Source organism: Pseudomonas sp. AC239, from assembly GCF_979258545.1.
On record NZ_OZ409864.1, the window covers coordinates 5,551,548 to 5,781,603 of the forward strand.

Annotated in this window: 199 protein-coding genes and 4 tRNA genes (1 of these 203 running past the window's edge); 113 read left to right on the top strand and 90 right to left on the bottom strand. The window is 60.4% G+C overall.

Annotated elements, in window-relative coordinates:
• Window positions 1-682, bottom strand: the 5' portion of a protein-coding gene (locus ACZ0AZ_RS25205; protein ID WP_041480625.1) for a class I SAM-dependent methyltransferase. It extends 77 nt beyond the left edge of the window; the window shows 682 of its 759 coding nt (coding positions 1-682); it begins with the start codon at window positions 680-682; the stop codon falls past the left edge of the window.
• 66 nt (window positions 683-748) lie between these two features.
• Between ACZ0AZ_RS25205 and gloB the strand changes: the two genes are divergently transcribed.
• The 9 genes from gloB (at window position 749) to ACZ0AZ_RS25250 (ending at window position 14,854) form a co-directional block, all read left to right on the top strand.
• Window positions 749-1,516, top strand: coding sequence for a hydroxyacylglutathione hydrolase (gene gloB, locus ACZ0AZ_RS25210; RefSeq protein WP_463538395.1), 768 nt, complete (start codon window positions 749-751; stop codon window positions 1,514-1,516).
• Between the two features lie 99 nt (window positions 1,517-1,615).
• The gene (locus ACZ0AZ_RS25215) at window positions 1,616-3,079 is read left to right on the top strand and encodes a transglycosylase SLT domain-containing protein (RefSeq protein ID WP_039763240.1); all 1,464 of its coding nucleotides are present in this window, start codon (window positions 1,616-1,618) and stop codon (window positions 3,077-3,079) included.
• A gap of 309 nt (window positions 3,080-3,388) precedes the next feature.
• Window positions 3,389-5,221, top strand: a complete 1,833-nt coding sequence (locus ACZ0AZ_RS25220; protein WP_130000051.1) for an extracellular solute-binding protein — start codon at window positions 3,389-3,391, stop codon at window positions 5,219-5,221.
• Entirely contained in the window at window positions 5,218-7,059 is a 1,842-nt protein-coding gene (locus ACZ0AZ_RS25225; protein WP_039763242.1) for an extracellular solute-binding protein, read from the top strand. Before ACZ0AZ_RS25220 ends, ACZ0AZ_RS25225 begins: the two co-directional genes overlap by 4 nt.
• A 4-nt stretch (window positions 7,060-7,063) precedes the next feature.
• Window positions 7,064-8,137, top strand: a complete 1,074-nt coding sequence (locus ACZ0AZ_RS25230; RefSeq protein ID WP_016774154.1) for a microcin C ABC transporter permease YejB — start codon at window positions 7,064-7,066, stop codon at window positions 8,135-8,137.
• Window position 8,138: 1 nt separating this feature from the next.
• The gene (locus tag ACZ0AZ_RS25235) at window positions 8,139-9,158 is read left to right on the top strand and encodes an ABC transporter permease (protein WP_016774153.1); all 1,020 of its coding nucleotides are present in this window, start codon (window positions 8,139-8,141) and stop codon (window positions 9,156-9,158) included.
• Window position 9,159: 1 nt separating this feature from the next.
• Entirely contained in the window at window positions 9,160-10,770 is a 1,611-nt protein-coding gene (locus ACZ0AZ_RS25240; RefSeq protein WP_130000052.1) for an ABC transporter ATP-binding protein, read from the top strand.
• Window positions 10,771-10,789: 19 nt separating this feature from the next.
• Complete coding sequence (gene fabI, locus ACZ0AZ_RS25245; protein ID WP_003202751.1) at window positions 10,790-11,584, top strand: enoyl-ACP reductase FabI; 795 nt, start codon at window positions 10,790-10,792, stop codon at window positions 11,582-11,584.
• 150 nt (window positions 11,585-11,734) lie between these two features.
• Window positions 11,735-14,854, top strand: a complete 3,120-nt coding sequence (locus ACZ0AZ_RS25250; RefSeq protein WP_463538396.1) for a hypothetical protein — start codon at window positions 11,735-11,737, stop codon at window positions 14,852-14,854.
• Between the two features lie 130 nt (window positions 14,855-14,984).
• Here ACZ0AZ_RS25250 and ACZ0AZ_RS25255 read toward each other — a convergent pair whose 3' ends face one another.
• From ACZ0AZ_RS25255 to ACZ0AZ_RS25270, 4 genes are read right to left on the bottom strand one after another with little or no spacing between them, the layout of a single operon-like run.
• On the bottom strand, window positions 14,985-15,947 hold the full coding sequence (locus ACZ0AZ_RS25255; RefSeq protein WP_130000054.1) for a sensor domain-containing diguanylate cyclase: 963 nt from the start codon (window positions 15,945-15,947) through the stop codon (window positions 14,985-14,987).
• A gap of 54 nt (window positions 15,948-16,001) precedes the next feature.
• A complete protein-coding gene (locus ACZ0AZ_RS25260) occupies window positions 16,002-16,580 on the bottom strand; it encodes a hypothetical protein (RefSeq protein ID WP_130000055.1) in 579 nt (192 codons plus the stop codon).
• Between the two features lies 1 nt (window position 16,581).
• Window positions 16,582-18,744, bottom strand: coding sequence for a xanthine dehydrogenase family protein molybdopterin-binding subunit (locus ACZ0AZ_RS25265; RefSeq protein WP_463538397.1), 2,163 nt, complete (start codon window positions 18,742-18,744; stop codon window positions 16,582-16,584).
• Window positions 18,745-18,766: 22 nt separating this feature from the next.
• Entirely contained in the window at window positions 18,767-19,222 is a 456-nt protein-coding gene (locus ACZ0AZ_RS25270) for a (2Fe-2S)-binding protein (RefSeq protein WP_463538398.1), read from the bottom strand.
• 250 nt (window positions 19,223-19,472) lie between these two features.
• Between ACZ0AZ_RS25270 and ACZ0AZ_RS25275 the strand changes: the two genes are divergently transcribed.
• On the top strand, window positions 19,473-20,303 hold the full coding sequence (locus ACZ0AZ_RS25275) for an alpha/beta fold hydrolase (RefSeq protein ID WP_039763251.1): 831 nt from the start codon (window positions 19,473-19,475) through the stop codon (window positions 20,301-20,303).
• Between the two features lie 1,147 nt (window positions 20,304-21,450).
• Here the strand turns inward: ACZ0AZ_RS25275 and ACZ0AZ_RS25280 are convergent.
• The gene (locus ACZ0AZ_RS25280; RefSeq protein ID WP_463538812.1) at window positions 21,451-21,843 is read right to left on the bottom strand and encodes a GFA family protein; all 393 of its coding nucleotides are present in this window, start codon (window positions 21,841-21,843) and stop codon (window positions 21,451-21,453) included.
• A gap of 166 nt (window positions 21,844-22,009) precedes the next feature.
• On the opposite strand from ACZ0AZ_RS25280, the gene ACZ0AZ_RS25285 reads away from it, so the two are divergent.
• Window positions 22,010-22,843: an AraC family transcriptional regulator gene (locus ACZ0AZ_RS25285; protein WP_463538399.1), complete on the top strand. Its 834-nt coding sequence runs from the start codon at window positions 22,010-22,012 to the stop codon at window positions 22,841-22,843.
• A 52-nt stretch (window positions 22,844-22,895) separates the two neighbouring features.
• Here the strand turns inward: ACZ0AZ_RS25285 and ACZ0AZ_RS25290 are convergent, their stop codons facing one another.
• The 5 genes from ACZ0AZ_RS25290 to ACZ0AZ_RS25310 form a co-directional block, all read right to left on the bottom strand.
• Window positions 22,896-23,483, bottom strand: coding sequence for a LysE family translocator (locus ACZ0AZ_RS25290; protein WP_130000059.1), 588 nt, complete (start codon window positions 23,481-23,483; stop codon window positions 22,896-22,898).
• Between the two features lie 563 nt (window positions 23,484-24,046).
• Window positions 24,047-26,284, bottom strand: a complete 2,238-nt coding sequence (locus tag ACZ0AZ_RS25295) for an ATP-binding protein (protein WP_463538400.1) — start codon at window positions 26,282-26,284, stop codon at window positions 24,047-24,049.
• Window positions 26,281-26,886, bottom strand: a complete 606-nt coding sequence (locus ACZ0AZ_RS25300) for a biliverdin-producing heme oxygenase (RefSeq protein ID WP_463570625.1) — start codon at window positions 26,884-26,886, stop codon at window positions 26,281-26,283. Before ACZ0AZ_RS25300 ends, ACZ0AZ_RS25295 begins: the two co-directional genes overlap by 4 nt.
• 184 nt (window positions 26,887-27,070) lie before the next feature.
• The gene (mqo, locus tag ACZ0AZ_RS25305; protein WP_463538813.1) at window positions 27,071-28,708 is read right to left on the bottom strand and encodes a malate dehydrogenase (quinone); all 1,638 of its coding nucleotides are present in this window, start codon (window positions 28,706-28,708) and stop codon (window positions 27,071-27,073) included.
• A gap of 49 nt (window positions 28,709-28,757) precedes the next feature.
• Window positions 28,758-29,033, bottom strand: a complete 276-nt coding sequence (locus ACZ0AZ_RS25310; protein ID WP_039763258.1) for a hypothetical protein — start codon at window positions 29,031-29,033, stop codon at window positions 28,758-28,760.
• 160 nt (window positions 29,034-29,193) lie between these two features.
• Here ACZ0AZ_RS25310 and ACZ0AZ_RS25315 point away from each other — a divergent pair, with 160 nt between their 5' ends.
• A complete protein-coding gene (locus tag ACZ0AZ_RS25315; RefSeq protein ID WP_463538401.1) occupies window positions 29,194-30,312 on the top strand; it encodes a carboxylate-amine ligase in 1,119 nt (372 codons plus the stop codon).
• Here ACZ0AZ_RS25315 and ACZ0AZ_RS25320 read toward each other — a convergent pair.
• Window positions 30,294-30,725 (bottom strand): VOC family protein, encoded by a 432-nt coding sequence (locus ACZ0AZ_RS25320; RefSeq protein WP_039763259.1) that lies wholly within the window; start codon window positions 30,723-30,725, stop codon window positions 30,294-30,296. The genes ACZ0AZ_RS25315 and ACZ0AZ_RS25320 overlap by 19 nt on opposite strands.
• A gap of 109 nt (window positions 30,726-30,834) precedes the next feature.
• Here ACZ0AZ_RS25320 and ACZ0AZ_RS25325 point away from each other — a divergent pair, with 109 nt between their 5' ends.
• From ACZ0AZ_RS25325 to ACZ0AZ_RS25335, 3 genes are all read left to right on the top strand, one after another.
• The gene (locus ACZ0AZ_RS25325; RefSeq protein WP_463538402.1) at window positions 30,835-31,917 is read left to right on the top strand and encodes a bifunctional transcriptional activator/DNA repair enzyme AdaA; all 1,083 of its coding nucleotides are present in this window, start codon (window positions 30,835-30,837) and stop codon (window positions 31,915-31,917) included.
• 58 nt (window positions 31,918-31,975) lie between these two features.
• Window positions 31,976-32,593 carry a DNA-3-methyladenine glycosylase family protein gene (locus ACZ0AZ_RS25330; RefSeq protein WP_463538403.1) on the top strand — a complete coding sequence of 206 codons (618 nt, stop codon included), beginning with the start codon at window positions 31,976-31,978 and terminating at the stop codon, window positions 32,591-32,593.
• A gap of 959 nt (window positions 32,594-33,552) precedes the next feature.
• On the top strand, window positions 33,553-34,035 hold the full coding sequence (locus tag ACZ0AZ_RS25335) for an REP-associated tyrosine transposase (protein WP_039763262.1): 483 nt from the start codon (window positions 33,553-33,555) through the stop codon (window positions 34,033-34,035).
• A gap of 678 nt (window positions 34,036-34,713) precedes the next feature.
• Here the strand turns inward: ACZ0AZ_RS25335 and ACZ0AZ_RS25340 are convergent.
• A complete protein-coding gene (locus ACZ0AZ_RS25340; protein WP_039763263.1) occupies window positions 34,714-36,330 on the bottom strand; it encodes a L,D-transpeptidase family protein in 1,617 nt (538 codons plus the stop codon).
• A 152-nt stretch (window positions 36,331-36,482) separates the two neighbouring features.
• On the opposite strand from ACZ0AZ_RS25340, the gene ACZ0AZ_RS25345 reads away from it, so the two are divergent.
• On the top strand, window positions 36,483-37,196 hold the full coding sequence (locus tag ACZ0AZ_RS25345; protein ID WP_039763264.1) for a murein L,D-transpeptidase catalytic domain family protein: 714 nt from the start codon (window positions 36,483-36,485) through the stop codon (window positions 37,194-37,196).
• On the opposite strand, the gene ACZ0AZ_RS25350 is transcribed toward ACZ0AZ_RS25345, so the two are convergent.
• Window positions 37,193-37,813: a cell wall hydrolase gene (locus ACZ0AZ_RS25350; RefSeq protein ID WP_129999525.1), complete on the bottom strand. Its 621-nt coding sequence runs from the start codon at window positions 37,811-37,813 to the stop codon at window positions 37,193-37,195. The genes ACZ0AZ_RS25345 and ACZ0AZ_RS25350 overlap by 4 nt on opposite strands.
• Before the next feature lie 198 nt (window positions 37,814-38,011).
• Between ACZ0AZ_RS25350 and ACZ0AZ_RS25355 the strand changes: the two genes are divergently transcribed.
• From ACZ0AZ_RS25355 to ACZ0AZ_RS25375, 5 genes are all read left to right on the top strand, one after another.
• Window positions 38,012-38,863 carry a CAP domain-containing protein gene (locus ACZ0AZ_RS25355; RefSeq protein WP_463538404.1) on the top strand — a complete coding sequence of 284 codons (852 nt, stop codon included), beginning with the start codon at window positions 38,012-38,014 and terminating at the stop codon, window positions 38,861-38,863.
• Between the two features lie 119 nt (window positions 38,864-38,982).
• Window positions 38,983-39,981 (top strand): GTP 3',8-cyclase MoaA, encoded by a 999-nt coding sequence (gene moaA / locus ACZ0AZ_RS25360; protein WP_463538405.1) that lies wholly within the window; start codon window positions 38,983-38,985, stop codon window positions 39,979-39,981.
• 25 nt (window positions 39,982-40,006) lie between these two features.
• Complete coding sequence (locus tag ACZ0AZ_RS25365; RefSeq protein ID WP_463538406.1) at window positions 40,007-40,906, top strand: bestrophin family protein; 900 nt, start codon at window positions 40,007-40,009, stop codon at window positions 40,904-40,906.
• Between the two features lie 607 nt (window positions 40,907-41,513).
• Window positions 41,514-42,878, top strand: a complete 1,365-nt coding sequence (locus ACZ0AZ_RS25370; RefSeq protein WP_463538407.1) for a glutamine synthetase family protein — start codon at window positions 41,514-41,516, stop codon at window positions 42,876-42,878.
• 148 nt (window positions 42,879-43,026) lie between these two features.
• A complete protein-coding gene (locus ACZ0AZ_RS25375) occupies window positions 43,027-44,310 on the top strand; it encodes an NAD(P)/FAD-dependent oxidoreductase (RefSeq protein ID WP_463538408.1) in 1,284 nt (427 codons plus the stop codon).
• 112 nt (window positions 44,311-44,422) lie between these two features.
• Here ACZ0AZ_RS25375 and ACZ0AZ_RS25380 read toward each other — a convergent pair whose 3' ends face one another.
• Complete coding sequence (locus tag ACZ0AZ_RS25380; protein WP_463538409.1) at window positions 44,423-45,208, bottom strand: DeoR/GlpR family DNA-binding transcription regulator; 786 nt, start codon at window positions 45,206-45,208, stop codon at window positions 44,423-44,425.
• A gap of 83 nt (window positions 45,209-45,291) precedes the next feature.
• Here ACZ0AZ_RS25380 and ACZ0AZ_RS25385 point away from each other — a divergent pair, with 83 nt between their 5' ends.
• On the top strand, window positions 45,292-45,456 hold the full coding sequence (locus ACZ0AZ_RS25385; protein ID WP_165368427.1) for a hypothetical protein: 165 nt from the start codon (window positions 45,292-45,294) through the stop codon (window positions 45,454-45,456).
• Between the two features lie 7 nt (window positions 45,457-45,463).
• Here the strand turns inward: ACZ0AZ_RS25385 and ACZ0AZ_RS25390 are convergent, their stop codons facing one another.
• Entirely contained in the window at window positions 45,464-46,381 is a 918-nt protein-coding gene (locus tag ACZ0AZ_RS25390; RefSeq protein ID WP_463538410.1) for a LysR family transcriptional regulator, read from the bottom strand.
• Between the two features lie 61 nt (window positions 46,382-46,442).
• On the opposite strand from ACZ0AZ_RS25390, the gene ACZ0AZ_RS25395 reads away from it, so the two are divergent.
• Window positions 46,443-47,219, top strand: a complete 777-nt coding sequence (locus ACZ0AZ_RS25395) for an NAD(P)H-dependent oxidoreductase (protein ID WP_463538411.1) — start codon at window positions 46,443-46,445, stop codon at window positions 47,217-47,219.
• A gap of 36 nt (window positions 47,220-47,255) precedes the next feature.
• Here ACZ0AZ_RS25395 and ACZ0AZ_RS25400 read toward each other — a convergent pair whose 3' ends face one another.
• The 3 genes from ACZ0AZ_RS25400 to ACZ0AZ_RS25410 form a co-directional block, all read right to left on the bottom strand.
• Entirely contained in the window at window positions 47,256-48,275 is a 1,020-nt protein-coding gene (locus ACZ0AZ_RS25400; protein WP_463570622.1) for an AbrB family transcriptional regulator, read from the bottom strand.
• A 145-nt stretch (window positions 48,276-48,420) separates the two neighbouring features.
• Window positions 48,421-48,843 carry an HD domain-containing protein gene (locus ACZ0AZ_RS25405; protein ID WP_039763277.1) on the bottom strand — a complete coding sequence of 141 codons (423 nt, stop codon included), beginning with the start codon at window positions 48,841-48,843 and terminating at the stop codon, window positions 48,421-48,423.
• A 16-nt stretch (window positions 48,844-48,859) separates the two neighbouring features.
• Window positions 48,860-49,249 carry a hypothetical protein gene (locus ACZ0AZ_RS25410; RefSeq protein ID WP_039763279.1) on the bottom strand — a complete coding sequence of 130 codons (390 nt, stop codon included), beginning with the start codon at window positions 49,247-49,249 and terminating at the stop codon, window positions 48,860-48,862.
• 165 nt (window positions 49,250-49,414) lie between these two features.
• On the opposite strand from ACZ0AZ_RS25410, the gene ACZ0AZ_RS25415 reads away from it, so the two are divergent.
• Complete coding sequence (locus ACZ0AZ_RS25415) at window positions 49,415-49,846, top strand: hypothetical protein (protein WP_463538412.1); 432 nt, start codon at window positions 49,415-49,417, stop codon at window positions 49,844-49,846.
• A 70-nt stretch (window positions 49,847-49,916) separates the two neighbouring features.
• On the opposite strand, the gene ACZ0AZ_RS25420 is transcribed toward ACZ0AZ_RS25415, so the two are convergent.
• The 5 genes from ACZ0AZ_RS25420 to ACZ0AZ_RS25440 form a co-directional block, all read right to left on the bottom strand.
• Window positions 49,917-50,201 (bottom strand): hypothetical protein, encoded by a 285-nt coding sequence (locus ACZ0AZ_RS25420; protein ID WP_039763281.1) that lies wholly within the window; start codon window positions 50,199-50,201, stop codon window positions 49,917-49,919.
• A gap of 675 nt (window positions 50,202-50,876) precedes the next feature.
• Window positions 50,877-51,425, bottom strand: coding sequence for a cupin domain-containing protein (locus ACZ0AZ_RS25425; RefSeq protein WP_011333561.1), 549 nt, complete (start codon window positions 51,423-51,425; stop codon window positions 50,877-50,879).
• Window positions 51,426-51,773: 348 nt separating this feature from the next.
• The gene (locus ACZ0AZ_RS25430; protein WP_463538413.1) at window positions 51,774-53,057 is read right to left on the bottom strand and encodes an NAD(P)/FAD-dependent oxidoreductase; all 1,284 of its coding nucleotides are present in this window, start codon (window positions 53,055-53,057) and stop codon (window positions 51,774-51,776) included.
• Window positions 53,058-53,106: 49 nt separating this feature from the next.
• A complete protein-coding gene (locus ACZ0AZ_RS25435) occupies window positions 53,107-54,597 on the bottom strand; it encodes an aldehyde dehydrogenase (RefSeq protein ID WP_463538414.1) in 1,491 nt (496 codons plus the stop codon).
• A 186-nt stretch (window positions 54,598-54,783) separates the two neighbouring features.
• Window positions 54,784-56,160: a glutamine synthetase family protein gene (locus ACZ0AZ_RS25440; RefSeq protein WP_007918694.1), complete on the bottom strand. Its 1,377-nt coding sequence runs from the start codon at window positions 56,158-56,160 to the stop codon at window positions 54,784-54,786.
• Between the two features lie 282 nt (window positions 56,161-56,442).
• Between ACZ0AZ_RS25440 and ACZ0AZ_RS25445 the strand changes: the two genes are divergently transcribed.
• From ACZ0AZ_RS25445 to ACZ0AZ_RS25465, 5 genes are all read left to right on the top strand, one after another.
• Window positions 56,443-57,204 (top strand): gamma-glutamyl-gamma-aminobutyrate hydrolase family protein, encoded by a 762-nt coding sequence (locus ACZ0AZ_RS25445; protein ID WP_463538415.1) that lies wholly within the window; start codon window positions 56,443-56,445, stop codon window positions 57,202-57,204.
• Between the two features lie 366 nt (window positions 57,205-57,570).
• On the top strand, window positions 57,571-58,713 hold the full coding sequence (gene potA, locus ACZ0AZ_RS25450) for a polyamine ABC transporter ATP-binding protein (protein WP_463538416.1): 1,143 nt from the start codon (window positions 57,571-57,573) through the stop codon (window positions 58,711-58,713).
• Complete coding sequence (locus ACZ0AZ_RS25455) at window positions 58,710-59,624, top strand: ABC transporter permease subunit (protein WP_039763290.1); 915 nt, start codon at window positions 58,710-58,712, stop codon at window positions 59,622-59,624. Before potA ends, ACZ0AZ_RS25455 begins: the two co-directional genes overlap by 4 nt.
• Window positions 59,621-60,493 carry an ABC transporter permease subunit gene (locus tag ACZ0AZ_RS25460; protein WP_129999541.1) on the top strand — a complete coding sequence of 291 codons (873 nt, stop codon included), beginning with the start codon at window positions 59,621-59,623 and terminating at the stop codon, window positions 60,491-60,493. Before ACZ0AZ_RS25455 ends, ACZ0AZ_RS25460 begins: the two co-directional genes overlap by 4 nt.
• 195 nt (window positions 60,494-60,688) lie before the next feature.
• Window positions 60,689-61,786, top strand: coding sequence for a polyamine ABC transporter substrate-binding protein (locus ACZ0AZ_RS25465; RefSeq protein WP_024013335.1), 1,098 nt, complete (start codon window positions 60,689-60,691; stop codon window positions 61,784-61,786).
• 254 nt (window positions 61,787-62,040) lie between these two features.
• Here ACZ0AZ_RS25465 and thpR read toward each other — a convergent pair whose 3' ends face one another.
• On the bottom strand, window positions 62,041-62,580 hold the full coding sequence (gene thpR, locus ACZ0AZ_RS25470; RefSeq protein ID WP_463538417.1) for an RNA 2',3'-cyclic phosphodiesterase: 540 nt from the start codon (window positions 62,578-62,580) through the stop codon (window positions 62,041-62,043).
• Between the two features lie 108 nt (window positions 62,581-62,688).
• Between thpR and ACZ0AZ_RS25475 the strand changes: the two genes are divergently transcribed.
• A complete protein-coding gene (locus ACZ0AZ_RS25475) occupies window positions 62,689-62,883 on the top strand; it encodes a hypothetical protein (protein ID WP_192553272.1) in 195 nt (64 codons plus the stop codon).
• A gap of 43 nt (window positions 62,884-62,926) precedes the next feature.
• On the opposite strand, the gene cysG is transcribed toward ACZ0AZ_RS25475, so the two are convergent.
• The 6 genes from cysG to ftsK form a co-directional block, all read right to left on the bottom strand.
• Complete coding sequence (gene cysG / locus ACZ0AZ_RS25480; RefSeq protein ID WP_039763295.1) at window positions 62,927-64,321, bottom strand: siroheme synthase CysG; 1,395 nt, start codon at window positions 64,319-64,321, stop codon at window positions 62,927-62,929.
• A complete protein-coding gene (gene serS, locus ACZ0AZ_RS25485) occupies window positions 64,322-65,602 on the bottom strand; it encodes a serine--tRNA ligase (protein ID WP_039763296.1) in 1,281 nt (426 codons plus the stop codon).
• 15 nt (window positions 65,603-65,617) lie between these two features.
• Window positions 65,618-65,992: a fluoride efflux transporter CrcB gene (gene crcB, locus ACZ0AZ_RS25490; RefSeq protein ID WP_016775261.1), complete on the bottom strand. Its 375-nt coding sequence runs from the start codon at window positions 65,990-65,992 to the stop codon at window positions 65,618-65,620.
• Window positions 65,992-67,314 carry a replication-associated recombination protein A gene (locus tag ACZ0AZ_RS25495; RefSeq protein ID WP_039763297.1) on the bottom strand — a complete coding sequence of 441 codons (1,323 nt, stop codon included), beginning with the start codon at window positions 67,312-67,314 and terminating at the stop codon, window positions 65,992-65,994. Before ACZ0AZ_RS25495 ends, crcB begins: the two co-directional genes overlap by 1 nt.
• Window positions 67,315-67,495: 181 nt before the next feature.
• Window positions 67,496-68,116, bottom strand: a complete 621-nt coding sequence (gene lolA / locus ACZ0AZ_RS25500) for an outer membrane lipoprotein periplasmic chaperone LolA (protein WP_042609224.1) — start codon at window positions 68,114-68,116, stop codon at window positions 67,496-67,498.
• Window positions 68,117-68,181: 65 nt separating this feature from the next.
• On the bottom strand, window positions 68,182-70,590 hold the full coding sequence (gene ftsK, locus ACZ0AZ_RS25505; protein WP_039763299.1) for a DNA translocase FtsK: 2,409 nt from the start codon (window positions 70,588-70,590) through the stop codon (window positions 68,182-68,184).
• Between the two features lie 522 nt (window positions 70,591-71,112).
• On the opposite strand from ftsK, the gene aat reads away from it, so the two are divergent.
• From aat to infA, 3 genes are all read left to right on the top strand, one after another.
• The gene (aat, locus tag ACZ0AZ_RS25510; protein WP_129999544.1) at window positions 71,113-71,793 is read left to right on the top strand and encodes a leucyl/phenylalanyl-tRNA--protein transferase; all 681 of its coding nucleotides are present in this window, start codon (window positions 71,113-71,115) and stop codon (window positions 71,791-71,793) included.
• A gap of 58 nt (window positions 71,794-71,851) precedes the next feature.
• On the top strand, window positions 71,852-72,559 hold the full coding sequence (locus tag ACZ0AZ_RS25515; RefSeq protein ID WP_129999545.1) for an arginyltransferase: 708 nt from the start codon (window positions 71,852-71,854) through the stop codon (window positions 72,557-72,559).
• A 112-nt stretch (window positions 72,560-72,671) separates the two neighbouring features.
• On the top strand, window positions 72,672-72,890 hold the full coding sequence (gene infA, locus ACZ0AZ_RS25520) for a translation initiation factor IF-1 (RefSeq protein ID WP_002553999.1): 219 nt from the start codon (window positions 72,672-72,674) through the stop codon (window positions 72,888-72,890).
• A gap of 518 nt (window positions 72,891-73,408) precedes the next feature.
• Here infA and clpA read toward each other — a convergent pair.
• Together clpA and clpS are read right to left on the bottom strand one after the other, a co-directional pair.
• A complete protein-coding gene (gene clpA, locus ACZ0AZ_RS25525) occupies window positions 73,409-75,679 on the bottom strand; it encodes an ATP-dependent Clp protease ATP-binding subunit ClpA (RefSeq protein WP_039763303.1) in 2,271 nt (756 codons plus the stop codon).
• 30 nt (window positions 75,680-75,709) lie between these two features.
• Window positions 75,710-76,093 carry an ATP-dependent Clp protease adapter ClpS gene (gene clpS, locus ACZ0AZ_RS25530; protein ID WP_011334948.1) on the bottom strand — a complete coding sequence of 128 codons (384 nt, stop codon included), beginning with the start codon at window positions 76,091-76,093 and terminating at the stop codon, window positions 75,710-75,712.
• A gap of 224 nt (window positions 76,094-76,317) precedes the next feature.
• Here clpS and cspD point away from each other — a divergent pair, with 224 nt between their 5' ends.
• Complete coding sequence (gene cspD, locus ACZ0AZ_RS25535) at window positions 76,318-76,605, top strand: cold shock domain-containing protein CspD (RefSeq protein ID WP_080769441.1); 288 nt, start codon at window positions 76,318-76,320, stop codon at window positions 76,603-76,605.
• Window positions 76,606-76,679: 74 nt separating this feature from the next.
• Here cspD and icd read toward each other — a convergent pair whose 3' ends face one another.
• On the bottom strand, window positions 76,680-77,936 hold the full coding sequence (gene icd, locus ACZ0AZ_RS25540; RefSeq protein WP_039763304.1) for an NADP-dependent isocitrate dehydrogenase: 1,257 nt from the start codon (window positions 77,934-77,936) through the stop codon (window positions 76,680-76,682).
• A 481-nt stretch (window positions 77,937-78,417) separates the two neighbouring features.
• On the opposite strand from icd, the gene ACZ0AZ_RS25545 reads away from it, so the two are divergent.
• From ACZ0AZ_RS25545 to ACZ0AZ_RS25660, 24 genes are all read left to right on the top strand, one after another.
• Window positions 78,418-80,643: an NADP-dependent isocitrate dehydrogenase gene (locus ACZ0AZ_RS25545; protein ID WP_071172899.1), complete on the top strand. Its 2,226-nt coding sequence runs from the start codon at window positions 78,418-78,420 to the stop codon at window positions 80,641-80,643.
• A gap of 203 nt (window positions 80,644-80,846) precedes the next feature.
• Window positions 80,847-81,293: an NUDIX hydrolase gene (locus tag ACZ0AZ_RS25550; RefSeq protein ID WP_039763306.1), complete on the top strand. Its 447-nt coding sequence runs from the start codon at window positions 80,847-80,849 to the stop codon at window positions 81,291-81,293.
• Between the two features lie 59 nt (window positions 81,294-81,352).
• Entirely contained in the window at window positions 81,353-82,477 is a 1,125-nt protein-coding gene (gene mnmA, locus ACZ0AZ_RS25555) for a tRNA 2-thiouridine(34) synthase MnmA (protein ID WP_071172900.1), read from the top strand.
• On the top strand, window positions 82,474-83,097 hold the full coding sequence (hflD, locus tag ACZ0AZ_RS25560) for a high frequency lysogenization protein HflD (protein ID WP_039763308.1): 624 nt from the start codon (window positions 82,474-82,476) through the stop codon (window positions 83,095-83,097). The genes mnmA and hflD overlap by 4 nt, the downstream gene beginning before the upstream one ends.
• Window positions 83,098-83,223: 126 nt before the next feature.
• The gene (purB, locus tag ACZ0AZ_RS25565) at window positions 83,224-84,594 is read left to right on the top strand and encodes an adenylosuccinate lyase (RefSeq protein ID WP_129999548.1); all 1,371 of its coding nucleotides are present in this window, start codon (window positions 83,224-83,226) and stop codon (window positions 84,592-84,594) included.
• Window positions 84,595-84,680: 86 nt separating this feature from the next.
• Window positions 84,681-85,850: a ribosomal protein uL16 3-hydroxylase gene (locus ACZ0AZ_RS25570; protein ID WP_129999549.1), complete on the top strand. Its 1,170-nt coding sequence runs from the start codon at window positions 84,681-84,683 to the stop codon at window positions 85,848-85,850.
• A complete protein-coding gene (locus tag ACZ0AZ_RS25575) occupies window positions 85,843-86,268 on the top strand; it encodes a GNAT family N-acetyltransferase (protein WP_016775275.1) in 426 nt (141 codons plus the stop codon). Before ACZ0AZ_RS25570 ends, ACZ0AZ_RS25575 begins: the two co-directional genes overlap by 8 nt.
• Before the next feature lie 288 nt (window positions 86,269-86,556).
• Window positions 86,557-87,318 (top strand): secretin N-terminal domain-containing protein, encoded by a 762-nt coding sequence (locus tag ACZ0AZ_RS25580; protein ID WP_024013416.1) that lies wholly within the window; start codon window positions 86,557-86,559, stop codon window positions 87,316-87,318.
• A 476-nt stretch (window positions 87,319-87,794) separates the two neighbouring features.
• On the top strand, window positions 87,795-89,120 hold the full coding sequence (gene aceA, locus ACZ0AZ_RS25585; protein ID WP_039763311.1) for an isocitrate lyase: 1,326 nt from the start codon (window positions 87,795-87,797) through the stop codon (window positions 89,118-89,120).
• Between the two features lie 645 nt (window positions 89,121-89,765).
• Window positions 89,766-90,179, top strand: coding sequence for an NADH-quinone oxidoreductase subunit A (locus tag ACZ0AZ_RS25590; RefSeq protein WP_003223812.1), 414 nt, complete (start codon window positions 89,766-89,768; stop codon window positions 90,177-90,179).
• A 10-nt stretch (window positions 90,180-90,189) separates the two neighbouring features.
• A complete protein-coding gene (locus ACZ0AZ_RS25595; RefSeq protein WP_016775278.1) occupies window positions 90,190-90,864 on the top strand; it encodes a NuoB/complex I 20 kDa subunit family protein in 675 nt (224 codons plus the stop codon).
• A 69-nt stretch (window positions 90,865-90,933) separates the two neighbouring features.
• A complete protein-coding gene (gene nuoC, locus ACZ0AZ_RS25600; protein ID WP_129999550.1) occupies window positions 90,934-92,718 on the top strand; it encodes an NADH-quinone oxidoreductase subunit C/D in 1,785 nt (594 codons plus the stop codon).
• A 2-nt stretch (window positions 92,719-92,720) separates the two neighbouring features.
• Entirely contained in the window at window positions 92,721-93,218 is a 498-nt protein-coding gene (gene nuoE / locus ACZ0AZ_RS25605) for an NADH-quinone oxidoreductase subunit NuoE (protein ID WP_076563525.1), read from the top strand.
• The gene (nuoF, locus tag ACZ0AZ_RS25610) at window positions 93,215-94,570 is read left to right on the top strand and encodes an NADH-quinone oxidoreductase subunit NuoF (RefSeq protein WP_039763312.1); all 1,356 of its coding nucleotides are present in this window, start codon (window positions 93,215-93,217) and stop codon (window positions 94,568-94,570) included. Before nuoE ends, nuoF begins: the two co-directional genes overlap by 4 nt.
• 136 nt (window positions 94,571-94,706) lie before the next feature.
• Window positions 94,707-97,421, top strand: coding sequence for an NADH-quinone oxidoreductase subunit NuoG (gene nuoG, locus ACZ0AZ_RS25615; protein WP_463538418.1), 2,715 nt, complete (start codon window positions 94,707-94,709; stop codon window positions 97,419-97,421).
• Entirely contained in the window at window positions 97,418-98,425 is a 1,008-nt protein-coding gene (gene nuoH / locus ACZ0AZ_RS25620; RefSeq protein ID WP_039763316.1) for an NADH-quinone oxidoreductase subunit NuoH, read from the top strand. Before nuoG ends, nuoH begins: the two co-directional genes overlap by 4 nt.
• 11 nt (window positions 98,426-98,436) lie before the next feature.
• Window positions 98,437-98,985 carry an NADH-quinone oxidoreductase subunit NuoI gene (gene nuoI, locus ACZ0AZ_RS25625; RefSeq protein WP_129999553.1) on the top strand — a complete coding sequence of 183 codons (549 nt, stop codon included), beginning with the start codon at window positions 98,437-98,439 and terminating at the stop codon, window positions 98,983-98,985.
• 9 nt (window positions 98,986-98,994) lie between these two features.
• Window positions 98,995-99,495 carry an NADH-quinone oxidoreductase subunit J gene (gene nuoJ / locus ACZ0AZ_RS25630; RefSeq protein WP_007951462.1) on the top strand — a complete coding sequence of 167 codons (501 nt, stop codon included), beginning with the start codon at window positions 98,995-98,997 and terminating at the stop codon, window positions 99,493-99,495.
• 3 nt (window positions 99,496-99,498) lie between these two features.
• Window positions 99,499-99,807 carry an NADH-quinone oxidoreductase subunit NuoK gene (nuoK, locus tag ACZ0AZ_RS25635; RefSeq protein ID WP_003180046.1) on the top strand — a complete coding sequence of 103 codons (309 nt, stop codon included), beginning with the start codon at window positions 99,499-99,501 and terminating at the stop codon, window positions 99,805-99,807.
• The gene (gene nuoL / locus ACZ0AZ_RS25640; protein ID WP_463538419.1) at window positions 99,804-101,657 is read left to right on the top strand and encodes an NADH-quinone oxidoreductase subunit L; all 1,854 of its coding nucleotides are present in this window, start codon (window positions 99,804-99,806) and stop codon (window positions 101,655-101,657) included. The genes nuoK and nuoL overlap by 4 nt, the downstream gene beginning before the upstream one ends.
• 39 nt (window positions 101,658-101,696) lie before the next feature.
• Window positions 101,697-103,229 (top strand): NADH-quinone oxidoreductase subunit M, encoded by a 1,533-nt coding sequence (gene nuoM / locus ACZ0AZ_RS25645; RefSeq protein ID WP_016775285.1) that lies wholly within the window; start codon window positions 101,697-101,699, stop codon window positions 103,227-103,229.
• 7 nt (window positions 103,230-103,236) lie between these two features.
• Window positions 103,237-104,700, top strand: a complete 1,464-nt coding sequence (nuoN, locus tag ACZ0AZ_RS25650) for an NADH-quinone oxidoreductase subunit NuoN (protein WP_463538420.1) — start codon at window positions 103,237-103,239, stop codon at window positions 104,698-104,700.
• Between the two features lie 441 nt (window positions 104,701-105,141).
• Entirely contained in the window at window positions 105,142-105,573 is a 432-nt protein-coding gene (locus tag ACZ0AZ_RS25655; protein ID WP_463538421.1) for a type II toxin-antitoxin system Phd/YefM family antitoxin, read from the top strand.
• Entirely contained in the window at window positions 105,570-105,947 is a 378-nt protein-coding gene (locus ACZ0AZ_RS25660; RefSeq protein WP_110645494.1) for a type II toxin-antitoxin system VapC family toxin, read from the top strand. Before ACZ0AZ_RS25655 ends, ACZ0AZ_RS25660 begins: the two co-directional genes overlap by 4 nt.
• A gap of 202 nt (window positions 105,948-106,149) precedes the next feature.
• On the opposite strand, the gene ACZ0AZ_RS25665 is transcribed toward ACZ0AZ_RS25660, so the two are convergent.
• From ACZ0AZ_RS25665 to ACZ0AZ_RS25690, 6 genes are read right to left on the bottom strand one after another with little or no spacing between them, the layout of a single operon-like run.
• Entirely contained in the window at window positions 106,150-107,892 is a 1,743-nt protein-coding gene (locus ACZ0AZ_RS25665; protein ID WP_129999555.1) for an ABC transporter substrate-binding protein, read from the bottom strand.
• Window positions 107,893-107,939: 47 nt separating this feature from the next.
• The gene (locus ACZ0AZ_RS25670; protein ID WP_038861868.1) at window positions 107,940-108,212 is read right to left on the bottom strand and encodes a DUF2160 domain-containing protein; all 273 of its coding nucleotides are present in this window, start codon (window positions 108,210-108,212) and stop codon (window positions 107,940-107,942) included.
• 10 nt (window positions 108,213-108,222) lie between these two features.
• Window positions 108,223-109,023, bottom strand: a complete 801-nt coding sequence (locus ACZ0AZ_RS25675) for a carbohydrate ABC transporter permease (RefSeq protein ID WP_003192012.1) — start codon at window positions 109,021-109,023, stop codon at window positions 108,223-108,225.
• Between the two features lie 9 nt (window positions 109,024-109,032).
• The gene (locus ACZ0AZ_RS25680; protein ID WP_007912484.1) at window positions 109,033-109,899 is read right to left on the bottom strand and encodes a carbohydrate ABC transporter permease; all 867 of its coding nucleotides are present in this window, start codon (window positions 109,897-109,899) and stop codon (window positions 109,033-109,035) included.
• Window positions 109,896-111,008: an ABC transporter ATP-binding protein gene (locus ACZ0AZ_RS25685; RefSeq protein WP_463538422.1), complete on the bottom strand. Its 1,113-nt coding sequence runs from the start codon at window positions 111,006-111,008 to the stop codon at window positions 109,896-109,898. Before ACZ0AZ_RS25685 ends, ACZ0AZ_RS25680 begins: the two co-directional genes overlap by 4 nt.
• Window positions 111,008-112,102, bottom strand: coding sequence for an ABC transporter ATP-binding protein (locus tag ACZ0AZ_RS25690; RefSeq protein WP_463538423.1), 1,095 nt, complete (start codon window positions 112,100-112,102; stop codon window positions 111,008-111,010). Before ACZ0AZ_RS25690 ends, ACZ0AZ_RS25685 begins: the two co-directional genes overlap by 1 nt.
• 386 nt (window positions 112,103-112,488) lie before the next feature.
• Here ACZ0AZ_RS25690 and ACZ0AZ_RS25695 point away from each other — a divergent pair, with 386 nt between their 5' ends.
• Entirely contained in the window at window positions 112,489-114,324 is a 1,836-nt protein-coding gene (locus ACZ0AZ_RS25695; protein ID WP_463538424.1) for a sigma-54-dependent Fis family transcriptional regulator, read from the top strand.
• A 122-nt stretch (window positions 114,325-114,446) separates the two neighbouring features.
• Here ACZ0AZ_RS25695 and cysS read toward each other — a convergent pair whose 3' ends face one another.
• Complete coding sequence (cysS, locus tag ACZ0AZ_RS25700) at window positions 114,447-115,829, bottom strand: cysteine--tRNA ligase (protein ID WP_129999559.1); 1,383 nt, start codon at window positions 115,827-115,829, stop codon at window positions 114,447-114,449.
• An 18-nt stretch (window positions 115,830-115,847) separates the two neighbouring features.
• The gene (locus ACZ0AZ_RS25705) at window positions 115,848-117,545 is read right to left on the bottom strand and encodes a glutamine--tRNA ligase/YqeY domain fusion protein (RefSeq protein ID WP_024013424.1); all 1,698 of its coding nucleotides are present in this window, start codon (window positions 117,543-117,545) and stop codon (window positions 115,848-115,850) included.
• A gap of 251 nt (window positions 117,546-117,796) precedes the next feature.
• Between ACZ0AZ_RS25705 and ACZ0AZ_RS25710 the strand changes: the two genes are divergently transcribed.
• Both ACZ0AZ_RS25710 and lpxH read left to right on the top strand, forming a co-directional pair.
• Window positions 117,797-118,303: a peptidylprolyl isomerase gene (locus ACZ0AZ_RS25710; protein WP_353187546.1), complete on the top strand. Its 507-nt coding sequence runs from the start codon at window positions 117,797-117,799 to the stop codon at window positions 118,301-118,303.
• Window positions 118,300-119,052, top strand: coding sequence for a UDP-2,3-diacylglucosamine diphosphatase (gene lpxH, locus ACZ0AZ_RS25715; protein ID WP_039763330.1), 753 nt, complete (start codon window positions 118,300-118,302; stop codon window positions 119,050-119,052). The genes ACZ0AZ_RS25710 and lpxH overlap by 4 nt, the downstream gene beginning before the upstream one ends.
• 119 nt (window positions 119,053-119,171) lie before the next feature.
• Here lpxH and ACZ0AZ_RS25720 read toward each other — a convergent pair whose 3' ends face one another.
• The 4 genes from ACZ0AZ_RS25720 to ACZ0AZ_RS25735 form a co-directional block, all read right to left on the bottom strand.
• Window positions 119,172-120,701 (bottom strand): DHA2 family efflux MFS transporter permease subunit, encoded by a 1,530-nt coding sequence (locus ACZ0AZ_RS25720; protein ID WP_039763332.1) that lies wholly within the window; start codon window positions 120,699-120,701, stop codon window positions 119,172-119,174.
• A 219-nt stretch (window positions 120,702-120,920) separates the two neighbouring features.
• A complete protein-coding gene (locus ACZ0AZ_RS25725; RefSeq protein WP_129999561.1) occupies window positions 120,921-122,123 on the bottom strand; it encodes an HlyD family secretion protein in 1,203 nt (400 codons plus the stop codon).
• Window positions 122,124-122,138: 15 nt separating this feature from the next.
• Window positions 122,139-123,608 (bottom strand): efflux transporter outer membrane subunit, encoded by a 1,470-nt coding sequence (locus tag ACZ0AZ_RS25730; protein WP_463538425.1) that lies wholly within the window; start codon window positions 123,606-123,608, stop codon window positions 122,139-122,141.
• Complete coding sequence (locus ACZ0AZ_RS25735; RefSeq protein WP_415762065.1) at window positions 123,598-124,080, bottom strand: MarR family winged helix-turn-helix transcriptional regulator; 483 nt, start codon at window positions 124,078-124,080, stop codon at window positions 123,598-123,600. The genes ACZ0AZ_RS25730 and ACZ0AZ_RS25735 overlap by 11 nt, the downstream gene beginning before the upstream one ends.
• Before the next feature lie 521 nt (window positions 124,081-124,601).
• Between ACZ0AZ_RS25735 and ACZ0AZ_RS25740 the strand changes: the two genes are divergently transcribed.
• The 8 genes from ACZ0AZ_RS25740 (at window position 124,602) to ACZ0AZ_RS25775 (ending at window position 137,634) form a co-directional block, all read left to right on the top strand.
• Window positions 124,602-125,570 (top strand): fimbrial protein, encoded by a 969-nt coding sequence (locus ACZ0AZ_RS25740; protein WP_463538426.1) that lies wholly within the window; start codon window positions 124,602-124,604, stop codon window positions 125,568-125,570.
• 55 nt (window positions 125,571-125,625) lie between these two features.
• Window positions 125,626-128,439 (top strand): ATP-binding protein, encoded by a 2,814-nt coding sequence (locus ACZ0AZ_RS25745; protein WP_463538427.1) that lies wholly within the window; start codon window positions 125,626-125,628, stop codon window positions 128,437-128,439.
• Entirely contained in the window at window positions 128,426-129,613 is a 1,188-nt protein-coding gene (gene pvrR / locus ACZ0AZ_RS25750; protein WP_415762063.1) for a response regulator cyclic di-GMP phosphodiesterase PvrR, read from the top strand. The genes ACZ0AZ_RS25745 and pvrR overlap by 14 nt, the downstream gene beginning before the upstream one ends.
• 87 nt (window positions 129,614-129,700) lie before the next feature.
• Window positions 129,701-132,862 (top strand): hybrid sensor histidine kinase/response regulator, encoded by a 3,162-nt coding sequence (locus tag ACZ0AZ_RS25755; RefSeq protein ID WP_463538428.1) that lies wholly within the window; start codon window positions 129,701-129,703, stop codon window positions 132,860-132,862.
• Window positions 132,863-132,884: 22 nt separating this feature from the next.
• Window positions 132,885-133,532: a response regulator gene (locus tag ACZ0AZ_RS25760; protein ID WP_463538429.1), complete on the top strand. Its 648-nt coding sequence runs from the start codon at window positions 132,885-132,887 to the stop codon at window positions 133,530-133,532.
• A 109-nt stretch (window positions 133,533-133,641) separates the two neighbouring features.
• Entirely contained in the window at window positions 133,642-134,229 is a 588-nt protein-coding gene (locus ACZ0AZ_RS25765) for a fimbrial protein (RefSeq protein ID WP_463538430.1), read from the top strand.
• A gap of 74 nt (window positions 134,230-134,303) precedes the next feature.
• Window positions 134,304-135,053 (top strand): fimbrial biogenesis chaperone, encoded by a 750-nt coding sequence (locus ACZ0AZ_RS25770; protein WP_463538431.1) that lies wholly within the window; start codon window positions 134,304-134,306, stop codon window positions 135,051-135,053.
• Window positions 135,054-135,138: 85 nt separating this feature from the next.
• Window positions 135,139-137,634 carry a fimbria/pilus outer membrane usher protein gene (locus ACZ0AZ_RS25775; protein WP_463538432.1) on the top strand — a complete coding sequence of 832 codons (2,496 nt, stop codon included), beginning with the start codon at window positions 135,139-135,141 and terminating at the stop codon, window positions 137,632-137,634.
• A gap of 166 nt (window positions 137,635-137,800) precedes the next feature.
• On the opposite strand, the gene ACZ0AZ_RS25780 is transcribed toward ACZ0AZ_RS25775, so the two are convergent.
• From ACZ0AZ_RS25780 to ACZ0AZ_RS25790, 3 genes are all read right to left on the bottom strand, one after another.
• Window positions 137,801-141,475, bottom strand: a complete 3,675-nt coding sequence (locus tag ACZ0AZ_RS25780; RefSeq protein ID WP_463538433.1) for a translocation/assembly module TamB domain-containing protein — start codon at window positions 141,473-141,475, stop codon at window positions 137,801-137,803.
• Entirely contained in the window at window positions 141,472-143,199 is a 1,728-nt protein-coding gene (locus ACZ0AZ_RS25785; RefSeq protein ID WP_039763344.1) for an autotransporter assembly complex protein TamA, read from the bottom strand. Before ACZ0AZ_RS25785 ends, ACZ0AZ_RS25780 begins: the two co-directional genes overlap by 4 nt.
• A gap of 66 nt (window positions 143,200-143,265) precedes the next feature.
• Window positions 143,266-143,916, bottom strand: a complete 651-nt coding sequence (locus tag ACZ0AZ_RS25790; protein WP_129999574.1) for a GNAT family N-acetyltransferase — start codon at window positions 143,914-143,916, stop codon at window positions 143,266-143,268.
• Between the two features lie 324 nt (window positions 143,917-144,240).
• On the opposite strand from ACZ0AZ_RS25790, the gene xthA reads away from it, so the two are divergent.
• Together xthA and ACZ0AZ_RS25800 are read left to right on the top strand one after the other, a co-directional pair.
• Window positions 144,241-145,053, top strand: a complete 813-nt coding sequence (xthA, locus tag ACZ0AZ_RS25795) for an exodeoxyribonuclease III (RefSeq protein ID WP_129999575.1) — start codon at window positions 144,241-144,243, stop codon at window positions 145,051-145,053.
• 189 nt (window positions 145,054-145,242) lie between these two features.
• Window positions 145,243-146,577 (top strand): substrate-binding domain-containing protein, encoded by a 1,335-nt coding sequence (locus tag ACZ0AZ_RS25800; RefSeq protein ID WP_129999576.1) that lies wholly within the window; start codon window positions 145,243-145,245, stop codon window positions 146,575-146,577.
• 121 nt (window positions 146,578-146,698) lie between these two features.
• Here ACZ0AZ_RS25800 and ACZ0AZ_RS25805 read toward each other — a convergent pair whose 3' ends face one another.
• The gene (locus ACZ0AZ_RS25805; RefSeq protein ID WP_129999577.1) at window positions 146,699-147,928 is read right to left on the bottom strand and encodes an acyl-CoA dehydrogenase; all 1,230 of its coding nucleotides are present in this window, start codon (window positions 147,926-147,928) and stop codon (window positions 146,699-146,701) included.
• A gap of 171 nt (window positions 147,929-148,099) precedes the next feature.
• On the opposite strand from ACZ0AZ_RS25805, the gene ACZ0AZ_RS25810 reads away from it, so the two are divergent.
• The 3 genes from ACZ0AZ_RS25810 (at window position 148,100) to ACZ0AZ_RS25820 (ending at window position 150,671) form a co-directional block, all read left to right on the top strand.
• Window positions 148,100-149,029, top strand: a complete 930-nt coding sequence (locus ACZ0AZ_RS25810) for a LysR family transcriptional regulator (RefSeq protein ID WP_133336840.1) — start codon at window positions 148,100-148,102, stop codon at window positions 149,027-149,029.
• A 197-nt stretch (window positions 149,030-149,226) separates the two neighbouring features.
• Window positions 149,227-149,625 carry a MerR family transcriptional regulator gene (locus ACZ0AZ_RS25815; protein ID WP_039763349.1) on the top strand — a complete coding sequence of 133 codons (399 nt, stop codon included), beginning with the start codon at window positions 149,227-149,229 and terminating at the stop codon, window positions 149,623-149,625.
• A gap of 146 nt (window positions 149,626-149,771) precedes the next feature.
• On the top strand, window positions 149,772-150,671 hold the full coding sequence (locus ACZ0AZ_RS25820) for a hydroxymethylglutaryl-CoA lyase (RefSeq protein WP_310406452.1): 900 nt from the start codon (window positions 149,772-149,774) through the stop codon (window positions 150,669-150,671).
• A 656-nt stretch (window positions 150,672-151,327) separates the two neighbouring features.
• Here the strand turns inward: ACZ0AZ_RS25820 and ACZ0AZ_RS25825 are convergent.
• The gene (locus ACZ0AZ_RS25825; protein WP_463538434.1) at window positions 151,328-153,025 is read right to left on the bottom strand and encodes an AMP-binding protein; all 1,698 of its coding nucleotides are present in this window, start codon (window positions 153,023-153,025) and stop codon (window positions 151,328-151,330) included.
• A gap of 300 nt (window positions 153,026-153,325) precedes the next feature.
• Here ACZ0AZ_RS25825 and ACZ0AZ_RS25830 point away from each other — a divergent pair, with 300 nt between their 5' ends.
• The 4 genes from ACZ0AZ_RS25830 (at window position 153,326) to ACZ0AZ_RS25845 (ending at window position 158,969) form a co-directional block, all read left to right on the top strand.
• Complete coding sequence (locus tag ACZ0AZ_RS25830; protein ID WP_463538435.1) at window positions 153,326-154,489, top strand: isovaleryl-CoA dehydrogenase; 1,164 nt, start codon at window positions 153,326-153,328, stop codon at window positions 154,487-154,489.
• A 100-nt stretch (window positions 154,490-154,589) separates the two neighbouring features.
• Window positions 154,590-156,194 carry a carboxyl transferase domain-containing protein gene (locus tag ACZ0AZ_RS25835; RefSeq protein ID WP_463538436.1) on the top strand — a complete coding sequence of 535 codons (1,605 nt, stop codon included), beginning with the start codon at window positions 154,590-154,592 and terminating at the stop codon, window positions 156,192-156,194.
• A 13-nt stretch (window positions 156,195-156,207) separates the two neighbouring features.
• Window positions 156,208-157,020 (top strand): gamma-carboxygeranoyl-CoA hydratase, encoded by an 813-nt coding sequence (locus ACZ0AZ_RS25840; protein ID WP_463538437.1) that lies wholly within the window; start codon window positions 156,208-156,210, stop codon window positions 157,018-157,020.
• Window positions 157,020-158,969 carry an acetyl/propionyl/methylcrotonyl-CoA carboxylase subunit alpha gene (locus ACZ0AZ_RS25845; RefSeq protein WP_463538438.1) on the top strand — a complete coding sequence of 650 codons (1,950 nt, stop codon included), beginning with the start codon at window positions 157,020-157,022 and terminating at the stop codon, window positions 158,967-158,969. Before ACZ0AZ_RS25840 ends, ACZ0AZ_RS25845 begins: the two co-directional genes overlap by 1 nt.
• A 42-nt stretch (window positions 158,970-159,011) precedes the next feature.
• On the opposite strand, the gene ACZ0AZ_RS25850 is transcribed toward ACZ0AZ_RS25845, so the two are convergent.
• Window positions 159,012-159,671 carry a LexA family protein gene (locus ACZ0AZ_RS25850; RefSeq protein ID WP_038861876.1) on the bottom strand — a complete coding sequence of 220 codons (660 nt, stop codon included), beginning with the start codon at window positions 159,669-159,671 and terminating at the stop codon, window positions 159,012-159,014.
• A gap of 130 nt (window positions 159,672-159,801) precedes the next feature.
• On the opposite strand from ACZ0AZ_RS25850, the gene ACZ0AZ_RS25855 reads away from it, so the two are divergent.
• Together ACZ0AZ_RS25855 and ACZ0AZ_RS25860 are read left to right on the top strand one after the other, a co-directional pair.
• The gene (locus tag ACZ0AZ_RS25855; RefSeq protein WP_039763498.1) at window positions 159,802-160,200 is read left to right on the top strand and encodes a DUF6124 family protein; all 399 of its coding nucleotides are present in this window, start codon (window positions 159,802-159,804) and stop codon (window positions 160,198-160,200) included.
• Window positions 160,201-160,618: 418 nt separating this feature from the next.
• A complete protein-coding gene (locus ACZ0AZ_RS25860; protein ID WP_463538439.1) occupies window positions 160,619-161,770 on the top strand; it encodes a M14 family metallopeptidase in 1,152 nt (383 codons plus the stop codon).
• 59 nt (window positions 161,771-161,829) lie between these two features.
• Here ACZ0AZ_RS25860 and ACZ0AZ_RS25865 read toward each other — a convergent pair whose 3' ends face one another.
• A complete protein-coding gene (locus ACZ0AZ_RS25865; protein ID WP_252878530.1) occupies window positions 161,830-162,375 on the bottom strand; it encodes a cytochrome b in 546 nt (181 codons plus the stop codon).
• A complete protein-coding gene (locus tag ACZ0AZ_RS25870; protein WP_310406458.1) occupies window positions 162,372-163,478 on the bottom strand; it encodes a catalase family peroxidase in 1,107 nt (368 codons plus the stop codon). Before ACZ0AZ_RS25870 ends, ACZ0AZ_RS25865 begins: the two co-directional genes overlap by 4 nt.
• 156 nt (window positions 163,479-163,634) lie before the next feature.
• On the opposite strand from ACZ0AZ_RS25870, the gene ACZ0AZ_RS25875 reads away from it, so the two are divergent.
• The 4 genes from ACZ0AZ_RS25875 to ACZ0AZ_RS25890 all read left to right on the top strand — a co-directional run bounded on the left by ACZ0AZ_RS25875 (window position 163,635) and on the right by ACZ0AZ_RS25890 (window position 167,774).
• Window positions 163,635-164,141 carry an RNA polymerase sigma factor gene (locus ACZ0AZ_RS25875; RefSeq protein ID WP_016775320.1) on the top strand — a complete coding sequence of 169 codons (507 nt, stop codon included), beginning with the start codon at window positions 163,635-163,637 and terminating at the stop codon, window positions 164,139-164,141.
• A complete protein-coding gene (locus ACZ0AZ_RS25880) occupies window positions 164,138-164,893 on the top strand; it encodes an anti-sigma factor family protein (RefSeq protein ID WP_039763359.1) in 756 nt (251 codons plus the stop codon). Before ACZ0AZ_RS25875 ends, ACZ0AZ_RS25880 begins: the two co-directional genes overlap by 4 nt.
• Window positions 164,894-165,103: 210 nt before the next feature.
• Window positions 165,104-166,234, top strand: coding sequence for a cell division protein ZapE (gene zapE / locus ACZ0AZ_RS25885; protein ID WP_463538440.1), 1,131 nt, complete (start codon window positions 165,104-165,106; stop codon window positions 166,232-166,234).
• A 226-nt stretch (window positions 166,235-166,460) separates the two neighbouring features.
• Window positions 166,461-167,774, top strand: coding sequence for a leucine-rich repeat-containing protein kinase family protein (locus ACZ0AZ_RS25890; RefSeq protein WP_463538441.1), 1,314 nt, complete (start codon window positions 166,461-166,463; stop codon window positions 167,772-167,774).
• 99 nt (window positions 167,775-167,873) lie between these two features.
• Here the strand turns inward: ACZ0AZ_RS25890 and ACZ0AZ_RS25895 are convergent, their stop codons facing one another.
• Entirely contained in the window at window positions 167,874-168,578 is a 705-nt protein-coding gene (locus ACZ0AZ_RS25895; RefSeq protein WP_039763362.1) for a YebC/PmpR family DNA-binding transcriptional regulator, read from the bottom strand.
• A gap of 221 nt (window positions 168,579-168,799) precedes the next feature.
• Between ACZ0AZ_RS25895 and ACZ0AZ_RS25900 the strand changes: the two genes are divergently transcribed.
• A complete protein-coding gene (locus tag ACZ0AZ_RS25900) occupies window positions 168,800-170,194 on the top strand; it encodes a type VI secretion system Vgr family protein (RefSeq protein ID WP_039763363.1) in 1,395 nt (464 codons plus the stop codon).
• A 104-nt stretch (window positions 170,195-170,298) separates the two neighbouring features.
• On the opposite strand, the gene ACZ0AZ_RS25905 is transcribed toward ACZ0AZ_RS25900, so the two are convergent.
• A complete protein-coding gene (locus ACZ0AZ_RS25905) occupies window positions 170,299-171,159 on the bottom strand; it encodes a LysR substrate-binding domain-containing protein (RefSeq protein WP_463538442.1) in 861 nt (286 codons plus the stop codon).
• Window positions 171,160-171,272: 113 nt separating this feature from the next.
• Here ACZ0AZ_RS25905 and ACZ0AZ_RS25910 point away from each other — a divergent pair, with 113 nt between their 5' ends.
• Both ACZ0AZ_RS25910 and phnX read left to right on the top strand, forming a co-directional pair.
• Window positions 171,273-172,382 carry a 2-aminoethylphosphonate--pyruvate transaminase gene (locus ACZ0AZ_RS25910; RefSeq protein ID WP_463538443.1) on the top strand — a complete coding sequence of 370 codons (1,110 nt, stop codon included), beginning with the start codon at window positions 171,273-171,275 and terminating at the stop codon, window positions 172,380-172,382.
• 150 nt (window positions 172,383-172,532) lie between these two features.
• Window positions 172,533-173,360: a phosphonoacetaldehyde hydrolase gene (gene phnX, locus ACZ0AZ_RS25915; RefSeq protein ID WP_415762038.1), complete on the top strand. Its 828-nt coding sequence runs from the start codon at window positions 172,533-172,535 to the stop codon at window positions 173,358-173,360.
• Between the two features lie 82 nt (window positions 173,361-173,442).
• On the opposite strand, the gene ACZ0AZ_RS25920 is transcribed toward phnX, so the two are convergent.
• Window positions 173,443-173,739, bottom strand: coding sequence for a hypothetical protein (locus ACZ0AZ_RS25920; protein WP_165368426.1), 297 nt, complete (start codon window positions 173,737-173,739; stop codon window positions 173,443-173,445).
• Here ACZ0AZ_RS25920 and ACZ0AZ_RS25925 point away from each other — a divergent pair.
• Both ACZ0AZ_RS25925 and ACZ0AZ_RS25930 read left to right on the top strand, forming a co-directional pair.
• On the top strand, window positions 173,733-174,065 hold the full coding sequence (locus ACZ0AZ_RS25925; RefSeq protein WP_463538444.1) for a hypothetical protein: 333 nt from the start codon (window positions 173,733-173,735) through the stop codon (window positions 174,063-174,065). The two genes, ACZ0AZ_RS25920 and ACZ0AZ_RS25925, sit on opposite strands and share 7 nt — an antisense overlap.
• A gap of 345 nt (window positions 174,066-174,410) precedes the next feature.
• On the top strand, window positions 174,411-174,959 hold the full coding sequence (locus ACZ0AZ_RS25930; RefSeq protein WP_129999594.1) for a cytochrome b: 549 nt from the start codon (window positions 174,411-174,413) through the stop codon (window positions 174,957-174,959).
• Between the two features lie 3 nt (window positions 174,960-174,962).
• On the opposite strand, the gene ACZ0AZ_RS25935 is transcribed toward ACZ0AZ_RS25930, so the two are convergent.
• Together ACZ0AZ_RS25935 and ACZ0AZ_RS25940 are read right to left on the bottom strand one after the other, a co-directional pair.
• Complete coding sequence (locus ACZ0AZ_RS25935) at window positions 174,963-175,889, bottom strand: 1-aminocyclopropane-1-carboxylate deaminase/D-cysteine desulfhydrase (protein ID WP_463570615.1); 927 nt, start codon at window positions 175,887-175,889, stop codon at window positions 174,963-174,965.
• 162 nt (window positions 175,890-176,051) lie between these two features.
• On the bottom strand, window positions 176,052-178,091 hold the full coding sequence (locus ACZ0AZ_RS25940; protein ID WP_129999596.1) for an oxidoreductase: 2,040 nt from the start codon (window positions 178,089-178,091) through the stop codon (window positions 176,052-176,054).
• A 207-nt stretch (window positions 178,092-178,298) separates the two neighbouring features.
• Here ACZ0AZ_RS25940 and ACZ0AZ_RS25945 point away from each other — a divergent pair, with 207 nt between their 5' ends.
• Window positions 178,299-179,429, top strand: coding sequence for a carbon-nitrogen hydrolase family protein (locus ACZ0AZ_RS25945; protein ID WP_129999597.1), 1,131 nt, complete (start codon window positions 178,299-178,301; stop codon window positions 179,427-179,429).
• A gap of 3 nt (window positions 179,430-179,432) precedes the next feature.
• Window positions 179,433-180,473 carry an AraC family transcriptional regulator gene (locus ACZ0AZ_RS25950; protein ID WP_039763370.1) on the top strand — a complete coding sequence of 347 codons (1,041 nt, stop codon included), beginning with the start codon at window positions 179,433-179,435 and terminating at the stop codon, window positions 180,471-180,473.
• Window positions 180,474-180,862: 389 nt separating this feature from the next.
• Here the strand turns inward: ACZ0AZ_RS25950 and ACZ0AZ_RS25955 are convergent, their stop codons facing one another.
• From ACZ0AZ_RS25955 to ACZ0AZ_RS26005, 11 genes are all read right to left on the bottom strand, one after another.
• Complete coding sequence (locus ACZ0AZ_RS25955; RefSeq protein ID WP_039763372.1) at window positions 180,863-181,723, bottom strand: DUF2242 domain-containing protein; 861 nt, start codon at window positions 181,721-181,723, stop codon at window positions 180,863-180,865.
• Between the two features lie 752 nt (window positions 181,724-182,475).
• Window positions 182,476-184,347 (bottom strand): SurA N-terminal domain-containing protein, encoded by a 1,872-nt coding sequence (locus tag ACZ0AZ_RS25960; protein WP_039763373.1) that lies wholly within the window; start codon window positions 184,345-184,347, stop codon window positions 182,476-182,478.
• A 227-nt stretch (window positions 184,348-184,574) separates the two neighbouring features.
• Complete coding sequence (locus ACZ0AZ_RS25965) at window positions 184,575-184,847, bottom strand: HU family DNA-binding protein (RefSeq protein WP_003183171.1); 273 nt, start codon at window positions 184,845-184,847, stop codon at window positions 184,575-184,577.
• A gap of 149 nt (window positions 184,848-184,996) precedes the next feature.
• Window positions 184,997-187,393, bottom strand: coding sequence for an endopeptidase La (gene lon, locus ACZ0AZ_RS25970; RefSeq protein WP_039763374.1), 2,397 nt, complete (start codon window positions 187,391-187,393; stop codon window positions 184,997-184,999).
• Window positions 187,394-187,556: 163 nt separating this feature from the next.
• A complete protein-coding gene (clpX, locus tag ACZ0AZ_RS25975) occupies window positions 187,557-188,840 on the bottom strand; it encodes an ATP-dependent Clp protease ATP-binding subunit ClpX (RefSeq protein WP_016775335.1) in 1,284 nt (427 codons plus the stop codon).
• 112 nt (window positions 188,841-188,952) lie between these two features.
• Complete coding sequence (clpP, locus tag ACZ0AZ_RS25980; protein ID WP_016775336.1) at window positions 188,953-189,588, bottom strand: ATP-dependent Clp endopeptidase proteolytic subunit ClpP; 636 nt, start codon at window positions 189,586-189,588, stop codon at window positions 188,953-188,955.
• Window positions 189,589-189,680: 92 nt separating this feature from the next.
• Window positions 189,681-190,991 (bottom strand): trigger factor, encoded by a 1,311-nt coding sequence (tig, locus tag ACZ0AZ_RS25985; protein ID WP_016775337.1) that lies wholly within the window; start codon window positions 190,989-190,991, stop codon window positions 189,681-189,683.
• 400 nt (window positions 190,992-191,391) lie between these two features.
• Window positions 191,392-191,467, bottom strand: a tRNA-His gene (locus tag ACZ0AZ_RS25990).
• Window positions 191,468-191,544: 77 nt separating this feature from the next.
• Window positions 191,545-191,629, bottom strand: a tRNA-Leu gene (locus ACZ0AZ_RS25995).
• Between the two features lie 57 nt (window positions 191,630-191,686).
• Window positions 191,687-191,762, bottom strand: a tRNA-His gene (locus tag ACZ0AZ_RS26000).
• A gap of 32 nt (window positions 191,763-191,794) precedes the next feature.
• Window positions 191,795-191,871 (bottom strand) — tRNA-Arg (locus tag ACZ0AZ_RS26005).
• Between the two features lie 275 nt (window positions 191,872-192,146).
• Here ACZ0AZ_RS26005 and folD point away from each other — a divergent pair.
• Both folD and pbpG read left to right on the top strand, forming a co-directional pair.
• Window positions 192,147-193,001, top strand: coding sequence for a bifunctional methylenetetrahydrofolate dehydrogenase/methenyltetrahydrofolate cyclohydrolase FolD (gene folD, locus ACZ0AZ_RS26010; RefSeq protein ID WP_039763375.1), 855 nt, complete (start codon window positions 192,147-192,149; stop codon window positions 192,999-193,001).
• 230 nt (window positions 193,002-193,231) lie between these two features.
• Window positions 193,232-194,170: a D-alanyl-D-alanine endopeptidase gene (pbpG, locus tag ACZ0AZ_RS26015; protein WP_463538445.1), complete on the top strand. Its 939-nt coding sequence runs from the start codon at window positions 193,232-193,234 to the stop codon at window positions 194,168-194,170.
• Window positions 194,171-194,224: 54 nt separating this feature from the next.
• On the opposite strand, the gene ACZ0AZ_RS26020 is transcribed toward pbpG, so the two are convergent.
• The 3 genes from ACZ0AZ_RS26020 to ACZ0AZ_RS26030 form a co-directional block, all read right to left on the bottom strand.
• Window positions 194,225-194,431, bottom strand: coding sequence for a hypothetical protein (locus ACZ0AZ_RS26020; protein WP_039763377.1), 207 nt, complete (start codon window positions 194,429-194,431; stop codon window positions 194,225-194,227).
• 12 nt (window positions 194,432-194,443) lie between these two features.
• A complete protein-coding gene (locus ACZ0AZ_RS26025; RefSeq protein ID WP_039763378.1) occupies window positions 194,444-194,650 on the bottom strand; it encodes a DUF6021 family protein in 207 nt (68 codons plus the stop codon).
• 90 nt (window positions 194,651-194,740) lie between these two features.
• Entirely contained in the window at window positions 194,741-195,412 is a 672-nt protein-coding gene (locus ACZ0AZ_RS26030) for a peptidase C39 family protein (RefSeq protein ID WP_039763381.1), read from the bottom strand.
• A 234-nt stretch (window positions 195,413-195,646) separates the two neighbouring features.
• On the opposite strand from ACZ0AZ_RS26030, the gene ACZ0AZ_RS26035 reads away from it, so the two are divergent.
• On the top strand, window positions 195,647-195,814 hold the full coding sequence (locus tag ACZ0AZ_RS26035) for a hypothetical protein (RefSeq protein WP_310406486.1): 168 nt from the start codon (window positions 195,647-195,649) through the stop codon (window positions 195,812-195,814).
• Between the two features lie 247 nt (window positions 195,815-196,061).
• Here the strand turns inward: ACZ0AZ_RS26035 and ACZ0AZ_RS26040 are convergent, their stop codons facing one another.
• Both ACZ0AZ_RS26040 and ACZ0AZ_RS26045 read right to left on the bottom strand, forming a co-directional pair.
• Window positions 196,062-196,811: a TerC family protein gene (locus ACZ0AZ_RS26040; RefSeq protein ID WP_463538446.1), complete on the bottom strand. Its 750-nt coding sequence runs from the start codon at window positions 196,809-196,811 to the stop codon at window positions 196,062-196,064.
• Window positions 196,812-196,840: 29 nt separating this feature from the next.
• Window positions 196,841-197,083 (bottom strand): hypothetical protein, encoded by a 243-nt coding sequence (locus ACZ0AZ_RS26045; protein ID WP_065615992.1) that lies wholly within the window; start codon window positions 197,081-197,083, stop codon window positions 196,841-196,843.
• A gap of 133 nt (window positions 197,084-197,216) precedes the next feature.
• Here ACZ0AZ_RS26045 and nhaR point away from each other — a divergent pair, with 133 nt between their 5' ends.
• Window positions 197,217-198,116: a transcriptional activator NhaR gene (gene nhaR, locus ACZ0AZ_RS26050; RefSeq protein WP_039763383.1), complete on the top strand. Its 900-nt coding sequence runs from the start codon at window positions 197,217-197,219 to the stop codon at window positions 198,114-198,116.
• Here the strand turns inward: nhaR and ACZ0AZ_RS26055 are convergent.
• Window positions 198,111-199,268 carry an MFS transporter gene (locus ACZ0AZ_RS26055; RefSeq protein ID WP_024013467.1) on the bottom strand — a complete coding sequence of 386 codons (1,158 nt, stop codon included), beginning with the start codon at window positions 199,266-199,268 and terminating at the stop codon, window positions 198,111-198,113. The two genes, nhaR and ACZ0AZ_RS26055, sit on opposite strands and share 6 nt — an antisense overlap.
• Before the next feature lie 307 nt (window positions 199,269-199,575).
• On the opposite strand from ACZ0AZ_RS26055, the gene sstT reads away from it, so the two are divergent.
• A complete protein-coding gene (sstT, locus tag ACZ0AZ_RS26060; RefSeq protein WP_463538447.1) occupies window positions 199,576-200,808 on the top strand; it encodes a serine/threonine transporter SstT in 1,233 nt (410 codons plus the stop codon).
• A 158-nt stretch (window positions 200,809-200,966) separates the two neighbouring features.
• Here sstT and ACZ0AZ_RS26065 read toward each other — a convergent pair whose 3' ends face one another.
• Window positions 200,967-201,476 carry a DUF1993 domain-containing protein gene (locus ACZ0AZ_RS26065; protein ID WP_016775348.1) on the bottom strand — a complete coding sequence of 170 codons (510 nt, stop codon included), beginning with the start codon at window positions 201,474-201,476 and terminating at the stop codon, window positions 200,967-200,969.
• A gap of 125 nt (window positions 201,477-201,601) precedes the next feature.
• On the opposite strand from ACZ0AZ_RS26065, the gene ACZ0AZ_RS26070 reads away from it, so the two are divergent.
• Complete coding sequence (locus tag ACZ0AZ_RS26070) at window positions 201,602-202,246, top strand: YceH family protein (RefSeq protein ID WP_463538448.1); 645 nt, start codon at window positions 201,602-201,604, stop codon at window positions 202,244-202,246.
• A 132-nt stretch (window positions 202,247-202,378) separates the two neighbouring features.
• On the opposite strand, the gene ACZ0AZ_RS26075 is transcribed toward ACZ0AZ_RS26070, so the two are convergent.
• Together ACZ0AZ_RS26075 and ACZ0AZ_RS26080 are read right to left on the bottom strand one after the other, a co-directional pair.
• Complete coding sequence (locus ACZ0AZ_RS26075) at window positions 202,379-202,897, bottom strand: cupin domain-containing protein (protein ID WP_463538449.1); 519 nt, start codon at window positions 202,895-202,897, stop codon at window positions 202,379-202,381.
• Between the two features lie 187 nt (window positions 202,898-203,084).
• The gene (locus ACZ0AZ_RS26080; RefSeq protein WP_129999603.1) at window positions 203,085-203,903 is read right to left on the bottom strand and encodes a shikimate 5-dehydrogenase; all 819 of its coding nucleotides are present in this window, start codon (window positions 203,901-203,903) and stop codon (window positions 203,085-203,087) included.
• Window positions 203,904-204,146: 243 nt separating this feature from the next.
• On the opposite strand from ACZ0AZ_RS26080, the gene ACZ0AZ_RS26085 reads away from it, so the two are divergent.
• From ACZ0AZ_RS26085 to ACZ0AZ_RS26095, 3 genes are all read left to right on the top strand, one after another.
• Window positions 204,147-204,527, top strand: coding sequence for a hypothetical protein (locus ACZ0AZ_RS26085; RefSeq protein WP_024013471.1), 381 nt, complete (start codon window positions 204,147-204,149; stop codon window positions 204,525-204,527).
• A gap of 230 nt (window positions 204,528-204,757) precedes the next feature.
• Window positions 204,758-204,952, top strand: coding sequence for a hypothetical protein (locus tag ACZ0AZ_RS26090; protein WP_016770691.1), 195 nt, complete (start codon window positions 204,758-204,760; stop codon window positions 204,950-204,952).
• Window positions 204,953-205,056: 104 nt separating this feature from the next.
• Window positions 205,057-205,239 carry a hypothetical protein gene (locus ACZ0AZ_RS26095; protein WP_016770690.1) on the top strand — a complete coding sequence of 61 codons (183 nt, stop codon included), beginning with the start codon at window positions 205,057-205,059 and terminating at the stop codon, window positions 205,237-205,239.
• Here the strand turns inward: ACZ0AZ_RS26095 and ACZ0AZ_RS26100 are convergent.
• Entirely contained in the window at window positions 205,236-206,297 is a 1,062-nt protein-coding gene (locus ACZ0AZ_RS26100; protein ID WP_039763392.1) for an AI-2E family transporter, read from the bottom strand. The two genes, ACZ0AZ_RS26095 and ACZ0AZ_RS26100, sit on opposite strands and share 4 nt — an antisense overlap.
• Window positions 206,298-206,453: 156 nt before the next feature.
• Between ACZ0AZ_RS26100 and trhP the strand changes: the two genes are divergently transcribed.
• Window positions 206,454-207,782, top strand: a complete 1,329-nt coding sequence (trhP, locus tag ACZ0AZ_RS26105; protein ID WP_463570613.1) for a prephenate-dependent tRNA uridine(34) hydroxylase TrhP — start codon at window positions 206,454-206,456, stop codon at window positions 207,780-207,782.
• Window positions 207,783-207,967: 185 nt separating this feature from the next.
• Here the strand turns inward: trhP and ACZ0AZ_RS26110 are convergent, their stop codons facing one another.
• The gene (locus tag ACZ0AZ_RS26110) at window positions 207,968-208,849 is read right to left on the bottom strand and encodes a LysR family transcriptional regulator (protein ID WP_463538450.1); all 882 of its coding nucleotides are present in this window, start codon (window positions 208,847-208,849) and stop codon (window positions 207,968-207,970) included.
• A 101-nt stretch (window positions 208,850-208,950) separates the two neighbouring features.
• On the opposite strand from ACZ0AZ_RS26110, the gene ACZ0AZ_RS26115 reads away from it, so the two are divergent.
• On the top strand, window positions 208,951-209,853 hold the full coding sequence (locus ACZ0AZ_RS26115) for a DMT family transporter (protein WP_463538451.1): 903 nt from the start codon (window positions 208,951-208,953) through the stop codon (window positions 209,851-209,853).
• Window positions 209,854-209,984: 131 nt separating this feature from the next.
• On the opposite strand, the gene ACZ0AZ_RS26120 is transcribed toward ACZ0AZ_RS26115, so the two are convergent.
• Window positions 209,985-210,215 carry a hypothetical protein gene (locus ACZ0AZ_RS26120; RefSeq protein ID WP_129999607.1) on the bottom strand — a complete coding sequence of 77 codons (231 nt, stop codon included), beginning with the start codon at window positions 210,213-210,215 and terminating at the stop codon, window positions 209,985-209,987.
• Between the two features lie 91 nt (window positions 210,216-210,306).
• Entirely contained in the window at window positions 210,307-211,020 is a 714-nt protein-coding gene (locus tag ACZ0AZ_RS26125; RefSeq protein ID WP_129999608.1) for a FadR/GntR family transcriptional regulator, read from the bottom strand.
• Between the two features lie 356 nt (window positions 211,021-211,376).
• Here ACZ0AZ_RS26125 and ACZ0AZ_RS26130 point away from each other — a divergent pair, with 356 nt between their 5' ends.
• Together ACZ0AZ_RS26130 and gudD are read left to right on the top strand one after the other, a co-directional pair.
• On the top strand, window positions 211,377-212,723 hold the full coding sequence (locus tag ACZ0AZ_RS26130; protein WP_039763397.1) for an MFS transporter: 1,347 nt from the start codon (window positions 211,377-211,379) through the stop codon (window positions 212,721-212,723).
• Window positions 212,724-212,748: 25 nt separating this feature from the next.
• Window positions 212,749-214,092 carry a glucarate dehydratase gene (gene gudD / locus ACZ0AZ_RS26135; protein ID WP_024013479.1) on the top strand — a complete coding sequence of 448 codons (1,344 nt, stop codon included), beginning with the start codon at window positions 212,749-212,751 and terminating at the stop codon, window positions 214,090-214,092.
• A gap of 127 nt (window positions 214,093-214,219) precedes the next feature.
• On the opposite strand, the gene ACZ0AZ_RS26140 is transcribed toward gudD, so the two are convergent.
• Window positions 214,220-215,092, bottom strand: a complete 873-nt coding sequence (locus tag ACZ0AZ_RS26140; RefSeq protein ID WP_129999609.1) for a LysR family transcriptional regulator — start codon at window positions 215,090-215,092, stop codon at window positions 214,220-214,222.
• 159 nt (window positions 215,093-215,251) lie between these two features.
• On the opposite strand from ACZ0AZ_RS26140, the gene ampC reads away from it, so the two are divergent.
• Window positions 215,252-216,418 carry a class C beta-lactamase gene (gene ampC / locus ACZ0AZ_RS26145; protein WP_129999610.1) on the top strand — a complete coding sequence of 389 codons (1,167 nt, stop codon included), beginning with the start codon at window positions 215,252-215,254 and terminating at the stop codon, window positions 216,416-216,418.
• 276 nt (window positions 216,419-216,694) lie between these two features.
• Here the strand turns inward: ampC and ACZ0AZ_RS26150 are convergent, their stop codons facing one another.
• The 3 genes from ACZ0AZ_RS26150 to ACZ0AZ_RS26160 form a co-directional block, all read right to left on the bottom strand.
• The gene (locus ACZ0AZ_RS26150; protein WP_129999611.1) at window positions 216,695-217,258 is read right to left on the bottom strand and encodes a DUF4174 domain-containing protein; all 564 of its coding nucleotides are present in this window, start codon (window positions 217,256-217,258) and stop codon (window positions 216,695-216,697) included.
• Between the two features lie 186 nt (window positions 217,259-217,444).
• On the bottom strand, window positions 217,445-218,230 hold the full coding sequence (locus ACZ0AZ_RS26155; protein ID WP_039763409.1) for a sulfite exporter TauE/SafE family protein: 786 nt from the start codon (window positions 218,228-218,230) through the stop codon (window positions 217,445-217,447).
• A 225-nt stretch (window positions 218,231-218,455) separates the two neighbouring features.
• On the bottom strand, window positions 218,456-219,205 hold the full coding sequence (locus ACZ0AZ_RS26160; RefSeq protein ID WP_129999612.1) for a hypothetical protein: 750 nt from the start codon (window positions 219,203-219,205) through the stop codon (window positions 218,456-218,458).
• Window positions 219,206-219,543: 338 nt separating this feature from the next.
• Between ACZ0AZ_RS26160 and ACZ0AZ_RS26165 the strand changes: the two genes are divergently transcribed.
• The 3 genes from ACZ0AZ_RS26165 to ACZ0AZ_RS26175 all read left to right on the top strand — a co-directional run bounded on the left by ACZ0AZ_RS26165 (window position 219,544) and on the right by ACZ0AZ_RS26175 (window position 222,275).
• Window positions 219,544-220,692: an aldose epimerase family protein gene (locus tag ACZ0AZ_RS26165; protein ID WP_039763410.1), complete on the top strand. Its 1,149-nt coding sequence runs from the start codon at window positions 219,544-219,546 to the stop codon at window positions 220,690-220,692.
• Window positions 220,693-220,958: 266 nt separating this feature from the next.
• Window positions 220,959-221,780, top strand: a complete 822-nt coding sequence (locus ACZ0AZ_RS26170) for an aldo/keto reductase (protein ID WP_039763411.1) — start codon at window positions 220,959-220,961, stop codon at window positions 221,778-221,780.
• 24 nt (window positions 221,781-221,804) lie between these two features.
• Window positions 221,805-222,275 carry a DUF1810 domain-containing protein gene (locus ACZ0AZ_RS26175; protein ID WP_129999613.1) on the top strand — a complete coding sequence of 157 codons (471 nt, stop codon included), beginning with the start codon at window positions 221,805-221,807 and terminating at the stop codon, window positions 222,273-222,275.
• Here ACZ0AZ_RS26175 and ACZ0AZ_RS26180 read toward each other — a convergent pair.
• Window positions 222,240-224,600, bottom strand: coding sequence for a DNA polymerase II (locus ACZ0AZ_RS26180; protein WP_463538453.1), 2,361 nt, complete (start codon window positions 224,598-224,600; stop codon window positions 222,240-222,242). The two genes, ACZ0AZ_RS26175 and ACZ0AZ_RS26180, sit on opposite strands and share 36 nt — an antisense overlap.
• A gap of 301 nt (window positions 224,601-224,901) precedes the next feature.
• Here ACZ0AZ_RS26180 and ACZ0AZ_RS26185 point away from each other — a divergent pair, with 301 nt between their 5' ends.
• Window positions 224,902-225,342, top strand: coding sequence for a CBS domain-containing protein (locus tag ACZ0AZ_RS26185; RefSeq protein ID WP_039763416.1), 441 nt, complete (start codon window positions 224,902-224,904; stop codon window positions 225,340-225,342).
• Window positions 225,343-225,471: 129 nt separating this feature from the next.
• On the opposite strand, the gene ACZ0AZ_RS26190 is transcribed toward ACZ0AZ_RS26185, so the two are convergent.
• Window positions 225,472-226,101, bottom strand: a complete 630-nt coding sequence (locus ACZ0AZ_RS26190; protein WP_129999615.1) for a glutathione S-transferase N-terminal domain-containing protein — start codon at window positions 226,099-226,101, stop codon at window positions 225,472-225,474.
• Window positions 226,102-226,392: 291 nt separating this feature from the next.
• On the opposite strand from ACZ0AZ_RS26190, the gene ACZ0AZ_RS26195 reads away from it, so the two are divergent.
• The 4 genes from ACZ0AZ_RS26195 (at window position 226,393) to ACZ0AZ_RS26210 (ending at window position 228,787) form a co-directional block, all read left to right on the top strand.
• Window positions 226,393-226,914, top strand: a complete 522-nt coding sequence (locus ACZ0AZ_RS26195) for a DUF3455 domain-containing protein (protein ID WP_463538454.1) — start codon at window positions 226,393-226,395, stop codon at window positions 226,912-226,914.
• A gap of 161 nt (window positions 226,915-227,075) precedes the next feature.
• The gene (locus tag ACZ0AZ_RS26200; RefSeq protein WP_039763419.1) at window positions 227,076-227,603 is read left to right on the top strand and encodes a sigma-70 family RNA polymerase sigma factor; all 528 of its coding nucleotides are present in this window, start codon (window positions 227,076-227,078) and stop codon (window positions 227,601-227,603) included.
• Window positions 227,600-228,292, top strand: a complete 693-nt coding sequence (locus ACZ0AZ_RS26205; RefSeq protein WP_463538455.1) for an anti-sigma factor — start codon at window positions 227,600-227,602, stop codon at window positions 228,290-228,292. The genes ACZ0AZ_RS26200 and ACZ0AZ_RS26205 overlap by 4 nt, the downstream gene beginning before the upstream one ends.
• Window positions 228,293-228,424: 132 nt before the next feature.
• Complete coding sequence (locus ACZ0AZ_RS26210; protein ID WP_129999617.1) at window positions 228,425-228,787, top strand: hypothetical protein; 363 nt, start codon at window positions 228,425-228,427, stop codon at window positions 228,785-228,787.
• Between the two features lie 71 nt (window positions 228,788-228,858).
• On the opposite strand, the gene ACZ0AZ_RS26215 is transcribed toward ACZ0AZ_RS26210, so the two are convergent.
• Complete coding sequence (locus ACZ0AZ_RS26215; protein WP_310406518.1) at window positions 228,859-229,941, bottom strand: DUF1615 domain-containing protein; 1,083 nt, start codon at window positions 229,939-229,941, stop codon at window positions 228,859-228,861.
• Window positions 229,942-230,056 lie beyond the last annotated feature (115 nt).

A 230,056-nucleotide genomic window follows, 5' to 3' on the forward strand; every position in this document is an offset into this window, starting at 1 on the left:
GGCGCAACGGCCGCAGCCCCACCACGATCTTGCGCGCCACCAGCAGATAGAAGCCACCGCCGGACAGCTGCCAGTCACCGGCCTTGCGTTCCCAGCCGGCCAGACGGTTCTGCCACTTGGGCGACGCGAGCGGCGGACGATAGCACCCGAAGCGGCGTTTCTCCAGCGCGAAGCCGAGCAGATTGAGCCAGTCGGCGACCCGCGACGGCGAGATGCAGCGCGCCTTGCGCAGGGCATCATTGGCGAAGAAATGCCGCAGGCCCCAGGTGCTCCAGGGATTGATGCCGATGATCAGCAGATGCCCGCCGGGGCGCACGCTGCTCGCCGCTTCACGCAGCAAACCGTGGGGCGACAGGCAGAAATCCAGGCCATGCTGCATCACCACCACGTCGGCGGCATGCTCGCTCAACGGCCAGGCCTGCTCTTCGCAGACGATCTCGACCCCGGGCAACGGCGCGCCAAGACGCACGTTTCGCTGCACTTGCGGCGCCGCCGGCGGGGTTTCGGCGGACGGGCCGTAATGCACCAGATAACCGCCGAAGAACCGGCCGAGCTCGTCGTCGAGCATGCGCCGCTCTTCATCCAGCAGAAATTGCCCGAGCGGCCCCGACAGCCATTCGCGGGCGGCGCTGATCAATGCCAGCCAGTCGGGATCGGCCTGAGCGAACGCTTTATCGGTCATGTCATTCTCCAACGCGCCAGGAACTACTAAGATGCGCCAATGTTTTCCGCTTGGCGAATTCCGACGATGATACAGATCAGTGCCCTGCCCGCGTTCACCGACAACTACATCTGGTTGTTACAGGATCATCAGACCCAGCGCTGCGTGGTGGTCGATCCGGGCGATGCCGCCCCGGTGCAGGCGTGGCTCGAGGCTCATCCGGGCTGGGTGCTCAGCGATATTCTGATCACCCACCATCACCATGACCACGTCGGCGGTGTCGAGCGCCTGAAAGCGGCGACCGGCGCCAAGGTCTACGGCCCGGCCAGCGAAAGCATCCCGGCGCGCGACGTAGCGCTGAAAGACAACGACAGGGTCAGCGTGCTCGGCTGGGACTTCGCAGTCTACGCGGTGCCCGGTCACACTTTGGGACATATTGCTTATTACCACCATGGCCTGCTGTTCTGCGGCGATACCCTGTTCGCCGCCGGTTGCGGCCGGCTGTTCGAAGGCACGCCCGAGCAGATGTACCACTCGCTCAGCCGGCTCGCGGCTCTGCCGGAAGATACCCTGGTCTACTGCACCCATGAATACACCTTGAGCAATCTGAAGTTTGCCGCCGCCGTCGAGCCTGGCAATCGGCATGTTGCCGCCCGTCTGGAAAAGGTCACTCAGCAACGGCAGAACGGCGTGATGACCCTGCCGTCGACGCTGGCTCTGGAAAAGCTCACCAATCCGTTTTTACGCACTTCTGAAACATTGGTTACACAAAAAGTGGACGAACGGGAAGGCGCTCAAAACCGGGCGCCGAGTGAGGTTTTTGCGGCTCTGCGGGCATGGAAAGACACGTTCTGACGACCGCGTCGGCAGGGGCAAAAATTCTCAATGGTTGACCGCAGGGGGTGCGCTTTCTAGAATCGCCCGACATTTTTGCCCGGAACTTACTTCCAGCCAATGTCGTCATCCATACGTAAGTCCGTCAATTCAGATGCTTTGACCCGCCTGGCGCAAGCCATCGCGGTGGCTGTGTCCGCCACGCTGGCGGGTTGCTCCAGCCACGCTCCGCAGACTGAAGCGACGCACACGCCGAACATTGCTGCGCGAGCCAAGCAGAAGCCGATCTGGCTGACCGAGAAGCCCACTCCCGTGGCGCCCCAGGACATCTGGGAACGCATGCGCCAGGGCTTCCAGTTGCAGGAAGGCCTTGGCGTCAATCCGCGCATCGAGCAACAACGCCTGTGGTTCGCCAGTAATCCCTCTTTTCTCGAGAATGCCGGCGAACGCGGCAGCCTCTACATTCATTACATCGTCGAACGCCTCGAAGAACGCAACATGCCGCTCGAACTGGCCCTGCTGCCAGTGATCGAGAGCGCCTACAACCCGATGGCGTATTCCCGCGCCGATGCGGTGGGCCTGTGGCAATTCATTCCGTCCACCGGGCGTTACTTCAATCTGCGCCAGACCCGCTTCTACGACGGTCGTCGCGACATCACCGCCTCGACCACGGCAGCGATGGATTACCTGACTCGCCTGCACGACATGTTCAACGGCGACTGGCTGCTGGCTCTGGCGGCCTACAACGCCGGTGAAGGTACGGTCAGCCGGGCGATCGAGCGCAACGAAAAGCTCGGCCTGCCTACCGACTACTGGAACCTGCCGCTGCCGGCGGAAACCCAGGCCTATGTGCCGAAACTGCTGGCACTGTCGCAAGTGGTGCTGGCGCCGGAAGCCTACGGCGTCAACCTCAACCCGATCGCCAACGAACCGTACTTTCAGGTCGTCGAAATCAACCAGCGCATGGACCTGTCCAAGGTCGCTGCGGTGGCCAATATCGATGAAGACGAACTGTTCCAGCTCAACCCGGCCTTCAAACAGCGCACCACCATCGACGGCCCGCAGCACTTGCTGGTGCCGACGTCCAAGGCGCAACTGCTGACCGCCAGTCTGCAGACCATGCGCCCGGACGAACTGATCAGCCCGCGCTCGCTGAAACCGGTGTTCGAAGGCGCCGATCCGTCGGAAGTGGCGCAGCTCAAACGTGCTTATCGGGTCAAGCGTGGCGACAATCTCGGCTCCATCGCCAAGGCCAACAAGGTCGAAGTCAAGGATCTGCAGCGCTGGAACAAGCTGACCGGCAAGAACCTCAAGGTCGGCCAGACCCTGGTCATGCAGGACAACACCAAGCGCGCACCGGCGCGCAAGTCCGGCCGGGTCAACACCGTGGTCGCGGCGAATACCAAGAGCAAAGGCAAGGACGAAAGCAAGCAGCAGACCCAGTACAAGGTCAAGCGTGGCGACACCCTGTACGTGGTGGCCAAGCGGTTCAACGTTGAGATGCAGCATCTCAAGCGTTGGAACCCCGGTGCGGGCAAGGCACTCAAGCCTGGGCAAATGCTCACGGTTTATCAGCCGCACTGACACAAGAGCCCCTGAATTCAGGGGCTTTTTATTGCCGATTGCTTTGTGCCAGGCGGGAACACTGTGGCGAGGGGATTTATCCCCGCTGGGGCGCGCAGCGGCCCCGTTTTTTCTGCATCTTGAAGAAGGGGGACTGCTGCGCAGTCCAGCGGGGATAAATCCCCTCGCCACAGATAACCCCCCACCACAGAAACAAATTGGCGCAACATCGTGTACCGATTAACCCGGCATTAACCCGCATCTTTTTCCTGTCCAGACAAGCTGTTACTGTACGGCCCACAAAGCCCAAGCCGCTGGATCGGATCTGACTTGAAGCGTGCCCTCTCCCTGCTCCTGATCAGCCTGGCCTTGAGCTCACCCGCAAGCGCGACGATTACCGAAAGTCATGGTTATGCGCAGTTCGGCACGCTCAAGTACCCGGCCAGATTTACCCACTTCGACTGGGTCAACCCGCAAGCGCCCAAGGGCGGCACGTTGCGGGTGATGGCGTTCGGCACCTTCGATACGGTCAATCCGTACACCTTCAAGGGCACCAGCCCGGTCACCACAGCCAATTTTCTTCAGTACGGCATCAACGAGTTGAACGAGCCGCTGATGGTCGGCACCGGGCAATATTCGCCGTCCGGCGACGAGCCGGCGTCGAGTTACGGTTTGATCGCGCAATCGGTGGAGTACAGCGAAGATCGCAGCTGGGTCGTCTTCAATTTGCGCCCCGAAGCGCGCTTTCACGACGGCGCGCCTATCACCGCCTACGACGTGGCGTTCTCCTATCGAACGCTGCTCAAGGACGGTCATCCGCTGTATCGCACGGCCCTGCAGGAAGTGCTGCGGGTCGACATCCTCAACAAACAGCGCATCCGTTTCGTGCTCAAACGCTCGGGCAACCCGCTGTTGATCCTGCGCCTGGGCGAGCTGCCGGTACTGCCGCAGCATTACTGGAAAGACCGTGACTTCAAGGCCACCACCTTCGAGCCGCCGCTGGGCAGCGGGCCGTACCGCATCACGTCAGTCACGCCGGGGCGGCAGCTGATTTTCGAACGGGTCAAGGATTACTGGGGCAAGGACCTGCCGGTCAATCGCGGCAAGTACAATTTCGATCGCATGGAAGTCGAGTTCTATCGCGACAGCGATGTGGCCTTCGAAGCGTTCAAGGCCGGTGAGTTCGACATCTACATCGAGCATCAGGCGAAGAACTGGGTCAATGGTTACAACTTCCCCGCCGTACGGCGTGGCGATGTCATCAAGGCGCAGATCCCGCATCAGATCCCGACCCAGACTCAGGGCCTGTTCATGAACACCCGCCGCGCGACGTTCTCGGACGTAAAGACTCGCGAGGCGCTGGGCCTGATGTTCGACTTCGAATGGACCAACCGCGCGTTGTTCAGTGATGCGTATCAACGCACCACCAGTTACTACCCCAACAGCGAATTCACCGCCTCGGGCCTGCCGGTCGGGCATGAATGGCTGATGCTCAAGCCGTACAAGGATCAGCTCCCGGCCAGGCTGTTCACCGAGCCGTTCACCCTGCCGAAAACCGACGGCCGTGGCATTCCGCGCGAGACCATGCGCAAGGCCCTCGCCCTGCTTGCCGAAGCCGGCTGGAAACTCCACGGCCAGCGCTTGCAGAACGCTGATGGCCAACCGCTGCGCTTCGAACTGCTGCTGGTCAATCCGAGCCTGGAGCGTCTTTATCAGCCGTACATCGAGAACCTCAACAGCATCGGCATCGACGCGCGCCTGCGCACCGTCGATCGTGCGCAATACAAGCAGCGCCTCGATCAATTCGATTTCGACATGATCTCGATGACCCTTGGCCAGACCTTAAGCCCGGGCCTTGAGCAGTGGCAGTATTTCCACTCCAGCCAGGTGAACGTCAAGGGCAGCAAGAATTACGCGGGCATCGCCAATCCCGTGGTCGATCACCTGCTCGAACAGTTGCTCGCCGCGCGCACCCGCGACGAGCAGGTCGCCGCCGGCAAGGCACTCGACCGCGTGCTGCTCTGGCAGCACTACAGCATTCCCAACTGGTACCTCAATTATCACCGTCTGGCCTACCGCAACCGGTTGGCCTTTGTCACCACGCCGCCCTACACCCTGGGCCTGAGCGCATGGTGGCTGAAGTCTTCGGAGAAAGATCGATGAATGCTGTTCGCACCCTGCTCGTGCAGGCCGGCGGCTTGCTGTTCGCCGGGCTGGCCTGGGCCGCCCCGCAACACGCCGTGACCCTGTACAACGAGCCGCCGAAATACCCGGCCGACTTCAAGCATTTCGACTACGTGAATCCCGATGCGCCCAAGGGCGGCGTGTTTCGTCAGGCCGGGTTCGGTGGCTTCGACAGCCTCAACCCGTTCATCAACAAAGGCGTGCCGGCCGATGACATCGGCCAGATCTACGACACCCTGACCAAACACAGCCTCGACGAGCCGTTTACCGAATACGGCCTGATCGCCAGCAAAATCGAAAAAGCCGACGACAACAGTTGGGTGCGTTTCTACCTGCGCCCCGAGGCCCGCTTTCACGACGGCCACCCGGTGCGCGCCGAAGACGTGGTGTTCAGCTTCGAGACGTTGACCAAGGAAGGCTCGCCGATGTTTCGCGGCTACTACAACGACGTCGCCGAAGCCATCGCCGAAGACCCGTTGAAAGTCTTGTTCAAGTTCAAGCACAGCAACAACCGCGAGCTGCCGCTGATCCTCGGCCAGTTGCCGGTCCTGCCAAAACACTGGTGGGCCAGCCGCGACTTCAACAAGGGCAATCTGGAAATCCCATTGGGCAGCGGCCCGTACAAGGTCACCGAAGTCAAGGCCGGCCGTTCGGTACGTTACGAACGGGTCAAGGATTACTGGGGCAAGGACTTGCCGGTCAACCGTGGCTTCTACAACTTCGACACGATGACCACCGACTATTACCGCGACAACACCGTCGCCCTCGAAGCGCTGAAGGCCGGGCAGTTCGATTATTGGCTGGAAATGACCGCGAAGAACTGGGCCAGCGCCTATAACGTTCCGGCGGTCACCGAGGGCCGTTTGATCAAGGAACTGATCCCCAACAGCAACCCGACCGGCATGCAGGGCTTCGTCTTCAACCTGCGCCGCCCGGTGTTCCAGGATGTGCGCGTGCGTCAGGCGCTGGGGCTGCTGTTCGATTTCGAATGGACCAACAAGCAGTTGTTCAACGGCGCTTACGTGCGCACTCGCAGCTACTTCGAGAACTCGGAAATGGCCGCCACCGGCCTGCCCGACGCCGAGCAACGGAAGATCCTCGAACCGTTCCGCAGCAAACTGCCGGCCCAGGTGTTCAGCGAAGCCTTCGAAAATCCGCAGACCGACGCCAGCGGCATGATCCGCAACCAGCAGCGCGAGGCGTATCAACTGCTGCAAGAGGCCGGCTGGAAGATTGTCGATGACAAAATGGTCGACGCCACCGGCAAACCGGTGGTGATCGAATTCCTCCTCGCCCAGACCGAATTCGAACGCGTGCTGCTGCCATTCAAGCGCAACCTCAGCGACCTCGGCATTGATCTGGTGATCCGCCGCGTTGACGTCTCGCAGTACATCAACCGCGTGCGTTCGCGGGACTTCGACATGATGGTCGGCAGCTTCCCGCAGTCCAACTCGCCGGGCAACGAGCAGCGCGAATACTGGATGAGCGCCGCCGCCGACAAACCGAGCAGCCGCAACAGCATGGGTCTGAAGGATCCGACCGTCGACCAACTGGTGGAAAGCCTGATCAACGCCGACTCGCGCAAAAGCCTGGTGGCCCACGCTCGGGCCTTGGACCGGGTGCTGCAATGGGGCTACTACGTGGTGCCGAACTGGCACATCAAGAGCTGGCGCGTGGCCTACTGGAACCACATCGGCCACCCGATAACCTCGCCCAAGTACGACATCGGCATCAACACCTGGTGGGTCAAGCCTGACGCCAAGCCTGCCGTAGAAGTCGAAACCCAACTGCAAGCCGACCCTGCGGGCACGGAGTAATCAGATGCTGGCGTATATCTTTCGGCGACTGCTGCTGATCATCCCGACCCTGTTCGGCATCCTGCTGATCAACTTCGTGATCATCCAGGCCGCGCCCGGCGGGCCGGTCGAGCAGATGATCGCCAAGCTCGAAGGCTTCGAAGGCGCCACCAGCCGGATTGCCGGCGGCGGTGCCGAGGTCGCGGTGGCCGGCTCGTCCTATCGTGGCGCGCAGGGGCTGGACCCGGCGCTGATCAAGGAAATCGAGCACATGTACGGGTTCGACAAATCGGCCCCGGAACGCCTGTGGATCATGGTCAAGAACTACGCGCAGCTGGATTTCGGCGACAGTTTCTTCCGTGACGCCAAGGTCATCGACCTGATCAAGGAAAAGATGCCGGTGTCGATTTCGCTGGGGCTGTGGAGCACGCTGATCATGTACCTGGTGTCGATCCCGCTGGGGATCGCCAAGGCCACGCGGCACGGCAGCCACTTCGACGTCTGGACCAGTTCGGCGATCATCGTCGGCTATGCGATCCCGGCGTTTCTGTTTGCGATCCTGCTGATCGTGGTATTTGCCGGCGGCAGTTATCTGGACTGGTTCCCCCTGCGCGGGCTGACTTCGAACAACTTCGATGAGCTGAGCCTGGGCGGCAAGATCCTCGATTACTTCTGGCATCTGGCATTACCAGTGACGGCGCTGGTGATCGGCAACTTTGCGACCATGACTCTGTTGACGAAAAACAGCTTCCTCGACGAGATCAACAAACAGTACGTGGTCACCGCCAAGGCCAAAGGCCTGACCCGCCATCGCGTGCTCTACGGCCACGTGTTCCGCAACGCCATGCTGCTGGTGATCGCCGGCTTCCCATCGGCATTCATCGGTATTTTCTTCACCGGCTCGTTGCTGGTGGAAGTGATCTTCTCCCTCGACGGCCTCGGCCTGATGAGTTTCGAAGCGGCGATCAACCGCGATTACCCGGTGGTGTTCGGCACGCTGTTCATCTTCACCCTGCTCGGGCTGGTGGTGAAACTGATCGGCGACCTGACGTACACCTTTGTCGATCCGCGCATCGACTTTGCAAGCCGGGAGCATTGAGATGAACCTGTCCCCTCTCAACCGCCGACGCTTCGAACTGTTCAAGGCCAACAAGCGTGGCTGGTGGTCGCTGTGGCTGTTTCTTATCCTGTTCGGCCTCAGTCTGGGCGCCGAGCTGATTGCCAACGACAAGCCGCTGGTCGTGCATTACGACAACAATTGGTATTTCCCGGCGATCAAGCGCTACCCGGAAACCGCCTTCGGCGGCGAATTCCCGCTGGAAGCCAACTACAAGAGTCCGTACATCCGTGAGCTGCTCAAGGCTAAGGACGCGTGGATTCTGTGGGCGCCGATCCCCTACAGCTATCAGAGCATCAACTACGACCTGAAAGTCCCGGCCCCGGCGCCACCCTCGGCGGACAACCTGTTGGGCACCGACGACCAAGGCCGCGACGTGTTAGCGCGGGTGATCTACGGTTTCCGCATTTCCGTGCTGTTTGCGCTGACCTTGACCGTACTGAGCTCGATCATCGGCGTGATTGCCGGGGCGCTACAGGGTTTCTACGGCGGCTGGGTCGATCTGGCCGGGCAGCGTTTTCTCGAGATCTGGTCGGGGCTGCCGGTGCTGTATCTGTTGATCATCCTCGCCAGTTTCGTCCAGCCGAATTTCTGGTGGCTGCTGGGCATCATGCTGCTTTTCTCGTGGATGAGCCTGGTCGACGTGGTGCGCGCCGAGTTCCTGCGTGGCCGCAACCTCGAATACGTGCGCGCGGCCCGCGCGCTGGGCATGCAGAACGGCGCGATCATGTTCCGTCACATCCTGCCCAACGCCATGGTCTCGACCATGACCTTCATGCCGTTCATCCTCACCGGCGCCATCGGCACCCTGACTGCACTGGACTTCCTCGGTTTCGGCTTGCCGGCCGGCAGTCCGTCTCTGGGCGAACTGGTTGCCCAGGGCAAATCCAACCTGCAGGCGCCGTGGCTGGGCATGAGCGCGTTTGCCGTACTGGCGCTGATGTTGAGCCTGCTGGTGTTTATCGGCGAGTCCGCTCGCGATGCCTTCGACCCGAGGAAGTGAAATGAATCAGGACAATCTGATCGAAGTGCGCGACCTCGCCGTCGAATTCGGTTTCGGCGAGCGCGTACACCGTGTGGTCGAAGGCGTGAGCTTCGACATCAAGCGCGGCGAGACCCTGGCGCTGGTCGGCGAATCGGGCTCGGGCAAATCGGTCACGGCGCATTCGATCCTGCGCCTGCTGCCCTACCCCATGGCGCGGCATCCGGCCGGCAGCATCAAGTACGCCGGGCAGAACCTGCTGGATTTGAGCGAGAAGACCATCCGTCACATCCGTGGCAACCGCATTGCCATGATCTTTCAGGAGCCGATGACCTCGTTGAATCCGCTGCACTCGATCGAAAAGCAGATCAATGAAGTGCTCGGCATCCACAAGGGTCTGAGCGGCAAAGTCGCGACCAAACGCACGCTGGAGTTGCTGGAAATGGTCGGCATTCCCGAGCCGCACAAGCGCCTCAAGGCCCTGCCCCATGAATTGTCCGGCGGCCAGCGGCAACGGGTGATGATCGCCATGGCCCTGGCCAACGAGCCGGAACTGCTGATCGCCGACGAACCGACCACGGCGCTGGACGTGACCGTTCAGCTGAAAATCCTCGATTTGCTCAAGGAACTTCAGGCTCGATTGGGCATGTCGCTGCTACTGATCAGTCACGATTTGAACCTGGTGCGAAGAATTGCGCATCGCGTATGTGTCATGCAGCGCGGTTGCATCGTCGAACAGGCATCGTGCGCAGAGCTGTTCCGTTCGCCGCAGCATCCGTACACTCGGGAATTGCTCGGCGCGGAGCCCAGCGGCGGCCCCGCGAGCAATGAAATCGGCGCGCCGCTGCTCGAAGTCGAGGACCTGAAAGTCTGGTTCCCGATCAAGAAAGGCCTGCTCAAGCGCACGGTGGATTACGTCAAGGCAGTGGACGGCATCAATTTCAGCCTGCCTCAGGGCCAGACCCTGGGGATCGTCGGCGAAAGTGGCTCCGGCAAATCCACCCTCGGTCTGGCGATTTTGCGTCTGATCGGCAGCAAAGGCGCGATCCGCTTTGAAGGCAAGCAGCTAGACTGCCTGACGCAGAGTGAGGTTCGCCCGCTGCGGCGGGAAATGCAGGTGGTGTTTCAGGACCCGTTTGGCAGCCTGAGCCCGCGCATGTGCGTCAACGACATCGTCGGCGAAGGCCTGCGGATACACAAGATGGGCACCGCAGCCGAACAGGAAGCGGCGATCATCGCGGCATTGAAGGAGGTAGGTCTGGATCCGGAAACCCGGCACCGCTACCCCCACGAATTTTCCGGTGGGCAACGGCAGCGAATCGCCATTGCCCGGGCCCTGGTGCTGAAACCGGCGCTGATCCTGCTGGACGAGCCGACTTCGGCGCTCGACCGCACGGTGCAGCGGCAAGTGGTGGAGCTGTTGCGTTCACTGCAAGCCAAGTACAACCTGACGTATTTGTTCATCAGCCATGACCTGGCTGTCGTCAAAGCGCTGAGCCACCAGCTGATGGTGGTCAAGCATGGCCAAGTGGTCGAACAGGGAGACGCGCAAAGTATTTTTGCCGCCCCCCAACATCCGTATACACAGCAGTTGCTGGAAGCCGCTTTTCTGGCACCAGCCACTGCGCAATAACCTGAAAGAGGAGCAACACATGGGTTTTCTCGCCGGTAAGCGCGTACTGATCGTCGGTGTCGCCAGCAAGCTGTCCATCGCATCCGGCATCGCTGCCGCCATGCATCGCGAGGGCGCTGAGCTTGCCTTCACTTATCAGAACGACAAACTCAAGGGTCGCGTTGAAGAGTTCGCACAAGGCTGGGGTTCGAGCCCTGAGCTGTGCTTCCCGTGCGACGTGGCCAGCGATGAAGAAATCGCCAAGGTCTTCGAAGAGTTGAGCAAAAAGTGGGACGGCCTGGACTGCATCGTCCACTCCGTCGGCTTCGCCCCGGGCGACCAACTGGACGGCGACTTCACCGAAGCCACCACCCGTGAAGGTTTCCGCATCGCTCACGACATCAGCGCCTACAGCTTCGTGGCCCTGGCCAAAGCCGGTCGCGAAATGATGAAAGGCCGCAACGGCAGCCTGCTGACCCTGTCGTACCTGGGCGCCGAGCGCACCATGCCGAACTACAACGTGATGGGCATGGCCAAGGCTTCGCTGGAAGCTGGCGTGCGTTACCTGGCCGGCTCCCTGGGCCCGGACGGCACCCGCGTCAACTGCGTATCGGCCGGTCCGATCCGTACTCTGGCCGCGTCGGGCATCAAGAACTTCCGCAAGATGCTGGCCGCCAACGAAGCGCAGACTCCGCTGCGCCGCAACGTCACCATCGAAGAAGTCGGCAACGCCGGCGCCTTCCTGTGCTCCGACCTGGCGTCGGGCATCAGCGGTGAAATCATGTACGTCGACGGCGGCTTCAATACCACCGCGATGGGCAACATCGAAGAGTGATCTTCCTGTAGCCGATAAAAAACCCGCCGGTTCTGGCGGGTTTTTTTATGCCTGCGGAAAAGCTCGCCCAACTACATATGTACCGCCACCCACCCTGCCCTGCCTTTGATACTCGGCGCTCGATGCTTATCAGCCGCCAGGGAGGCGCAGATGGACGACACACCGGTACATGAACAGACATTGATCCAGAACCTCATCGCGGAATTGACTACCGTACCGGTGGTCAGCGCCGCGGGACCGGCGCGTACGCTGGAGGTGCCCCGTCCGTGCCTGCTGCGCGAATGGATGGAGCTTTACTGGACTGCCCTCGAACGCCCCGAATTCCTCGACTGGGCCAGCCGCTTCCATATCGATCTGGATACCTTGCAGATCAAGGGCGATACCCTGCAAGCGCAGATTCCCTCGAACGGCTCCAGCGACGTACGCACCTTTCGGCTGGAAGATGATTCCGGCTGGTGGCAGATGGCGCCGATGCTGCTGTCGATTTCCCAGCGCATCGACCCCGCCGGGTCAGGCCTGCCCTATATCGGCGGCAAGTCCGCCAACCCGCTGTATCGCTTTCCACGGCAAGTGGTGCTGGCGTTCTACGGTTATCCGGAACCGCAAAACCAGATTCAGGCCCGAGTCCTCGTCGCCGAGTTGAAGAAAACCGGTCTGGCCGCCATTGATGAAAACGGCCAGACCACTTCAGCGCTGGTCAAGGAGCGCAACGCGCAACTGGAGGATTTACAGGCCATCGCCGAGCGAATCGACGAGGTGCTGCTGGCGAGCGATCCGTTCGAGCAGCGAGGCTTTCTCGACACGCCGGTAACACTCACTTCGGCTTCTGTTTCCGCTCCCGTCAGAGGGCCTCGCCTCAAACTGGGCGAACTCCTGCGTCGCTACGAGTTTGCTTTGCCAGAGGACGCCGAAGCAGCCAAAGCGCTGGCGCAACGCCTGCGACAACAGCGCTGGCCGCAATTGCCCTACGTCAGCGACTACGTGCAGACTGGCGCGCCCATCCGCCGCTATCGCGAAGACTTCGCTGATCTGGAAGACGCTCGGCACATCGTCAAGCGCCTGGAAGCACTGAGCTGGAACAAGCCACCGACGGCCAGGATCGATTACGAGGAGTTCAGTGACCCGCATCCGGAGTCTGCGCTGGCAGAATGGATCGCAGACGGCCAGAGTGACTTGCAACTACTCAGTTCCAACGCCGATTTTCAGAGCATTCTGCGGCAGCGCGGCTTACCCGCAGACAGTCAACTGCTGGTGACTGAATCCGGTCATGTCGGCACTTCCAGTGCGCAAGGCTGGATCACGTTAACGGCACAGGTAGAAGGCCACGCGGACCTGAAGCTCTATCGCGACAAACTCAAAGTCAAGGCACGCAAAGCTGGCGGCGCCTTGCGCTCCAACGGGCGAGTCACGCTCGCGCAGATGCTGCGATTCTACGAGTTGCCGCTGCCGAGGACTATTCAACAGGCCCTGTCGCTTGCCCACTGGAACAAGATCAATCTGCACATGCGCCCCGGGCACATGAACCACTGGTACCTGCTAGGCCAGCCCGGCACCCGGACCGAGCGATTCAGCGCTGCGCAACGCCAGATCGTCATCGACACCACCCAATCGTTTTTGCCCAAGGACTCGGTACCGTTGATCGACTATCTGAGCGAAGGCGTCGATACCGACTTGCCGCTTGCAACGCTCAAGGCCAAGGCCGACTACCTGATCAGCTGTATCCTGATCACGCCACGCGCGCGCACATTGGGCAATCAACTGCTTGCAAAGCTCGCGCCGCCGGGCCAGAACAAGCGTCTGGTGGCGACCAACCGCGACCGCCTGTTGCTCGCTGCGTTGATTCTCAGTCTGGAGCCGAGCGCCGGCGAGGACCTGAACCGCATCATCGGCCAGCGTCTGGAGGACAGCGATTTCTGGGGCGAGCGTTACGATGAAGTACGACGTTTCATTGATCGGCAACCCGGCCTGGCACCGATCAAAAACAAGACCCTGGCGACCCATCTTCTGCTGTCGGCCATGGCGCCGGAATTCCTCACACGCGATATTCCGGCATTCATCGCTTACATGAGTTGCCTGCGCTGGGTCAGGTTGAAACAGGTCGTGCTTTACATTGAAAGTCGTTTCCCTGGTGTGGCCCGCCTGATGACGTTCGGACAACTCAGTGCCCTGACGAAAGGCCCGGCGCCTGCGGATTTTTACAAGTTTCTGCGCGGTGAAGCCTGCGCCTCGGTGATCGTTGACTGGGCGGTCGCCAGAGGATTGATCCAGCGTAATGCCGAATGCCCGGTCACGGTGTACGACGCCGCGACGCTGAAGCGCGCCGATCGGGTTTTTCGCAGTCACAATCGGTTGATGCGCGGCTTATACCATCGGGCCTTTCTGGCGTCTTTCCCCACGCCTGCAACAATCGCACAGTCGGATCTGCGCAACGTGTTTGCTGATAATCCGTATCTGGAGGCCAAGGTACTGTCTCGCTCGGAATCACACGGACAAGCTTCTGCGCCGCTTTACTCGCTGAGCCAATTGCACGTGGCCGGCAAGCTCTCAGACGATATGAAGGCCTGGCAATCAAGCAGTGAACAGTTGTCGCTGACCACCATGAACGCGTCCTTTGCCCGATTGAACAACGTCGCGAGCCTGTTCAAAACCGCACTTGAGGCCCGCGTCGTGCAAATGAAAGAGGCCCATATTGCCCTGATCAAGGAGGCGATTTGCCGTCTGCCGCTGGCACAAAGGCTCGATATCGAAGAACACCGGCTGGAATTGCTTGCCCTGCGCTCTGCGTCGCCCAGCGCGAGCACATCAACTGCCGACGCTGCCCCGTTTGCCATCCTCGCGCTGTTGCACGGAACCCCGACCCGAGTATTCGAAATTTTCACCCGCAGAAATGAAGTGGTTTTGCGCCGTGATGTCGACATCGCTGTACTTAAGCCATCGGCCGCGAAAGAACCGGCGAAAGCGCTGCCCTTCGACGCCGAAGCCTACCGGCATGGCACCGAGCCTCGCGCGAACGCTACCTGTAAAGCGTTTATCACTCGCCTCGAAATTCAAGGAGCACCGTTGGAGGAACAAACGCGCACCGCCGTGCCTGACAGCTTTTCCTCCAACAAAGTCAACGCCATCGCCAGCACCGCCGTCCGGCATCTGTTCGACGCCCATGAAGCCCAAGCGCTGCGGGAAGCCCTGATGGCGCCCGCTCTTAGCGAGGTTGAAGCCTGTCATGAGAAATGGCTGGCGTTTTACCAGAAGCTGAGCCCGCCCAAGCGCTGAACCTCCGGGTGCACCATCGAATTCTGTAGGAGTGAGCCTGCTCGCGATAGCGTTCTGTCTGTGACTACGACACTGCCTGAACCACCGCTATCGCGAGCAGGCTCACTCCTACAAAGGATTCGCGCCAGGACTAGCAGCCTTTCAACGCCTGTTTGTGCGCATACATCGCGCCATCCGCATCGGCCAGCAGGCGGTCGACGGTTTCGTGTCGCGTGGGGTCGTATTCGATCTGGCCGACGCTGAAACGAATCGCATAACCGCGATGCAACGTGGCGTTGCGCTCTTCAAGAATTTCCTTGAGCCGCGCCATGATCCGTGTGGTTTCGACGTGGCTGGAGCCGGTCAGCAACGCGACGAACTCATCGCCGCCCAAGCGCCCGACCACGTCGCTCTCGCGAAAGGCAATGCGCAACACATCGGCGAAGGTTTTCAGCGCACTGTCGCCCTCGGCATGCCCGTACAGATCGTTGATCTGCTTGAAATCGTTGAGGTCGAAAAACAGCAGTGTCGCCGGGCGATTCAGGCGCGCGCAAGCATCCAGTGCATGCTGGGCCAGTTGCTTGAAACCACGGCGATTGGACAACAGTGTCAGCTCGTCCATGCTAGCCATTTGCACCGCCATCAGCTCCTGCTCGGCCATCTCGGCGAGGTCGCGCAGCAGTGCGCGCTCTTCGTCGTCGAGATGGCGAGGCTTGGTATCGATCAGGCACAAGGTGCCCATTTTGTTGCCGTCGGGCACGGTCAGCGGATAACCGGCGTAAAAGCGGATATTCGGTGCGCCGGTGACCAGCGGATTGTCATGGAAGCGCACATCCTCCAGCGCATCGGGGACCAGCATCAGCTCGTTTTGCAAAATTGCATGGCCGCAGAAAGAGACGTCGCGCGACGTCTCGCTGACATCCAGCCCCACACAGGATTTGAACCACTGGCGATCCTTGTCGACCAGCGTGACCAGGGCAATCGGCACGTTGAACAAGCGCTTGGCCAGGCGCGTCAGGCGATCGAAGCGCTCTTCGGGGGCCGAGTCGAGGTTGAGGCCATGCAACGCGTCAATACGTGCAGCTTCGTTGGCAGGTTTTCCGGGCACCAGCATGCGCACACTCCGTAGACAGTCATGCGTTCAGCGTAGCGCTAAATCGCCGAGGCTTCACATTTGCGCCACCGGGCACGGCCCGCCGGCATCGGCCCACAGCTTGAATTGCGCGACGAAAATGTCGTGCGGGACCGGTACCGGCGCGCGCCCTGCCCCGGGATTCCAGCCCCACAGCACCAGTTTGTCTTCGCTGACGTGTTTTAACAGGGCGGCGAAGTCGCGATCGCCGTTGCTTGCGCGATCCTTGATCATTGCGCAGAGCTTGTCCGAGGGCAGGCCGATCCAGGCCATTTTGTGCGCGGCTGGCGGCAGGCTCCAATGCGGCGCACCCGGTGGCGCATGAGGGCCGTAACTGGCCGGCGGATTGCTTTCGGCGTGGCAGGTCGCGCAGGGCAGACCGGCGGCGCCCTTGCCGTCCATGCCGCGCACCACATTCATGGCGTGAGGGATGCCGGCGTCGAACTGCAACGGCGAATCGCCGGGAATGTGGCAGTTCTGGCAGCGCGGGCTCTGGAACACTTTCTGCACCGTGCCAAAGGCTTGCAACGCCTGCTGATCCTCGGCAAACAGGTCCGAGGCATAGCCTCCGAGACCGAGCAACACGACGGTGCCCAACACCAGATGTCGTTTCATCTCACACCCCCGACAGTTGCAGTGGCAGTTCGCGCAGGCGTTGCCCGGTCAGGGCAAACACCGCGTTGGCCACGGCCGGCGCGGTCGGCGGTACGCCGGGCTCACCGATGCCGCCGGGTTTTTCGCTGCTGGGGACGATATGCACTTCCACCACCGGCATTTCGTTGAGCCGCAGCACCTGGTAATCGTGATAGTTGGACTGCACGACGCCGCCGTCCTTGACGGTGAGTTTGCTGTGCAAGGCCATGCCGAGGCCGAAGGTGATGCACGACTCCATCTGCGCGGCGATGCTCTGCGGGTTCACCGCAATGCCGCAGTCGACGGCGCAGACCACTCGATGCACGCGAATCGCCAGATTGTCCTGCGACACCTCGGCAACCTGCGCCACGTAGCTGCCGAACGACTCGTGTACCGCCACGCCGAGGGCATGCCCGTCCGGCAACGGCGCGCCCCAGTTGGCCTTCTCCACTGCGAGATTGAGCACGCCGAGATGGCGCGGGTGCGCCTTGAGCAGCGTGCGTCGGTATTCCACCGGATCCTTGCCCGCCGCCGTCGCCAGTTCATCGATCAGCGATTCCATGACGAACCCGGTATGGGTATGGCCCACCGAACGCAGCCACAGCACGTTGATGCCGGTCTGCGGCGAATGCAGGTCGACCTGATGATGAGGCAGATCCTTGATATACGGACTGTCGGCGACGCCCTCGACCGACGTCGCATCGATGCCGTTCTTGACCATCGCCGCCTCGAGCATCGTCCCGGTCATGATCGACTGCCCGACCAGCACATGCTGCCAACTCATCGGCAAGCCATCGGCGCCCAGCCCGACCTGCGCCTTGTGCAGGTACATCGAGCGGTAATAGCCGCCGCGAATGTCATCCTCGCGCGCCCAGACGGTTTTCACGGGCAGGCCCGCCGCTTTCGCTACCTGCACGGCTTCGGCGACGAAGTCCGAGGTCGGATTGGCGCGGCGACCGAAGCCACCACCGAGGAACTCGGTGTGAATTTCAACCTGCTCGGGTTTGAGCCCGGTGATCTTGCTGGCGACCATTTGGTCCAGCGTCTGAAATTGCGTGCCGGTCCAGATTTCACATTTGCCGGCGCTGATTTTCACCGTGCAGTTGAGCGGTTCCATCGGCGCGTGGGCCAGATACGGCACGCTGTATTCGACCTCGATTTTCTTCGTGGCCTTGGCGAAATTGGCTTTGGCGTCTCCAGCCTGCGTGGCCGAGGTGCCCGGAGTCGCTGCCAGTTTGCGGAAACTCTCCAGCAGTTTTTCACTGCTCATGTCGGCCAGTGGCCCAAGATCCCAATCGACTTTCAGCGCATCGCGCCCCAGCTTCGCCGCCCAGAAATGCTCAGCCACCACCGCCACGCCGCTGGGCACCTGCAGCACTTTGTGCACGCCGGGGATTGCCAGCGCTGCGGCGCCTTCGAAGGATTTCACCGTGGCACCGAACACTGGGGCGCGGGCGACCATCGCGGTCATCAGGCCTTCGAACTGCACGTCCATGCCGAACTTGGCGCGGCCGGTGATCTTTTCCGGGGTGTCGAGGCGCTTGGTCGGTTTGCCGATGACTTTCCAGTCCTTGGCTTCCTTGAAGGTAATGGTTTTCGGATCCGGCACCGGCAGTTGCCCGGCGGCATCGGCCAGTTCGCCGTAGGTCGCGCGTTGGTCCCCGGCGATGACCACGCCGGACTCAGTGCGAATCGTCGACGGCGCGACGTCGAAGCGTTTCGCTGCGGCCTCGACCAGCATCTGCCGGGCTGTCGCCCCGGCCAGTCGGTAGCGGTCGAATTCCATCCAGGTCGAGGTCGAGCCTCCGGTGATCTGCATGCCGCCGAACGCCGGCAAACCATATTCCGCCGCTGAGGCTGGGGAGTGCTCGACGCGGATTTTCGACCAGTCGGCGTCCAGTTCCTCGGCAATCAGCATGGTCAGGCCGGTCCAGATGCCCTGACCCATTTCCGAATGGCCGAGCAGCACGGTGACGCTGTTGTCCGCCGCGATGCGCAGGAACGCATTGGGTGCGAACGTCTTGTTTTCATTCTCTGCCGCGCGGGCGAAGCGATTGGCCCCGGGCGTCACAAACGCCACCATCAGGCCGCCACCCAACACGGCGCCGCCCTTGAGAAACCCCCGACGCGATACCGGACTGTTCATCGTTCATCTCCCAGAGAATGACTCAGCCGATTTCGGCGGCGCGTTTGACCGCTGCGCGAATGCGCGGATAGGTGCCGCAGCGGCAGATATTGCCGGAGAGCGCCTGATCGATATCGCTGTCAGTGGGCTTGGGAATTTTCGCCAGCAACGCGGCGGCGGACATGATCTGCCCGGACTGGCAGTAACCGCACTGCACCACATCGAGTTCGGCCCAGGCTTGCTGCACCGGGTGCGAGCCATCGCTGGACAAGCCTTCGATGGTAAGGATTTTCTGCCCGTGGGCGACGGCAGTGGCCGGGGTGATACACGAACGTAATGGCGCGCCGTCAATGTGCACGGTGCAGGCGCCGCACTGGGCCATGCCGCAACCGAACTTGGTCCCGGTCAGGTGCGCGACATCGCGCAGAACCCAGAGCAGCGGCATGTCGGCGGGGACATCGAGCTCCTGATCCTTGCCATTGATATTCAGGGTCAGCATCGGGTGATTTCCTCAGACTCACGGTGTGGCGAAGGGGCGTCGCTTGGTCGCAAAAACCTACGGATGCCCGCGCTTATCCCTTTCAGCAAAGCCTAATTTGCGCAGCAAGCGAGACGTTGTGACCAGCGGTCATGCAGACCGCAGCTTTGCTCCTACAGTTGATAACGGCTCGCAGTGAGTCGTCGTACCTCTGCACTTTCGGTACGCGACACATCGCGTTTGACCTTCCTTTGAGTCAGGAGCATTACCCATGGGCTTTGTCACCACTCGAGACGGCGTCGACATCTTCTACAAGGACTGGGGCCCGCGCGACGCGCCGGTAATCCACTTCCACCACGGCTGGCCGCTCAGTTCGGATGACTGGGATGCGCAGATGCTGTTCTTTCTCGCGCAGGGCTTTCGGGTGATTGCTCATGATCGACGCGGGCATGGCCGCTCCAGCCAGGTCTGGGACGGCCATGACATGGATCACTACGCCGACGATGTGCTGGCCGTGGTCAATCATCTGGGTACGAGCAACGTTGTGCATGTCGGCCACTCCACCGGCGGCGGCGAAGTGATCCACTACATTGCCCGACATGGTCAGGACAAGGTCAGCAAAGCGGTATTGATCAGCGCCGTACCACCGCTGATGGTGCAGACCGAAAGCAACCCGGGCGGTTTGCCGAAATCGGTGTTCGATGGCTTTCAAGCGCAGTTGGCGGCGAATCGCGCACAGTTCTATCGCGATGTGCCGAGCGGCCCCTTCTACGGTTACAACCGCCCCGGCGCCGAGCCCTCCGAGGGAATCATCGCCAATTGGTGGCGCCAAGGCATGATCGGCGGCGCCAAGGCGCATTACGACGGCATCGTCGCGTTCTCGCAGACCGACTTCACCGAAGACCTGAAAAAAGTCACCGTGCCGGTTCTGGTCATGCACGGCGAGGACGACCAGATCGTGCCGTACGCCAACTCCGGGCCGTTGTCAGCGAAACTGCTGCCCAACGGCACGCTGAAGTCGTATCCGGGCTTTCCGCATGGCATGCCAACGACGCAGGCAGAGACGATCAATGCGGATTTGCTGGCGTTTATTCGCGGGTAATCACCTCAATCAGGATTACCGCGATATTGGCAAATACTGATCCCCTGTAGGAGCGGGCTTGCCCGCGAAGGCGTCTCTCCAGTCTAGTTAGCTGCGAATGACACTCCGCTTTCGCGAGCAAGCTCGCTCCCACAGCTGGTATCGGGTTTATCCGACACAGACTGGTCGGCGGGAAGGCCGCCATCGCTGGCAAGCCAGCTCCCACAGGGATCAGGGTAGATCCGCTATTCATTCGTATCTTTGAGATAGCTATCGCGAGCAAGCTCGCTCCCACAGTTGGTAATGGGTTTATCCGACACAGACTGGTCGGCGGGAAGGCCGCCATCGCTGGCAAGCCAGCTCCCACAGGGATCAGGGTAGATCCGCTATTCATTCGCATCTTTGAGATAGCTATCGCGAGCAAGCTCGCTCCCACAGTTGGTAATGGGTTTATCCGACACAGACTGGTCGGCGGGAAGGCCGCCATCGCTGGCAAGCCAGCTCCCACAGAGATCAGGGTAGGCCCGTTATTCACTCATATCTTTGAGATAGCTATCGCGAGCAGGCTCGCTCCCACAGTTGGTAATGGGTTTTATCCGACACAGACTGGTCGGCGGGAAGGCCGCCATCGCTGGCAAGCCACACACAGGGATGAGGGTAGATCCGCTGCTCATTCGTATCCTTAAGATAGCTATCGCGAGCAAGCTCACTCCTACAGAAAAGCAAAGCAGCGCAGCTGCCCGCGGCAAAGCCGCCCCACTCAACAATGAGCGCAAGCTCGAGTGCTCTTGATCTTGATCCACCGGCGACGTCGGAAGGCTGAGTGGAGGGATTGATCCGGGCGTGGGAGCGCAGCGACCGTCTGGCGCAGCCAGACACAGCGGAAGGAGGTACAGCGAAGCAAACCGTAGCCGCTGCGCCCGGATCGATCCCGCAGCGAAGGAACCCGAGCCTGCGAGGGCCGAACGTAGGAGCAAGCGTTTTTTTGCTTACTTTTTTTAGGCGTTTGTAAAAAAAGTGAGTCGCCGTAAGGGCGAAACCCTAAGCAGCCTTTACCGCAGCAACAGATATGTACTCGGTCAACCAGAACAAATCATCGCTCGACAAAAAACCTTCGCGAGCAGGCTCACTCCTACATAAATCGCAGGCGTGCTGAAGAATCAATCCCCTATCCCTCTGCCCGCCCTTTGCCTTCACGATCCCCCCGGTAGTGCCTGGCCAGCGGAAAATCCGGCAGCCAGGATTCGCGACGCACAGTCCAGCTCTCATAGGTGGGTTTCAACTGATCCGGCGCATCCAGCGCGCCGAGGTTCACCTCGACCTCATCACCACTGCGGTTGAACACCGACGAGCCACAGCGCGGGCAGAAATGTCGACCTTGATACTCGTGGGTTTCACCGCTAATGGTCACAGCGCCCTCAGGAAATATCGCCGAGGCATGAAACAGCGCACCGTGGACCTTGCGACAGTCCAGGCAATGGCACAGTCCAACCCGGTAAGGCTCGCCAGAAACTTGAAAGCGCACATCGCCGCACAGGCATCCGCCGGCAAATATATTCATGGTTCGGCTCCATCGCTCCCGTGGCATCAAGCCCCAGAGCCTATAACAGTCGGGGCTGCAATGCAGGCCATGTTTCAGATGAAAAAGCTTGATGTCGCCGCGCTGCAACAGGCATTCGCCGGCCAGAGCTAATACACTCAGACGCTGACCTGCCGGGACGATCACGATGAAACACGCCGCTGCGAAAAACCCCGAGAAAGCCCCGCGCTTCTGGCGCGACGACGCCCTGCCCTTCATCGAAGCGCGGGCCATCGCGGATGGGCGTGAGGTTTGTTATGCGCGGCATTCCCATGCGCACTTTTCCATCGGCGCGATTACCGCCGGGCACAGTACTTATGTGCATGAACAGGCGCAGTACGAGGTGGCGGCCGGCACCGTGGTGCTGATGAATCCCGGCGATGTGCACGCGTGCAATCCGATCGATGATCAGCCGTGGTCATATGTGATGTTGTATGTCGAAACGCCGTGGCTGACCGATTTGCAGCATGAGTTGGGGTTTGCCGCTGAGCTGGAGTTTCGGCGTTTTTCCGACACGCATCTGGCCGATGCCGAGTTGTTCGGCAAGTTGATGGGGTTATATGAAGTGTTGGTTGACGATCAGTTGGAGGCGTTGGCGAAACAGAGCGCGGCTGTGGAGTTTTTCAGTGATTTGCAGCTGCGTCTGAATCCAGCTGATCAGCCGATACGTGAGCCTAACTTCAAGCTGGAACGTGCCGCTGATTTCATCCGGGAACATTGCACCGAAGTGCTCAGCCTCGAGGCGATTTGCGCAGCGGCGCAGCTGTCGCCGTCGTACCTGATTCGAGCGTTCAAGCAGCGTTACGGAATGACGCCCCATGCCTTTGTGGTCAACCAGCGCATCCAGTTCGCCCGCGAGCGCTTGCGCAGCGGGCGGTTGATTGCCGATGTGGCGCTAGAGGCTGGATTCGCCGACCAGGCGCATTTCCAGCGGGCGTTCAAACAGCATCTGGCGGCGACGCCGGGGCAGTATCGCGGCTGAGTTTTATCTGCCGTACATGCAAACCCCTGCACTCGTCAGCGCCTACAGAAAATCAGGTGATCAGGAGATAAAGCGCACTTACCGCCAGCAACAACGCCATCACCCGGTTGAACCAGCGCATCCCCGCCGCGTTGCTCAGATAGCCGCGCAAAAACGTCCCGGCATACGCCCAGCAGCCCACCGACAGATAGCAGATCACCAGATACACCGCCGCAAACTGCCAGACCAACCGTGCCTCGCCATCAGCGACAAACGCGCCCATGCCGGCCACGCACGCCAGCCAGGCCTTGGGGTTGAGCCATTGCATCACCGCGCCATAGAGCATCGACGGTGCGCGGCCGGACTCGCGGGTGTTCAATTGGCCGTCATCGCTGGCCAGTTTCCAGGCCATGAACAACAGAAACGCCACCCCGGCCCATTGCACCACCCGCGTCATGAACGGCCACAGTTGCAGCACCTCATGCAGGCCCAGGCCCATCAGCACCAGCAACAGCACAAACCCCAACGTCGCCCCGGCGACATGCCGCTGGCTGGCGCGGAACCCGTACTGCGCGCCGGAACTCAAGGCGACAATATTGACCGGCCCGGGGGTGATGGAAGCGGCCAGGGCAAATGCCGCCATGGAAAGAATCAGACTCATTGCACACCTGCTTCGAATGAGGAACGAGGTGGCTACGGTAGCGAGCGCCGGGGGTGCGGTATTGAAGAAAATGCCCCTGAGGATGCGAATCCTCTGGCGAAAGCGGTGTGTCAATCAACCCAATGTTGGCTGGGCTGACGCCTTCGCGAGCAAGCCCGCTCCCACCGGGTTGTGTGTGAAATGCAATCTCGGGCCTACCGCAAAACCTGTGGGAGCGAGCTTGCTCGCGAAAGCGGTGTGTCAATCAACCCTATGTTGGCTGGGCTGACGCCTTCGCGAGCAAGCCCCCTCCCACCGGGTTGTGTGTGAAATGCAATCTCGGGCCTACCGCAAAACCTGTGGGAGCGAGCTTGCTCGCGAAAGCGGTGTGTCAATCAACCCTATGTTGGCTGGGATGACGCCTTCGCGAGCAAGCCCGCTCCCACCGGGTTGTGTGTGAAATGCAATCTCGGGCCTACCGCAAAACCTGTGGGAGCGAGCTTGCTCGCGAAAGCGGTGTGTCAATCAACCCTATGTTGGCTGGGATGACGCCTTCGCGAGCAAGCCCGCTCCTACAGGGGCATTCAGGCCAGGCGCGGTACGGTGAAGCGGAATTCGCTGCCCTGCCCCGGCTCGCTCTCGGCGACGATCTGGCCGCCATGGGCTTCGACGATGCCTTGGGTGATGTACAAACCCAGGCCCGTGCCGGTCGGGTTGCCTTCTTTGACCGTCCAGTAACGATCAAACACATGCGGCAAGTGCTCTTTGGGAATGCCTTCGCCGCTGTCGCGCACGATGAAGACAATCTCATCGCCCACCGATTTGGCGTGTACGCCGACGGTGCCCATGCGTGGGGTGAACTTGATGGCGTTGCCGACCAGGTTCGACAGCACCTGAAACAGCCGCTCGGGGTCGGCATGGATGCGCAAATCAGGATCGGCCTGGAAGGAAATGCTGATGTCCTTGTCATGGGCCAGCGGCGACAGCAGCGACTGCGCCTCTTCGAAGATCAGCCCGACGTCCAGCGGTTGCGGTGTGATGGAATAGCGCCCGGCGTCGATTTTCGAAGTATCGAGCAGGTCCTCCAGCAGCGTATTCATCCGCGCCGTGGCCTGCTGCATGGTGTCGATCGCCGTAGAGATGCGCCGCGAAGTGTGCGCCCCCTCCGAGCTGAAGGCTTTCTGCATCATGCCGCAGAGCATCGAAATCACCGTCATCGGGTTACGCAGATCGTGGGAAACCACCGCCACCAGTTCATCCCGCGCTCGCACGGCCTCTTGCTCGCGACGGACCTGGCGGGCCAGATCATATTCCAGTGCCGAACGGCGCAGATCGTTGGCGGCGAACAGATCGCCGTGGCTCCATTTGGTGGAGATCCCGGCCATCTCGACTTTCCAGATCTCGAACGAGGTACGCGGCCGCAGGCGCAGGCCGGCGTCGGAGTTTTCCAAGTCCAGTGGTTTGCGCGGGTCACCGCTCCAGTTGATGTTTTCCTTCACTTCCGGGCGGAACCACAGCACGCCGTTGTCCACCGGTTTGGGCAGGCTCAAGGCGAGCACACCGCTGGCCACCGCCTGATACTGCGCCGCCGGCGGATAAACGCTGGACAGATGATGGCTGGCAAACACCGGCTCGCCGCGCGCCTGCAGCCATTTGTGCAGCGCGCGAATTTCTTCCGGCTCAGGGCAGTTGCCGTAACGGTGCAATTGCTTGTCTTCGATGATTGCGATGCCACCGGCATTGACCAACGCCATCAACGTCGCCGGCTGCTGGGCGAGGCCGTCGAACACGTTCTGCGGCGAATCGACCATCGCCTGATTGAGCCGCGCCAGCGCCTCGACCTTCTCTTCACGCTGACGGGTCAGTTCAAGGGTTTCCATCGCACTGATCTGCAACGAGAGGACTTGGCCGATGGTCTGGCAGGCCATGCGCAATTCATGCGGCACGTGCAGCGGTTGACGGTTGCCGCAGCTGATCAGGCCCCAGAGCTTGTCGCCCTTGAGCAGGGAAATGCTCATCGACGACAGCACGCCCATGTTTTTCATGTACTGGCAGTGAATCGGCGAGACGCTGCGCAACGTGGCGAAACTCAGGTCCAGCGGTGTCTGCGTGTCCGGGCGCAACTTCGGCACCAGTGGCACCGGCTGATAATCGGCGTTGGGGATGATCCGCAGCCAATTGGTGCGATACAGCTCGCGCGCCTGCTCGGGAATGTCCGAGGCCGGGAAGAACAGGCCATTGAACACTTCCATCGACGGATCGGAGGCTTCAGCGATGACCTGACCGTGGCCCTCCTCCTCGAAGCGATAGATCAGCACCCGGTCGTAACCGGTCATCGCCTGGATTTCCTTGACGCTGATGTCGTACAGGGCCTGCAGCGTGGTTGCCGCCTGCAGGCGCTGGAGCATGCGGCCCAGATGAGTCTTGACCCCGGCGACGTTGCGCGGCTGGAAATTCTGTACGTGGATCTCAAGCTCAAGAATCAGCACGCCCTGATGGCGATGCAGCAACCCTTCGAACGCGGTGCCGTTGAGCTCGAAACGCAGTGGCGCCGCTTCGGAGAATGTCGTCTGCTGCAGGGCTTCGAGCACTTGCGCGGCGTGCTCGGCGCCGATCAGGCTGTGCAGTGGCTGGCCGATCAGCGATTCGGGCGCACGGGCCAGCAGAGTTTCGACGTTGGCACTGACCTGAATGATCTGCAGCGCAGGCTCGGTCAGGGTCAGCAGCAAACCATGGGGCTGGATCGCGCCGGGAAAGCGGATCGGCTCGTCGGCACAGTTGGCCAGCAGTTCTTCAAAGGCTTGTTGGTCTTGCGGGTTCATGCCAGTACCTCCTGGCGCTCGAGCCACTGCTCGAAACAGCTGAATGTGGTTTGTGCTGCGCTGACCACGGCCGCGCGTTCGCTGGCCGCCATGGGCCGGTTGCTCAGGTATTCGATGAACTCGCGCCAGCGCCGCCCCGTAGCAGCGCCGTAGACATCGAGAAACGCAGCGCCGTTGTCGGCGTCCAGATTCAGCCGCGCGGCGATTTCCCGTCGCAGGATCTGCCCGCCGAGAGTCGCGCCTTCAAGCACGTACAGAACGCCAAGGCTGGCAGCGCTGGAGTCGATAACCGGCAGATCCTCACACAGTAGCAAATCATCAGCGGTTGCGCCCAGCGCGCGCAGGTCGGCGCGCAGGGTTTGAGCCTTCAGACGCGGCGTCAGGTTGAAATCGTCCGGGACCGCACCACTGGCGAGCAACGCCTGTTCCAGCGGTTGATAGAAACCGTAATAGGCCTGCATCAAGCGCTCGAAAGCGGGGGTATCGAGGGTATCGGAGAAAAAAGGAAGGCGTTTTTCCAGTGCGATGTGCAGTTCGGCTGTGCCGGCCCGCAGATCCTGCAGCACCGGTGGCACATAAACCTCACGGGCCTTTGCTTGCATGTAGATCGCTCTTGGTGGGACCCGGCAGGGGCCATTCTGGGTGGGCTCGACGTGGGGAGGAATTTATCACGACAGACAGCGTTTCTGCCTGCCAGGGCGATTATTTCTGCCGAACCGCGACCCTATGACACGTTCAGAGTGGCGCCGGATCAAAAAAGTTCGACCCGCGCCACATCTGCCAATCTCAGGGCTTGAGATCGGGATCGCTATCCAGATTCTTCTGCTGCACAGCGTCGATATTGCCCGGCGGGTTTTGCGCCGGGGCCTGATCGATGCCCGGTGGTGGCGTAAGTTGCAGCACTTCGCTGGTGTAGCGCCACTCCTCCATGACCTTGTCCGGGTGCTCGTTCAGGCGCGTGCCATAACTGGGCACGATCTGGCGCAGCTTGTCATGCCACGGCGCCGAGGCCAGTTTGTCCTTGAACACCTTGCCCATCAGATCAAGCATGATCGGCGCGGCGGTCGAGGCCCCCGGCGACGCGCCGAGCAGCCCGGCAATGCTGCCGTCCTTGGAAGCGACCACTTCGGTACCGAGCTTGAGCACCCCGCCCTGCTGTTCATCCTTCTTGATGATCTGCACGCGCTGGCCGGCCTGCCACAGTCGCCACTCCTCTTTCTTCGCATGGGGGAAGTAGGTGCGCAGCGCCTCGAAACGGTCGTCATCGGACTGCATCAACTGGCCGGCGAGGTATTGCACCAGATCGAACTCGCGCACGCCGACCCGAACCATCGGCCAGAGATTGTGCAGGGTCGTACTGGCCGGCAGATCAAAATACGAACCCTCTTTCAAGAACTTGGTGGAGAACGTGGCGAACGGCCCAAACAGAATCACCCGTTTGCCATCGAGCACCCGCGTATCGAGGTGCGGCACCGACATCGGTGGCGCGCCGGTCGAAGCGATCCCATAGGCCTTGGCCATGTGCTGTTGCGCGACTTCGGGATTATCCGTGACCAGGAACGAACCACCCACCGGGAACCCGGCGTAGTCTTTCGCTTCCTCGATCCCGGACTTCTGCAGCAGCGGCAACGCCGCCCCACCCGCTCCGATAAACAGGAATTTCGCGTCGGTGGCGGCCGTGGTGCCGTCCTTGAGGTTCTTGTACTCAACGTGCCACGAGCCATCGTCGTTGCGCGTGATGTCGCGCACTTCCGTGGACAGCTTGAGGTTGAAGTTGTCGCGGCTTTGCAGATGGCTGACGAACTGCCGGGTGATCTCGCCGAAATTGACGTCGGTGCCGATCGGCGTCCAGGTGGCGGCGATCTTCTGCGTCGGATCGCGCCCCTCCATCATCAACGGCACCCATTGCTTGATCTGCTCCGGGTCTTCGGAATACTGCATCGGCCGGAACAAGGGGCTGGCCTGCAACGCCTCGTAGCGTTTCTTGAGGAAACGGATGTTGTCATCGCCCCAGACGAAACTCATGTGCGGCGTGGAGTTGATAAACGAACGCGGATTCTTCAGCACGCCGGTTTTCACCTGCCAGGCGAGGAACTGGCGGGTGATCTGGAACGCCTCGTTGATCTCGACAGCCTTGGTGATGTCGACCTTGCCGTCCTTCTCCGGCGTGTAGTTGAGTTCGGCGAGCGCCGAGTGGCCGGTGCCGGCGTTGTTCCAGCCGTTGGAGCTTTCCTCGGCGACTTTGTCCAGACGCTCGACCATTTCCATCGACCAGCCCGGCTCCAGTTCACTGAGCCAGACCGCCAGCGTCGAGCTCATGATGCCGCCGCCGACCAGCATCACGTCGACCCGTTTGGTTTGTTCGGCGTACGCCTGGCCAATGCCGACCGAGAGGGTCAAGGCGACCAGTGCGCATTTGCGCATCGGATGGTTCATAAAGGCCTCCTTCGGCTCTGTCGGCGCTAGTGCGAGTTTAGTCGGCGCTGTCGTTCTGCACGGACGGATCACCATTGGCCGGCACGCTGCTGTCGGGAACGGGTTTCGATGGGTTGTTTTCTTCGGCACCGGGATAACCCGGCAGACCGCGAGTATCGTCAGGTGTCATGACATCTTCGTTGTCGCGGCTCACATCCCAGTCGGTGGTGGCGTTCGGGTCTTCATCGCGCCCGGCGGTGCCGATGACGAAGCCGTCGTCGTTGGGATTGAGGGTTTCGTTGAGCGCTTTGTCGTTGCTGGACGGGTTGTTCATGTCTGCCTCCAGAGCACATTGGTAGGACCTTTTTTGAAAACCACGGGCCTTCCAAGTGCAATGGAAAAGACCAACGGTGCATTTCGCGGCGCTGGTCGCCTGGCGTGAACCACCGCTGCCGCGCGCGGTTCCCATGAGAAACAGTCGCTCGAGCAGCGCCATGACCAGCCCGCGATTTGGCATCGAAGAAGAATTTTTCCTGACCGACCTGCAGACCCTGCGCATGGTCGGCAGCCCTTCGCAGCCGGCCATCGAGGCATGTCGTGCGGCGCTGGGCGCGTGGTTTGCCACGGAGATGTTTCAGGGGCAGATAGAGGTGGCTTCGCCGGTGTTCAGCGACTTTGAGCATGCCGGCGATTTCTTGCGTGGCAGCCGTCAGGCCTTGCGCGCAGCGCTTGCGCCGTTTGGTCTGGGCGTGCTCAGCGCCGGCAGCCATCCGCTGGCTGACTGGCGAGAACAGATGCCGACCGAAGAAGAACATTTCCAGGGCTTATTCGAACGCTACGGTCATGTCGCGCGGCGCAGCGTACTGTCAGGTCTGCACGTGCACGTCGAGGTCGCGCAGCCGCTGGACCGCATCGCGGTGATGAATGAAGTACTGCCGTGGACGCCGCTGCTGTTGGCACTGAGTTGTTCTTCGCCCCTCTGGAATGGCGTCGCCAGTGGTTTCATGAGTTATCGGCAGACGGCGTGTGACGAGTGGCCGCGCATGGGCATCCCGCCGCTGTTTGCCGATCAGCGCCATTACGATGAGCACGTGGCATTTCTCACGCGCATCGGTGCGATCACGCAGCCCGCCGAGTGCTGGTGGGGCGTGCGTCCGGCGGCGCGTTTTTCGACGCTCGAACTGCGTATGACAGACGCTTGCCCCAGGGTCGACGACGCGCTGACCCTGGCAGCGTTTTTCCGTGTACTGGTGGCCCACGCCAGCGCGCAGCGGCGACCCGGATTGCTGTACGACCAGACCGCGCGTTCGATGCTGGAAGAAAATCGTTGGCGGGCCAAACGCTTGGGCACTCATGCGCGCTTTCTGGTCGAAGGCATCGACGGCGACTGTTCGATCGCGCAGTGGCTGGAGCTGGCCGAGCAGCGCTTTGCCGATACTGCGCAGGCCTTGGGCGCGGCGCAGTTGTTCGATCAGGCTCGCGCGATCATCGCCAGCGGCACCAGCGCCGATCGGCAACTGGCGCTGTTCGAGCAAGCATCTGAACAACCGCAAAACAACCGCTCGGCGCTGGCGCAAGTGAGCGAACTGTTGCTTCAGGAAACGTCTGGCTGAGCAATCTCGGACGCGCCCTTGAGTTCGACCTGATTGCCGTCCGGGTCGAAACAGTACAACGACAGGCCGTAGCCCTCGGCGCCGAAACGTCTGGCGGCTTTTTCCACGGTCAGCCCGAATGATTGCAGATGAGCGCTGAGCGCGGCTTCGTCGAACGGCTCGATGCGCAGGCAGAAGTGATCGACGTTGCGCTTGTGCGTCTGCGCTGCGCCGCCGCCCTTGCGCCCGAGCTCGCCCGCCAGGTCGACCAGATCGATCATCGACGTGCCGGCCCGCAAATGCACCAGCCCTAACGGCTGGTTGTGCCTGACGACTTCGGCGCCGAACACTTTGCCGTAGAAATCGATGCTGCGTTGAAGGTCAGCAACGCGCAGGACGATATGGTCGATGTGCTGAATGGAAAACGGATGCACGGGCTGGCTTCCTTGAAAGCGGCGATCCGCTCATTGTGCGGCACAAGCGAAAAAATTCACTGTCGATTTTTCGGTGGAGCCATCGACAAAGCGGATTTACTCTCAGCCCATGAACATACCAGCCGCTGTCCTGCCGCCCCACGCCGAAATGGTTCGCGCCATGCTCGAGCGCGACACTGCCTATGAAGGCGTGTTCTTCACGGCCGTTAAAACCACCGGGATCTTTTGCCGCCCCAGTTGCACGGCGCGCAAGCCGAAACCGGAAAACGTCGAATTCTTCGCCCACGCCGACGAATGCCTGTGCGCCGGTTATCGCGCCTGCCTGCGCTGCAAACCGCTGGACGCGGCCGCCATCGCCCCGGATTGGGTGCAGCGCCTGCTCAACGTAGTGGACGCCGATCCGGAACGGCGCTGGAGCGATGCGCAATTGCTTGCTGAAGGCATCGAACCGCTGAAGCTGCGGCGCTGGTTCAAACAGCATTTCGGCATGACCTTCCACGCCTGGCTGCGCACCCGTCGCCTCGGCATGGCCTTGGGCGGAATCAGGCAAGGCACGTCGATCGATCACGCCGCGTTCGATTCCGGCTATGAATCGCTGAGCGGTTTTCGCGACGCGTTTCAGAAATCTTTCCACATCACCCCTGGCCGCGCCGCCAACAGTGAGCCGTTGCTGTTTACCCGCCTGACCACGCCGCTGGGGCCGATGATCGCCATGGCCGAACGTCGCGGACTGGTGCTGCTGGAGTTTCTCGATCGCCCGGCGCTGACCCGCGAGGTCGAAGCCCTGCAGAACCGTTATGGCTACGCCGTCGCGCCGGGGCACAACGCGCATTTGCAGCAGATCGAAGTGGAGCTGGCGGATTACTTCGCCGGCAAACTCACACAATTCAGCGTGGCACTGCATCTGCCCGGCAGCGCGTTCGCCCGCGAGGTCTGGGCGGCGCTGCTGCAAATCCCCTATGGCCACACCAGCACGTACGGCGCTATCGCCGCCGGGCTGGGCAAACCCGGCGCCAGCCGTGCAGTGGGCCTGGCCAATGGGCACAATCGTCTTTCGATCGTGGTGCCGTGCCACCGGGTGATTGGCGCGGACGGCTCGCTGACCGGCTATGGGGGCGGACAACCGCGCAAGGCGTTTCTGCTCAGGCTGGAGAACGCCGCACTGCAAATGACTCAACAATTGGCTTTTTGAAGCATGCAATCCATCAGGCAAAAAGGGATCTGGATGAGTACGACCGGTTCACGGCAGCATGGCTGACGGGTATGACGTGGCCAGCGCTTTTCTGGCCGCTACAGACGCTGACTGGCAACGCCATATCCGCGCGGTTGGCCCGTGTCTGCATCAGCCACATCCGGCGCGCGATCCCTATGAGTCGCTGGTCCGCGCGATTGCCTATCAGCAACTGCACGCCAAGGCTGGCGATGCGATTCTCGGGCGTTTGGTGGGTTTGTTTCCCGGGCAGACGTTTCCGCGTCCGGAGCAGATTTTGGCTGCTGATGTCGAGCGCCTGCGTGCTTGCGGGTTTTCAGCGAGCAAGATCGCCACGATTCAGGGGATTGCCCAGGCGACGCTGGATGGCGTGGTGCCGGATTACCCGACTGCGCGGGCGATGGACGATGAAACGCTGATCGAACGCCTCACCAGTCTGCGCGGCGTCGGTCGCTGGACAGTGGAAATGCTGCTGATCTACAGCCTCGAACGCATGGACATCCTCCCCGCCGATGACTTTGGCGTGCGCGAGGGTTATCGACGTTTGAAAGGCCTGGAAATCCAGCCGACACGAAAACAGATGATAGAGATCGGCCGAGCCTGGAGCCCGTATCGCACGGTGGCGGCGTGGTATTTGTGGCGGGTGGGCAGGGGCTAGGCATCAAACGGCGTCAACTCAACCATCTGCACTGAATTTGCTGCCCTATTCGTGAGCAAGCCCACTCCTACATTCAACTGGCACAGGCGCAAAATCGTCCAACACCATCAATCCCCCTGTGGGAGCGGGCTTGCTCGCGAAAGCGTCAGGTCGGGCAACATCATTGCTGACCGTGCCGCCGCCTTCGTGAGCAAGCCCACTCCCACATTCAACTGGCGGCAGACGCAAAATCTTCCAACACCATCAATCCCCCTGTGGGAGCGGGCTTGCTCGCGAAAGCGTCAGGTCAGGCAGCATCACTGCTGACCGTACCGCCGCCTTCGTGAGCAAGCCCACTCCCACATTCAATTGGCGACAGGCGCAAAATCTTCCAACACCATCAATCCCCTGTGGGAGCGGGCTTGCTCGCGAAAGCGTCAGGTCAGGCAACATCACTGCTGACCGTACCGCCGCCTTCGTGAGCAAGCCCACTCCCACATTCAATTGGCGACAGGCGCAAAATCTTCCAACACCATCAATCCCCTGTGGGAGCGGGCTTGCTCGCGAAAGCGTCAGGTCAGGCAGCATCACTGCTGACCGTACCGCCGCCTTCGTGAGCAAGCCCACTCCCACATTCAACTGGCGACAGGCGCAAAATCTTCCAACACCATCAATCCCCCTGTGGGAGCGGGCTTGCTCGCGAAAGCGTCAGGTCAGGCAGCATCACTGCTGACCGTACCGCCGCCTTCGTGAGCAAGCCCACTCCCACATTCAATTGGCGACAGGCGCAAAATCTTCCAACACCATCAATCCCCTGTGGGAGCGGGCTTGCTCGCGAAAGCGTCGGGTCAGACAACATCGCTGCTTAATCCCCTCAGCAGGAGTCTGATACGCAGACACATCCTGCCAACAATCATCACATCCGGCTCTTCCAGCTCGGCTAGCCTTTCACTCCAATCAATCATGAACAAGGCAAAGGAATGCCCGAACGATATTCGTCTCACCGTCTCAGAATCGGCCGCTTTTGCGAACAGAACCGCATTTACCTGCTCACGGCCAACACCTTGCATCGCGAGCCGGTTTTCAAGAATCACGATCTCGGCAGATTAGTAGCTAACCAGTTCCAGCGAGCGCAAACAGAAGGTTTGGCCGATACGTTGGCCTGGGTGGTCATGCCGGATCATTTCCACTGGTTGGTCCAGTTGCAAAATGGAGCACTGGGACAACTGATGTGCCAGACGAAGTCCCTGAGCACCAGAGCCATCAATGTGGCGAGCGGTCGAACAGGTAGCCTGTGGCAACAGGGTTTTCATGATCGTGCGCTACGGCAAGAAGAGAGTCTGGTGCAAATGGCCAGATATGTAGTGGCCAACCCGCTACGCGCGGGTCTGGTGCAAAAGCTTGATGATTACTCACTCTGGGATGCAATTTGGGTCAGCCGAACCCTACCGCCGCCTTCGTGAGCAAGCCCACTCCCACATTCAACTGGCGCCAGACGCAAAATCTTCCCACACCATCAATCCCCTGTGGGAGCGGGCTTGCTCGCGAAAGTGTCAGGTCAGGCAGCATCGCTGCTGTCCGTACCGCCGCCTTCGTGAGCAAGCCCACTCCCACATTCAACTGGCGGCAGACGCAAAATCTTCCAACACCATCAATCCCCCTGTGGGAGCGGGCTTGCTCGCGAAAGCGTCAGGTCAGGCAGCATCGCTGCTGTCCGTACCGCCGCCTTCGTGAGCAAGCCCACTCCCACATTCAACTGGCGGCAGACGCAAAATCTTCCAACACCATCAATCCCCCTGTGGGAGCGGGCTTGCTCGCGAAAGCGTCAGGTCAGGCAGCATCACTGCTGACCGTACCGCCGCCTTAGTGAGCAAGCCCACTCCCACATTCAACTGGCGACAGGCGCAAAATCTTCCAACACCATCAATCCCCCTGTGGGAGCGGGCTTGCTCGCGAAAGCGTCAGGTCAGGCAGCATCACTGCTGACCGTACCGCCGCCTTCGTGAGCAAGCCCACTCCCACATTCAACTGGCGGCAGACGCAAAATCTTCCAACACCATCAATCCCCCTGTGGGAGCGGGCTTGCTCGCGAAGGCGTCAGGTCGGGCAACATCATTGCTGATGTATCGCTCCATACAACGTCAATGCGCCCGGTCCAGCCCCACCAGCAATGCGCTGTCGCGACTGTAGATGTCTGGCGCGTAGCGTACATGGCCGGTGCTGTCGACTTGCGCCGTCCAGTAGGTCATCAGGATCGGCACCGGCGCCGACAAGCGAAATTCATGAGTCGTACCGCTTGCCAGCAACGTATCGGTGCGGGTCTTTTCCGCGGGGGACAGCAGCAGGTCGCGCAGTTGCAGCGGATGCTCGACGCGCACGCAACCGGAGCTGAACGCTCGCGGCCCCTTGTCGAACAGCGCTTTGCTCGGCGTGTCGTGCAGGTACACCGAGAACGGGTTGGGGAATCGAATGACCATCTGCCCCAGCGGATTGCGTGGACCGGCGTCCTGGCGCAAGAGGATATTGCCCGGGTTGTCCCAGTCGATGTCTGCGGCCGCCAGAGGCTGGCCGTTGGCGTCGAGCACTTGCAGGTTCTGGCGGCTGAGGAAGGTCTGGTCCTTGCGGATTTCCGGCAGCTTGTCTTCTTTCCAGATGGTCGGCGGCACGGTCCAGGTCGGGTTCAGTGTCAGGCGGGTGACGCGGGATTTGAGCAGTGGGGTCTGGCGCTCGGCGCGGCCGACCTGGGTGCGGGTCTGCCACACCGGTTGACCGCCCTGATACAGCGTCAGCTCAGCGGCCGCGACATTCACCACCAGCCCGCTGGGCTCCATGTCCTGGGCCATCCAGCGGAAACGTTCGAGATTGACGCGCAACTGATCGCGGCGGGTCAGCGGGCTGATGTTCAATTCGGCAATGGTGCCCGGCCCGACCACACCGTCAGCCTGTAACGAATGAGTGGCCTGAAAATGCTTCACTGCCTCCACCAACACGCCATCGTAGGCATTTTCCGGCGGCACCAGCGCGTGTGCCAGGTAGCCTTCGTTGTAGAGTCGTCGGGCCAGTTCCGGCACGCGCGGGTCTTCCATCGCCGGACGCAGCAACGGGCCACTGCCCACCGGCTGCCATTGCGGCAAGGCTTGCAAGCGTTGCGCGGCATACAGCTGGCGCAGACTTTGATACTGCGGCAGATGCGGACGCGCCAGATCGAACGCCGCAGGAATGTCGTTCATGCCCGGCACGGCAATGCTGAGCAATTGCGCCTGACGGTCGGTCTGCGGACCGTCGACATGCCACAGCGGTTCGAAATGCGATTGCAACAGACGACCGTAATGCAGATCCTGCAAGGCCTGCAGATAGTTGCGGCTGATGTCGATGTCGGCGCACAGCTCACCATCCTGCGGCGGCGTTGTTGCGACGGCGTAGCGATTGGGATTCAGGCCATCGTCGGCCAACAGCTGCAATTGCGCACGCAACGCCGGCAAGCGTGCCGGCTCCCCTGCCCATACCGGCATCCAGTCCTGCTGTTCATAGAACGCCTGCAATTGGCTCAAGGCCGGGGCGTTGAGGCGCGCGGCAATCGCTGGGCACGACTGCGCGAGACTGATCAACACCGCTTGCAACGGGCTGCGCGGTTCCACCGGCAATTGCGTCGCCGGTGTCGGCAGGGTTTCGAGCGGGGGCAGCGGCTCATCGGCGCAAGCGACAAACGGCGCAGCGAGCAAACAAATGCTCAAGTAGCATGCGTACTTTTTGAACAACTGCTTTACTCCAATCCATGGCCGTCCAGATGACGGCCAACCTTACATCAGGTGCGCTGAACAGTCAGGCTCGAACCGCGAGCCTGCGGGTATTGACTGGGAGTCAGGAGCCAAAGTGCCGTTTATGTAGCAAGTTGAGGACACTTTATAAAATGTTGACGTTTTTGCGCCGACTTCTGTTGAGCACCGCGACCCTTGTCGCCGTGACCAGTCCAGTATTTGCCGCCGGCAAGCCATCGCCGGTTCTCTACAACAGCCTCGCCCACGCAGCGCCGGAACTCAATCCCCAGGCGCTCAAAGGTGCATTGAACGCCATGCAATGCGCGGTCAACAACGGCGCGAAACCCTCGCGGCATCTGGCGATCATCGATTATTCGCAACCGTCCACCGAGCGCCGCCTGTGGATTTTCGACCTGAATAAAAAGAAGCTGGTGCTGCGCGATCTGGTCGCCCACGGCTCCAACTCCGGTGAGAATTTCGCCACGCAGTTTTCCAATCGCGAAGGCAGTTATCAGTCAAGTCTCGGCCTGTTCCGCACTCAGGAAAGCTACGAAGGTACTCACGGCTATTCGCTGCGCATGGACGGTCTGGAACCGGGTTTCAATGATCTGGCCCGTGATCGCGCGATCGTGATTCATGCCGCCAGTTACGTGAACCCGCTGTGGAGCAAGCGTCAGGGCCGTATCGGCCGCAGTCAGGGTTGCCCCGCCGTGCGGCCGCAGATTGCCAAACAGGTGATCGATCGCCTGAAGAACGGCCAGTTCATGTTTTCCTGGTACCCGGATCAGCGCTGGCTGCAAAAGTCACCGTACCTGAACTGCCAGCCGCAGCAGGTGGCGAGCATTCTCAACACCCACGCCAGTTAACGCGCATCGCCGCCGGCGGGTTTGTAGAACAGGAACCTGCCGGTCTGCGCGGTGTTGCGATAGGCCTTGGCCCAGCTCGGGTGCACGCCGCGATCGTGAAAATACAGGGCGCCGCGCGTGCGATCCTTGAGTTGACGGTTCAACGCCTTGCCAGCGATTTCCTTGGCCAGCGCGTATTCGGCATCCTCCTTGACCTGATCGGGCTTGCCGTCGCACCACCAGGAAAACTGGCAGTTGCCGGTTTCCGAGCCTTGCTTGACCACCGCACACACCGTGTCGGGAAAGCCATCGTGGCCGAGGCGATTCATCACCACGCTGGCGACGGCTTCCATTTCCGGGGTGTCCTTGCCCTTGGCTTCCCAATAGATACTGCGCGCCAGACAGGTCAGCGGATCGTCCAGCGGCGCGGCGCCTGCCGGGTCCACCGCTTGCGCTTCGGTGGGAGTGATGGCTTCGGATTTCGGCGCCGGCGCAGCGCTGACTTTATCCGCCGCTTTCTCCTCGAGTACCTCGGCTTTCTGTTCAGCTTTGGCCTCGATCGGAGCCTGCGCGCCGGCCCATGCCGCGCCGGTCAAAACGATACACAACAAACCGCCCGCCAAGCCTTTCGATCCCATGTCGGTTCTTCCGTCAGTGCCCGCGAAGGGCAGAGTGTTACGTCGGGGAGACGCCCGGTTTGCGGGGTCTTCGCAGAGTGTAGCGAGCAAATGCGCGGGCGTACCAGCAGTGAAAAAAATCCGCTGAAAAGAAAAAGGCATTCACTCATCGCACGCCTTTCGCGCATCATGGGCGCATTCAGCTCAAGGGAGATTTCCATGCGCTTCATGCCGTCCGTTTTGCGTTGTGCCGCATTGTCGCTGGGTGTGGTGTTCGCCACCTCGGCGCTGGCCGGCGATGAACTGCAATTGATCGAGTCGATCAACAGCTATCGCAGCCAGCCGCAGCGTTGCGGCACACAGGCGTCGAACGAGTTGCCACCGCTGTCGGCCGATCCACGGCTGCGACTGCCTGCCAGCGGCGCGGTCGATCTGCAGCAGGCCATGACCAGCGCCCACTACCCGATGGTCAACGTGCAGGCGATTACCCTCAACGGCCCGCGCGATGCGGCGTCAGCAATGAAGGCGATTCAGGAAAGCTTCTGTCAGGTGGTGCTCGACCCGCAGTTTGTCGATATCGGCGTCAACCGCGTTGACCGCGACTGGCGCATCGTCCTCGCGCGGCCGTTGCTGACGGCGAAACTCGGCGATGCGCAAAGCGAAGGGCAAAAGCTGCTGGCGCAACTCAATACCGCCCGCAGTCAGGCCCGTCAGTGCGGCGGCCAGTCCTTCGCGGCGGCAGCCCCGCTGGCGTGGAACGCCACGCTGGGCACTGTCGCTCTGGATCACAGCCGCGACATGGCCAACAACAATTATCTCGACCACAAGGACCGCGATGGCCGCACGCCCGGCGACCGTGCCGAGCTGTCCGGCTACAGCGGGCAGCTGGTCGGTGAAAACATCGCTGCCGGGCAAGACACCGTCGGCAAGGTCGTTGACGGCTGGCTCGCCAGCCCCGGGCATTGCGCCAATCTGATGAACCCGCAATACCAGGAACTGGGCGCCGCCTATGCGACCGATCCGAAAAGCAACGCCGGTATTTACTGGACGGCAATGTTTGGCGCACCGTAAGGCATCATCGACGCCGTCAATCACTCGGTCAGCCAGAGTGATTGGACGGCATGGCGAGCGCAGCCTACCCTGCGCGATCTGCGCCCGCTGACGGCGTTCCACATCCACGAGGCGAGCCCATGACACAGCGTGAATTGATCGATGGTCACAACCGCCGCGTGGATTATCTGCGCCTGTCGGTTACCGACCGCTGCGATTTCCGCTGCGTGTATTGCATGGCCGAGGACATGCAGTTCCTGCCGCGCCAGCAGATCCTTACCCTCGAAGAGCTGTTCCAAGTGGCGCAAAGCTTCGTCGCCCTCGGCACGCGCAAGATCCGCCTCACGGGTGGCGAGCCGCTGATCCGCCCCGGTGTCGTGCAACTCTGCGAGCAGATAGCCGCCCTGCCCGGCCTGCGCGAACTGTGCCTGACCACCAACGGCTCGCAATTGGGCCGGCTGGCCAAGCCGCTGTTCGACGCCGGGGTCAAGCGCCTCAACATCAGCCTCGACAGCCTCGATCCGCAGCGCTTCAAAGAGCTGACCCGCACCGGCGATCTGGCGCAGGTCATCGAGGGCATCGATGCCGCTCGCGCCGCCGGGTTCACCCGCACCAAACTCAATTGCGTGGTGATGCAAGGGCGCAACGACCACGAGATCAACGATCTGGTCAGTTTCGCCATCGAGCGTGATCTGGATATTTCCTTCATCGAAGAGATGCCGCTGGGCGCGATTGCTGAACACAGCCGCGCCGAGTCCTTCTACTCCAGCGCGCAAGTACGCGAGCGCATCGCCGAACGTTTTACCCTGATCGACTCGACCGAATCGACGCAAGGGCCGTCGCGCTACTGGCGCGTGGCCGAAGCACCGAACGTTCGCCTGGGCTTCATTTCGCCGCACAGCCACAACTTCTGCGGCACCTGCAATCGCGTGCGCCTGACCGTCGAAGGTCGCCTGCTGCTGTGTCTGGGCAACGAGCACTCGATGGATCTCAAAGCCGTGTTACGCGCCCATCCGGGCCACCCGGAACGTCTGGAGAACGCGATCATCGAGGCGATGAAACTCAAACCGTATCGACACAACTTCGAAGTCAACGACGACGTGCAAGTGGTGCGTTTCATGAACATGACCGGCGGCTGACCAGCCCCCAGACGCGGACCGCGAGATGATCGTCAGACCGAAACCCAATCAGTTCGCCGTGCTGTTCACCCTCAAAGGCTCGATCGCCAAACGCATCGCTCTGCGCACCTTGATGGTCACGCTGCTGGCTGCAGTGATCGTGTTGATCGAAATCCTCGAGCCGAGTTACTTTGCCAAGGTCAACGCCACACCGTTCACCCTGCTCGGCCTGTCGCTGTCGATCTTCATGAGCTTTCGCAACAATGCCTGTTATGACCGCTGGTACGAGGCGCGCAAGGCCTGGGGCGAGGTACTGTTGCGGGTGCGTTCGGTGATGCGCGAAACCCAGGGTATTGCTGAAATCAGCCTGCGGGCGCCGCTGTTGCGCAATCTCTGCGGTTTCGCCCACGCGTTGAACGCACGGCTACGTGGCGAAAACGAAGCGCGCGCCAGCGCCGACTGGCTAAGCCCGCCCATCGACACGGGGGCTCCGGACCACTGCGGACAGATTCTGCATCAAGTCGGGCGCCAGTGTTCGGAACTGGAAGCGAGCGGTGTGATCTCGGCGTGGCGCTATCAATTGCTGGCCAGTCACCTGACCAGCCTGACCCAGGCGCAGGCCGTCTGCGACCGCATCAAGACCACGCCGCTGCCCTTCCCGTACACCTTGCTGTTGCACCGCACGATTTACCTGTTCTGCATTCTGCTGCCGTTCGCCATGGCCGAATCCCTCGGCTGGCTGACACCGCTGTTCACGGCAATTGTCAGCTACACGTTTTTCGGCCTCGACGCGATTGCCGATGAACTCGAAGACCCGTTCGGCCGCGATGAAAACGATCTGCCGACCGATGCACTCGTGCGCACCCTGGAGCGCGACGTGCTGTACGAACTGGGCGTCTCGCCATTGCCGCCCGCAGCGGAACCGGACGATTACGTACTGCGCTGAATGGCGCAGCGGCGGGCCCGCCGTGTTCACTCTGAACCCAGGCGCGGCCATTCGCGAGCAGGCTCGCTCCCACAGTTGAAATGCATTCCGATGTGGGAGCGAGCCTGCTCGCGGAAACAGTTGAAATGCATTCTCCTGTGGGAGCGAGCCTGCTCGCGAAAAAGGCAACTCGGGCAATCAGCCCAAACGCCGGAAAGCGCCACCGACTAATCTTCCGTTTACACGCGCGCAAATTCCCCCTTACTATCCGGGCACACCGGTCGCCGGGTTCGCCCTGCTGCCGACGCTTTCCGCCAACGGAAACACGCGTTATGAGTACGTCACCACAACAACCGCAAAGGTTGCACGTCTCTGCCGTACGCGCCCACTGCAACAGGGGCTGCGTATGAACCGCATCGTCAATCTGCCCATGGCCCTGCGCCGTTCCAAGCTGCGTCACTCCGCACGCCCGCCGGATATCGCCGTTCCTGCCTGATCGCGAGCTTGATACCCGCGACAGTCAATTTTCCTTTTCCCTGATATCCCTGCCGGGACACTTACGCCTTTTTGTCGCGTCGTGTCCGGCCGAATCTGCGCGCCTGTGCGGCGCCATCGTGAGTGATTTGCCATGAAATTCGCAGCCATCGAAGACGCCCGCCTGTTCCTCGAACAGAACCCTGATATCGATATGATCGAGTTGTTCATCCTCGACGCCAACGGCGTGCCGCGCGGCAAGCTGTTGCACCGTGAAGAACTGCTCGCCGTGTACGAAAGCGGCCGACCACTGCCGAGCACCATCCTTGGCCTGACTTTACAGGGCGAAGACGTGGAAAACTCCGGGCTGGTGTGGGACGTCGGCGACATCGACTGCCGCGCCTATCCGCTGCAAGGCAGTCTGGTGCGCCTGCCGTGGCGACAGATTCCGACCGCTGCGGTGCAGGTCAGCATGCACCCGAGCGAGGGCATGCCAGCGAGCATCGCTGACCCTCGGCACCTGCTGATCAAGGTGATCGACGGGCTCAAGGCCGAAGGTTATCACCCGATCATGGCCTGCGAGCTGGAGTTCTATCTGCTCGATGCCAAACGCGATCACAACGGCCGCCCGCAACCGGCGCTGGACGCCGACGGCGGACGACCGCGACACACGCAAGTCTACGGTTTACGCGAGCTGGAACAGATCGAGCCGTTCCTCGCCGACCTATACAGCGCGTGCAAACTGCACGGCATTCCGGCGCGCACGGCGATCTCCGAATACGCACCGGGGCAAGTGGAAATCACCCTTGAACACGGCGATGCGCTGGAGGCGATGGATCAGGCGGTGCGCTACAAACGTCTGGTCAAAGGCGTGGCGCACAAGCACGGTATGCAGGCGACGTTCATGGCCAAGCCGTTCGATGATCTGGCCGGCACCGGCATGCACATGCACGTCAGCCTCGCCGACGCCGAGGGGCGTAACTTGTTCGCTTCTGAAGACCCGGCCGGCACGCCGCTGTTGCGCACGGCGATCGGCGGCATGCTCGCCTCTCTGCTGGATTCGCTGCTGCTGTTCTGCCCCAACGCCAACTCCTACCGGCGTTTCCAGGCCAACAGCTACGCACCACTGGCGCCGACCTGGGGCGTCGACAACCGCACGGTCAGCCTGCGCGTACCCGGCGGCCCGGCGCCGACACGACACATCGAACACCGCATCTGCGGCGCCGACGCCAACCCGTATCTGGCAGCGGCAGCGATCCTCGCCGGGATTCATCGCGGAATCCGCGAAGAGCTGAATCCGGGTGCGCCGGTCGAGGGCAATGGTTATGCCCAGGCGAAAGAATTGCTGCCGACCGATTGGCTGACGTCGTTGCAGGCGCTGGAAAATTCCCAGTGGGCACGAGAGGCTTTAGGGCAGGAATTCCTTGGCGTGTATCTGGCGGTAAAGCGTGCCGAGTATCGGCAGTTCATGGCGCAAGTGGGTGAGCAGGATTGGCGGTGGTATCTGACCGAGGCTTAACGATCCGACACCGAACCTGTGGGAGCGAGCCTGCTCGCGAAGGCGTCATCACATTCAACATTTTGGGTGACTGACACACCGCTTTCGCGAGCAGGCTCGCTCCCACAGGGAATGCACTTCGAACCTGGAATTTTTTGTGGACCCTGACATGACCATTCGCTGCAATTCCTACTACACCGCCACCCTCAACCACGACACCGACTACCCGACCCTGCAAGGCCGGCACAAGGTCGATGTGGTGATCATCGGCGGCGGTTTCACTGGCGTCGCCACTGCCGTCGAGCTGGCGGAAAAAGGCCTGAAAGTCGCCATCGTCGAAAGCCACAAGATCGGCTGGGGCGCCACCGGGCGCAATGGCGGGCAGGTCACCGGCAGCCTCTCCGGCGACGGTGCGATGCGCAAACAGATGCGCGCGAAACTGGGCGATGACGTGGACGATTTCATCTGGCACCTGCGCTGGCGCGGACATGAAATCATCCGCCAGCGCGTCGAAAAATATGCGATCCAGTGCGACCTCAAACACGGCCATTTGCACGCGGCATACAAGCCGAGCCACATGGTCGATCTGCGCAAGGATTACGACGAAGCCGTGCGTCGCGGATTAGGCGATGAAGTGAGCCTGCTCGACCGCAGCCAGGTTCGCGACCTGCTGCAAAGCGAGCTCTACCACGGCGCCATCAAGAACACCCGCAACATGCACCTGCACCCGCTCAACCTGTGCATCGGCGAAGCACGCGCAGCCGAAAGCCTGGACACGCTGATCTTCGAAAACAGCGAAGTGCTGGAGATCATTCACGGCGACAACCCCGGCGTGCGCACCGCCCACGGCCAGATCGACGCCAGTCAGGTGATGCTCGCCGGCGATGTCTATCACAAGCTCGAACCGGGTCAGCTCAAGGGCAAGATATTCCCGGCCATGGGCGGCATCGTCACCACCGCGCCGCTGGGCGATCTGGCGAAACAGATCAACCCCGAAGACCTCGCCGTGTACGACTGCCGCTTCGTCCTCGATTACTACCGGCTCACCGCCGACGGCCGTTTGCTGTTCGGCGGCGGCGCCAACTACAGCGGCAAGGATTCGCGCGACATCGCTGCGGAGCTGCGCCCGTGTATCGAGCGCACGTTCCCGGCGCTCAAAGGCGTGCCGATCGATTACCAGTGGAGTTGCGCGATGGGCATCGTCATCAATCGCATTCCCCAACTGGGCAAGCTCTCGGACAACGTCTGGTACTGCCAGGGCTACTCGGGACACGGTATCGCCACCACCCACATAATGGGCGAAATCATGAGCCGGGCGATCACTGGGCATATGGAACAGTTCGACACCTTCGCCGCGTGCCAGCACATTCGCGTGCCAATGGGCGACCTGCTCGGCAACCCGTTGCTGGCGGCGGGGATGTGGTATTACCAGATGCTTGAGCGGTTGCGCTGACTGGACCGGCCCTTTCGCGAGCAGGCTCGCTCCCACATTGGATTTGTGAACGACACAACATCCTGTGGGAGCGAGCCTGCTCGCGAAGAGGCCCTCAATCCCAACACAAAATTCAATCCGGCAACTGCTCCACCACAATCCCCAGCCGCTGATAATCCTCGATATTCCCCGACCCCGGATGCCGCTCGGTAATCAACCTGTGCAGGCGCGTACACGGCGCCACCACAAACGGCTCTACCGCGCCCAGCTTGTCCGCCGTAGTCACTGCAATCACCTGCGTCGCACTGTCGAGCATCGCCTGTTTGATCGGCACTTCATCGAAATGCAGCGAGGTGATGCCGACCTCGGGATGAATCGCGCACACCCCGGTAATCGCCAAGTCCGCCTTGATCCCCGCCAGCAGCCGCAACGCTTCCTGACCGCTCGCCGACATCGAATGCGGATTCAATTGGCCACCCGCCAGAATCACTTTCACGCCTTTGTACTCGGACAAGGCAATCGCGGTCAGCGGTGACGCGGTCACGGCGGTAATGCGGATGTCGGCGGGTAATGCGCGCGCCACCTGCAACGTGGTCGAGCCGGAATCGAACAGCACAATCTGCCCGTCCTCGATGTGCTGCGCCGCCAATTGCGCCAAGCGCACCTTGATCTCGTCGGTCTCATCCAGGCGGGTGAAGTAATCCTTGCCGGAGTCCTTCGGTCGCGGCAGCGCGCCGCCATGCACCCGCTGCACCAGGCCGGCGCTGTCCAGTTCGGCAAGGTCGCGGCGGATAGTGTCCTCGGATACCGCGAAATGCTGGCTAAGCTCGGAGGCCATGACCTTGCCGTCACGTTCGAGAAGCAAAAGGATTTTCTGCCGGCGCAGGGACGGCAATTCGGCGATGGAGTGGTCGTGCATGGTTATGCCTGTTTGTGCTTGTAGTTGCAGGTTTCGCCGACACTAGCGAAAGTCTCGGGCAAATACAAACGCAGCGGCTATCAATGCTTTCGATCATTGGAATCAACACGGCGAATTTTTTCTTTGCGCTGCGCCTGTTCACAATGGCCCCACTCTCAAAAGCTCAGGAAGAACCGCCCATGAATCTCAATTTCGCCTTCGCCTGCATGATCGTCGTGTCGTTCGCGATTGCCTTGGGCCACGCCTGAACATGCATCAAACCGAGGCCAGCAATTGCTCGCGTAGCCATTTGTGCGCCGGATCCCGGTGCACCCGCTCGGCCCAGAACATCGCCATTTCATAGCCTGGCACCTGCAGCGGTGCATCGACCACGTGCAGCGCCGGATTGCCGCGCACCAGGCGTGACGGCAGCATCGCCACCAGATCGGTGCTCGCCAGCACCGACATCGCCATAAGAAAGTGCGGCACTGACAACACCACTTTCCGCGCCAATCCGACTTCTGCCAGCGCCTTGTCAGTCGCGCCAAAAAAGCCTCCGCCCTCCCGCGACACCAGCACATGTTCCAGCGCGCAGAACTGCTCGCGGCTGGGCGCTTGGGTCAATCGCGGGTGGCCGACGCGCCCGGCCAGCACATAACGCTCAGTGAACAATGGTCGTCGATGTAACTCCGGCGGCGCGTCTTCGCTGATGTGCAAAGCCAGATCGAACACGCCCTGCTCGGCTTGCTTGACCATTTGCGCCGGCGTCAGGTCGACGATCGCCAGCCGCGTGCCCGGTGCCAGTTCGCGCAAATGGCTGAGCGCTGGCAGCACGACGGTGGATTCGCCGTAATCGGTCGCGGCGATTTTCCAACGTTGCGTTGCCTGCGCCGGGTCGAACACATCCGCTGGCGCCACCGCCCTTTCCAACGCCTCCAGCGCTTCACGCAACGGCTCGCGCAGTGCATCGGCGCGAGCGGTCGGGCGCATGCCTCGCGGGCCGGGCAGCAACAGCGGATCGTTGAAGATTTCGCGCAGTCTGGCCAAGTGCACGCTCACCGACGGCTGCGACAGATGCAGGCGCTGCGCCGCGCGGGTGACGTTGTGCTCGGCGAGTAACACATCGAGGGTCAGCAACAGGTTGATATCCAGGCGTCTCAAATTATTCACGGCTATACCAGACATATCGGACATTCATTTCCAATATACCGGGCCAGCGCCGATCCTGCAGTCATCCACTCAAGGAGCACGCGACATGAACGTATTGCTGGTTTACGCCCACCCCGAATCGACCTCGCTGAACGGCTCGCTGCGCGACTTCACCGTCCAGCGCCTGCAAGGCGCCGGCCACACCGTGCAGGTCTCTGACCTCTACGCGATGTACTGGAAAGCCGTGCTCGACGCCGACGACGCACCGCAGCGCGACCCATCGCAACCCTTCCACGCCTCCCTCGACTCGAAACGCGCCTACGCCGAGGGCACCCAAGCCGCCGACATCGCCCGCGAGCAAGAGAAACTGCTCTGGGCCGACGCGCTGATCCTGCAATTCCCGATGTGGTGGTTCAGCATGCCGGCGATCCTCAAAGGCTGGTTCGACCGCGTCTACGCCTACGGCTTTGCCTATGGCGTCGGCGAACACTCCGACAGCCGCTGGGGCGAGCGCTACGGCGAAGGCAAGATGAAGGGCAAACGGGCGATGCTGGTGGTGACAACCGGCGGCTGGGAATCGCACTACAGCCCACGCGGCATCAACGGGCCGATGGACGATTTGCTGTTTCCGATTCAGCACGGGATTCTGTATTACCCAGGCTTTGATGTAGTGCCGCCGTTTGTGGTGTATCGCACCAGTCGGATGGATGAGGCACGGTATGCCGAGACCACCGCTGAACTGGGGTTGCGCCTGGATGAGCTGTGGAGTGCCCGGCCGATCGGGTTTCGGCAGCAGAATGGTGGGGAGTACGAGATTCCGGCGTTGACGTTGAAGGATGAGATTGCTCCGGGCCTGGAGGGCTTTTCGGCGCACTTACGCTGAGCCAGCCCACTTGTCTGGCGAGGGAGCCGCGCACGGTCAAGCCCCCTCGCGCACCCGCCTGACCTGCACCAACAACGCCGGGGCAAAATGCAGCAGCACCATCCGGCTCAAATGATGCGTCAGGATAAACACCACATTCAGCCCGCCACCAAACGCAACAATCGCAATCGTCTCGATCGCGCCCGGCATGTACGCCAGCCACAGCGACAGCGGATCACTGCCCAGCCAGCGCGCAGCCCCTTCAGCAAACACGGCCGCGACGACGATCATCAGCCCGACGGAAACCAAAGCGGTGCGCCCATGTCGCGCCAGCTCTGCGATGCCGAGGCCCTGAAACCGCGCACCGATGCGCACGCCGAGAATCAGTGCGGCGAGGTTCAAACTCCACTCCGGCAGGTGAAAGCCATGCAGCCATCCGGCCTTCACGAACACCGCAGTTATGATGATCGCGGTCAGCATGAACGGCGCAGGGACGCCGATCAGCAGCAGCAAACGCCCGAGCAACACGCTCAGCGCGATGGCAGCGAGTGCGGTCAGCGCCATGCCTGTGGTCAACGGATCGCTGACGACTTCAGCCACAGGTGCTTGCCCGGGAATCAGCAAACTCACCAACACGGTGATCAACAGCAGCCGCATCAGGTGCACGATGATAACTTTGCTCGAAGCCTTTTCCGATTCAAGCAAATCGAACACTGCGGCCAGTGCGCCGGGATACACCGCCAGCAGTGCGTCGGTGCGATTCCAGCCGGCGCCGCGTGTCAGCCACCAGCCGGCGAGTGCGATTTGTATGGCCAGGCAGATCAGCAACACGCCAAGGCTGGGCAACATTGTCGAGGCTGTTTCGCTGTCCCATGCTTCGAACATAAGGCCAGTGGCGATGCCCAGCGTGACCTGGATGTAGCCCAATCCATAGGGAGTTGCCGGGGCGATGCCGGTTTTGCCGGCAAACAATGCAGTAACCGCAATCGAACCCAGCAGCAAGCCGTGAGGCACGCCTTCAAACTGCAATAACGCGCCGAAAGCGGCGGCAATCAACAAGCACACAACGGATTTCATAGTTCGCCTTCCTGGCTATTTTGTGAGACACCACCATTCCCCTGTGGGAGCGAGCCTGCTCGCGAAAGCGTCCTGCCAGTCACAGATGAATAACTGATCTATCGCCTTCGCGAGCAGGCTCGCTCCCACAAGAATCTAATACGTCTTACATACGCAAGCGTGCAATCGCCCGCCGGTATTTTTCGATACGCTCCAGATCTTCCCAACTCGGCGAGGCAATCCGCGAGATATCGCTGTTCTCTTCCAGATCCGCCAGCTTCACCACTCGCCCGATCGGGTTTTGCGCGGCGCGGTCGACAAAATCCTCGTAGGACTCGCCCGGCGCTTTGGTCACCGCCGCAATCGCCGCCAGCACCTCTTCGCTAAAACCTTCGCCACGCAAATCATCCAGACTCACCCCGCAATCCTCGACCACATCGTGCAGCACGGCGACGATGCGCTCCTCCAGCGTGTGCATGCGCAACATGACTTTCAGCGGATGCAAAATGTACGGCGCCCCGCCCTTGTCCACCTGCCCGCTGTGGGCTGTGGCGGCAATGGCGATGGCGCGTTCGAGGGTTTGGGCCATGGGAGTCTCCGTGGTGTCAAAGGCCATAGCGGCCGCCAACGTGAATGTTGCGTTTGAGCCAGTTGCCGATCGCTCGCAGACGCCCTACAGGTTTCGCCGGATGAGCATGGTGCTGAAGAATCATCGACACCAGCGTCGCCTGATCCGCCTGCGGATTTGCATCGATCAACTCGGCGACCCACGCGCAATCGGCCTTGCGCAAGTGCGCGCGCCAGTCACCACACCAACCGTCCAGCTCATCCCGAGCCAAGAACCGCGCGCCGCCATGCTCCATATGCCCGCCGCCCATGGACTGCTCAAAGCAGAACGGCGTATCCGGTTTGCTCGGATCGATATGAAAAAGATAGATGTCGTGAAACGGATGCTGTGAAGCGGGGGCTATGTTGCGGCGGCCGATTTCAATCATGGCGACGGTCCAATCCCTGGGCGCTGAATTTTTCTGATTGTTGCGCAGTGTACGCGAAGATCGCGCAGCGCAAAGCCGATTGAACCTTGCCCGCCCTCGCCGCCTCGAAACCAGACAAGCGCCAAATCACCGATCAGACGCGGCGCCATTGGAGAGGAATTGCCGATGAAAACCCGACTGCTGCTCCTGATCTCCACGTTCGCCATCATCCCCACCTGCGTCATGGCTGAAGGCTGCGACGTGCAGACCCGCTCCTCCAGCGCCTCGGTGCCGGCGGTGGAAACCCACAGCTGCTACGAATACGAAGGCATGCCCGTGGATTCCATCAACTGGTCATGCAGCAACGAAACCAAGGACACCCTCAACGCCACCAAGAAGAAAGTCGAACGCTGCGACGACCACTACCAGGCCACCTGCACCGCCCGCCTCACCCAGGAATCCCTGGCCAACCCGCACTCGACCAGCAAAGACAAAAGCGCCAAACCGCTGAACATGCCTGACAATGCCAAAGTCACGACGTATTACTACGACGGCGAGCATCTGGCACAGGCGAAGATTGATTGTGAAAACAGCGGCGGGAACTGGAAGGCTAAATAGCCTCGTTTATCGAGCATTGCCTGATAGAGAGCCCGGCTTGTTGCCGGGCTTGCTGCATGTGCAAACAGCCTCAGCCTTCACCAGCACCGCTGCTGGTGCCGCTGTCGTTCGATTGCTTCGAACCACTGGGCTTGGAACCTGAAGGTGTAGAGCCGTCATTATTGGTGGTGTTGCCCTGTGTGCCTTTGGGCACGGTGGCGCCATTGGAATGAATGTCTTCCGGCGCACTCGGGTTGGTCTGACTGTTGCCGTCGTTCGCGGTGGGTGCAGGGGTGTCGCTGGCGGCCGTTGCGTATAGCGTGGTGGCGGATACCAAGGTGGCTAGCGTCAATGCTGCGAGGTTGACTGGGCGCATGTTGGCGGCTCCTTTGCGGGGGTAAGGTATGCATTGGAATCAGGTGTGCGGCGAAAATGCGGAGGGGCTGACGAACGGCAAAAATAAACTGACCCGACACCTCGGAAGAGACATCGGTTCATCGAAAAAACAATTTCTGATACGCAGAAAAAAGCCCGGTTTGAAAGACCGGGCTCTCCAATACGACGTACCCATCAACCACCGCCGCTGCCCCCACTGCTGCTACCAGACGGTTGACCCGCGGGGGTGGGTTTGGAAGCAGAAGGCACCGGCCCATTATCGGTTTTGCCACCATCACCCCCTTGGGGCAGCGAATCGGCATCCGGGTCGGCATTGGTGGCTGGAGACGCCGGTTCACGAGTCTGGCTGGCGCCGTCGCTCGCCTTTGGGGTCGACGTGTCGCCAGCCGCTAGCGCATACGGCGCGCTGCCGAAAAGTAACGCCGCTAGGGTAATCACCGCAATTTTATGGTTCAGCATGGTGGCTCTTCCGTTGCGTGTGGAGTTACAGCATTGGAAGCAGGTGCGCGGCGAACGTGCGATGCGTCGGACGAGTGGTTATCAGCCGCAGACATCGCGAAATTCCAAGATCTGAATACTTCGCAGGAAAACATCTGTGCGGCCTGCGGTCTGCTAAAAAATCCACCTCATTCAAACCAGGCGAAACGCGTGCCCTTCAAAAATTCGCCGGCGTATTCGCACTGATGATCTCAGCCTCATCCGCGCCAATATTCCGGAATTTATGCGGCAGCGTCGTCGGAAAGTAATAACCATCCCCCGCACTCAACACACTCACCTGCCCGTCCACGGTTAGTTCTACCGTGCCACGCGTGACCAAGCCGCACTCTTCGCCTTCGGCATGCACGATCGGCTCTTCGCCGGAGCTGGCGCCAGGGGCGTATTGCTCGCGCAGCAGGCGCATCTGGCGGCTGGGGACGGAGGCGCCGATGAGCAGCAGGCGCAGGCCGTGGCGGCCGAGGTCGGGTTGTTCGTTGGCGCGGAATACGTATTGATGTTCACGCGGGGGCTGGTCGAAGGTGAAGAAGTCGGCCAGGGACATCGGTATGCCTTCGAGCAGCTTTTTCAGCGAACTGACGGAGGGGCTGACGCGGTTCTGTTCGATCAGCGAGATGGTTGCGTTGGTCACGCCGCTACGCCGGGCGAGCTCGCGCTGGGAGAGTTTGTAGCTTTCGCGTACTAGTTTGAGTCGAGAACCCGTATCCATGACAGCCTTATGTGAGAACGACTAAGGGCGATGGGGGTGGGTGGCGGGTGACGCGCAGGTCGCGCGGATCACGCAGCTCCCGTGTCCCGGAACCGTGAAAGGCGGCTATTAAATCACGTTTGCCGGTGTTGCTCAGCAGGTTCGATGGATGGTGAGACGAAACTCCCTCTTACCTTGGCAATACAGCCAATGTGGGAGCGAGCCTGCTCGCGAAAGCGTAGTGTCTGGCGAATCGATGTCGCCTGATATGGCCTCTTCGCGAGCAGGCTCGCTCCCACAGTGGACATCAGTGCTTTTGCATAAGGGAAAAACCGGCGGGGTCTTTCGGACCGCCGCCGGTGAGGTAAATCAGACGCCGAAACGGTCGCGCAGTGAGTAGTAGACCGCGCCCAAAGCGGTGAGTGGCGCCGAGAACGTGCGGCCGCCGAGCATCGGCATGTGCGGCAGCGAGGCGAAGGCGTTGAAGCGTTCGGCGTCGCCACGGATCATTTCCGAGATCAGTTTGCCGGCCAGGTGCGAGCAGGTGACGCCGTGGCCGCTGTAGCCCTGCATGTAGTAGGCGTTCTTTTCGATGCGGCCGAATTGTGGCATGCGCGACATGGTCAGCAGAAAGTTGCCGGTCCAGCGGTAATCGATTTTCACGTCCTTGAGCTGCGGGAAGGTCTTGAGGATCTTCGGCCGGATCAGTTGCTCGATATCGTCCGGCTCCCGCGCGCCGTAGACCACGCCGCCGCCGTAAAGCAGGCGGTTGTCGGCAGTGAGGCGGTAGTAATCCAGCAAATAGTTGCAGTCCTCGACGCAGTAATTATTCGGGATCAGGCTGCGTGCCTGCTGTTCGGTCAGCGGTTCGGTGACGACGATCTGCGAGCCACACGGCATGCTTTTCGCGGTGACACGGTTGTCGAGACCTTGTGGCAGATAAGCGTTGCCAGCGATCAACAGGTATTTGGCACGGACCAGACCTTTAGCGGTGCGCACGGTGATCGGCTCGCCGTAGGTGATGTCCACCGCCGCCGATTGCTCGTAGATCTTGCCGCCCAAGCGCACGATGGCAGCGGCCTCCCCTAGCGCCAGATTCAACGGATGAACGTGGCCGCCCTGCATGTCCAGCAAGCCGCCAACGTAGGCGTCGGAACCCACTTCGCGACGAATGTCCGCTGCATCGAGCATTTTCAGATTGCGGTTGCCGTAGCGTTCCCAGTTGCGCTTCTGCTCGGCCAGACCATTGAGTTGTTTCTTGTTCATCGCTGCGAAGATGCCGCCCGGGCGGTAGTCGCATTTGATGTCGTAATCCTTGATGCGCGAACGAATGATATCGGCGCCTTCGAAGATCATGCTGCCGAGGATTTCTGCAGTCTTGTCGCCGTAGCGCTCTTCGATGACATCAACGTCGCGGCTATAAGAATTGACCAGTTGACCGCCATTGCGACCGCTGGCGCCGTAGCCGACTTTCGCCGCTTCCAGTACGGTGACTTTGTAGCCGGCTTCGCTGAGGAAGAGCGCCGAGGATAGACCGGTGTAGCCTGCGCCGATGATGCAGACGTCGCAGTCCAGTGCTTCTTCGAGAACCGGGAAGTCGATGACTTCGTTGCGCGTGGCCGCGTAGTAGCTGTTTACGTGTTGCTGTTTCATAGGTTTCTCCGAGGGCCGCCAACCAGGGGCGGCCGCCGCTGTAAAAGAATCAGAGCTTGATCCAGGTCGCTTTCAGTTCGGTGTACTTGTCGAACGCGTGCAGCGATTTGTCGCGGCCGTTGCCCGATTGCTTGAAGCCACCGAATGGCGCAGTCATGTCGCCGCCATCGTACTGGTTGACCCAGACACTGCCGGCGCGCAGGCCGCGGGCGAAGGTGTGCGCCTTGCTGAGGTTGCTGGTCCACACCCCGGCGGCGAGGCCGAAGATGCTGTCGTTGGCGATCTGCAGGGCTTCTTCGGCAGTGTCGAAGGTGATCAGCGACAGCACCGGGCCGAAGATTTCTTCCCTGGCAATGGTCATCGCGTTGGTCACGCCGTCGAAAATCGCTGGCTGCACGTACAGGCCGCCGGTTTCTTCGAGGGTGCGTTGGCCGCCGGCAATCAACTCGGCGCCCTGCTCGCGGCCGATGCTGATATAGCGCAGCACGTTGTCCAGTTGACGCTGGTCGACCACGGCGCCGACAGTGGTCGCCGGATCCAGTGCGTGCCCCGGTTTCCACGCTTGCAGCGCTTCCACCAGCAGCGGGATGAACTGCTCGCGAATCGAACGCTCGACCAGCAGACGCGAGCCGGCAGTGCAGACTTCGCCCTGATTGAACGCGATGGCACTGGCCGCTGCCTGAGCTGCGGCGCGCAAGTCCGGTGCATCGGCGAACACCACGTTCGGACTCTTGCCGCCGGCCTCGAGCCAGACGCGCTTCATGTTGCTCTGCCCGGCATAGATCATCAGCTGCTTGGCGATCGCCGTGGAGCCGGTGAACGCCAGCACATCGACGTCCATGTGCAACGCCAGTGCCTTGCCGACGGTGTGGCCGTAGCCCGGCAGCACGTTGAACACGCCTTTCGGAATCCCCGCCTCCAGCGCCAGTTGCGCGATGCGGATGGCGGTCAGCGGTGATTTTTCCGAAGGCTTGAGGATGAACGAGTTACCCGCCGCCAGCGCTGGAGCGAACTTCCAGCTGGCCATGATCAGCGGGAAATTCCACGGCACGATGGCGGCGACCACACCGGACGGCTCGCGGGTGACGAGACCAAGTTGGTCGTGCGGGGTGGCAGCGACTTCGTCGTAGATCTTGTCGATGGCCTCGGCGCTCCAGCGGATCGCGTTGGCGGCCGCCGGGATATCGATGCTCATCGAGTCGCTGATCGGCTTGCCCATGTCGAGGGTCTCGAGCAGGGCCAGTTCTTCCTGGTGTTGCAGGATCAGATCGGCGAAGCGGATCAGCACGCGCTTACGCTCGGCGGGGGCTTTTTGCGCCCAGATACCAGAGTTGAAGGACTGGCGCGCGGCTTCGACGGCGAGGTTGGCGTCGGCTTCATCGGTGCTGGCGACGGCGGCAAGAAAGCGGCCATCGACCGGGCTCAGGCATTCGAAGGTGTCGCCGCTGATGGCCGGGCGGTACTCACCGTTGATGAAAGCGCGGGATTCGATGGACAGAGACTGGAAGCGTTGTTCCCAGTCGTTGCGGGTTGTGGTCATTGTTTTGAGCTCGACAAGGGCAGATTGGGCGACGGCGGGCGATCACCCACGCATCAAAAATTGATAACCCGATCCCTGTGGGAGCGAGCCTGCTCGCGAAAGCGTCGTGTCAGGCAACAATATTCTGAATGACATACCGCATTCGCGAGCAGGCTCGCTCCCACATTGGATCGGTGGTGTCTGTGATCACACCGTATGCAGATACCAGTTGTACTCAAGATCAGAAATCGAGTTCTCGAACTCGGCCAGCTCGCTTTCCTTGCACGCGACAAACACGTCGATGTACATCGGGTCGATGTAGCGCGCCATGACTTCGCTGTCGTCGAGCTCGCGCAGGGCGTCGCGCAGGTTGTTTGGCAGGCTCTGCTCGTTCTGCTCGTAGCTGTTGCCTTCGACCGGGGCGCCGGGCTCGATCTGGTTGGTCAGGCCGTGGTGAATGCCGGCCAGCACCGAAGCCATCAACAGGTACGGGTTGGCATCGGCACCGGCAACGCGGTGTTCGATGCGCACGGCGTCCGCTGAACCGGTCGGCACGCGCACGGCCACGGTGCGGTTGTCGATACCCCAGCTTGGCGAGTTCGGCACATAGAACTGCGCGCCGAAGCGGCGATACGAGTTGACGTTCGGGCAGAGGAACGCCATTTGCGCCGGCAGGGTCTCGAGCACACCGCCGATCGCGTGACGCAGTGCGGCGTTCTGCTCGGGATCCTCGCTGGCAAAGATGTTGTTGCCTTCTTTGTCCAGAATCGAAATGTGCACGTGCAAACCATTGCCGGCCTGGCCCGGATAAGGCTTGGCCATGAAAGTCGTGTCCATCTCGTGGTCGTAGGCGATGTTCTTCACCAGACGCTTGAGCAGCACCGCGTAATCGCAGGCCTTGATCGGGTCGGAGACGTGATGCAGGTTGACTTCGAACTGCGCCGGGGCGCTTTCCTTGACGATCGCATCAGCGGGGATGCCCTGCTCTTTCGCGCCTTCGAGGATGTCTTGCAGGCAGTCGACGTATTCGTCGAGATCGTCGATCAGGTAGACCTGAGTCGACACCGGACGCTTGCCGGATACCGGTGAACGCGGCGACTGCGGACGGCCATTCACGTTGTCCTGGTCGATCAGGTAGAACTCGAGTTCGAACGCCGCGCAGATGGTCAGGCCGAGGTCGTCAAATTTGCGCACAACGTTGGCCAGCACTTCACGCGGGTCGGCGAAGAATGGCTGACCTTCGATTTCGTGCATGGTCATCAGCAGTTGTGCGGTCGGGCGTTTTTGCCACGGCTCGATGCTCAGGGTGCCGGGGATCGGGTAGCAGATGCGGTCGGCATCGCCAATATCGAGGCCCAGACCGGTGCTTTCCACCGTCGAGCCGTTGATGTCCAGCGCGAACAGCGACGCCGGCAGGTTGATGCCTTTTTCGTACACCTTATGAAGACTGGTGCGTTCGATGCGCTTACCGCGCACCACACCGTTCATATCCGCAATCAGAAGGTCGACGTACAAAACCTCAGGATATTTCTTGAGGAATGCGTTGGCTTCGTTGAGTTGAACGGTACGCAGAGGGACCGACATGATGCACCTATTTAGCTGTTAATTATTATGTTCACCACCGTGTTGCGCAGCCAGTCAATCCGAAAGACAAAGTGAAGTCAATAGCGAACACCCTGCCCTGCAGCCTTTATTTTTCGGGCCTTTATTAACACTCTCGTGCCATATCCGTCGCTAAAGCCCGGTAAACCCGAGCGATTTGATGAACGGCGTTTAGAATTTTTTACATGGCAGTTGTTAATTAAAATCAACGAGGCTAAGCTCCGGAAAAGCTCGTTCAAGTGACAGACTTCGAGGTGAATAAAAATGGCATTCAAGCCATTGATCGGCGTTACTGCGTGCGTCAAACAGATTGGCCTGCACCCCTATCACATCAGCGGCGACAAGTACGTACGTGCTGTCAGCGTTGGCGCCCAAGGGTTGCCAGTGGTCATTCCTTCCCTCGGCAATCTGACTGAAATCGATGACCTGCTCGGTCAGCTTGACGGTCTGTTGCTGACCGGCTCGCCGTCTAACGTGGAGCCCTTCCACTATCAAGGCCCGGCCAGTGCGCCCGGCACGGATCATGATCCAGCCCGCGACGCCACCACCCTTCCTTTATTGCGTGCAGCCATCGCTGCCGGCGTTCCGGTGCTAGGCATCTGCCGTGGCTTCCAGGAAATGAACGTGGCCTTCGGCGGCAGCCTGCATCAAAAGGTGCACGAGCTGCCCGGCATGCTCGATCACCGCGAGGCCGACAGCCCGGATGTGGCCGTGCAATACGCGCCGGCCCATGCGGTCAGCGTGATCGCTGGCGGCGTGTTCGAAGCGCTGGAGCTGCCCGACGAATTTCAGGTCAATTCAATTCACAGTCAGGGCATCGACCGCCTCGCTCCCGGCCTGCGCGCTGAAGCCGTGGCGCCGGATGGCCTGATCGAGGCGATCTCGGTCGAGCACAGCCCGACCTTCGCCCTCGGCGTGCAATGGCACCCGGAATGGCAGGTGCTGGACAACCCGAACTACCTGAAGATTTTCCAGGCGTTCGGCGAGGCGTGCCGGCAACGGGCGGCGAAGCGCAGTCAGCGCTGACGCAATCGCGAAATAAATAACGATTTACTGCCCCCACGGCTGGCGGGTGTGCGTTTGCACATCCGTCAGCCGTGAACCGCAACACCCGTGATAACAACAAGTACGACCCAGGCAGCCAGGACGGCGGCGCCGAACAAGCCGGATGGCAGGAGCAAGACCGTCGGATCAATGCAAAATCCTGTGGGAGTGAGCTTGCTCGCGAAAGCGGTGTGTCAGGCAACAACGACGTCGACTGACACGACGTTTTCGCGAGCAAGCTCGCTCCCACAGGGGGATGTGATCCGACTGGGAATGCACCTGCAGGCTTGCAATCCACTTAAGCCCGGCCACGTTGGCCAGGCACACGAAACCTGTTGGGAGTTTCACATGGCAAACGCCTCCAGCACTTACCGCAAGGCACTCGAAGGTCATCAGCAACCGAAAAAGGTGCTGGTGAAAGTCGATCGTGTCACCAAGAAGTTCGACGAAACCGTGGCCGTGGACGATGTGTCCCTGGAGATCTATCAGGGCGAGATTTTCGCGCTGCTGGGCGGTTCCGGGTCGGGCAAATCGACTCTGCTGCGCATGCTCGCCGGTTTCGAGCGGCCGACCGAGGGGCGGATTCTGCTCGATGGCGTGGACATCACCGACATGCCGCCCTATGAGCGGCCGATCAACATGATGTTCCAGTCCTACGCGTTGTTCCCGCACATGACCGTGGCGCAGAACATTGCCTTTGGCCTCAAACAGGACCGTTTGCCCGCCAGCGAAATCGATGCCCGCGTCGAAGAAATGCTGCGTCTGGTGCACATGACCCAATACGCCAAGCGCCGCCCGCACCAGTTGTCCGGCGGCCAGCGACAGCGCGTCGCCCTCGCCCGCTCGCTGGCCAAACGACCGAAACTGTTGCTGCTCGACGAGCCGATGGGTGCGCTGGATAAAAAGCTGCGTTCGCAGATGCAGCTGGAGTTGGTGGAGATCATCGAGCGCGTCGGCGTGACCTGCGTGATGGTGACCCACGATCAGGAAGAAGCCATGACCATGGCCCAGCGCATCGCGATCATGCACCTGGGCTGGATCGCGCAGATCGGCAGCCCGGTGGACATTTATGAGGCGCCGGTCAGCCGCATGGTCTGCGAATTCATCGGCAACGTGAACGCCTTTGACGGCACCGTGGTGGAAGACCTGGAAGGCCACGCGATCATTCACAGCCCGGGCTTGCAGCAGAAGATCTATGTCGGTCACGGCGTCAGCACGTCGGTGCAGGACAAGTCGATCACCTACGCCATCCGCCCGGAAAAAATGCTCGTCAGCACCACCCAACCGGAATTCCGCTACAACTGGTCCGAGGGCAAGGTGCACGACATCGCCTACCTCGGCGGCCACTCGGTGTTCTACGTCGAGCTGCCCGGCGGCAAGATCGTCCAGTCGTTCATGGCCAACGCCGAACGCCGTGGCGCGCGGCCGACCTGGGACGACAAGGTCTACGTCTGGTGGGAAGACGACAGCGGCGTGGTGCTGCGCTCATGAGAACTTTCAATCAGCAATTCTTGCGCCTGGTGCCCAGCGGACGAAAACTGGTGATCGGCATTCCGTTCATCTGGCTGTTCCTGTTCTTCATGCTGCCGTTCTTTCTGGTGATGAAGATCAGCTTCTCGGAAGCCGCGCTGTCGATCCCGCCGTACTCGGAGATCTACACCTTCGCCGAACAGAAATTCCAGCTGCTGCTGAACATCGGCAACTACACGCTGCTCGGTGAAGACGAGCTGTATCTGTCCGCATACCTTGGCTCGCTGAAGGTCGCGGCACTGAGCACGCTGATGTGCCTGGTGATCGGTTTCCCCATGGCCTACGCGATCACCAAGACCGGCAAGGAAACCCAAAACGTCCTGCTGCTGTTGATCATGATGCCAACCTGGACGGCGATTCTGATCCGCGTGTATGCGTGGATGGGCATCCTCAGCAACAACGGTTTGCTCAACGCGTTCCTGATGTGGACCGGGCTCACCGATCATCCGATCGAGATCCTCAACACCAACACTGCCGTCTATATCGGTGTGGTTTACGCGTATCTGCCGTTCATGGTGCTGCCGCTCTACGCCAACCTGGTCAAGCATGACAACAGCCTGCTGGAAGCCGCGCAGGATCTGGGCTCAAGCAACTTCAACAACTTCTGGAAGATCACCGTGCCACTGGCCAAGAACGGCATCATTGCCGGCTGCATGCTGGTGTTCATTCCGGTGGTCGGCGAGTTCGTGATTCCGGAACTGCTGGGAGGCCCGGAGACGCTGATGATCGGCCGCGTGCTGTGGCAAGAGTTCTTCAATAACCGCGACTGGCCGGTAGCGTCCGCGCTGGCAGTGGTCATGCTGTTGATCCTGATTGTGCCGATTCTGCTGTTCAACCGCAGCCAGGCCAAAGAGATGGAGGCACGGGGATGAAACGCTTCAACTTTTCCAGATTCATGCTGATCTTTGGCTTGATGTTCATTTATCTGCCGATGCTGATCCTGGTGATCTACTCGTTCAACGCCTCCAAACTGGTGACGGTGTGGGGCGGCTGGTCGATCAAGTGGTATGTCGGCCTGCTCGACAACACGCAACTGATGGGCTCGGTGGTGCGCTCGCTGGAAATCGCCTGCTACACCGCGATTGCTGCAGTGGCGCTGGGTACGCTGGCGGCGTTCGTGCTGACGCGGGTGACGCGCTTCAAGGGCCGCACGCTGTTTGGTGGTCTGGTGACCGCGCCGTTGGTGATGCCGGAAGTGATCACCGGTCTGTCGCTGTTGCTGCTGTTTGTGGCGATGGCGCAACTGATCGGCTGGCCGCAGGAGCGCGGCATCGTCACCATCTGGATCGCCCACACCACCTTTTGTGCCGCTTATGTCGCGGTGGTAGTCTCCGCGCGCCTGCGGGAGCTGGATCTGTCGATTGAAGAAGCGGCAATGGATCTGGGCGCGAAGCCGTTCAAGGTGTTTTTCCTGATCACCATTCCGATGATCGCGCCGTCGCTGGCGGCGGGCGGGATGATGTCGTTCGCCTTGTCGCTGGATGATCTGGTGCTGGCGAGCTTCGTTTCCGGCCCGGGCTCCACCACCCTGCCGATGGAAGTATTCTCGGCGGTGCGCCTGGGTGTGAAACCCGAGATCAACGCCGTGGCCAGTCTGATTCTGCTGGCAGTGTCGCTGGTGACTTTCCTGGTCTGGTATTTCGGCCGCAAGGCGGAAGCCAACCGCAAGCGGGCGATTCAGGAAGCGATGGATCAGACCGCGAATGAAGCGTGGCAACAGCCAGCAGCGGCGACTGCCTGAGCAACACCGATGAACAACTGTGGCGAGGGGATTTATCCCCGTTGGGCTGCGAAGCGGTCCCTGCAGTTCTACCTGAAGACTCCGTATTCAGGTTTTGCGACTGCTTCGTAGCCGAGCGGGGATAAATCCCCTCGCCACAAGGTTCAAGTGCACCGAGCTTTTGTTTTGTTGAATAAAAAGAAGGGAGTTGTACCGATGAAAATGTTTGGCAGGACTCTGCTGACACTGTCCTTAATGGGCGCAATGGTCATGGGCGCCCAGGCCAACGACAAGGTGCTGCGTGTTTACAACTGGTCCGATTACATCGCGCCAGACACCGTGAAAAAATTCGAAGACGAAACCGGCATTCGCGTGACCTACGACGTCTTCGACAGTAACGAAACCCTGGAAGCGCGCCTGCTCGCCGGCAAATCCGGTTACGACATTGTCGTGCCGTCGAACAGTTTTCTGGCCAAACAGATCAAGGCCGGCGTCTATCAGCCGCTGGACAAATCGAAGCTGCCGAACTGGAAGAATCTCAACCCGGTACTGCTGAAAAACGCCTCTGCCAGTGATCCTGACAACGCTCACGCGTTCCCGTACATGTGGGGCTCGATCGGCATCGGTTTCAATCCGGCGAAGGTCAAGGAAGTACTCGGCGCCAACGCCCCGACCAACTCCTGGGACCTGCTGTTCAAACCGGAGAATGCGGAAAAACTCAAAGCCTGTGGCATCAGTTTCCTCGATTCGCCGACCGAGATGCTCCCGGCCGCCCTGCACTACCTGGGCTATCCGGTGAACGACAAGGACAAGGCGCACATTGCCGAGGCCGAAGCGCTGTTCATGAAAATCCGCCCGTACGTGGCGTATTTCCATTCCTCGAAGTACATCTCCGATCTGGCCAACGGCAACATCTGCGTGGCGGTCGGTTACTCCGGCGACGTCCTGCAGGCCAAGGCGCGTGCGGTGGAATCGGGCAACAACGTGGTGATCGACTACAGCATTCCCAAGGAAGGCGCCGGCAGTTTCTACGACATGGTCGCCATCCCCCGTGATGCGGCGAACGTCGACAACGCCTACCTGTTCATGGACTTCCTGATGCGCCCGGACATCATCGCCGAAGTCACCAACAGCATCGGCTACAGCAACGCCAACGCAGCGGCCACGCCATTGGTGGACGAAGCGATTCGTAACGAACCGGGCTCGTATCCGTCGCAAGCGGTGATGGCAACCTTGTATGCGGTGCCGGATCAGCCGATTGCCACCCAGCGCATCATGACCCGTGGCTGGACCCGGGTGAAACTCGGTAAATAAAAACACCGATGATCAAAAATGTGGGAGCGAGCCCGCTCGCGAAAGCGGTAGGACAGGCGACGAAAATATTGGATGCGCCGACGCCTTCGCGAGCAGGCTCGCTCCGACAGTGGATCGGTGTGAGCCGGCCAGATTTTGAAAATTTCCGTTCACGCAGCGCCTTACCACCGCTGCATCCTGGTCTGAACGGCCTCACCCGGCTCCCTCGGCTCGGGTGAATTTGCAGGCGCCTACGGGCGCCTTTTTTTGTCGGCTCAGATCAGCGGCCAGTCCTGCACAACCCGATAGCGGCCCTTGTGCGATTCGAACAGGCCGAAGCGTTCAGCGCGCAGAAAGAACTCCGGCGGCGTACTCGCTTCTGGCTCCGGCGCGCGGTATTCACGGGCGAGGGTCAGGTGCGGGCGAAACTCATGGGTGGGCTCGTCAAAACCGAACGGCAACATTGCCTGCTCCAGCGCGTAGACCAGGCGCAACAACGCCGGCGGTGCCTGCTCAGGCGCCAGCGACAACACACCGGTGCGATGCCAGACCTGCAACCGATCCAGCGCAAGCTGCAACGCTTCGCCCGGAATACGCACACTGCCTGCGGCTTCACAAACGCCGTGGATCTGCGCCAGCGGCACCGCCCCAAGAAACAGCAAAGTCAGATGAAAGTTATCCGCCGGTACCGGTTTACCGCTGCGCAGGCCCAGTTCCGAACGCCACTGGGCGATGGCTTTGCGCTGCGCCGGCGGGCAATCCAAAGCAAAAAACAGCCGTTTCGACGGCTCATCCTTGCGCAACCCATCAATCATTGCCCTGCCCCCCTTTTTCGTCATGATCGAGCCGATTCAACACAGCCTGTTCTGACGACTCGTGACAGGAAGCTATAGTTCAAGGATTGCCAACAACCGGAGGCTGCCATGCGCGAGATCCTCAGCAAAGAACCCTGGTGGGCCCGGCCACCAAATCCTGGACAGGACGAAAGCGAACTGGAATGGGGCTGGCTGGTGCATTACAACGAAGGCGAACCCCGCTTCGAATTCGTCCGCGAACGGCCAACCGACGAACAGATCCGCAACCGCAAGGGCTGTCGCATCACGCCGTCTGCCGAGTGACGCACACCCGAGGTCGCCTGCCCGCAAAGCAGGCGACCGGGTTTCAGACCTGTGCCTGAGCGCCTTCGAACCACGCCAGTTTTTCGCGCAACTGCACCACCTCGCCGACGATCACCAGTGTTGGCGCATGTACTTCATGCTCCGCCACCAGTCGCGGCAAGTCGGCCAGGGTGCCGGTAAAGACCCGCTGGTTGACCGTGGTGCCCTGCTGAATCAGTGCCGCCGGGGTATCCGCCGCACGACCATGCTTGATCAACTGCTCGCAGATGATCGGCAGACCGACCAGGCCCATGTAGAACACCAGCGTCTGCGCCGGGGCGACAAGGTCGGCCCATGGCAGATCGGTAGAACCGTCCTTCAAGTGGCCAGTGACAAACCGCACGGATTGCGCGTGGTCACGATGGGTCAGCGGAATCCCGGCATACGCCGCGCAACCGCTGGCCGCCGTGATGCCCGGCACGACCTGAAACGGAATGCCGTGGGCTGCCAGTTCCTCGATCTCTTCGCCACCGCGGCCGAAGATGAACGGATCGCCGCCCTTCAACCGCACCACGCGCTTGCCGGCCTTGGCCAGATCGACCAGTTGCTGGTTGATCTGATCCTGCGGCACGGCGTGTTCGGAGCGACGCTTGCCGACATACACCCGCTCAGCGTCGCGACGGCACAATTCGAGAATCGCCGGCGCTACCAAGCGGTCATAGAGCACCACATCGGCTTGCTGCATCAGCCGCAGCGCGCGGAAGGTCAACAGATCCGGATCACCCGGACCGGCACCGACCAGATAAACCTCGCCCGTGGTGACCATGGGCTCGCCATCGACCTTGGCCTGCAACAGGCGCTCGGCTTCCGCGCCTTGCCCGGCCAGTTGGCGATCAGCGATCGGGCCCTGGAAAACGTCTTCCCAGAAGCCGCGACGCTGCTGCACATCCGGAAACAGGTTTTTTACCTGATGGCGGAAGCGCGCCGCGAGCCCGGCGAGCTGACCGTAAGTCGAAGGAATCCAGGTTTCAATCTTGGCGCGAATCAAGCGCGCCAATACCGGCGCATCGCCGCCGCTGGAGACTGCAATGATCAACGGCGAGCGGTCGACGATTGCCGGGAAGATCACGCTGCACAAGGCCGGCGCATCCACCACATTGACCGGCACGCAACGCCGGTGGGCATCGGTGGAGACTTGCGCGTTTAGCGTTTCGTCGTCGGTCGCGGCAATGATCAGCCCGCAACCGTCCAGATCCGTTTCGGCGTAACCACGCAGCAGGCATTCGCCGCCGCTGGCAGCGACCAGTTCAGCCAGTTGCGTTTCAATCTCAGGTGCGACCACCCGCAGCAGCGCACCGGCATCGGCCAGCAGGCGGGATTTGCGCAAGGCAATTTCCCCCCCACCGACAACCAACACACGACTGCCGCGCAGGTTGTGAAACAGCGGCAGATATTTCATTTAGCCGATGACCTCAAGGCCACCCATGTACGGCTTGAGCACGTCCGGCACGCGGATCGAACCGTCGGCCTGCTGGTAGTTTTCCAGCACTGCCACCAGAGTACGACCGACCGCCAGGCCGGAACCGTTCAAGGTGTGCACCAGCTCGGGCTTGCCGGTTTCCGGGTTGCGGAAACGCGCCTGCATGCGACGGGCCTGGAAGTCGCCGCAGTTGGAGCACGAGGAAATTTCGCGGTACTTGTCCTGGCTCGGAATCCACACTTCTAGGTCGTAGGTCTTGACCGCGCTGAAGCCCATGTCACCGGTGCACAGTGCCAGGGTGCGGTAAGGCAGACCGAGCAGTTGCAGGACTTTTTCGGCGTTGGCGGTCAGGCCTTCCAGCGCTTGCATCGATTGCGACGGCTCGACGATCTGGACCATTTCGACTTTGTCGAACTGGTGCTGACGAATCATGCCGCGCGTATCCCGGCCCGACGCACCGGCTTCGCTGCGGAAGCACGGGGTGTGGGCGACGAACTTGATCGGCAGCAGTTTCGAATCGACGATTTCGCCGGCAACAATGTTGGTCAGTGACACTTCGGCCGTCGGGATCAGGTACAGATCGGCTTCACCTTCGCGGGCGATCTTGAACAGGTCTTCCTCGAATTTCGGCAGCTGGCCAGTGCCTTGCAGCGCCGGGGCCTGGACCAGGTAAGGCGTGTAAGCCTCTTCGTAGCCATGCTCGTTGACGTGCAGGTTGATCATGAACTGCGCCAGCGCGCGGTGCAGGCGGGCGATCGGACCCCGCAGCAAGGCGAAACGTGCACCGGACAGCTTGGCGGCAGTTTCGAAATCCAGCCAGCCGAACTTCTCGCCGAGGGCGACGTGGTCTTTTACTTCGAAATCGAACTGGGTCGGCGTGCCCCAACGACGCACTTCGACGTTGTCGTCTTCGTCCTTGCCGACCGGAACCGACTCATGCGGCAGGTTGGGAATACCAAGCAGGATCGAATCCAGTTCGGTCTGGATCGCGTCCAGCTCGACCTTGCCAGCGCTCAGTTCGCCCGCCATGCGCTCGACATCTGCCATCAACGGCGCGATGTCTTCGCCACGCTGCTTGGCCTGGCCGATGGATTTGGAACGCGCATTACGCTCAGCCTGCAGTGCTTCGGTGCGGGTCTGGACGGTCTTGCGCTGTTCTTCCAGCGCTTCGATGCGCGCGGTGTCCAGGGCAAAGCCACGGGAAGCCAGGCGGTCCGCTACGTCCTGAAGGTTGCTACGTAACAGTTTGGAATCGAGCATGTCGGTTTCTCGTTATCAAAGTTTGGTCAGGGACAGGCCGGCCCACGTGGCGAGCAGCCCGCCGAATACGCTGAGTGCCGCATAGCCCAGGGCCAGCAACACCTGCCCGCTTTCCAGCAGGCGCACCGTATCCAGTGAAAAAGATGAAAAAGTCGTCAGCCCCCCGAGGAAGCCGACCATCAACCCGGCACGCACCTCGATCGGCACCTCCGGGCGTATCAAAAACAGGCCGTACAACACGCCGATCAACAGGCAGCCCACAATATTAACGGCCAGCGTCGCGGTATAGAAGTGCCGCGGCCAATTGGCGCTGACCCAATTACCCGTGGCGAAGCGCAACAATGTGCCGGCAACACCGCCGACCGACACTGCAAGGATCAATGGAACCACTATTTTCTCCGCTGCCGAGGGCTCAGACGATCGAGTTGCGCGAGGTGATTGAGCTTCTCGCCGATCTTCAACTCCAGGCCACGGGGCACTGGCTGATAGAACGCAATCGGCTCGAGTTCTTCCGGGAAATAGTCTTCCCCGGCGGCATAGGCGTCGGGCTCGTCATGGGCGTAGCGGTACTCGTCGCCATAACCCAATTGTTTCATCAGCTTGGTTGGCGCATTGCGCAGGTGCAGCGGCACTTCCAGCGAACCGTTTTCGGCAGCGGCACGCAGTGCGGTTTTGAAGCCCATGTACACCGCGTTGCTTTTCGGTGCACAGGCCAGATAAGTAATGGCTTGAGCGACAGCCAGTTCGCCTTCGGGGCTACCGAGCCGCTCCTGCACTTCCCACGCGGCCAGGCACAGGCTCAGCGCGCGCGGATCGGCGTTGCCGATGTCTTCGCTGGCCATGCGCACCACGCGCCGCGCCAGATACAGAGGATCACAGCCGCCGTCGATCATCCGCGCAAACCAGTACAGCGCGCCGTCGGGGTTGGAGCCGCGCACCGATTTGTGCAGCGCCGAGATCTGGTCGTAGAACGCCTCGCCGCCCTTGTCGAAACGTCGCCGGGTATCGCCGAGCAGGCTTTGCAGCAGCTCGGTGCCGATTTCGCTGTTGTCTTCAGCCAGATCGGAGGCGTTCTCCAGCAGATTGAGCAGACGCCGGCCATCGCCATCAGCGGCGGACAGCAGCATCTGGAAACCCTCATCGCTCAGGGTCAGGTTACGCTTGCCCAGGCCGCGCTCTTCGGTGAGTGCGCGGTGCACCAGTTTACGCAGCGCCGCTTCGTCGAGGCTTTTCAACACGTACACACGGGCACGTGACAACAAGGCGTTGTTGAGTTCGAAAGATGGGTTTTCGGTGGTGGCGCCGATGAAGATCAGCGTGCCGTCTTCAACGTATGGCAGAAAGGCGTCCTGCTGCGACTTGTTGAAGCGGTGTACTTCGTCGACAAACAGGATCGTGCGTTTGCCGTACTGGCCGGCCTGCTGCTTGGCAATCTCGACGGCCTGGCGGATTTCCTTGACGCCGGCGAGCACCGCCGAGACCGTTTCGAAGTGCGCATCGGAGACTTCCGCGAGCAAGCGCGCCAGAGTGGTCTTGCCCACGCCCGGCGGCCCCCAGAAGATCATCGAATGCAGCGCGCCCTGCTCCAGCGCCTCGCGCAGAGGCTTGCCGCGAGCGAGCACGTGCTCCTGACCGACGTACTCATCCAGATTGGCCGCACGCAGACGCGCGGCCAAGGGTTGGGCAATCGGTGCACTGCGAAACAGATCCATCACGTAGCGTTGAAACCTCTGATTTTCTGAAATCTGCTGAAGAACCTGTGGTGAGGGGATTTATCCCCGTTGGGCTGCGAAGCGGCCCCAAAAGCGACGACTGCTCGGCAGCCGGACGGGGATAAATCCCCTCGCCACAATAGCCCCTCAATAGCAGGCCCTCACCACAAAGGGCCGGTGTTTATTCCTGGATGACGTCGGCACCCTTTGGAATGTCGAACTTGAATTTCGACGCCGGCACCGCTTCGTTGGCCTTGACCCCGGTAAACAGGATATTCGTACGCTGGCCGACGCTGTCAATCAGTTGCATGTCATTGAGCAGGCCGTTGCGGAACGACAGGCGAAGGTTGTCGAACAAGGTGTCCTTGGTTTTTGGCTTGAGGGTGAAGTCGATCACACCGCCCGCCTCTTTCGCACTGATGTCGAAGCTCTGACTGATCTTCGAGACATCGCCGGACAGCAGCAGCGCAGGGGTCTGGGTCAGACGCTCGTCGAGCTTCTTGATGGTGGCCTGCTCCAGGTCCGGGTCCCACAGGGTGACTTTCTTGCCATCAGAGACCATGGTCTGCTCGGCTGGCGCGTTGGTGTGCCAGTAGAACAGGCCCGGACGCTGCAGAGTCATGTTGCCGGTGGTTTCCTGCAATTGGGTGCCGCCGCCGTCGAGGGTCAACTGCGAGAAGTTGGCCGACAGGGTTTTCGATGTTTCGAGCAATTGGGTCAGACGCGCCACGTCCTTTTCATCGGCGTGGGCCGTGAGTGTGGTCAGCGCCAGTACTGGCAACAGCATGCGGATAAGGCGCATGAGAGTCCTCTTGAATACTCGTGGGAGAGTGGCGGAACGTCATTGTCCCGCCTCTTGCTTGTGAATCAGTCGCGTACCGGGCCCGGGGCCAGGACTTCACGCGAACCGTTGGTGTTCATTGAGGTGACGACGCCCGCCATCTCCATCGCCTCGATCATCCGCGCAGCGCGGTTGTAACCGATCTTCAGCTTGCGCTGAACAGCGGAAATCGACGCGCGACGGCTTTCGAGGACGAACTGCACCGCTTCGTCATACAGCGCGTCGGCTTCCGGATCATCACCGTCGCCACCACCACTGCTGCCTTCAAAGCCGCTGCCCGCCTCTTCGACACCGTTGAGGATGTCGTCGTTGTATTCCGGCGCGCCGCGCAGTTTCCACGCCTCGACCACGCGGTGAACCTCATCGTCGGAAACGAACGCGCCGTGCACGCGGATCGGCAGACTGGTGCCCGGAGGCATGTAGAGCATGTCACCGTGACCCAGCAGTTGCTCGGCGCCACCCTGATCGATGATCGTCCGCGAGTCGATCTTGCTCGACACCTGGAACGCCATCCGAGTCGGGATGTTGGCCTTGATCAGACCGGTGATCACGTCCACCGAAGGGCGCTGGGTCGCGAGGATCAAGTGAATCCCCGCCGCACGCGCCTTCTGGGCGATACGGGCGATCAGTTCTTCAACCTTCTTGCCGACGATCATCATCATGTCGGCGAATTCATCGACCACCACGACGATGGTCGGCAGTTTCTGCAGCAATGGCGCTTCGTCGTGAATGCTTTCGCGCTTGTACAGCGGATCGCTCAACGGCTCGCCGGCCTCCTGGGCTTCCTTGACCTTGGCGTTGAAGCCGGACAGGTTACGCACGCCCATCTTGGCCATCAGCTTGTAGCGACGCTCCATCTCGGCAACGCTCCAGCGCAAGGCGTTGGCCGCGTCCTTCATGTCGGTCACAACCGGGCAGAGCAGGTGCGGGATACCCTCGTAGATCGACAGTTCGAGCATTTTCGGGTCGATCATGATCAGCTTGGCGTCGTCCGGGCCGGACTTGAACAGGATCGACAGGATCATCGCGTTCACGCCCACCGATTTACCCGAACCGGTAGTACCGGCCACCAGCAAGTGCGGCATCTTCGCCAAGTCGGTGATGACCGGCTTGCCGCCGATATCGTGACCGAGCGCCAGGGTGACCGGCGATTTGAAGTTGTCGTACTCAGGCGTCGACAGCACCTCGGAGAAGCGCACGATCTGACGGTCTTCGTTGGGGATTTCGATACCGACAGTGGTCTTGCCGGGAATCACCTCGACCACCCGCACACTGGTCACTGCCAGCGATCGCGCCAAGTCCTTGGCCAGGTTGGCGATACGGCTGACCTTCACGCCGGCCGCCGGCTGAATTTCGTAACGGGTAATCACCGGACCCGGATGAATCGAATCCACCGTGACTTCGACGCCGAACTCCTTGAGCTTGATTTCCAGCAAGTGGCCGACCGCTGCCAGGGATTCAGGCGAATAGTTGAGCTGTTTCTTTTCCGCAGGATCAAGAATCGAAATCGGCGGCAAGGTGCCTTCCACCGCGCTGTCGACGAACAACGGCGCCTGCTTCTCTTTCTGCACGCGTTTGCTCGGCTCCGGCGCCTTGGCCGGTGCCGGCGCGATGACCGGCGGCACCTGTTTCTCGCGGTCGGACATGTGCTTGCTCAGCGCTTGCTCGCGCTCGATCAGGCGTTCCTTGACCTTGGCCTGCTCGCGTTTGTCGGTGACAGTCGGTGCGACCACATCGTGGACGCGGTCATCGACTTCACGCAGTTGCGCGACCAGTTGCTTGCGCTCGGTGCGCGCCGACCACCAGCGGTTGAGCGCGCCCTGGAACAGTTCGAACAGATCGAGGGTGATCTTGCCGGTGACGTCCATCACCTTGAACCACGACAAGTCGGTAAATACGGTGAGGCCGAACAGGAACAGCGCGATGAACAGCAGCGTGCTGCCCTGGATGTTCAGCGCATTCTTTGCCAGATCGCCAAGGCTTTCGCCCAGGGCACCGCCAGCGCCGGCCGGCAGGCCGGTCGCGGCATGGAAATGAATGTGCGCGAGCGCAGCACCGGAAAGCACCAAAAACACCAGACCGATCAGACGCCAGGAGAACAGCCAGCCGCTCCACTGCCACGGTTCATGGCGTTGACGGAAAATCTGGTACGCCTTGACCGCCAGCAGCAACGGAAAGATATAGGCGAAGTAACCGAGCACCATGAACAGGATATCGGCGCTGTACGAGCCGGCCGGACCGCCAAAATTCTGCACATCATCGATCTTGCTGTTATGGCTCCAGCCGGGGTCGTCCTTGCCGTAGGTCAGCAAAGCCATCATCAGGAACAGGCACAAGGCGCCAATGGCGATCAATGCACCTTCCTTGAGCCGGTAGTGCAGTTGCTGGCGCCAGAGCGGAACGACTGTTTTGGGTGCTTCGGTGGTCTTCTTCAAAACGCTTCTTTTCCTGCGCCCGAGGCGCGTCCATCTATTGAATGACGATAAAAAACTGCCCAATCCAGGCAGGTAAAAAAGGTGAAAAGCTCAACTGAGACTACTTTTAACACTGTGCCACTGGTTTTATAAACACAGCCATAAACACTGTGCACAGCGAAAAGCCCGTCACAACCCGGCATTGTACGGGTTTGTGCGCCCGATGCCATGCTTGAGAGCAGAGCCTTGAGCATAGCCAAACGGATGCGAATTGCGTTGCAATTGGAGCATGCATTGTCTTTTGTGACAAAGGCTTATGACGTGTATTTGATGAACGTAGCGAGGCCGGCCGAATTCGCTGGACGGAATGCGTACAGGCATCGATACGGTGACGCTTACGACCACGGACGACACATCGAGTTGCAGCTCAATGCTCACTCCATCAAACATCGGTGCAGGACATTGACGGCGTTTCGCGGCAAACTCTTCCACGGGGTCTTTACGCTCCCCTGACCGCCCTCCCCTTCTGCAAGCCCGGATGCCATGCTGACTTGGTTACAACGTAATTCCCTGACCTTTCCGCCCCTGGAAAAAGCCATGCGCGAGCCGAACGGATTGCTCGCTGCCGGCGGCGATCTGTCCGCCGACCGTCTGATTCAGGCCTATCGCCATGGCTGCTTTCCCTGGTTCTCCGAAGGCCAACCCATTCTCTGGTGGTCGCCAGACCCTCGCACCGTGCTTTTCCCCGACGAACTGCACGTCTCGCGCAGTCTTGCCAAATTGCTGCGCAAGCAACGCTATCAAGTGACCTTCGATCAGGATTTCGACGCCGTCATCCGCGCCTGCGCTGCACCGCGTGATTACGCCGACGGCACCTGGATCACCGAGGCCATGCAGGATGCTTACGTAGAACTGCATCGACGCGGCTTCGCTCATTCGGTTGAGGTCTGGGACGATGGACAACTGGTGGGCGGCCTGTACGGCCTGGCGATGGGCCAATTGTTTTTCGGCGAGTCGATGTTCAGCCGCGCCGACAACGCTTCCAAATACGGCTTCGCCACGCTGGTGCAGCATTTGAAAGCAGCCGGTTTTGTGTTGATCGATTGCCAGATGCCGACGGATCACCTGCACAGCCTCGGTGCGCGGTCAATTCCGCGCGGCGACTTCGCCGACTATCTGCAGCGCCATCTCGATCAACCGAATTCGGCGACCTGGGTTTGCTGAGCGACTTTTGCGCAGGTGGCTTACACTTAATCCACCAGCTTATCCCGAGGGTTGATTCATGACCGAGTTGGCGCGATTGAAGTTCTATGCCACTCAGCCCCACTCTTGCAGTTATCTGCCCGAGGAGCAGGCCACGACGCTGTTTCTCGACCCGAGTCAGCCCATGGATGTGCACGTCTACGCAGATCTGTCGGAAATGGGCTTTCGTCGCAGCGGCGATCACCTGTACCGGCCGCATTGCCAGAATTGCAATGCGTGCGTGCCTGCGCGCATTCCTTCCGCTCAGTTCATCCCCAACCGTCAGCAGAAGCGTATCTTCAAGCGCAACGCCGATCTGCAGGTGCAGCCGGTCAAGCCGCAATTCAGCGAAGAATATTTCGACCTGTACCAGCGCTACATCGAACAGCGGCACGCCGACGGCGACATGTACCCGCCGAGCCGTGACCAGTTCTCGACGTTCCTGGTGCGTGACCTGCCCTTCTCGCGCTTCTACGAGTTTCGACTCGACGGACGGTTGCTCGCGGTAGCGGTCACCGATCTGCTGCCCAACGGCCTGTCTGCGGTGTATACGTTCTACGAACCGAACGAAGAACGCCGCAGCCTCGGTCGTTACGCGATCCTCTGGCAAATCGCCGAGAGCCAGCGTCTGGGCCTTGAGGCGGTGTATCTGGGGTACTGGATCAAGAACTGCAAAAAGATGAACTACAAGACGCAATATCGACCCATCGAATTGCTGATCAATCAGCGCTGGGTCGTCCTGAACTGAACCTGCGGCCTAAACCCCTTGGCGTAAACACCATTTTTCGGGCACAATGCACGCCGCTTTTGCCTGGCGCAGTTGCACCGGGCCATTCATTGGATACCGAGGGCTTTACTGCATGTCGAAAGAAGACAGCTTCGAAATGGAAGGCACTGTCGTCGACACCCTGCCCAACACCATGTTTCGTGTGGAGTTGGAAAATGGGCACGTCGTAACCGCGCATATTTCCGGCAAGATGCGCAAGAACTACATTCGTATTCTTACCGGTGACAAAGTGCGCGTCGAGCTGACGCCCTATGATTTGAGCAAAGGGCGGATCACTTACCGCGCTCGTTAATCAAGTCAATACAGAACGCCCGGGTTATGCCGGGCGTTTTTGTGTCTGGGTTTAGAGGTTTGGGGCTGGCGGTTTCGCGCTTACAGCATGCAAATCAAAAGATCGCAGCCTTCGGCAGCTCCTACACAATGAGCATTCGCCCTGAGGTCGAGTGTCAGCTCGCCTGCTTTTGATCTTGATCCACGGGCGACTTCGGGAGGCTGAGCGGAGGGACTGATCCGGGCGTGGGAGCGCAGCGACCGTCTGGCGCAGCCAGACACAGCGGAAGGAGGTGCAGCGAAGCAAACCGTAGCCGCTGCGCCCGGATCAGTCCCGGAGCGAAGGAACCCGAGCCTGCGAGGGCCGAACGCAGGAGCAAGCGTTTTTTGCTTACTTTTTTTAGGCGTTTGTAAAAAAAGTGAGTCGCCGTAAGGGCGAAACCCTAAGCAGCCGTTACCGCAGCAACGGATATACACCTAAAACCACTAAACAACGAGCAACAAAAAGGCGCCCGAAGGCGCCCTCTTGATCCACAGCCGTCAGGCCATCTCTGCCGTAGTTTCGAAGTCAAACGTCAACTCCCCGTCCTTGATGTCGATGTGCACCACACCGCCATGCTCGGCCAGTTCGCCAAACAGAATCTCCTCCGCCAACGGACGCTTGATCTTGTCCTGGATCAGACGCGCCATCGGACGTGCGCCCATCGCCGAATCGTAACCCCCGGCCGCCAGCCAGCTGCGCGCCGCATCGGTAACTTCGAGCAACACGCGCTTGTCTTCCAGCTGCGCCTGAAGCTCGGTGAGGAACTTGTCCACCACGCTTTTGATGACCTCATGGCTGAGGCGACCAAACTGGATAATGGTGTCCAGGCGGTTGCGGAATTCCGGCGTGAAACTCTTCTTGATCACTTCCATCGCATCAGACGAGTGATCCTGATGGGTGAAACCGATCGAAGCCCGCGCGGCCGTTTCGGCACCGGCGTTGGTGGTCATGATCACGATCACGTTGCGGAAGTCCGCCTTGCGCCCGTTGTTATCGGTCAGCGTACCGTGGTCCATGACCTGCAGCAGCAGGTTGAAGACTTCCGGATGCGCCTTCTCGATCTCATCGAGCAGCAATACGCAATGCGGCTGCTTGGTGATCGCTTCGGTCAACAGACCGCCCTGGTCGAAACCGACATAACCCGGAGGCGCACCGATCAGACGCGATACGGTATGACGCTCCATGTACTCGGACATGTCGAAACGCACCAGTTCAATACCCAGCGCTTTGGCCAACTGACGCGCAGCCTCGGTTTTACCGACACCGGTAGGCCCTGCGAACAGGAACGAACCGACCGGCTTGTCCGGCGACTTGAGCCCGGCACGGGAAAGCTTGATCGCGGTCGACAGCGAATCGATTGCCGCGTCCTGACCAAATACCGTCAGCTTCAGGTCACGCTCCAGATTACGCAGCAGCTCCTTGTCGGAACTGGTGACGTGCTTTGGCGGAATCCGCGCGATTTTCGCGACGATGTCTTCGACCTGTGGCACATCGATACGCTTGACGCGCATCTCCACCGGCTGCAGACGCTGGTAGGCGCCCGCCTCGTCGATCACGTCGATAGCCTTGTCCGGCATGTGCCGGTCATTGATATAGCGCGACGCCAGTTCGGCGGCGGCACGCAATGACTCATCGCTGTACTCGATGCTGTGATGCTGCTCGAAGCGCCCTTTGAGGCCACGCAAGATACCGATGGTGTCTTCCACCGACGGCTCTACGACATCGACCTTCTGGAAACGACGGGCCAAGGCGCGGTCCTTCTCGAAGATGCCGCGGAATTCCTGGAACGTGGTCGAACCGATGCAGCGAATGTCGCCAGACGACAGCAGCGGCTTGAGCAGGTTGGACGCGTCCATCACGCCACCCGACGCAGCGCCCGCACCGATGATGGTGTGGATCTCGTCGATGAACAGGATCGCCTGCGGACGTTTTTTCAGTTCATTGAGCAGTGCCTTGAAGCGCTTCTCGAAATCACCGCGATACTTGGTGCCCGCGAGCAGAGCGCCAAGATCGAGCGAATAAACAACCGCATTGGCCAGCAGATCCGGCACCTGATTGTCGACGATGCGCTTGGCCAGGCCTTCGGCAATCGCGGTTTTACCCACGCCTGCTTCACCGACCAGCAGCGGATTGTTCTTACGCCGGCGCGCGAGAATCTGCGCGACACGCTCGACTTCCGATTCACGGCCGACCAGCGGATCGATGCGACCCTGGCGCGCAAGTTCGTTGAGGTTGCTGGCATAAGCATCCAGAGGATTGCCTGAAGAAGAAGACTCACCGCCCTCGTCGTCCTGCATATCTTGTTCACCTTCAGAGTGATCGCCATGCCCCGGCACTTTCGAAATGCCGTGGGCGATGTAGTTGACGACATCAATGCGCGCCACGCTCTGCTGTTTCAGCAGGAACACGGCCTGACTCTCTTGCTCACTGAAGATAGCGACCAGCACGTTGGCGCCGGTCACTTCGCGCTTGCCCGAGCTCTGTACGTGGAAAACAGCACGCTGCAGGACACGCTGGAAGCCCAGGGTTGGCTGGGTTTCGCGATCCTCGTCATGCACGGGGATCAATGGCGTGGTGGAGTCGATGAACTCCTGCAGATCATGCTTGAGTTTGTCGAGGTTTGCGCCGCAGGCACGCAAAACGGTGGCGGCAGCCTCATTATCCAATAGGGCCAGCAGGAGATGTTCGACGGTCATGAATTCATGACGCTTCGAACGAGCCTCCTTGAAGGCTAGATTGAGGGTGACTTCGAGCTCGCGGTTTAACATAGCTTCACCTCATACCCAAGTGGTCGGCGATTAACCGTCCTTCTCGATTTCACAGAGTAGCGGATGCTGGCTTTCCCTGGCGTACTGGTTGACCTGCATGGCCTTTGTCTCGGCGATGTCGCGGGTAAACACTCCACATACTGCCCGGCCTTCTGTATGGACGGCCAGCATGACCTTGGTCGCCAGCTCGCGATTCAGGTTAAAAAACACCTCGAGCACTTCGACGACGAAATCCATCGGTGTGTAGTCATCGTTGAACAAAACCACCTTGTACATCGGCGGCGCCTGTAACGCGGGCTTTGCTTCCTGAACAGCAACGCCTGCCGAATCGTCGTCGTGCTCCTGTGGAAGATCCTTTTGGAGAAGCGGGCGATCCTGATTGAATGTTAGTCGAATCTGGCTGATTGCATGCATGGAAAAAAAGGTTCGTCAGTTGTGCGAATACAGTGGTGGGGGCGGTTGCACACGTTTTCAACTACGACTGCCCGGTCACCTTGACTATCGGGAAAACGGTGTTACAACCAATAGAGCCCACAGTGGGTAAAAAAGATCCGCGGAGTCAATTCTTTTATCGAATTCGATTGCGGATGTCGTGGATGATACTCCAGCGATGGAGTCTGTTGCAGAGGGATTTGAGCATGGCTGTCGGCAAGGTGAAATGGTTCAACAATGCCAAGGGGTACGGCTTCATCATTGAGGATGGCAAGTCGGAAGACCTGTTTGCGCATTACACGGCGATCAAGATGGATGGATATAAGACCCTTAAGGCCGGGCAAGCCGTGAAATTTGACATCATCCAAGGGCCAAAGGGCCTGCATGCAATCGAAATTCACAACGTCGTCATTGCAGCGCCCGACCCGGCTGTCGGCGGTGCAGTCGGCGCCGCTGCTGCGGCCGCCGCTGCCACGGCCAAAGCGATGAGCTGACTGATTTCCACCTGAACATCAGCCACAAAAAAACCGCCTGAAAATTCAGGCGGTTTTTTTTGGTTGTCCGCGTTTTACATATGCGAAATCAACGCATCGCCGAACCCCGAAGAAGACACCAGCTTGGCACCATCCATCAAACGCTCGAAATCATAAGTAACAGTCTTCGCGCTGATCGCACCGTTGGTGCCCTTGATGATCAGGTCCGCCGCTTCGGTCCAGCCCATATGACGCAACATCATCTCAGCCGAGAGAATCAGCGAGCCCGGGTTGACCTGGTCCTTGCCGGCATATTTCGGCGCGGTACCGTGGGTCGCTTCGAACATCGCCACGGTATCGGAGAGGTTGGCGCCCGGCGCAATACCGATACCACCGACTTCTGCCGCCAGGGCATCGGACAGATAGTCACCGTTGAGGTTGAGCGTAGCGATCACATCGTATTCGGCCGGGCGCAGCAGGATCTGCTGGAGCATGGCGTCGGCGATGGCGTCCTTGACCACAACGTTCTTGCCGGTTTTCGGGTTCTTGAACTGCATCCACGGACCGCCGTCGAGCAGGGTCGCGCCGAATTCTTCGGCCGCCACCTCATAGGCCCATTCCTTGAAGGCACCCTCGGTAAACTTCATGATGTTGCCTTTGTGCACGATGGTCAGCGAGTCGCGATCATTGTCGACCACGTATTGCAGGGCTTTACGCGCAAGGCGCTTGGTCCCTTCGCGCGATACCGGCTTGACGCCGATGCCGCAGTTTTCGTCGAAACGGATCTTGGTGACGCCCATTTCTTCTTTAAGGAATTTGATGACCTTGGTGGCTTCCGGCGAACCAGCCTTCCACTCGATACCGGCGTAAATGTCTTCGGAGTTCTCGCGAAAGATGGTCATATCGACGTCGCCGGGTTTTTTCACCGGGCTCGGCACGCCTTCGAACCAGCGCACCGGACGCAGGCAGACGTACAGGTCGAGTTGTTGACGCAAGGCGACATTCAGTGAGCGGATGCCGCCACCAACCGGAGTGGTCAGCGGGCCTTTGATGGAGACCACGTAATCCTTGACCGCGTCGAGGGTTTCCTGCGGCAGCCAGGTGTCCTGGTCATAAACCTGAGTGGCTTTTTCGCCGGCGTAGACTTCCATCCAGGAAATCTTGCGCTTGCCGCCGTAGGCCTTTTCAACAGCAGCATCGACAACCTTGATCATCACCGGACTGATGTCGACACCAATACCGTCACCTTCGATGAAGGGGATGATCGGGTTATCAGGAACATTGAGAGAATGGTCTGCATTGACAGTGATTTTGTCACCGACGGCTGGAACCTGAATCTTCTTGTAACCCATGCTGAACTCCATTGTTTGGATTGAACACCTGGCTTGCTTCGAGCGTAACCCAGTTGTATCAACACGCAAACCCTATGTTCCGCCGCCGCGTACATCTCGTTTCGTACAAGCCTGAAAGCAAAGGGAAAAGCGCCAAACTCCAGCATTCGTAACGAGTCTTTGCCCGATGCCGCCCTGCGACCTTTAGACCAATGGACGAGAATCGTTGCATATGAACCATCGGCAGATTGCCAGCTACCTATGTATAATGCCGCCCGCTGACCACAGGGTCACGACGGCTGGCCTCTCTAGCACGAGACTTTCCGCCTGATTGGTCGGGTTGTTACCGCAGCCTGACTGCTTGACGCTCTACTGATGCACCCAACATCACCGCGAAGAATCTCGACATTCGGTTCATGGATGACTTTGAACGAACGCGCTTACCCGGCGCCCCTCGAGTTTCTGCGCACGCTTTAGCAAAGAAGAGAGAGTTAATCCGAATATGCCCACCCGCTCGAAGATCATCTATACCTTCACCGACGAAGCTCCTGCCCTCGCCACCTATTCCCTGCTGCCGATCATCGAGGCTTACACCGCCTCGGCCGATATCGCCGTGGAAACCCGCGATATCTCTCTTGCAGCGCGCATCCTGGCAAGCTTCCCCGAGCAACTGGGCGACAAAGCCGTAGCCGACCACCTCGCCGAACTGGGCGACCTGGCCGTTACGCCTGAAGCCAACATCATCAAGCTGCCGAACATCAGTGCTTCGGTACCGCAACTGCAAGCCGCGATCAAAGAGCTGCAGGCGCAGGGCTACAACCTGCCGGACTACCCGGAAACCGTGACCAGCGACGCCGACAAAGACGCCAAGGCGCGTTACGACAAGGTCAAGGGCAGCGCCGTGAACCCGGTTCTGCGTGAAGGCAACTCCGACCGCCGCGCTCCGCTGTCGGTGAAGAACTACGCACGCAAGCACCCGCACAAAATGGGCGCCTGGGCCAAAGACTCCAAGTCCCACGTTGCGCACATGAGCACCGGCGATTTCTACGGCAGCGAAAAAGCTGTCCTGATCGACGCCGCTGACGCTGTGAAGATCGAACTGATCGCCAAAGACGGTGCTGCCACCGTTCTGAAAGAAAAAACCACCGTTCAGGCTGGCGAGATCCTCGACTGCGCCGTGATGAGCAAAAACGCCCTGCGTGCGTTCATCGCTGCCGAAATCGAAAGTGCCAAGGCCCAGGGCGTGCTGCTCTCGGTGCACTTGAAAGCGACCATGATGAAGGTCTCCGACCCGATCATGTTCGGCCAGATCGTTGCCGAGTTCTATAAAGACGCACTGACCAAGCACGCTGACGTGCTGAACCAGATCGGCTTCAACCTGAACAACGGCATCGGCGACCTGTACGCACGCATCAAGGCCCTGCCGGCCGAGCAGCAAGCGCAGATCGAAGCCGATATCGCCGCGGTCTACGCCGTTCGTCCGTCGCTGGCGATGGTCAACTCCGACAAGGGCATCACCAACCTGCACGTGCCGAGTGACGTCATCGTTGACGCCTCGATGCCAGCGATGATCCGTGACTCCGGCAAGATGTGGGGCACCGACGGCCAGCTGCACGACACCAAGGCGGTGATCCCGGATCGCTGCTACGCGACCATCTACCAGGCCGTGATCGAAGATTGCAAAGCCAACGGCGCTTTCGACCCGACCACCATGGGCAGCGTGCCGAACGTCGGTCTGATGGCGAAGAAAGCCGAAGAGTACGGTTCCCACGACAAGACTTTCCAGATCAAGGCAGACGGCGTTGTTCGCGTCACCGACAGCAAAGGCAAGCTGCTGATGGAGCAGGCTGTCGAAGCCGGCGATATCTTCCGCATGTGCCAGACCAAAGACGCGCCGATCCAGGACTGGGTCAAACTGGCCGTCAACCGTGCTCGCGCGAGCAGCACGCCGGCGATCTTCTGGCTCGACCCGATGCGCGCCCACGATGGCGTAGTGATCGAGAAGGTTCAGGCGTACCTGAAGGATCACGACACCAGCGGTCTGGACATCCAGATCATGGCGCCGGTCGATGCGATGAAGTACACCCTGCAGCGCACCCGCGAAGGCAAGGACACCATTTCGGTGACCGGCAACGTACTGCGCGACTACCTGACCGACCTGTTCCCGATCATGGAACTGGGCACCAGCGCCAAGATGCTGTCGATCGTGCCGCTGATGAACGGCGGTGGTCTGTTCGAAACCGGCGCTGGCGGTTCGGCGCCAAAGCACGTGCAGCAACTGGTTGAAGAGAACTTCCTGCGCTGGGATTCGCTGGGTGAATTCCTCGCCCTCGCCGCTTCCCTTGAGCATCTGGGCGTGAACTACAACAACCCGAAAGCGCTGGTGCTGTCGAAAACCCTGGACCAGGCCACCGGCCAGTTCCTCGACAACAACAAGTCGCCATCGCGTAAAGTCGGCAACATCGACAACCGCGGCAGCCACTTCTACCTGGCGATGTACTGGGCTCAGGCCCTGGCGGCCCAGACTGAAGACGCGGCACTGCAAGCGCAGTTCGCGACGCTGGCGAAAACCCTGACCGAGAACGAAGCAACCATCGTTGCCGAACTCAACGCCGTTCAGGGCAAGCCAGTCGACATCGGTGGTTACTACCACGCCGACGCCGAGCTGATCAGCAAGGCCATGCGCCCAAGCGCAACCTTCAACGCGGCGATCGCTGCGCTGGTTTAAGGTTGTAATGCGGTAAACAGACCCCGGCCTTGTGCCGGGGTTTGTGTTTCCGGGTTTTGTGATCACCACAAAACTTTGTGGGAGCTGGCTTGCCAGCGATGGCAGTTTATCATCCAGCATGGATGGTGACTGAACCACCGCTATCGCTGGCAAGCCAGCTCCCACAGGGATTGGGGTTTAACCAACAGATTGAGGAAGGTTTTATGGAATGGCTCCCCCACATCACCGTCGCCACCATCGTCGAGGACAACGGCCGTTTTCTGATGGTTGAAGAGCACAAGGGCGGGCGCAATGTGCTCAACCAGCCCGCCGGGCATCTCGATCCGGATGAAACCCTGATCGACGCGGCGATTCGCGAAACCCTCGAAGAAACCGGTTGGGACGTCGAACCCACCGGCGTGATCGGCATTTATCTGTATACCGCGCCGAGCAACGGCGTGACTTACCAGCGCATATGCTTCAGCGCCAAAGCCGTGCAGCATCACCCGGATTACCAACTCGACGACGGCATCGTCGGCGCCAAGTGGCTGACCCGCGACGAATTAGTCGCCCAGCGCGACAACTGGCGCAGCGAGCTGATCATCCGTTGCATCGACGATTATCTGGCCGGTCATCACTTCAGCCTCGAACTGATCCGCCCTTCTCTTTAGCCTTGCGGCCGCGAGCCTGATAGAATCGCGCCCTTTTCCAAGACACTCATTGAATCCCTATGCGTGATCCAGCCCCTTCTGACACATCCAAGAAGCGCGTCATTGTCGGCATGTCCGGCGGCGTGGACTCTTCCGTTTCCGCCCTTCTGCTGATCGAGCAGGGCTATGAAGTGGAAGGCCTGTTCATGAAGAACTGGGAAGAAGACGACGGAACGGAATACTGCACCGCCATGGACGACCTGGCGGATGCTCAGGCTGTCTGCGACAAGATTGGCATCAAGCTGCACACCGCCAACTTCGCGGCCGAGTACTGGGACAATGTGTTCGAGCACTTCCTCGCCGAATACAAGGCCGGACGCACACCAAACCCGGACATCCTGTGTAACCGCGAGATCAAGTTCAAAGCGTTCCTCGACTACGCGATGATGCTCGGCGCTGACCTGATCGCCACCGGCCACTACGTGCGCCGCCGCGACATCGATGGCCGCACAGAACTGCTCAAGGGCCTCGATCCGAACAAGGATCAGAGCTACTTCCTGCACGCCGTCGGCGGCGAACAGATCGCCAAGACCCTGTTCCCGGTCGGCGAGCTGGAAAAGCCTGAAGTCCGCGCGATTGCCGAGAAGTACGAACTGGCCACCGCCAAGAAGAAGGATTCCACCGGGATCTGCTTCATCGGCGAGCGCCGCTTCAGCGATTTCCTCAAGCAATACCTCCCGGCACAACCGGGTGAGATCAAGACCACCGAAGGCGAAGTCATCGGCCGTCACCACGGCTTGATGTACCACACCATCGGCCAGCGCCAGGGCCTCGGCATCGGCGGTTTGAAAGATGCCGGCGATGAGCCGTGGTACGTGCTGCGCAAGGATCTGCAGACCAACGAGCTGATCGTCGGCCAAGGCAACAACCATCCGTGGCTGTTCTCCAGCGCCCTGCTCGCGTCGGAAATCTACTGGGTCAACCCGATCGACCTGAGCCAGCCGCTGCGCCTGACGGCAAAAGTGCGTTACCGCCAGAGCGATCAGGCCTGCACCCTGGAAAAAACCGCCAGCGGTTATCGCGCCGTGTTCGACGAACCGCAACGCGCGGTGACGCCGGGCCAGTCGGTCGTTTTCTATGACGGCGAAATCTGCCTCGGCGGCGGCGTGATCGAAGTAGCCGAGCCGTGGAGCGGCCAGGCATGAGCCCGACTCAGGAACAACTGACAGCGCTGGGCGGTGTGTTTCTCGCCGCCGTGCTGGTCGATCGCATCGCCAAGACTGGCCAGACCAACGAGGCCGGCCTGAGTTGCATGCTCGGCAGCCTGCTGGTCCGCGACCCAAAAGATACGCTGGATGTATACGGCGGCGACGACATCAATCTGCGCGAGGGTTACCGCGCATTGATCGGCGCGCTGGAGCGCGATCCGAGCACCTTGCAGCGCGAGCCGTTGCGCTACGCGCTGTCGATGCTCGGTCTGGAGCGGCAACTGGCCAAGCGTGACGACATGCTCGAGACGATTGCCAAGCGCCTGCCGCAGATTCAGTCGCAGGTGGAGCATTTTGGCCCTGCCCACGAGAACGTCGTCGCCGCTTGCGGTGCGTTGTACCAGGACACGTTAAGCACCCTGCGCCAGCGCATTCAGGTGCACGGCGACATGCGCAACCTGCAGCAGCCGAGCAATGCCTCGAAAATCCGCGCCCTGCTCCTCGCGGGTATCCGCTCGGCGCGCCTGTGGCGTCAGCTCGGCGGCCACCGCTGGCAGTTGGTGATCAGCCGCCGCAAGCTGCTCAAAGAGCTTTATCCATTGATGCGCAGCGAGTAAACGCCGCGTCATGAAGGCTTTGTAGTCTGTAACGCGTAATACGCCGGTCAGTTGGCGACGGACCGGCGGATTTTTTCATGTATGATACGCGCCCCATTTCGTTGCCCGACTGTCCGAGAACACCCCATGCAGCTCTCTTCGCTCACTGCGGTTTCCCCTGTTGACGGCCGCTACGCCGGCAAAACCCAGGCCCTGCGCCCGATTTTCAGCGAGTACGGCCTGATCCGTGCCCGCGTTCTGGTTGAAGTGCGCTGGCTCCAGCGCCTGGCCGCCCACGCTGGCATCCCTGAAGTACCGGCCTTCTCCGCCGAGGCCAACGCCGTTCTCAACGAACTGGCGGAAAACTTCTCGCTGGAGCACGCCGAGCGCGTCAAAGAGATCGAGCGCACCACCAACCACGACGTCAAAGCGATCGAATACCTGCTCAAAGAGCAGGCGGCCAAGCTGCCGGAGCTGGCCAAGGTCAGCGAATTCATCCACTTTGCCTGCACCAGCGAAGACATCAACAACCTGTCCCACGCCTTGATGCTGCGTGAAGGCCGTGACGACGTGATGCTGCCGCTGATGCGCCAGACCGCCAACGCCATCCGCGAACTGGCCATCCGTTTCGCCGACGTGCCAATGCTGTCGCGCACCCACGGTCAGCCAGCTTCGCCAACCACTTTGGGTAAAGAGCTGGCGAACGTGGTTTACCGTCTCGAGCGCCAGATCGCTCAGGTCGCTGCCGTACCGCTGCTCGGCAAGATCAACGGCGCCGTCGGCAACTACAACGCGCACCTGTCGGCCTACCCGCAGATCGACTGGGAAGCCAATGCCCGCGCCTTCATCGAAGACGAGCTGGGCCTGGACTTCAACCCGTACACCACGCAGATCGAACCGCACGACTACATCGCCGAGCTGTTCGACGCCATTGCACGCTTCAACACCATCCTGATCGACTTCGACCGCGACATCTGGGGCTATATCTCCCTGGGTTATTTCAAGCAGCGCACGATCGCTGGCGAAATCGGTTCGTCGACCATGCCGCACAAGGTCAACCCGATCGACTTCGAAAACTCCGAAGGCAACTTGGGTATCGCCAACGCATTGTTCCAGCACCTGGCGAGCAAACTGCCGATTTCCCGCTGGCAGCGCGACCTCACCGACTCCACCGTACTGCGCAACCTCGGGGTCGGCTTCGCCCACAGCGTGATCGCCTACGAAGCCAGCCTCAAAGGCATCAGCAAACTCGAACTCAACGAGCAGAAGATTGCCGCTGACCTCGACGCTTGCTGGGAAGTCCTGGCCGAGCCGATCCAGACCGTGATGCGTCGCTACAACATCGAAAACCCGTACGAAAAGCTGAAAGAACTGACCCGTGGCAAGGGCATCAGCCCTGAAGCACTGCAGACTTTCATCGATGGCCTGGACATGCCAGCGCAAGCCAAAGCCGAGCTCAAGCAACTGACGCCGGCCAACTACATCGGCAACGCTGTGGCACAAGCCAAACGCATCTGATCGACCGTTTGCCCCGTTTGAGACGCCCGGCCGCGCCGGGCGTTTTTATTCCCGTCTGAAAAGTGCTTTTTTTCAATAGGTTACATATGAATTCCGATATTCCTCTTCAACTTCTGGGCGGCCTCACTGCACGCGAGTTCCTGCGTGACTACTGGCAGAAAAAACCGCTGCTGATCCGTCAGGCAATTCCTGACTTCGAAAGCCCGATCGATGCCGACGAACTGGCCGGCCTGGCCCTGGAAGAAGAAGTCGAATCGCGCCTGGTCATCGAACACGGCGAGCGTCCGTGGGAACTGCGTCGCGGCCCGTTCGCCGAAGACGAGTTCAGCAAACTGCCAGAGAAAGAGTGGACCCTGCTGGTGCAGGCGGTTGATCAGTTCGTGCCGGAAGTCAGCGAACTGCTGGAAAACTTCCGCTTCCTGCCGAGCTGGCGCGTCGACGACGTGATGATCAGCTTCGCCGCCCCGGGTGGCAGCGTCGGTCCGCACTTCGACAACTACGACGTGTTCCTGCTGCAGGGCCACGGCAAGCGCAACTGGAAAATCGGCCAGATGTGCGATTCCGAGAGCCCGCTGCTGCAACATGCCGACCTGCGCATCCTCGCTGAATTCCACGAGACCGAAGAGTGGGTACTGGAACCGGGCGACATGCTCTACCTGCCGCCGCGTCTGGCCCACTGCGGTGTCGCGGTCGACAACTGCATGACCTACTCGGTCGGTTTCCGCGCGCCAAGCGCCGCTGAAGTGCTGACCCACTTCACCGACTTCCTCAGCCAGTTCCTGACCGACGAAGAGCGCTATACCGATGCCGACGCCAAGCCGGCGGCTGATCCGCATCAGATCCAGCACGATGCGCTGGACCGCCTGAAAAGCCTGCTCGCCGAGCACATGAGCGACGAGCGCCTGCTGCTGACCTGGTTCGGCCAATACATGACCGAGCCGCGCTACCCGGAACTGGTGGTCGGCCCGGAAGACGTCGAAGAAGAAGACTTCCTCGCCGCCCTGCAGGACGGCGCCGTACTGATTCGCAACCCGAGCGCGCGCCTGGCCTGGTCGGAAGTCGACGACGATCTGCTGCTGTTCGCCAGCGGCCAGAGCCGTTACCTGCCGGGGAAGCTGCGCGAACTGCTGAAGCTGATCTGCGCCGCTGACGCCCTGCACGCCGACAACCTCGGTGAGTGGCTGAGCGACGAAGACGGTCGCAGCCTGCTTTGCGAACTGGTCAAGCAAGGTAGCCTGGGGTTCGCCGATGAATAAAATTCGCGTTCGTGTCGCAGACTGGCAGAAGGATATCGCCGAGATCCGGCGCATTCGTGAAACGGTGTTCATCGCCGAACAATCGGTGCCACCCGAGCTTGAGTGGGACGCCGATGACGCGACAGCCGTGCATTTCCTGGCGTTCGAAGGCGACTTCCCGATCGGCACGGCCCGACTGCTGCCCGACGGCCACATCGGCCGGGTTTCGGTGCTCAAAGACTGGCGTGGCATGAAGGTCGGTGATGCGCTGATGCAAGCGGTGATTGCCGAAGCTGAAGCGCGCGGTTTGAAGCAACAGAAGCTCAGCGCTCAGGTGCAAGCCACGGCGTTCTACGAGCGCCTGGGTTTCAGTCTGGTCAGCGAGGAGTTTCTCGAGGCCGGGATTCCGCATGTCGACATGGTTCGGCATTCGGCCTGATTCCGAGACCTCCAGATCCCTGTGGCGAGGGGATTTATCCCCGCTGGGGTGCGAAGCAGCCCCAAATCCAGCAAACTCGGTGAGTCAGTTAAATCGAGCGCGCTGGGTCGGCGACTGCTGCGCAGCCGAGCGGGGATAAATCCCCTCACCACAAAAGGCCGCAAGAACACCACAAAACGCCCCGACATCAACCGATGCCGGGGCGTTTTGCTGTCTACGATTCAACTTGCCCCACCCCGGGCCGACAAACTGGCAATATCAAGCCTTTCGAACGCGGAGATAACGGACATGTCCCTACGCACCCTGCTCACCACCCTGCTGCTCGGCTGCAGTTTTTCGGTGCTGGCAGCCACAGAAATCGTTCCCCTCAAATACCACACCAGCGCTGACATGCTGCCGGTCGCGCAGGACTTCATCGGCCAGGACGGCCAGGTCAGCGCTTACGGCAACCAACTGATCGTCAAAGCCGAGCCGGGCAAGATACAGGAACTGAAAGATCTGCTGGCGCAACTCGATACCGCTCCGAAGCGCTTGCTGATCACCGTCGACACCAACGAAAACAATGGCCGTGGCGACGAAGGCTATTCAGTCAACGGCGCTCAGCCGAACCAGACCCGGATCATCAGCCGCAGCACCACCAGCCGCAACGGTGGCGTTCAGCAAGTGCAGACCAGCGAAGGCACTCCTGCGCTGATTCAGGTTGGCCAGAGCGTGCCGATCACCAACACCCAAAGCGACTCCTACGGTGGCTACAGCAGCGAGACCCAATACCGCAACGTCACCCAGGGTTTCTACGTCACCGCCAGCGTCACCGGCGAGACCGTCCACCTGGCAATCAGTACCAACCGTGACCGCATGAGCCAGGAACGTCCCGATGTAGTGAACGTGCAAAGCACCGACACAACCGTCACCGGGCGCCTCGGTGAGTGGATCACTCTGGCGGGCGTTAATAGCCAGACTCAGGCCGACAAACAGGGCCTGACCCGCAGCTACTCGACTCAAGGCCGCGATGACATGACCTTGCGGGTGAAAGTCGATACGCTGGACTAAAGCACCTAAAACTGACTGATTAGTCGTATTGGACGAAAGATGTAGTGCTTGAAAAAAAGCACTACAAAACGTTTGACGCGAAAAAAAAGCGAAGGCATGATGGCCTCGCTCCCGCTAATCAGAGGCCCTGGCAAGGGCCTTCGAAGCGCCGTTCGCACCTACCCCGCGAACCGCTTCGTGTCTGTACCGCCCACAAGGCGTGTTTGACGAGGTTGCCGACTGGAACGAAGTTGTCCCGAGGGACGGAAGCGTATTTAGGTAACCCGGCTTCACGCTGTTGTCCGTATAAAGGCCCACGACGCCCGCATGCGCCCCGCAGTCCGCCACTACCTGCTCACTTTCCCCTCGAGCCCATCGTTCATCCCGTCGCCTACCCCGCCGAATCCGACTTGACCACCTAAGCTTCTGGTCAGCGAGCGCAGGAATTTTCCACCGCAGAACAACTTTTCATAAAAGACGCGACGAGGTTTATCTCCATGGCACTGACACGCGAACAGCAAATTGCAGCCCTCGAAAAAGACTGGGCCGAGAACCCGCGCTGGAAAGGCGTGACTCGCACTTACTCCGCTGCCGACGTGGTCCGCCTGCGTGGCTCGGTTCAGCCTGAGCACACCTTCGCGAAGATGGGCGCCGAGAAGCTGTGGAACCTGGTCACCCAGGGTGCCAAGCCGTCCTTCCGTCCAGAGAAAGATTTCGTCAACTGCATGGGCGCCCTGACTGGCGGCCAGGCTGTTCAGCAGGTCAAGGCCGGTATCCAGGCGATCTACCTGTCCGGCTGGCAGGTGGCTGCGGACAACAACTCCGCAGAATCCATGTACCCGGACCAGTCGCTGTACCCGGTGGACTCCGTACCAACCGTGGTCAAGCGCATCAACAACTCGTTCCGTCGTGCCGACCAGATCCAGTGGAAAGCTGGCAAGAACCCGGGCGACGATGGCTACATCGACTACTTCGCACCAATCGTGGCCGACGCTGAAGCCGGTTTCGGCGGTGTACTCAACGCCTACGAGCTGATGAAAAGCATGATCGAAGCAGGCGCCGCTGGCGTTCACTTCGAAGACCAACTGGCTTCGGTGAAGAAATGCGGTCACATGGGCGGCAAGGTTCTGGTGCCGACCCAGGAAGCTGTACAGAAGCTGACCGCTGCCCGTCTGGCCGCTGACGTGGCCGGTACGCCAACCATCATTCTGGCCCGCACCGACGCCAACGCGGCTGACCTGCTGACTTCCGACTGCGACCCGTACGATCAGCCGTTCGTGACCGGCGAGCGAACTCAAGAAGGTTTCTACAAGGTACGCGCCGGCCTGGATCAAGCGATCGCACGTGGCCTGGCTTACGCGCCGTACGCCGACCTGATCTGGTGCGAAACCGCCAAGCCGGATCTGGAAGAAGCCCGTCGCTTCGCTGAAGCGATCAAAAAGGAATACCCGGACCAGCTGCTGTCGTACAACTGCTCGCCTTCCTTCAACTGGAAGAAGAACCTGGACGACGCGACCATCGCCAAGTTCCAGCGCGAACTGTCCGCCATGGGCTACAAGCACCAGTTCATCACCCTGGCCGGCATTCACAACATGTGGCACAGCATGTTCAACCTGGCGCACGACTACGCCCGCAACGACATGACTGCCTACGTGAAGCTGCAGGAGCAGGAATTCGCTGACGCCGCCAAGGGTTACACCTTCGTTGCGCACCAGCAGGAAGTGGGCACTGGCTACTTCGACGACATGACCACCGTGATCCAGGGCGGCACGTCCTCGGTGACCGCGCTGACCGGTTCGACCGAAGAAGAACAGTTCCACTAATTCGGCCTCACCTGAGCAAACGGCCTTTGCGGGTCGGATAAAAAGCTAACCGCAGAGCCGCAACACTGACGCCCCGACTGGATCGGGGCGTTTTTTTGCCTGTTGGAATCTCAAAGACACTACAAATCCCCTGTGGGAGCGAGCCTGCTCGCGAAGGCGATAAGTCAGCTTGCACATCTGGAGGCTGATCCTTCGCTCTCGCGAGCAGGCTCGCTCCCACAGGGCTACCGTCAGCCGCGAGACGAAACATTGATCTGAAGCGCTACAAGCGTCAGAAATTTCCGCTAAAACGGTAGGCTTCGCTACTTGCAGTAACGCGCAAGTAAGACAACTTCCCGGCCACTCACTCGTAAACAGTTACAAAACCACTCCAAACGATATCAATTATCATTTAGCAGCAACTATGTTCGTTACAAACCCTACAAAACATAATTGATGGAAACCCGGCTAATGCCCGCAACGCATGGGCCGCAGGGCTGCGGACAAGCGCTATGTCCTTAATCCGGTAAATAATTTCGCCTTTGGAATTTTACTTGCCGGGTGTTTAGCCATAAAATCAGCCCGATTGATTGCTGCGACATATCGTCACTGCCTTATTTCTTTATCAAGCTCAGAGACCTTTGCTCTCTGTTAAGGATTACCAGCATGCCCGAAGCGACAGGACTCATGGCCCACAACTGGGGCTTTGCCATTTTCCTTCTGGGTGTCGTGGGCCTGTGTGCCTTCATGCTTGGCGTCTCCAGCCTCCTCGGGTCAAAAGCCTGGGGTCGCAGCAAAAACGAACCGTTCGAGTCGGGCATGCTACCTACCGGTGGCGCCCGCTTGCGGCTCTCAGCCAAATTCTATCTGGTCGCGATGCTCTTCGTGATCTTCGATATCGAAGCCCTCTTTCTCTTTGCATGGTCTGTGTCCGTCCGCGAAAGCGGCTGGACCGGATTCGTCGAAGCTCTCGTTTTCATAGCAATTCTGTTGGCAGGTCTTGTCTACCTGTTCCGAGTGGGCGCCCTTGACTGGGCTCCGGAAGCTCGTCGCAAGCGGCAGGCGAAGCTGAAACAATGAGGCTTTGGCAATGCAATACAATCTCACCAGGATCGACCCCGATGCTCCTAACGAGCAGTATCCGATTGGCCAGCGGGAAACCGTTGCCGATCCGTTAGAAGATCAAGTCCACAAAAACATTTTCATGGGCAAGCTGGAAGACGTGCTGAGTGGCGCGGTCAACTGGGGACGTAAGAACTCCCTGTGGCCGTACAACTTCGGCCTGTCGTGCTGCTACGTGGAAATGACCACCGCCTTCACGGCGCCCCACGACATCGCGCGCTTTGGCGCCGAAGTGATCCGGGCCTCGCCGCGTCAGGCCGACTTCATGGTTATCGCCGGTACCTGCTTCATCAAGATGGCGCCGATCATCCAGCGTCTCTACGAGCAAATGCTCGAACCGAAATGGGTTATTTCCATGGGTTCGTGCGCCAACTCCGGCGGCATGTACGACATCTACTCCGTGGTTCAAGGCGTAGACAAGTTCCTGCCCGTGGACGTCTACGTACCTGGCTGCCCGCCCCGTCCGGAAGCATTTCTGCAAGGCTTGATGCTGTTGCAGGAATCGATTGGACAGGAGCGTCGTCCGCTTTCCTGGGTCGTTGGTGATCAAGGCGTCTATCGCGCCGACATGCCATCGCAGAAGGAACAGCGCCGCGAACAGCGAATCGCAGTCACCAATCTGCGCAGCCCTGACGAAGTCTGATCCAGTTCTGTTCCAAGTAACGAGAAGCTGGCTTCATTCTTTACGTTGACCGAAAGCGAAAAAATAACCATGACTACAGGCAGTGCTCTGTACATCCCGCCTTACAAGGCAGACGACCAGGATGTGGTCGTCGAACTGAACAACCGTTTTGGCGCCGAAGCGTTCACCGCGCAGGCAACCCGCACCGGCATGCCGGTGCTGTGGGTGGCCCGCGCCAGACTGGTTGAAGTCCTGACTTTCCTGCGCAACCTGCCCAAGCCGTACGTCATGCTCTATGACCTGCACGGCGTGGACGAGCGTCTGCGCACCAAGCGTCAAGGGCTGCCGACCGGCGCCGATTTCACCGTGTTCTATCACCTCATGTCGCTGGAGCGTAATAGTGACGTGATGATCAAGGTCGCCTTGTCCGAAGGCGACCTCAGCATGCCGTCCGTCACCAGCATCTGGCCGAACGCCAACTGGTACGAGCGCGAAGTCTGGGACATGTTCGGCATCGACTTCAAAGGCCACCCGCACCTGTCGCGCATCATGATGCCGCCGACGTGGGAAGGTCACCCGCTGCGCAAGGACTTCCCGGCGCGCGCCACCGAATTCGATCCGTTCAGCCTCAACCTCGCCAAGCAGCAGCTGGAAGAGGAAGCCGCGCGTTTCCGTCCGGAAGACTGGGGCATGAAGCGTTCCGGTGCCAACGAGGACTACATGTTCCTCAACCTCGGCCCGAACCACCCTTCGGCGCACGGTGCGTTCCGCATCATTCTGCAGCTGGACGGCGAAGAGATCGTCGACTGCGTCCCGGACATCGGCTACCACCACCGTGGCGCCGAGAAAATGGGCGAGCGTCAGTCCTGGCACAGCTACATCCCGTACACCGACCGCATCGACTACCTCGGCGGCGTGATGAACAACCTGCCGTACGTGCTCTCGGTCGAGAAGCTTGCCGGCATCAAGGTGCCGCAGAAGGTCGACGTCATCCGTATCATGATGGCCGAGTTCTTCCGGATCACCAGTCACCTGCTGTTCCTGGGTACTTACATCCAGGACGTCGGCGCCATGACCCCGGTGTTCTTCACTTTCACCGACCGCCAGAAGGCGTACACGGTGATCGAGGCGATTACCGGTTTCCGTCTGCACCCGGCCTGGTATCGCATCGGCGGCGTCGCCCACGACCTGCCGCGCGGCTGGGAAAAACTGGTCAAGGACTTCGTCGAGTGGATGCCCAAGCGTCTGGACGAATACACCAAGGCTGCCCTGCAGAACAGCATCCTCAAGGGTCGTACCATCGGCGTTGCCGCCTACAACACCAAAGAAGCCCTGGAGTGGGGCGTCACCGGTGCCGGCCTGCGTTCGACCGGTTGCGATTTCGACCTGCGCAAGGCGCGTCCGTACTCGGGTTACGAGAACTTCGAATTCGAAGTGCCGCTGGCCGTCAACGGCGATGCCTACGACCGCTGCATGGTTCGCGTCGAAGAGATGCGCCAAAGCATCAAGATCATCGATCAATGCATGCGCAACATGCCGGAAGGCCCGTACAAGGCGGATCATCCGCTGACCACGCCGCCGCCTAAAGAGCGCACGCTGCAGCACATCGAAACCCTGATCACGCACTTCCTGCAGGTTTCGTGGGGCCCGGTCATGCCGGCCAACGAATCCTTCCAGATGATCGAAGCGACCAAGGGCATCAACAGTTACTACCTGACGAGCGACGGCGGCACCATGAGCTACCGTACCCGGATCCGTACTCCGAGCTTCCCGCATCTGCAGCAGATCCCTTCGGTGATCAAAGGCAGCATGGTCGCGGACTTGATTGCGTACCTGGGTAGTATCGACTTCGTTATGGCCGACGTGGACCGCTAAGCATGAACAGCACGCTTATCCAGACAGACCGTTTCACCTTGAGTGAAACCGAGCGCTCGGCCATCGAGCACGAGCTGCATCACTACGAAGACCCGCGCGCGGCGTCGATCGAAGCCCTGAAGATCGTCCAGAAAGAACGCGGCTGGGTGCCGGATGGCGCCCTCTACGCGATCGGCGAGATCCTCGGCATCCCGGCCAGCGACGTTGAAGGCGTGGCGACGTTTTACAGCCAGATTTTCCGTCAGCCGGTCGGCCGCCACATCATTCGCGTCTGCGACAGCATGGTCTGCTACATCGGTGGCCACGAGTCGGTGGTCAGCGAAATCCAGAACAATCTGGGCATCGGCCTGGGTCAGACCACCGCCGACGGTCGTTTCACCCTGCTGCCTGTCTGCTGCCTCGGCAACTGCGACAAGGCACCGGCGCTGATGATCGACGACGACACCTTTGGCAACGTGCAGCCTGCTGGCGTGGCCAAACTGCTCGAGGGCTACGTATGACCCTGACATCTTTTGGTCCAGCCAACCGCATCCAGCGTTCGGCCGAGACACACCCGCTGACCTGGCGTCTGCGCGATGACGGCGAAGCCGTGTGGCTCGACGAGTATCAGGCCAAGAACGGCTACGCCGCTGCGCGTAAAGCCTTCGCCGACATGGATCAGGACGCCATCGTCCAGACCGTGAAAGACGCCGGCCTCAAGGGTCGCGGCGGTGCAGGCTTCCCCACTGGCGTGAAGTGGGGCCTGATGCCCAAGGACGAATCCATCAACATCCGCTACCTGCTGTGCAACGCGGATGAAATGGAGCCGAACACCTGGAAAGACCGCATGCTGATGGAGCAACTGCCCCATCTGCTGATCGAAGGCATGCTCATCAGTGCCCGCGCGCTGAAAACCTACCGTGGCTACATCTTCCTGCGCGGCGAATACACCACCGCCGCCAAGCACCTCAACCGTGCAGTGGAAGAAGCCAAGGCGGCCGGCCTGCTGGGCAAGAACATTCTGGGCAGCGGTTTCGATTTCGAGCTGTTCGTCCACACCGGCGCCGGGCGTTACATCTGCGGTGAAGAAACCGCACTGATCAACTCCCTCGAAGGCCGCCGCGCCAACCCGCGCTCCAAGCCGCCCTTCCCTGCCGCCGTCGGCGTGTGGGGCAAGCCGACCTGCGTGAACAACGTCGAAACCCTGTGCAACGTACCGGCGATCATTGCCGACGGCGTTGACTGGTACAAATCGTTGGCCCGCGAAGGTTCCGAAGACATGGGCACCAAGCTCATGGGCTTCTCCGGCAAGGTCAAGAACCCGGGCCTGTGGGAACTGCCATTCGGCATCACAGGTCGCGAACTGTTCGAAGACTATGCCGGCGGCATGCGCGACGGCTTCAAGCTCAAGGCCTGGCAGCCAGGCGGTGCCGGTACCGGTTTCCTCCTGCCCGAGCACCTCGACGCACAAATGTATGCCGGCGGCATCGCCAAAGTGGGCACCCGTATGGGTACCGGTCTGGCGATGGCGGTGGACGACAGCGTCAACATGGTCTCGCTGCTGCGCAACATGGAACAGTTCTTCGCTCGCGAATCCTGCGGTTTCTGCACCCCGTGCCGCGATGGTCTGCCATGGAGCGTCAAGCTCCTGATGGCCATCGAACAGGGCAAGGGCCAGCCAGGCGACATCGAGACCCTGCTGGGTCTGGTCGGTTTCCTCGGCCCGGGCAAGACCTTCTGTGCTCACGCACCGGGAGCCGTGGAGCCATTGGGCAGCGCAATCAAATACTTCCGTCCAGAGTTCGAAGCCGGTATCGCGCCTGTCAGCGCCGCCGTCCCGCCTCTGGCAAGGCCGATCGTAGTCGGCGCGTAAACGCTTCAAAAGGCGAAGGGTCCGTGCCCTTCGCCTTTCGTCCGATGACGCCCTTCGGGGCTGTTTGGATTCGGACGCATAACAAGATTCCATTAGCCACGCCCGCTGACACCGGGCCAACGAAGACCTTTGAACCATGGCCACTATCCACGTAGACGGCAAAGCGCTCGAAGTCGACGGGGCAGACAACCTGTTACAGGCATGTCTGTCGCTGGGCCTCGACATTCCATATTTCTGCTGGCACCCCGCGCTTGGTAGCGTTGGGGCCTGCCGCCAGTGCGCGGTCAAGCAGTACACCGACGAGAACGACACCCGTGGTCGCATCGTCATGTCCTGCATGACCCCGGCCACCGACAACACCTGGATCTCCATCGACGATGAAGAATCCAAGGCGTTCCGCGCCAGCGTTGTCGAATGGCTGATGACCAACCACCCGCACGACTGCCCGGTGTGCGAGGAAGGCGGTCACTGCCACCTGCAAGACATGACGGTGATGACCGGCCACAACGAGCGCCGTTATCGCTTCAGCAAACGCACCCACCAGAACCAGCAACTTGGGCCGTTCATTTCCCACGAAATGAACCGCTGCATCGCTTGCTACCGCTGCGTGCGTTTCTATAAGGACTACGCCGGCGGCACCGACCTCGGTGTGTTCGGCGCCCACGACAACGTGTACTTCGGTCGCGTTGAGGACGGCACCCTCGAAAGCGAATTCTCCGGCAACCTCACCGAGGTCTGCCCGACCGGTGTGTTCACCGACAAGACTCACTCCGAGCGCTACAACCGCAAGTGGGACATGCAGTTCGCGCCGAGCATCTGCCATGGCTGCTCGAGCGGTTGCAACATCTCCCCGGGCGAGCGTTACGGTGAGCTGCGTCGCATCGAAAACCGTTTCAACGGTTCGGTGAACCAGTACTTCCTCTGCGACCGTGGCCGCTTCGGTTATGGCTACGTCAACCGCACCGACCGCCCACGTCAGCCGCTGCTGGCCGATGGCACCAAGCTCAGCCTCGACGCTGCGCTGGACAAAGCCGCCGACCTGCTGCGCGGACGCAACATCGTCGGCATCGGTTCGCCGCGCGCCAGTCTTGAAAGCAACTATGCGTTGCGCGAACTGGTCGGCGCCGAGCACTTCTATTCGGGTATCGAAGCCTCCGAACTGGAGCGCATCCGTCTGGTCCTGCAAGTGTTGAACGACAGCCCGCTGCCAGTGCCGAACATGCGCGACATCGAAGATCACGACGCGATCTTCGTCCTCGGCGAAGACCTGACGCAGACCGCCGCGCGTATGGCGCTGGCCCTGCGTCAGTCGGTCAAGGGCAAGGCTGAAGACATGGCCGAAGCCATGCGCGTTCAGCCTTGGCTCGACGCGGCGGTGAAGAACATCGGTCAGCACGCGCTGAACCCACTGTTTATCGCCAGCCTCGCCGAAACCAAGCTCGACGACGTTGCCGAAGAGTGCGTACACGCCGCTCCAGATGACCTGGCACGCATCGGTTTCGCCGTGGCTCATGCGCTGGATGCCAGCGCTCCGGCCGTCGAAGGTCTGGACGCCGAAGCCCTGGAACTGGCGCAGCGCATCGCCGATGCCCTGCTCGCCGCCAAGCGTCCGCTGATCATCGCCGGTACTTCGCTGGGCTCCAAAGCCTTGATCGAAGCTGCCGCGAACATCGCCAAGGCCCTGAAGCTGCGCGAGAAGAACGGTTCGATCAGCCTGATCGTGCCGGAAGCCAACAGCCTCGGCCTGGCCATGCTCGGTGGCGAATCGGTCGACGCCGCGCTGCAAGCGGTCATCGATGGCCAGGCCGACGCAATCGTCGTGCTGGAAAACGATCTGTACACCCGCACTGCCAAAACCAAAGTCGATGCCGCACTGAACGCCGCGAAAGTGGTGATCGTTGCCGACCATCAGAAAACCGCCACCACTGATCGCGCGCACCTGGTGCTGCCAGCGGCGAGCTTCGCCGAGGGCGACGGTACGCTGGTCAGCCAGGAAGGCCGCGCCCAGCGCTTCTTCCAGGTTTTCGATCCGCAATACCTCGACGCGAGCATTCTGGTGCACGAAGGCTGGCGCTGGCTGCACGCCCTGCGCGCGACGCTGCTGAACCAGGCGATCGACTGGACGCAACTCGACCACGTCACCGCTGCCGTGGCTTCGAGCACCGCGCAACTGGCACGTATCGTCGATGCTGCACCGTCGGCTGCTTTCCGCATCAAGGGTCTGAAACTGGCCCGTGAGCCGCTGCGTTATTCCGGGCGCACCGCAATGCGCGCCGATATCAGCGTTCACGAACCACGCACCCCGCAAGACCAGGACACCGCCTTCGCCTTCTCCATGGAAGGTTACTCGGGCTCTGCCGAACCGCGTCAGCAGGTACCATTCGCATGGTCGCCGGGCTGGAACTCGCCACAAGCGTGGAACAAGTTCCAGGACGAAGTCGGTGGTCATCTGCGCGCTGGCGATCCGGGCACCCGCCTGATCGAAAGCACTGGCGATTCGCTGAACTGGTTCGCTGCTGCGCCGCGTGCCTTCAACCCGGCGCCGGGTACCTGGCAAGCCGTGCCGTTCTTCCACCTGTTCGGCAGCGAAGAAAACTCTTCGAAAGCCGCCCCGGTACAAGAACGCATTCCGGCACCTTACGTCGCGCTGGCGAAATCCGAAGCGGATCGCCTCGGCGTCAACGACGGTGCCCTGCTGAGCCTGAACGTCGCCGGTCAGACATTGCGTCTGCCGCTGCGCATCAATGAAGAACTGGGCGCCGGTCTGGTGGCATTGCCTGCGGGCATCGCCGGCATTCCACCGGCATTCGCCGGCGTGTCCGTCGACGGTCTGCAGGAGGCAGCGCAATGACCTGGTTCACCCCTGAAGTGATCGATGTGATCCTGACGGTCATCAAAGCCATCGTGATTCTGCTGGCCGTAGTGGTCGCGGGCGCCTTGCTGAGCTTTGTCGAACGTCGCCTGCTGGGCTGGTGGCAGGACCGTTACGGTCCGAACCGCGTTGGCCCGTTCGGCATGTTCCAGATCGCCGCCGACATGCTGAAGATGTTCTTCAAGGAAGACTGGACCCCGCCGTTTGCCGACAAGGTGATCTTCACCCTGGCGCCGGTGGTGGCCATGTCCGCCCTGCTGATTGCCTTTGCGATCATCCCGATCACCCCGACCTGGGGCGTGGCGGATCTGAACATCGGTCTGCTGTTCTTCTTCGCCATGGCCGGTCTGTCGGTGTACGCGGTGCTGTTCGCCGGCTGGTCGAGCAACAACAAGTTCGCCCTGCTCGGCAGCTTGCGTGCCTCGGCGCAGACCGTGTCCTACGAAGTGTTCATGGGCCTGGCCCTGATGGGCATCGTGGTCCAGGTCGGCTCGTTCAACATGCGCGACATTGTCGAATACCAGGCACAGAACCTGTGGTTCATCATTCCGCAGTTCTTCGGCTTCTGTACCTTCTTCATCGCTGGCGTCGCCGTGACTCACCGTCACCCGTTCGACCAGCCGGAAGCGGAACAGGAACTGGCCGACGGTTACCACATTGAATACGCCGGTATGAAATGGGGCATGTTCTTCGTCGGTGAATACATCGGCATCATCCTGATCTCGGCGCTGCTGGTCACCCTGTTCTTCGGTGGCTGGCACGGTCCGTTCGGCATCCTGCCGCAACTGTCCTTCGTCTGGTTCGCACTGAAGACCGCGTTCTTCATCATGCTGTTCATCCTGCTGCGCGCTTCCATCCCGCGTCCGCGTTATGACCAGGTGATGGATTTCAGCTGGAAATTCTGCCTGCCACTGACCCTGATCAATTTGTTGGTAACCGCTGCGGTTGTGTTGTTGAACACGCCTGCGGTTGCGGTTCAGTGAGGATTTGACCCATGTTCAAATATATTGGCGACATCGTTAAGGGTACCGGTACCCAGTTGCGCAGCCTGATCATGGTCTTCGGCCATGGCTTTCGCAAGCGCGACACCCTGCAATACCCAGAGGAGCAGGTCTACCTGCCGCCGCGTTACCGTGGCCGCATCGTCCTGACCCGCGACCCCGATGGCGAAGAACGCTGCGTAGCCTGCAACCTGTGCGCCGTGGCCTGCCCGGTGGGTTGCATCTCGCTGCAGAAAGCTGAAACCGAAGACGGTCGCTGGTACCCGGACTTCTTCCGGATCAACTTCTCGCGCTGCATTTTCTGCGGTCTCTGCGAGGAAGCCTGCCCGACCACCGCGATCCAGCTGACCCCGGATTTCGAGATGGCCGAGTTCAAACGTCAGGATCTGGTGTACGAGAAAGAAGATCTTTTGATCTCCGGCCCCGGCAAAAACCCTGATTACAACTTCTATCGTGTTGCAGGTATGGCAATCGCTGGCAAGCCGAAAGGCGCTGCGCAGAACGAAGCCGAACCGATCAACGTGAAGAGCTTGCTGCCTTAAGGAAGAACGATGGAATTCGCTTTCTATTTCGCATCGGGTATTGCTGTGGTGTCCACGCTGCGTGTGGTCACCAACACCAACCCTGTGCACGCCCTGCTCTACCTGATCATCTCGTTGATCGCCGTGGCCATGACCTTCTTCGCCCTCGGCGCACCGTTTGCCGGTGTGCTGGAAGTGATCGCCTACGCCGGCGCCATCATGGTGCTGTTTGTGTTCGTGGTGATGATGCTCAACCTCGGTCCCGCCTCGGTGCAGCAGGAACGCACCTGGCTCAAGCCCGGCATCTGGGCGGGGCCGGTGATTCTTGCCGCGCTGCTGCTGGCCGAACTGCTGTATGTGCTGTTCGCTCACCAGAGCGGCCAGGCCATCGGCCACACCACCGTAGACGCGAAAGCCGTGGGCATCAGCCTGTTCGGCCCGTACCTGCTGGTGGTCGAACTCGCCTCGATGCTGCTGCTTGCTGCAGCCGTCACGGCGTTCCATTTGGGCCGTAACGAGGCGAAGGAGTAAGACATGCCTGCTATCCCTCTCGAACATGGACTGGCCGTCGCCGGCATCCTCTTCTGCCTTGGTCTGGTCGGCCTGATGGTCCGCCGCAACATTTTGTTCGTGTTGATGAGTCTGGAAGTGATGATGAACGCCTCTGCCCTGGCCTTCATCGTCGCGGGCGCCCGCTGGGCGCAGCCGGATGGACAGATCATGTTCATCCTGGTGATCAGCCTTGCCGCAGCCGAGGCCAGTATTGGCCTGGCGATCCTGCTGCAACTGTATCGCCGCTTCCACACGCTCGATATCGACGCTGCCAGTGAGATGCGCGGATGAACCTACTCTTTCTGACTTTCGTATTCCCTCTGATCGGGTTCCTGTTGCTGTCGTTCTCGCGCGGCCGCTTCTCGGAAAACCTCTCGGCGCTGATCGGTGTCGGTTCGATCGGCCTGTCGGCCATCGTCGCCGCTTACGTGATCTGGCAATTCAACGTCGCACCGCCGGAGGGTGGCGTGTACACCCAGGTGCTGTGGCGCTGGATGTCGGTGGAAGGGTTCCAGCCGAATTTCGCGCTGTACCTGGATGGCCTGTCGGTGACCATGCTCGGTGTGGTCGTCGGCGTCGGCTTCCTGATCCACCTGTTCGCGTCCTGGTACATGCGTGGCGAAGACGGTTACTCGCGCTTCTTCTCGTACACCAACCTGTTCATCGCCAGCATGCTGTTCCTGATCCTCGGCGATAACCTGCTGTTCATCTACTTCGGCTGGGAAGGCGTGGGCCTGTGCTCGTACCTGTTGATCGGTTTCTACTACAGCAACCGCAACAACGGTAACGCAGCGCTGAAAGCCTTTATCGTCACCCGCATCGGCGACGTGTTCATGGCCATCGGCCTGTTCATCCTGTTCCAGCAACTGGGCACGCTGAACGTCCAGGGACTGCTGGTGCGTGCGCCGGAGCACTTCAAGGTCGGTGACTTCTGGATCGTTCTGGCCACCCTGATGCTGCTCGGTGGTGCTGTCGGTAAATCGGCCCAGCTGCCGCTGCAAACCTGGCTCGCGGATGCGATGGCCGGCCCTACCCCGGTTTCGGCACTGATCCACGCCGCAACCATGGTGACCGCCGGTGTCTACCTGATCGCCCGTACCCATGGTCTGTTTGCCTTGGCGCCGGACATCCTGCATCTCGTCGGCATCGTCGGTGGCGTGACCCTGGTACTGGCCGGTTTCGCCGCGCTGGTGCAGACCGACATCAAACGTATCCTCGCCTACTCGACCATGAGCCAGATCGGTTACATGTTCCTGGCGCTGGGCGTTGGCGCCTGGGAAGGCGCAATCTTCCACCTGATGACCCACGCCTTCTTCAAGGCTCTGTTGTTCCTTGCTTCCGGTGCGGTGATCGTTGCCTGCCACCACGAGCAGAACATCTTCAAGATGGGCGGTCTGTGGAAGAAACTGCCACTGGCCTACGCCAGCTTCATCGTCGGTGGTGCTGCGCTGGCCGCTCTGCCACTGGTCACCGCAGGCTTCTACTCCAAGGACGAAATCCTCTGGGAAGCGTTCGCCAGCGGCAACCAGGGTCTGCTTTACGCAGGTCTGGTCGGTGCGTTCATGACTTCGCTGTACACCTTCCGCCTGATCTTCATCGCGTTCCACGGTGAAGCCAAGACCGAAGCCCACGCCGGCCACGGCATTGCCCATTGGCTGCCACTGTCGGTGTTGATCGTGCTGTCGACTTTCGTCGGCGCGATGATCGTGCCGCCGCTGCATGGCGTACTGCCAGAAAGCGTCGGGCATGCCGGTGGTGAAGCCAAGCACAGTCTGGAAATCGCCTCGGGCGCCATCGCCCTGGCCGGTATCCTGCTGGCGGCCCTGCTGTTCCTCGGCAAGCGTCGCTTCGTCACGGCGATCGCCAACAGCGGCATCGGCCGTTTCCTTTCGGCCTGGTGGTTCGCTGCCTGGGGCTTCGACTGGATCTACGACAAACTGTTCGTCAAGCCGTACCTTGCGATCAGCCATGTACTGCGCAAAGACCCGCTCGACCAGACCATCGGTCTGATCCCGCGTATGGCCAAGGGTGGTCACACTGCCCTGAGCCGCACCGAGACCGGTCAACTGCGTTGGTACGCCGCCTCGATGGCTGCTGGTGCCGTGCTGGTGATCGGCGCCATCGTGCTGGTAGCGGTCTGATATGAACCTTGCGAATTTGCGAAAGGAAACGAGCCCGTCATGATTCTGCCTTGGCTAATCCTGATCCCCTTCATCGGCGGCCTGCTGTGCTGGATGGGTGAGCGCTTCGGCGCTACCCTCCCGCGCTGGATTGCGCTGTTGACCATGACCCTGGAACTCGCACTCGGCCTCTGGCTGTGGGCCCACGGTGACTATTCATTCGCACCGGCGCCGGGCGCCGATCCGACCTGGGCGCTTGAGTTCAAGCATGTCTGGATCCAGCGTTTCGGCATCAACGTGCACCTGGCCCTCGACGGCCTGTCGCTGTTGATGATCCTGCTGACCGGCCTGCTGGGTATCCTCTCGGTACTTTGCTCGTGGAAAGAGATTCAACGTCACGTTGGCTTCTTCCATCTCAACCTGATGTGGATCCTGGGCGGTGTGGTCGGCGTGTTCCTCGCCCTCGACCTGTTCATGTTCTTCTTCTTCTGGGAAATGATGCTGGTGCCGATGTACTTCCTCATCGCGCTCTGGGGTCACAGTTCTTCGGACGGCAAGAAAACCCGGATCTACGCAGCGACCAAATTCTTCATCTTCACTCAGGCGTCCGGCCTGATCATGCTGGTGGCGATCCTCGGCCTGGTGCTGGTCAACTTCAACAACACCGGCGTAATCACCTTCAACTACGCCGACCTGTTGAAAACCAAGATGTCGATGACCACCGAGTACATTCTGATGCTCGGCTTCTTCATCGCCTTCGCGGTCAAGCTGCCAGTGGTTCCGTTCCACTCCTGGCTGCCTGATGCTCACGCCCAGGCACCGACTGCCGGTTCCGTCGACCTCGCCGGTATCCTGCTGAAAACTGCGGCCTACGGTCTGCTGCGTTTCGCCCTGCCGCTGTTCCCGAACGCTTCGGCCGAGTTTGCGCCGATCGCCATGACCCTCGGTCTGATCGGGATTTTCTACGGCGCGTTCCTGGCGTTCGCCCAAACCGACATCAAGCGTCTGATTGCCTTCTCTTCCGTTTCCCACATGGGCTTCGTGTTGATCGGCATCTACTCCGGCAGCCAACTGGCGCTGCAAGGCGCAGTGATCCAGATGCTCGCGCACGGTCTGTCGGCAGCGGCACTGTTTATCCTCAGCGGTCAGTTGTACGAGCGTCTGCACACTCGTGACATGCGTGAGATGGGCGGTCTGTGGTCGCGTATCGCGTATCTGCCGGCGATCAGCCTGTTCTTCGCTGCGGCGTCGCTGGGCTTGCCGGGTACCGGCAACTTTGTCGGCGAATTCCTGATCCTGATCGGCTCGTTCGCCAGCGCTCCATGGGTCACGGCGATTGCTACTTCCGGTCTGGTGTTCGGTTCGGTCTACTCGCTGATCATGATCCACCGTGCCTACTTCGGCCCGTCGAAATCCGACGCGGTGCTGCACGGCATGGACGCGCGCGAACTGATCATGGTGCTCGGTCTGGCGGTGTTGCTGATTTACCTCGGCGTCTACCCGCAACCGTTCCTCGACACCTCTGCCGCCACCATGCATGGCGTGCAGCAGTGGCTCGGCACCGCCTTCTCTCAACTCGCTTCGGCCCGGTAAGAGCGCTATGGAATTCACGATTCAACACTTTATTGCGCTTGCGCCACTGTTGATCACCAGCCTCACCATTATCGTGGTGATGCTGGCAATCGCCTGGCGCCGCAACCACTCGCAGACCTTCCTGATTTCGGTGGCGGGTCTGAACCTGGCCCTGCTGTCGATCCTGCCGGCTCTGAAAGTCGCGCCTCTGGCCGTGACCCCATTGCTGCAGATCGATGCCTTCGCCTGCCTGTACATGGCGATGATTCTGGTTGCCACCCTCGCCTGCGTCACCCTCGCCCACGCTTATCTGGGTGATGGCGGTTCGGGCTACCCGGGCAATCGCGAAGAACTGTACCTGCTGATCCTGATGGCCGCCGCCGGTGGTCTGGTCCTGGTCAGCGCGCAGCACCTGGCCGGGTTGTTCATCGGTCTGGAATTGCTCTCGGTACCGGTCTACGGTCTGGTGGCTTACGCCTTCTTCAACAAGCGTTCGCTGGAAGCCGGCATCAAGTACATGGTGCTGTCGGCCGCCGGTTCCGCGTTCCTGCTGTTCGGTATGGCGCTGCTCTACACCGACGCCGGTTCGCTGAGCTTCGTTGGCATCGGTCAGGCCTTGGCCGCGACCGGCCTGCCAAGCCCGCTGGCGCAACTGGGCCTGGGCATGATGCTGATCGGTCTGGCGTTCAAGCTGTCGCTGGTACCGTTCCACCTGTGGACGCCGGACGTCTACGAAGGTGCTCCGGCTCCGGTGGCAGCGTTCCTCGCCACCGCTTCGAAGGTTGCAGTGTTTGCGGTGATGGTGCGTCTGTTCCAGCTCTCCCCCGCCGCCAGCAGCGGTGTGCTGAGCGACGTACTGAGCGTGATCGCGGTCGCCTCGATCCTGTTCGGTAACCTGCTGGCCCTGACCCAGAGCAACCTCAAGCGTCTGCTCGGTTACTCGTCCATTGCGCACTTCGGCTATCTGCTGATCGCGCTGGTGGCGAGCAAGGGTCTGGCGGTGGAAGCCATCGGCGTCTATCTGGTGACTTATGTGATCACCAGCCTCGGCGCGTTCGGCGTGATCACCCTGATGTCGTCGCCGTACAACGGCCGCGACGCCGACGCGCTGTACGAGTACCGCGGCCTGTTCTGGCGCCGTCCGTACCTGACCGCCGTGCTGACCGTGATGATGCTGTCCCTGGCCGGCATCCCACTGACCGCCGGCTTCATCGGCAAGTTCTACATCATCGCCAGCGGCGTCGAAACGCGTCAGTGGTGGCTGGTCGGCGCACTGGTACTGGGCAGCGCCATCGGCGTTTTCTACTACCTGCGCGTGATGGTCACCCTGTACTTGATCGAGCCAAACCTGCGTCGCCACGACGCCCAATTGCACTGGGAACAGAAGGCAGGCGGCGTGATGCTGCTGGCCATCGCCCTGGTCGCATTCTTCCTGGGCGTGTACCCGCAGCCATTGCTGGTGCTGGTACAGCAGGCGGGTCTGGCGGGCTGATTGCTCGGCTGATCTGGCTGGAAATGAAAACGGCACCTTCGGGTGCCGTTTTTTGTTTGTAGCGAAAGTCAATATCGCCGGCGTTTGTGCAAGCGTCATCGCGGGCAAGCCCGCTCCCACAGGTGTGTGTGTCGCTCATAGCATCCGGGTGCATCGCACACCCTGCAGGAGTGAGCCTGCTCGCGATGGCGTCCTACAAGTCGATGGATATGCTAACCGACCCACCGCTTTCGCGAGCAGGCTCGCTCCTGCAGTCTCGTGTACTGCCTGGGTTCTGGATACAGCATGAAAGCGTTTTGTACGATATTTTACCGGCCCACTCGCATCCTCATACAAACTCCGAAAGCTCTCTCCTTAACCTCCGTTTCGTCCTACAGCCAACCCCGGAGAACAGTTCTAAGGTAGGTGCCCTGGCAGGTGGATATTGAATCGAGGCGGGTAATGAAACGAGATATCTTTTGTGAGTTGATGGAGGGTGTCGATGCTTTGGCTGCCCAGCGACAATGCAATGTTGCGCAACTGCCCTATCAGCGCAGGTCGACGGATAGGACGCTTGGCTGCACGGAGCATTGGCGCGACTTTGCAGCGCTGAAATATTCTGGCTATATTTATCCAGAATACAGAGGTGAGCTGATGATCATCGTTCCGCTGGCTGAGGCCAAAAACAGTTTATCGAAACTCGTCGATGATGCCGCTGCTGGCCAAGTCATCACGATTGCCAAGCATGGCCGGGCGATGGCTCGTCTTGTTCCGATAGGGAGATCCAGCGCACAGCGCATTGGCGCGATGAAGGGCAAACTCGTACTGCCCCAGGATTTCGACTCACCTCTTTCCGACGAAATATTGGATGCATTTGAAGGCACGCAGGCATGAGGCTTCTGCTTGACACGCATATTCTGCTCTGGACGCTAAGTGATGATGCCAGACTGACCACCAAAGCCAGAAAAATCATTGAAAATGCAGCCGATATCTACGTCAGCGCGGCAACATTCTGGGAAATGGCGATCAAGGTCGGACTTGGAAAGCTGAATGTCGACCTGGAAGAAATCCGTCAATATTGCATTGATAGCGGGTTTATCGAATTGCCAGTGAGCGCAGAACACGCGATTGCGGTGAAAGATCTTGAACACCATCACCGGGATCCGTTTGACCGCATTATTGTGGCCACAGCAATGACCGAGCCGATGAAGCTGCTCACGGCTGATCCTTTGGTGGCTCAGTACACCGATCTGGCCGTTCTGGTCTGACCCGGCGGTGGCAAGTCAGTCGACATCATTGTGTTTCACACATCGCTTTCGCGAGCAGGCTCGCTCCCACAATGGATAGGTCTGCTCAAAACATCCGATGACACCTTAGCTCCTGTGAGAGCGAGCCTGCTCGCGAAAGCGGCAGATCAGGCAGCAAAAAAACGGCACCTTCCGGTGCCGTTCGCTTCTTACATTTCCAACATCACTTGCGCGCATCCGCCCACGATTTCAGCAGTTCGCTGTAGCTCACGGTCTCGCCCTTCGGCTTCTCGTTGGCCAGTTTCGGCTTCGGTGCGCCCGGTTGATCGAACCAGTATTGCGCATCGCGCTCCGGGTTCATTTTCGGTGCGCACACGGCCTGGGCCTTGGAGCGTTCGAGGCGGGTCATGATCGCGTCCTGATCCTTGGCCAAACCATCCAGCGCCTGTTGCGGAGTCTTCTCGCCGCTGGCCGCTTCGGCGATGTGGCTCCACCACAGTTGCGCCAGACGCGGATAGTCCGGCACGTTGGTCCCGGTCGGGGTCCATTGCACGCGGGCCGGGCTGCGGTAGAACTCGACCAGACCGCCGAGCTTCGGCGCCATATCGGTCATTGCCTGCGAGTTGATGTCCGACTCGCGAATTGGCGTCAGGCCGACGATGGTTTTCTTCAGCGATACGGTTTTCGAAGTAACGAACTGTGCGTACAGCCATGCCGCCAGTTTCTGCTTCTCAGGCGTGGACTTCATGAACGTCCACGAACCCACGTCCTGATAGCCGAGCTTCATGCCCTCCTCCCAATATGGCCCGCGCGGCGATGGTGCCATGCGCCATTTCGGCGTGCCGTCGGCGTTGACCACTGGCAGGCCCGGTTTGGTCATGTCGGCGGTGAACGCGGTGTACCAGAAAATTTGCTGGGCGATGTTGCCCTGCGACGGTACCGGGCCGGACTCGGAGAAGGTCATGCCGGCCGCTTCCGGTGGCGCGTATTTTTTTAGCCAGTCGACGTATTTGGTGGTGGCAAACACCGCCGCCGGGCCATTTGTGTCGCCGCCACGGGTCACGCTGGAGCCGACCGGGTGGCAGTCCTCGACGCGAATGCCCCACTCGTCGACCGGCAAACCGTTGGGAATGCCCTTGTCGCCGCCACCGGCCATGGAGAACCAGGCATCGGTGAAGCGCCAGCCCAGCGACGGGTCCTTCTTGCCATAGTCCATGTGGCCGTAGACGCGTTTGCCGTCGATTTCCTTGACGTCTTCGCTGAAGAATTTGGCGATGTCTTCATAGGCCGACCAGTTCACCGGCACGCCCAGCTCGTAACCGTACTTTTCCTTGAACTTGGCTTTCAGATCGGCGCGTTCGAACCAATCGGCACGGAACCAGTACAGGTTGGCGAATTGCTGGTCGGGCAGCTGATAGATCTTGCCGTCCGGCGCGGTGGTGAAGGAGATGCCGATGAAGTCCTTGATGTCGAGGGTCGGCGAAGTGAAGTTCTTGCCTTCGTTGGCCATCAGGTCGGTGATCGATTCGGTCTTGCCGTAGCGGAAGTGCGTGCCGATCAGGTCGGAGTCGTTGACCCAGCCGTCATAGATATTCTTGTCCGACTGCATCACCGTCTGCATTTTCTCGACCACGTCGCCTTCCTGCAGCAAGTCGTGGGTGAGTTTGATCCCGGTGATTTCGCTGAAGGCCTTGGCCAGCACCTTCGACTCGTATTCGTGGGTGGTCAGGGTCTCGGAAACGACCTTGATGTCCATGCCGCGAAAGGGCTCGGCGGCCTTGATGAACCATTTCAGTTCTTCCAGCTGCTGTTCGGCCGTCAGGGTCGAGGGCTTGAACTCGCTGCCAATCCATTTTTTTGCAGCATCTTCGTAGGCGTCGGCCCAGGCAGATGCGCTCAAACCGCTGAGTGCCAGCATGGCTGCCAATGAAATGCTATGTCGCAGCTTATTGTTTTTATCGAACATAGAGACCTCCTGTTTAAGTTGTGGAGCCGCGTTGCCGAACGATTCGACTAGCCCCAACGCATCACAGCCAACAGCCACACCAGGGACAACGCGGACGCCACCCAGATGCTCCAGTCGGTGACGCCGATTACCAGCAAATGCAGGTAGGCGCTGCCGAGAAGACCGATAAACAAGCGATCGCCACGGGTGGTGGCAATCGGTAGAAACCCGCGCCGCAGAATGCTCGGCGAGCGCAATTCCCAGGTGGTCATGCCCACCAGAATCAGACCGATGCCGATGAAGAACGCGGCGGTCGGTGTCGTCCAGCTCATCCATTCCATCATCTGCTCCTCAGACCCGGCCGAGGGCAAAGCCCTTGGCCACGTGGTTGCGCACAAACCAGATCACCAGCATGCCCGGCAGAATGGTCAACACCCCCGCCGCTGCCAGCACGCCCCAATCGATCCCCGACGCCGACACGGTGCGGGTCATCACCGCCGCAATCGGCTTGGCGTTGACCGAGGTCAGCGTGCGCGCCAGCAGCAGTTCGACCCAGGAAAACATGAAGCAGAAAAACGCCGTGACACCGATGCCGGAACCGATCAACGGAATGAAAATCTTCACGAAGAACTTGGGGAAACTGTAGCCGTCGATGTAGGCGGTTTCGTCGATCTCCTTGGGCACGCCGGACATGAAACCTTCGAGAATCCACACCGCCAGCGGTACGTTGAACAAGCAATGCGCCAGGGCCACGGCGATGTGCGTGTCGAACAGGCCGATCGATGAATACAACTGAAAGAACGGCAGCAAGAACACCGCCGGCGGCGCCATGCGATTGGTCAGCAGCCAGAAGAACAGGTGCTTGTCGCCGAGGAAACGATAGCGTGAAAACGCGTAAGCCGCTGGCAGCGCCACACTCAGGGAAATCACCGTGTTTAGGCTGACGTAATACAGCGAGTTGAGATAGCCGGTGTACCAGCTCGGATCAGTGAAGATCACCTTGTAGTTCGCCAGCGTGAAGTCCTGTGGGAAAAGCGTCAGGCCGCCGAGGATTTCGGTGTTGCTCTTGAACGACATGTTCAGCAGCCAGTAGATCGGCACCAGCAGGAACAGGATGTAGACCAGCAACGGAATCAGCTTTCTTTTGCTCATGGCCGGGCCTCAACGGTTGGCATCGGAGTGCGTCATGGCGGTATAGAACAGCCAGGACACCAACAGGATGATCAGGAAGTACACCAGCGAAAACGCCGCTGCCGGACCGAGGTCGAATTGCCCTACAGCCATCTGCGTCAACGTCTGACTCAAGAAGGTCGTGGCATTGCCCGGCCCGCCGCCGGTGAGCACGAACGGCTCGGTGTAGATCATGAAACTGTCCATGAAACGCAGCATCACCGCGATCAGCAGCACGCTTTTCAGCTTGGGCAATTGAATGTGGCGGAACACCGCCCACGCCGAGGCGCGATCAATGCGCGCGGCCTGGTAATACACGTCGGGAATCGCCCGCAGGCCGGAGAAACACAACAGCGCGACCAGAGAAGTCCAATGCCAGACGTCCATCACCAGCACCGTCACCCAGGCGTCCATGGTGTTGGCCGCGTAGTTGTAGCTGATGCCCATCGCGTTGAGGCTGGAACCGAGCAGGCCGATGTCGGCGCGGCCGAAAATCTGCCAGATGGTGCCGACCACGTTCCACGGAATCAGCAGCGGAATCGCCAGAATGATCAGCACCACCGAGGACCAGCGGCCCTTGGTCGGCATGGTCAGCGCGACGGCGATGCCCAGCGGTATTTCAATCAGCAGCACGCAAGCCGAATAGATGAACTGGCGCAGCAGCGAGTCGTGCAGACGCGGATCGAGCAGCACTTGCTTGTACCAGTCGGCACCGACGAAGTAGCGGCTGGACTGGTCGAAGATGTCCTGCACCGAATAGTTGACCACGGTCATCATCGGGATCACCGCACTGAACGCCACCAGCAGAAACACCGGCAACACCAGCCACCAGGCCTTGTTGTTCTGCACTTTGTTCATGGCTGCGCCTCCTCGTCGCTGACTTCCAGGAGAAATTCATCGGCATAGACCATCAGCCACTGCGCCGGAAAACTGATGTATGCCGTGCCCTGGGACACCGGTTTGTCTTCGGCCAGACGCACCTTCAACGGCGCGCCGTCGAGGTTGAGGGTCATGATCTTGTAGGTGCCGAGGTCTTCGACGTGTACGACTTTGGCCTGCATCGCGTCGTCAAACGGCTCGTCCCACACATGAATGAACTCCGGGCGGATGCCGACCTTGAGATTTTTCCACTGGCCGTGCTCGATATGGCGCTGCAAGGCGTCGGACAACGGCAAGTGTGTCGAAGCGAAACCGACGCCACCGGGCTGCGGCTGCACCTCGATCAGATTCATCCCCGGGCTGCCGATGAAATAGCCGACAAAGGTGTGGCTCGGCCGCTCGAACAATTCCCGTGGTGTGCCGAACTGGACGATCTGGCCGCCGTACATCACGGCGATCTTGTCAGCGAACGTTGAGGCTTCGAGCTGATCGTGGGTGACGTAGACCATGGTGATGTTGAACTGCTCGTGGATCTGCTTGAGCTTGCGCCGAAGCTTCCACTTCAGGTGCGGGTCGATCACCGTCAGCGGCTCGTCGAAGAGGATTGCGGATACGTCGTCGCGCACTAGCCCCCGGCCCATCGAAACTTTCTGCTTTTCGTCGGCGGTGAGGTTGCGCGCCTTCTTGCTCAGCAGGTTTTGCAGGTCGAGCACTTCGGCGATTTCCTGCACCTTGCTGTGCACTTTCGCCTCGGCCATGCCCTGATTGCGCAGCGGGAAAGCGAGGTTGTCGAACACGGTCATGGTGTCGTAGACCACCGGAAACTGGAAAACCTGGGCGATGTTGCGCTTCTCCGGCGTGAGGTCGTTGACCGCTTTGCCGTCGAACAACACATGGCCCTGGGACGGGCTGAGCAGGCCGGAAATGATGTTGAGCAAGGTCGATTTGCCGCACCCGGACGGGCCGAGCAAGGCATAGGCACCGCCCTGCTCCCAGACGTGATCCATCTCACGGATCGCATAATCCTCCGCGCCGCTCGGGGTTTTGCTGTAGCTGTGGGCGAGGTGTTGCAAACGGATTTCGGCCATCAGGCAACCCTCGCGACACGCCGACCCGGTGCTTGCACCAGACGGCCCTGCGCATCGAAAACGAACAGTTTGTGGGTCGGGATATAAATGCGGATCGGCGCATCGACGTCGTATTCGTGAACCCCGGGCAAGTGCAGCACCAACAGAAAGTGCTCGTTGCGCACGTGCAGGAAGGTTTCCGAACCGCTGATCTCGGCAACCTCGACGGTCACCGCCAATTCGAGATCGTCATCGTTGCTCGGCACCAGCGAGATATGGCTCGGCCGGACGCCAAATCGGAACTCGCCCTCGCCCACCGGGCGCAGGTCGACGTTCAATGGAAAGTGGACGAAATTGGCGAAGCTGACTTCGTTGCCGGCAATGCGTCCCGGCATCAGGTTGATCGGCGGTTCAGAGAACAATTCAGCGGCGAGCACCGATTGCGGCTGATGATAGACCTCGGTCGACGGCCCGCTCTGGATCACCCGGCCTTCGTGCAGGATGGTGGTGGTGCCGCCGAGGGCCAGCGCTTCGTTGGGTTCGGTGGTGGCGTAGATGGCGATGGTGTGGCGGGCCTTGAACAGCTCGCGCATTTCCTGACGCAGCTCTTCACGCAGCTTGTAGTCGAGGTTGACCAGCGGCTCGTCGAACAGTATCAGTTCAGCATCCTTGACCAGTGCGCGGGCCATGGCCGTGCGTTGCTGCTGCCCACCGGAGAGCTCCAGCGGATAGCGCCGCAAGAACTTCTCGATGCGCAGCATGCGTGCGGTTTCCTGCACCTTGCTGTGAATGATCTCTTTCGAGATGCCGGCCTGACGCAGTGGCGAGGCGATGTTCTCGAACACGGTCATGGTCGGGTAATTGATGAACTGCTGATAGACCATCGACACGTTGCGCAGCCGCACCGGGCGCTGGGTAACGTCGACGCCGTTCATCAGCACGCGGCCGCTGTCGGGCTTGTCGAGGCCGGCCATCAGGCGCATTAGGCTGGTCTTGCCGGACAGCGTGCGCCCGAGCAGAACGTTGAAGGATCCGGGTTCGAATTTCAGGCACGCATCGTCGATCCAGATCTGGCCCTCGACGGTACGGCTGACGTGCTCCAGGGTGAGTGACATGGCTCGGCCTTTGTTATTTTTGGAGTCAAGCGACCGGAGCAACAGAGCGACATTCGTGCCAGAAATGGCAAGTGGTTGATTTGTCTTGAGAAGCAGTGTTTACGGGGGCAAGCGGCGTTCACAGCTGAACACTTTTGAACAGTCGGGGTGATTGACAATGAACAATAGTGAACAACACTCTATGAACGCTTTTTGCCAGAGCTCATCAACGCCGAAGATCCAATGTGGGAGCGGGCTTGCTCGCGAATGCGCAGTATCAGTCACCGAATCAGTTGAATGACACACCGCATTCGCGAGCAAGCCCGCTCCCACAGTTGATCTGGGTTGTGTTCAGGATTTGGGTTCATAACAACAATAAAAATCGCTGCATCAGAGGCTGACCTGCCATGGCCGCACCTGCTTCGCCGCTGTCCCACGATGCGATCGTCCAGACCTCCTGGCAACGTTGCCGCGCGTTCGGCCTCGACCACCAGAGCACGCCTGCCTTCGATCAATTGCCCGCCGCCGGCATCGCGCGATTGCTCGACAGCCACCATTCACTGGTGCAGACCACGCATCAGGAAGTCCTGCCCTACTACGAAAACATCCTCAGCAATTCCAACTGCCTGATCATGCTCGCCGACAATCAGGGCCAGGTGCTGACCTCGTGGGGCACGCAGCGCTTTATCGAGCCGAACCTGGCCCGGGGCTTTCAGGCCGGGGCGAGCTGGATGGAGCGCAGCAGCGGCACCAATGCGATCGGCACCGCACTGGCCTGTGAGCAGGCGGTGCACATCGAACACGACGAACACTTTCTCAAGGCCAACCGCTTCATGACCGGCTCCGCCGCGCCGATCTTCGACGCCGAGCGCAAGGTCATCGCCGTGCTCGATGTCTCCAGCGACAGCTATCTGCCACCCTCGCACACCCTCGGCATGGTCAAGATGATGAGCCAGACCGTGGAAAACCGGCTGATCCTCAACCTGTTCCATGGCCAGCACTTTCAACTGACATTCAACACCGGGTTGAACAACCTCGACAGCCAGTGGGCCGGGTTGCTGATCTTCGATGAAAGCGGTCAAGTGCTGTCGGCCAATCGCCGTGCCGACAATTTGCTCGGTGTGCGTCTGTCGCGGGTGAGTGTCGAAAGCCTGTTCAAGGTGTCGCTGCTGGAGTTGATCAACCAGCCCGAGGGTCTGCCGTTTGCTTTGCAGACCTCCGGGCGCAACCGCTTTCAGTGTTTGTTGAAGCGGCCGAAACAGGCACCGGTGCAGGCGCGGGTGTTTGTCGCCGAGGACCAGCCTGCGCCAGCCAGCGCGATCAGCCTCAATACGCTGCATTTCGGCGACAGTCGCGTGGAAAAAGCCGTGCGCCAGGCCGAGCGTTTGCTGGAAAAAGACATTCCGCTGCTGATCCACGGTGAAACTGGAGTCGGCAAAGAAGTCTTCGTCAAAGCCTTGCACCAGGCCAGCTCTCGACAAAAACAGGCATTCATCGCAGTGAACTGCGCGGCGATCCCCGCTGAACTGGTCGAGTCGGAGTTGTTCGGTTACGAGAAAGGCGCGTTCACTGGGGCCAACCAGAAAGGCAGCATCGGCCTGATCCGCAAGGCCGACAAAGGCACGCTGTTTCTCGATGAGATCGGCGATATGCCTTTGCCGACTCAGGCGCGCTTGTTGCGGGTGTTGCAGGAGCGCTGCGTACAACCGGTGGGCAGCAGCGAGTTGTTCCCGGTTGATCTGCGCATTATTTCGGCGACCAACCGTTCGTTGCGCGAGCAAGTGCAATTGGGCCGGTTTAGGGAGGATTTGTATTACCGCATCGGCGGTCTGACCCTGGAGCTGCCGCCGTTACGTGAACGCAGCGACAAGCAGGCGCTGTTCAAACGGTTGTGGGAGCAACATCGCGAGCCGACGCAATGGGCGGGACTGAGCCCTGAGGTGCTGGAGCTGTTTGCAAAGCACCCGTGGCCGGGGAATTTGCGGCAGGTCAGCAGCGTGATGCAGGTGGCGTTGGCCATGGCCGAGGAGCAACCGGTGCGGCCAGAGCATTTGCCGGATGATTTTTTTGTCGATCTGGAGATGGAGCCAGTGGAAACGGCGGCGCCGTTGGGACTGGATTTGAATGATGTTGAAGCGCTGAATCGCGAGTTGAAGGCGGCCGGGGGGAATATTTCGCACCTGGCGCGGCGGTTGGGGGTGAGCCGGAATACGCTTTACAAGAGGTTGCGGCAGGCTGAATGACAAGTTGTCTGGACGGGCCTCTTCGCGAGCAAGCCCGCTCCCACAGGGCATTTGTATCGTGCATTGAAAATCGATCGTTCCCACGCTCTGCGTGGGAACGATCATCGTAGGGGCTTTGGGCCTCAGTCAGTCAGACGCCAGGTAGTCCCACCCTTGCCATCTTCCAGCACCACACCCATCGCTGTGAGCTGATCACGAATCCGGTCCGACTCGGCCCAGTCCTTCGCAGCCCGTGCCGCCAGACGCGCCGCAATCAGCGCATCGACTTCAGCCGCATCGACCCGCCCTTCAGCGCCGGCCTGCAGGAAGTCATCCGCCTCCAACTGCAACACACCCAGCACACTCGCCAGTTCTTTCAGGCGCGCCGCCAGACCGGCCGCTGCAGCAAGATCGCTCTCGCGCAGGCGGTTGATCTCACGCACCATCTCGAACAGCACGGCGCAGGCTTCAGGGGTGCCGAAGTCGTCGTTCATCACCGTGGTGAAACGCTCGACGAACGCTTCGCCACCGGCCGGCGCCACGCTCGGCAGGCCTTTCAACGCGTGGTAGAAACGCTCCAGTGCGCCCTTGGCGTCCTTGAGGTTGTCTTCCGAATAGTTGATCGCGCTGCGGTAGTGGCTCGATACCAGCAGGTAACGCACGACTTCCGGGTGGTACTTGTCGAGCACGTCGCGGATGGTGAAGAAGTTGTTCAAGGATTTGGACATCTTCTCGCCATTGATGCGAATCATCCCGCAATGCATCCACGCGTTGGCGTAGGTCTTGCCGGTGGCCGCTTCGCTCTGGGCGATTTCGTTTTCGTGGTGCGGGAACTCCAGGTCGCTGCCGCCGCCATGAATGTCGAAAGTCTCGCCGAGGCAGCAGGTCGACATCACCGAGCATTCGATGTGCCAGCCCGGACGCCCGGCGCCCCATGGCGATTCCCAGCTCGGCTCGCCTGGCTTGGCGGCTTTCCACAGGACGAAGTCAAGCGGATCTTCTTTCGACTCGTCAACTTCGATACGTGCGCCGATGCGCAGGTCTTCGATCTTCTTGCGCGACAGCTTGCCGTAGCCCATGAATTTGGCGACGCGGTAGTACACGTCGCCATTGCCCGGCGCGTAGGCGTAACCCTTGTCGATCAGGGTCTGGATCATCGCATGCATGCCGGCGATGTGATCGGTGGCGCGCGGTTCCATGTCCGGCTTCTGGATGTTCAGGCGCGCTTCGTCTTCGTGCATCGCGGCGATCATGCGCTCGGTCAGCGCTTCGAACGACTCACCGTTCTCGCGGGCGCGATTGATGATCTTGTCGTCGATGTCGGTGATGTTGCGCACGTAGGTCAGGTCATAACCGCTGAAGCGCAACCAGCGCGTCACGAGGTCGAACGCGACCATGCTGCGGCCGTGGCCGAGGTGGCAGTAGTCGTACACGGTCATCCCGCAGACGTACATGCGCACCTTGTTGCCATCCAGCGGCTTGAAGACTTCTTTGCTCTTGGTGAGCGTGTTGTAGATCGTTAGCACGTTAGTTCCTTGACTCACTCACTGGCCCCACGAATCACGCAGGGTCACGGTACGGTTGAATACCGGCTGACCGGGTTTCGAGTCCTTCAGGTCCGCGACGAAGTAGCCTTCGCGTTCGAACTGGAAACGGTCTTCCGGCTGTGCGTTGCCGAGCGATGGCTCGGCGCGACAGCCGGTCAGCACTTGCAGCGAGTCAGGGTTGATGTTGTCGAGGAAACTGGCGCTGTCTTCGGCCTTCTCCGGGTTCGGCGAACGGAACAGGCGATCGTACAGACGCACTTCGCACTCGACGCTGGCGGCGGCCGGCACCCAGTGGATCACGCCTTTGACCTTGCGCCCTTCCGGGTTCTTGCCGAGGGTGTCCGGGTCGTACGAGCAACGCAGTTCGACGATATTGCCGTCGGCGTCCTTGATCGCTTCGTCGGCACGGATCACGTAGCTGCCGCGCAGACGCACTTCACCGGCCGGTTCCAGGCGCTTGTAGCCCTTCGGCGGCTCTTCCATGAAGTCTTCACGGTCGATGTAGATTTCCCGGGCAAACGGCAGCGCGCGCACGCCCATGTCTTCTTTCGGGTGGCGTGGCAGTTCGAGGTTTTCGACCTGGCCTTCCGGGTAGTTGGTGATGACCACTTTCAGCGGACGCAGCACGCACATGGCGCGTGGGGCGCTGTGGTCGAGGTCGTCACGGATGCTGAATTCAAGCATGCCGAAGTCGACCACGCCGTCGGAACGGTTGGTGCCGATCATTTCGCAGAAGTTGCGGATCGATTTCGGTGTGTAGCCACGGCGGCGGAAGCCCGACAGCGTGGACATGCGCGGATCGTCCCAGCCGTTGACGTGCTTCTCGTCAACCAATTGCTTGAGCTTGCGCTTGCTGGTGATCGTGTAGTTCAGGTTCAGGCGGCTGAACTCGTATTGGCGCGGGTTCGCCGGCACCGGCAGGTTCTCCAGGAACCACTCGTACAGCGGACGATGGCTTTCGAACTCGAGGGTGCAGATCGAATGGGTGATGCCTTCGATGGCATCCGACTGACCGTGGGTGAAGTCGTAGTTCGGGTAGATGCACCACTTGTCGCCGGTCTGGTGGTGATGAGCGTGGCGGATGCGATACATGATCGGGTCGCGCAGGTTCATGTTCGGCGAGGCCATGTCGATCTTCGCCCGCAGCACGCGGGCGCCGTCGGGGAATTCACCGGCCTTCATGCGCGCGAACAGGTCGAGGTTTTCCTCAACCGAACGGTCACGGAACGGGCTGTTCTTGCCCGGCTCGGTGAGGCTGCCACGATATTCCTTGGCCTGCTCCGGGGTCAGGTCGTCGACGTAGGCCTTGCCGGCCTTGATCAGCTCGACCGCCCAGTCGTGCAACTGGTCGAAATACTGCGAGGCGTAGCGCACTTCACCGGACCATTCGAAGCCCAGCCATTTGACGTCGCTTTCGATGGCGTCGATGTATTCCTGATCTTCCTTGGCCGGGTTGGTGTCGTCGAAACGCAGGTGCGTGACGCCGCCGAACTCCTGGGCCAGGCCGAAGTTGACGCAGATCGACTTGGCGTGGCCGATGTGCAGGTAGCCGTTGGGCTCCGGCGGGAAGCGAGTCACGATCTGGGTGTGCTTGCCCGAGTCCAGGTCTGCCTGGATGATCGGCCGCAGGAAGTTGACCGGCACGGCAGGGCCGGACTTGGCATTCGAGGTAGGGTCGACAGTGGGCTTGCTCATAGGATCCTTGACGTACAGGTGCGCGGCCGCAAAGAGGGGCCAGACAAAACAAAGCCGCTATCATAGCCGATGCTGTCAAGGGCCTGACAGAGCACCCCCGATAAAGGCATGCATTTAATCGCAGGGATTTGAAAAACCGCCTCGAAATTCGCGCCTGTCACGCTAAACTGCGCACCTTGGCCGAAGCAGGCTGAACCGGTTGTGGTGCTCAATGTCCCAGAACCACGAATTCCCTATGAAGAGTAATGACCATGACTCAAGTCAAACTGACCACCAACCATGGCGACATCGTCATCGAACTGAACGCTGAAAAGGCGCCGATCACCGTTGCCAACTTCATCGAGTACGTCAACGCCGGTCACTACACCAACACCGTATTCCACCGTGTCATCGGCAACTTCATGATCCAGGGCGGCGGTTTCGAGCCTGGCATGAAAGAAAAGAAAGACAAGCGTCCAAGCATCCAGAACGAAGCGGACAACGGTCTTTCCAACGAAAAGTACACCGTCGCCATGGCCCGCACCATGGAGCCGCATTCGGCTTCGGCACAGTTCTTCATCAACGTCGCCGACAACACCTTCCTCAACCACAGCGGCAAGACCACTCAGGGCTGGGGCTACGCGGTATTCGGTAAAGTGACCGCCGGCACCGACGTTGTCGACAAGATCAAAGGCGTGTCGACCACTTCCAAGGCCGGCCACCAGGACGTACCAGCAGACGACGTGATCATCGAGAAAGCCGAGATCATCGCAGCGTGATATTGCTGATTTCAGACTTGCATCTGGAAGAGGAGCGCCCGGACATTACCCGGGCGTTTCTGGATTTGCTCGCCGGACGCGCCCGCTCGGCGAGTGCGTTGTACATCCTCGGCGACTTCTTCGAGGCATGGATTGGCGACGACGCCATGACGCCCTTTCAGCGTTCCATCTGCCAGGCCCTGCGCGATTTGAGCGACAGCGGCACGGCCATCTTTCTGATGCACGGCAATCGCGATTTCATGCTCGGCAAGGCCTTCTGCAAACAGGCCGGATGCACCTTGCTGAAGGATCCGAGTGTCGTGCAGTTCTACGGCGAGCCGGTGCTGCTGATGCACGGCGACAGCCTGTGCACCCGCGACGTTGGCTACATGAAGCTGCGCCGCTATCTGCGCAACCCGGTCACCCTGTTCATCCTCCGTCACCTGCCGCTGAGCAGCCGCCACAAACTGGCGCGCAAGCTTCGCAGCGAAAGCCGTGCACAGACGCGGATGAAGGCCAATGACATCGTTGATGTCACCCCGGAAGAGATACCACGGGTGATGCAGGAATTCGCCGTGAAAACCCTCATCCACGGCCACACTCATCGCCCGGCGATTCACAAGTTGCAGCTTGGTGAGCAGGCGGCGAAGCGGATTGTGCTCGGGGATTGGGATCGCCAGGGTTGGGCGTTGCAGGTCGATGAGAGCGGGTATGCCTTGGCGCCGTTCGACTTCGCCCCGCCACCCGCCCTGCCCGCCCCGAGCGCCTAAGGATCACTGCTATCCCTGTGGGAGCGGGCTTGCCCGCGATGAGGCCATCAATTCAACATCTCTGTTGACTGAAAATCCGCCATCGCGGGCAAGCCCGCTCCCACAGGTTATGTGTTGCCTCAATGTCCGGACGCGGCTGGCCCGGCCTTCGCGGCAAACGGCGGCTTAGCCAGCCACACAATCAGAATCAACCCCATGAACCCCCAGCCCAGCAACGTGAAGTAATCCACGGTGGAGAGCATGTACGCCTGGCTGGTCAGAATCTGATCCATCTGCGCATATGCCGACTGACTCGCCCCACCCAACTGATTCAAGGTCTCGCGGGTGGCAGGCTCAAACGTGCTGATGCTCTCGCTCATATACGCATGATGCTGATCGGCCCGGCGAATCCAGATCCACGTGGTCAGCGAAGCCGCAAAGCTGCCGCCCAAGGTCCGCAGGAAGGTCGCCAGACCGGCCCCGTCGGCGATCTGGCTCGGCGGCAGATCCGACATCAGGATGCTCAACGTCGGCATGAAAAACAGCGCCACGCCGATGCCCATGAACAACTGCACCAGCGCGATGTGCTGGAAGTCGACTTCGTTGGTGAACTCGGCACGCATGAAGCAGCTCAGGCCGATCGCCAGAAACGCAATGCCGGCGAGCAGTCGCAGATCGAACTTGTGCGCATACTTGCCGACAAATGGCGACAGCAGCACCGGCAGAATCCCGATCGGCGCCACGGCAAGTCCCGCCCAGGTCGCGGTGTAGCCCATTTGCGTCTGCAACCACTGCGGCAGGATCAGGTTGATGCCGAAGAAGCCTGCGTACCCCAAGACCAGCACCAGCGTGCCGATGCGGAAGTTGCGATAGGCGAACAGGCGCAGGTTGACCACCGGATGGCGGTCAGTCATTTCCCAGATCACGAATACCGCCAGCGCCACCACGGAAATCGCCGCGCCGACAATGATGAAGTTCGACTCGAACCAGTCCAGGTCATTGCCCTTGTCGAGGATCACCTGCAATGCGCCGACGCCAATGATCAGCGTGATCAGGCCGACGTAATCCATCGGCTGGCGACTGGTGACCACCGGCCGTTTCGCCAGTTGCGAACGGACCACCATCACCGCAAAAATGCCGATCGGCACGTTGATAAAGAAGATCCACGGCCAGCTGTAACTGTCGGTGATCCAGCCGCCGAGAATCGGCCCGGCGATGGGCGCGACCACCGTGACCATCGCCAGCAGCGCCAGGGCCATCCCGCGTTTCGCCGGGGGATAGACCGCGATCAGCAGGGTCTGCGTCATCGGGTACAGCGGTCCGGCCACCAGGCCTTGCAGCACACGAAAGCCGATCAGCTCAGGCATCGACGTCGAGATACCGCAGAGAAACGACGCCAGCACAAACAGCATCGTTGCCCACAGAAACAGTTTCACCTCGCCGAAGCGGCGGCTCAGCCAACCGGTCAGCGGCAACGCAATCGCGTTGCTCACGGCGAACGAAGTGATCACCCAGGTGCCCTGCTCCGAACTCACCCCGAGGTTGCCGGAAATCGTCGGCAACGCCACGTTGGCGATGGTCGTGTCGAGCACTTGCATGAACGTCGCCAGCGACAGGCCGATGGTGCTGAGCAACAGGCTGGGCGGCGTGAAAGAAGCGTTATTGCTCATTGTGAATCCTATGAAACCTGATGGTCGCTGCGGCCTGATGAACACAGCCGGCCCTGTGGTAGCAGGCCCTTGTGGCGAGGGGATTTATCCCCGCTGGGCCGCGAAGCGGCCCCTCTTTTGGCTCAGGAAAAACGGGCCTGCTGCGCAGTCCAGCGGGGATAAATCCCCTCGCCACAGATAACCCCTCACCACAGAGCCTGCTTCTGATCCGGTGTGCTCTCAGCGCTGTGCGGTCTTGCCTGCTGCTGCGCTGTTGTCGTGAATCAACTGGGCAATCATCGCGTCCGCTTCGGCCAGTTGGCGGTCATACACATTGGTGCTGAACGAGGCCTTTTGCGGCGGTTGCTGGGCCAGCACCGGGCCGCTCTGGTCGTGCAGATTGACCTCGACATTGGTCGACAGACCGACACGCAGCGGGTGCCTGGCCAGTTCTTCGGCATTGATGTGGATGCGCACCGGGACGCGCTGAACGATCTTGATCCAGTTACCGGTGGCGTTCTGCGCCGGCAGCAGAGCAAACGCGCTACCGGTACCGGCGCCGAGGCTGTCGACGGTGCCGCTGTATTTCACGTCGCTGCCATAAATATCGGCCTCGATATCCACTGGCTGACCGATGCGCATGTCACGCAGTTGGGTTTCCTTGAAGTTGGCGTCGATCCACAGTTGATCCAGCGGAATCACCGCCATCAACGCGGTGCCCGGCTGCACACGCTGGCCGAGTTGCACGGTGCGCTTGGCGACGTAACCGGTGACCGGCGCGATCAAGGTGCTGCGCGCATTGGTCAGGTAGGCCTGACGCAGATCGGCAGCCGCCGACATCACGTCCGGATGCGACGAGACCACAGTGTCGTCGACCAGTGCGCTGGTGGTTTTCAGTTGCTGTTTAGCGTTGGCCAGAGCGTTCTGCGCCGAGGTCAGGTCGTCGCGGGCGTGGGACAGTTCTTCCTGGGAAATCGCCCCGCCCTGCGCCAGATTCTTGCGTCGGTTGTAGTTGTCTTGCGCCTTCTGCACTTCGGCCTGTTGCGCATTGACCTGGGCTTTCATGCCGTCGACGTTGCTATACAACCCGCGCACCTGACGTACGGTGCGCGCCAGTTTGGCCTTGGCACTTTGCAGGCCGACTTCGGCGTCGTTGGGGTCGAAATTGACCAGCACCTGACCTTCCTGGACCAGATCACCATCGTCGGCGCCGATGCTGACCACGGTGCCGGTGACCAGCGGGGTGATCTCTACGACGTTGCCGTTGACGTAAGCATCGTCGGTGCTTTCGTTAAAGCGCCCGATAAATTCGTGATAGGCCCACACGCCGGCTATGGCGAGCAGGACGACCACGGCGAGGGCCAACAGCATCACCTTGCGTTTGCGCGGGTTGCCGGTGTCCGGGGTGTTGTCTTGAGCTTGGGTGTTTTCGGCAGTGGCCATGACAAATACCTTGAATTATGGGAGCGACGAGGCGGGGCTGGCGTTGGCTGCGTTCAGGTTTTCACCCTGAAAGCCGCCGCCCAGCGCTTGCATCAGTTGAATCGACAGGTCGATCTGCTCGGCATTGAGGGTCGCCAGCTGACGCTGGGCCTGGAGCAATTGCTGCTCGATGCTGAGCACGTCCAGGTAGTTGCCGATGCCGGAACCGTAACGCTGGACGACGGTGTTGTAAGAATCCTGAGCAATGTCGGTGGCGTGTTGCTGCGCACCGATCTGCCGGCCGATATCGCGCAGCTGATTGATGGTGTCGCCGACATCGCCGAGGGCTTTGACCAGACTCTTGTTGTACTGCGCCACCGCCAGATCGTAATCGGCGTCGCGGGCATCGAGGTTGGCGCGCAGGCGGCCGCCATCGAAGATCGGCACGGAAATGGTCGGGGCAATGTTGAAGAAGCGACTGGCCGAGCCGAACATCGCATCACCCAACAACGACTCGGCGCCGGCCGAAGCCGACAGGTTGAGGTTGGGATAGAAGCGGGTTTTCGCCGCATCGATGTCTTTGCTCGCCGCTTCGACGCGCCAGCGTGCCGCGACCAGATCCGGGCGGCGCCCGAGCAGTTCCGCCGGCAATACCGACGGCACTGCCACGGCACTGGCCTGCAGGACTTTCGGTCGGGCGATCTCGTTGCCGCGATCCGGGCCTTTGCCGAGCAATACCGCCAAGGCGATTTTCGCGCTGTTCAAGCGTTTTTCCGCGTCGATCAGGCTGGCCTGAGAACTGGCCTCAAGACTCTGGGTTTGCTGGAACTGGTACTGGCTGTCGATCCCCGAACTCAAGCGGCGCTGGCTGAGATCAAGCATTTGCCGGGTGCGCTTGAGGTCTTCGCTGGCGAGGTCATAAACGATGTGCGCCTGACCGAGATCGCTGTACGCGCGGGCGACGTCAGCGGCGAGGGTCAGCTGGGCGGCCTGACGGTCGACTTCAGCAGCACGGGCCTCACCGAGTGCGGCTTCCCAGGCATCGCGCTGGCCGCCCCACAAGTCGAAGTTGTAATTGAAGCCGGCACTGACATTGCGCACCGTCGCGTAGGCGCCGCCCTGCCCCAACGGATCCTGGTCACGGGCCAGACGCGAACGGCTGACGCCGGCGCTGGCATCGAGGGTCGGATAGCGTTCGGCATCGGCGGCATACGCGGCGGCACTGGCCTGATGGGCGCGGGCTTCGGCGATCTGCATGTCCGGGCTATCGTGCAGGGCTTCACGGATCAGGCCGTCGAGCTGCGGATCGCCGAGGCTGCTCCACCAATCGCTTTTCGGCCACGCCGCCGGTGACAGCGTGACGCCGTCGAGAGACTGCGCTGTCTTCAGTTGCGCCGCGTCGAGGCGCTGGCCTTCAGTGTCGAGGCCGCTGTAATTGGCGCAACCGGCGAGGATCATCGCCGACAGCAGCAGCGTCAGGCTGCTGCGCAAGGTCTTAGCGCTCATTGTGGTCACCTAAGCGCTGAAGGGTGATCGGGTCACCGGCAGCCAGCAGGATTTTCTTGAGGATGTATTCCAGGTTTTTCAACTCCTCGCGGGAGATCGCGCCGGCCAGCTCATTCATCGCATCGGCACCGATCTGCGGCAGGCGATCGGTCAGTTGCTGGCCCTGTTCGGTCAGTTTCAGTTGCACCTGCCGGCGGTCGTCTTCGCTGCGTTGGCGAATCAGAAAAGCCTTCTGCTCGAGGCGATCGAGCATGCGCGTCATCGACCCGCTATCGAGCGACAGATGCCGGCACAGCTCGGCCGGCGTGTCGACGCCGAACTGGGCCATGATGATCAACACCTTGAACTGCGCGGCGGTGATGCCGTGAGGTTCCATATGCGTGTCGATGATCCGGTCCTTGAGCAACGCGGCACGACCGAGCAACAAGCCTAGGTGGCAATGTTTGAATTCTTCCGGGGTGAAATGCTTCATGGTTCGACCTGATAACTGCCTAGGCAGTGAATGTATGTCGAGATGTTACTGCTTAGGCAGCGAATGTCAACGCAATAGTTAGGGGACTTGGTAATTAGTTGACCAGTGGGCTGGGTTTTATTGCGTGGGCAACCGCATTCGCGAGCAGGCTCGCTCCCACATAGAACGCATTGGTGCAGGAAAAACACATGCAGTGTGGGACCGGGCTTGCTCGCGAAGGCGCCCTTTCATTCACCATCGATGGTGCGGCTGACGGCCTCATCGCGAGCAGGCTCACTCCTACAGGAAACGCATTTGCGCAGGGAAAACACAGGCATTGTGGGAGCGGGCTTGCTCGCGAAGGCGTCGTCTCATTCACCACCAATGGTGCGGCTGATGGCCTCATCGCGAGCAGGCTCGCTCCCACAGGGCACGCATTGCAAGTGGGGAGCGTCTGCGTCTTCTAGGAATCGCCTGATATTCAGGCTTGAGTGCCGTGGCTAACGTACGCCGCTCATCCGCCGACACGAAAAGCCCTCTTCATGAAGCGTTTCCAAATCCAGCGCTCGCTCCTGTTCTGTACCGCAGTCACCCTGCTTGCCTGCGCTTCGAATGCCATGGCTGGCAGCTGCGTGGCAGTCGATTCGAAACTCGACACCCTCAACTTTGGCGCCAGCCTGGCCAGTTCGACTCTGAACATTGCTGCCGACACACCCAATGGCACCGTGGTTTATCAGGACACCGTGCAGTCGGTCGGGCACATCTGGAGCTGCTCGAAGACGTCCATGTTCGGCTTTCTGATGAATCCGAAACTGGGCACCGCCAGCGGTACGGAAACTCTTTTTCCGTTAGGCAAAAGCGGCTTGTCCTACCGCATCTGGTTCACTGCACTGGACCGCTACCAATCAGCGCCGCAGGCCATTGCACCCAACACCAGCTATGGTTTCGGTGCAAATTCGGTGCGCCTGGAAATCGTCAAGACCGGCGCGCTGGCACCGAAAGTCAACATCGATGCAGGGTATCTAGGCAGCCTGCAGGACGATGATCTGATCCTGAAAAAACTCAACCTGATGAACCCCATCGTACTGAACGCCGCCTCCTGCGAGACACCTTCCGTGCCGGTGGCGATGGGCGACGATTATCAACTTCATGAATTTCGCGAAGCCGGCGCCAAGCCGCGCACGGTGCGCTTCGATATTGCCCTGAACCAATGCCAGACCGGCATCAAGAAAGTCACCTATTCGCTCAAGGCCAACACACAGGTGATCGATGCGACCAAGGGCATCGTCGCACTGAATGCCGGCTCCACCGCCAAAGGCATCGGCCTGCAAGTGATGAATGAAGCGGGCCAGCCAATCGCTTTCGACACGACCTACCCGTTCGATGCTTTCACCACCACCGGGCTCAATTTCAAGATCCCGTTGTCAGCCGCGTATTACCGCCTGGGCAATGAAGAGCTCAGCGCCGGCAGCGCCAATACCGAAGTGACCTTCATCGTCAATTACCTGTGAAGTCTTTAAGAATCGTCTGATTTTCGTCCTGCCCGGGCACCCTTACTGTGCCGGCATGCGATTGAAGAACTACCTCCATCAGATCAGCCCGGTGCTGTCCACGCCCCACGCTGCGCGACGCTTGTTGCGCATTTTCGCGTGGGTATTGCTGGTGGGCATCCTCGGCGGCGTGTACAGCTTTCTGCTGTTCACCTTCAATAACGAGATTTCTCAGCGGCGCAGCTACATGAGCAGCGCCATTGCCGAGGCGCACACCTTTTTCACCACCCGCGAGGCGCTACTGGAAAGCCTGAGTTTGTCGGCGACCCGGCAGACCGCGTTAAGCGCGCCGCTGTCTGAAGAGGAAATTCGCCTGTTGCTCGGACAGCCCTCGGGCAAGCAATGGAGTATCTGGCTGACCGAGCGCATGCGCGACTATCTGCAAGCACGCAAACTGAATCTGCTCTACGTCAGTAGCGGCGCCGAGGCGCAGGTATGGCGCCTGTACAACACAACGCCGATGGCCGGCGACTTCCCCGGCGCGATGCTCGAGCGCCTGGAAACCCTCAAGCGTGACAACACTAGCGCCCTCAAGGAAATCTGGCTGACCCACAACGCGCAAGGGCACTCGCAGCTGTACATCTTTATTCGTCTGGATGATCGCGACCTCGATTCCGGCTGGCTCGGTCTGGAGATGGACGACCGTGAAGTCTCCAACGCATTGAGCGACCACAGCGCTGGCGAGTTCACCATGTTCAACTCGCAAGGCATGCCGCTCTTCAGCAACAGCCACAAGCCGCCGCCCGGGCAGGATCTGCCGCTGCTGCGCCAGCAGGATTTCTTCGGCTTCGTCGGCGACGGCTGGCTGCCCGAGCAATTGGTGTTGCGCAAACAGCTGAAATCGTCGGACTGGCAGTTGACCTACTCCATCGACTTGCTGGCCGTGCTGTGGGCATTGTGGCCACAGATGCTTGGCGCGCTGGTGTTCTGCGTGGCCAGTATCAGCCTGGTGTGGCTGTTGATTCGGCGCCTGGAGCATCGCTTCATCATGCCGACCCTGCAACGGATTCAAGCCTTGGTCGAAAGCGAGCTGTTCAGCCGCGACGTGATCCAGACCGCGCCAGTGGCGCTCTGCGTGTTACGCCGCAGCGACGCTCGAGTGGTGCTGGAAAACACGCTGGCGCAGCAATGGCTGGGCGCCTGCAGCGAACAACTCGGCCCCGACTGGATCCGCGCAGCATTTGCAGAAAACGCGCCGTGCCTGACCGACTATTTCGAAACCGCCGACGGCCGCCACCTGTACCTGAGCTGCGCGCCGACCCGTTACAAGGGCGAGGACGTATTGCTTTGCGCTTTCAGCGACATCAGCGCGCGTCGCCAGATCGAAGCAGCGCTGGAGCAGGCGCGCCAGTCCGCCGATGCCGCCAACGAAGCGAAAACCCTGTTTCTGGCGACCATGAGCCACGAAATCCGCACGCCGCTGTATGGCGTACTCGGCACACTGGAGTTGCTCGCCCGCACCCGGCTCGACGCCCAGCAGAAAGGTTACTTGCGAGCGATCGAAGGCTCATCGGCGACCCTGCTGCAATTGATCTGCGATGTGCTCGATGTGTCGAAGATCGAGGCCGGGCAACTGGCGCTGGAACTCAGTGATTTTTCCGTCGTAGCGCTCGCGCAAGAAGCCGTTCAGGGCTACGCGGCAGCGGCACAGAGCAAGGGCTTGCAGCTGTACGCCTGCTTTGACCCGCAACTGCCCGACAGCTTGATCGGCGATGTCAGTCGTCTACGGCAGATTCTTAATAACCTGTTGAGCAACGCGGTCAAATTCACCGATTCCGGGCGCGTGGTATTGCGAGTCAAAGTGCTGACACGCGAAGGCGAACGCGTTTGCCTGCAATGGCAGGTCTCGGACACCGGGCGCGGGATCGCCCACGCGGATCAAGCCTGTATCTTCGAACCGTTCTACCAGACCCAAGGCAACAGCCATGAGGTGGCGGGCACCGGCCTGGGCCTGCCGATTTGCCTGCGCCTGACCCATCTGATGAATGGCACCCTGCGCATGGTCAGCGAGCCGGGGCTGGGCAGCAGTTTTTCCCTGACCTTGCCGCTGGAACAGCGCTCGGGTAATGCGCAGCCTGAAGGCAAGCCGAAGCTCGCGGCCGATACCGTTTACGTGGTGTCGCCGGTGCGCGAACTCGCCGAGAGCCTCGCTGGCTGGCTGCGTCGCTGGGGCGCTCTGCCGCATATCGGCGCACCGGCCTGCCACGACGGTGGCGACGATGGCGTGTTGCTTGAGTTGTGGCCTGCGCCGATGGAACAACGCAGCGAACTGCACTGGTCAGGGCCGCGGATTCTGGCGAGCGGCGATGGCGCGTGGGAGTCGCTGAGCAATGGCGACGGCTGGCTCGTCAACCTGAACGATCTGGCCGCGATCCGCCAGGCCGTGCGCCAGGCGCAGGGCGGCACCGTCATCGACCATCAGTGCCCCGCGCAACCCCAGGCGCTGGCGCCGTTACACCTGCACATCCTCGTGGCCGAAGACAATGCGATCAACCAACTGATCCTGCGCGACCAATTGCAGGAACTGGGCTGCACGGTGGCGCTCGCCAGCGATGGTGAAGAAGCCCTGTCGCTGTGGCAGGACGACAGCTTCGATGTCGTGCTGACTGACGTGAACATGCCGCGCCTCAACGGTTATGAGCTGGCCAAGGCCTTGCGGCGCCTGGGCTGCACCACGCCGATCATCGGCGCCACCGCCAACGCCCTGCGCGGCGAAGAGGCGTTGTGCCTGGCCGCCGGGATGAATCATTGCCTGATCAAACCTTTCACGTTGCGAGCCTTGTCGACCTTACTGGCTCCCTACCAACGAGTCGCCGATGAAGTCCTCTAGCCTGCTGATAGTCGAAGATCACCCGTTCCAGCATCTGTACTTGCAGAACCTGTTCAACGAACTGGGTGTGTTCGATCTGGAATTTGCCCGGGACGGCGAAGAAGCCTTGTGCCGTCTGAAGAACCGCGAGTTCGATCTGGTACTCACCGATCTGCTGATGCCGGGCATGGACGGCGTGCAGTTCATTCAGGGCCTCGCCACGCAGAAATCGCGCCCGGCCCTGGCGATCATGAGCGCCGCCTCGCGGCGCATGCTGATGGGCGCGAGCCTGGTGGCGAGCAACCTGCAAGTGAAAGTCATCGGGCTGATTTCCAAACCGGTCAACAGCGCGGCATTGCGCTGCCTGATCGAACAGTTGCGGGCATTACGTCAGGATGCGCCTGTTGCCATGCATGCCGGTATCGATCGGAAAAGTCTTTTGCGTGCACTGGACAACGCTGAGCTGCAAGCATGGTTTCAACCCAAAAAGGCACTGGACAATGGCCGCATCGTTGCCGCCGAAGCACTGGTGCGCTGGGTTCACCCCGACCATGGCACGCTGTTGCCGGGGCTTTTTCTACCGGCGCTGATCGCCCACGACCTTGAAGAGCATCTGCTCTGGCGCATGCTCGAACAGTCCATCAACGCCCAAGCCATATGGCGCCAGCAAGGCTATGACATTCCGGTGTCGATCAACCTGCCCACGCACTTGCTCAACAGCCACGACCTGCCCGATCGCATCCTCGCGTTTGTCCTGCAACACGACGGGTTGCCAGCGCGGATCTGTTTCGAGCTGATGGAGTGCTCGGTGCCCGATGACATCAGCAATTTCTACGCCGGGGCCTGCCGCTTGCGGATCAAGGGCTTCGGCTTGTCCCAGGATGATTTCGGCAAAGGCTACAGCTCTTACATGAACCTGGTGTCGGCGCCTTTTACCGAACTGAAAATCGACCGCGCACTGGTTCAGGGTTGCAACAGCAACGCCGAACTGGCGCAAGCGCTGACCAGTATTGTCACGCTGGGTCGACAACTGGGCCTGACGGTAGTGGCCGAAGGCGTGGAAACCGCGCAAGAACTTGCTCTGTTGCGTAAGATCGACTGCACTCAGGTTCAGGGTTTCCTGATTTCCCACGCGGTGTCTTCGGAGCAGTTCCAGCAGTTGCTCAGCCACGACGGCCCGGCAAATGTCTGGTGACCCACACAACGCAGTGGACGATCACCACTTGCCATCGAGGCCATCCATGTTCACTCGCGTAATCACTTTCACTGACCGGGCGTGTTGATGCCGCATCCCAATGCCTTGCTGGAAAAACTCGCCAGCAGCTCGCTGCGCCTGAACAAGGGTTTGCTGATCCTCGGCGCGCTGGTTTTGCTGTTGCTGGGCATCAGCTATCTCGGCGTCCAGCGCATGGTCGAGGAACAGCGCGATACGATGCAGTTCCACTTCGCCCGGCTGATGGAAAACATTCGCGAGCAGGAAGCGTTTCTCGGCGATATCTCACGGGCCAGCAACAAGGGCGAGTACTTTCCGGAAACCGTGGCGCCGCCGGTGATGCAAAAGCGTTTGCCCGAGGAAGGGCCGAACATCTATGAGGGCCGTGGCCTGCCGTTCTCGCTGCCGTTCAGCGTCAAGATCGATCCCGAGCGAATCGCCCCCAGCCAATACCCCAAAGTGTTTGCCCTCGGCAGCTATCTGGCGGCGTATTACAGCGCTTTCTGGGCGGCCTCGCATTACCAGTCGCCGCAGGTGATCCTGCTCAATGGGCCGGACAATTTCGATATCGCCGTGCCCGCTGCCGGCCGCTTGCGCGGTGCCGGGCAGACGCAGATCAGCACCTTCGTCGAGATCATGACCCAAAAGAATCTGCAACGGCGCGCGCAGACTTCGGCGCAAGTGCACTGGGTGCCCTACCCGTTCGCTGCGGTCGACAACGTTACCCCGAGCCTGCTCGCTTATGTGCGGATCAACCTGAGCAAACCGACGCTGGCCATCGAAGGGGCGAATTCCTGGATAGTGCTCGGTTCGCTGCTGAAGCTGTCACAGGTCAACAACATCGAGCGTTTGATGGAGTGGTCGATCTATGACGACTTCACCCTGATCACGCCCAGCGGCACGGTGTTGATCGGCGAGCTCAAGCCTGATCAGGTGCTCGATGAAGGCGCGAACCTGACCCGTGACGGTCTGGTGTTCAAGCTGAGCAGCCCCGGCGAACAGCACTGGACGGCGATCTATGTGATCAGTGTGCAGAGCTTTCTCGATTACGCGCTATGGCCATTGCTGTGCCTGTTGGGCCTGGTTCTGGCACTGCTCGCCTGCGGCCGCGCGCTGAATCGCTGGTACGCGCAACGGGTAATTCTGCCCGCCCGGATTGCCCACGCCAGCATCGCCGAAAGTGAAGCGTTCAGCCGTGCGCTCATCGATACCGCACCCACCGGTCTATGCGTGATCAGCCGTCGTGATCATCAGGTCTTGCTGGAAAACCAGCGCGCCCAGCAATGGCACGACACCGAGGAATTGATCAGCCTGCTCGAACAACAAGGCACGACTGGCCATGGCCACGCGGAACTTGAGATCGACCATCGGCATTTGCACCTGGCCTTCATCGCCACCCGCTATCAGGGCCAGGACGCGTGGCTGTGTGCGCTGCACGATGTCACCCGCCATGTCGAAGATGCAGCGGCACTGGAAATCGCCCGTCAGGCCGCCGATTCGGCCAATCAGGCCAAGAGCCGCTTTCTGGCGACCATGAGTCATGAAATCCGCACGCCGTTGTATGGCGTGCTCGGCACCCTGGAACTGCTCGGCCTGACCGATCTCGCGCCGCGTCAGCAGGCCTATCTGGAAACCATTCAGCGCTCGTCGACCAGCCTGTTCAAACTGATCAGCGACGTGCTGGATGTGTCGAAGATCGAGGCCGGGCAGATGAACCTCGAGCGTCAGCCGTTCTGCCCGCTGGAGCTGACCGAAGATGTGGTGCGCAGCTACGGCGCGTTTGCCCGTGGCAAAGGCTTGCAATTGTATGCCTGCATCGATGCGACGTTGCCGGACCAACTGTTTGGCGATGCGCAGCGCATCCGCCAGATCCTCAATAATCTGCTGAGCAACGCGATCAAGTTCACCGATAACGGCCGTGTGGTCGTACGCGTTCAGGTGCTGCAAAACACTGACGGCCGCGCCGAGGTGCAGTGGCAGGTCAGCGATTCCGGCGTGGGCATTTCCCAGGCGCAGCAAGAGCAATTGTTCGACCCTTTCTATCAGGTCAACGAGGCCGACAGTCATGCTGGGGCGGGTCTCGGTCTGGCCATTTGCAAGTGGCTGTGCGAGTTGATGCATGGCGACCTCAACGTGGTCAGCGAACCTGGGCTCGGTAGCCGCTTCAACTTGCAACTGGCGCTGGATCGGGCGCCGGGCAGCCTCGCCGATTGCCCATCGTTCGAGGCCGGCAGTGCCGCCGTTTATGTGCGCGCCCCGGTCGCCGAACTGGCGCAGCATTTGCTCGGCTGGCTGCACCGCTTCGGTCTGGATTGCCGTCTGGTGACGCATGAGTTGCCGCCGTCCTCGGCGCTGCTGGTGGACCTTGCGCCGCTGGCCAACGCCACGGTTTTCGATGGCCCGCGAATCGCCGCAATACCGGGCGGCCCCAACCCGGCGCAAATCAGCGGCAGCGACTGGCAGGTCGATGCCGACGATGTCCGCGCGATTGGCTGGGCGATTGCGCTGGCCAGACACGACACCCAGCAGCGGCGCGCGCCTTCGCAACAGGAGAAAACCCGAGCGCTGAATCTGCGCGTGCTGGTGGCCGAGGACAATGCGATCAACGCAGCGGTCATCAAGGAGCAACTGGAGGCGCTGGGCTGCTCGGTGGTGGTCACCGCCAACGGCGAACAGGCGCTGGCGCAATGGGCACCGGGGCGCTTCGACCTGCTGCTGACCGACGTCAACATGCCGGTCATGAACGGCTATGAGCTGGCCACCGCACTGCGCGAGCAGGATGCGAGGCTGCCGATCATCGGCGTCACCGCCAACGCCCTGCGCGAGGAAGGTGAACGCTGCGCCGCCGTCGGCATGACCGCGTGGATGGTCAAACCGCTGAACCTGGCGACGCTGCGCGCGCAACTGCAAAGCCACTGCCAGATTCCAATCGCGCCGGTCGCTGACATCCCGCCAGCGCTGTCGCCGAAGATGCGTGAGCTGTTTGTCTCAACGCTGCGCAGGGACATTCAAACCACCCTCGATGCGCTGGATGCAGCCGATGCCAACAGCGTCGCGCAACAGCTGCACAGCATGGCCGGTGCGTTGGGCGCGGTACAGGTCGAGGCGCTGGCCCGAATGTTCGTTGAACTGGAATGCCGCCTGACCGGTATGGCAATCACTCCGGCTCTGGCCGTCGAAGTACGTCAACAACTCGCGCGCCTGACAGACCTGCTCGCCACCCTTGAATAATTTCACTCTGGATAAAACCCCCATGGAAACCTTCAACGTTGTCATCGCCGATGATCATCCCATCGTCCTGCTGGGGGTGCGGGAACTGGTCGAGCGTGACCGAAGATTCCGCGTGGTCGGCGAAGCGGTGTGTTCCGATGGTTTGATCGATTTGCTCAAGGCCGGGCCAGTGGACCTGTTGATCACCGATTTCAACATGCCCGGTGATTCGCCCTACGGTGACGGATTGAAACTGGTGGAGTACGTGACCCGGCATTTTCCCGAGGTGCGTGTGCTGGTCCTGACCATGATTTCCAACCCGCTGATCCTGACGCGCCTGCAGGAATTGGGCGTGCTCGCGGTGATTCAGAAAAATCAGCTGCACGTGGAAATAGAAGTAGCGCTCAAAGCGATTGCCAAGGGCAACCGGGTACGCAGCAAGGGACCGGCGCCCACCTCGGTGCTCAATGATGGCGCCGATCTGGATGAACGCTTTTCCCGGCTGTCGCCCAAGGAACATGAAATTCTGCGCTTGTTTGTTCAGGGGCAAGGCGTTAACGAAATCGCTCGGGGTTTGAACAGAAGCGCCAAAACCATCAGCACGCAGAAAATTTCGGCGATGCGCAAACTTGAAGTCAGCAGTGATCAGGAGTTGCTGGCTTATTGCATCGAACGCAACTTGTTCAATTAATTAACCACTACCCGCGTTGCAACTTCCCGGCTTCTAGGGATCGTCTGATGTTGCAGTGCCACAACGAGTTTTATCGTGTTGTCTTTAACCCCACCAATGGAAAAGCAACATGAAAAAGCTGTCTCGCACGCTTCTCGCCCTGTCGATCTTCGCTGCCGGTAACGTTCTGGCGGCCGATCCGGTTGTGCCTACCAAGGCTGGCAGCGGCACCATCAACTTCACTGGCACCATCAACAACGATGCCTGTTCGATCGAAGGCGCCGGCAAGGACAAAACCATCTCGGTGAACATGGGCGAAGTGTCGATCAAGGACATGGGCACCGCGACCGCACCGAAGGGCAACGGCACGCTGAGCGTCGAGAACTTCGACATGAAGATCAACTGCAACGCAGGCACCAAAGTAGCGATGATCTTCGAACCGACCAAAGGCGCAGGCTCGGGCATCGAAACCGGCACCAAGGTATTGAAACTGATCGACGGTCTGGGTTCGGCCAAAGGCGTCGGCATCGCTTTGCTGGACGCCAACGGTGCGGTGATCGACCTGACTTCGCCAACCACTGCGCGCATCGAGAACACCCTGCAGGACAGCAACACCACGCTGAAATTCTCCGCAGCCTACGTGACCACCGTCGATCCAAAACTGGCCGTTGCCGGTCGTGGTGATGCGACCCTGCCGTTCACCCTGCAATACGAATAAACCGCGCGATTCATCGAGCACTGTGCGGGGCCGAACGGCCCTGCACTTTCCATTATTCTGCGCGGTAACTCTCCATGTTTTTACGTCCTTCCCTGTCCCTTTGCGCCGGCCTTCTCGGCCTTTTCGTCGTCAATCAAGCCATGGCCGGTATTTCCCTGAGCAGCACCCGGTTGATTTTCGACGGCAAACATAAAGAAGCCGGCATCACCGTGCGCAACAGCGGTGCAGACGTGTTGATCCAGTCCTGGGTCGATACCGACAGCGATGAAACCGGCACCGTGCCGTTCGCCGTAACCCCGCCACTGGTGCGAGTCAGCGGCGAAGAGCAGCAGATCCTGCGCGTCATCTATGAAGGCGCCGGCATGCCCAGCGACCGCGAGTCGGTGGTGTGGCTGAACGTGCAGGAAATCCCCCAGTCGGCGAAAACCGCCAACACCCTGCAGTTGGCCGTGCGTCAGCGCATCAAGGTGTTCTTTCGCCCTGCCGGTCTGAAAGACAATGCTTATCAGGCGCCGGCCGAGTTGACCTGGCGAGTGACCGAGCGCGCCGGCAAAACCGTCCTGGAAGTAAAAAACCCCGGCCTGTATCACGTGTCGATTGCCGATATCACCGTGCAATCCGGCGCTACCAGCGAGCATCCATTCGATTCGATGATGATCGCGCCCGGTGAACAGAAAGAGTTCGCCCTCAAACAACTTCACGCGGCCAGCTCCCTGCGCCTGTCATTCAGCAGCATCAACGACTATGGCGCCCGCGATCGTTATGTCGCGCAACTTTCCAGCAGCGCCGAAGTGAGCGCCAGCCCGGATAAAGAATCGCCATAACTCGCGTGCCGCTTTTACAGCCGCACTTTCACTGTATTTCTCTTCGCTCCGTTAGTTCGTATCGGAGGTGATATAGGGTTCCTGCATGTTTTTACTCAAGCGCGATGGCCTGGCGCCGTTTTCGGTCGCTCTGGTCTTCAGCACAACCTGTCTGGCTGACGCCGAAGAACAATTCAATACCTCGTTTCTGCAAGGCGCGACGTCCGCCATCGACCTGCAATCGCTGCTCGCCGGCAGCCGCGTTCTGCCCGGCACTTATCGGGTCGATCTGTATGGCAACGATATGCTGGTGGGCCGGCGCGATATCGACTTTCGCCGTCTCCCCGACAGTCACAAGGTCGAAGCCTGTCTGACCCTGGACATGCTCAAGCAACTGGGCGTGGATATTGGCAAGTTGCAGGCCAGCGGCAAGCTCGACGTCGCCGATGCGGATGCCTGCCTCGACCTGCCCGCGCTGATCGACCACGCCACCGTGCGCTACGACGTGCCGCGCCTGCGCTTGCTGGTCAGCGTGCCGCAGAGCGCGATGGAGCGCGGCCGCCGTGGTTATGTCGACCCCGCGCTGTGGGACGAAGGTGTACCGGCGGCGTTCATCAATTATCAGGTGAGCAGCAACCGCAACAGCAGCGACGCCAATACTACGATTGCCAATAACGTCGGCCTGCGCAACGGCATCAACCTCGGCGGCTGGCGCTTGCGCAACGAGTCCAACTTCAACAGCAGCACCGGCCGGCCCAGCACGTTCAAGAGTAACCGCAGTTATCTGCAACATGACGTCACCGCGTTGAAAGGCCAGTTCAGTGCCGGCGACATTTTCTCCGACGCCGACCTGTTCGACAGCGTGCGCTATCGCGGCCTGAAACTGGCCTCCGACGATGGCATGCGCGCCGACAGCGAGCGCGGCTATGCGCCGGTGATTCGCGGCATCGCGCAATCGAGTGCCACCGTCGAGATTCGCCAGAACAACTACATTCTGTACACGGCCAACGTGCCGCCCGGGCCGTTCGAGATCAGCGATATCTACCCCAGCGGCTCCAATGGCGATCTGGAGATCACCGTGATCGAAGCCGATGGCCGGCGCCGGGTGACGGTGCAGGCGTTTTCCAGCCTGCCGATCATGGTGCGCGAAGGGCAACTGAAATACAGCGTCTCGGCGGGCCGCTACAACAGCAACAGCGATGACCAGCAGACGCCGGAGTTTGTCAGCAGCACCGTGGCTTATGGCTTCAGCAGTAACCTGTCGGCAATTGTCGGTACCCAGGCCACCGAGAATTTCCAGGCACTGTCGATCGGCGCCGGGCGCAATACGGCGATCGGCGCAATCTCGCTCGACCTGACCCACTCCAACAGCCGCACCTTTGGCCGCACCGTCAAGGGCAACAGCTTGCGCGCGTTGTACGCCAAGACCTTCACTGGGACTGACACCAACTTCACCCTCGCCGCCTATCGCTATTCGACCGAGGGCTATCGCACCTTGAGCGAACACGTCGAGGAGCTGAGCCGCGAGGGCGAGCAGCGCACCGGTAACTCAAAAACCCGCACCGATCTGACCGTCAACCAGAGCCTGGGGCGCAATCAGCAGTTCGGCAGCATCTACCTTAACGCCAGTGATCAGCGTTATTGGGGGCGCGGCGGTTCGCAGAGCCTGTCAGCCGGCTACAGCAACTATTGGGGTGATGTCAGCTACAACCTCAGTGCCACTTACACCAAGGATGTCGGCAACTACGGCCCGGCGAACAACGACACGCTGTTCAACCTCTCAGTGTCGTTTCCGCTGGGCTCCAAGCCCCGCGCGCCGCGAGCGTTCGTTTCGGCCAGCACGCAGAAAGACGACAGCAGCACCCAGGTCGGCATCAATGGCTATCTGTCCGAAGACAGCGACACCTATTACTCGGTACAGGGCGGCAACAGTCGCATTGGCGGCAGTACGGGTTCGGCCAACCTCAGCACGCGAACCTCATTGATGGACATCAGTGCCGGTTACAGCCAGGGCCGTGGCTATAACTCACAGAATCTCAACGTCGCCGGTTCGATCGTCGGCCATGCTGGTGGCATCAACCTCGGGCAGACCGTTGGGGAGACGTTCGCGCTGGCCCAGGTCGAGGGTGTTGAAGGCGTGAAGATCGCCAGCTTTTCCGGGGCGAAAACCGCTGGCAATGGTTATGCGGTGGTCTCCAACGCACAACCGTATCGGGTCAACTGGATCAGCCTCGACACCCGCGATCTGGGCGGCGATTTCGAAATTGAAAACGCTACCCAGCAAGTGGTGCCGCGCCGTGGTGCGGTGGTGCTGGCGCGCTACGCGAGCAAGACCGGGCGCCGGGTGCAGTTTTCCCTGTTCGACGCACAGCACCAGCCGATTCCGTTCGGCGCCGCGCTGGAAGACGCCGCCGGCAAGCAACTGGCAATCTCCGACCCGAGCGGCAAGGCCCTGGCCCTGGTCGAGGACGACGCCGGCACTTTGACCATCAAGTGGCAAGGCCAGCGCTGTGAAGCGCCGTATGCACTGCCCGAGCGTGACAAGGCGCTGAACTACGAACGCGCCTCACTGGTGTGCCGCCCGGCGCAAATGCAGGAATGAGCTTGGGCGTCAGTCGCATCATCGATGTTGTCTGAAATGACGCCATCGCTGGCAAGCCAGCTCCCACAGGTTCTGAGGCGTACATGGATAGTGTGCACGACGCAGACCCTGTGGGAGCTGGCTTGCCAGCGATTGGAGCAACTCGGTTCGAGGACAGAAATTCGCCCTAGAAATCCCGCTTATAGAAAATATCCAGCGAGCTCGCCACGCCGCTCGCCGCTTCGACGTAGACCTTCTTGCTCAGCTTGTAGCGCAGGGCGATGGTGCTGGCCGGTTCGAAGACGCCGACGCCGTAGCGCAGGCTGAGTTTCTCTGAGATGTTGCCGCTGGCGACGACGCTGGTGTCGTTGCCGCTGCCCTGGGTGTCGAGCTGGAAATCTTCGATGCCCAGATCCTTGGCCAAGCCACTGGTGACCCCGGCGCTGCCCATTAACCCCAGGCCCAGTGCGGCCTGAGCGAGCATGTTGTTGTCTTCGCCATTGGTGCTCAGCGGACGACCCAGTACCAGGTACGACAGCGCCTGTTCCTGGCTCATCGCCGGTTCGGAGAATATCTGCGTGGTCGGTTGTTCGGCGCTGCCGCTCAGGCGAATACCGGCGATGACGTCGTCGGTCTGGCGGATCGCTTCGATGTCCAGATACGGCTGGTCGATGGGGCCGGCAAACAACAGGCGCGCACGCCGCACTGTCAGGCGCTGGCCGTAGGCGCGATAGCGGCCGTCGTTGAGCCAGAGTTCGCCACGGGTGTCCATGTTGTCGCCGATGTGCACCTGGCCTTGCAGATTGGCGGTCAGGCCGAAACCGGCGAAGCTCAACTTGTCCTGGCCGACGATCACGTCGATGTCCATTTTCATCGCAATCGGTGGTTTGCCCTCTTCGGTCTGCGCGCCAACGATGATGGTGTCGTCGGAGACTTTCACCGTTGATGGTGGCAGCTCGCGCACGGTGATTTCGCCTTTGGGCACCAGCACCTTGCCCGCAACTTTCAGCTCATCGCCGGCCATGGAAATTTTCAGGTCCGGAGCCATTTCCAGTTTGGCATAGGGCTCGACGCTGACGGGCAATTGCGTGCCCTTGAGCGCCAGATCAACCACCAGCGCCTGCCCCCAGGCGACGTTGCCGTTGAGGCTGCCCTTGCCAGTCTTGCCGCTGTTCCAGCCACCGTCCAGGCGCACCGATTCGCCGGCGATCGCCGCGGTCAGTTGCAGGTTCTGCAGCTCCATCGGCAGTTCGGCGCCGGACACTTCGCCGTCGCTGAGCTGCACGGTACCGTTGACCAACGGTGCCAGCAAACCACCGGAGATCGTGCCACTGCCGTTGAGGCGGCCAGTGAGTTTCTCAACCATCGGTACAAACGGCCGCGCCACCGACAGATCGAGGCCGGAAAGGCGGAACGAGCCGCTCAGCGGTTTGTTTTTCGGCAGCGGATTGAGCTGCGCCTGCACCATCAATTCGCCGAGTTTGCCGCCGACAAAATTGAGCTCGGTGTCGACGCGCTTGGGCGTGAGCTTGCTGCTGAGCTTGAGCCTCTGGTAGGGGAAATCCAGCCAGCGATCCTTGTCACGCACGCGCAGGGTGCCGCCGCTGGCATCGACACTGACCACGCCGTTCGGGCCGCTCGCCGGCAAGTCCAGTTGCAGATCGGCGTTGAGCCGACCCTGCCAGGCGAAGTCTTTGGGCAGCCATTGCGCAAGGCTTTCGATCGGGAATTGCTTGAGGTGATAACGCAGCTTCGGCTCGGGCATCAGGCGCTGGTCTTCGCCACACAGGCTGGCGTTGCCGGACAGCCAGCAATGCGCGCCGAAATTGATCTGGCCGTCCGCCAGGCGCTCCAGTTTTGCGGGGCCTTGCAGCTTCCAGTCCTGGCCACCGGCCTGAATGTCGCCACTGGCCAAGCGTCCGCGCCAGTTGCCTTTGTCGAAATTACCGTCCAGACCCAGCGCCAGTTTCAGCTTCGGTCCGATCAGGTCGAGGTTGAGTTTCTGGCTTTTGATATCGCCCTGAGCACTGGCGGTCAGGGTGCCCAACGAGGTATCGCCGGTCTGAATGCCGCTGCCTTTGAGATTGATCTTCGCCCGCTGCGCGCTGTCGAGCGTGGCGTCGAGGTTGAGGCTTTGCAGACGGTTGTCCTGAAAGGCCAGTTGCGAGCCCTGCAGATCGAGCTTGCCCTGCGGCGCCTTCAGCGTACCGGCGACGTTGATCTGACCGTTGACCTGCCCGCGCAATTGCGGCCACAGCTGGGCCAGACGCGGCAGTTTGATGTCAATCTGGCCGCCGAGTTTGTCCTGCAGGCTGCCCTTGCCGTTGATGCTGTTGTCGCCGAGACGGATTTGCAGGGCGTTGAGGTTCCAACGCTCGCCCGCGCCGTCCGCCTTGGCCTGCAGGATTGCCGGTTGGCCGCGCAGCTTGCCTTTGAGATCGAGGTCGGCGTTGAGGCTGAGCTGATCATTCTTCATCTCGCCTTTGCTCTTCAACGGCCCGGCCAGAGTGCCCGGCAGTTCCGCGACCCAGTACGCCGGGTTGAGCGCCGACAGGTCCAGCGCGGTATCCCAGGCGATGCCGTCGGCGAAGCGCACATTCACGTGCCCTTCGGCCTTGCCCTGCCCGGCCTGCATGACCAGTTGCGGCAAGGCGATCTGTTCGAGGCTGCCGCTGAACGGACTGCTCAAAGTGAACGCGCCGGCCGGGCCATCCAGCGCAGCGTCGAAATTACCGAGGTACTGGCCGTCGGTGTAGGACACTTCGCCAGTGAAAGTACGCAACGCGACCTGCGGTTCGTCGATTTCCGGATAGAGCCGATGCCACGGGAAGTCTTGCCAGTTGATATTGGCCTGAGCGCTGAGGCCTTTGCTCCAGTCGACATTGCCGGTGAGCTTGAGGCTTTGCTTGTCGTTGGCCGTCAGATCAAGACCGGCGATCTGCGCACCATTGGCGTCGACCTTGCCTTTGAGCAGCAGCGCCACTGGCGATTTTTCGGCGGGCAACGTTGCGTTGCCGAGCAGTTGATAACCGTTTTTCAGGTCGCCTTCGCCCGTGAGCACAAGCTGATTGAATTGCAGGGTGTCCGGCAGATCGGCGCTGGGTTTGAACGCGTCGCTGGTGATGCGCAGCTTGGCCGGGAGGTTTTCCGCCAGCGCTTGCAACTCGCCGTTCAACTGACCGTCGAGGTAGCCACGGCTGTCGGCATGCAGGTTGAGGGTTTTCAACAGATCGCCGTCGACTTTCAGCGCCAGGGTCCACGGCTCGCTGCCGGGCGCGGGCAAGGTCAGATCACCTTGAATTTTCAGCGGCCAGTTGCCGCTCGGTTGCAGCAGGCCGGACAGGTTCAGGCTGAGTTCGTCGCGCTGCAATTTCACGCTGTCGATCTGCAGGCCCTGAGCGGTCCAGTGCGCCGCCAGTTGCAAGCCCTTGAGCTGTTCGCTGCCGTTGAACAACAGGCTGCCGACCTCAACATCGCCCAGTTCGATGGCCACAGGCAATTGCAGGTCCGGCAGTTTGATCGGGCCGCTGTCGGTGGTTGCTTCGCTCGGCGGGAATTGCAGGATCACCTGCTCGGCCTTGAGCTGATCGATGCACAAGGTCACGCGCGTCAGGCACAGCGGCGACCAGGCGAAGATCGCCTTGTTCAGCTCGACACGGCTGGTGTCCTGCTGCCACACCAGGTGATCGGCGCTCCACTGCCCAGCGAGGCGACCATGGAAATTCTCCACGCTCAGGCCCGGCACCAGGCCCAACGCCCAACGACTGCCGGCCTGCGTGCCAAGCAGTGCGGCGAGGCTCAAGACGATCAACAAGACCAGCGCCAACAAAGTCAGCGCTGTTATTTTCAAACCACGCTTCACAGCTCAGGCCCCATGGAAAAGTGCAGCCGGATGCCGCCGTCGTCGTCCAGCGCGTGGGCCAGGTCAAGGCGGATCGGCCCGACCGGCGAGACCCAGCGCACACCCACACCGACCCCGGTCTTGAGGTCGGGCAGTTCGAGTTTGTTGAAAGAGTTGCCTTGGTCGACGAAGGTCGCCACACGCCATTTCTCGGCAATCGAATATTGATATTCGACGCTGCCGGCAATCATGTAGCGGCCACCGATGCGGTCGCCGTCGGAGTTTTTTGGCGACAGGCTCTGGTAGTCGTAACCGCGCACGCTCTGATCGCCACCGGCAAAGAAGCGCAGCGATGGCGGAATCGAGTTGTAGCCGTTGGTGGCGCTGCCGCCAACCTGCACGCGGCCGAGCAAGCGGTGCTTGTCGAACACCGTGGTCAGGCCCTTGACCAGCGCGGTGCCATATAAAAGGTTGTTGTCGGAGCCGAGACCTTCCTTGGCCACTTTGCTTTCGAAGCTCAAACGATAGCCGTTGCGCGGGTCGATGCGGTTGTCGCTTTTGAGGTACGAATAACTGATGCCGGGCATGAGCAGCGTGCTCAGGCCGGAGTCGTCGCCGAGTTCGTATTCTTCACGTTGCCATTTCAGCGAGATCACCCGCTGCCAGCCGCTGGGCAACTTGCTGTGCCATTCCGGGCCGAACGTCAGCAGCTTGCTGAGGGTGTCGGAGCCTTCGATGTCTTCGAATTGATAGCCGCCGGCCCAGCGCAATTTGTCGGTCAGTGGCGGGTCGAGCGGGATGTCATAGAACAGCCCGACGTTCTGTCGGGGCGCCGAGAGTTCAGCTTCCCAGCCGTAACTGTCGCCCTGCGGATTGACCCAGTGACGCGTCCAGTTGGCTTTGATGCGCGGGCCGACGTCGGTCGAGTAGCCAAGGCCCAGACCCATGGTGCGCGGCTTGCGCGTGTCGAGTTTGACCTCGACTGGAATGACGTCATTTTTTGCCGCCGTCGGCGCCGCGTCGACGCGCACGCCTTCGAAATAGCCGCTCGATTGCAGGTCGCGATTGAGTTCGGCGATCAGTTCCGAATCGTAGGGTTCGCCTGCCTTGAACGGCACCATGCGTTGCAGCAGGTCTTCGTCGAATGGCGTGTCGCCCTCGAAACTGACATTGCCCAACGCATAGCGCGGGCCGCTGTCGTAGATCAATTCGATGTCGGCCACGCCCGCGCGGGGATCGACCATGAGTTTCTGGCTGGTGAAATGGCCGCTGAAGTAACCGAAGCGCGAGGCCTGGTTCTGGATCACCCGTTTGGCGTCTTCGTAACGACCATGGTTAAGCACGGCGCCGGACTTGAGCAGGTCGCCTTTCGGTACGCGGAAGGATTTCAGCGAGGCCGCCGGGCCATCGACACGTACGGTGACGTTGCGCAGGCGGATCGGCTCGCCGGGATCGATGTTGAGCACCAGACGCGGTTTTTCCCCGCCCTTGACGTCGCTGTCGATCTGCGGCTGGTAGTAGCCCAGCGCCTGGGCCGCTTTGCGCGCCTGCTCTTCGGCACCGCGACTGAAGCGCAGCAAGGCTTCTTCGTCGCGATCGCCGAGGCTGCCGATATAGCCTTCTATATTGGCCTTGAGTTCATCGTTGGACGGCTTGATCCGTACATCCAATTCACTTTGCGCCAGCGCCGCGCAGCTGGATAACAGCATCAGCACGCCGCTGGTAAATCTTCGTGGAAACTTCATAGGCGCGGATGCTATCACGGGCTCGGGAGCCTGATAGAACAGGTAATTTGTGAAGAAGTTCGATCATTATCCCGTTGCTGTCTGTAACACCTGCGGATTGGCGTGGAAAAATACGTGTTCGCGCACCGGCCCGACGGCAACCTCGCCGATCTCCTGATAACCCTGCCTTTTATAGAATTCCAGGTAGCGCGGGTTGCCGGTGTCGAGCACCACCCCTTGCGAGGTTTCATCGACGGCGCACCAGTTGTGCACGGCAGTGAGCAACTGTTCGCCGTAGTGCTTGCCCTGAAACTGCGGGTGGACACCGAGTAACGGCAGCATGTGCACCGAATCACCGGGCACGCACGCGGCGACGGCAGCGTGATATTCCAGATAACGCCGGGTGCAGCGAAACCCGGTGCTGAGCACCATGCGCAAGCGCCAAGCCCAGCTTTCGGTAACGCCCAGGCGCCGTTGCGGAGGTGCGATCAGGGCGATGCCGATCAAGCGATCGTTGACCAGCAGGCCGATCGCCGGCAGGTCCTGAAGGAAATGCTGTTTGACCAGCTCGCGCACCGTCGCGCGCACGCGTTGTTCATAGCCCGGGCGTTCGGCTTCGAACAGGTAGCCGAAGGTCGGCTCGTGGCGATAGGCCTGATACAGCAACGAGCGGGCTTCGCGGGAATAGCCGCGGTCGAGCATGTGGATGTCGGCGACGGCGAACTGGGTTTCAGGCATGGCAGTGATTCTCCCCGGGGGCGCGCTCGGTGGCAGGCGCGCTTGTTGGTACGAACCTTGGGCGGATGTGGTGGTTCACCTGACAGGTTAGACCAGCCTCGGATCTTCATCGACTGGGGCGGGCCTCATCGCTGGCAAGCCAGCTCCCACAGTGTCTGCGTCGTTCACAACATTTACATACACCACAGAAACCTGTGGGAGCTGGCTTGCCAGCGATGGGGCCGGGACAAGCGCTACAAATCCCACAGGCCAAAATGATTTGTCCCACACTGGCCCATCTCCCCCATGTCAGCTAGCATCGCCCTTTTGCCAGGACTGCCGACCATGAAGATTGTTTCCTTCAACATCAACGGACTGCGTGCCCGTCCGCATCAGCTGGCAGCGCTGATCGAAAAACATCAGCCCGACGTGATCGGCCTGCAGGAAACCAAGGTTCACGACGACCAGTTCCCCCTCGAAGACATCCGCGCCCTCGGCTACCACGTGCACTTCCATGGCCAGAAGGGCCATTACGGTGTCGCCCTGCTCTCGCGCAACGAACCGATCGCGATCCATAAAGGCTTCGCCACCGATGAAGAAGACGCGCAGCGGCGCTTTATCTGGGGCACTTTCGCTGATGCCAATGGCGTGCCAGTGACGATCATGAACGGCTATTTCCCACAGGGTGAAAGCCGCGACCACCCGACCAAATTCCCCGCCAAGCAGCGTTTCTACAGCGATCTGCAAGCACTGCTGGAAAGCCAGTTCCACAACGAACAGCCACTGGTGGTGATGGGTGATGTGAACATTTCCCCGGAAGACTGCGATATCGGCATCGGCCCGGACAACATGAAGCGCTGGCTGAAAACCGGCAAATGCAGCTTCCTGCCGGAAGAACGCGAGTGGATGGCGCGCCTGAAGAACTGGGGCCTGACCGACAGCTATCGGCACCTCAACCCCGACGTGAGCGACATGTTCAGCTGGTTCGACTACCGCAGCCGTGGTTTCGAAGATGAGCCCAAGCGTGGCCTGCGCATCGATGTGATTCTGGCGTCCCATGGCCTGCTGCCACGGGTCAAGGATGCCGGGGTGGACTACGAACTGCGCGGCATGGAAAAGCCCTCGGACCATGCGCCGATCTGGCTTGAGCTGGCCTGATCCAGCCTGAGGGAATTTTCATTGTGGGAGCGAGCCTGCTCGCGAATGCGGTGGATCAGCGACGATTTTTTCGACTGACACGCCGCCTTCGCGACCAGGCTCGCTCCCACAGGTAATCCCCTGTCATATTTCGGTCACGCGCCTGACTTAATCTCCCCGGCAATCCTCTTGGCTTGATTCGGTGCCGGCATGACCCTGCGTGTTCTCTGCGTTTTCCTGTTGAATGGCTGGCTGTCGGTGTCCGCCGCCGCCCTGCCGATCCCCGAAAACGGTCCGGCATTGCGCATTCAGGGCTCCAACACCATCGGCGCCGAACTCGGCCCGGCGCTGGTCGAAGGCCTGTTGCAGGAACAGGGCCTGCTGAAAATCCACCGCGAAACCCCGGACACCGCCAACGAACAACGCATCGTCGGCCAGACCGAACAAGGCCAACGCGTAATCATCGAAGTCGCCGCCCACGGTTCCAGCACCGGTTTCGCCGCGTTGAAAAACGCCAGCGCCGATCTGGCCGCCTCTTCCCGCGAGATCAAGGACAGCGAACTGCTTGCCCTGCAAGCCCTCGGCGATCTGAAAAGCCCGGCGGCCGAGCAAGTCATTGCCATCGACGGCCTGGCGATCATCCTCAACCCGGCCAATCCATTGCAGCAGCTGGACACCGAGCAATTGGCGCGGATTTTTGCCGGCGAAGTGAAAACCTGGGAAGAGCTCGGTAGCCGTGGCGGCGCCATTCATTTATATGCGCGGGATGATCAGTCGGGAACATACGACACGTTCAAGGAACTGGTCCTGAGCCGGCGTGGGAAAAGTCTCAGCAGCGCGGCGAAACGCTTCGAATCCAGCGAGCAATTGTCCGACGCCGTCAGCGCGGACCCGCAAGGTATCGGCTTCATCGGCTTGCCTTACGTGCGTCAAGCCAAAGCCGTGGCGATTGCCGACGGCGCCTCGCAAGCGATGCTGCCGCTGAACAGTCTGATCGCCACCGAAGATTATCCGCTGTCGCGGCGCTTGTTCTTTTATCTACCGCCGGACAGCCGCAATCCGTGGGCGCAGGCGTTAGCCGCGTTCGCACAGAGCCCGCAGGGTCAGGGGATCGTCGCCACTAGCGGTTTTGTCAGCCAGACCGTGCAGGCCATGAGCGTGACGCCGAATGCGCTGATGCCCGAGGGTTACCAATCCCTCAGCCGGCATGCCCAGCGTCTGACAGTGAATTTCCGTTTTGCCGAGGGCAGCGCCAGTCTGGACAACAAGGCGCGGCAGGATCTGGCGCGGGTGCTCGACTATATAAAGCGCAATGGCAAGACCGAACGGGCAGTGACGCTGGTGGGGTTTGGCGATTTGAAGGATGACCCGGCACGGGCCGATCTGCTGTCGAAGCTGCGGGCAATGGCGGTGCGTCGCGAGCTGGTCAAAAACGGTGTGGTCATGCGCGAAGTACGCGGCTTCGGCGCGCTGATGCCGGTGGCCACCAACAGCGCGGATGAGGGACGGATCAAGAATCGGCGGGTTGAGGTTTGGGTGTATTGATCCTGATGTCGATGTGCTGAATGTGCAGGCCCTTTCGCGAGCAGGCTCGCTCCCACATTGGATCTGTGGCGTGCACAAATCTTGTGGGAGCGAGCCTGCTCGCGAATGAGGCAACTCGGTGTTACTGGCCGCTACGCATCATCTCCTTCGGCACATACTTGCCGATCTCAAACTTGCCAATCGCCGCGCGGTGCACTTCGTCCGGGCCGTCGGCCAAGCGCAGGGTGCGTTGCATCGCATACATGTAGGCCAGCGGGAAATCGTTAGACACCCCTGCCCCGCCGTGCATCTGGATAGCGCGGTCGATCACCCGCAGGGCCACGTTCGGCGCAACCACTTTGATTTGCGCAATCTCGCTTTTCGCCACTTTGTTGCCGACGGTGTCCATCATGTACGCCGCTTTCAACGTCAGCAGACGCGCCATGTCGATCTCCATCCGCGAGTCGGCGATCTTGTCGATGTTGCCACCCAGACGCGCCAGCGGTTTGCCGAACGCGGTGCGGCTCACCGAGCGTTTGCACATCAGTTCCAGTGCCCGCTCAGCCATGCCGATCGAACGCATGCAGTGGTGAATCCGCCCTGGGCCAAGGCGACCCTGGGCGATTTCGAAGCCGCGTCCTTCACCCAGCAGGACGTTTTCGTACGGCACGCGCACGTTGTCGAACAACACTTCGGCGTGACCGTGCGGTGCGTCGTCGTAACCGAACACCGGCAGCGGACGGACAATCTTCACGCCGGGGGTATCGACCGGCACGAGGATCATCGAGTGCTGAGCGTGACGCGGTGCGTCGGGGTTGCTCAGGCCCATGAAGATCAGGATTTTGCAGCGCGGATCGCAGGCGCCGGAGGTCCACCATTTCTTGCCGTTGATCACCCACTGATCGCCATCACGCACAGCTCGGGCGGCCATGTTGGTCGCATCGGAAGACGCCACGTCGGGCTCGGTCATGGCGAACGCCGAGCGGATCTCGCCGCGCAGCAGCGGTTCGAGCCAGCGCTGTTTTTGTTCTTCGTTGGCGTAGCGCACCAGCACTTCCATGTTGCCGGTGTCCGGCGCCGAGCAGTTGAACGGCTCCGGCCCCAGCAGGGAACGGCCCATGATTTCCGCCAGCGGCGCGTATTCAAGGTTAGTCAGGCCAGCGCCCAGCTCGGACTCAGGCAGAAACAAATTCCACAGGCCTTCAGCCTTGGCCTTGGCCTTGAGCTCTTCCATGATCGCGGTCGGCTGCCAGCGGTCGCCCTCGGCGACCTGGCGTTCGAACACCGCTTCGGCCGGGTAAACGTAAGTGTCCATGAACGCAGTCACGCGCTCACGCAGTTCCTGAACCTTGGGCGAATAAGCGAAATCCATGGGTAGTTACCTTCTCGGGCAGAGGTTGTTCAAGTCATGCAATCGATGCTAGAACAGCACTCATAATTTACCTAGCCTATTCTCGGCGTGTATAAACATTCATCACCGATATATGATCGGCTGATTGTCAGCCCCAAAACACTTGCACTTAATAACAAGAGAAGCCGCGTTATGAACCTGAGCAAGGTCGACCTCAACCTTTTCATCGTCTTCGACGCGATCTACACCGAAGCCAACCTGACCCGCGCCGGGCAGATTGTCGGCATCACCCAGCCGGCGGTGTCCAACGCCTTGGCGCGGTTGCGCGAGACCTTCAACGACCCGCTTTTCGTCCGCACCGCGCAAGGCATGGTGCCCACACCGATGGCGCAGAACATCATCGGCCCGGTGCGCAACGCGCTGTCGCTGCTGCGCGTGTCGGTGCAGGAAAGCCGCATATTCAACCCGGCGCAGGCGGTGAAGACTTACCGCATCAGCATGACCGACCTGACCGAAGCAATCATTCTGCCGCCACTGTTCCAGCGCCTGCGCCGCCTGGCGCCAACGGTGATCATCGAAAGCTTTCTGTCCAAGCGCCGGGAAACCACCAAGGAACTCGCAGCCGGGCGTCTGGATTTCGCCGTGGATGCGCCACTGAACACCGACCCGCAGGTACGCCACGTCAAGCTGATGGACGACCGTTACGTCTGCGCCATGCGCAAAGGCCATCCGATGGCGGGCAAGGAAAAACTCAGCCTCGATGATTATCTTTCGCTGACCCACATCCATATCTCCAGCCGCCGCAGCGGGTTGGGCTATGTCGATCTGGCGCTGGGCAAAATGGGCATCCAGCGCAAGATCGCCCTGCGCTCGCAACACTATCTGATGGCCTCGCAAGTGATGCAGCAGACCGACATGGTCATGACCGTGCCGGAACGCTTCGCCCGCCGTCATGACCTGCAATCGTTCAATTTGCCGGTGAATGATGTGCCGTCGGTGGAAACGCATTTGTACTGGCACGAAAGCACCGACCAGGACCCGGCCAACCGCTGGATGCGCGAGCAGATGATCGAGTTATGCCAGCAGGTGACGGCGCAGGAGAAGAGGCTGGAGAAGGTGTAGGGCTTTTTACTGCGTAATCGTTCTTCGCGAGCAGGCTCGCTCCCACATTCGACTGCATTCCTTCCGATGAAATGCAATTCAATGTGGGAGCGAGCCTGCTCGCGAAGAGGCCGGCAAACGCAGCGAGGATCTTGATCCTTGACGTAAACGTAAACCACCGATTAGCTTAGCGCCATGCCCCTTTTCCGAGCGCTTTCATGAGCAGTCAGACCTACAGCATTTCCGACCTCGCCCGCGAGCTGGACATCACCACCCGGGCGATCCGCTTTTATGAAGAGCAAGGCCTGCTCAGCCCCGAGCGTCGTGGCCAGGAACGTATCTATTCGCCGCGCGACAAGGTCACCCTCAAGCTGATCCTGCGCGGCAAGCGCATCGGCTTTTCCCTGGCCGAATGCCGCGAGCTGATCGAACTCTACGACCCGTCCGGCGGCAACACCAAGCAGCTCAACAGCATGCTGGCGAAAATCAGCGAACGCCGCGAACAGCTCGAGCAGCAATTGCTGGATATCGAACAGATGAAGCTCGAGCTGGATACGGCCGAAGAGCGCTGCGTGCAGGCATTGGAGCAGACGCTCAAGAGCCAGCAGGCGGTCTAGCAATTATTGGTGCCCTGTGGGAGCGAGCCTGCTCGCGAATGCATTCTGTCATCCAACATTAACGGTGACCGATCCACCGCTTTCGCGAGCAGGCTCGCTCCCACAGGGTTCTTCGTGAATTCAAAAAAAACAGGCAGATCCCGCCCATGTCCCTCCCCTCCCAAGTACGCCTGATCGAAGTCGGCCCGCGCGATGGCCTGCAGAACGAAGCCCAGCCGATCAGCGTCGCTGACAAGGTGCAACTGGTCGATGCCCTGAGCGCTGCAGGTCTGGGCTATATCGAAGTCGGCAGTTTCGTCTCACCGAAATGGGTACCGCAAATGGCCGGTTCCGCCGAGGTGTTCGCGCAGATTCAGCGCAAGCCCGGCGTGACCTATGGCGCGCTGGCACCGAACCTGCGCGGCTTTGAAGACGCGCTCGCCGCCGGGGTCAAGGAAGTCGCGGTGTTCGCAGCGGCGTCCGAGGCGTTCTCGCAGCGCAACATCAACTGCTCGATCAGCGAAAGCCTGGCGCGCTTTGCGCCGATCATGGAAGCGGCGAAACAACACGGCGTTACCGTGCGCGGTTACGTGTCCTGTGTGCTGGGCTGCCCGTATGAAGGCACCGTTGCGCCGGAGCAAGTGGCAATGGTCGCGCGCGAACTGTACGCGATGGGCTGCTACGAAGTGTCGCTGGGCGACACCATCGGCACCGGCACGGCGGGCGCGACCCGGCGCCTGTTCGAGGTGGTCTCGGCGCAGGTGCCACGGGACAGACTCGCCGGGCATTTTCACGACACCTACGGCCAGGCCATGGCTAACATCTACGCCAGCCTGCTCGAAGGCATTGCGGTGTTCGACAGCTCTATCGCCGGCCTCGGCGGCTGTCCTTACGCCAAGGGCGCGAGCGGTAACGTTGCCACCGAGGACGTGGTGTACCTGCTCGACGGCCTGGGGATCGAGACCGGCATCGACCTGGACGCCTTGATTATCGCGGGCCAGCAGATCAGCGCAGTGCTCGGCCGGCCCAGCGGCTCGCGGGTAGCCAAGGCGCGCAGCGCGCAGTGAGGTGTTACCGCTGCGTCAGTGATGTGGGCAAAAGCGAGTAACACGGAAACAAATTGTCTGGCTTTGCCCGGAGCTAAAAAAACCAGAAAGCCATAACCGTCTGATTTATAAAGCTTTTTAAAAGTTGGCACGACACCTGCTATCTCTACTGCATAACAAGAATAAAAAGCCGCAAACCAATAAAAACAAGACGAAACGACTCTGACATAACAAGAACAACACGGCAGAGACGCAGCTAACAGATTTTTTTGGAGAAGGTGTGCTTTTCAGGGTGCTCTCAGGAGTGACCCGCAACCGGGCAGAGAACAATAAAACTACCTTCAGGTAGCTCCCGAATCGGTTGGATCGTTAAACGAGAAAGCAGATCAGCGCTCAAAAAAATACGTTTGCTCTTGACCCCGGATGGGGGTCGCCAAAAAGCTGTACAGGGCCACGGTTGCCAAAAACAACAACAGACCGACCCTCAATAATAAAAAGAGCACGCAACGACAAATTAAAGGGGAGCTTCGGCTCCCCTTTGTGCTTTCTGTGATTCGTCTCTCTGTCACTGCATCCTGTGGGAGCGAGCCTGCTCGCAAAAACGGTGTGCCAGACACATTTGCGCTGAATGACACAACGCATTCGCGAGCAGGCTCGCTCCCACAGAAGTTTTGTGATTATCCCTCGATTGTTTTCAACTCCTCGATACTGATCTCGCGCATCCTGAATTTCTGGATCTTGCCCGTCACCGTCATCGGAAACGCGTCGACGAATTTGAAGTAACGCGGTGTCTTGAAATGGGCGATGCGTTCCTTGCACCAGGTTTGCAGCTCCACTTCGGAGGCGCTGTGGCCGGGGTGGAATTTGATCCAGGCGACGATTTCCTCACCGTAGCGCGAGCACGGAATGCCGACCACCTGCACGTCCGCCACCGCCGGATGAGTGAAGAAAAACTCCTCCAGCTCACGCGGATAAACGTTCTCGCCGCCACGAATGATCATGTCCTTGTTACGCCCGGCGATGTTGACGTAACCCTCCTCGTTCATGCTCGCCAGATCGCCGGTGTGCATCCATCCCGCCTCGTCGATGGCTTCGGCGGTGGCCTGCGGATTGTTCCAGTAACCGAGCATCACGCTGTAACCGCGCGTGCACAATTCGCCAATGGTGCCGCGCGGCACGAGGTTGCCGGCGGTGTCGATGATCTTGCTTTCCAGTTGCGGCTGGGTGCGCCCGACCGTGGTGACGCGCAGCTCCAGCTCATCCGCTGGCCCGGTCTGCAGCGACACCGGGCTGGTTTCGGTCATGCCGTAGGCGATCTGCACTTCGCTCATGTGCATTTCATTGATCACCCGGCGCATGACCTCAATCGGACAGGTGGCGCCGGCCATGATCCCGGTGCGCAGGCTCGACAGGTCGAAGGTCTGCCGCTGCGGCTGATCGAGCATGGCGATGAACATGGTCGGCACACCGTACAGCGCCGTGGCCTGTTCTTCGGCTACCGCTTGCAGGGTCAGCGCCGGATCGAAAGCGTCGTTGGGGTAAATCATCGTGCTGCCATGGGTGACGCAACCGAGGTTGCCCATGACCATGCCGAAGCAATGATACAGCGGCACCGGAATCACCAGACGATCGGCAGCCGTCAGGCCGAGGCTTTCGCCGACCATGTAGCCGTTGTTGAGAATGTTGTAGTGACTGAGGGTCGCGCCCTTGGGGAAACCGGTAGTGCCGGAGGTGTACTGGATGTTCACCGGTTGATCGAAATGCAGGCTGGTGCTGCGTTCGCGCAGCTGTTCGGACGAGACGCTGGCGGCCAGATCGCTGAGCTGCGACCACGGCAGAAAACCGGGCGGCGGATTGGCATCGAGGCTGATCACGCCGCGCAGCTCCGGCAGGCGTTCGCTGCGCAGGTGACCGATGGCGTGCTCGGCCAATTCTGGCGCCAGGCTCTGGAGCATTGCGTGGTAATTCGAGGTCTTGAACGCTCCGGCACAGACCAGCCATTGACAGCCGGATTGCTTGAGCACGTACTCGAGTTCGGAGCTGCGATAGGCGGGATTGATGTTGACCAGGATCACGCCGATCTTCGCCGTGGCGAACTGGGTGATGCACCACTGCGCGCAGTTCGGCGCCCAGATGCCGAGGCGATCGCCGGTCTGCAAACCTAGTGCGAGCAAGGCTCTGGCCTGCTCATCCACCGCTTCGGCCAATTGCCGCCAGGAGTAACGCGACTGCTGATGGCGCACCACCAGCGCCTCGCCGTCCGGGTGTTGTGCGACAGTCTGATCGAAGCGCTGACCTATGGTCATCGCCAGCAAAGCCTTGTCCTGAGAGCCACGGCTGTAGCTACGCTGCGGGTTTGCGGTGGGTTGATCCATGATGACCCCTATTGTCTTTATTAGTGGGTTTTCCCGGTTTTGAATCCCTGTGGGAGCGAGCCTGCTCGCGAATACGCTGCGTCATTCACCCTTTAGGGCGACTGATACAGCGCTTTCGCGAGCAGGCTCGCTCCCACCAGAAACAAACCGATATCTGATCCTGAACTGACCTTACTCTCGCCCAAGTTGACGCTTACGTAAAGCCGATTGACAGTCGGTCTCTGGAAGCTTTACGTTAACGTAAAGCTGAGCGCCGACTCGTCGTGCGCTCCACCCGATAAAAAAGCCAAAAGGTGACCCATGAGCTATCCATCCCTGAATTTCGCCCTCGGTGAAACCATCGACATGCTGCGCGATCAGGTGCAGTCCTTCGTCGCCGATCAGATCGCCCCGCGTGCCGCGCAGATCGACCACGACAACCTGTTCCCCGCGGACATGTGGCGCAAATTCGGTGACATGGGCCTGCTCGGCATCACCGTGCCGGAAGAATACGGCGGCGCCGGTCTGGGTTATCTGGCGCATGTGGTGGCGATGGAAGAAATCAGCCGTGGCTCGGCGTCGGTGGCGTTGTCCTATGGCGCGCACTCCAACCTTTGCGTCAACCAGATCAACCGCAACGGCAACCACGAACAGAAAAGCAAATACCTGCCGAAACTGATCAGCGGCGAGCACGTCGGCGCCCTGGCGATGAGCGAGCCTAACGCCGGTTCCGACGTGGTTTCGATGAAACTGCGCGCCGACAAACGCGGCGACCGCTTCGTCCTCAACGGCAGCAAAACCTGGATCACCAACGGCCCCGACGCCAACACCTACGTGATCTACGCCAAGACTGACCTGGAAAAAGGCCCGCACGGCATCACTGCATTCATCGTCGAGCGCGACTGGAAAGGCTTCAGCCGCAGCAACAAGTTCGACAAGCTCGGCATGCGCGGCTCCAACACCTGCGAGCTGTTTTTTGATGACGTCGAAGTGCCGGAAGAAAACATTCTCGGTGTGCTCAACGGTGGCGTGAAAGTGCTGATGAGCGGCCTCGATTACGAGCGCGTGGTGCTCTCGGGCGGCCCGACCGGAATCATGCAGTCGTGCATGGACCTGATCGTGCCGTACATCCACGACCGCAAGCAGTTCGGCCAGAGCATCGGCGAGTTCCAGCTGATCCAGGGCAAAGTCGCCGACATGTATACCCAGCTCAACGCCAGCCGCGCTTATCTGTACGCGGTGGCCGAGGCCTGCGAACGCGGCGAAACCACGCGCAAGGACGCGGCCGGGGTGATTCTCTACACCGCCGAGCGCGCCACGCAAATGGCCCTCGACGCGATCCAGATTCTCGGCGGCAATGGCTACATCAACGAATTCCCCGCCGGCCGCCTGCTGCGCGACGCCAAGCTCTACGAAATCGGTGCCGGCACCAGCGAGATCCGGCGCATGCTGATCGGCCGTGAACTGTTCAACGAGACGAAATGAATTTCGGCAGCTGCAAGCCGCAAGCTTCAAGCTGCAAGAGAACCGCGCTCTTGCCCCGACTTGCCGCTTGTAGCTAGAAGCTGCTTACGGAGTAAGCCCCATGATTCTGCACACTCAGCTCAACCCGCGTTCAGCGGAGTTCGCCGCCAACAGCGCGGCGATGCTCAAACAGGTCGACGCGCTGCACACCCTCCTCGCCCAGGTGGCGCAGGGCGGCGGTGCCAAAGCCCAGGAGCGTCACACTTCGCGCGGTAAATTGCTGCCGCGCGAGCGCATCAATCGCTTGCTCGATCCGGGCTCGCCGTTTCTCGAAATCAGCCAACTGGCGGCTCACGCCGTGTATGGCGAAGACGTCCCGGCTGCCGGGGTGATCGCCGGGATCGGCCGCGTCGAAGGCGTGGAGTGCATGATCGTCGCCAACGATGCGACGGTGAAAGGTGGCTCGTATTACCCGCTCACCGTGAAAAAACACCTGCGCGCGCAGACCATCGCCCAGCAGAATCGCCTGCCGTGCATTTATCTGGTGGATTCCGGTGGCGCGAACCTGCCGCGTCAGGACGAAGTGTTTCCGGATCGCGAGCATTTCGGGCGGATCTTTTTCAACCAGGCCAACATGAGCGCCATGGGCATCCCGCAGATCGCCGTGGTCATGGGCTCGTGCACCGCTGGCGGCGCGTATGTGCCGGCAATGGCGGACGAAGCGATCATGGTGCGCAACCAGGCGACGATTTTCCTCGCCGGCCCGCCGCTGGTGAAAGCCGCGACCGGCGAAGTGGTCAGCGCCGAAGACCTCGGCGGCGCCGATGTGCACTGCAAGACTTCTGGTGTGGCCGACCATTACGCCGAGAACGACGAACACGCCCTTGCCCTCGCCCGCCGCAGCGTTGCCAACCTCAACTGGCGCAAACTCGGCGAGGTGCAGCAACGCACGCCGATTGCGCCGCTGTACGCCAGCGACGAGCTGTACGGCGTGGTTCCGGCCGACGCCAAGCAGCCATTCGATGTGCGCGAAGTGATTGCGCGGCTGGTCGACGGCTCGGTGTTCGATGAATTCAAAGCGCTGTTCGGCACCACGCTGGTCTGCGGTTTCGCTCACCTGCATGGCTACCCGATCGCGATTCTGGCGAACAACGGCATCCTCTTCGCCGAAGCCGCGCAGAAAGGCGCGCACTTCATCGAACTGGCCTGCCAGCGCGGCATCCCGCTGTTGTTTCTGCAGAACATCACCGGTTTCATGGTCGGCCAGAAATACGAGGCCGGCGGCATCGCCAAACACGGCGCGAAACTGGTGACCGCGGTGGCCTGCGCCAAAGTGCCGAAATTCACCGTGATCATCGGCGGCAGCTTCGGTGCCGGCAACTACGGCATGTGCGGGCGCGCTTACGATCCGCGTTTCTTGTGGATGTGGCCGAACGCGCGGATCGGCGTGATGGGTGCCGAACAGGCCGCCGGTGTGCTGGTGCAGGTCAAACGCGAACAGGCCGAACGCAGCGGTCAGGCGTTCAGCGCCGAGCAGGAGACCGAGATCAAGCAGCCGATTCTCGATCAGTACGAAGAACAGGGTCACCCCTACTACTCCAGCGCGCGGCTGTGGGACGACGGCGTCATCGATCCGGCGCAGACCCGCGACGTACTGGCCCTGGCCTTGTCCGCGTCGCTGAACGCGCCAATCGAACCGAGCCGCTTCGGCGTGTTCCGGATGTGATGGGGAGAATCTGATGAACGACTTCAATACCCTCGAACTGCAAAACGACCCACGCGGTTTTGCGACCTTGTGGCTCAACCGCGCCGAGAAAAACAACGCCTTCAACGCCGAGATGATCCGCGAACTGATCCTCGCCCTCGACAAGGTCGCCAGCGATTCGAGCCTGCGTTTCCTGCTGCTGCGCGGACGTGGCAAGCATTTCAGCGCCGGCGCAGACCTGGCGTGGATGCAGCAATCGGCGGAGCTCGATTACCACACCAACCTCGATGACGCCCGCGAACTCGCCGAGCTGATGTACAACCTCGCCAAACTGAAAATCCCCACGCTGGCCGTGGTTCAGGGCGCGGCGTTCGGTGGTGCGCTGGGCTTGATCAGTTGCTGTGACATGGCGATCGGCGCCGATGACGCGCAGTTCTGCCTGTCGGAAGTGCGCATCGGCCTGGCGCCGGCGGTGATCAGCCCGTTCGTGGTGCAGGCAATCGGTGAAAGGGCGGCGCGGCGTTATGCACTGACGGCCGAGCGCTTCGGCGGCCAGCGGGCGCGGGAGATCGGCTTATTGTCGGAAAGCTATCCCGCCACTGAACTGGAGCAACAGGTCGAACAGTGGATCGACAACCTGTTGCTCAACAGCCCCGCCGCCATGCGCGCCAGCAAAGATCTGCTGCGTGAAGTCGGCAACGGCGCGCTGACCCCGGCCCTGCGCCGTTACACCGAAAATGCCATCGCGCGGATTCGCGTCAGCCCTGAAGGCCAGGAAGGCTTGCGCGCCTTTCTGCAAAAACGCCCACCGAACTGGCAAGCCGCATCCACCAAGGAGTCGCGTTGATGAGCGCACCTGTGATTACCACTGTGCTGGTGGCCAACCGCGGCGAAATCGCTTGCCGGGTGATGCGCACCGCCAAGGCCTTGGGCCTGACTACCGTCGCCGTGCACAGCGCCACTGACCGCGATGCGCGGCACAGCCGTGAAGCCGATATCCGTGTTGATCTGGGCGGCAGCAAGGCCGCTGAGAGTTATCTGCAAATCGACAAGTTGATCGCCGCCGCCAAGGCCAGCGGTGCCCAGGCGATTCATCCCGGCTATGGTTTTCTCTCGGAGAATGCTGGATTCGCCCGCGCCATCGAAGGCGCCGGACTGATCTTCCTCGGGCCGCCCGCCGCGGCCATCGATGCGATGGGCAGCAAATCCGCCGCCAAGGCGTTGATGGAAAAGGCTGGCGTGCCACTGGTGCCGGGCTATCACGGCGAAGCGCAGGATCTCGATACCTTCCGCGAAGCCTGCGAACGCATCGGTTATCCGGTGCTGCTCAAGGCCACGGCCGGCGGCGGTGGTAAAGGCATGAAAGTGGTCGAGGATATCAGCCAATTGGCCGAAGCCCTCGCCTCGGCGCAGCGCGAAGCGCAATCGTCATTTGGCGACTCGCGGATGTTGGTGGAAAAGTATTTGCTCAAGCCGCGTCATGTGGAGATTCAGGTGTTCGCCGATCAGCACGGCAACTGCCTGTACCTCAACGAGCGCGACTGCTCGATTCAGCGTAGGCACCAGAAAGTCGTCGAAGAAGCCCCGGCGCCGGGTCTGACGCCCGAGTTGCGCCGGGCAATGGGCGAAGCGGCTGTGCGTTCGGCGCAGGCGATCGGTTATGTCGGCGCCGGCACCGTGGAGTTTTTGCTGGATGCGCGCGGCGAGTTTTTCTTCATGGAGATGAACACGCGGCTGCAAGTCGAGCACCCGGTAACAGAAGCAATCACCGGGCTCGATCTGGTCGCCTGGCAGATCCGCGTCGCCCGTGGGGAAGCGCTGCCGATTACCCAGGCGCAGGTGCCGCTCAACGGTCATGCGATTGAAGTGCGCTTGTATGCCGAAGATCCGGCGAATGATTTCCTCCCGGCCACCGGGCGTCTGCACTTGTACCGCGAATCGGCGCAAGGGCCAGGGCGGCGGGTCGACAGCGGCGTTGAGGAAGGTGACGAGATATCGCCGTTCTACGACCCGATGCTCGGCAAACTGATTGCCTGGGGCGAAGATCGCGAACAGGCACGCTTGCGTCTGTTGAGCATGCTCGGCGAGTTTGCTATTGGCGGGCTGAAGACCAACATCAATTTCCTGCGCCGGATCATCGCGCATCCGGCATTTGCGGCGGCAGAGCTGGATACCGGGTTTATCCCGCGCTATCAGGAGCAATTGCTGCCTGCACCAGGCACATTGAGCGATGAGTTCTGGCGGGCGGCGGCGCAGGCGTTTGCGCAGAGTTTGCCCAAGCGTGCGCGGGCAGATGATCCCGCCTCACCCTGGTCTTGCGGCGGTGGTTTGCGCGCAGGATTGCCGGCGGAAATCACCTTACATTTGAGCTGCGAGGGAGAGGATCGGGCGCTGACATTGGGAGCGGCGGCCCACGCCAGACTGCTGGGCGAAGCGCTGGTCGTCGAGCATGACGGCGTGCGCCGCACATTGCGGGCGATTCATCAGGGTGGCGCGTTGTATCTGGAATGGGAAGGCGAGTTGCGGCGCATCGAAGCGTTCGATCCGATCAGTGCCGTTGAAGCCAGCCACAGCCATCAGGGCGGTCTGACCGCGCCAATGAACGGCAGCATCGTGCGCGTGCTGGTCGAAACGGGACAGTCGGTTGAGGCCGGGGCGCAACTGGTGGTGCTGGAAGCCATGAAGATGGAACACAGCATCCGCGCGCCGCACGCCGGTGTGATCAAAGCGCTGTATTGCCAGGAAGGCGATATGGTCAGCGAAGGCAGCGCTTTGGTTGAACTGGAAGAGGGATGAAATAAAAGGATCGACCCTCGCCTTGAGCGAGGATCGATCCGCTCAGTAACGCGCCGTTGCCTGAACCACCACGCCGATGATCCGGCATTCATCGGTGAGCAGGGTTTTCGGCCAGGTCGGGTTGAGCGGCACCAGGTAGCGCTGGCCGGCCTGCTCGTCGAGTTTGCGGAAAATCGCTTCTTCGCTGTCCGGCCACTGGGCGATCACCAGTTTGCCAGGCACTGCCTCCAACTCCGGGTCAACCAGAATCAGCATGCCCTCGGCAATGCTCTGGCCGCTGGGCGCGGTCATCGAATCCCCCGTCACCGTCAGCCAGAACGCGGCACCGCCACGAGCGTGGTAATCCGTCAGTTCGAAGCGCTGCTTCGCTGATGCTCCGGGATAGCTCGCCGCAGTGTCACGCACTTCGCACGGTGCACGCCAATCGCAAACCGGATAACGGAAGTACGGGTTGTACTTCTGCGCCAGCGGCATCTCGTCTTCCGGCGTCGGCTGCGGTTCGCGAATCACCAGAACGACTTCAAGGAAGTCCATTCCCAGCGCCTTGAGCACGCGGTTCATTTCGGTAACACCGGGTTCGCGACGCTTGTTCAGCCAATGACCGATCCCGCCCTGGGACATGCCGACGCGCTCTCCGAGCTCTGTTTGAGTGACTTTGAGTTCACTCATCTTGGCCTTGACCAACTCAATCCATTTATCCATGTGCCGCACCTTACGCGGACGTCTTCGACCGGCAAAACACATATTGTAGTATTTAAATTCTCGTCACAAATACAGGCGGTACTATCCTAAGGAAACGGACTTTCAATCGAACATGGAGTGACGTTTCATGATGAACATCAGCAGCAAAGACCTGCCCGATCTGCAAATCGACACCAGCTTCACCTCACCTCAAGGTAACGCCGCGGCACAGCGAGCGCTGGACTACTACTTGAAACCGACTGTTTCGAAATCCGAGACGGACGAACGTTTTTTCGATGTCAAAAACCATCTCAGTGGCGAGGAAGCACTGGTGCACGCCTCGGACTTGTTGCGATGTGCAGCCGCTACAGCGTTCAAGGCGGCAGAAAACCTGCAAGGCACGAATCGCGACCTGGCCTTCTCGGTGGTGCACATGGTGGATATGGCGCGGGCGATGGTCGACCATTCGATCGACAACGACGAAGTCACGGCGGACAAGGTACGGGCGGACAGGAAAGAATTTTCCCATCGAGTAGATAAAAACGTTTGACTTGCAAATGATAATGATTATTATTGCAAGCAGCTGGTCGCGAGATCAGTCGATGGACCAGAGACCTTAGGTCGGTCTTCTGGACTATCTCCTCATCAGGCTAATCACGGTTTTTGACCCGGCTTTTTGCCGGGTCTTTTTTTGCCCGTTTTTCGGGCTTGTGTCTTCAGGCTAATGAAGTCTTTGGGTGCTGCAAATTCGATGGCGCGGATCATATCAAATGAATATCGATTGGCAAGCCAGACCAGGCTCCATCGGGCCTAACTAATGGCGATCAGCACTTGAGAATCAATCGCACAGCCTCTAAGCTGCTGGCGCGTCACGGAAGACGCCCCCCGCTCCACCCGCAATTCCCCTCGGTTTCAGCCCTGCCTGCGTGTAAAGTACCGGTCATAAAAATCCTGCTCTGGAAGCGATTATGACCGTGGCCAAATCTTCGTTCGACATCAGCGCCAATTTCGACAGCGGCAATATCCAAGTCATCGACATCAGCAACCCGCTCAATCCGGTTCTGGCCATCCGTCCGGACACCCGCAGCGCTCATTTTCAGTGGTTCCACTTCAAAGCCAGCGGCCTGCATGTGCATCAGGAACACTGGTTTCGCCTGGTCAATGCCAGCCAGTCCTCCTACAACAAAGCCTGGACCGGCTATCAGGCAGTCGCTTCCTACGACCACGTCAACTGGTTCCGCATCCCCACCAGCTTCGAAGGCGACAGCCTGCGCTTCTGCCTCGAAGCCGAACAGACTCATGCCTGGTTCGCCTACTTCGAACCCTACAGCCGCGGCCGTCACGACTGGCTCATCGAGCAGGCGCTGAGCAAGGCTGGCACCGAATTGCTGGCGACCGGCAAAAGCGTCGAAGGCCGTGACATTCAATTGCTGCGCAAAGGCAGTGGCGCCGAAGGCCAGCGCAAGATCTGGATCATTGCCCAGCAGCACCCTGGCGAGCACATGGCGGAATGGTTCATGGAAGGCGTGATCGAGCGTCTGGAACGCCATGACGACCCGATTCTGAACAAACTGCTGGCCAGCGCCGATCTGTATCTGGTACCGAACATGAACCCGGACGGTGCCTTCCACGGCCACCTGCGCACCAACGCCATGGGCCAGGACTTGAATCGCGCCTGGCAGAACGCCAGTCAGGAAATCAGCCCAGAAGTGCTGTTCGTCCAGCAGCAGATGGAAAAGTATGGCGTCGATGCGTTTATCGACGTACACGGCGACGAGGAAATCCCCCACGTCTTCACCGCCGGCTGTGAAGGCAATCCCGGATTCACACCGCGCATCGAAAAGCTTGAAGAGCATTTCCGCAGCCACCTCAAGCACACCACCAAAGATTTCCAGACCACCTACGGCTACACCCGCGACGAACCGGGTCAGGCCAACATGACGCTGGCCTGCAACAGCGTCGGACAGAAATACGACTGCCTGTCGCTGACCCTGGAGATGCCGTTCAAGGACCACGACGACCACCCGGACAAGCTCACCGGCTGGTCGGGCAAACGTTCCAAGCAATTGGGCAAGGATGTGCTGACCACCTTCGCCGACATGGTCGACACCCTGCGCTGATCCCTTCCCCTGCAACAACAAAAGATCGCAGCCGGCCTGCGATCTTTTGCGTTATGGGGTCAGCCACGATCACGCCCGCGCAACATGCTGTCGAGCACTTCGTCACGACGCACCCAGCCATGAAACAGCGCCGCCGCCAGGTGCAGCAGCACCGTCAGAAACAGCAGATACGCCAGATAGCCGTGCGACTTGCGCAGCAGCGCAAACAGTTGCGCATCGGCCGGCACAATCGACGGCAGATGCAGCGACGCCGAGAGCATCACCGGCTCGCCCGACGCACTGATCATCGCCCAGCCGAGCAGTGGCAACACCAGCATCAACGCATACAACAAGACATGGGAAGCCTTGGCTGCCAACACCTGCCAGCCCGGCAGATCATCCGGCAACGGTGGCTGACGCGTAGTGAACCGTACCAGCAGACGCACAATCACCAGCGCCAGAATCGCGATGCCCAGCGGCTTGTGCAGATGAATCAACCATTCGTGGCGAGACGACACCGAAGTGACCATGCCCGCGCCGATAAACAGCATGGCGATGATCATCAGCGCCATCAGCCAGTGCAGCAGGCGCGCCAGCAAAACGAAATGAGTCGGTTGCTTGTTCATGGACGAGCCTCCTGTTTGGCGGCGGGCAACTGGCTGACTTCGCTGGTGCGACGCAGGTAGGAATCGGCGTAACCGGCGGAACGCGCGGCCAGCAGTGGATCTTCCGAGCCTTGAATCCCCGCCGGCAATACCAGCGGGTCGTAGTTGATATCACGGCATTCACCACTGAGCTGCGGCTGGGTTTTCTCCAGCACCAGAGTCCCGGCGTTCAGCACTTTTCGATTTGCGGGCCAAGTCTTGCTGGCATCGTTGACCGCGTCGTCGGCGTTGGCCAGGGTGATGTTCAACTGGAAGCGCAAAGGTGCGGCGGCCAGGCGTTGCACCAGATCCTTCTCGAGAAAGTCCGCGCCTTCAGGGGCGGTGGCACCCGCCGCGTCCTGCGCCAATGGCGTCATGCTCCAGCGCACCGCCTGTTTCTTGCCGTTGCCATCGACCAGATAAAACGCGTTGATGCTGTTATAGGTTTCCGTGGCGTAACTGGCCGAAGGCTTGGCGGTCTTCACCCACGTCAGAAACGGCACGGCTTCCGGGTGCGCGGCGAAAAACGCCGGCACCTTCGTTGGATCGGGCTTGCCGGTGGCCGGATCAGGCGACTGCGCCTGCTGCAATTGATAGAACGCCTCGGGCGTGCCGACCGGGAACACCGGCATGCTGTTCATCCCAGTGCGCCATTGCTGCCCGTCCGCCTGAGTGAAACGCAGCGCCAGACTGCGGATCGGCACGGCGCTGTCCGGCGCATAGGGATTGCCGGCCGGCAAGGCAAAACGCCCCACCACCGGCGTCTGCGGCAGGTTGAACACTTGTGCCGTGGAGAACGCGCGTGCCTCGCCGCTGCTTTCGAAATGGCCGATCACGCAGACACCCTTGGCGTGATTGCGGCGGAAACCGGGATGCACGCCGTTGTTCTTTTCCAGCACATCGACCAACGCTTTTGGCGTCAGTCGTTGTGGGTCAAGGTTGCCATGCACGTAGGCAAACGCCCCGGCCACAGCGGCGACGATTACGCCAATGGCGCCCAGACGCAAGATCAGGCTCGCGGCGCTCAGTGGCGGGCGCGCAGGCCTGCCCGGCGGTGCCGCGTTAGGGGACGAGCGATCAACCATGAATATCTCCAGGCCATCGGCCACAAGTGGAAAGAGTCAGCAAGACGCACCCCGTCCGGGTTTATTCCACGGCGCGGTATTTATTTTTGCGCACGGGGAATAACCTGCACTGACGGGCGTCTTCCTAGTCCACAGCGTAGCGACCAGCAGAAATTCATGAGCGAATTCGACGAACAGTTGAGAGAAATCATTCCCAGATTGCGCCGCTTCGCCGTGTCCTTGACGCGCAACAGCAGCAGCGCCGACGATCTGGTCCAGGCCAGCCTCGAACGGGCACTCTCGGCGTGGGGTGAAAAACGTGCCGAAGGCGACTTGCGCGCCTGGCTGTTCGCGATCCTCTATCGGCAATTTCTCGATGCGCACCGTCGCTCGCGACGCTATGCGCGCATGCTGGAATTTTTCACCGGTCGCGACGATGCCGAACCCTCGGTGGAACGCACCGTGATTGCCCAGTCGACCCTGCAAGCCTTCGAACGCCTGCCCACCGAACAGCGCGCCTTGCTGCTGATGGTCTCGGTGGAAGGCCTGTCCTATAAAGAGGTCGCCGAGATCCTCGGCGCCCCGATCGGCACCGTGATGTCGCGCCTGTCCCGCGCCCGCCAGGCCTTGCGCCAACTCAGCGACGGCGAAATCAGCAGCCCTTCCTTGCGGATACTCAAATGATCAGCCTGCCTCCCAGCGAACGCGACTTGCACGCCTACGTCGACCACCAGCTCAGCGACGCCGATCGGCGCGTGCTCGAGACCTGGCTGGCCAGCCATCCTGAAGAAGCGGCGCAGGTGCGCGCCTGGCAGCGGGACGCCCAGCAATTGCGCGCAGCGTTGAGTGGCGCGTTGCAGCAGCCGAGCAATCCGGCGCTGGATCCTTTGATGATTCGCCAGCGTCGCCGTCAGCAGTCACGTCGGCATCTGGCCAGCGCGGCGGTGTTGCTGATCGCCGTCAGCGTCGGCGGTTTCAGTGGCTGGCAGGCGCGGGAAATGACCCTGGTGCGCCCTGCGCAACTCCCGATGACTGACGCCTTGCAAGCCTATCGACTGATCGCCCAGCAAGGCGTAATGCCCGCCGATTACAAGGTCGACAACGACGGCGACATGCAGCGTTGGCTCGACCGTTACTTCAGCGACGCCAGGCGCTTGCCCGATCTCAAGGCAGCGGGATTCGAGCCGGTCAGCGGGCGCTTGCTCAGCACCGATGAAGGCCCGGCGGCGATGGTGATGTATGAGGATGGCAGCGGTCACAAAGTGAGCTTTTACCTGCGTCCACCGGGGCCGAAAAACACCCTGCTGCCGCGTGGCTCGCGCAGCGATGGCGATCTGCAAGCCGATTACTGGTCAGGGCCGGGGTACAACTATGCGGTGGTCAGCCCGACCGACTCGCCAGCGGCGCAGTTGCTCAAGCAATCGCCACCGTTCTGAGACGATCTCCTGTAGGGGTGAGCCTGCTCGCGATAGCGTTTTTTCAGACACTGATGATGTGACTGATTAGCCGCTATCGCGAGCAGGCTCACTCCTACAGTGGACCGTGTACGCCGTGATATTTCATGTAGCCAACGCCCGAGCTCTGGTTACACTTGGGCCACCGCGCTCCCGCTGGAGCCGGTCCAATCAACCAGGAGCCTGTCCCGCGTGTCCGCCCGAACGCCGAAACGATCACGTCTGAGCCAACGCTGGCCGATCTTGCGTCGCCTGTTCGGCAAAAGCCTGCCCGCCAGCGCCGGGCACGATGCGCATGCCGCAGCCATCCGCGATTACTTCCGCGACAAGGCCAAGAGCCAGGGCTACACCCTCAGCCGCAGCCAGCAGCAAGTCATCGATTGCATGGCGCAGCAGGCCAGCGTGCTGCTCGGCGACAGCGGCCACACACCGCCGAGTCTGTACCTGTACGGCGCCGTCGGGCGCGGCAAGAGCTGGTTGCTCGACGGGTTCTTCCAGGCGCTGCCGATCACGCGTAAACGCCGCCTGCATTTCCATCAATTCTTCGCTCGGTTGCACGACGGCATGTTCCGTCATCGCCAGCAGGAAGACGCACTGGAAATCACCTTGGACGAGTTGCTGGAAGATTGTCAGGTACTGTGTTTCGACGAGTTTCATGTGCACGACATCGGCGACGCGATGCTCATCACGCGGCTGTTCAAGGCCCTGTTCAAACGGCGGATCATGCTGCTGGTGACCTCCAACTATGCGCCGGAGGGCCTGCTGCCCAATCCGCTGTATCACGCGCGCTTCAAGCCGGTGATCGAGCTGATCATTACACGCATGCAGGTGATGGAAGTCGGCGGCGCCCACGACTACCGCACGCTCAACCGTCAACACACGCATCAAGTGTTCACCCAAGGTCATTACGTGTGGCCGGGCACAGCAGCTCAGCGCCAGGCCCTGAACCTGCCCCCATCGGACGCGCCTGCGCTTGCCCTCGACGTTGGCAAGCGCCAGCTTCGAGCACGCTTGTGCGAGGGCCGAAGAGTCGCGTTCACCTTCAACGACTTGTGTGAACAACCAACGGCGGTGATGGACTATCTGCAGCTGTGCCAGCGTTTCGACCAGTGGATCATCGATGACCTGCCGCAGCTCGGGGAGTGTCCGATCGCCGTGCAGCAGCGCTTCATCAATCTGATCGACGTGCTTTACGACCAGGACAAACACCTGACGCTGCTGGGCCAACTACCGCTGGGCCAAAGTCTTGAAGGAAACGCCATCGACCTGGCACGCACGCGCAGCCGGTTGGGGCAATTGCAGGAAATCCACGCCCCCGCCTGATATGCCGCACCTTGTGGAAGCGAACCCTGTGGGAGCGAGCCTGCTCGCGAAAGCGGTGTATCAGTTACATAAATTCTGACTGACATACCGCTTTCGCGAGCAGGCTCGCTCCCACAGGTCCCGAGCCAACTTCAATACCAGATAAACCAGACATTGCTTTACCGCTATCATGTCGCCCATCCTCAGCGCCCCCGCGTCGCTCCACCGATCAATAGCGAAACCAGACATGCACACCCTTGCTCAACTGCGCGCCGGCGAGCTGTCAGGCATTACCCGCCTCGACCTGTCTTGCGGCCTGACCGAATTCCCCAACGAAATTTTCCAACTCGCCGACACGCTGGAAGTGCTCAACCTCAGCGGCAATGCGCTGAACAACCTGCCCGACGACCTGCATCGGCTGACCCGCCTGCGCGTGCTGTTCTGCTCCGACAACCTGTTCACCGAGCTGCCGGCCTGCCTCGGCCAGTGCACCGCGCTGACCATGGTCGGCTTCAAGGCCAACCGCATCGTCACGGTGCCCGGTGCCGCCCTGCCGCCGCAGCTGCGCTGGCTGATCCTCACCGATAACCGCATCGAGAACCTGCCGAGGGAGCTGGGTGAACGCCCCGTTTTGCAGAAACTCATGCTCGCCGGTAATCGCCTGCGCTCGCTGCCAGAATCTATGCGCGATTGTCATCGATTGGAATTGCTCCGTATCGCCGCCAACCAGCTCAACGAGCTGCCACAGTGGCTGCTGACCTTGCCGAGCCTGACCTGGCTCGCCTACGCCGGCAATCCGCTGGAAACCGAAGCCGATGCCGTCGCACTGGAAGCCACGCCACTGATCGACTGGTCGGCGCTGCGCCTGGAACAGCAACTGGGCGAAGGCGCTTCCGGGGTGATTTCCCGGGCGGTCTGGCAGCGTGACGATGGCTCGGCGCAGGCGGTTGCGGTGAAGTTGTACAAAGGCGAAATGACCAGCGACGGCTCGCCGTTGCATGAGATGAACGCTTGCATCACCGCAGGCCTGCACCCGAACCTGATCCGCGTCGAAGGGCGCATCAGCGGCCATCCCGATGAACAGCAGGGGCTGGTGATGCAACTGATTGATCCGAGCTTCGGCAATCTCGCCGGCTTGCCGAGCCTGGACTCGTGCTCGCGGGATGTTTATGCCGAAGATCGCCGGTTCTCCGCCGAGGTTGCCCTGCGCGTCGCCCAAGGCATCGCCTCAGCGGCCGAGCACCTGCACCGCCAAGGCATCACCCACGGCGACCTCTATGGCCACAACATCCTGTTGAATGATCGCGGCGATTGTCTGCTGGGGGATTTCGGCGCGGCCTCGTTTCACGCCACCCGCGATGATGTGCAAACACGCGCATTGCAGCGCTTGGAGGTACGTGCGTTCGGTGTGTTGCTTGGGGAAGTGTTGGCGCGTGTCGACTCGGGGTTGAGTACAGAGCGGCGCCTGGCATTGGAAGCGCTGGAGCAGCGCTGCTGTCAGGCGGATGTCTTGGGACGCCCGGCATTCAGCGAAGTCAGTGAAATTCTGCAAAACCTTTGACCGCTGCGCGGCATTCGCGAGCAGGCTCGCTCCCACATTAGACATGCATTCCAATGTGGGAGCGAGCCTGCTCGCGAAAAGGCTTACCGGCGCGACAGATCAGCCAGCCAGACCGACAAACATGTCCTGCACGTCATCATGGTTGTCGAGGCCTTCGAGGAACGCTTCGACTTCAGCCATTTGCTCGTCGCTCAGGCCGCTGACCGGATTTTTCGGCTGGTAGCCAAGCTTGGCCGAAAGCACGGTGAAGCCTTGTTCCGGCAGCGCTTTCTGCACGGCGTCGAGGTCAGTCGGATCGGTGAGGAACAGCGTCGCGCCCTCTTCACCCGGTTCGAAATCCTGGGCACCGGCTTCGATCGCCGCCATCTCCGGATCGGCGTCCGGGGTGTCCGGCGAAGCTTCGATCATGCCGACGTGGTTGAACATCCACGCCACCGAACCGGAAGCGCCCAACTGGCCCTTGCGGAACGCCACACGGATTTCCGCGACGGTGCGGTTGATGTTGTCGGTGACGCATTCAACGATCAGCGGCACCTGATGCGGGGCAAAACCTTCGTAGGTCACGCGATGGTATTGCACGGTTTCACCCAGCAGACCGGCGCCTTTCTTGATCGCGCGATCGAGGGTTTCTTTTGGCATCGAGGCTTTCTTCGCCTGTTCGACCACCAGACGCAGGTGTGCGTTGGTGGCGGTATCGGCACCGTTGCGTGCAGCAATGGTGATTTCCTTCACCAGTTTGCCGAAGATCTTACCTTTGGCGTTGGCTGCCGCTTCTTTGTGTTTAACCTTCCACTGTGCGCCCATTACTCACTCTCTTGATCTGTGGCGCCGAGACATCTATTGGCCGACGCGTGGCGGCAAGTTTATACGGCCTAAAGTCGGCAATCACCCAAAAAAACAGCCAGCGGAATCGACATCTTCACCAAAGCATGTAGGGGGATTCTGAAAAGCGCCTTTGACATGACCATTCAGCCTGACGGTTTCGTACCCTTGAAACCCCGTATCGCCTGACAGGGCCTGCTCGAATGCTCAATGACAAGGAAAGTCCGTTCACCCTTACGCTGACCGACAGCGAATTGCGCCTGCCGGTCGTGCGTTTTCGCGGCGAGGAGGCGTTGAACCAGCCCTACCGTTTCGACATCGAACTGCTCGGCCTCGCCCCCGCCATCGCCCCTGGCTCCTTTTTGCACAGGCCGGCCTTTCTGCGGCTGAGTGAACAGCACGGTTTCCACGGCGTCATTGCCAGCGCCAGTTGCGAACATCGCGGCACGCATCGGGTGGGCTATCGGCTGATTCTGGTGCCGCATCTGCAACAACTGGCGCAAGCGCCTGAACGACGTGTGTTTACTCGCCTCAATGCGCCGCAAATCATTCAGCAATTGCTTGAAGAGCATGCCTTGCCGGCGCACAGCTACCGCATTGACATGAGCGTCGGCCATTACCCGCCGCGGGCGTTTTGCATTCAATACGACGAAAGCGATCTGGCGCTGCTGCAGCGGCTCTGTGAAGAAGAAGGCATCCACTATCACTTCGAACATGGGCCTGACGGCCATGTTGTGGTGTTCGCCGACGACAGCCTGAGCCTGCCACAGGAACCGGTCGAAATCCCTTTCAACGCAGATGAGCACCCGCCCACGCCCTGCGTCAGCGCGCTCTATCAACAGCACCGCGCAGCGCCGGTGCCGATGCTCCATGCGGTACGCAATCGCGGCCAGCCTGCCTGCATTGATGAAGCCGCCAACGAAGCCTCGGCAGGGTTGCAAACGCCGGCGCGATCAATTGAACGCCTGTATGCCGAACAACGCAGCCGGCGCCATTTGCAACGCCAACGCTGCCAGCTGCGCTCGATTCACGGGCGCAGCGATTGCAGCGACTTGCTCAGTGGCCGATTGCTGTTGGTGACCGAGCACCCGATTCATCACTTCAACGAACAATGGCTGATCAGCGCCGTGCGCCACCACGGACAGCACCCTTCGATTCTTGACCCGGGCGCAACGGTTCATCGCTATCACAACGATTTCACTGCACAGCCCTGGTCGAGTGACTTTCGCCCAGCACTCAAACAGCCGCGTCCGAATGTGGCCGGCTACCACCTGGCGCGGGTAGCGGGTGCGCCGGGGCAGCCAGCGCAAGTAGATGAAAACGGCTGCCTCGCCGTGATCCTGTGGCCCGCTGACAATCAGTACGGCAACGACAGTGACGCCCTCTGGCTGCCAATCGCCCTGAGCCGGTTGAACGGCCCCGTCGCCGTCGACGATTTACCCAGTGCCGGCAGCGAAGTGTGGGTCAGCTTTCTCGACAGCGATCCGGACCGACCGATCTTGTGCCTCGGCCACCCACGCCAGCCACCGGCCCGCGAGGCAGAGCCCGCGCGCGACAGCCTGCTGCTCGACTGGCTGATCAACCGCGCCGAACACTAGAGCACAGACAAAAGATCGCAGCCTTCGGCAGCTCCCGCATTCATCGCGCCAGGCGCAGAATCCATGTGGGAGCGAGCCTGCTCGCGAAGAGGGCGCCTCGGTATTCAGGCTGGCGCCAAATCAAAAAACGCCTGAATCAAGCGCAACTCGCGTCGGCGCTCCATGCAGCCGATCATGTGCCGGTTCACCAGCCCTTCCCCGGCAATCGGGATCGCCACCACGCGCGGGTCATGACTGACCTCCACCGATGACACCACACCCACCCCCAACTCGGCCGCAACCGCTTCGGTCACGGCCTCGCGACTGTCCAGCTCCAGCAACACCCGTGGCTGAATCGAAGCCTGCGCACACGCTTGATCAAAAGTGCGCCGGGTAATCGAACTCGGCTCGCGCAGAACCATGATCACTTGGTCCAGCTCCTTGAGTTTCACTTCACCGGAGCGATTCGCCCAGCGATGCCCCACTGGCACCAACGCGCAGATCCGCGACTCGCTCAGTGCTTGCAGATGCAGGCCTTTGCGCGGCTCGACCTCGGTCAGCACCGCGACATCGGCGTGTTCCGACAACAGCGCCGCCAGGGTTTCCTGCGCGTTGCCCAGACGCAGGTTGACGGTGATGCCCGGATAGCGTGCGCGCAGGCTCGCCAGCATCGGCATGACCATGTGCGGCCCATCCGCCGCCACCTCCAGACGCCCGGTCAATAACTGCCGATTTGCTTCGAGCAAGGTCTGCGCTTCTTCGGCCAGGCCGAACATGGCGCGGGTGATCGCCGCCAGTTTAGTGCCCTCCTCGGTCAGTTCCACCCGTCGCGCGGTGCGCCGCAACAAGGTGATCTGGTAGTGCTCCTCCAGCGCCTTGATGTGTCCGGTGACTGCCGGCTGACTGATGAACAACCGCGCAGCCGCGCGGGTGAAGCTGCCTTCGCGGGCCACGGCATCGAAAGCGCGCAGCTGAAACAGGTTCATGGATAACTCTCACTGATGGCTGGCATAACCATAAACAATTTGATTGATGCAACGGCGAATTGCAACGTAGGGCCCGTAGCTTCATCCCCCAGCGTTTTCGCAAGGACACACGAATGAGTACCGCCGCACCGATTCTGCTCACTCCCGGCCCGTTGACCACCTCGGCCCGCACCCGTCAGGCAATGATGCTCGATTGGGGCTCGTGGGATGACCGCTTCAACCAGTTGACCGCCAACGTTTGCGAGCAATTGCTGGCCATCCTCAACGGCGCCGCCAGCCACCACTGCGTACCGTTACAAGGCAGCGGCACTTTTGCCGTCGAGGCGGCGATCGGCACGCTGGTGCCGCGTGATGGCAAAATTCTCGTGCTGATCAACGGCGCTTACGGCAAGCGGCTGGCGAAGATCTGCGAAGTCCTCGGGCGTTCGTTCAGCACGTTCGAAACCGCCGAAGACGAACCGACCAGCGCCGCCGACGTCGAGCGCTTGCTGCGCGCCGATGCTGACCTCACCCACGTGGCGCTGATTCACTGCGAAACCAGTACCGGCATCCTCAATCCGCTGGCACAAATCGCCGAGGTCGTGGCGCAACACGGCAAACGCCTGATCATTGATGCCATGAGCTCTTTCGGCGCATTGCCCGTAGACGCGCAAAAAGTACCGTTCGAGGCGCTGATCGCCGCCTCCGGTAAATGCCTGGAAGGCGTACCGGGGATGGGGTTCGTCTTCGCCCACAAGGAATCCCTGGCCGCCGCTGTCGGCAATTCGCACTCGCTGGCGATGGACCTGTACGACCAGCACGCCTACATGCAGAAGACCGGGCAATGGCGCTTCACCCCGCCCACCCATGTGGTCGCGGCACTGCACGAAGCATTACTGCAATACAGCGAAGAAGGCGGTCTGCCGGCGCGGCATGCGCGGTATGCGGCGAACTGTCAGGCGCTGATGGAAGAGATGAACAAAATGGGTTTGCGCAGCTTTCTGCCAGCGGCGATCCAGGCGCCGATCATCGCCACTTTCCATGCGCCGCAGGATCCGCGTTACCAGTTCAAGGACTTCTACGAGCGGGTCAAAGCCAAGGGTTACATCCTCTACCCCGGCAAACTGACCCAGGTCGAAACCTTCCGCGTCGGCTGCATTGGCCACGTCACCCCGGACCAAATGCGCCAGGCCGTGGCAGCGGTGGCTGAAGTGCTGCGCGAGATGGAAGTGCTAGACATCTGAGCGCCCCACGGTTCCTGTGGGAGCGGGCTTGCCCGCGATAGCGGTCTGACATTCAGCATGGATGTCGACTGAAAGGGCCTCATCGCGGGCAAGCCCGCTCCCACAGGATCGCCAAATTCGAATAGTTCTTTTTCACAGGAATTGATTGCCATGAACTACACCAACCCAAACAAGCTGCAAGCCGCGATCCTCGACTGGGCCGGTACCGTGGTCGATTTCGGCTCGTTTGCGCCGACACAGATTTTTGTCGAAGCCTTCGCCGAATTCGACGTACGGGTATCGATCGAAGAAGCCCGGGGGCCGATGGGCATGGGCAAGTGGGACCACATCCGCACCCTCTGTGATCAGCCGCAGGTGGCCGAGCGTTATCGCCAGGTGTTCGGTCGCACGCCGACCGATGACGACGTCACCGCGATTTACAACCGTTTCATGCCGTTGCAGATCGAGAAAATCGCCGAGCACTCGGCACTGATTCCCGGCGCGCTGGACGCCATCGCCCAACTGCGCGAGCAAGGGATCAAGATCGGTTCCTGCTCCGGCTACCCTAAAGCGGTGATGGACAAAGTCGTCGAACTCGCCGCCAGCAACGGCTACGTCGCCGACCACGTGGTCGCCACCGACGAAGTGCCAAACGGTCGTCCATGGCCGGCGCAAGCGTTGGCCAACGTGATCGCTCTGGGTATCGACGATGTTGCAGCGTGCGTGAAGATCGACGACACCGTGCCGGGCATTCTCGAAGGTCGCCGGGCCGGCATGTGGACGGTTGCGCTGATTTGCTCGGGCAACGCGCTGGGTCTGGACTATGAAGGTTTCCGCGCGTTGGGCAGCGACGAACTGGCCAGCGAACGCCAGCGCATCCACGCGCTGTTTGAAAGTTCGCGCCCGCATTACATGATCGACACTATCAGCGATTTGCCGCAAGTAATCGTCGACATCAACAAGCGTCTGGCCAACGGGCAGATGCCGCAGAACCCCTGAGCCTGTTTAAAAGAAAACACCGCTGCTCGAAATTGCCAGCGGTGTTTTTACATATTACAAATACAAACTAAGGTTTTGAAACTTACTCCGTAACAAGGTTACCTTCCGCATCATAAACCAGACCCTCTGGGGTTTTAACGCGGCCATCAGGCAACCGTTCGGTACCGTCTTCCCAGACAATACGCCCATCCGGATATTCGATTGTATTGTCCGCCCAAATAATCAGCCCGCTTGGGTGTTCAACCCGGCCATCTTCATGCTGGATGATTCCTTCGGGTAGCGAAGTCGAACCGTCAGTATCGGCGGTTGCTCTGGCGGCCTGGATCAATGCGATCAACGCCACCGGGTCGATATTGATGTTGATTGTCGGCCATGGCACAGGCGGTCGCTTCGATTCGGTTGGCGCCGTCGGTGCAACCGGGGCGGTCGGTGCTACTGGTTTGGGCGGCACAACCGGCTTGGTCGGTGCCTCTGGCCTCGGCGGCACAACCGGTTTGGTCGGTGCCACTGGCCTGGTCGGGACAACCGGTTTGGTTGGTGCCACTGGCCTGGTCGGGACAACCGGTTTGGTCGGTGCCACTGGCCTGGTCGGCACAACCGGTTTGGTCGGTGCCACTGGCTTGGTCGGCACAACTGGCTTGGTCGGTGCAACCGGCTTTGTTGGCGCAACCGGTTTGGCAGGAACTACCGGCTTTGGCTGGGTGATAGACGGACGAGGTTTGGGGATCGGACTTTTCATATTAATACTCTGATTAACAAATTAGCATTCATCTTTAATAACAAGCTAAAGACCCGAACCAACAGTAATCGCGAACAACAACACACTCAAACCAAAATAAAGTACAAGATATAAACAACATGAAGTTACGCTACAGCAAAATACACAGAAGAATGATTTTAAAGTAATCAGCCAATTCAACCGCACTCTTTGCACTTTTTTCATTGCAAAAAAAAACAGCGAGCGCTGCGGGCAAAAACATCTCGACAGGTTTACAGTGAAAGCAGTGCCGTGATGACGGCCATTGCATTCCGATCCAGAGGAAAAATCTCATGCCGTGGACAAGCTCAGAATCGCGTTACAGCACTGTTTCGGTTCTGCTGCACTGGCTGATGCTGGTGCTGTTGGTGCTGGTTTACGCCAGCATGGAACTGCGCGGTTTCTTCCCCAAAGGCAGCGGCGGCCGCGCGTTGATCCGCGAAATGCACTATCTGCTCGGCCTTACTGTGTTCGTACTGGTGTGGTTTCGCTTGCTCGCGCGCAGCCTCGGCCCTGCGCCTAAAATCTTCCCCGCATCCCCCGCCTGGCAGACCTTGGCGGCGCGGCTGATGCATTGGGCGTTGTACCTGTTCATGCTGTGCATGCCGATATTGGGCTGGCTGATCACCAGCGCCGAGGGCCATCAGGTCATGTTCTATGGCTTCGATTTGCCGCTGTTGGTAGGTGAAGACAAGGCCTTCGCCAAACAAGTCGAAGGCTGGCATGTGCTGATCGCCACGATTGGCTATTGGCTGATCGGCTTGCATGCGCTGGCGGGTATTTATCACCATTACGTGGTGCGCGATAACACGCTGTTGCGGATGATGCCCAAGCGCGGCTGAGCGTCAGGGCGTTGCGGCAAATCCGCGCCGCCCTTGCAGGCCGCCCGTGTGAACGAAAACCACTCGAGTGCCAGCAGCGAATCCGCCTGACTCGACAAGCTGCTTGAGCGCCAGCAAGGCCTTGCCGGTGTACAACGGTTCCAAAGGGACGCCACTGACCTGCTCGGTCTGTTCGATGAACGTCATCAACGTCTGGTCAACCTTGGCGAAGCCACGCCGGCTGGCGTCGATCAACCGATAGCTCGCCACGGGCCCGACGGCTTGCGCCAGGATCGACTCGATGTTCGGCGCTACGCCGTGATCATTCGGCACCGCCAGCGCGCCATACAGTGAGCGCTTGCCACTGTCAGCCAGCGCCAGCCCGGCCAGTGTCGTGCCGGTGCCACAGGCCAGCCACCAGGCGTCAAAATCATCCCAGCCCAGCTTGGCCAATTGTTCGTCGACCTGCTGCATGATCGCAGCGCAACCCAGCGCGCCGGCCAATCCACCGCCACCCTCTGGCACCGCATGCAACGTCGGATATCGCTCCTGCCACGGCGTCCAGAATCCGGCCTCCTGCCGCGCGCGATAGCCGGCATAACCCAGCCAGTGCAACTGCATGCCGAACGCGTGCAGATCCTCCACCGTCGACGTGTCCTGCGGATGCCCGCGCAGCAGCCCCACGGTTTTGAACCCCAGCCGCTTGCCTGCCGCCGCCAGCGCGTGCAGGTGATTGGAATGTGCACCGCCGAGACTGATGATGCCTTCGGCGCCGGCGCGCTCGGCGGTTTTGAGATGTTCGACGAGTTTGAACCACTTGTTGCCGCTGATCAGCGGGTCGATCTGGTCCAGGCGCAGGATCGCGACTTCGACGCCGGCACTTTCCAGCCAATCAAGACGGAGCGGTTGGAGGGGGGCCTGGGGTAGCCAGTTGGCGGGAGGCAAAAGCATAAATGCCAGCTCTGTTTGCAGAGCCGGCATCTTAACAGCAGTCGCAAAAAACCTGCTGTTTGCAAGCGAACCTGCTCGCGAAGGCGTCGTGTCAGGCGAAATCTTCGTAGCTGACGCTCCGCTTTCGCGAGCAGGCTCGCTCCCACAGGTGATGCGGTGTGTTTACAACTCAGCCGCCAGGCGCGACCCCTGGTTGATCGCGCGCTTGGCATCGAGCTCCGCCGCAACATCCGCGCCGCCGATCAAGTGCACGTTCTGCCCGGCTTCGACCAAGCCATCGTGCAACTCACGCAGCGGATCCTGCCCGGCGCAAATCACGATGTTGTCCACCGCCAGCAGCTGCGGCTCGCCAGTTTCGCCGATGCGGATATGCAAGCCCTGGTCATCGATGCTCAGGTATTCGACGCTATTCAGCATCTGCACCTGCTTGTTCTTCAGACCGGTGCGGTGAATCCAGCCGGTGGTTTTGCCCAGACCGTCGCCGACCTTGGTTTTCTTGCGCTGCAGCAGAAACACCTCACGGGCCGGTGCATGCGGTGCCGCCTGGATACCGGCCACACCACCCCGCGCTTCCAGCTGCGTGTCGATGCCCCACTCTTTCCAGAACGCTGCGCGATCCAGACTGGTGGCTACACCTTGATGAACGAGGAATTCCGAGACATCGAAACCGATCCCGCCTGCACCGATCACCGCGACGCGCTTGCCGACCGGTTTGCGCTCGAGAATCACGTCCAGATAACTCAGCACCTTGACATTCTCGACGCCGGGAATCGCCGGCACGCGCGGGGCGATACCAGTGGCGAGGATGATTTCGTCGTAGCCGCCCTCAACCAGTTTCGCCACATCGACGCGGGTGTTCAGGCATACCTCGACATTCGTCGTTTGCAGCTTGCGGTTGAAGTAGCGCAGGGTTTCGAAAAACTCTTCCTTGCCCGGCACGCGCTTGGCAATGTTGAACTGGCCGCCGATCTCGCTGGCCGAATCGAACAGCGTCACCTGATGACCGCGCTCGGCGGCCACGGTGGCGGCGGACAACCCGGCAGGGCCGGCACCGACCACGGCGATTTTCTTGATCTGCTGCACCGGCAGGTAATTGAGTTCGGTTTCGTGGCAGGCACGCGGGTTGACCAGGCAACTGGTCAGCTTGCCGCCAAAGGTGTGGTCGAGGCACGCCTGGTTGCAGCCGATGCAGGTGTTGATTTCGTCGGCACGGCCTGCGGCGGCCTTGTTGACGAAGTCCGGATCGGCGAGGAATGGTCGGGCCATGGAGACCATGTCGGCATCGCCTTCGGCAAGAATCTGCTCGGCAATTTCCGGGGTATTGATGCGGTTGGTGGTGATCAGCGGAATACTCACCGAACCACGCAACTTGGCCGTGACCTTACTGAACGCTGCACGCGGAACCTTGGTGGCGATGGTCGGGATCCGCGCTTCGTGCCAGCCGATACCGGTGTTGATGATGGTCGCGCCAGCCTGTTCGATGGCCTTGGCCAGCGTGACGATTTCGTCCCAGGTGCTGCCACCTTCGACCAGGTCGAGCATCGACAGGCGGAAGATGATGATGAAATTCGGCCCGACCGCTTCGCGTACGCGGCGGACGATTTCCACCGGCAGGCGCATGCGGTTTTCGTAACTGCCGCCCCAGCGGTCGGTGCGGTGGTTGGTGTGGGCGGCGAGGAACTGGTTAATGAAATAACCTTCCGAACCCATGATCTCGACGCCGTCGTATTCGGCGGACTGCGCCAGCACCGAGCAGGTGACGAAATCACTGATCTGCTTTTCAATGCCCTCTTCATCCAGCTCTTTGGGCTTGAACGGGTTGATCGGCGCCTGAATCGCGCTCGGCGCTACCTGTTTCGGGCTGTAGGCATAACGGCCGGCGTGGAGAATCTGCATGCAGATCTTGCCGCCCGCCTCATGCACCGCGCGGGTGACGATGCGGTGCTTGAGCGCCTCTTCTTCAGTGGTGAGCTTGGCCGCACCGGAATACACGCCGCCCTCGTCATTCGGGCCAATACCGCCGGTCACCATCAGGCCGACACCGCCACGGGCACGTTCGGCGAAGTACGCCGCCATGCGTTCGAAGCCACCCGGCTTTTCTTCCAGGCCCGTGTGCATCGAGCCCATCAGCGTGCGGTTGCGCAGCGTGGTGAATCCCAGGTCCAGCGGGGCCAGCAAATGCGGGTAATGAGCGGCGGTCATCGGTAACTCCACAACGAGCGATCACGGAAAATTGCGGGAGCTCTGCGTCCCCCGTCAGTCATGTTCGACAGACTAAGAGTCGTACCGCTGTCACTCAATGACCGTAACTGACAAGTTATTGATCCAAATGCGCAGCGCCCCTTGGCAATCCGGGCCATGGGCCCTACCCTAGGCGCCACACTCTGTACCCGGCTGTTGTTGGTTTTCATGCGCAAACTTCTGTATCTGTTTTTCTCCATGGCCCTCGTTGCCGCCCTGACCACCTACGCCATGTGGGCGGCAGACCGACCGGCGGGGCATTACCTGTCGGACCTGCGCATCAAGCTCGCCGTCGATCACGGCACGCCCGGCGACCGTGGCAACCTGCTCGGCATTCAGCCCGAACTGTTCCCCACCGATTACCAAAGCTCCGCACGCCTGCACCGCAAACTCGCGGCATACCTGCAGCAGGCCCGCGATCAAGGTTTGCTCAACGAAAAAACCGTGGTGGTTTTGCCCGAGCACGTCGGTACGTGGCTGATGATCAGCGGCGAGAAAGACGAGCTCTATCAGGCACCGACGCTGGCTGAGGCGATGAACTGGCTGGCGGCGAGCAATCCGCTGCTGTTCGCCCGCGCGTGGCTGCGGGCCAAGGGCGAGCAACGCCTGGACGATGCTTATCTGCGGATGAAATCGAAAGCCATGGCCAAGGATTATCAGGCGCTGTTCGGCGGTCTGGCCAAGGAGTTTCAGGTCACCCTGGTCGCCGGCTCCATTGTGCTGCCAGAGCCGAGTATCCGTGATGGCCAGCTCAAGCCTGGCAGCGGCGCGCTGTTCAACAGCAGCGTGGTATTCGGCCGCGACGGTTTGCCGCTGGGGCAGCCGCAACGCCAGATGCACCCGATCTTTGATCAGCAGGGTGTGATTGAGGCCGAAAACAAGCACGCCATTCAGGTCGTCGACACCCCGGCCGGACGCCTCGGCATCCTGATCGGCAGTGACAGCTGGTATCCCTCCAACTACCGCACACTCGATGACCAAGGCGCGCAACTGGTGGCCGTACCGGCGCAGGTTATTGGCCAAGGCGCGTGGGACAAGCCATGGCGCGGTTACAAAGGTTCGAGCACGCCGGGGTCAGTCAGCCTCAAGCCCGGCGACCTCAGTGAAGGACAGGCCTGGCATCGACTGACCCTTACCGCACAACCACCGAGCAGCCGCGCGGTTGCCGGCGTCAGTGTGTTCATGCGCGGGCAATTCTGGGACAAGCCGAGCACCGGCAGAAGCTTCCTCAGCAGCAACGGTCAGCAGTTCGCCGATGGCGAGGCCCGTGGTGCGCGCTTGCTGAACGTCTGGCTGTAATCCATGAAGCCGCAGCCGATGCGCCTCGGGGATCTGTCGGTGGGCTTCGTCCACAGTCTGGCCGATGCCGTGCGCAGCCACGACGTCGATCCGCTGCCTCTGCTTGAGCAATACGGCCTCGATACCGCGCGGCTGGCCGAGGCCGGGGCACGCTTATCGATCCCGCGTTACATGCGCTTGGGCCATGCGGCGATTCAACTCACCGGCGATCCCGCTCTGGGCCTGCGCATGGGCCGCATGATCCGCTTGAATCAGGCTGGGCTGGCCGGCATCACCGCCGCGCAAGCACCCACCGTGCGCGAAGCGGCCCGTTGCCTGACGCGTTTCGAACCGCTCTACGGCTCGAACTACCGAGGGCAATCCACTTTCCATGAAGACGCCAGCGGCGCCTGGCTGCGCTTCTACTCGATCAGCCCGTACAACGCTTATAACCGCTTCGTGGTCGACTCGATCCTCGCCGGCTGGCTGCATCAGTTGTCGAGCCTGTGCGGCGAAACGTTGCGCGCCGAGCGGATCGAAATCGAATTCGAAGCGCCGGATTATCGCGACGCCTACGCCGCGCTCGGCGACTGCCCGATCCAGTTCCGCGCCGAGCACAACCAACTGCGCCTGAGCCTGAGCAGTCTCGCCCTGCGCAACCCTGAACATTGTCCGGGCACTTGGCGGCATCTGCTGCAACTGTGTGAGCGGGAGCTGGACCAAATGACCCGCACCCGCAGCCTGCGCGAGCGCATCACTCAACTGCTCGGCCCGCTGCTCAATGGAGGCCGCGAACCGGATCTTGAAGAAGTCGCGGCACGCCTGAAACTGCCGACATGGACCTTGCGACGCAAACTCGCCGAGGAAGGCACGCAGTTCCGCGCAATCCTCAATGACACTCGCCGGGACCTGGCGATGACTTACATCCGCGACACCGAATTGGCGTTCGGTGAGATCGCCTATCTACTGGGCTTTGCCTCAGCCGAAGCCTTCCAGCGCGCTTTCAAGCGCTGGAGCGGGCAGACGCCCGGCGAATCTCGACGAAATTACCGCTCGGGAGCCTGACGCTCAGAGCTCTGTGGCGTCGTCAGCCGGCTCTGGCTGATCCAGCTCATAGGCCTGGTATTCGAGCAGTTCTTCCTGATACTCATCCATCGTATAAATCCCCCAAACCGCTCGCTATGAAAATGGCCTGATCAATCGACCTGTGCCCCGAGCATAAAGTGCCCGTGTGAAGGAAAAGTGAAACGCCGCCTTCATGAATAAAACGTAGCAGGTGGTTGGGGATTTATCGCGGCGCTGATGTCGCAGGTATGTAACCAGATCTTATGCCCACCCGAAAACCACTGTGGGAGCGAGCCAGCTCGCGAAGGCGGTGTGTCAGTCTGATCATCTGTCGACTGACACTACGCATTCGCGAGCAGGCTCGCTCCCACAGGGTTTCGCTGAGTTTTTTATTGGCCCGACGCAGGCATCGCCGGAATCGGCTCGGACGGTGGCGGAATATCCGGGTTGGTCGGTGGCGTGATGGTTTCGCTGGCCGGCGCTGGCTCTTCTGCGGGCGCAGGCGCTGGCGTGATCGGCGCCGACTCCGCGGGTGGCACGACCGGCTCGGAACTCACTGGCGCGGTGTCGACAGGCGCCGGTGCAGGCTCGGCAGCTGGCGCAGGAGCCGGTTCCGCCGCAGGTGTCGGCACCAGTGGCGCAGCAGCCGGAGCAGGCGTCACCTTCGGCTCAGGCACACCGAGGTCGGTTTTCGGTTTTTCTTCGATGTGTGCAGCCTTCTTCGCATCGGCGGGCAGGAACTGCTCCACCAGTGTGAAGAACCGCTCGTAGAACTTCTGCGCAGTGACGGTCTCACTGGCGACCTTGACCATCGAATCATCCGAGGAGCCGATCGGCATCGACACCGAGCCCAGCACACCAACCCCGAGGCTGGCCGAATTGTTGGTCTTCTTCAGCGCATAACGGTCCTGGAGGGCGTTGGCGAACACCGTCGCGTGATGCCCGGCGCTGCCATCTTCGGCACAGACCACGTTGAAGCTGATCTCGAGATGGGTCTCGCCGGTCTGCTGGAAGCTCTTGTGACCGCTGACCAGCTTCGGATCACTGCTGGTAATGATGTAGCCCTGACTGAGCAACGCGCGACGGGCCGCTTCGCAGCTGGCGGTATCAGTCACCGGGTAATTGCGCGAAAAGGTGCCGGAGTCATCGAAGTTCTCATGCTCATAGATCGGCTTGTCCTTCGAACAACCGGTCACCGCAGTCAACAAAAGCGCCAGCCCGACAACACGCATGGGAGTGGAAATCAACATTGAACATCCTGAGGGAAAACAGTCCGGGGCGTATTGTGCAACAGATCGCCGCCCCATGGCGCATGGAATAGTGTCAAGAATCGGTTACAACTTTACCGGTCCTCGCCGGATGGAAAAAGCCGCGCCGACAAATGATCGATCGGCACGCGCAATTTCCCCGTCGCCTGTCGACTCGACGGCCACAACACCCTAACCGCCCGACCTGTTCTAAACCGTTAAGGGACGTAGTACATCCAAGAATCAGGTCGGCTGTCAGGCCGCCTTCGCGAGCAGGCTCGCTCCCACAAAAGCAAAAGCAAAAGCAAAGCAGCGCAGCTGCCCGCGGCGAAGCCGCCCCACTCAACAATGAGCGCAAGCTCGAATGCTCTTGATCTTGATCCACCGGCGACGTCGGAAGGCTGAGTGGAGGTATTGATCCGGGCGTGGGAGCGCAGCGACCGTCTGGCGCAGCCAGACACAGCGGAAGGAGGTGCAGCGAAGCAAACCGTAGCCGCTGCGCCCGGATCAGTCCCGGAGCGAAGGAACCCGAGCCTGCGAGGGCCGAACGCAGAAGCTAGCGTTTTTTGCTTACTTTTTTAGGCGCTTGTAAAAAAGCAAGTCGCCGTAAGGGCGAAACCGCCAGCAGCCGCTACCGAAGCAACGGATATTCACCCAACCCCACAAGAGCCTGGCCGGCCCAAAGGCCGCCACGCCCAAAAAACAAAAAAGCCCCGACCATCAGGCCGGGGCTCCTTCAAACGCCAGTCAAAAGATCAAAACCGCTCGATCTTCGCCTCAGCTTCCAACTGCTTGCGATACGCCGCAAAGTCCTGCTGCCCTTCACGGGAGGCGAGGAAACGACGATATTGCGCCTTCTCTTCATCCGTCGGTGCAGCCGCTTCATTGACGCCATTCAGACGCACGATCATCAGACTGCCATCCGGCAACGTAACGCTGGAGAACGTCGGCTTGTCCTTGGCAGCCGGTTTCGGCATACGGAACAACGCCTGCAGCACGGCCGGATCAACCCCTTCCTGACCACGAGTAGCCGCTTCGGTGGTTTTCCAGTTCTGACCATCAACCGCCTTGTCCAGCGGCGCCTTGCCGTCACGCAGATCGGCGATCAGCTTCTCGGCACGGGTCTTGGCCTCGGCACTGGCATGTTCCTTGGTCAGCTGAGTACGGATCGCCGCAGTCACGCTTTCCAGCGGCAGCTGCGCAGGCTTCAGGTGCTCCTTGGAACGCAGCACGATCACGGTTTCCGGATCCAGCTCGATGGCGGTGCTGTTGGCACCCTCATCAATGACTTCCGGGCTGAATGCAGCAGTGACCACGGCACGGTTGGCGGCAACACCTTCGCCACCTTCACGGCCGAACGGCTTGGACGTGTGCACGGTCAATTTCAGGTCCGCTGCTGGCTGTGCCAGGTCAGAGGCTTCGAACGCCGAGTCTTCCAACTGCTTGGTCGCCTCAACAAAACGCTGCTCGACCTGAGCGGCTTTCAGCTCGCGGGTCAGCTTGTCTTTCAGGCTGGCCAGGGTCGGTACTTCAGGCGCTTCCACGCCCAACAGCTTGATCAGGTGATAACCGAAGTCGGTACGAATCGGCTCGGACACCTGCTCTTTCGACAAGGCGTACAGCGCTTTTTCGAAAGCCGGGTCGTAAACGCCAGGACCGGCATAACCCAGGTCACCACCATTGTTGGCGGAACCCGGATCCTGCGAGAACTCTTTGGCCAGCGCTTCGAATTTCTCGCCCTTGGCCAGACGCGCCTGGACTTCTTCGATCTTCGCCTTGGCCTGCGCTTCGCTGGTCTTGTCGTTCACTTCGATGAGGATGTGCGCGGCACGACGCTGTTCCGACAGGTTGGCGATCTCTTTCTGATACGCCGCCTGCAGGTCTTCATCCTTGACCGCGACCTGATCGAAGAACGACGATTTCTTGAGCTCGACGTAATCGATGATCACCTGATCCGGCGTCATGAATTCCTTGGCGTGCTCGTCGTAGTAAGCCTTGACCTCGTCATCGGTCAGCTTGACCGCAGCCGGGTCGGCCTTGACGTTCAGAGTGGCGAAATCACGGGTCTGTTTTTCCAGACGGGCGAATGCCAGCACTTCGGCGTCGGTGACGAAACCGCTGCCTGCAACACCGGCGCGCAACTGGCCGATCAACATTTCCTGAGCCAGCATCTGGCGGAACTGCATGCGGCTGTAACCCAGTTGACGGATCACCTGGTCGAAACGCTCGGAGCTGAACTTGCCGTCAACCTGGAATTCAGGCGTTTGCAGAATCACCTGATCCAGCGCGGCTTCGGAGAAAGAGAATTTCGCCTGTTCGGCGCCTTGCAGCAGCAACTTGCGGTCGATCAGGCCTTTGAGAGCCGATTCGCGCAGCATTTTCTCGTCGAGCAAGGAAGCATCGAAGTCCTTGCCCAGCTGTTGCATCAGCTGACGGCGTTGCATGTCAACGGCCTGGCTCAGCTCGTTCTGGCTGATTTCGTCACCGTTGACCTTGGCCGCCTCGTTCTTGTGAGTCGTGGCCTGGAAAATGGCATCGAAACCGGTCAGAGCCATCAGTGCAACGATGACTCCGATAATTGTCTTGGCAATCCAGCCTTGTGAATTGTCCCTGATATTCTGCAGCATGCGTCCCCCAGAAACGGTTGAACTTCAATTTAGGCAACCGTGGAGCGTGGGTAGAATCCGGATAGAAGAAAGGCGCATCCGAGGATGCGCCTTCTCGTAACTGGCGGAGCGGACAGGGCTCGAACCCTCGATCCCGGCGTTACAGGTGCCTGTTCCAGCCACCTGCTCTACCGCTCCGCTGCCAAGTCAGGCTTGACCCCGACCCGGATGGGTAAAAACCTGAAAACTCAGTTAACAGCTTCTTTCAGTGCTTTACCGGCTTTGAAACCTGGCTTCTTGGCAGCCGGGATTTCCAGAGTCTTGCCGGTTTGAGGGTTACGACCGGTACGAGCCGGACGGTCAGTCACGGAGAAAGTACCGAAACCAACCAGAACAACGGAGTCGCCAGCCTTCAGAGCGCCAGTGACGGATTCGATTACAGCGTCCAGCGCACGGCCAGCAGCAGCTTTCGGGATATCAGCGGATGCAGCGATAGCATCAATCAGTTCCGACTTGTTCACTCTAAGTCCCCTTATATCTATTTTGAGATGTTTCTAAGTTTTTTGGTGAAAGCAAAAACGAGTGCTGAATGGCCTACAGACACTTAAGAGCCGCTTTATAACAAGGGCTCTAAAATGCTGTCAAGGAAAGCCCCCCAGACTAAAACGTATTAATGCGTGCTAATTCTTTCCTTGGCATCAGACTCGCGTTTTTCGTCCTTGGCAACTATCTCCGGAGCCACATCCGGCAAGGGCTCCGGCGCGTATTGCAGCGCAATTTGCAGGACCTCGTCAATCCATTTAACCGGTTTGATCTGCAGATCCTGCTTGATATTGTCAGGAATCTCCTTCAGATCGCGGACGTTTTCTTCCGGAATAATCACAATCTTGATTCCGCCGCGATGTGCCGCCAGCAGTTTTTCTTTCAAACCGCCGATCGCCAGCACTTGCCCACGCAGCGTGATCTCACCGGTCATGGCGACATCGGCGCGTACCGGAATGCCGGTCAACGCCGAGACCAGCGCCGTGCACATGCCTACGCCAGCGCTAGGGCCGTCTTTCGGGGTCGCCCCTTCCGGCATGTGAATGTGGGTGTCGCGCTTCTCGTGGAAGTCCAGCGGAATGCCCAGACTCTTGGCGCGGCTGCGCACCACGGTTTGTGCGGCAGTGATCGATTCGACCATTACATCACCGAGCGAACCGGTCTTGATCAGTTGTCCTTTACCCGGAATCACTGCAGCTTCGATGGTCAGCAATTCACCGCCGACCTGAGTCCACGCCAAGCCCGTCACCTGACCCACTTGATCCTGCTGCTCGGCCAGGCCGTAGCGGAACTTGCGCACGCCGAGGAAATGCTCGAGCAGATCAGCTGTCACTTTCACCGAGAAGCGTTTTTCGAGGGCATGCTCTTTGACCGCCTTGCGGCAGACCTTGGCAATCTGCCGCTCGAGGCCACGCACGCCCGCTTCACGGGTGTAGTAACGGATGATGTCGCGGATCGCTTCCTCGTCGAACTCCAGCTCGCCCTTCTTCAGACCATTGGCGGCGATCTGTTTAGGCGACAGATATTTCACGGCGATGTTGATCTTCTCGTCTTCGGTGTAACCCGGCAGACGGATGACTTCCATCCGGTCCAGCAGCGCTGGCGGAATGTTCATCGAGTTCGACGTGCACAGGAACATCACATCGGAGAGGTCGTAATCGACTTCGAGATAGTGATCATTGAAGTTGTGGTTTTGCTCAGGGTCGAGCACTTCCAGCAACGCCGACGCCGGATCGCCACGCATGTCGCTGCCCATCTTGTCGATTTCATCGAGCAGAAACAGCGGGTTGCGTACGCCCACTTTTGTCATCTTTTGAATCAATCTTCCCGGCATCGAACCGATGTAGGTCCGGCGGTGACCACGGATTTCCGCTTCATCACGCACGCCGCCCAAGGCCATACGCACGAATTTACGGTTGGTTGCGTGGGCAATCGATTCCGCCAGCGAGGTCTTACCCACGCCAGGAGGACCGACCAGGCACAACACCGGGCCACGAATTTTCTTCACGCGCTTCTGCACGGCGAGGTATTCAAGGATGCGCTCCTTGACCTCTTCGAGACCATAGTGATCGGCGTCGAGAATATCTTCTGCACGGGCCAGATCGAGGCGGACTTTGCTTTGCGCCTTCCACGGCACCTGCACCAGCCAGTCGATGTACGAGCGCACTACGGTGGCTTCAGCGGACATCGGCGACATTTGCTTGAGCTTGTTCAGCTCGGCAGTGGCTTTGGCCAGTGCATCCTTTGGCAGGCCGGCAGCATCGATGCGCTTTTTCAGCTCTTCGATTTCATTGTGACCTTCGTCACCGTCGCCGAGCTCTTTCTGAATGGCCTTCATCTGCTCATTCAGGTAGTACTCGCGCTGGCTGCGCTCCATTTGCTTTTTCACGCGACCGCGAATGCGTTTCTCGACCTGCAGCAAGTCAATCTCGGCATCCAGCAGTGCCAGCACGTGCTCGACACGGGCCGACAGATCGACGATTTCGAGGATTTCCTGCTTCTGCTCGATTTTCAGCGCCATGTGCGCGGCCATGGTGTCGACCAGACGACCGGGCTCATCGATGCTGTTGAGCGACGACAGGACTTCAGCCGGAACCTTCTTGCCCAGCTGAACGTATTGCTCGAACTGCGACAGCAGCGTGCGCACGAAGACTTCCGACTCGCGCTCGGCGGCGTCGACTTCCTCGATCAGAGAAACTTCGGCGCGGCAGTGGCCATCGATTTCGCTGAAGCGTTCGACGGTGCCACGCTGCTCGCCTTCGACCAGAACCTTGACGGTGCCATCAGGCAGCTTCAGCAGCTGCAGAACCGTGGCAATCGTACCTACGCGATAGAGAGCGTCTTCACCGGGATCATCGTCAGCCGGGTTTCTCTGGGCCAGCAGCAAGATCTGCTTGTCACCCGTCATCGCTGCCTCGAGGGCTTCGATGGATTTCTCGCGCCCCACGAACAGCGGGATAACCATGTGCGGATAAACCACGACATCACGCAATGGCAGGAGAGGCAATTCGATGGTTGTCTTCATGATTTCGCCTCTACGGCGGCCGTATGGCCGTAATCAGATGGAATTAAGCTTGAAACCAAGATGGGGGCTGCCTCGAAAAAAAACAAGCGCAAAGCGCAGGCAAAAAACGACTTAAAAAAAAAGAGGCCCGAAGGCCCCTTCTTTGTTGCGGCGCGGTGGACGCTTATGCGTCCGGCGCTGCCTTGGCCGTCGGCTCACTGTTTTCGTAGATATACAGTGGCTTGGACTTGCCTTCGATGACGCTTTCATCGATCACGACTTTGCTCACCTCGGATTGCGAGGGGATTTCATACATCGTGTCGAGCAGCACACCTTCGAGAATCGAGCGCAGGCCACGGGCACCGGTTTTACGTTCCAGTGCACGCTTGGCGACCGATTTCAGCGCGTCGGAACGGAATTCCAGATCCACGCCTTCCATCTCGAACAGCTTGGCATACTGTTTGGTCAGAGCATTTTTCGGCTCGGTGAGGATTTGCATCAGCGCAGCCTCGTCGAGTTCGTCCAGTGTCGCCAGGACCGGCAGACGACCGACGAATTCCGGGATCAGACCGAACTTGACCAGATCGTCAGGCTCGACTTCACGAAGGGATTCACCGACTTTCTTGCCCTCTTCCTTGCTGCGCACTTCGGCGTTGAAGCCGATGCCGCCTTTGGTGGAACGGTTCTGAATGACCTTTTCCAGGCCGGAGAACGCACCACCGCAGATGAACAGGATGTTACGGGTGTCGACCTGCAGGAATTCCTGCTGCGGATGCTTGCGGCCACCTTGCGGCGGTACCGAAGCGACCGTGCCTTCGATCAACTTGAGCAAGGCCTGCTGCACGCCCTCACCGGAAACATCGCGGGTGATCGACGGGTTGTCGGACTTGCGGGAAATCTTGTCGATTTCGTCGATGTAGACAATACCCATCTGGGCTTTCTCTACGTCGTAATCGCACTTCTGCAGCAGCTTCTGAATGATGTTCTCGACATCCTCACCCACGTAACCGGCCTCGGTGAGGGTGGTTGCGTCGGCAATGGTGAACGGAACATTCAGCAAGCGGGCCAGCGTTTCGGCCAGCAGGGTTTTACCGGAGCCTGTCGGGCCGATCAGCAGGATGTTGCTCTTGCCGAGTTCGACGTCGTCAGCCTTCTTGTCACGCTGGTTCAGACGCTTGTAGTGGTTGTACACCGCTACGGCCAGAACCTTTTTCGCACGCTCCTGACCAATGACGTACTGGTCTAGGATGCCGCTGATTTCTTTAGGCGAAGGCAATTTATGCGCGCTGCTTTCGGCCTGTGCTTCCTGCACCTCCTCGCGGATGATGTCATTGCACAGGTCGACGCACTCGTCGCAGATAAAGACCGAGGGGCCGGCAATCAATTTGCGCACTTCATGCTGGCTTTTGCCACAGAAGGAGCAATAGAGCAGCTTGCCGTTGTCCTCGCCGTTGCGGGTGTCAGTCATTCGTTCGATCCAAATCCGATAGGCTTGCAACACAAGATGAAGGCTATTGCGGGCTTTTTCAAGCCCGCCGCTGATCGGACATGCCGATCAGGCCTGTTTTGCGCTGCTTATATTAAGCTGGACGCTGGTTGATCACTTCGTCGATCAGGCCGTATTCCTTCGCAGCTTCGGCACTCATGAAGTTGTCGCGATTGGTATCGCGCTCGATTTCTTCCAGAGTACGGCCGCTGTGCTTGGCCATCAGCATGTTCAGACGCTCGCGGATGAAGAGGATTTCCTTGGCATGGATTTCGATATCCGATGCCTGGCCCTGGAAACCACCCAGTGGCTGGTGAATCATCACACGCGAGTTCGGCAGGCAGAAACGCTTGCCCGGCGCACCTGCGGTGAGCAGGAATGCACCCATGCTGCAGGCCTGACCGATGCAGGTGGTCGACACGTTCGGCTTGATGAACTGCATGGTGTCGTAGATCGACATGCCTGCAGTCACCGAACCGCCCGGCGAGTTGATGTACAGATGGATGTCCTTGTCCGGGTTTTCCGCTTCAAGGAACAGCAGCTGCGCACAGATCAGGTTGGCCATGTAGTCCTCTACCGGGCCCACCAGAAAGATCACTCGCTCCTTGAGCAGGCGCGAGTAGATGTCGTAGGCGCGTTCGCCACGAGCGGACTGCTCGACAACCATCGGGACCAGGCCGCCGGCGGCCTGGATATCAGAGTTCTGCTGAATATAAGAATTACGGAACATGCTCTGCAGTCGCTCCCAAATAGTTATGTCTTGAATACGCATAAGCCAGCTCGAGAGCTGGCTTATGGTGTGCACTTCTAACGCAAAATCAATCAGTCGGCTGCTGGAGCTTCTACCGGCTTGACTGCTTCTTCGTAGGAGACCGATTTGTCGGTCACACTAGCTTTCTGCAGAACAGTATCCACAACTTGTTCTTCCAGCACAACCGAACGCACTTCGTTCAGTTGCTGCTCGTTTTTGTAGTACCACGACACGACCTGCTCTGGCTCCTGGTAAGCGGAAGCCATTTCCTGAATCATTTCGCGAACGCGAGCTTCGTCAGGCTTGAGGTCGAACTGCTTGACCACTTCAGCAACGATCAGGCCCAGCACGACGCGGCGCTTGGCTTGCTCTTCGAACAGCTCGGCTGGCAGTTGGTCTGGCTTGATGTTGCCGCCGAACTGCTGAACAGCCTGCACGCGCAGACGGTCAACTTCGTTGGACAGCAGAGCCTTTGGCACTTCGATCGGGTTGGTGGCCAGCAGACCGTCCATTACCTGATTCTTGACCTTGGATTTGATCGCCTGACGCAGTTCACGCTCCATGTTCTTGCGAACTTCGGTGCGGAAACCGTCGATGCCGCTTTCCTTGATGCCGAATTGAGCGAAGAACTCTTCGTTCAGCTCAGGCAGCTTAGGCTCGGACACAGTGTTGACGGTCACGGTGAACTCGGCGGTTTTGCCAGCCAGGTCCAGGTTCTGATAGTCCTCAGGGAAGGTCAGGTTCAGAACGCGCTCTTCGCCAGCTTTAGCACCAACCAGGCCTTCTTCGAAGCCCGGGATCATGCGGCCGGAACCCAGTACCAACTGAGTGCCCTTGGCGGAACCGCCAGCGAATACTTCGCCGTCAACCTTGCCAACGAAATCGATGTTCAGTTGGTCTTCGTTCTGGGCAGCACGGTCGGCCACTTCGAAACGGGTGTTCTGCTTGCGCAGGATGTCGAGCATCTTGTCCAGGTCAGCGTCAGCCACTTCAGCGCTCAGACGCTCAACGGTGATGCCTTCGAAGCCAGCAACGGTGAACTCAGGGAAGACTTCGAACACAGCAACGTATTCCAGATCCTTGCCCGCTTCGAGCGACTTTGGCTCGATCGAAGGCGAACCGGCAGGGTTGAGCTTCTGCTCGACCACAGCTTCGTAGAAGGAAGACTGGATGACGTCGCCTACCGCTTCCTGACGCGCATCAGCACCGAAACGGCGCTTGATTTCGCTCATTGGCACTTTGCCTGGACGGAAGCCAGCAATTTTGGCCTTTTGGGCAGTCTGCTGCAGACGCTTGTTGACCTGAGTCTCGATGCGCTCTGCCGGCACGGTGACGCTCATGCGGCGCTCGAGAGCAGTAGTATTTTCAACAGAAACTTGCATGGATATTCCTCGTTGCACAGACGTTAGCCGGCCGTTTCCGACCCCAGAATCAAGGGCATGCATTCTAGTGGGTCAAACTCAAGAAGTCACCCTACTGGAAACGGGTAAAAAAACAGCAGGCAATTTATAGGGAGCGCCGCACGAATGCCGCGCACTCCACTGGCGAATACAAGCGATCAGGTCAGGGCTCTGTTTCAACGCCTCTATATATAGAAGCAACTATCAAATCCGCCCTGACTGCCATTCCAGCAAAACCGGAACGACGAGCAGTTCAGCGTCATCGGATCGTTTAAATGCGATGAAGTGCCCTGCCCTGCGACCTGAAACCGACCAGGTCGGTTTTGAAAACCGCTAAAACAAAAAAGGCGCCAGACTGTTAAATCTGGCGCCTTTCGAAATATGGGGTGGACGATGGGGATCGAACCCACGACAACGGGAGTCACAATCCCGTGCTCTACCAACTGAGCTACGCCCACCATATTGCGTAACAAAAAAGCCAAACAACTTCTTTGTCAAAACCTCATCAGGCCCGAGGCACAGATAAAGCTTTATTTGGTGCGGATGAAGAGACTCGAACTCTTACGCCTCGCGGCGCTGGAACCTAAATCCAGTGTGTCTACCAATTCCACCACATCCGCGGATGAAGCTTTTAAAGCAAAGGCGCCAGACCGTTAAATCTGGCGCCTTTCGAAATATGGGGTGGACGATGGGGATCGAACCCACGACAACGGGAGTCACAATCCCGTGCTCTACCAACTGAGCTACGCCCACCATATCGCGTTACTTGTGCCAAAGCTGCCTAATGGCGCACCCGGCAGGACTCGAACCTGCGACCATCCGCTTAGAAGGCGGATGCTCTATCCAGCTGAGCTACGGGCGCCTTGTTAATCTGTACTCTTAAAGGACTACAAACTAAGTGCTTTCCAGTGTCGCAGAACCTTGATTCCGCTTCACCTTCTTAACCAGTGCTAGGCTGTGCCCGACAAGTGCGACGAATAGTATAGAGGGCTCAAAAGGTCGTCAAATCCTTTTTGAAAAAAATTCATTTAATTAAAGGAGTTAGAGGAATTTGCTGACCAAGCGCCTTTGCCCTCACCGCTCGACATGCGAGAATGCGTTCTCATTTTTTCCCCTCTCGATGGTTAATCACGCGCAATGACTGCACAACTAATCGACGGCAAATCGATCGCCGCCAGCCTGCGCCAGCAGATCGCCCAACGAGTTGCCGAGCGTCGCCAGCAAGGCCTGCGCACCCCCGGCCTCGCGGTGATCCTGGTCGGCAGCGATCCTGCCTCTCAGGTTTATGTCTCGCACAAGCGTAAAGACTGTGAAGAGGTAGGCTTCCTCTCTCAAGCCTACGACCTGCCCTCCGACACCACTCAGGACGCCCTGACCGATCTGATCGATCGCCTCAATGACGATCCGGCCATTGACGGCGTGCTCCTGCAGTTGCCTCTGCCCGAACACCTCGACGCGTCCAAGCTGCTGGAACGCATTCGCCCGGACAAAGACGTCGACGGCTTCCACCCGTACAACGTCGGTCGCCTGGCCCAGCGCATCCCGCTGCTGCGTCCGTGCACCCCGAAAGGCATCATGACCTTGCTGGAAAGCACTGGCGCTGATCTTTACGGCATGGACGCGGTGGTCGTTGGTGCCTCGAATATCGTCGGTCGCCCGATGGCCATGGAATTGTTGCTGGCCGGCTGCACCGTCACTGTCACTCACCGCTTCACCAAGGATCTGGCGGGCCACGTCGGCCGTGCTGATCTGGTGGTCGTCGCCGCCGGCAAGCCGGGCCTGGTCAAGGGCGAGTGGATCAAGGAAGGCGCGATCGTGATCGACGTCGGCATCAACCGTCAGGACGACGGCAAACTGGTCGGTGACGTCGTCTACGAAACCGCCCTGCCCCGCGCCGGCTGGATTACGCCAGTACCAGGCGGCGTTGGCCCGATGACGCGCGCCTGCCTGCTGGAAAACACGCTCTACGCCGCAGAAACCCTGCACGCCTGAGTGGTTTTTTCCGCTGCACCAGAACCCCGCCCCGTGCGGGGTTTTTCATGTCTGAGAAAAAACTTCAACCGTTCGCCGGAAACCGCTCTTTTTACAGGCCTTTTCACGGGATTTTCAGGTCTTACAAACAACCATCGACAGTTCTTCAGCCATAATCCTAAAATGCGCCGGTTTTAAGAAATAACCCGTTACAAACTAACGGTATATCCAACCTTTCAGAGTTCGCCCGCGTGAATATTCGTCTCTCGATTCTGAGCCTGTTGCTTGCTGTTACAGGCACATTCATCACGCCAACGATCAACGCTGCGGAAACCACCGCTGTCCCACGTGACGCTTCGACTTTGAAGATCGCGTCCGGCAGCGCCCTGCTCATGGATATGCAGACCAACAAAGTCATCTATTCCAGCAACCCTGACGTGATCGTGCCGATCGCTTCCGTCAGCAAGCTGATGACTGGCCTGGTGGTGGTGGAAGCTCGACAGAACATGGACGAATGGATCGATGTCGACATCAGGAACACCCCGGAAATGAAGGGTGTGTTCTCCCGGGTCAAACTCAAGAGTGAGCTGCCGCGCCGGGAGATGCTGCTGATCGCCTTGATGTCATCGGAAAACCGCGCTGCCGCGAGTCTTGCCCACCACTATCCGGGCGGCTATGCGGCTTTTATCGCGGCGATGAACGCCAAGGCCAAGGCGCTGGGCATGACCAGCACGCACTTCGTCGAGCCGACCGGTTTGTCCGAGCGCAACGTTTCCACCGCCCGCGACCTGAGCAAATTACTGGTGGCCGCGCACAAGCAACCGCTTCTTGTGCAACTGACCACCACCAAGGAAAAGACCGTGGCGTTCCGTAAGCCCAACTACACCTTGGGCTTTCGCAATACCGATCATTTGGTCAACAAGGCTGGTTGGGATATCAAGATCACCAAGACCGGTTTCACCAACCCGGCCGGCCATTGCCTGGTGTTGGTGACAAAGATGGGCAACCGTCCGGTCGCGCTGGTGATTCTCGACGCCTTTGGCAAGTACACGCATTTTGCCGATGCCAGCCGTATCCGCAGCTGGGTGGAAACCGGACGCAGCGCCACTGTTCCCGCGGTGGCGCAGCAATATAAAGCCGACAAGAACCTCAAGAGCCGTCAGAGCGGCGTGGTCGAAGCGGCCAAGTAGGTCCAGCGGTCATGAAAAAGCCCCGAATCTTCGGGGCTTTTTTTCGTCTGCGCATCAGTCGTTGGGCAGCGGCATTTTGTCGTCATCGGGGATGCCATCGCCCGAGCTCGGCTCTGGCGAAACGTCCGGTGTCAGCACGTTGGGCCGCGCCAGTGGATCGCGCATCGGGCTGTCCGGATCCAGCACCGGATCAACTTCCGGCTCCGGCGTGGTCGGTACGCTCTCAGGTTTGTGGTCATCAAAACTGGAATCGGTACTCATACGCACCTCACATCAAGGTTTCAGATCGCCCAACGGGTCGTAGGGCTTGGCCGGCTTCTTAGGATCTTCACCGCGCTCGATATCCAGTGGCGCCTTCGCCGGCCCGACCGGATCGACTTGCGGATCGTCAAGGTCGGGCGAATCCGGGTCGAATCCCAGATCATCGCCGGAGGAATGTTCGGACGAATGCGGACCTTTCGGGGTTGGGGAATCTGCCATGTTGCCTCCTTGATTCACCCGCGAAGCACGGGCATTAATCTTCAGAGGCTCGCCGGGCGCAGTCGTGCCCGGCAGATGACGAACGGAGGTCTATTGCGCCGCAAGGGCCTTTCGCGCCTGCGCCGCAGCGTTTTCTTCACCGGCCTGCGCCAGGTCATCGGCGGCTTTCAGCCAACGGGAGCGATCGACGTCTGCCGGGATCTGCGACGGTTTCTGAATCAGGATCGCCCAGCCACCGGCCTTGTCAAACGCCGACTCGAAGCTGCCAAAATCCATCAACTGCCGACGATTCATGCCGGCGCGCAGCAGGACCTTCTGTTTATTGCGGTCGTAGCCGGACAGGATCGCGTAACGCGGCTCGGCCCAGAATGCCGAACCCTCACTGAAACGCACCATGACTGGATAGCCGGCCGCAACCTGGGTCAGCAACGCTGGCAGGTTGCTGTCGAGCGGATAGACGACCAGGCCATATTCGCGGGCAAGGTTCTGCATATTCTGCTGCAGCTTGTCCTCAGCGCCCGGCAAGTGCAGCGGTTTTTCCAGAAGGCCCGGGGTGATCACGATGCCTTGTTGCGACAGCAGACTGGCCAGCACCTGTGGCCCACTCTGGTTGGCTTCGCCGCGATAGAAAGTGCCGCTGAGCTCAACCCGCTCCGGCAAGCGTTTGACTTGCGGCGCCACATTGCCTGCACATCCGCTCAGCGCCGCCACACAAACGGCGACCAGCAGCGCCCCACTCACTCGAGAAAATACCCGCACCATCGTCACTCTCACCCAGACGCCGGTCATCGTGTTCCGGCAACGCCAGCGATCATAGAGCCGCACCCGCCCGCGGTATAGCCTTAAACCGCAGACTCTGCGATTGCATAGAGCAAACCGATTGGTCGCTAACGACCTTTGGTCAATAGCTTGAAACACCCCATTGACTAGACTGTCACTCAAATAGAGCGAATTGCGAAAAGCGGGCGCCCGATGCAGGGCGAAGAGGAGGCACCAATGAGCCTGACCATGACCATCGTGATGTTGATAGCCGGCTGGCTGGCCGTGGCGACTGCCATGTTGTGGGGTGTGCTGCGGATTTCGCGGCGGCATCATCATCCGGTGCAGACGATGCCGGTTGAGAAGACAGAAAAGCATGCCGTGCGACACGTTACTGCGCATTGAAGATCAAAAGCGCCCTCGCCCTAGCCCTCTCCGGAGGGAGAGGGAACTGACTGGGGTTGTTCTTTTGAGTTACGCAGACCTGAAATATCCAGCCGAACTCAGCATTTGAAAAGCCCAAAAATCGGCTCCCTCTTCCTCGGGAGAGGACTGGGGTGAGGAGCTGGTTTTCAAACACACCGCCAATATCAAAGTGAAAAAAAACCGCCTGGACTCAACCAGCCCAGACGGTTTTTTGTGTTCTCAGCAATTACGCCTGCTGAGCAACCTTCTTCTGCTTCGCCCGGCGCGACATCATGTTCAACACTTCGATACCCGCCGAGAATGCCATGGCCGCGTACACATAGCCTTTCGGTACGTGGGCGCCGAAGCCTTCGGCGATCAGCGTCATGCCGATCATGATCAGGAAGCCCAGCGCCAGCATGACCACGGTCGGGTTGTCGTTGATGAACTTGGCCAGCGGATCAGCCGCGAGCAGCATCACCAGCACCGACACTACTACCGCGATGATCATGATCGGCAAGTGTTCGGTCATGCCGACAGCCGTAATGATGCTGTCGATCGAGAACACCATGTCGAGCATCAGGATCTGACCGATAGCCGCAGCAAAACCCAGCGTTACGGTAGAAGCCGCAGTCTTCGGATCTTCTGGCGACGGGTCCATGCTGTGATGGATCTCGGTCGTGGCTTTCCACACCAGGAACAGACCACCGGCAATGAGGATCATGTCCTTCCAGGAGAACGCCTGGCCAAGGATTTCGATCACAGGCTCGGTCAACTGCACGATGAACGCGATGGTGCTCAACAACGCCAGACGCAGAATCAGGGCCATGCCGATACCGATACGACGCGCCTTCTGCCGATGCTGTTCGGGCAGCTTGTTGGTCAGGATCGAGATAAAGATCAGGTTATCGATGCCGAGCACGATTTCCATCACCACCAATGTGGCCAAAGCAACCCAGGCGGTGGGGCTGGCGGCGAGTTCTAACAGATATTCCATGGGTCAGTCCTGACTCTGTGTAAGACGGTTCAGATGGTCTTGGAGGAAGATTCGGATTCTTCCGCCTGTTTTTCCGGTGTTTCTTTCTTCTGGATCAAGCCACCGGTGGCATCGCTGAGCGCTTGCTCGGCGGCCTTGTGGGTGTCGTCGATCGCTTGCTTGGCGGTTTCAGCCGCCGCGCCCATCAATTGCTGGGCGCTTTTTTCTGCCTGATCGCAACCGGCCAGAACCAGTAAAGACGCAAACATCACTGCGGGAAATGTGTATTTCATAAGGTTTCCTTCGAATGAACAGACAGGCGCGCACACCGGCCGTCGATGGCTGGGCATTCTAGGGAGATGGACAGTTCAGGAAAATTCGTATTTTTAGCGGCTATACTTCGGTTTTCACGAAGCGACGATCAACATGCTCAACTACCGCCAACTGCATTACTTCTGGGTCGTGGCCAAGACCGGCAGCATTGTCCGCGCCTGCGAGCAATTGAACCTGACACCGCAGACCATCAGCGGGCAGATCTCCCTGCTCGAACAAACCTTTAACGTGGAACTGTTTCGTCGTGTCGGCCGCCAGCTGGAGCTCACCGAAGCCGGGCGCCAGGCCCTGCCCTACGCCGAGCAGATGTTTCAACTGGGCGGCGAGCTGGAGCTGATGCTGCGAGCGCAGCCCAACGAGCAGCAGATCCTCTTTCGCGTCGGCGTCGCCGACGTGGTGCCCAAATCGATTGTTTATCGCCTGATCGCGCCGACCATGGAGTTGAGCGAGCCGCTGCGCATCACCTGCCGCGAAGACAAGCTCGAGCGCCTGCTCGCCGATCTGGCCATTCAGCGTCTGGATCTGGTGATTTCCGACAGCCCGATGCCTTCGCATCTGGACATCAAAGGCTACAGCCAGAAGCTCGGTGAATGCGGGATCAGTTTTTTCGCCACCGCCGAACTCGCCGCGCAGTATGGCCAGGATTTCCCGCGCAGTCTGCATGGCGCGCCGCTGCTGATTCCCGGCGCGGAAACCGTGGTGCGCAGCCGTTTGCAGCGCTGGTTCGCCGAACAGCAGATCCAGCCGCAGATTGTCGGCGAATTCGATGACAGTGCTTTGATGCAGGCCTTCGGCCAATCCGGCAGCGGGATCTTTATCGGCCCGAGCGTGATTGCCGAGGAAGTGAAGCGCCAGTACGGCGTCGAGTTGATCGGCCAGACCGACGCGGTGAGCGAGTCGTTCTATGCCATTTCGGTGGAGCGCAAGGTCAAGCACCCTGGCATCGTAGCGATTACCGAGGGTGCCCGACGCGAGCTGTTTACCGGGTTATGAAGCGCAGACTTCACGCGGCTTCAGCGTCATCAGCACCATGGCGAGGAACACCGACAGCAAAATGAAGCCGGCAGCGGCAAAGCCCAGGAAGCCCAGGCCGGCACTGTCGATCACCCGGCCGCCAACCATCGCGCCCAGACCAATGCCGAGATTGGCCCCGGCGATGTTCAGCGACGCGGCGAAGGCCGGCGCTTCCGGCGCGGCTTTCATCAGGCGCACATGGCTGACCAGGAACAGCGCCGCCTGAGTCACGCCCCAGATGCCCATCGCCACCGCCAGACCCACTGGCGAATGAATGTTCGGCACCAGCGAAACCATACCGGCGATCATGAACGCACAGAACAACACCGACGCCCCCAACGGATGCCGATCCACCGCTCGCCCACCGAGCGAGTTGCCGATCAGCCCGACTGCGCCAAATGCCATCAGGCACCAGCCGACCACGGTGCCGTTGAAACCGGCAAGTCGTTCGAGGATGTCGGCAAGGTAGGTGTAAGCGGTGAACATGCCGCTGAACACCAGAATCGACAACAGGATATGGCCGAGCATCAGCGGGCTGCGCAAGATTTTGAACTGCGAACGGAAGCTGACCTGATGCTGGTGCAGACTGGTTTTCGGCAGGTAGACAAACAGCAGCAAGGCTTTGGCAAACGCGATCAACGCCAGAATGCCGAATGCGCTGCGCCAGCCGAACGCGTCGGAAATCAGCGTGCCGACCGGAATGCCGAACACCGTGGCGCAGACGATACCGAAGCCGATCTTGGCGATGGCGCGGCCGGCGAAATCCGGGCCGACGATGTCGACGGCGGTTTCACTCGCCAACGCCCAGAACACCGGCAAACCCAACGCCGGAATCAGACGCGCGATGGCCATCACCCAGATATTCGGCGCCAACGCTGCAACGGTATTGGCCAGACCGAACATGATCAGAATGCTGATGAACAGTTTGCGCCGCTCGAAACGGGCGAAATACGCGGTGAGGAACGGGCCGAACAGCGCCACGGTGAAGGCGAACAAGGTCACCAGCAGCCCGGCTTGCGGGATGCTGACTTCGAGGTCGCGGGCGATCGCCGGCAACAGGCCGACAATGACGAATTCCGTGGTCAGCACCGTGAACCCGGCGGCGGACAACAGAAGAATAGGCAACAGCATGCGCAACTCCAGCAAAACGACGACACCAGCGATGACCCGGAGGCCCGCTGGCAGAACTTGAAAATGAGGATGGCGAAGCTTAACAGACTGCGTCCGCACTGAGTTGCCCAAAACTGCCGATCTGCCGGGCCGATCCGGTGGCAGATCGTCACAGGCCTGAAGGTTCACGCCTACGCTGTGATAAAGTCCGCGCCCTGAAAATCGTACAGCTGTTCAACGTGCCGTTTGGCGGCGTTGATGTCACTTCGACAGGCGTTTCGTGACTGCCCACGACGCTTCGCACCCTATAAAAAACAGAGATGCCGCTATGACCGCTTCATCCCCTTCGTTACTGCAACGCCTGAAACGCCTGAGTCTGGTGACCCAGATCGTCATTGGTCTGATCGCCGGTATTGCCCTGGCCCTGATTGCACCGGAGCTGGCGAAGTCCACCGCGTTCATCGGCAAGGTGTTTGTCTCGGCGTTGAAAGCCGTGGCGCCGATTCTGGTGTTCGTGCTGGTGATGGCCTCGATCGCCAACCACAAGCACGGCCAGGAAACCCACATCCGGCCGATCCTGTTCCTCTACCTGCTGGGCACATTCAGCGCTGCGGTGGTGGCCGTGGTCGCCAGCATGGCGTTCCCGTCGAGTTTGGTGTTGTCCACCGAAAACGTTGCCGTGACTGCGCCCGGCGGCATCGGCGAAGTGCTGCAAAGCCTGTTGCTGAGCGTCGTCGATAACCCGGTCAGCGCGCTGATGAATGCCAATTTCATCGGCATTCTGGCCTGGGCGATCGGCATGGGCATTGCCATCCGCCACGCTGGCGACACCACTCGCGAAGTGCTCGGTGACTTGTCCAACGGCGTCACCGTGATCGTCCGTGTGGTCATTCGCTTCGCGCCGCTGGGCATCTTCGGCCTGGTCGCGTCGACATTGGCCACCTCCGGTTTCGGCGCGCTGCTCGGCTACGCGCACCTGCTGGCGGTGCTGCTGGGCTGCATGCTGTTTGTCGCGCTGGTGATGAACCCGCTGATCGTGTTCTGGAAGCTGCGCCGCAATCCGTACCCGTTGACCCTGATGTGCCTGCGCGAAAGCGGCATCACCGCGTTCTTCACCCGCAGCTCGGCGGCAAACATTCCGGTCAACCTGGAATTGAGCAAACGCCTGGGCCTGCACGAAGACACCTACTCGGTATCGATCCCGCTCGGCGCGACCATCAACATGGCCGGTGCGGCGATCACCATTACCGTGCTGACCCTGGCGGCGGTGCACACCTTGGGCATCGCCGTGGACATCCCGACCGCGATCCTGCTCAGCGTCGTCGCCGCGATTTGCGCCTGTGGTGCTTCGGGTGTGGCCGGCGGTTCGCTGCTGCTGATTCCGCTGGCGTGCAGCCTGTTCGGCATCCCGAGCGAGATCGCCATGCAGGTCGTGGCGGTGGGCTTCATTATTGGCGTGCTGCAGGATTCGGCGGAGACCGCGCTGAACTCGTCGACTGACGTGCTGTTTACAGCGGCGGCTTGCCTGGGCGAGGAAGAGAAGGCTCAGCGTACGGCGTAACCGCCTTACCTTGTGGGAGCGAGCCTGCTCGCGAAAGGGGCGAGACCTTCAGCATAAATAGCGCCTGATACGCCGCATTCGCGAGCAGGCTCGCTCCCACAGAAAAACAAAAGCCCGCCAAGGCGCGAACCTTGGCGGGCTTTTTCGTATCGGGGTGTTTAGAACGCGCCCATGTAATCGCGCTTGCCCACTTCCACGCCGTTATGACGCAGCAACGCATAGGTGGTGGTGACGTGGAAGAAGAACTGCGGCAAGCCGTAAGTCAGCAGATACGCCTGACCACTGAAGCGCTTCTCTTTCGGCGTGCCCGGACGGGTGACGATTTCGATGCCTTCCTTGCCATCGATCTGCTCTGGCTTGATCTCGCCAATGAAGGCCAGAACCTTGGCGATCAGCGCTTGCAGTTCGGCGAAGGTGGTTTCAGTGTCGTCGTACTTCGGCAGTTCGACTTCGGCCAGACGCGCCGACACGCCTTTGGCGAAATCCACGGCGATCTGCACCTGACGCACCAGCGGGAACATGTCCGGGTACAGACGCGCTTGCAGGAAGACGCTCTGGTCGATGTTTTTCGCGCTGGCGTGGGCTTCGGCCTTTTTCAGCACATCGCTCAGGGCGTTGAGCATTTGTTGAAAAACCGGGACGGATGCGGCGTACAGTGAAATGGTCATGGCAATCTCATGTGATGGCTGGGTAATACGTGGTGGCGATTATAGCCATGCTTGATGAGCACACGGCTTGCCTTTTGTTTGGCAAGGATTAGGCTAGGCGGCTTCGACTGCAGAGGGAACGCGCGATGAGCAACGAACAAGAATCCACCTCCGACCAGCCACGGCTCAATGCCACGGAAATCCGCATTCTCGGTGCGCTGATCGAAAAACAGGCCACCAGCCCGGAAACCTACCCGCTGACCCTCAACGCACTAGTGCTGGCATGCAATCAGAAAACCAGCCGCGAACCGGTGATGAACCTCAATCAGGGCCAGGTCGGGCAGAGCCTGCGGGCGCTGGAGGGTCGTGGCTTTACCCGGCTGGTGATGGGCAGCCGTGCCGACCGCTGGGAGCACAAGGTCGACAAGGCGCTGGAACTGGTGCCGGCACAGGTGATTCTGACGGGTCTGATGTTTCTGCGCGGTCCGCAGACCGTCAACGAACTGCTGACCCGCAGCGGGCGCATGCACGAGTTCGAAGACACCGAGCAGGTCGTGCATCAGCTTGAACGCCTGATTGCACGCGGACTGGCGGTATTGATTCCGCGTCAGGCCGGGCAGCGCGAGGATCGTTATACCCATGCCTTGGGCGATCCGGCAGATATCGAAGCGATCCTGGCGGCGCGGCAGAATCCCGGGGAGCGCTCGGGCGGTGGCGTGTCCCTGGAGCGTATCGAAGAACTCGAGGCCCGCATCGCGGCGCTGGAAGAACGCCTGGCCCGCCTCGAATAATCACAACAGAACCTCTGTGGGAGCGAGCCTGCTCGCGAACGCGTAGTGTCAGTCACCACGATCTCGGATGACCCACCGCCTTCGCGAGCAGGCTCGCTCCCACAGGGTCTGCGCCATATTCAGCTGCCCGCTCTATTCCCCATCCCAATAATCCACCCCATCCACCTGCCGCGCGACAGCGATAAAGCCCGATGCGTCGCCCTCGGCATCCACCGTGAAATGATCGATCACCGCATACTTGTTCGAGTCCGGATACTCGCAGATCTCCGGCTGCTGCTGAGTGCTCACCGCCAGATAACGCAGCTCATCCGCGCTGGTATTGATGATCTGATGTGCCTTCTCCGGTCCGCCGGGTGGGCAGGCGATCACATCACCGGCGCGGATCGGAAAACGCTCGTCTCCCAACCGCACCTCGCCCTCCCCGGCCACCACGTAGAACATTTCCTCGTTGACCCGATGGCTGTGGAATGGACTGCCGCGCATGCCTGCGGGCAGCGCGTACAAGCGATAACCGAGCTTCTGCGCACCCAGTTGCTGACCGATCCGCGCGATACGCTGCTGATAACGCCCGGCGGTATCGCCTTGCGGCGCGAGGGCTTCGGGTAGGGCTTCGAGTTCGACCTCGTTGAGGTTGAGGATGGGCGGATGCATGGGCGGCCTCGGTTAAGGTTTTTGAGGTGGGCAGGTCTGTGCGTGCCGGCGAGGATTATAGATAGTGATCCAGAACCGCAGCGCGGCCTTCGCGAGCAGGCTCGCTCCCACATTCAATCGCATTCCAGCTCAACCTGTGGGAGCGAGCCTGCTCGCGAAGAGGCCCGCCACGCCACTTCAAACCCGATCAGCTACGCGCAAACGCCACCGCCGCCGCAAACTGCGCCTCATTCGGCCGCAACCCGGTGTACAGCACAAACTGCTCGAGCGCCTGAATCGCGATCACCTCAAGCCCGGTGATCACTCGCTTGCCCTCGGCCCGCGCACGCACGATCAGCGGTGTTTCCGACGGAATCGCCACCACGTCGAATACAGTCTCAGCCGCTTTGATCACTTCAGGCTCGAACGCCAGTTGCCCCGCCTCCGGCCCGCCGTCCATGCCTACCGGGGTGACATTGATCAGCATCTGCGGGCGCTCGTCACCCAGCTCGGCCTGCCAGCGATAACCCAGCGAATCCGCCAGGGCGCGGCCGGCGCGTTCGTTACGGGCGACAATCAAACCGTTCTTGTACCCACCATCGCGCAGGGCGCTGGCCACCGCTTTGGCCATGCCGCCGCTGCCACGCAGGGCGAAGGTCGAATCTTTCGGCACCGCGTGGCTTTCCAGCAATTGCGCGACGGCGATGTAATCGGTGTTGTAGGCCTTGAGGTGGCCGCCAGTGTTGACGATGGTGTTGATCGACTGGATCGCCGCCGCCGACGCATCCAGCTCATCGACCAGCGCAATGCAGGCTTCCTTGAACGGCATCGACACGCCGCAGCCGCGAATGCCCAGTGCCCGGATGCCGCCGACCGCGCCGGTCAGGTCCTGGCTGCTGAATGCCTTGTAATAGAAATTCAGGCCCAGCTGTTCATACAAATGGTTGTGAAAACGCAGACCGAAATTCCCCGGCCGCCCCGACAGGGACATGCACAGTTGGGTGTCTTTGTTCGGGTTCATCTGCATGAAACTTCTCCTTCAAACGCACTTTCGGATGGACGGGATTGGCCAGCCCACCGGGTTCTGGATCATCATTCAGGCTTGTTTGTGGCGCCGCGCAGCCGGGTAAAGAAGCCGCTACAGACCTTACACAAAATTTACCCAGCGGCTGTGCTGAATTTCGCAAATTTGCTGTCTTAGCTGTATCCCCGCGACAACTGTGGGCCTGGTTCAGGCCCAGCCGCCGGGTCGAAGAACCGAGGACTTATCATGATTCGTAAACTTCCCATCATGGCTTTGTTGATTGGCGCACTTGCCGTCACCGGCCAGGCTGAAGCGGGTGGTGGCCATGGCTGGCAGGGCCCTGCAGTGTTTGGCGCGATCGTCGGCTCGGCCATCATCGGCTCGGCACTGATCAACCAGGATCGGCCGGTGTACGTGCAGCAGCAGCCGGTTTATGTACAGCCGCAACCGGTCTACGTGCAGCAACCGCCACCACCGGTCTATTACCAACCGGCGCCGGTGTATGTGCAGCAACCGGTTTACGTACAGCCGGCCCCGGTCTATTACGGCCCGCCTCGCGGTTATTACGGTCGGCCCCACGGCTATTACGGCGGCCCACACGGTTACTACGGTGGTCCACGCTGGTAAGCGCAACACAGAGCCCTGCTTTCGAGCGGGGCTTTTTTATGACCGCTGGTCGGCGAAGGTCTGAAAAAATCGCGCCGAGGTCGCTGTGAGGACAGTGTGAGCAGCTAAAGTCGGCATGATGGAATCGACCGTTGGGCTTTTTTTCATCAAACGGTCACCACTTTGTCATGACGGAACCGCAATCTGAATCCGTCCGTAAACAACAGATCGATAACAACAAGGACGACTGTATGCCCACCCAAAACCCGCACCGCATCGTTGGTCTGTGCACCTCGAGCAAGGTCTACAGCGCGCTCACCGAGCTCAAGCACCTGGAAGGCCATCGCTGCGCCAAGCTGCTGTCCCTGCTCGCCGAAAACCTGGTGCACAAGGGCCTGCTCAATGAACGCGAAGTCATGCACATGCTCGATCAAGTGGTGGAATGACGCCAGACCTCACTGGCATCAATGACCACTATCGAAAGCGTTGATTGTCCGTCGTGCCGGCAAATCCCTAAGGTAGCCCCATCAGTTTGATGGAGGGTTTTCCCATGGCACAGGTTCAAATCATGTCGGTGATCGGCAGCGCAGTTCCCGCTTCGCTGCGTGCATCCGGTTTGCTCGCTTGCTGGTATCTGGTGCGCGATGGCGAGCCGATCAGCGGCCCGCTCACCTCCTTGCCAGCAGCACAGGCCTTGTCGCAACAAGTCGCCAGCAACACGTTTCATGCCTAAGGCAGCTGCACCTTGGGCTTGGTCTCGACGAACAGCGCCCAGCTCGACAGGAACAATGCGGCAATCAGCGGCCCGATCACAAAGCCGTTGAGGCCGAAGACCGCGAGGCCGCCCAGGGTCGACACCAGAATCAGGTAATCGGGCATTTTCGTGTCCTTGCCCACCAGAATCGGGCGCAGCACGTTATCGACCAGGCCGATCACGAATACGCCGAACAAGCCCAACACCACACCCTGCCAGATCATCCCGCTGAGCAGGAAGTACACCGCCACCGGCGCCCAGACAATCCCAGCGCCCACTGCTGGCAACAGCGACAGAAACGCCATCAGCACCGCCCACAGCAACGCGCTGGGAATGTCGAGAAACCAGAAGATCAGCCCGCCCAGCGCACCCTGGGTCACGGCCACTACCACGTTGCCCTTGACCGTCGCGCGCACCACGCGGTTGAACTTCAGTTGCAGGCGACGCTTGTGGTTTTCCTCCAGTGGCACGGCGGTGCGCATCTTGCGCGCCAGCTCGGGGCCGTCTCGCAGAAAGAAAAACAGCAGATACAGCATGATGAAAAAGCTCACCACGAATTCAAACGTGCCCTGGCCGAAACTGAACGCCTGAGTCGCCAGCACCTGGCTGCCCTGCATCGCCGTTTTGACGATTTTCTCGCGCAGGCTGTCGAGTTCGCCCATGCCGAAGCGGTCGAGCAAGTGCTGAAAGTACGGCGGCAGGCTGTGCTTGAACTGCGCCAGATAGGCGGCGATGTCCAACTCACCGCTTTCGATGTTCTTGTAAACCGTCGCGCCTTCCTGCACCAGCAGGATGCTGACGATGATCACTGGCAGAATCGCGATCACCAGGCACAGGCTCAAGGTGCACAGCGAGGTCACGTTGCGTGGCCAGCCGAATTTCAGCTGCACCTTGCGCTGCACCGGCGCAAACAGAATGCCGAGGATCACAGCCCAGAACACCGCGCCGTAAAACGGCAGCAGAATCCAGATAAAGGCCACCGTGACCAGCACCAGCAGCACTGTCAGGGATTTGAATTGCAGACTCTTTTCGTTCATATCCGGTCCATGTCAGTCAGGCGTCACGCACGCCCGCCCCACTTAGTCAGCCGCCGCGCGCGCGAGTGCCATGTTTATTCATGGAGCATAGATCCAGATCAATAAACCCTCGCAACATCTCCCCTACCCTGCGCGGCTTTTGCGACCGACAGCCAAATGCAGACTCTCATTGCCCCCGAGCTTCTCGCCCCCGCCGGCACCCTGAAAAACATGCGTTACGCCTTCGCCTACGGCGGCGATGCGGTCTACGCCGGCCAGCCGCGCTACAGCCTGCGGGTGCGCAACAACGAATTCGACCACGCCAACCTGGCGCTGGGCATTCGAGAGGCGCAGGCGCAGGGCAAGCGCTTCTACGTGGTGGTCAACATCGCCCCGCACAACGCCAAACTGAAGACGTTTCTCAAGGATCTGGCGCCGGTGATCGAGATGGCCCCGGATGCGCTGATCATGTCCGATCCGGGCCTGATCATGCTGGTGCGCCGGCATTATCCGCAGATGCCGATTCATCTGTCGGTACAGGCCAATACGGTGAATTGGGCGAGCGTCGAGTTCTGGCAGCAACAGGGGCTGAGCCGGATCATTCTTTCGCGCGAACTGTCCCTGGAAGAAATCGGTGAAATCCGCGAGCAGGTGCCAGGCATGGAGCTGGAAGTATTCGTGCATGGCGCGCTGTGCATGGCCTATTCCGGGCGCTGCCTGCTGTCCGGTTACATGAACAAACGCGATGCCAATCAGGGCACCTGCACCAACGCCTGCCGCTGGAAATACACGGCGCAGGAAGCCACGCAAAACCAGCTCGGCGAGATCGTCCAGACCTTTCAACCCGAGCCCACGCTAGGCCTCGGCGCACCGACCGACCAGGTCTTTCTGTTGCAGGAAACCAACCGGCCCGAGGCATTGATGCCAGCCTTCGAAGACGAACACGGCACCTACATCATGAACGCCAAGGACCTGCGCGCCGTGCAGCATGTCGAGCGGCTGACGCGCATGGGCGTGCATTCGCTGAAGATCGAGGGCCGGACCAAATCGCACTTCTACTGCGCACGCACCACGCAGGTGTATCGCCGGGCGATTGATGATGCGGTGGCCGGGCGCGCGTTTGATCGCAGCCTGATGCTGGATCTGGAGTCGCTGGCCCAGCGCGGCTACACCGAAGGTTTTCTGCGCCGCCATGTGCATGACGAATATCAGAACTACCAGCACGGCAGTTCCGTGTCGGAGCGTCAGCAGTTCGTTGGCGAGCTGACCGGCGAGCGCCGGGATCGCCTGGCCGAGGTGAAAGTGAAGAATCGTTTTGCCGTAGGCGATCATCTGGAACTGATGACGCCCAAGGGCAATTTCCATTTTGATCTGCATGAGTTGCAGAGTGTCAGCGGCCAAGCGATCAAAGTGGCGCCGGGGGACGGGCATACGGTCTACGTGCCGATACCGGACGCGGTGGACTTGCGCTTTGGGTTGTTGATGCGGGATTTGCGAGTTGGTTGACTGGCGATCCTGTCTGGCAATCGCAGCTTGGCCGTGATTTGCTGGTGAAGCCGATGCCGTCTTCGCGAGCAGGCTCGCTCCCACAGTGAATGACAAAAACTCCCTGTGGGAGCGAGCCTGCTCGCGAAGAGGCCGGCGAACTCAGCAAAAAACACCAGACCTCAGCACCTATCATCCGACAACGATCACTGTCGCAACCTTGCGTCGGCAAACTCCTCCCGCAACATCCCCACAAACGCCTCCCGCGCGGGATGCACGCCTGCATTCTCATGCCAGTAAAACAAATTCTCGATCGCCGTCAGTTCGGCAAATTCATGACCCACGCAGCCCGCACCTTTGGCGTACTGCTCGAACACGCCCTTGGGCACCAGCGCCACCCCGGCACCGGCGCTGACGCAGCCGACAATCGCTCCGTAACTGGCCAGACTGACAATCGGCAGCGCCTGCCCTCGGCGCAGTAACCAATGCTCAAGTGCCGCGCGGTATGGGCAACCCGGTGGCCACATGAACAGGGTTTTGTCTTGCAGATCCGCGATGTCACGCACCGGGCCGAATGAAGTCGAGGCGATCAGTAACAATTCCTCTGGATACATCGGCGTGCGTTTGAGCTGAGCACGTTCGACATCTACCGCCACGATCGCGCCATCGAGACGATGGTTGACAGTGTCGTCGAGCAACTGGCTCCAGGTTCCGGTGGTCAGTTCCAGTGCGACTTGCGGGTAGCGCTTGTGGAATTTCGCCAGCAGGCGCGGCAAGCGCCCGGTCGCCGAGGACTCGATCGCGCCAATACGCAGCGGTCCGGACGGCTCGGCGGCCGGGTCGAGCGCGCGTTTGGCTTCGACGGTCAGCGCCAGAATCTTTTCCGCATAAACCAGAAAGGTCTGCCCCGCCGGGCTGATGCGCAACCCGCGCCCCTCGCGCAAGAACAGCGCTACGCCCAATTCGGTCTCCAGCGCTTTGATCCGCGCAGTAATATTCGATGGCACGCAGAACAGCTTTTCGGCGGCGCGAGCAATGCTGCCGACCTCGGCCACGGTCTTGAACATGCGGATTTGCGCCAGCTCCATAATCATCACTCTGAGTGAACAGTCAGCGCAGTATAAGTCAGTTGTGACGAATGATCGGGCGCCCGGATACTCGGCGCATCCACTGCCTTGGTGCCTCGATCATGACTTCAACTTCTAACTGCAAAATTATCCTGGCCATGGCGTTTGTCATCGGCTGCTGGGGCTATTCGCCTACTGGCATTCACATCGGCTTGCAAGGGTATGAGCCCGGACATCTGGCCTTGCTGCGTTTTCTGCTGGCCTCGCTGTTGATGGCGCTGATCGCCATCGTCAAGGGCATTCGCTTGCCGCAGTGGCGCGATGTGCCGTTGCTGTTTGCCTTGGGCTTCTTTGCCGTCAGCCTGCATCACGTCGCCCTGAACATCGGCCAGCAAAACATCAGTGCCGGGGCTTCCAGCGTGCTGGCGCAATCGAGCCCGTTGTTCAGCACGCTGCTGGCGCGATTCGTCTTCAAGGACTGCGTCAGCATCTGGCGCTGGGGTTGCGTGTTGCTTGGATTTGTCGGCGTGGTGATCGTGGTCAGTGGCGATAGAGGCCTGGGCGCTATCGATGCCCATGGCTTGCTGATTTTGTTGGCGGCGCTTTCCTGGAGCCTCTATTTCGCCCTGCAAAAGCATCATGCGCGGCGGTATGACGGTTTCAGCCTGGGCTGCTACGCGGTGTGGTCGGGGACGTTGCTGTTGCTGATTTATCTGCCGGGGCTGGCTGACGCCGTGATGCAGGCGCCGGCGCGTGCGCAGTGGGCGGTGCTGATGTTGGGGATGTTTCCCAGCGCTCTGGCGTATCTGGCCTGGGGCTTCGTGCTCAAGCATGTGGATTTGAGTCGAGCGACGATGACTTTGTATCTGATACCGCCGACAGCCATGGGAATCGCGTCGTGGGGATTGGGGGAACGGCCGACGTTGATGGTTCTGATGGGGGCGGTGGTGGTGTTGATCAGTGTGTTGGCGTTGAATCTGGAGCGTGGGCCTGGGGTCGTTCGGGCAGTTGAGACCAAGGCGTGAATCTGCTGTGAATCCGATGCCGTCTTCGCGAGCAGGCTCGCTCCCACAGTGGATCTGTGTCGTACATACATCCATTGTGGGAGCGAGCCTGCTCGCGAAGAGGCCGGCCCACTCAATGAATAATCCAGACCTCAGCGCATATCATCCGACAACGGTGTCGGCTCATCCGCCGGCGGTACATCGTCGTCATCCGGCGGATCCTTCCAGTCGTCCGGACGGTCGGCATCGCTCAGTGGATCGCGCCCCGGGTCCATCCCCGGCGGCGCATCGTGATCGCTCAGCGTCGGCTCGTCGGTGCCGGATACGGGGCGGGTCTGGTCGGTGGGCGCCATGCCACCGGGAACAAGTGCGTCATCAGCCATGCTGCACCTCACAATACAGGCCCGGATTATCCAGGACGTATTACTTGGAAGCGCGGATGTCGAGGGCGTGCGGTAGATCAGACCAGCGGCATCAGCCCTGGGCGATAAAGCGATCACGACTGTTGGTCAGGTGCAGCCACATGGCGGCGCGGGCGGCATCGGCGTCCTGACGCTTGATCGCATTCAGAATCGCCTCGTGTTCCAGATTCGCCAAGTGTCCGAGCTTGCTCAGATCCGCCGCGCCGCGTTCGGCGGCATTCAGCCGATTGCGCGGGATCATCGCGTTGCCCAAGTGCTGCATGATCTCGCTGAAACAAGCGTTGCCGGTGGCCTCGGCGATCAACAGATGAAAACGCCGATCGGCCTCCACGCAACTGTCGTTGTTGGCCAGCAGCCGCTGATAGTCATCCAGCGCCTGACGCATTTGCTGCAACTGCTGCTCACTGCGTCGCTGCGCGGCCAACGCCGCCGCTTGCGTCTCCAGACCCATGCGCAATTCGAGGATGCTGCGCACACCAAGCGCCGTGTCGACATTCAGGCGCAGGCCCTGCTCCGCTGCGCGCTCGATCACGAAGGTACCGATGCCGTGGCGCGTCTCGACCAGCCCCGAGGCCTGCAACTTGGAAATCGCCTCGCGCACCACCGTGCGGCTGACCCCGTGTTCCTGAACGATGGAATTCTCCGACGGCAGTTTGTCACCGGGCGACAGTTGTCCGAGCAGGATGCTCTGGGTGAGCTTTTCCACCAGGTCATGAGCGAGATTGTGCGTGCGTTTGCGCGCGGGCGCGTCGAAGTCTTCTTGCATGGTCGGTTCCGGAGATCGGGGCTTGCCGATCGTAGCACTGCAGGATGACGGTTGAGATTGATTTGAGCGGTTGAGAGCGCCCCAACTTGTATGACAACACTCAATTAACTCAGGTCTGTTGAGCGGCCTGCCTACGCCCACCCCCAGCCATAAGTCCAAAGTGGCGCCCCATCATGCTTGCCAATCGCCTAATAAATACGGCGTATAACCGAATTTTCGTATAAAAATCAGAACGCTCATAAGAATTTAATCACCTCCGCCCACTTGTAGGACAAAAAAGCGCAGTTGTATGATGTCTATCAACAACGCAGCACCCAGACCTACCCGCATAAAAATAATCAGTGGGAGAAACATCAGTGAAAACCTCCATCTCGGGGATGCAGGAAAGCGTCGATCCGACGCTCGCCTCAGCCATCTCCAAAGTCAAACGCCACGTCCTGCCGCTCTTCGTGATCATGTTCATCGTCAATTACATTGACCGGGTGAACATCGGTTTCGTCCGCACCCACATGGAAACCGATCTGGGCATTGGTGCTGCCGCCTATGGCTTCGGCGCCGGGCTGTTCTTTATCGGTTACGCGCTGTTCGAAGTGCCTTCGAACATGCTTCTGCAAAAAGTCGGCGCACGCATCTGGCTGACCCGCATCATGTTCACCTGGGGCATAGTCGCCGCCTGCATGGCGTTCATCCAGAACGAAACCCACTTCTACATTTTGCGTTTCCTGCTCGGTGTCGCCGAGGCCGGATTCTTTCCCGGGGTGATCTATTACTTCACCCGTTGGCTGCCAGGCGTCGAGCGTGGCAAGGCGATCGCGATCTTTCTCAGCGGCTCGGCCGTGGCCTCGCTGATCTCCGGTCCGCTGTCCGGCCTGCTACTGCAGATCAATGGCCTGGGCATGCACGGCTGGCAGTGGATGTACTTCATCGAGGGGATGTTCTCGGTGTGCCTGTGCGTCTTTGTCTGGTTCTGGCTGGATGCAAAACCCCACGACGCAAAATGGCTGAGCCGCGCCGAACAGGATGCGCTGGTCAGCGCCATCGACGACGAGCAAAAGGCCCGCGAAGCCGCGACGCCGATCCGGCCGTCGCTGGGCAAACTGCTCAAGGACCGGCAGATCATTCTGTTCTGCCTGATCTACTTCTTCATTCAGCTGACCATTTACGCGGCGACCTTCTGGCTGCCGAGCATCATCAAGAAGATGGGCGAACTCAGCGACGTGCAGGTCGGCCTGTTCAACTCGATTCCATGGTTGCTGTCGATCGTCGGCATGTACGCCTTCGCCTCGCTGTCGGCGAAGTGGAAGCATCAGCAAGCGTGGGTCGCCACGGCGCTGCTGATCGCCGCAGCCGGCATGTTCATGTCCACCACGGGCGGGCCGATCTTTGCCTTCGTCGCGATCTGCTTTGCGGCACTGGGTTTCAAATCCGCCTCGTCGCTGTTCTGGCCGATTCCCCAGGCTTATCTGGACGCTCGTATCGCGGCGGCAGTGATCGCGCTGATCAACTCGGTGGGCAACCTCGGCGGCTTCGTCGCGCCGACCACCTTCGGCCTGCTGGAGCAACACACCGGCTCGATCCAGGGCGGCCTCTATGGTCTGGCCGCGACCTCGATCATCGCCGCAATCATCGTCTTCGCCGCGCGCACCACGCCGAAACCCGCTGCTGAAAAAGCTGTGGCCGACGCCGCACCGAAACACGCCTGACTTCGTCTCGACAAGGAAAACAATAATGACTGTTCACGATACCGCCAAAGCTCCGATCATCACCGACATGCAGGTCATTCCGGTGGCCGGTCACGACGGCATGCTGCTCAACCTGAGCGGCGCCCACGGGCCGTTTTTCACCCGCAACATCGTCATCCTCAAGGACAACGCCGGCCACACCGGCGTCGGCGAAGTGCCCGGTGGCGAGCGCATTCGCCAGACACTGGAAGATGCACGCAATCTGGTGGTCGGCAGCCCCATCGGCACCTACCAGAAGATCCTCAACCAGGTGCGCCAGACCTTCGCCGACCGCGATGCCGGTGGCCGTGGCCTGCAGACGTTCGACCTGCGCATCACCATTCACGCGGTCACCGGCCTGGAAGCCGCCCTCCTCGACCTGCTCGGCCAACATCTGGACGTGCCGGTGGCGGCGCTGCTCGGTGAAGGCCAGCAACGCGACGAAGTGAAGATGCTCGGTTATCTGTTTTACGTTGGCGATCAACACGAAACCGATCTGGCCTATCGCAGCGAACCGGATGCCGACAACGACTGGTTCCGTGTCCGCCACGAGAAAGCCATGACCGCCGAAGCGGTCGTGCGTCTGGCGGAGGCGGCGCACGCCAAGTACGGTTTCAAGGATTTCAAACTCAAGGGCGGCGTGCTCAGCGGCGATGCCGAAATCGAAGCGGTCACGGCACTGGCCGAGCGCTTCCCTGAAGCGCGAATCACCCTCGATCCGAACGGCGCATGGTCGCTGAAAGAGGCGATTCGTCTGTGCCGCGATCAGCACCACGTACTCGCCTACGCCGAAGATCCGTGCGGTGCCGAAAACGGTTATTCCGGGCGCGAAGTCATGGCTGAATTCCGCCGCGCCACCGGGCTGAAAACCGCGACCAACATGATCGCCACCGACTGGCGTGAAATGGGCCACGCGATTCAGTTGCAGTCAGTGGACATCCCGCTGGCCGACCCGCACTTCTGGACCATGCAGGGTTCGGTACGCGTCGCGCAGATGTGCCATGAGTGGGGCCTGACCTGGGGCTCGCATTCCAACAACCACTTCGATATTTCCCTGGCCATGTTCACCCACGTCGCCGCCGCCGCACCGGGCGAGATCACCGCCATCGACACTCACTGGATCTGGCAGGACGGCCAGCGCCTGACCAAGGCACCGCTGCAGATTGTCGATGGTCTCGTGCAGGTGCCGAAAAAACCCGGGCTGGGCGTGGAGCTGGACATGGATCAAGTGGCCAAGGCCCACGAACTGTACAAAGGCATGGGCCTCGGCGCGCGGGATGACAGCGTGGCAATGCAGTTCCTGATTCCGGGGTGGAAATTCGATAACAAGCGGCCGTGTCTGGTGCGGTGATCCAGCAGGCGTCGCTGATTGCAATTGTGGGAGCGAGCCTGCTCGCGAAGGCGTCAGGTCAGTCGATAGTGCTGTCGCTGATACACCGCTTTCGCGAGCAGGCTCGCTCCCACAAAGGGGTTTTGTGTCAGGCAGAAACTTGCAGCAACCACGCCTTGAACGCTTTCATCGCCACCGTTTCCGCTCGCGATTGCAACCGCGTCAGCCAGTAACTGCCGGTGGTGATCTCGATCGCAAACGGCTGGCAAATCGCATCTGCTGCCAGTTGCCGGGCGAACATCAGCGGCGGCGCCAACGCCACCCCGCCGCCCTGCAGTGCGGCTTCCATCATCGCCAGCGACGAATCGAAAACGATGCTTTGCGGTGGCGCGGCTTGCGTCGCCAAACCTGCCGCGTGAAACCACTCTGGCCATTCATCGGTGCGATAGGAACGCAGCAAGGTCTGCTGCAACAAGTCAGCCGGCGAGCGCAGTTGCCGGGCAATCTCCGGCACGCACAAGACCGACAACGGCGCATCGAGCAAGCGTGTCGCCTCGATGCCATGCCAGGCGCCAGCGCCGAAACGAATCGCATAATCCAGTCCTTCTGCCGCCACATCGACCCGGTTGTTATTCGTCGAGAGGCGTAAATCGATCAGTGGATATTTCCCCCGAAAGTCCGCCAGCCTCGGCAACAACCAGCCCACGGCAAACGTGCCCACTGCGCCGACCGTCAGCATGTCGCGATACTGCCCCCCGGCCAGACGCTCGAGCATCTGTGCAATATGATCGAATGAGGTGCTGAGCACCGGCAGCAAGGTTTCGCCTTCACTGGTCAGCATCAGCCCACGGGGCAGGCGTTTGAACAGGGTCAGGTTGAGTTGCGCTTCCAGGCTTTTGACCTGATGGCTCACCGCCGCTTGCGTCACACAAAGCTCGACGGCAGCACGGGTGAAGCTCAGGTGGCGCGCCGAGGCTTCAAACGCGCGCAGAGCGTTGAGCGGCAGTTGCGGTCGAATCATGCGTTGCCTCAAATTTTTCTAATGGCTCGTGCGAGTTTTCATCGTTTGTCGAGGGCCGGCGAAGTGCCTAAATTGGCCGCGCTGATCGGCCATCCGATGAAAAATCACCCGCAGTGTAGCGGGATACAACAATCGACACTCATGGAGAGTGATTCACTCATGCGTTTCTTAAAACCGAGCAAGGCCTTTTTCTATAGTGCTTTCACCCTGTTCTTCGTCAGCGCTGCCAGTCATGCCGTCACGCCGAGCGATGCGCAATTACAGGCACTGGTCAGCCAAGCCGTGACCCCGGTGATGCAACAAAACAACATCCCGGGGCTGACCGTGGCGATCACGCTGAACGGCCAGGCGCATTACTTTAACTACGGAGTCGCCGCGAAAGACACCGGAAAAAAGGTCAGCGAAAACACCCTGTTCGAAGTCGGCTCGGTGAGTAAAACCTTCACCGCCACCCTCGCCGGTTACGCCCAGGCCACAGGCAAACTCGACCTGTCGAGCAAGGCCAGCCAGCTCTGGCCTGAGCTCAAGGGCAGCGCTTTCGACAATATCAGCGTACTGCAACTGGGCACCTACAGTGCTGGGGGTCTGCCGTTGCAATTCCCCGCTGAGGCAGATTCTTCCGACAAAATGCTCGGCTATTACCAACAATGGAAACCGCAGTTTCCCGCCGGCAGCCATCGCCTGTATTCCAACCCGAGCCTGGGCCTGTTCGGCTACCTGACAGCGAAAAGCCTCGGCCAGCCCTTCGAGCAGGCCATGACGCAAACCCTGCTGCCGAAACTCGGCTTGCAGCACACCTTCCTCAGCGTGCCGGCAGCGCAGTCGAAGCTTTACGCCCAAGGCTACGACAGCGCCGACCAACCGGTACGCGTCAGCCCCGGCGCCCTCGACGCCGAAGCCTACGGCATCAAAACCAGCGCCGCCGACCTGCTGCGTTACGTTCAGGCACAGCTGAAACCGGCCAGCCTCGCGCCGGATCTGCGCCAAGCCATCGCCAACACCCACATCGGTTATTACCGCGTCGGCGACATGACCCAAGGCCTCGGCTGGGAGCGCTACGCCTACCCGATCAGCCTGGAAAAACTGCAGAACGGCAACTCGACCCCAATGGCCATGGAGCCGCACAAAGTCGAGTGGCTGACTCCACCGCAAACTGAACCGGCCAATGTGCTGTTCAACAAAACCGGTTCTACACGGGGCTTTGGCGCGTATGTAGCGTTTGTGCCGTCGCGGGACATGGGCATCGTGATTCTTGCCAACAAGAACTACCCGAACGTCGAACGGGTAAAGATTGCGCACGCGGTTTTTGCGGCGTTGGCGGATTAAAAAGCGAAAGATCGCAGCCTGCGGCAGCTTCTACAGGATCGGGTTTCACTCGGTTGATGATGGAGCTGCCGCAGGCTGCCACGACTTTCGATTAGCGGACGACTTGTGCGAGCGAGCCTGTTCGCGAATGCGCTGGATCAGTCACCTTTCAGCGCCCGAAAAACCGCTTTCGCGAGCAGGCTCGCTCCCACATTTGGTCTCTGCATCTCACAAAAAAATGTGGGAGCTGTTTTGCCAGCTCCCACAGGGATTCTGCTTCATTCAGTCAACGCGCAATCAATCATCCGGCATCTGCGGCGGCTTGCTCGGTTTCGCCGGTTTGCTCGGTTTGGCGCCCTTCGCACCTTTCGCCGGTTCCGGTTCGGTGGTGGCAGGCGTTTGTGCGGCGGCCGCAGCGGCGGCTTCTTTTTCGGGCATGGCGTCGATGGTTTCGAAGATTTTCGCCAGGCTCAATGCCTTGGCTTCATCACCCGAGGCGGAGAGCTTGGTTTCGCCGTCCTTGCCCACCAGGAACACTTTCGGATAAGCCCCCGCACCGAGCTTCAGCGAACGCAGCAGGGCCATGGTGTCCTGCTGGCCCATGTCCTTGCCGTCGAGCTGGCCGGACATGCTGAGAATGGTGTAGACCTTGATGTTGCGGTCGGTGACGCCCTTTTTGTTGGCCGGGTCTTCCAGTGCCTTTTTCAGGCTCAGCCACACCGGGTCGACGGTGCTTTGCGCAATCACGATCAGCGGGCGGGCGCGGCCCACGTCCCCGGCCAGGGGTGAATCGCTGTCGGCGGCGAACAGGGGGCCGGCGATTGCCAGCAAGAGGGTCAGGGTCAGGGACCTGATGAGCATGCGCATCTCCTTTTGATATCCACGCACTACTGATTGCGCATCGTGGCGATTGTTCCGGCGGCGTCTGGCAAAAAGGCATTGCCCTGTCAGAAGCTTAGGTCAGGGAGAACTTTGCGCAACATGGCGCGAGCGATCATCGGCACATCCCTACAGCCGCTGCATTGGAAGTGTTTTCTCCAGGCCGACTCAGAACGCCAACTTGTAACCAATCAACACCAGCATCGTCGCCAGGCACGGGCGCAGGACTTCGTCGGAGATGCGACCGGTCAGGTGGCTGCCGAGCCAGATGCCGGGCAGCGAGCCCATCAGCAGGAAACCCAGCACGCCCCAATCCATGTTGCCCATGCTGGCGTGGCCGAGGCCAGCGACGAGGGTCAGCGGTACGGCGTGGGCGATTTCGGTGCCGACCAGGCGGCGGGTTGGCAGTAGCGGGTAGAGGATGAACAAGGCGACGGTGCCGAGTGCGCCGGCGCCGATCGAGGTCAGCGCGACCATGGTGCCGAGGATCAGACCGGTGATCACCGTCATGATATTCAGGCGCGAACCGCTCGGGTTGTAGTTGCCACCCGCGCGTTTGTGGGCGAATTCGAGCAGGCGTTTCTTGAAGAAGATTGCCAGGGCGGTGGCGAAGAGGACGAAGCCGAGCGCCTGTTTGATGATGGCGTTCATCGCGTCCGGCGCGGTGTGCAGGGTGCTGAGGAACCACAGGGTCATGGCCACCGCCGGCACACTGCCGAGGGTCAGCCAACCGGTAATCGCCCAGTCGATGTTCTTGTTTTTTCTGTGAACGAGGACGCCGCTGGATTTAGTGATGGCGGCATACAGCAGGTCAGTCCCCACTGCCGTCGCCGGGTTGATACCGAACCACAGCAGGATCGGCGTCATCAACGAACCGCCGCCGACACCGGTCATGCCGACGATGAACCCTACTACCAGCCCGGCAATCACCAGGCCGAAATTTGCCAATTCCATTCAAGCGTCCAAAAAACGACAGGAAAAATCTGGCCCGCAGCATAGCGATTTTTCTTATAACCACATATATCGATGCGGTCTATCGTTATGCCATATCGAACTCACCGTAGATCCCTGTGGGAGCGAGCCTGCTCGCGAAGGTGGTTTATCAGCCGACCGAGGAGTTGAATGACGCAACGCTTTCGCGAGCAGGCTCGCTCCCACAGTGGAGCTTTGCGCTACAGCTCACTGCACCGGCAAGAAATTCAGGAACAGCAGACTCTGCGCGTAATTCAGGCCGATCCTGCGATAGCGCTCATCGAGCATCTGCGTGAGCAGATCCAGGCGCGCGACGATTTTGCTGAATTCGGTGGCGAAGCTGAGGTTGCTGCCCTCCTCCGAGATTTCGTTGGAGAACAGCAATGGCTGGCCTTCCTTGTTCTGCCGTTGCGACAAAATCCACATGGCTTTTTCGATGTTGCGCGCGGCGTTGTGCACGAACGTCGGGTTGATCGCGTCGGTCATGTAGAACTCGGTGCGATTGCCGTGGGCGGTAACCAGCATGCTGCCGATCGCATAGATGAAGGCGCCGACGCGGTCGCCGAGGAATTCCGGACTCATCGCGTAGCTCAGCGCCGCCAGGTCCTTGCGCCCGCCCAGCACGGGCAGCGGTTGCTGCTGCTCGACGGCGAGACGCACCTGCTTGACCGCCGCATTGACAGTGAGGAAGCCGGATTTGCGCAGTTCTTCCGGGTTGCGCAGGTAGAGCTTGCCCATCAGCCGGTAAAGGCTGTCGAGGTTGTCGCGCATCGCCAGAGTGGCCATGCGGTCGACGCTGGTCTGCAAAAATTCCTGCGGTTGCCCTTCACGCATCTGATTGAAGAAGCCGTTGCCGTTCTGGTGGCTGCAGCCGCCGAGCAACAGCGAGACCAGGCAGGCCAGCAGCAGGCACGGGCGGCGGTGAGCGACGGTGATCAGGGCAAAAACACTCGGCATGAAATCTCGGACAGGCACATTCCTGTGCGGCGGGAGTCACCGCATCCTGGCCATGCATAGAGCCACCGATTGCGAAAAAGTGCAGTGCCTGGGGTGTTTACCGACCTTCGGTGATTTTCGGCCCGTCAATTAGTCGGACTTTATATTTGCCAAAAGCGGTAAATCCGCTATAAATCTTCTCTCTCGACTCAAATAGCATGACTAGTGACAGGTAGGAGCTGCCGAAGGCTGCGATCTTTTGATCTTGCTTCTAAAAATCAAAATCAAGATCAAAAGATCGCAGCCTTCGGCAGCTTCTACGGTCAATACGAAAACAACAACAAAAAGGAAGGTCAACCATGCTTCAATCCCGTCACCTGCTCTCCGGCCTCGGACTGTCCCTGATGATCGCTACCCTTTCCGCCAATGCGGCGGGCCTGACCGCTGAACATAAAGCCTTCGGCAAAACCAATGACGGCACGCCCGTTGAACAGTACATCCTGCGCAACAGCCACGGCATGCAAGCCACCGTCATCACCTACGGCGCGACCCTGCAAGCGCTGAAAGTCGCTGACAAACACGGCAAGTTCGACGACATCGTGTTGGGCTTTGACGACGTGCAGGGTTACCAGAAAGGCACCGCGTACTTCGGCGCGACCATCGGCCGCTTCGGCAACCGTTTGGCCGAAGGTGCTTTCGAAATCGATGGCAAACGCTATCAAGTGCCGCAGAACGACAAATCCAACGCCCTGCACGGCGGTCCCGAAGGTTTCGACAAGAAAGTCTGGAAGGCCAGGGAAACCAAGGACAAGGATTCGGTTGGCGTAACCCTGACCTACCTGTCGGCCGACGGTGAGATGGGTTTCCCGGGCAATCTGACCACCGAAGTCACCTATCGCCTGACCGACAACAACGAACTGCGCATCGACTACAAGGCCAGCACCGACAAGCCGACCGTGCTCAACCTGACCAACCACAGCTACTTCAACCTGGCCGGCGCCGGCAATGGTGACATTCTCAAGCAAGTCGCCATGATCAACTCCAGCCATTACACGCCGGTCACCGCGAAACTGATCCCGACCGGAGAGCTGGCGCCTGTGGCCGGCACGCCGATGGACTTCAGCAAACCGACGGCGATCGGCACGCACATCAAGGCTGATCATCCGCAGCTGAAATTCGCCGAGCCGAAACAGGGCGGCTTCGATTTCAACTGGGCGCTGGACACCAAGGGCGATGTCAGCAAGCTCGCCACCGAAGTCAGCGACCCGCAATCCGGGCGTGTCCTGCAACTGTTCACCACCGAGCCGGGCGTGCAGTTCTACACCAGCAACTTCCTCGACGGCACGGTCAAGGGCAAGGGCGGCAAGGTCTATCCGCACTGGGGCGCGTTCACCCTCGAGACCCAGCACTATCCGGATTCGCCGAACCAGCCGGACTTCCCGAGCACGCGGCTTGATCCGGGGCAGACTTATGCTCACAGCGTGATACTGAAGTTCTCCACCAAGTAACCTGCCATGCCCCCCGTGGCGAGGGGATTCATCCCCGTTGGGCTGCGAAGCAGCCCCGATCCTGCAACACGCGTTGTATCAGAAAGCGTTCTATTGCAGGTTTTTTTGGGGCTGCTTCGCAGCCCAGCGGGGATAAATCCCCTCACCACACAATCCCTTCGCCACAATTGATCCGGCTTCATCCTTGACTCCCCCTTCCTTATGGGAACCCTTGCTCTATCCTGCTGCCCACTAAAGATATCGACTCTTTAAGCCAGGAGGTTTGAATGCGTACCCTTGAGTTGGCCGGCGTGCAGGTTCCCGTAATTGGCCAGGGCACCTGGCGCATGGGCGAGGATCGCTCGGCGCACAGCCGTGAAGTGGCGGCACTGCGCACCGGCATCGAGCTGGGCATGAGCCTGATCGACACCGCAGAGATGTATGCCGAGGGCGGTGCCGAAACGGTGGTCGGCGAAGCCATCGCCGGTCAGCGCGACAAGGTCTTTCTGGTCAGCAAGGTCTACCCGCACAACGCCAGCCGCCAGGGCATCCCGCAAGCCTGCGAGCGCAGTTTGCGTCGGCTCGGCACTGACTACATCGATCTGTATCTGCTGCACTGGCGCGGCCAGTATCCGCTGGAGGAAACCGTCGAAGCCTTCGAACGCCTGCGCGAGGACGGCAAAATCGGCCGTTGGGGCGTGTCGAATTTCGATGTCGACGATCTCGAAGAACTGTCCAGCTCGGCCTGCGCCACCAATCAGGTGCTGTACAACCTCGAGGAGCGCGGCATCGAATTCGATTTGCTGCCGTGGTGCCAACACCAGCGCCTGCCGCTGATGGCTTACTGTCCGATCGGCCAGGGCGGCGCGATGCTCGCCGAGCCGGTTCTGCGGGACATTGCCAGCCGCCACAACGCCACCCCGGCGCAGATTTCGCTGGCGTGGCTCCTGCGCCAGGACGGCTTGATTGCGATTCCCAAAGCTGTGCGCCCGGAGCATGTGCAACTCAATGCCGAGGCGGCGCAGCTGCAACTGGACGCCGGGGATCTGGCGGCGCTGGACAAGGTGTTCCCGGCGCCACAACGCAAGCAGCGGCTGGCGATGGTCTGAGCTGCCGACTGCGAGGGCTTCGCCATGAGAAGCACAGATCTGCACGACCCGTACAACCTGCAACGTTTTGTCCAGGCACAGGACCCGGTGTTCGAACGGGTCCAGCGTGAACTCGAGACGGGCCGCAAGCGCAGCCACTGGATGTGGTTCGTCTTTCCGCAGTTCGCCGGATTGGGCGGCAGTGAAATGGCCCGCCGCTTTGCCATTGGTTCAGCCGAGGAAGCCCAGGCCTACCTGGCCGACGAACTGCTCGGGGCGCGGCTGCGCACCTGCACACAACTGGTCCTGAATGTGTCGCAGCGTTCGATAGCAGAAATTTTCGGCCATCCCGATGACCTTAAATTTCATTCTTCAATGACCCTGTTCGCCCAGTTCAGCGCCGAGGACAGTCTGTTCCATCAGGCGCTGGAGCGTTACTTCCACGGCATTCTCGATGAGTGGACGCTGCAATTGCTCGACTCAAAACAGGCCCAATTGCCCGCCGATCAGAGTTGAGAAGTCGTCGTCGACAAACGGCAGAATCGCATCCGCCACCGGTTGCAGCTGGCGGGTAATGTAGTGGTCGTAGTCGATGGCGGCGCGGCGTACCTCCAGCGGCTCCGGGCCGGCCAGGGTGATGACGTAGCTGATCCAGCCGCCGTTCTGATACTGCCGGGGCCTACCCTGCTCGGCGTTGTAGTCATCGGCCAGCCGCGCCGCGCGGACGTGCGGCGGCACGTTGCGTTCGTAATCGTCGAGGGTACGGCGCAGGCGCTTGCGGTAGATCAGCCGATCATCGAACTCGCCAGCGAGGGTCTTGCGCACGTAGTCGCGGACGTATTCCTGATACGGCTTGCGCTGGAAAATCCGCTCATACAGCTCTTGCTGAAACTGCCGGGCCAGCAGCGACCAGTCGGTGCGCACGGTTTCCAGGCCTTTGTAGACCATTTCTTCGCTGCCATCGGCGCGGGTGACGAGTCCGGCGTAGCGCTTCTTGCTGCCCTCCTCCGCGCCGCGAATGGTTGGCATCAGGAAGCGCTTGTAGTGAATCTCGAACTGCAATTCCAACGCGCTGTGCAGCCCGTATTCCTCGCGCACATGCGCGCGCCACCAATCGTTGACGTGCTTGACCAGCGCATGGCCGATCTGCGCTGCTTCTTCCTGACCGTGCAGGCTGCGCAGCCAGACAAAGGTTGAATCGGTGTCGCCGTAAATCACCGCGTGGCCCTGCTCTTCGATCAACTGGCGAGTGCGCAGCATGATTTCGTGGCCGCGCAAGGTGATCGACGAGGCCAGCCGGGTATCGAAAAACCGGCAACCGCTGGAGCCGAGCACGCCATAGAAGGCGTTCATGATGATTTTCAGCGCCTGAGACAGCGGCGCGTTGTGCTCGCGTTTGGCGGTCTCGCGCCCTTCGGCCACTCGCGCCACGATGGACGGCAGACAATGGCGGGTGCGCGAGAAACGTGCGCCACGGAAACCCGGCACCGAGTCGGCGTCGTCCGGGTGTTGCAGGCCCTCGATCAAGCCCACCGGGTCGATCAGAAAGGTGCGGATGATCGACGGGTAGAGGCTTTTGTAATCGAGCACCAGAACCGATTCGTACAGCCCCGGCCGTGAATCCATAACGAAGCCGCCGGGGCTGGCCTGCGGTGGATTGGTGCCCAGATTCGGCGCAACAAAGCCTTGGCGATGCATCAACGGCATGTACAAATGGGTGAACGCGGCGACCGAACCGCCGCTGCGGTCGGCCGGCAAACCGGTGACGCTGGCCCGTTCAAGCAAAAACGTCAGCAGTTCGGTCTTGGCGAAAATCCGCGTAACCAGCTCGCAGTCTTTGAGGTTGTATTTGGCCAGCGCCGGTTTGTCCTCGGCGAACATGCGATTGATCTCGTCCATGCGCTGGTACGGGTTGTTGATCGCTTTGCCTTCGCCGAGCAGGGTCTGCGCGACATTTTCCAGGCTGAACGAGGGGAAACTCCAGGTCGCCGAACGCAACGACTCGATGCCATCGATGATCAGCCGCCCCGCTGCCGAGGCGAAATAGTGATTACGGCTGCCGTGCTCGCGCCACTGCATTTCTTCGCCGCCACGGCCGATTTTCAGCGGCACGCCGAGTCGTCGCGCGTGTTCGTGAAGGATGCGCAAATCGAACTGCACGACGTTCCAGCCAATGATCGCGTCGGGGTCGTGGCGGGCGAACCAGTCATTGAGCTTCTTCAGAATGAGCGTGCGTGAATCGCAGTATTCGAGGTCGAAGTCGACAATGCTGGCGTCGCCGTTCGGCGCGCCGAGCATGTACACCTGGCGCTCGCCGCAGCCTTCCAGCGCAATCGAATACAGCTCGCCGTTTTCGGTGGTCTCGATGTCGAGCGAGACCAGACGCAGTTTCGGCCGGTAGCCGGGATCAGGTTTCAACTGGGCGTTGACCAATACGCCGTCAGCACCCGGCGTACCGCCGAACAGCACGGGCGCGGTGATGAAGCGCTCCATCAGATAGCGTTCCGGCGGGCGCACGTCGGCTTCAAAGACGTCGACGCCGGCGCGGTTGAGCGCGGTTTCGAGACGCATCAACTGGCCGTGCTGCTGGCAATACAGGCCGAGCACCGGACGATGCTGGAAATCCTGCAGCGCCAACGGTCGCAGCTCGACATTGTTTTCGTCGTGCAACAGCCGCTCGGCCGCATTTCGCTGTGCGGCGGGAATAAACGCGACCGATGGCTGATGCGCCAGCCGTACGCGGCGCGGCCCGGCGTCCGTCGCCAGCCAGAACTCGACTTCGGTGCCGGCCGGCGTATCGCGCCAATGCCGGGTCAGGACGAAGCCCTGCTGTAAATCCACCACTGCGACCTCAACGTTTCAATCAGAACGCCATTCTACGCAGCATTTGTGGCGAGGGATTTATCTGTGGCGAGGGGATTTATCCCCGCTGGCCGCGAAGCGGCCCCGCTTTTAATGAAAGGGCCTGCTGCGCAGGCCAACGGGGATGAATCCCCTAACCACAGACGCTTCATTTACCGATAAAAAGATGTTTTTTCCGGCAAATGGCGTTTTTTGCACGCTAACTGCCGCTTTGCCACCTTGCCCTGCGCGGCTACGTCTACGATGCTTGATGAACAACGACAACACCTGAGTAACCGCCATGAAGACCGTCGCCCAACTGCTCAAGCTCAAAGATCAGAAAAATCAGGAAGTGCACCAGATCAAACCCGATCACATGGTGCTCGAAGCGCTGATGAAGATGGCCGAGAAAAACGTCGGCGCCTTGCTGGTGGTCGAAGACGACAAAGTGGTCGGCATCATCAGCGAGCGCGACTATGCACGCAAACTGGTGCTGCACGGGCGCTCTTCGGTCGGTACGCCAGTGCGCGACATCATGGTCAAGGACGTGATTACCGTGGACACCCGGCAAACTGTCGATACTTGCCTGGGGATCATGTCGGACAGACGCCTGCGCCACTTGCCGGTGGTCGAAGATGGCCAGTTGATCGGCCTGCTGTCGATCGGCGACCTGGTGAAGGAAGCGATTGCTGAACAGGCCGAGCTGATCAAACAGCTGGAGCAGTATATTCGCGGGGAGTAGATTCCGGTCTTCCGCTCATACTTGACCCTGTGGGAGCGGGCTTGCTCGCGAATGCGGTGGGTCAGTCAATACATCATTGGCTGACAAACTGCTTTCGCGAGCAAGCCCGCTCCCACAGGGAATCCATTGTCAGCCCTGAGACGGCCAATGCCGCTCAAACACCGGTGCCAGTACCGGGTGCCGGTCGATCCTTTGCAGCCACGCATAGAAGCCCGGGCGGGTCTGGCGCAGATGTTCGCGGCTGCCGCCCCAGCGGCTCACCACGGCCGCCAGCACATCCAGCGCGCCGGGCGTTTCGTCATCCAGATACAGCTCGCCGGCAAACTGATCGGCAAACACCTCCCAACTGAAGTGCAGGCGCTGGCGCGTGCCGGCGATCAGGTTTTGCCGTGCGGTTTCGTCAGGCGTGCTCAGCCAGCGCTCGGGGTAATCGATGATGCCGACTGCTGCGTAGCAATTGCTGATGATATAGGCGAGGCCGCGAATCGCCTGATCACGATCGGCAGCCTTGCTCGGCAACAGGCCGGACTTGGGAAAAGTCAGGCCCAGGTGAATCAGGATCGCCGCACTTTCGGTCATGGCACTGCCGTCCGGCAGTTGCAAGGTCGGTATCTGTTTCAGCGGATTGAGTTTGCCCAACGCCTCGTCGGCTTCGGCGCTGGCTTCGGTATCAATGAAGCGGTAAGCGATCTGGCACAACTCCAGCGCTGCCTCGATGGCAGCCGCGCCGGAATTCTTGTGCCCGTAGAGCTGGTACATGTCCGATTCCCCCGATAAGGCCTCTGCACAGGGTAGATGGCTGTGGCTCGGGTGTAAAAGTCTCCGACGTAACCCATGTAGGAGTGAGCGTGCTCGCGATAGGGCTATTCCAGTGACATGGATTTGGTTGACACGCCGCCATCGCGAGCAGGCTCACGCCTACAAGGAATTGGGGTGGGTCATTGAAATATTTTTCATGACCACTGCATCCAATCGCCTCCGCCAGGGGTAGTCCCTGTAACAGCCCACTCTGGTGCTGTCAGCGCTCTACCCTTTTCGGAGAATCAACGGATGAACATCACCCAGCTGATTGGCTTCACCGGTTTGCTCGCTTTCACCACGACCACCTTCGCCCAGAGCAGTTATCCCGACGCGATCAAGGTGCCGGACGGGCACAAGATTGCCCTGGAAACCACCGGGGTTGGCGAGATCACCTACGAATGCCGCGACAAACCCAATATGGCCGGGCAGACCGAGTGGACCTTTGTCGGCCCGAAAGCGGTGCTCAATGATCGCAGCGGCAAACAGGTCGGCACCTATTTCGGCCCGCCAGCGACCTGGCAAGCCAAGGACGGTTCGAAAGTCACCGGCACACAATTGGCCGTGGCCCCATCGAGCCCGGGCAACCTGCCCTATCAACTGGTCAAGGCCAATCCGGCCGAGGGCAAAGGCGCGATGACCGGGGTCAGCTACATCCAGCGTGTCGCGCTCAAGGGCGGCGTGGCGCCGGGCAGTGAATGCACCATGGCGAACAAGGGCAAGCAGGAAGTGGTGAAGTACCAGGCGGATTATATTTTCTGGGCGGCGAACTGATATCCGGAAGCAGTGCACAATCCTGTGGGAGCGAGCCTGCTCGCGAAGACGGAGTGTCACTCGCCTTATTACTTTCTGACCCACCGCCTTCGCGAGCAGGCTCGCTCCCACAGGGAACAATGCGTCTGGATGTTTGGGGAATGTGAGCTAGATTGCACGCCATGCCTTTAGCCGAATCCGTTTTCGATTACGAAGCCCGCCTCGCTGCCTGTGCCCGGGGCGAGCGCGTGGCTTTGCGCGATTTGTATGTGCAGGAAGGCCCGCGCCTGCTCGGCGTGGCCAAGCGGCTGGTGCGCGATACGGCGCTGGCGGAGGACATTGTGCATGAGGCGTTCATCAAGATCTGGAACGGCGCGGCCGGGTTCGACCCGGCACGCGGTTCGGCGCGGGGCTGGATGTTCAGCGTGACCCGGCACCTGGCTTTGAATCAGTTACGCAAGCAAAGTCGGGAAACGCCGTTCAGCGAAGAACATGAGTCAGCGGCGCCTGATGAGGCGGTCGATGTTCACTCGGCACGCATTCATCGCTGCCTCGAGCAACTGGAACCGCAGCGGCGCAGCTGCATCCTCCACGCTTACGTCGACGGTTACAGCCACGCGCAGATTTCCGCGCGCCTCGACACGCCGCTGGGCACGGTCAAGGCGTGGATCAAGCGCAGCCTCAATGCTTTGCGGGAGTGCATGGGATGACCGGCGAATCAGCGCAGGAACGGGATGAACTGGCCGGCGAATATGTGCTCGGCACCTTGTCGTTCGAGCAGCGCATCGAGGTGCAACGGCGCCTGCCGAACGATCACGAATTGCGTGCAGCGGTGGATGCCTGGGAGCGGCGCCTGCTGGAGCTGACCGATCTGGCCGAACCTCAGCAACCGTCGGCGCAGCTATGGCCTCGCATCGAACGCAGTCTCGAACGGCTGACGGTGAAGAAACCGCTGACCTCGTGGTGGAACCTGCTGCCGCTGTGGCGCGGTTTGAGTGCGGCCGGGCTGGCGGCGACGTTGATCCTCGGCACCATGCTGCTGACCCAGACAGCACCGAAACCGAGTTATCTGGTGGTGCTGGTAGCGCCGCAGGACAAGGCCCCGGGCTGGGTGATTCAGGCCAGCAATGCGCGGGAGATCCAGTTGATTCCGCTGGGCGTGGTCGAGGTGCCGGCGGACAAGGCGCTGGAGTTCTGGACCAAGGCTGACGGCTGGTCGGGACCGGTGTCGTTGGGCTTGGTCAAGCCAGGGCAGGCTTTGTCGGTACCGCTGGATAAACTGCCGCCGTTGCAACCGAACCAGCTGTTTGAGCTGACGCTGGAAGGCGCCAACGGCTCGCCGATCGGCAAACCGACCGGGCCGATTCAGGCGATCGGGCGTGCGGTAAAGGTGCTCTGAGGCTCTGCTACGCGGTTGTCCGCAACCATCATCGACGTCGATGTTCACCATCACGGCAATGAAGTTCTCATAAAAAATTCCGGGCGTAACATCAGGTCCATACCAACCAACAACACCCCGGAGCACACCATCATGAAACGCCAGACTCTTCTCAGCATCGCTTTCTCGCTTTTCGCCGTTAACGCTTTCGCCGCCACCCCGGCGCACACCATGATCGCCGAAGGCGGCTCGGACAAACTGATCGAAAGCCGTCTGGCTGAAGGTGGTTCGGATCGCCTGATCGAACGCCGTGTCGCCGAAGGTGGCGCTGATCGCCTGATCGAACGCCGCGTTGCCGAAGGTGGTGCTGATCGTCTGATCGAACGTCGCGTTGCCGAGGGTGGCGCTGATCGCCTGATCGAACGCCGCGTTGCCGAAGGTGGCTCGGATCGTCTGATCGAACGTCGCGTTGCTGAAGGTGGTTCGGATCGTCTGATCGAACGCCGTGTTGCCTGAATGCACGGCTTCAAGCGCAACACCGCAGAGAAACCCGGCTCCCGCAGCCGGGTTTTTTATGTCTGTTTGTTTTATCCGGCTCTGGCCATGCAGCGCTTGTAACGCTCGTCCACGCGCTTGGCGAACCAGGCGGTGGTGAGTTTGCGGGTGATCTTCGGACTCTGCAGCACAATCCCCGGCAATACCGCGCGCGGTAACGCCTTGCCTTCGGCCCGCTCCGCCAGTTCGAACACGCGCTGATAGAGTTTGGTCTCTTCGAATTCCAGGGTTTTGCCTTTTTCCAGTTGATCGCGAATCGTCGGGTTGCGCATGCCCAGCGACTTGCCGAGGGTGCGCACCGCCAGTTCGGTACTGCCGGGCATGATCGAGTCGTAGCGAATCAGGTCGCCGTCCAGGGTCAGCGGGATGCCGGAAGCGCGGCTGACCGCATTCTGAAACGCGGCATTGCGACTGGCGTACCAGCCGGCGTTGAAATCGGCGAAACGATACAACGGCTCGCGGTAATTCACCGGGTAACCGAGCAAATGGGCGATGCCGAAATACATGCCGCCGCGCCGGCTGAACACTTCACGACGAATCGTGCCGTCCACCGGGTACGGGTAATCCTTGGCGTGCTCCTCGGCGAATTCGATGCTGACCTGCATCGGCCCGCCGGTGTGCACCGGGTTGAAGCCGCCGAACAGCGTGCGGCCCATCGGCACCATGCCGATGAAGTCGTCGAAAATCGCGCTCAGCTCTTTTTCACTGCGCGCCGCATTCAGACGTTCGCTGTAGCTCTTGCCGTTGGGCGAGCGCACTTGCAGAGCGCCGCTGACCAGCAGGCTGGGGATGTGCACCTTGGCGGCGCGGCGATCGATCTCGTCGCGGGCAATCTTGCCCAGTCCGGGCACCGTCGGGTCGGCCTGGAAAGTCGACTCCTGCTCGGCCACGGCGAGTACCGAACATAGATTCTGCGTGGTGGTGTTGATGCCTTGCGCGGCGAACGCGGCGTAGATGTCCGTGGCCCAGCCCTGACGGTCGGCAGTTTTCGCCGGCAACAGCCGAACAATTTCAGCCTTCACTTCAGCCGGCGGGCGCGGCGCCGGTTCGTTGCTGCGCTGGCTGGCGCAACCGGCGAGCAGCAGCAAAGCGCCGAGAGTAATGAGTAATCGCATGTTGCTCCATCCAATCAAATTAGCCAGACCACCATACACAACCCGCGTAGGAGCTGCCGCAGGCTGCGATCTTTTGATCTTGAGATTGACCTTGATCTGCAAAAAGCAAGATCAA

Coding starts and splice junctions, on each gene's coding strand:
- gudD (WP_024013479.1), top strand. CDS start 212,749: ATGACTGTTCACGATACCGCCAAAGCTCCGATCATCACCGACATGCAG.
- xthA (WP_129999575.1), top strand. CDS start 144,241: ATGAAGATTGTTTCCTTCAACATCAACGGACTGCGTGCCCGTCCGCAT.
- lolA (WP_042609224.1), bottom strand. CDS start 68,116: ATGCGCCTTATCCGCATGCTGTTGCCAGTACTGGCGCTGACCACACTC.
- ACZ0AZ_RS25835 (WP_463538436.1), top strand. CDS start 154,590: ATGATTCTGCACACTCAGCTCAACCCGCGTTCAGCGGAGTTCGCCGCC.
- ACZ0AZ_RS25960 (WP_039763373.1), bottom strand. CDS start 184,347: ATGCTGCAGAATATCAGGGACAATTCACAAGGCTGGATTGCCAAGACA.
- ACZ0AZ_RS25290 (WP_130000059.1), bottom strand. CDS start 23,483: ATGAGTCTGATTCTTTCCATGGCGGCATTTGCCCTGGCCGCTTCCATC.
- nuoE (WP_076563525.1), top strand. CDS start 92,721: ATGAACAGCACGCTTATCCAGACAGACCGTTTCACCTTGAGTGAAACC.
- ACZ0AZ_RS25405 (WP_039763277.1), bottom strand. CDS start 48,843: ATGGCCCAAACCCTCGAACGCGCCATCGCCATTGCCGCCACAGCCCAC.
- ACZ0AZ_RS25250 (WP_463538396.1), top strand. CDS start 11,735: ATGGACGACACACCGGTACATGAACAGACATTGATCCAGAACCTCATC.
- ACZ0AZ_RS25325 (WP_463538402.1), top strand. CDS start 30,835: ATGAACATACCAGCCGCTGTCCTGCCGCCCCACGCCGAAATGGTTCGC.
- ACZ0AZ_RS25930 (WP_129999594.1), top strand. CDS start 174,411: ATGCCGTGGACAAGCTCAGAATCGCGTTACAGCACTGTTTCGGTTCTG.
- ACZ0AZ_RS25260 (WP_130000055.1), bottom strand. CDS start 16,580: ATGAAACGACATCTGGTGTTGGGCACCGTCGTGTTGCTCGGTCTCGGA.
- ACZ0AZ_RS25945 (WP_129999597.1), top strand. CDS start 178,299: ATGCGCAAACTTCTGTATCTGTTTTTCTCCATGGCCCTCGTTGCCGCC.
- ACZ0AZ_RS25300 (WP_463570625.1), bottom strand. CDS start 26,886: ATGCAAGCAAAGGCCCGTGAGGTTTATGTGCCACCGGTGCTGCAGGAT.
- ACZ0AZ_RS26075 (WP_463538449.1), bottom strand. CDS start 202,897: ATGCATCCGCCCATCCTCAACCTCAACGAGGTCGAACTCGAAGCCCTA.
- ACZ0AZ_RS25680 (WP_007912484.1), bottom strand. CDS start 109,899: ATGAACAAAGTGCAGAACAACAAGGCCTGGTGGCTGGTGTTGCCGGTG.
- ACZ0AZ_RS25415 (WP_463538412.1), top strand. CDS start 49,415: ATGAAAACCCGACTGCTGCTCCTGATCTCCACGTTCGCCATCATCCCC.
- ACZ0AZ_RS26175 (WP_129999613.1), top strand. CDS start 221,805: ATGAGAAGCACAGATCTGCACGACCCGTACAACCTGCAACGTTTTGTC.
- ACZ0AZ_RS25725 (WP_129999561.1), bottom strand. CDS start 122,123: ATGGCCACTGCCGAAAACACCCAAGCTCAAGACAACACCCCGGACACC.
- ACZ0AZ_RS25240 (WP_130000052.1), top strand. CDS start 9,160: ATGAATCAGGACAATCTGATCGAAGTGCGCGACCTCGCCGTCGAATTC.
- ACZ0AZ_RS25880 (WP_039763359.1), top strand. CDS start 164,138: ATGATCAGCCTGCCTCCCAGCGAACGCGACTTGCACGCCTACGTCGAC.
- ACZ0AZ_RS25370 (WP_463538407.1), top strand. CDS start 41,514: ATGAAATTCGCAGCCATCGAAGACGCCCGCCTGTTCCTCGAACAGAAC.
- ACZ0AZ_RS26085 (WP_024013471.1), top strand. CDS start 204,147: ATGATTCGTAAACTTCCCATCATGGCTTTGTTGATTGGCGCACTTGCC.
- aceA (WP_039763311.1), top strand. CDS start 87,795: ATGGCACTGACACGCGAACAGCAAATTGCAGCCCTCGAAAAAGACTGG.
- hflD (WP_039763308.1), top strand. CDS start 82,474: ATGAGCCCGACTCAGGAACAACTGACAGCGCTGGGCGGTGTGTTTCTC.
- ACZ0AZ_RS26055 (WP_024013467.1), bottom strand. CDS start 199,268: ATGCTGTTGCCTATTCTTCTGTTGTCCGCCGCCGGGTTCACGGTGCTG.
- ACZ0AZ_RS25570 (WP_129999549.1), top strand. CDS start 84,681: ATGAATTCCGATATTCCTCTTCAACTTCTGGGCGGCCTCACTGCACGC.
- ACZ0AZ_RS25435 (WP_463538414.1), bottom strand. CDS start 54,597: ATGACCACAACCCGCAACGACTGGGAACAACGCTTCCAGTCTCTGTCC.
- ACZ0AZ_RS25445 (WP_463538415.1), top strand. CDS start 56,443: ATGGCATTCAAGCCATTGATCGGCGTTACTGCGTGCGTCAAACAGATT.
- ACZ0AZ_RS25545 (WP_071172899.1), top strand. CDS start 78,418: ATGCCCACCCGCTCGAAGATCATCTATACCTTCACCGACGAAGCTCCT.
- ACZ0AZ_RS26210 (WP_129999617.1), top strand. CDS start 228,425: ATGAAACGCCAGACTCTTCTCAGCATCGCTTTCTCGCTTTTCGCCGTT.
- gloB (WP_463538395.1), top strand. CDS start 749: ATGATACAGATCAGTGCCCTGCCCGCGTTCACCGACAACTACATCTGG.
- ACZ0AZ_RS25425 (WP_011333561.1), bottom strand. CDS start 51,425: ATGGATACGGGTTCTCGACTCAAACTAGTACGCGAAAGCTACAAACTC.
- icd (WP_039763304.1), bottom strand. CDS start 77,936: ATGGGTTACAAGAAGATTCAGGTTCCAGCCGTCGGTGACAAAATCACT.
- ACZ0AZ_RS26125 (WP_129999608.1), bottom strand. CDS start 211,020: ATGCAAGAAGACTTCGACGCGCCCGCGCGCAAACGCACGCACAATCTC.
- ACZ0AZ_RS25860 (WP_463538439.1), top strand. CDS start 160,619: ATGACCGTGGCCAAATCTTCGTTCGACATCAGCGCCAATTTCGACAGC.
- ACZ0AZ_RS25515 (WP_129999545.1), top strand. CDS start 71,852: ATGACCGAGTTGGCGCGATTGAAGTTCTATGCCACTCAGCCCCACTCT.
- ACZ0AZ_RS25270 (WP_463538398.1), bottom strand. CDS start 19,222: ATGCTGACCCTGAATATCAATGGCAAGGATCAGGAGCTCGATGTCCCC.
- ACZ0AZ_RS26195 (WP_463538454.1), top strand. CDS start 226,393: ATGAACATCACCCAGCTGATTGGCTTCACCGGTTTGCTCGCTTTCACC.
- ACZ0AZ_RS26030 (WP_039763381.1), bottom strand. CDS start 195,412: ATGGTGCGGGTATTTTCTCGAGTGAGTGGGGCGCTGCTGGTCGCCGTT.
- ACZ0AZ_RS25595 (WP_016775278.1), top strand. CDS start 90,190: ATGCAATACAATCTCACCAGGATCGACCCCGATGCTCCTAACGAGCAG.
- ACZ0AZ_RS25825 (WP_463538434.1), bottom strand. CDS start 153,025: ATGGATCAACCCACCGCAAACCCGCAGCGTAGCTACAGCCGTGGCTCT.
- ACZ0AZ_RS26020 (WP_039763377.1), bottom strand. CDS start 194,431: ATGAGTACCGATTCCAGTTTTGATGACCACAAACCTGAGAGCGTACCG.
- ACZ0AZ_RS26150 (WP_129999611.1), bottom strand. CDS start 217,258: ATGCTCATCAGGTCCCTGACCCTGACCCTCTTGCTGGCAATCGCCGGC.
- ACZ0AZ_RS25580 (WP_024013416.1), top strand. CDS start 86,557: ATGTCCCTACGCACCCTGCTCACCACCCTGCTGCTCGGCTGCAGTTTT.
- aat (WP_129999544.1), top strand. CDS start 71,113: ATGCTGACTTGGTTACAACGTAATTCCCTGACCTTTCCGCCCCTGGAA.
- ACZ0AZ_RS25790 (WP_129999574.1), bottom strand. CDS start 143,916: ATGCCTGAAACCCAGTTCGCCGTCGCCGACATCCACATGCTCGACCGC.
- ACZ0AZ_RS25275 (WP_039763251.1), top strand. CDS start 19,473: ATGGGCTTTGTCACCACTCGAGACGGCGTCGACATCTTCTACAAGGAC.
- ACZ0AZ_RS25760 (WP_463538429.1), top strand. CDS start 132,885: ATGGAAACCTTCAACGTTGTCATCGCCGATGATCATCCCATCGTCCTG.
- ACZ0AZ_RS25850 (WP_038861876.1), bottom strand. CDS start 159,671: ATGGATAAATGGATTGAGTTGGTCAAGGCCAAGATGAGTGAACTCAAA.
- ACZ0AZ_RS25230 (WP_016774154.1), top strand. CDS start 7,064: ATGCTGGCGTATATCTTTCGGCGACTGCTGCTGATCATCCCGACCCTG.
- ACZ0AZ_RS25400 (WP_463570622.1), bottom strand. CDS start 48,275: ATGAAATCCGTTGTGTGCTTGTTGATTGCCGCCGCTTTCGGCGCGTTA.
- ACZ0AZ_RS25690 (WP_463538423.1), bottom strand. CDS start 112,102: ATGTCACTCACCCTGGAGCACGTCAGCCGTACCGTCGAGGGCCAGATC.
- ACZ0AZ_RS25800 (WP_129999576.1), top strand. CDS start 145,243: ATGACCCTGCGTGTTCTCTGCGTTTTCCTGTTGAATGGCTGGCTGTCG.
- serS (WP_039763296.1), bottom strand. CDS start 65,602: ATGCTCGATTCCAAACTGTTACGTAGCAACCTTCAGGACGTAGCGGAC.
- ACZ0AZ_RS26185 (WP_039763416.1), top strand. CDS start 224,902: ATGAAGACCGTCGCCCAACTGCTCAAGCTCAAAGATCAGAAAAATCAG.
- ACZ0AZ_RS25255 (WP_130000054.1), bottom strand. CDS start 15,947: ATGCTGGTGCCCGGAAAACCTGCCAACGAAGCTGCACGTATTGACGCG.
- ACZ0AZ_RS25720 (WP_039763332.1), bottom strand. CDS start 120,701: ATGAGCAATAACGCTTCTTTCACGCCGCCCAGCCTGTTGCTCAGCACC.
- ACZ0AZ_RS26140 (WP_129999609.1), bottom strand. CDS start 215,092: ATGATTCGACCGCAACTGCCGCTCAACGCTCTGCGCGCGTTTGAAGCC.
- ACZ0AZ_RS25705 (WP_024013424.1), bottom strand. CDS start 117,545: ATGAGCAAGCCCACTGTCGACCCTACCTCGAATGCCAAGTCCGGCCCT.
- ACZ0AZ_RS26165 (WP_039763410.1), top strand. CDS start 219,544: ATGCTTCAATCCCGTCACCTGCTCTCCGGCCTCGGACTGTCCCTGATG.
- ACZ0AZ_RS25655 (WP_463538421.1), top strand. CDS start 105,142: ATGAAACGAGATATCTTTTGTGAGTTGATGGAGGGTGTCGATGCTTTG.
- ACZ0AZ_RS25440 (WP_007918694.1), bottom strand. CDS start 56,160: ATGTCGGTCCCTCTGCGTACCGTTCAACTCAACGAAGCCAACGCATTC.
- ACZ0AZ_RS25775 (WP_463538432.1), top strand. CDS start 135,139: ATGTTTTTACTCAAGCGCGATGGCCTGGCGCCGTTTTCGGTCGCTCTG.
- ACZ0AZ_RS25895 (WP_039763362.1), bottom strand. CDS start 168,578: ATGGGCGCACAGTGGAAGGTTAAACACAAAGAAGCGGCAGCCAACGCC.
- ACZ0AZ_RS26215 (WP_310406518.1), bottom strand. CDS start 229,941: ATGCGATTACTCATTACTCTCGGCGCTTTGCTGCTGCTCGCCGGTTGC.
- nuoL (WP_463538419.1), top strand. CDS start 99,804: ATGAACCTACTCTTTCTGACTTTCGTATTCCCTCTGATCGGGTTCCTG.
- mqo (WP_463538813.1), bottom strand. CDS start 28,708: ATGCGCAAATGCGCACTGGTCGCCTTGACCCTCTCGGTCGGCATTGGC.
- ACZ0AZ_RS25670 (WP_038861868.1), bottom strand. CDS start 108,212: ATGGAATGGATGAGCTGGACGACACCGACCGCCGCGTTCTTCATCGGC.
- ACZ0AZ_RS26120 (WP_129999607.1), bottom strand. CDS start 210,215: ATGGCTGATGACGCACTTGTTCCCGGTGGCATGGCGCCCACCGACCAG.
- ACZ0AZ_RS25845 (WP_463538438.1), top strand. CDS start 157,020: ATGAGCGCACCTGTGATTACCACTGTGCTGGTGGCCAACCGCGGCGAA.
- ACZ0AZ_RS25935 (WP_463570615.1), bottom strand. CDS start 175,889: ATGCTTTTGCCTCCCGCCAACTGGCTACCCCAGGCCCCCCTCCAACCG.
- sstT (WP_463538447.1), top strand. CDS start 199,576: ATGACCGCTTCATCCCCTTCGTTACTGCAACGCCTGAAACGCCTGAGT.
- ACZ0AZ_RS25710 (WP_353187546.1), top strand. CDS start 117,797: ATGACTCAAGTCAAACTGACCACCAACCATGGCGACATCGTCATCGAA.
- trhP (WP_463570613.1), top strand. CDS start 206,454: ATGCAGACTCTCATTGCCCCCGAGCTTCTCGCCCCCGCCGGCACCCTG.
- ACZ0AZ_RS25430 (WP_463538413.1), bottom strand. CDS start 53,057: ATGAAACAGCAACACGTAAACAGCTACTACGCGGCCACGCGCAACGAA.
- ACZ0AZ_RS25820 (WP_310406452.1), top strand. CDS start 149,772: ATGTCCCTCCCCTCCCAAGTACGCCTGATCGAAGTCGGCCCGCGCGAT.
- ACZ0AZ_RS25355 (WP_463538404.1), top strand. CDS start 38,012: ATGCGCTTCATGCCGTCCGTTTTGCGTTGTGCCGCATTGTCGCTGGGT.
- ACZ0AZ_RS26070 (WP_463538448.1), top strand. CDS start 201,602: ATGAGCAACGAACAAGAATCCACCTCCGACCAGCCACGGCTCAATGCC.
- ACZ0AZ_RS25740 (WP_463538426.1), top strand. CDS start 124,602: ATGAAGCGTTTCCAAATCCAGCGCTCGCTCCTGTTCTGTACCGCAGTC.
- ACZ0AZ_RS25455 (WP_039763290.1), top strand. CDS start 58,710: ATGAGAACTTTCAATCAGCAATTCTTGCGCCTGGTGCCCAGCGGACGA.
- nuoH (WP_039763316.1), top strand. CDS start 97,418: ATGACCTGGTTCACCCCTGAAGTGATCGATGTGATCCTGACGGTCATC.
- ACZ0AZ_RS25350 (WP_129999525.1), bottom strand. CDS start 37,813: ATGGGATCGAAAGGCTTGGCGGGCGGTTTGTTGTGTATCGTTTTGACC.
- ACZ0AZ_RS25335 (WP_039763262.1), top strand. CDS start 33,553: ATGCCCGAACGATATTCGTCTCACCGTCTCAGAATCGGCCGCTTTTGC.
- ACZ0AZ_RS25765 (WP_463538430.1), top strand. CDS start 133,642: ATGAAAAAGCTGTCTCGCACGCTTCTCGCCCTGTCGATCTTCGCTGCC.
- ACZ0AZ_RS26160 (WP_129999612.1), bottom strand. CDS start 219,205: ATGCCGAGTGTTTTTGCCCTGATCACCGTCGCTCACCGCCGCCCGTGC.
- ACZ0AZ_RS26065 (WP_016775348.1), bottom strand. CDS start 201,476: ATGACCATTTCACTGTACGCCGCATCCGTCCCGGTTTTTCAACAAATG.
- nuoC (WP_129999550.1), top strand. CDS start 90,934: ATGACTACAGGCAGTGCTCTGTACATCCCGCCTTACAAGGCAGACGAC.
- purB (WP_129999548.1), top strand. CDS start 83,224: ATGCAGCTCTCTTCGCTCACTGCGGTTTCCCCTGTTGACGGCCGCTAC.
- ACZ0AZ_RS25910 (WP_463538443.1), top strand. CDS start 171,273: ATGAGTACCGCCGCACCGATTCTGCTCACTCCCGGCCCGTTGACCACC.
- ACZ0AZ_RS25575 (WP_016775275.1), top strand. CDS start 85,843: ATGAATAAAATTCGCGTTCGTGTCGCAGACTGGCAGAAGGATATCGCC.
- nuoF (WP_039763312.1), top strand. CDS start 93,215: ATGACCCTGACATCTTTTGGTCCAGCCAACCGCATCCAGCGTTCGGCC.
- ACZ0AZ_RS25840 (WP_463538437.1), top strand. CDS start 156,208: ATGAACGACTTCAATACCCTCGAACTGCAAAACGACCCACGCGGTTTT.
- moaA (WP_463538405.1), top strand. CDS start 38,983: ATGACACAGCGTGAATTGATCGATGGTCACAACCGCCGCGTGGATTAT.
- ACZ0AZ_RS26155 (WP_039763409.1), bottom strand. CDS start 218,230: ATGGAATTGGCAAATTTCGGCCTGGTGATTGCCGGGCTGGTAGTAGGG.
- phnX (WP_415762038.1), top strand. CDS start 172,533: ATGAACTACACCAACCCAAACAAGCTGCAAGCCGCGATCCTCGACTGG.
- ACZ0AZ_RS25265 (WP_463538397.1), bottom strand. CDS start 18,744: ATGAACAGTCCGGTATCGCGTCGGGGGTTTCTCAAGGGCGGCGCCGTG.
- ACZ0AZ_RS26200 (WP_039763419.1), top strand. CDS start 227,076: ATGCCTTTAGCCGAATCCGTTTTCGATTACGAAGCCCGCCTCGCTGCC.
- ACZ0AZ_RS26025 (WP_039763378.1), bottom strand. CDS start 194,650: ATGGCAGATTCCCCAACCCCGAAAGGTCCGCATTCGTCCGAACATTCC.
- ACZ0AZ_RS26190 (WP_129999615.1), bottom strand. CDS start 226,101: ATGTACCAGCTCTACGGGCACAAGAATTCCGGCGCGGCTGCCATCGAG.
- ACZ0AZ_RS25675 (WP_003192012.1), bottom strand. CDS start 109,023: ATGAGCAAAAGAAAGCTGATTCCGTTGCTGGTCTACATCCTGTTCCTG.
- mnmA (WP_071172900.1), top strand. CDS start 81,353: ATGCGTGATCCAGCCCCTTCTGACACATCCAAGAAGCGCGTCATTGTC.
- ACZ0AZ_RS25745 (WP_463538427.1), top strand. CDS start 125,626: ATGCGATTGAAGAACTACCTCCATCAGATCAGCCCGGTGCTGTCCACG.
- lon (WP_039763374.1), bottom strand. CDS start 187,393: ATGAAGACAACCATCGAATTGCCTCTCCTGCCATTGCGTGATGTCGTG.
- ACZ0AZ_RS25785 (WP_039763344.1), bottom strand. CDS start 143,199: ATGAAGTTTCCACGAAGATTTACCAGCGGCGTGCTGATGCTGTTATCC.
- ACZ0AZ_RS25865 (WP_252878530.1), bottom strand. CDS start 162,375: ATGAACAAGCAACCGACTCATTTCGTTTTGCTGGCGCGCCTGCTGCAC.
- ACZ0AZ_RS26100 (WP_039763392.1), bottom strand. CDS start 206,297: ATGAACGAAAAGAGTCTGCAATTCAAATCCCTGACAGTGCTGCTGGTG.
- ACZ0AZ_RS25685 (WP_463538422.1), bottom strand. CDS start 111,008: ATGGCCGAAATCCGTTTGCAACACCTCGCCCACAGCTACAGCAAAACC.
- ACZ0AZ_RS25330 (WP_463538403.1), top strand. CDS start 31,976: ATGGCTGACGGGTATGACGTGGCCAGCGCTTTTCTGGCCGCTACAGAC.
- ACZ0AZ_RS25280 (WP_463538812.1), bottom strand. CDS start 21,843: ATGAATATATTTGCCGGCGGATGCCTGTGCGGCGATGTGCGCTTTCAA.
- ACZ0AZ_RS26040 (WP_463538446.1), bottom strand. CDS start 196,811: ATGGAATATCTGTTAGAACTCGCCGCCAGCCCCACCGCCTGGGTTGCT.
- ACZ0AZ_RS25235 (WP_016774153.1), top strand. CDS start 8,139: ATGAACCTGTCCCCTCTCAACCGCCGACGCTTCGAACTGTTCAAGGCC.
- ACZ0AZ_RS25365 (WP_463538406.1), top strand. CDS start 40,007: ATGATCGTCAGACCGAAACCCAATCAGTTCGCCGTGCTGTTCACCCTC.
- ACZ0AZ_RS25390 (WP_463538410.1), bottom strand. CDS start 46,381: ATGTCCGATATGTCTGGTATAGCCGTGAATAATTTGAGACGCCTGGAT.
- ACZ0AZ_RS25550 (WP_039763306.1), top strand. CDS start 80,847: ATGGAATGGCTCCCCCACATCACCGTCGCCACCATCGTCGAGGACAAC.
- ACZ0AZ_RS25875 (WP_016775320.1), top strand. CDS start 163,635: ATGAGCGAATTCGACGAACAGTTGAGAGAAATCATTCCCAGATTGCGC.
- ACZ0AZ_RS26205 (WP_463538455.1), top strand. CDS start 227,600: ATGACCGGCGAATCAGCGCAGGAACGGGATGAACTGGCCGGCGAATAT.
- ACZ0AZ_RS25225 (WP_039763242.1), top strand. CDS start 5,218: ATGAATGCTGTTCGCACCCTGCTCGTGCAGGCCGGCGGCTTGCTGTTC.
- ACZ0AZ_RS25905 (WP_463538442.1), bottom strand. CDS start 171,159: ATGAACCTGTTTCAGCTGCGCGCTTTCGATGCCGTGGCCCGCGAAGGC.
- nuoJ (WP_007951462.1), top strand. CDS start 98,995: ATGGAATTCGCTTTCTATTTCGCATCGGGTATTGCTGTGGTGTCCACG.
- ACZ0AZ_RS25855 (WP_039763498.1), top strand. CDS start 159,802: ATGAACATCAGCAGCAAAGACCTGCCCGATCTGCAAATCGACACCAGC.
- ACZ0AZ_RS25735 (WP_415762065.1), bottom strand. CDS start 124,080: ATGAAGCATTTCACCCCGGAAGAATTCAAACATTGCCACCTAGGCTTG.
- ACZ0AZ_RS26110 (WP_463538450.1), bottom strand. CDS start 208,849: ATGGAGCTGGCGCAAATCCGCATGTTCAAGACCGTGGCCGAGGTCGGC.
- ACZ0AZ_RS25810 (WP_133336840.1), top strand. CDS start 148,100: ATGAACCTGAGCAAGGTCGACCTCAACCTTTTCATCGTCTTCGACGCG.
- ACZ0AZ_RS25925 (WP_463538444.1), top strand. CDS start 173,733: ATGGCACAGGCGGTCGCTTCGATTCGGTTGGCGCCGTCGGTGCAACCG.
- thpR (WP_463538417.1), bottom strand. CDS start 62,580: ATGATTGATGGGTTGCGCAAGGATGAGCCGTCGAAACGGCTGTTTTTT.
- nuoN (WP_463538420.1), top strand. CDS start 103,237: ATGGAATTCACGATTCAACACTTTATTGCGCTTGCGCCACTGTTGATC.
- ACZ0AZ_RS25310 (WP_039763258.1), bottom strand. CDS start 29,033: ATGAACAACCCGTCCAGCAACGACAAAGCGCTCAACGAAACCCTCAAT.
- ACZ0AZ_RS25475 (WP_192553272.1), top strand. CDS start 62,689: ATGCGCGAGATCCTCAGCAAAGAACCCTGGTGGGCCCGGCCACCAAAT.
- ACZ0AZ_RS25395 (WP_463538411.1), top strand. CDS start 46,443: ATGAACGTATTGCTGGTTTACGCCCACCCCGAATCGACCTCGCTGAAC.
- ACZ0AZ_RS25285 (WP_463538399.1), top strand. CDS start 22,010: ATGAAACACGCCGCTGCGAAAAACCCCGAGAAAGCCCCGCGCTTCTGG.
- cysG (WP_039763295.1), bottom strand. CDS start 64,321: ATGAAATATCTGCCGCTGTTTCACAACCTGCGCGGCAGTCGTGTGTTG.
- ACZ0AZ_RS25815 (WP_039763349.1), top strand. CDS start 149,227: ATGAGCAGTCAGACCTACAGCATTTCCGACCTCGCCCGCGAGCTGGAC.
- ACZ0AZ_RS25465 (WP_024013335.1), top strand. CDS start 60,689: ATGAAAATGTTTGGCAGGACTCTGCTGACACTGTCCTTAATGGGCGCA.
- clpA (WP_039763303.1), bottom strand. CDS start 75,679: ATGTTAAACCGCGAGCTCGAAGTCACCCTCAATCTAGCCTTCAAGGAG.
- ACZ0AZ_RS25955 (WP_039763372.1), bottom strand. CDS start 181,723: ATGTTGATTTCCACTCCCATGCGTGTTGTCGGGCTGGCGCTTTTGTTG.
- ACZ0AZ_RS26090 (WP_016770691.1), top strand. CDS start 204,758: ATGCCCACCCAAAACCCGCACCGCATCGTTGGTCTGTGCACCTCGAGC.
- fabI (WP_003202751.1), top strand. CDS start 10,790: ATGGGTTTTCTCGCCGGTAAGCGCGTACTGATCGTCGGTGTCGCCAGC.
- cspD (WP_080769441.1), top strand. CDS start 76,318: ATGGCTGTCGGCAAGGTGAAATGGTTCAACAATGCCAAGGGGTACGGC.
- ACZ0AZ_RS25385 (WP_165368427.1), top strand. CDS start 45,292: ATGCTTTCGATCATTGGAATCAACACGGCGAATTTTTTCTTTGCGCTG.
- ACZ0AZ_RS25665 (WP_129999555.1), bottom strand. CDS start 107,892: ATGTTCGATAAAAACAATAAGCTGCGACATAGCATTTCATTGGCAGCC.
- ACZ0AZ_RS25730 (WP_463538425.1), bottom strand. CDS start 123,608: ATGAGCGCTAAGACCTTGCGCAGCAGCCTGACGCTGCTGCTGTCGGCG.
- ACZ0AZ_RS25345 (WP_039763264.1), top strand. CDS start 36,483: ATGTTGACGTTTTTGCGCCGACTTCTGTTGAGCACCGCGACCCTTGTC.
- ACZ0AZ_RS25375 (WP_463538408.1), top strand. CDS start 43,027: ATGACCATTCGCTGCAATTCCTACTACACCGCCACCCTCAACCACGAC.
- infA (WP_002553999.1), top strand. CDS start 72,672: ATGTCGAAAGAAGACAGCTTCGAAATGGAAGGCACTGTCGTCGACACC.
- nuoK (WP_003180046.1), top strand. CDS start 99,499: ATGCCTGCTATCCCTCTCGAACATGGACTGGCCGTCGCCGGCATCCTC.
- ACZ0AZ_RS25660 (WP_110645494.1), top strand. CDS start 105,570: ATGAGGCTTCTGCTTGACACGCATATTCTGCTCTGGACGCTAAGTGAT.
- ACZ0AZ_RS25870 (WP_310406458.1), bottom strand. CDS start 163,478: ATGGTTGATCGCTCGTCCCCTAACGCGGCACCGCCGGGCAGGCCTGCG.
- nuoM (WP_016775285.1), top strand. CDS start 101,697: ATGATTCTGCCTTGGCTAATCCTGATCCCCTTCATCGGCGGCCTGCTG.
- ACZ0AZ_RS25410 (WP_039763279.1), bottom strand. CDS start 49,249: ATGATTGAAATCGGCCGCCGCAACATAGCCCCCGCTTCACAGCATCCG.
- ACZ0AZ_RS25380 (WP_463538409.1), bottom strand. CDS start 45,208: ATGCACGACCACTCCATCGCCGAATTGCCGTCCCTGCGCCGGCAGAAA.
- ACZ0AZ_RS25460 (WP_129999541.1), top strand. CDS start 59,621: ATGAAACGCTTCAACTTTTCCAGATTCATGCTGATCTTTGGCTTGATG.
- ACZ0AZ_RS26095 (WP_016770690.1), top strand. CDS start 205,057: ATGGCACAGGTTCAAATCATGTCGGTGATCGGCAGCGCAGTTCCCGCT.
- ACZ0AZ_RS25590 (WP_003223812.1), top strand. CDS start 89,766: ATGCCCGAAGCGACAGGACTCATGGCCCACAACTGGGGCTTTGCCATT.
- ACZ0AZ_RS25495 (WP_039763297.1), bottom strand. CDS start 67,314: ATGGATCTGTTTCGCAGTGCACCGATTGCCCAACCCTTGGCCGCGCGT.
- ACZ0AZ_RS25805 (WP_129999577.1), bottom strand. CDS start 147,928: ATGGATTTCGCTTATTCGCCCAAGGTTCAGGAACTGCGTGAGCGCGTG.
- nuoG (WP_463538418.1), top strand. CDS start 94,707: ATGGCCACTATCCACGTAGACGGCAAAGCGCTCGAAGTCGACGGGGCA.
- ACZ0AZ_RS25215 (WP_039763240.1), top strand. CDS start 1,616: ATGTCGTCATCCATACGTAAGTCCGTCAATTCAGATGCTTTGACCCGC.
- ACZ0AZ_RS25900 (WP_039763363.1), top strand. CDS start 168,800: ATGCTCAATGACAAGGAAAGTCCGTTCACCCTTACGCTGACCGACAGC.
- ACZ0AZ_RS26035 (WP_310406486.1), top strand. CDS start 195,647: ATGAGCCTGACCATGACCATCGTGATGTTGATAGCCGGCTGGCTGGCC.
- ACZ0AZ_RS26080 (WP_129999603.1), bottom strand. CDS start 203,903: ATGCAGATGAACCCGAACAAAGACACCCAACTGTGCATGTCCCTGTCG.
- pvrR (WP_415762063.1), top strand. CDS start 128,426: ATGAAGTCCTCTAGCCTGCTGATAGTCGAAGATCACCCGTTCCAGCAT.
- nuoI (WP_129999553.1), top strand. CDS start 98,437: ATGTTCAAATATATTGGCGACATCGTTAAGGGTACCGGTACCCAGTTG.
- clpP (WP_016775336.1), bottom strand. CDS start 189,588: ATGTTCCGTAATTCTTATATTCAGCAGAACTCTGATATCCAGGCCGCC.
- ACZ0AZ_RS25295 (WP_463538400.1), bottom strand. CDS start 26,284: ATGAACCCGCAAGACCAACAAGCCTTTGAAGAACTGCTGGCCAACTGT.
- ACZ0AZ_RS25950 (WP_039763370.1), top strand. CDS start 179,433: ATGAAGCCGCAGCCGATGCGCCTCGGGGATCTGTCGGTGGGCTTCGTC.
- ACZ0AZ_RS25315 (WP_463538401.1), top strand. CDS start 29,194: ATGACCAGCCCGCGATTTGGCATCGAAGAAGAATTTTTCCTGACCGAC.
- ACZ0AZ_RS26115 (WP_463538451.1), top strand. CDS start 208,951: ATGACTTCAACTTCTAACTGCAAAATTATCCTGGCCATGGCGTTTGTC.
- clpS (WP_011334948.1), bottom strand. CDS start 76,093: ATGCATGCAATCAGCCAGATTCGACTAACATTCAATCAGGATCGCCCG.
- ACZ0AZ_RS25830 (WP_463538435.1), top strand. CDS start 153,326: ATGAGCTATCCATCCCTGAATTTCGCCCTCGGTGAAACCATCGACATG.
- ACZ0AZ_RS25940 (WP_129999596.1), bottom strand. CDS start 178,091: ATGACCGCCGCTCATTACCCGCATTTGCTGGCCCCGCTGGACCTGGGA.
- potA (WP_463538416.1), top strand. CDS start 57,571: ATGGCAAACGCCTCCAGCACTTACCGCAAGGCACTCGAAGGTCATCAG.
- ACZ0AZ_RS25770 (WP_463538431.1), top strand. CDS start 134,304: ATGTTTTTACGTCCTTCCCTGTCCCTTTGCGCCGGCCTTCTCGGCCTT.
- nhaR (WP_039763383.1), top strand. CDS start 197,217: ATGCTCAACTACCGCCAACTGCATTACTTCTGGGTCGTGGCCAAGACC.
- folD (WP_039763375.1), top strand. CDS start 192,147: ATGACTGCACAACTAATCGACGGCAAATCGATCGCCGCCAGCCTGCGC.
- ACZ0AZ_RS25695 (WP_463538424.1), top strand. CDS start 112,489: ATGGCCGCACCTGCTTCGCCGCTGTCCCACGATGCGATCGTCCAGACC.
- ACZ0AZ_RS25755 (WP_463538428.1), top strand. CDS start 129,701: ATGCCGCATCCCAATGCCTTGCTGGAAAAACTCGCCAGCAGCTCGCTG.
- ACZ0AZ_RS25890 (WP_463538441.1), top strand. CDS start 166,461: ATGCACACCCTTGCTCAACTGCGCGCCGGCGAGCTGTCAGGCATTACC.
- tig (WP_016775337.1), bottom strand. CDS start 190,991: ATGCAAGTTTCTGTTGAAAATACTACTGCTCTCGAGCGCCGCATGAGC.
- ACZ0AZ_RS26170 (WP_039763411.1), top strand. CDS start 220,959: ATGCGTACCCTTGAGTTGGCCGGCGTGCAGGTTCCCGTAATTGGCCAG.
- clpX (WP_016775335.1), bottom strand. CDS start 188,840: ATGACTGACACCCGCAACGGCGAGGACAACGGCAAGCTGCTCTATTGC.
- ampC (WP_129999610.1), top strand. CDS start 215,252: ATGCGTTTCTTAAAACCGAGCAAGGCCTTTTTCTATAGTGCTTTCACC.
- ACZ0AZ_RS25420 (WP_039763281.1), bottom strand. CDS start 50,201: ATGCGCCCAGTCAACCTCGCAGCATTGACGCTAGCCACCTTGGTATCC.
- ACZ0AZ_RS26045 (WP_065615992.1), bottom strand. CDS start 197,083: ATGAAATACACATTTCCCGCAGTGATGTTTGCGTCTTTACTGGTTCTG.